Consider the following 221,979-nt stretch of genomic DNA (forward strand, 5'->3'; position numbering starts at 1 on the left):
GGACGACCGCTCGACGCCGCAGCGCGAGACGCAGACGGACATCGTGCGCCGCGCCTGGAAGGCGGCGATCGCGCATCTGCAGGCCACGCTCGGGCCGGACAGCGCGGCCTGGCGCTGGGACGCCGCGCACACGCTGACGCATGAGCATCCGCTGGGCAAGCAGAAGCCGCTGGACAGGATCTTCAACGTCGGTCCGTTCGCGGTGCCCGGCGGCCACGAGGTGCCCAACAACTTCGCGCAGCGCAATGGCAGCGGCCCCTGGCCGGTGGTCTACGGACCATCGACTCGGCGGCTGATCGATTTCGGGCGGCCGCAGGAGGCGCTCGGCGTCAATCCGGTCGGACAGAGCGGCGTCTGGCCGGACGCCCACTACGGCGACCAGGCGGCGCTGCTCGCCAAGGGCCTGTACCGCCGAGAGTGGCTGGACGAGTCCGACGTGCAAGCCCACTCGCGCGGGATGCTGATACTGAAACCATGAGCGCAGAACGACTTCTCCGCCCGGCGCGGGCTTTCGCATGGACCTTCGCGCTCGCCGCGGCCGGCGTCGCGACGATGGCCGCCGCCGTCGAGTTGCCGCGGCCCGCCGAGCTCGCGCGGCAACTGGGCGCCCAGGCGGGGAAGGGCGCGGAGGTCACGGTCACCGTGCTGGAGCCGCATCTGATGCGCGAGGGCCGCATGCCCGAGGTGCGCTATGTCGGCGTGCCGGCGGACGCCGCGCTGGCGGCGGTGCTCGGCAAGGGCTGGAACGCGCCGGGGCAGGAACTAGAGTTCCGCGCGCTCGACGGCTTCGTGTCGCGCATTCCGGTCGAGCGCTTCGCGCAGCACCGCGCATGGCTGGTCCATGCGCGCGCCGACGGCCAGCCCTTCCGGGTGGACAACCACCTGCAGGGCGAGCAGCAGGTGCCGCTGGGCCCGTTCTATCTGGTGTGGGACAACCGCGCCTCGAAGGCGCTGCAGGCCGAAGGCGGCGCGCTGTGGCCGTATCAGGTGGCGTCGGTCAGCGTGGGGCCGTCGTCGACGCGCGCGCTGCTGCCCGGCGACCTGGGCGCGCGCTATGCCGGCGCGGCCGACCTGGCCCGCGTCCACTGCCTGAGCTGCCATCGCATCCGCGGCTACGGCGGCGACAAGATGCCGCTGGATCTCGATGTCGCCGCCAAGGGTTACGACGCGGCGGCGTGGAAGCGCTGGCTGCTCGAGCCCTCGGCGGTCAGGCCCGGCACGACGATGCCGGCGCTGGCCGAGGCGATGGCGCCCGCCGAGCGCGCCGAGATCGCGCAGCGGCTCTACGACTACCTGCGCGCGCTGCCGCCGCGCTGAGGGCCCGGCTCAGAACCAGGGCTTGGGGAGCTGCTCGGTCTCGATGGCACGCAGCAGTGCGGGGCGCTGGGCCATGCGTTCCAGGAACGCGGCGAGCGCGGGCCGGCTGCGCGCCGGATCGCTGAAGTTGCGCGTCCAGCGGCACAGCATGAAGGCGAACGGATCCAGCACCGAGAAGCGCTCGCCGAGCAGGAAGGGGCCGCCCTGGCGTTCGAACTCCGCGGCCAGCAGGTCCAGCTGCGCGGCGGCGCGGACCTGGGCCTGCTGCTTGACCTCGGCGCTGCCGGCGGTGTTGCCGGGGGCGACGAAGCGGTCGGGGTAGTAGTAGCTGATGATGGTGGGCTGCAGCGTGTTGGTGAGCCACATCAGCCACTTGTAGGCCTGCGCGCGTTCGGCGCTGCCGAGCGCGGGCATCAGCCCCGCGTCGGGATGCGTGTCGGCCAGGTGCAGCAGGATCGCGGCGGTCTCGAACAGGACGAGTTCGCCCTGACGCGTGTCACGCAGCGCGGGCAGCAGGCCGTTGGGGTTGATCTTCAGGAACTCGGGGGACTTGTGCTCGCCCTTGTCGCGGTCGACGAGGCGGAGCTGGAACGGCACGCCCAGCTCGTGCAGGACGACGTGGGGCGCGAAGCTGGCGTTGCTGGGGTAGTAGAAGAGCTCGATCATGGCGGCGGTGGGCGCGGCGGACGCGCGTGGTGATCGCGTGAAAGTGGCGTTGGGAGGTCGTGCCGGCGCGGGGCGCGGGGAGCGGCTCCTGCTTGGCGGGGCGCATCATCGCCGATCCGGATGTTGCGTCCGGCGGTCACGTTTCGCGAGGGCGCCGCGTCGCTTTCCGACGCGCGGAGGCTGGGGAAGCAATGGATCTTTACCCCGGCGAAACCCCCTTTCGTAGACGTGGCCGGGCGGGGGAGCGTTGAATCGTTCATCTGGACCACCTGGACGCCGCGCGCGCGGCGCACCGATCATGAACAAGCTCCGTTGGCTGATTCCCCTGGCGCTGGCCCTCACCGCGGGCGTGGCGTCCGCGCAGCATCACGGCGGAACGCGGGTCGACATCGGCCTGCGCTTCGACAGCCGCTATCACCATGACCACTACTACCCGGCGCCGGGCTACGTCGCGCGGGGGCTGCCGGGCGGGGCGGTGTTCGTGGGCGGCCATTACTGGTACCACGGCGGCGTCTGGTACCGGCCGTGGGGGCCCAGCTTCCAGGTCATCGCGCCGCCGATCGGCGTCGTGGTGCCGATCCTGCCGAGCGCCTTCGTGACGCTGCGCATCGGCGGCTATCCGTACTACTACGCCAACGGCGCGTATTACACGGTGGCGTCGCCGGGGCCGGGCTACGTCGTCGTCGCACCGCCGCCGGGCGCGGAGGTGGCGACGCCGGCGCCGGTCGCGCCGCCGCGGCCGGATCCGATCATCTATCCGCGCAACGGCCAGTCGGCCGCGCAGACCGAGGCGGACCGCCAGGAGTGCAACCGCTGGGCGACCACCCAGCCCTCCGCGATGAACGACGCCGGCATCTTCAACCGCGCGGTGGAGGCTTGCATGGATGGGCGGGGGTACAGCATGAGGTGACAAAGCAGCTCGGGATTCGCATGCCATGGAATGACCGTCGAGATGCGAATTCCGGGCCCATGAGGGGTTTCGCGCAACGTATCGCGGCCCGATCGCGCGGTTTCCTGACGCAGGACAAACGTCGATGGAATCGCGCGGGTCCTTGCAGCAACGCGGCGCAGGGGCGTCCTAGACTGGCCTGCCCTCCCGCCCTTGCTGCCTTGCCCGATGAATTCGATCCCATCGCCCGCGGAGCGCTTTCCGTTTCCCACGTCACTTTGCCATCCTGCTGCGGCGCCCACGCCGCCCGGCGGTGAGGCGCCACCGCCGAAGCGGCGCATCCGCTTCGGTGTCCTCAAGGGGCAGATCTGGATTGGCGCCGACTTCGATGCGCCGCTGCCTGAGCCTGTGCTCGCGAGCTTCGGAAGCGTTCAATGACCTTGCTCCTCGATACGCACATCTTCCTGTGGGCGGTCGAGGGGTCTGATCGTCTGAAGGCGTCGACCCGCCTGCTCATCGAGACGGCGGACGCGGTGTTCGTCTCCGCCGCATCGATATGGGAGATCGCCATCAAGGCTCGACTCGGCAGGCTCAAGGCTGATCCGGACCGGTTGATTGGCGCCATCGACGAATGCGGCTTCCTGGAACTGCCGGTGAGCGCGGAGCACGCTGCCACCACCATGATCCTGGCGCTGCATCACCGGGATCCATTCGACCGGATGCTCATCGCTCAAGCCATCAGCGAAACGGCCCACCTGGTGACGGCCGATGGTCAGTTGCCGCAGTACAGCGAGTTGATTCTTCAGGTCTGATGGCTACGCCGAACACGCCCGAACGGTGCGATGCGCGTCACGCCGCGCATCCCGCCTCGCCCCGATCCGCGGGCTGCGCGCTGCTGCTGAGCGTCACCCCATACCGCTCCGCGGTCATGTGGGCGAGGATGGCCAGCGCGATCTCCGGCGGCGTGCGCGCGCCGATGTGCAGACCCACCGGTCCGTGCAGCCGATCCAGCTGCGCGTCCGTCAGATCGAAGTGCTCCTTCAGCCGCGCGCGGCGCCTGGCCTGGTTCAGCCGCGAGCCGATCGCGCCGACGTAGAACGCCGGCCCCTTCAGCGCTTCCATCAGCGCCAGATCGTCGAGCTTGGGATCGTGCGTCAGCGCCACGATCGCCGTGTGCCCATCGGGCCTCAGCCGCAGCACCACGTCGTCCGGCATGTCCCGCGTCAGCGGCGCCGCGATCAGCGTCCACGGGTAGTCGTCGCGCGGATCGCAGACCTGGACCTGGTAATCGAGCGCCAGCGCCATCTGCGCCAGATACTGGCTCATCTGCCCCGCGCCGATGATCAGCAGCCGCCATTGCGGCCCGTGATGCGTCACCAGCCGCGTGTCGCTCAGCACCAGCCGGTCCGCGCCGTCGCGCGAATGCGCCGCTGGCGGCTCCTCGAGCGTCACCGCGCCGGTCGCCAGCGTCAGCGTCCTCAGCACCCGCTCGCCGCGCGAGAGCCGCTCCAGCAGCGGCCCGATCGCCGAATGCGGCCCCACCGGCTCCAGCATCAGTTCCAGCGTGCCGCCGCAAGGCAGGCCGAAACGCTGTGCCGCTTCCGCGCCGACGCCGTAGCGGATCAGCTCCGGCGCCTTCAGCGTCAAGGCGCCTTCGCGGATCTTCGCGACCAGGTCGTCCTCGATGCATCCCCCCGACACCGATCCGGCGATCAATCCATCCGCGCGCACCGCGACGATCGATCCCACCGGCCGTGGCGCCGAGCCCCAGGTCCGCGTGATCGTGCCCAGCACCACGCGCTGGTCGGCGTCCAGCCATTGCTGCACCTGGCGCAGCACCTGCAGGTCCATGTTGTCCATCCGCGCACCATAGCGAAATTCGTCCACTCGCGCCCAGCGCCGGTCACGGGCCCACAATCGCCGGCATGCCCACGCTCGCCCTCAACGACGACCTCGTCCTCCCCGTGCCGCAGGCGCTGGCCTGGAAGGCGTTGCACGACCTGACCCTGCTCGCCGCCAGCCTGCCGGAAGGCGCCGGCTCCCTGCGCGCCGGCCAGGCCCCGAAATCCTTCGATCTGGCCTTCCCCGGTTTCGAGGGCCGCGTGCTGCTGCTCGATCTCGATGCCCCCAGCCGCCTGCGTCTGAGCTTCGACGGCCGCGGCCCGCGCACCGGCGGCGTCGGCGGGCAGGCGCAGCTCCGGCTCGAGTCGCTGGGCGAAGACCGGGCGCTGCTGCATGTCGCGCTGGTGCTCCAGGCCGAACGCGAGACGCCGTCGAAGGTCGCCGGGCTGATGGCGCTCCGGGAGCGGCTCGCCGGATTCGCCGCGGCCATCGAGCAACGCCATCCCTCTGGCCGTCCGAAACCCGTCAAGCCGCCGCCCAAACCCTGGCCGCAGCGGCTCCTCGACTGGTACCTCGGCTGGTTCGCGGGGATATTCAACGGCACGCTGTTTCCCCCGCCCAAACCCCGTCCGCGCAACCCTCGCGCGAAGCGCTGAGCCGTGAGCTGGGCGTCACGCCGCCATCACGTGATCGTCACGAATTCTGTTCGTTGATGTAACTCGTTGATTTGCTTATAGAATCCGGCGCAGTCAACGGCCACCCTGGGGTGGCCGCTTCGTTTTCGCCGATTCCCCGATGGCCTCTCGCCTCTTCCCGCTGGACGCGCTGCGCGCCGTCGCCGCGCAACTGATCGTGCTGCATCACCTCTCGGTCTACGGACCGATCGCGGAGGCGATGCATGGCCTGTTCCCGCTGCTCACCGGCTGGCTGTACGACTACGGCCGCATGGCGGTGCAGGTCTTCCTGGTGCTGGGCGGCTACCTCAGCGCGCGGGCGCTCTCGGCGCAGGAGCAGCAGCTCCGCCGCTCGGCGCCGGCGCTGCTGGCTCAGCGCTACTGGCGGCTGGTGCCGCCGTTCATGGCCGCCGTCGGACTGACGCTGCTGGCCTCGTGGCTGGTCGAGCCGCTGCTGCCGGAACTGGTGCCGGCGGATATCCATCTGACCCAGATCCTGGCCCACGCGCTGCTGCTGCACGACCTGGTGCCCGTCGAGTCGCTGACCGTCGGCGCCTGGTACGTGGCGATCGATTTCCAGCTGTTCGCGCTGCTCGTGCTCGTGATGTGGGGCCTGCGCTGCCTGCCGCTCGGACGCGCGGCGCGCCGGTGGCTGGCGCCGGCCGTCGTCGGCGCGCTCTGCGCCGCGTCGCTGCTCAAGTTCAACCGCATGGCGGCCCTGGATGCCTACGCGATCTATTTCTTCGGCGCCTACGGGCTGGGCGTGCTGCTGTGCTGGTGCCAGGGCTGGGCCCCGGCCGCGCGGCGCGCCGGTCTGCTGGCGCTGGGCGGATTGATGGTCGCGGCGCTGGCGCTGCAGTTCCGCGAGCGCCTCGTCGTGGCCGCGCTGACCGCCGCCGTCATCGTGCTGTGGCGTCAAGGCGCGCTGCCGGGCTGGTTCCAGCGCCACGGCCAGGCGCCGGTGCAGACGCTGGCGCGCCACGCCTACGCGCTGTTCCTCGTCCACTTCCCGGTCTGCCTGCTGGTCAATGCGCTCTACGAGCACCGCGCCGAGAGCCCCGCGCCGATGCTGGACGCGCTCGCGCCGCTGGCGCTGCTCGCCGCCTGGACGCTGAGCAACGCCGCGGCGGTGCCGTTCCACCGCTGGGTCGAGGCGCCGCTGCTGCGCTGGCGGCCGAGCGCCGCGGCCCTGCCGCCGCGCGTCGCGGTGCGCTGAGCGGGCGGCCGCTCAGGCCCAGTTCTCGCGCGCGTTCTCGCGCCGCTGCAGATCGGCCAGCGTCTTGCCCGGCTCGTCCCGGAAGCGCTCCTCCATCACCTCGAGCTGCTGCACCCGGTCGACGCGGAAGCTGCGGAAGTCCTGGCGCAACTCGCACCAGGCCGAGAACGTCCACACCGGCCCCCAGAAGAAGCAGGCCAGCGGACGCACGACGCGCGAGCTGGTCTGATCGCTCAGGTCCAGGTAATCGAGCCGCAGCTTGGTGCGGGATTCGGTGGCCTGGCGCAATTGGGTGAGGCGTTCGCGCGTGGCGCCGTCCAGGCCGCGCTGCGGCGCGTAGACGGTCAGGCTTTCCGCCGCCGCGCGCGCGGTGCTCGGGAGCACCGCGAGGATCTTCCCGAGCGCCTCCTCGGCGCGCTGGCCGAGCACCGCGTCCAGTTGCGGCTGGGCCAGGCGCACGGCGGCGACCAGCGACTGGGCTTCCTCGGCGCTGAACATCAACGGCGGCAGCTCGAAGCCGACCCGCATGCGGTAGCCCACGCCGGCCTCGCCATCGATCGGCACGCCCTGCTGCTGCAGGGCCGCGACATCGCGATAGACGGTGCGGATCGACACCTCCAGCCGCTGCGAGAGGAACTCGGCGGTCGTGAGGCGGCGTCCTCTGATGAGCTGGACGATCTGGAACAGGCGGTCGGCGCGGCGCATCGCGCGATTGTCGGCGATGGAACTGACCTATACGGGTCGTCATCCCCGCTAGGATGTGCTGCATGGATGACCCTCATGCCGCGCTTCCCCATGTCGTGATCGTCGGTTGTGGCTTCGGCGGCCTGGAGGCGACGAAAGTCCTCGACGGCGCCCCGGTCCGCATCACGCTGATCGACCGCAGCAACCATCACCTGTTCCAGCCGCTGCTGTACCAGGTCGCGACGGCGGGCCTGTCGGCGCCGTCGATCGCCTCGCCGATCCGCCACATGCGGCGCCATCAGCGCAACGTCACCGTGCTGATGGCGGAGGTCGAGGCCATCGACAAGACGGCGCGCGACGTGGTCCTGGCCGATGGCCAGCGCCTGCGCTACGACCATCTGATCCTGGCCGCCGGCGCGACGCACAGCTATTTCGGCAACGACCACTGGCAGGCCCACGCGCCGGGCCTGAAGACGCTGGCCGATGCCTTCCAGCTGCGCGCCCGCCTGCTGAGCGCCTTCGAACGCGCCGAGACGCTGCCCGACCCGGACAGCCGCGTGCCGTGGCTGAATTTCGTCGTCATCGGCGGCGGGCCCACCGGCGTCGAGATGGCCGGCACGCTGGCCGAGATCGCCCGCCACACGCTGCGCGACGAGTTCCGCCGCATCGACCCCAGCCGCGCGCAGGTGCTGCTGGTGGAGGGCTCGGACCGGGTGCTTTCGGCGTTCAAGCCCGAGCAATCGGCGCTGGCCAAGGCGCAACTGGAGCGGATCGGCGTGCAGGTGCGCACCGGCTGCCGCGTCGTCGGCATCGACGCGGAGGGCGTGGACCTGCAGACCGCCGATGGCGCGAAGGAGCGCCTCGCCTCCCGGACCAAGGTCTGGGCGGCCGGCGTGGCGGCGTCGCCGCTGGCGCGCACGCTGGACGTGCCGCTGGACCGCGCCGGGCGGGTGGTCGTCGACGAGCACATGAACCCTCCCGGCCATCCCGAGATCTACGTCGTCGGCGACATGGCCGCGGCGACCAGCCTCGAGAAGGACGGCCGCCGCAAGCCGGTGCCCGGCGTCAGCCCGGGCGCCAAGCAGGCCGGCCGCCACGCGGCGCGGCAGATCCTGGCGCGGATGCGGGGGCGCTCGGAGGCGCCGTTCCGCTACCGCGACTACGGCAACCTCGCGACGATCGGCCGCAAGGCGGCGGTCGCCGACCTGGGGCGGCTCCAGTTCAGCGGCTTCTCCGCCTGGCTGTTCTGGCTGTTCGTGCACGTCTATTTCCTGATCGGATTCCGCAACCGGGTCCGCGTCTTCGCCGACTGGGCCTGGGCGTACTTCACCTTCCAGCGCCACGCGCGGATCGTGGTCGAGCCGCGCCAGGGCGCGAACGACGAGGCCTGAGCCGGCGGCGCCCAGCGGGGCGTGCGTCAGATCGGCGTGCAGATCTCCACCAGCGTGCCGTCGGGGCAGCGCACGTAGGCCACCACCTGGCCCCAGGGCTTGGTCGTCGGCGGGGTCAGGCCTTGCGCCCCGGCCGACAGCGCCTGGGCGTAGGCGGCGGGCACGTCCGGCGTGGCCAGGCCGATCTCCATGCCCAGCGGCGCGCCCTCGTCGGCGCGGCGGTAGTCGTGGCCGAGGTTTCCCCGCGCGATGTCGTGCCGCGCGAAGGACAGCGTGGTGGCGCCGGTCTCGAGTTCGCCATAGGCGCCGGACTCGTGCAGGAAGCGGCGCTTGAGGCCGAAGGCGCGCTCGAAGAAGTCGAGCGATGCGGCCACGTCCTCGACGTAGACGATGGTGTAGGCGAATTTCATGACGGACTCCTCCAATGGCATGACGATGAAGGCCGGACGGCCTGTCCCATGCGCGCGGGGCACGGCCCCCGCTTCTGGAGGTGGCGAGCCCGCTCGCGCTGTCGCGCCGATGATGCGGACCGTCTGCTGACAGCGGATTGGCAGCTAGGATGCCGCCATGCCTGTCCCGACCCTTGAGCCGCAACGGCTTCCGAACGGCCTGCTCTGGCTGGCGCGACCCGTCGCTGGCGCGCATGCCGCGGTGCGCGTCGTCTACCGCTGCGGTGGACGCGATGACCCGACCGGGCGCAGCGGGCTCTCGCACCTGGTGCTGCGGCTCATCGCCGGCGCGAGCCGCTACCTGGAGCCGGGTCAGTTCCAGCGCCTGGTCGCCGCGGCCGGCGGCCGCTCGCGGCTGGAAGTCGACGAGGACTTCTCCGCGCTGCAGACCGTCGTACCGGCCTATCAACTCGAGCGCCTGCTCTGGGCCGAGGCCGAGCGGATGAGCAATCCGCGCATCGATCCGGACACGCTCGCCAGCGCGCGGCTGCAGCTGCGCCAGGCGGTGCAGGAGCCGCAGCTCAATCCCTATGCGCGGCTGGACCTGGCCGTGCGGCGGCAGGGCTACCTGACGCATCCGTACCAGCGCGGCGCGCTGGGCGACCCGGAGCAGCTCAAGGATGTCGATGTCGACACCGTGCGCGCCTTCCACGCGGCCCGCTTCGGCTGCGACCGCGCGCTGCTGGTCGTGACCGGCGCGTTCGACGAGGCCACGGTGGCACGCTGGGTGATGCACTACTTCGGCTCGATCCGGCCGCCGATGCCGGCGCAGGGGGCGGCGTCGGGCGCGTCGCCGCCGGTGCCGGCGTCATCGTCATCGTCATCGTCATCGTCATCGGCCCCGTCGGCTTCGTCCGCTTCGGAGGCCGGTTCGAGCCCGTCCATCACCGGACCGGCATCCACACCCGCTGCCGCGTCGTCGGCCAATCCGCCGCGCGCGTCGCTGCCGTCGGCCTCCGCCGCGGACGCACGCGAGTTCCGCGAGGCCCGCCGGCCGCAGAACCAGACGCTGAAGCTGTCGCTCGCGCAGGCGCCGCTGCCTGCGGCGGCGCTGGTCTGGCAGATGCCGCGCGCCGACGATCCCACCACGCCGATGTGGCAGATGGCGCGCGCGCTGCTGGGGCTGGGGCGTTCCGGGCGCCTCACCGACACGCTGGTCGACGAGAAGGCGCTCGCGCACCAGCTCAGCCTGCGCCTGGAGCAGCACCGCGACGCAGGCCTGATGGTGGTGCAGGCGCTCGCCGCGCATGGGCAGACCGCCGCGCCGCTGGCGCAGGCGCTGCAGCAGGAGGTGCTGCGCCTGGCTGACGAACCGGTCACGGATGAGGAACTCGACAAGGCCAAGGCGATGCTGCGGCGCGAGACGCTGTCGGTGGAATGGACCGCCGACCGGCTCGCGCGCGCGCTCGGCACGGCCTGGGCGGTGCGGGGCGATGCCGGCGCGCCGGCCCGCGACATGGCCGTGTGGGTGAAGCTGAGCGGCGCCGAGCTGCAGCAGTTCTGGCGCAAGCAGGTGGTGCAGGCGCCGGTGCTGACGCTGCTGGCCGACATCGGCGCCGCCGCGGGAGTGGCCGCATGACGCTCGATCTGAACCGCCGCGGCTGGATGACCGGGGCCGCGCTCGTGTCGGGTGCGGCAGTGTGGCCGGCGCTCGCGCAGGACGGATTCGACCGGCCGCCCGAGGCGCCACCGGCGCCCCTGCCGCCGCCGCTGGCCATCGAGCAGGCGAAGCTGCCGAACGGTCTGCGCATCGTGGTGCTGCCGCGTCCCGGCGCGCCGCGCACGGCGATCCGCTTGATCGGCGAGGGCGGCTGGCTCCGCGACCCGGCCGGCAAGGAGGGCCTCGCGGAGGTGGCGCTGTCGATGCTCGCGCAGGGCGCGAAGCGTGATGGCGAGGAAATGGAATCGGCCGACATCGCCTATGCGGCCGATCTGCTGGGTCTGCCATTGCGGCTGGAGCTGACGCCGTCGACGGCGGAGATCGCGCTGGAAGCCTTGCCCGACCAGTGCGACGACGCGGTCAACCTGATGGCCGATCTGACGCAGCGGCCACAACTGGCCTTCGAGGCGCTGGAGCACATCCGCAGCCGCGCGGCCGATGCACTGGTGCTGCGGCGCGCCGATGCGCTGCTGCTGGCGCCCTGGGCGGCGCGGCGTCAGTTCTGGGGCCGGGCGCAGCCGGTGCAGACCTCGGCGAGCCTGAAGCGGCTGCGGCGCGAGGACGTGCTGGCCTTCCATCGCCAGCACTGGAGGCCGGAGCGCGCGGTGCTGGTGTTCGCCGGCGATCTGACGCTGCAGGCGGCCAGAGGCCTGGCCGAGGACTTCATGGGCGATTGGCGCGTCCCGAAAGCGGCGCCGGCCGGTCCGACGCCGACGCTGGCGCTCGCGACCGCGACGCCCGCGGCGGCCGCCGCGCAATTCGTGTCGCTGCCGCAAGGGCAGGGCTGCCGGCTGATCGTGCAGACGCCGGTCCCGCGCGGCACGCCGCCCGCGCTGCGCGAACTGGCGCGCACGCTGATGCATCAGCGCCTCGCGGCCAAGCTGCCCTGGCCGTGGGAGAGCGAGATGGAATCGCTTGGCGGCGGCCTGTGCTGGCGCATGAGCGTCACGCTGCCGGTGGCGGCGGTGCCGGAGCAACTGGCGTTGTTGAAGGAACAGCTGCCGCTGCTGTCGGCCGAGGCGGTGACGCCGGAGGACCTGGCGATGGCGCAGGCGCTGGCGCTTGGCGACTGGCAGGCGCAACTGGGCGAAGCGCCGGACGAGGGCCTGGCCGCCGCGATCGCGGCGGGCGAGCTGGACGACTTCCTGCAATGGCCGCAGCGGACGAAGGCGGTCAGCGCGCCGGTGTTGCAGCTGTTGATGTCGGCCAGCTGGCGCGACAACCGCACGCATCTGCTGCTGCTGGGCGACGCTGGCGCGCCCGCGCCGGCCCAGCGCGCGTGGCCCGGACTGACGCTGGCTACAATGCGCGCTGTCATTGGGGAGTAGCCGCTGCGCTCCGCCCGTCGCCCGACGGGCCGATTCAGCAGACCCGCGTCAACAGACTTGAGCTCCGGCTCATGGCGCGAGGTAGCCAGGAACCCACGGGTTCCCAGCCTGGCGAGACCTTTGACCATGCCCCCGGTGTTGCGGCCGGCGGCGGCATGGTCATTGGTTCGTCTCGGCCGCTGAGTGACTCATGGAAGCCTTCCTCATCTCCACCGGCCTCGTGGCCCTCGCCGAGATCGGCGACAAGACCCAATTGCTGGCCTTCATCCTGGCGGCGCGTTTCCGCAAGCCGGGCCCGATCATCCTGGGCATCCTGATCGCGACGCTGGTCAATCACGCCTGCGCGGGCGCGGTCGGCAGCTGGATCACGACGCAGGTGTCGCCGCACACGCTGCGCTGGGTGCTGGGCGTGGGCTTCATCGCGATGGCGGTGTGGACGCTGATCCCCGACAAGATCGGGGAAGAGGAGACCGGCGGGAAGTTCCGCATGGGCGTGCTGGGCACGACGATCGTGGCGTTCTTCCTGGCGGAGATGGGTGACAAGACGCAGATCGCGACGGTGGCGCTGGCCGCGCGCTTCAACGACCTGTGGGCGGTGGTTGCGGGCACGACCTTCGGGATGATGGTGGCCAACGTGCCGGCGGTGCTGGTGGGCGACAAGCTCGCGCACAAGCTGCCGGTGCGGGTCGTTCACGGCATCGCGGCGGCGATCTTCGCGGTCCTCGGGGCGCTGACGCTGCTGGGTGCCGGCGAGTCGTTGGGGCTTTGACGCCGGCCGGAGGCGGACGGACCCTCATCCGGCGCCCGCACGAGCTGCATGCCGGCCGACTTGGCAGCCCTCGCATCAAACGTCATGGTGCAGGAGCATCCAGCGTTGTTGCATCGACGCTCGATCAGGTAGTCAGGCAAGTCGGCGCTTCCTTGCCGGAAACGTTCGACCGCATCGGCCACCTCGACACACCGCTCTACTTCGAGGTGATCGGCTGCGAGTAGATGCTGAAGCGTCCGTACGAGCCCCTCGCGTCCGATCTTGTAGCAGCGGCCGAGCACCCATGCCAGTTCGAGAACGGCTGCGACCGAGACGTACCCTCGCTCCGATGGGCTGAGCGATTCCAAAAAGCGCATCGCGACAGGCGAGTGCGCGACGTCGTCGTCAGCGAAGTACCTGACCAGGATGTTGGTGTCGATGCCGATCACCTGATATGCCCTCCACGTGAGCGAATGGCCCTGTTCATGTCCTTCAGAGATACCTTGCGCCGAGGCTTTCCGAGGATTCCGTAAAGGCTCAGCGGGTGCTCGCCGGAGTAGATGAGGAACTCTTGCGGTGAGAGTTGCAAGAACTCGACGCGGTCACCTGGCTTCAATCGAAGGACTTCGCGAACTTCATCGGGCACGGTCAGCTGTTGACCTTCGCTATAGGTGCCGGTCTTTACCAAATCATGGGGATCCATGGCGACTCTCCGAGAGAAAGGCGTCAACTCTATGGATGCCGATGTCGCGCCGCACTTCCTCAAATCAGTCATTGAGGGGTGAAGTCGCGCCCCTCTGGATGGGGCACTCCGAATGGGGAAGCGCTCAGCGCGCCGACGCCTGCCTCACCGCGCGCTCCCACTGCGCCATCAGTTCCTGGGCGCGCTCGCGCGACATGGTCGGGCGGAACACCCGTTCCGCCTGCCAGTTGCGGCCGATGTCCTCGAGGTTGCCGTACACGCCGGCCGTGAGACCCGCCAGATAGGCCGCGCCCAGCGCGGTCGTCTCGATCACCTTCGGCCGCACCACCGGGATGCCGAGCAGGTCCGCCTGGAACTGCATCAGCAGGTCGTTCACGCAGGCGCCGCCATCCACGCGCAGCTCGCTGACCGGCGCGCCGCCCGCGCCGACCGCGTCGCGGCTCATCGCCTGCAGCAGCGCCGCGCTCTGGAACGCGATGCTCTCCAGCGCCGCGCGCGCGATGTGCGCCACCGTCGATCCGCGCGTCAACCCCACGATCGCGCCGCGCGCCTCCGCGTCCCAGTACGGCGCGCCCAGCCCGGTGAACGCCGGCACGAACATCACCCCGCCCGCGTCCGGCACGCTCTCCGCGAGCCCCTGCACTTCGCCGCTCGCCTTGATCGCGTTGAGCCCGTCGCGCAGCCACTGCACCACCGCGCCGCCGATGAACACGCTGCCCTCGAGCGCATACCGCGGCGTCGCGTCGATCTGCGCCGCGCTCGTCGTGATCAGCCCATTGGCGCTGGTCTGGAAGCGCCCGCCGGTGTGCATCAGCATGAAGCAGCCGGTGCCATAGGTGTTCTTCGCCATGCCGGCCTCGAAGCAGGCCTGGCCGAACAGCGCGCTCTGCTGGTCGCCGCCGATGCCGCCGATCATCAGCCCGGCGCCGAGATGCTCCGGCGCCACGCGGCCGAAGTCGTGCGCCGAAGGCTTCACCGCCGGCAGCATCGACGCCGGGATCCGCAGCAGCGCGAGCAGCGCTTCATCCCAGCGGTTCTCGCGCACGTTGAACAGCATCGTCCGCGACGCGTTGCTGACGTCGGTGACGTGGACCTCGCCATTGGTGAGCTTCCAGATCAGCCAGCTGTCGATCGTGCCGAAGGCCAGGTCGCCGCGCTCGGCCTGCTCGCGCGCGCCGGCGACGTGATCGAGGATCCACTGCAGCTTCGTCCCCGAGAAATACGCGTCGACCACCAGCCCGGTCTTGGCCTGGATGGCCGCGCCATGCCCCTGCTCGCGCAGCGCCGCGCACTGCGGCTCCGCGCGCCGGTCCTGCCACACGATCGCGTGATGGATGGGGCGGCCGGTCTTGCGGTTCCACACCAGCGTCGTCTCGCGCTGGTTGGTGATGCCCAGCGCCTTCAGGTCGGCGGCCTTCAGCGACGCCTTGGCCAGCACCTCGCGCGCGACGGCCAGCTGCGTGTCCCAGATCTCGTCGGCGTCGTGCTCGACCCAGCCGGGCTGCGGATAGATCTGGCGGAACTCGCGCTGCGCCATCGCGACGATGCGTCCCTGCGCGTCGAAGACGATCGCGCGCGAACTCGAGGTGCCCTGGTCCAGGGCCAGCAGGTAGGTCATGTCAGTCTCGCTCTTGTCTTGTGAGGCGGCGGCGCGCTATGGCGCCACCACCAGTTCCACGCCGGCATCGGCCATCAGCGCGGGGAAGGGCGCCGGTGGCGGCTCGTCGGTGAACAGCGCATCGATCTGCGGCAGCCGCCCGACCTCCGCCATCGCGGGCCGGTTGAACTTGGTCGCGTCCGCCGCGACCCAGACCTCGCGCGAGTGCTCGACGATGGTCCGCGCCACCATCACCTCACGGTAGTCGAAGTCGCGCAGGCTGCCGTCGGACTCGATGCCCGAGATCCCGATCAGCCCGATGTCCACCTTGAACTGGCGGATGAAGTCGACCGCCGCCTCGCCGACGATGCCGCGGTCACGGTGCCGCACCGAGCCGCCCACCATCACCAGCTCGCAGTCCGGGTTGTCGCTCAGGATCATCGCGACGTTGAGGTTGTTGGTGATCACGCGCAGGCCCTGGTGACGCAGCAGCGCGTGCGCCACCGCCTCGGTGGTCGTGCCCAGGTTCAGGATCAGCGAGCAGCCCGCCGGGATGCGCGACGCGATCGCGCGCGCGATGCGCGCCTTGCCGTCGGCCTGCATCGCCTGGCGCTGACGGTAGGCGATGTTCTCGGTCGTCGACGAGGGCACGCGCACGCCGCCGTGGAAGCGCTGCACCAGGCCGGCCTCGGCCAGGCGCTGCACGTCCCGGCGCACCGTCTGCAGCGTCACGCCGAAACGCTCGGCCAGCGCCTCGACGCTCACCGAGCCGCGGGCGCGCACCTCCTGCAGCAGATCGTTCTGACGAGGGTTGGGATTCATGGCGCGCAGGCTAAAGGAACCAAAACGAACAAATGATCGGGTTTACCCTGGCATGAAACGCGCTCATTCGCGCTAAAAAGAAAAAAGAAGAACAGAATTGCGAACTTTCCGTTCGCTTCCAGGAGATCACCTTGTCCTTGCATCCCCCGCCCGACCAGGCCGCGCCCGGCGACTGCGACGTGCTCGTCGTGGGTGGCGGCATCAACGGCGCCGGCATCGCGCGCGACCTGGCCGGCCGCGGCTGGAAGGTCGTGCTGGCGGAGGCCTCGGACTTCGCGGCGCACACCTCGTCGTCGTCGACCAAGCTGATCCACGGCGGGCTGCGCTACCTGGAGTACTACGAGTTCTCGCTGGTGCGCAAGGCGCTGCAGGAGCGCGAGGTGCTGCTGCGCAGCGCGCCGCACATCATGTGGCCGCTGCGCTTCGTGATGCCGCACGACGCGGCGATGCGGCCGGCCTGGATGATCCGCATCGGGCTGTTCCTCTATGACCACCTGGCGCGCCGCGAGGTGCTGCCCGGCTCGACCGGCATCAAGCTGCGCGGCTCGCCCTACGGCGAGCCGCTGAAGCCCATCTATGCGAAGGGCTTCGTCTATTCCGACGGCTGGGTCGACGACGCGCGCCTGGTGCTGCTGAACGCGCTGGACGCGCGCGAGCATGGCGCCGTGCTGCACACCCGCACGACGGTCACCGGCGCGCAGCGCCACGCGGACCACTGGACCGCGACGCTGCGCTGCGCCGATGGCGAGCGCACGCTGAAGGCGCGGGCGCTGGTCAACGCGGCCGGCCCGTGGGCCGAAGGTTTCCTGCGCGAGGTCGCCCATCCCGCGCGCGGCGAGGCGCTGGCCACCAAGAGCCTGCGGCTCGTGAAGGGCAGCCACATCGTCGTGCGCAAGCGCTTCCAGCACGATCACGCCTACATCTTCCAGAACCCGGACAAGCGGATCATCTTCGCGATCCCCTACGAGGACGAGTTCACGCTGATCGGCACGACCGACGTGGAGCTGCCGGCCGACGCGCTGGCCGGCTTCGGCAAGGCGCGCATCGACGAGCGCGAGATCGCCTACCTGTGCGAGCAGGCCAGCCGCTACTTCCGCGAGCCGGTGGCCGCGTCCGACGTGGTCTGGACCTACGCCGGCGTGCGGCCGCTGCTGGACGACGCGTCCGGCGATCCGTCGGCCGTGACGCGCGACTACCTGCTGGAGACCCATGCCGAGGGCGGCGCGCCGCTGCTCAGCGTGTGGGGCGGCAAGATCACGACCTTCCGCAAGCTGGCCGAGGACGCGGCCGACCTGGTCGGCGCGCTGCTGGGCGACCGCCGCCGCGCCTGGACCGAGCACGCCCACCTGCCGGGCGGCGACCTGCGCGACTGGATCGGCGCGCCGCAGCGGCCCGACACCGATTTCCAGCGCCTGCTGTCGTCGATCGGCCAGCGCCATCCGTGGCTGCCGCCGTCGCTGGCGCGGCGCCTGGCGCGCGCCTACGGCGCGCGGGTCGGGCGGGTGCTGGGCGGCGCGGAGCGCCTGGACGACCTTGGCCCGGAGATTGCCCCCGGGCTGCACCAGGCCGAACTGGAATACCTGGTCCGCGAGGAATGGGCTCGCGCGGCGGACGACGTGCTGTGGCGTCGCTCGAAACTGGGACTGCATTACACCGAGGCGCAGCGGCTGGCGGTGGTCCAGTGGTTCGCCCAGCGCGAGCATCTCTGGGCCCGTCCGGCCGCGGCCGCATGACCTGACCCTCCGATCCACGAAGAACGATGCGAAGAGAGACAACGATGGAGACCAGTCCATGGAGCTGAGCCTGCGCGGCGTGAGCCACAAGGTCGGCGCGCAGCAGCACCTGTACCCGATGGACCTGCGGCTGGCGCCGAACGCGGTCACCGTGCTGCTGGGCGCGACGCAGGCCGGCAAGACGACGCTGATGCGCCTGATGGCGGGTCTGGACAAGCCCAGCGAGGGCACGGTCACGGTCGATGGCACCGACGTGACTGGCTGGCCGGTGCGCAAGCGCGACGTGGCGATGGTCTACCAGCAGTTCATCAACTACCCGTCGATGACGGTGCGGGACAACATCGCGTCGCCGCTGCGATTGCGCCCCTCGACCGCGGGTACGCGATCGGCCCCCCGAGGGGGCGTGGCCGTCCTTGGAAGCGGCCCGGCGGACGGCCAGCCGCGCGGCCAGCTCGATCGCGCCGCGATCCGCCGGCGCGTCGATGAACTCGCGCACAAGCTGCACATCGAGATGCACCTGGACAAGCTGCCGGCGCAGCTCTCCGGCGGTCAGCAGCAGCGCGTCGCGCTGGCGCGGGCGCTGGCCAAGCAGGCGCCGCTGATGCTGCTGGACGAGCCGCTGGTGAACCTCGACTACAAGCTGCGCGAGGAGTTGCGCGAGGAACTCGGCCAGCTCTTCGCCGCCGGCGAGTCGACGGTGGTCTACGCGACCACCGAGCCGGCCGAGGCGCTCCAGCTCGGCGGCTACACCGCGGTGATGGACGCCGGCGAGCTGCTGCAGTACGGCCCGACCGCCGAGGTCTTCCACCGTCCGGCGTCGCTGCGCGTCGCGCGCGCCTTCAGCGATCCGCCGATGAACCTGGTCATCGCGCAGGGCCTGGGCGACCGGCTGCAGCTGCGCCCGGGCGTCGAGCTGGCGCTGCCGGGACAGGGCGGCGTCACCGTCGGCGTGCGCGCCAACGCGCTGCGCGTGACCCGGCAGCCCGGCGACCTCGAGATCAAGGGCGAAGTCGAACTGGCCGAGATCTCCGGCTCCGATACCTTCGTCCATGCGCGCACCGAGATCGGCGAGCTGGTCGCCCAGCTGACCGGCGTGCACGACTTCGAGCTCGGCGCGCCGCTGACGCTCTACCTCAACGCGGCCCATGTGCACGTCTTCGACGCGGCCGGGCTGCTCACGCGGGCGCCCGAGCGCCAAGGAGCCCGCTGATGGCCCGCATCGACCTGGACCTCGCCCACGCCTACCGGCCCGACCCCAAGGAGGACGCCGACTACGCGCTGCTGCCGCTCAAGATGACCTTCGAGGACGGCGGCGCCTATGCGCTGCTGGGCCCGTCGGGCTGCGGCAAGACGACGATGCTGAACATCGTGTCGGGGCTGCTGAAGCCGTCGCATGGCACGGTGCGCTTCGACGGCCGCGACGTGACCGCGCTCACGCCGCAGCAGCGCAACATCGCGCAGGTGTTCCAGTTCCCCGTCATCTACGACACGATGACGGTGGCCGAGAACCTCGCCTTCCCGCTGCGCAACCGCGGCGTGCCGGCGGACCGGATCAAGGCGCGCGTCGGCCGCATCGCCGAGATGCTGGAGCTCAATGGCCAGCTGAACCAGCGCGCCTCGGGCCTGTCCGCGGACGCGAAGCAGAAGATCTCGCTCGGCCGCGGCCTGGTGCGGGAGGACGTGTCGGCGGTGCTCTTCGACGAGCCGCTGACCGTCATCGATCCCCACCTGAAGTGGCAGCTGCGGCGCAAGCTCAAGCAGATCCACCAGGAGCTCAAGCTGACGCTGGTCTACGTCACCCATGACCAGGTCGAGGCGCTGACCTTCGCCGACCGCATCGTCGTCATGACGCGCGGACGCGCGGTGCAGGTCGGCTCGGCAGGCGAGCTGTTCGAGCGCCCGAGCCATCGCTTCGTCGGCCACTTCATCGGCTCGCCCGGCATGAACTTCCTGCCTGCGGCGCTGGAGGAGGGCGGTGGGCTGAGCGTCGCCGGGCAGCCGGTCGCGGGCACGGTCGACGCGGTCACCGGCGCCGCGCTGTCGCGCGCCGAGCCCTTCGCGCTGGGCATCCGGCCCGAGTACGTCGAACTCGCCGAACTCGACGAGGCCGCCGGCGGCATGCCCGCGCGGCCGGGCACGATCGCCGGCACCGTGGCCCAGGTGCAGGACATCGGCACCTATTGGCTGGTCACCGCGCGGGCCGGCCCGCACGCGCTGAAGGCGCGCCTGAGCGCGCATGCGCGGCCGCCGGCGCCGGGCGCGGCCGTCGCGCTGCGCGTGCTCAATCCCCACACCTGCTTCTACGGCGCCGACGAGCAGCTGATCGCCGCCGCGACGGTGGCCGCCGCCCAGGAGGGCCTCGCATGAAACCGATCAACCAGAAGGCCTGGTTCCTCGTCCTGCCCGTGTTCCTGTGCGTGGCCTTCTCGGCCATCCTGCCGCTGATGACGGTGGTGAACTACTCGGTGCAGGACATCATCTCGCCGGAGCGCCGCGTCTTCGTCGGCACCGAGTGGTTCGCCGCGGTGCTGCGCGACGAGGAACTGCACGGCGCGCTGCTGCGCCAGCTGGGCTTCTCGCTGGCGGTGCTGCTGGTCGAGATCCCGCTGGGCATCTGCCTGGCGCTGTCCATGCCCGCGCAGGGCTGGCGCGCCTCGGCGGTGCTGGTGGTGGTGGCGCTGTCGCTGCTGATCCCGTGGAACGTCGTGGGCACCATCTGGCAGATCTACGGCCGCGCCGACATCGGGCTGCTCGGCGCGACGCTGCAGGCGCTGGGCGTGGACTACAACTACACCGGCGACGCCACCGACGCCTGGATCACCGTGCTGGTGATGGACGTGTGGCACTGGACGCCGCTGGTGGCGCTGCTGTGCTTCGCCGGACTGCGCTCCATCCCCGATGCCTACTACCAGGCCGCGCGCATCGACGGCGCCAGCAAGTTCGCGGTGTTCCGCTACATCCAGCTGCCCAAGATGCGGGGCGTGCTGATGATCGCGGTGCTGCTGCGCTTCATGGACAGCTTCATGATCTACACCGAGCCCTTCGTCCTCACCGGCGGCGGCCCCGGCAACGCCACGACCTTCCTCAGCCAGTACCTGACGCAGAAGGCGGTCGGCCAGTTCGACCTCGGCCCGGCGGCGGCGTTCTCGCTGATCTACTTCCTGATCATCCTGCTGCTGTGCTTCATCCTCTACAACTGGATGCAGTCGGTCGGCACCCAAGACAAGAGCGAGGTGGCCCATGGATGAGCGCCGTTTCCGCAAGCGGTCGATCTTCCTGATCGCGTACCTGCTGTTCGCGCTGCTGCCCATCTACTGGATGGTCAACATGAGTTTCCGCAGCAACGAGGAGATCCTGTCCAGCTTCAGCCTGTGGCCGCAGCACTTCACGCTGGCCAGCTACAAGACCATCTTCACTGATCCCTCCTGGTACGACGGCTACATCAACAGCCTGATCTACGTGGCGATCAACACGGTGATTTCGGTCGGCGTGGCGCTGCCGGCGGCCTATGCCTTCAGCCGCTACTCGTTCCTGGGCGACAAGCATGTGTTCTTCTGGCTGCTGACCAACCGCATGACCCCGCCGGCGGTGTTCCTGCTGCCCTTCTTCCAGCTCTACACGACGCTGGGCCTGATGGACACGCACATCGCGGTGGCGCTGGCGCACCTGCTGTTCAACGTGCCGCTGGCGGTGTGGATCCTGGAAGGCTTCATGAGCGGCATCCCGCGCGAGATCGACGAGACCGCCTACATCGATGGCTACGGCTTTCCGCGCTTCTTCCTGACGGTGTTCCTGCCGCTGATCAAGGCGGGCGTGGGCGTGGCGGCGTTCTTCTGCTTCATGTTCTCGTGGGTGGAGCTGCTGCTGGCGCGCACGCTGACCAGCGTCAACGCCAAGCCCATCGTCGCGACGATGACGCGCACGGTGAGCGCCTCCGGCATGGACTGGGCGACGCTCGCCGCCGCGGGCACGCTGACCATCGTGCCGGGCGCGATCGTGATCTGGTTTGTCCGTCACTACATCGCGAAGGGTTTCGCGATGGGCCGCGTGTAAGGAGACGGCGATGTTCGATTGGATGGTGTGGACCACGCCGGTGGCGGTCTTCTTCAGCTGCATCGTGCTGATGCTGATCGGCATGACGGTGTGGGAGATCAAGTCCCCGACGACCCTGCGCAAGGGCTGGCTGCCGATGCGCACGACGCGCGGCGACCGGCTCTTCATCGGGCTGCTGACGGCCGCCTACCTGAACCTGGCCTTCGTCGGGCTGGGCGAGAAGATGACGCAGTGGTTCAAGCTCGAGAGCGAACCCAGCGTCTGGATCAGCTTCGTGGTGTCGATGCTGGTGCTGGGGCTGATCCTGCGCAAGGGCTGACCTGGCGAGTGGTTCGTTGAAGCTTCAAGGAATTCGGCTCCCATTTCCCCCGGAGCCGCGATTCGTCCTCAAGCAGGGGGAGATGCGACAGACAGAGGAGACAAGCGTGAACAAGAGCAAGTATTCCGCGCTGGCCGTGGCGGCGCTGCTGGCGCTCGGCGCGCACGGCGCGTGGGCCGGCGAGGCGGAGGCGAAGAAGTGGGTGGACGGCGAGTTCCAGCCCTCGACCCTGGCCAAGGACAAGCAGCTGGCCGAGATGAAGTGGTTCATCGAGGCGGCCAAGAAGCTGCAGGCCAAGGGCGTGAAGGAGATCTCGGTGGTCTCGGAGACGCTGACCACGCACGAGTACGAAAGCAAGGTGCTGGCCAAGGCCTTCGAGGAGATCACCGGCATCAAGGTCAAGCACGACATCATCCAGGAGGGGGACGTCGTCGAGAAGCTGCAGACCTCGATGCAATCGGGCAAGAGCATCTACGACGGCTGGATCTCCGATTCGGACCTGATCGGCACGCACTTCCGCTACGGCAAGATCATGAACCTCACCGACTACATGGCCGGTGCGGGCAAGGAGTGGACCAATCCGGGGCTGGACCTGAAGGACTTCATCGGCACCAGCTTCACGACGGCGCCGGACGGCAAGCTGTACCAGCTGCCGGACCAGCAGTTCGCCAACCTGTACTGGTTCCGGGCCGATCTGTTCGCGCGCAAGGACCTGCAGGACAAGTTCAAGGCCAAGTACGGCTACGAGCTGGGCGTGCCGCTGAACTGGAGCGCCTACGAGGACATCGCCGAGTTCTTCTCCAATGACGTGAAGACCATCGACGGCAAGCCGATCTACGGTCACATGGACTACGGCAAGAAGGATCCGTCGCTGGGCTGGCGCTTCACCGACGCGTGGCTGTCGATGGCGGGCGCGGCCGACAAGGGCATCCCGAACGGCATGCCGGTGGACGAGTGGGGCATCCGCGTGGCCGACGACAAGTGCACGCCGGTGGGCGCGTCGATGGCGCGGGGCGGGGCGACGAACTCGCCGGCGGCGGTCTTCGCGCTGACGAAGTACGTCGACTGGATGAAGAAGTACGCGCCGAAGGAAGCGACGGGCATGACCTTCGGCGAGGCGGGTCCGGTGCCGGCGCAGGGGCAGATCGCGCAGCAGATCTTCTGGTACACGGCCTTCACGGCGGACATGGTCAAGCCGGGCCTGCCGGTGGTGAACGCGGACGGCACGCCGAAGTGGCGCATGGCGCCGGGGCCCAATGGTCCGTACTGGAAGGCCGGCATGCAGAACGGCTACCAGGACGTGGGCAGCTGGACCTTCTTCGCCAACGGCGATCCGAATCGCACGGCGGCGGCCTGGCTGTACGCGCAGTTCGTGACGGCCAAGACGGTGAGCCTGAAGAAGAGCATCCAGGGCCTGACCTTCATCCGCGACAGCGACATCCGCAGCGACTACTTCACGAAGAACGCCAACAAGTACGGCGGGCTGATCGAGTTCTACCGCTCGCCGGCGCGGGTGGCATGGACGCCGACGGGCACGAACGTGCCGGACTATCCGAAGCTGGCGCAGCTGTGGTGGAAGAACGTGGCGCAGGCGGTGACGGGCGAGAAGACGCCGCAGGCCGCGATGGACACGCTGGCGGACGAGATGGACGCGGTGATGGCGCGGCTGGAGCGCGCGGGCATGGCCAAGTGCGCGCCGAAGCTGAACAAGAAGGAGGACCCGAAGAAGTGGCTCTCCGACAAGGGCGCGCCGTGGGCCAAGCTGGCCAACGAGAAGCCCAAGGGCGAAACCATCGCGTATGACAAGCTGCTGAACGCGTGGAAGGAAGGCAAGGTGCGCTGAGACCTCGCGTCCATCGCATCGCACTCGAACTCCCTCTCCCCGCACGCGGGGCGAGGGAGTTTTTCTTGCTCCCTCGCCCGCTTGCGGGAGAGGGCAGGGGTGAGGGCCAGCGGCTTAAGCACGGCGTAAGCCCCAGGCGGCGCCGCGTGCCACCATGGTGGCATGTTCAAGTCGCTGATGGACCTCTTCGAGACGCTGACGCCGGACGACGCCTTCGGCCGGCGCGTGGGTGCGCCGTCGCTGCCGCTGTCGGCGGCGGTGCTGCTCGTGGAGGTGATGCGCGCCGACGCGGCGCACTCCGACCTTGAGCGCGGCGCCGTGAGGCGCGCGCTGACCGTGCTGTTCGCGATGGCCGAAGACGAGGCCGACGCGCTCACCGCGCAGGCCGAGCGCACGGCCCGTGTCGCCTCGGATCTCTTCGCCTTCACCTCGCCGATCGACGAGCGCTGGGACATGCCGGCCAAGCTGCGGCTGGTGGAGCTGATGTGGGGCGTGGCCTATGCCGACGGCCAGCTTGGCGACATCGAGCGCCACACGATGTGGCGCATCGCCGACCTGCTGCACATCCCGCAGGGCGCGTATGTCCATGCGCGCATGCGCGCGAAGGCGGCGGCCGGGCTCGGCGAGGACGACTGACGCCGAGCCGGGACGCGGGGACGGCCCGGTCCGGGTTCAGCGCAGGTTCTGGAACACCACCCGCTCGGCGAGCTCGCGCGGCGCGACGGCGGTGCGCTGGATCTGGTCGAGCACCTGGGCGGCCCGCTCGCAGCTGACCGTCGCGTCGCCGGCGTTGCCGCCGGTCCAGAGCTTGGAGAAGGCCCCCGCGGCGGTGGCGCCGACGCTGCGGCTCAGCACTTCCAGTTCGAGCGGCGTCGGCAGCGCTGCGCGCATGCGCTGCGGCGGTGGATCGTCCGCGGACTCGATCAGCCAGCGCGCTTCCCAGGCGAGCGCGTCGTCCGGCAGCAGCCGGCGCGGCACCGGCGAGCCGGACAGCCAGGACTGGCAGGTGTCCTTGCCGAGCGCCTGCGCCGCGGTCAGCTGGGCGCGCAGCACCTGCAGGTAGCTGCGGCGCAGCGCGGTCGAGCCATTCAGCAGCAGGTCGCGCACATGCGGCCCGAGCACTTCCTGGGCCGCGATCTGCGCGGCGGCGGTGGCGTGTTCGGAGCCCGCCAGCGCGACATGCGCGGTGCGCATGCGGCCTGCCGCTTCGTCGATCAGTCCCGGGAAGCGCTGGTCGAGCTTGAACCAGGCGTCGCTGGCGCGCAGCGCGTTGATGTAGTCGCTGAGCGGCGCGTGCTGGCCGGCGCCATCGCCGTCGGGCAGCGCGACGTCGAGCGTCTTGGGAGGCGGGAGGATCAGCGAGTGGCGCACCAGGTCGGCGGCCGCCGGGTACCACATGCTGCGCGACGACGTCTCGAGCGTCTTGCGGATGAAGTCCTCGGGAAGCTCCATGCGGCGATAGGTGCGGGCGAGTTCCTGGTTGGCGATCTCGTCGAACGCCGGATTGAAGGAACCGCTGCTGGCGCGATGGAAGCCGAGCTGGGCGCCCGGCATCATCTGGCGCCGGTTGCCGGCGAGGAAGACCAGCGTGCAGGCGCTCTCGCAGTTGCCGATGGCGCGGGTGCCGAGGGTGCGCTGGCGGATCAGCGCGACCATGCGTTCGGCCTCGGTGACGCGGCCGCCGGGCGAGGCGACCTCGAGCAGCTTCACGCCCGGCGACGTCGCGAGCAGCGTGCCGAGCCGGCCCGCGTCGCCGGCGCCGATGGGGCCGTTGAGCTGCATCGTGCGGCCGTCGGTGCTGACGCTCAGGCGCACGTTGCCGATGGGGTCGATGCCGCGGGCGAGCTTCCAGAGCTCGGGCAGCTCGCCGAAGACGCCGAAAGCCAGCGAGAACGCGATCTGCAGGAACGAGCCGAGCAGCGACAGCCGCGCCAGGCCGGACAGCAGCAGGGAGCCGCCGGCGTCGACGTAGCCGCGCACGGCCCGCCAGGTGCCGACGGCGCTCCAGATCTCGACGACGATCAGCAGCGGCCAGGTGATCAGCAGCGCGATCGCGACGCCCTGCAGGCCGTCGCTCTTGGTCGACAGCCAGGCGACCAGGCCCTGCACGCCGGCGGCGAGCGGCCAGGTGAGCAGGACGTGGTTGATCCAGAAGCTCTGCGCGAGGCTCTGTTCGCCGCGCCAGTGGCTGCCGACGTAGCCGAGCAGCAGGCCTTCGCCGTTGGCGGGGGCGTCGCGGCTGCGCAGGACTTCGGTGCGGGAGAGGCGGTCATGCCAGGTGCGGCCCTCGGCGTCGACGCGGGCCCAGAGGAAGCCGGCGAAGAGCGGGATCGCGGAGACCAGGTAGCCGAACCAGCGCAGGGCGGCCTGGGCGGGGGAGGGGCGCTGGCCGCTGCGGGCGTCGACGACCTTGATGCCGGCGACGAGCTTGCCGGGCGTGGCGCCCTGCCAGCTCCAGAACACGACGCAGACGACGAGTGGCAACAGCCACTGGATCGCGAGCGTGGCGGGACGCAGGTCGTTCCACTTGGCGACCGGATCGCCGTAGACGGCCCACATCAACAAGGTGCTCGCGGCGATCATCAGCACGCCGTCGATCACCATGGCCAGGGCGCGGGGCGCCAGGCCGACGGATTGATTCGACATCCTCTTCTCTCCCTCCAGGGCGGCGAGTGTAAAGAGCGGATGCCGGGCGCAGCTTGTCAGAACGGTGGCGGCGACGGGGGCTGTATTGAATCCGTCACAGGCGGCGGGGGCGGAGTCCCCCTTTGGGAGGAGATCGTCCGGGCGATCGGCGCTTCGGACCGCCGAGCATGGTGAGGGCGGAGGCGCACCGCACGATCAGGATCTGCCTGAATCGCCGGAGTTTCAGCAGATGATCGTCCCCCGTGACGATGAGATGCGCATCTCCGCCGGCCGCTGCAGCGAGGACCGCATCGTCGGCTGGATCCTCACGCACGGTCGGTGGCACTGCAGCGGGAGCGACCATCCTTACCATCCCGATGTACTGCTCTATCAGATCTTCTGCGGCGCGGGAAGTCGAGGTCAACTTCTTGATGAACTTCCGACGAGTCACCACATCGCGGAACTCGGCTAACAGTGCGGCGCTGCTCAGCAGGTCGACGTTGACCTCGCCATGAAGAGCAAGGTCGAGAAGGCGCGCGGTCGCGCCTTGCCATGCCAGGCCAGACACCATGACGTTGGTGTCAAGGACGATCCGAACGGCGCTTTTCTGCTCGGACTGCATCGATTTCCACCTGGAGTTCTTCCAACGACATCGCCTCGCTGGCGGGAGCGCGATTGCGCTCGAGCAGAGCGACGAGAGCTCCGGTCCGGAGCTGTTTGGAGAACAGCGCTTCGACACACTGCGGCGTGAAGAGGCCGGCTCGAGCGGCTTCCCGCGCGAGGTGGTCCGGCAATTGGATCTCAATGGAGGTCATGGAGAGGCTTCCTTTCCCTCGATGTCGCACCAATGGACATCGCGATCGGGGATCGTCTCCAAGACCAGGGCGCGGTTCAATGACTCGACTTGCGTCGTGACCGACTCGAAGCTGTGTATTTGTCGGAGGCGCGCGACAGGGCGCGCGAGGCGCTTCAGTCATCCCAGAAGAAGCGCCGGCCCGGATAGACCGCGCTCTGCGAGGTGCGCAGCACCACGCCGTCCTTGAAGTGCACGTTGAAGCGCAGGAGGTAGCCGTTCATGTCGGGCTCGATGTTCCAGTCCCAGACGTCCTCGCCGCTGAGCTTGAAGAACACGCGCGTGCGCTCCTGACCGAGCACGCGCAGCACCTGCTCGGGCGTCATGCCCGGCACGATGCGCGCGCGGCTCGCGGCGGACAGGCCATCGACGGTGCTCACCAGGCGGTCCTGCGCGTCCAGCCGCACCATGTAGCAGGTGCGGCCGAAGGGCTGGGTCGCGTATTCGAGCGTGTGGCCGCCGTCCGCCTCGGGCCAGACGCGCGACGGCATGCCGTAGTACTGCTGGACTTCCGCGCCGGTGGTGGCACCGGGTCTGAGGCGCTCATCGCGCAGTGGCGTGGCGCAGCCGCTCAGCGCCATGAGCGCCGAGGCGATGGCCGCCAGGCCCACGGTTCTCCAGGTCGTCCACTCGCGCATCGCGTCGCTCCAGCCAGTCGGATGGGCCATTGTGCGGCGATCGAGGCGGCGCACAATCCGCGTCCATGTCGAATCCGCACTGCCGTCAGGCTTTCCTTTTCAGCGCGCTGGCGGCCGCCATCGCGAGCGGCGCGCCGGCGATGGCGCAATCGGTCATGCCGGGTGCGTCCGCGGCGATCTCATCGGCGTCCGCGCCGGTGCCGGGCCAGCCCTGCGTGATGCTGTTCGGGCAGGGCCGGAATTTCGATCCCGGCCAGCCGGCGGCCAACCGTCAATGGGACGAGGCCAACAGCGCGTTCAACCTCGCGGCGCGCGAGCCGCTGGTGGCCGGGGGCCTGCCGGTGGTGAACGTGATGCTGCCGGTCGCAGCGACGGACGTGCCGGCGAACCTGCAGGGCCTGCTCGCCCAGGTGCGGCGGCTTGGCTGCACGCGGGTGCTGGAGACGGCGGTCTTCGCGGATGCGGCGCAGGGGCTGCTGATCGCGCGGCTGCGCGTCTATCCGGTGCTCGGGGTGCTGGGGCCGCAGGCGGCGGGAAGCCAGGCCAGGATCGGCGCGGTGGCCTACACGCAGCAGAAGGAATTCGCGCTCGACGCGCGCGTGATGGAGCGGGTGAACCCGTCCCGGCTGGGACGGGCGATGGCGGAGGAGGCGCTCCCGAGCCTCGCTCCCGCCAGCGGACGGCCCTGAAAGGCCGCCGCTACGGCATGCTCAGCAGAGCACGCCGTCGTTGATGACCTGAGGGTCGCTGCTCGGGTACAGGTTCTCCACGATCCCTGGGGTGGAGAACAGCAGCACGACACCCTTGGTGATGACGGTGTTCGTCGGCATCGAGAAGGTCACTTCGCAGTCATCGTTCGCCGGCGCGAAGTTGCTGGCGTTCATGCCAGCGGCCGAGCCGATCGTCTTGAAGGTGGCGCCGATCAGCGACAGGCTGCCCTTCTGCGATTGCGAGAACGTGAACTCGCCGGCGGTCGTGGGAATGTGGATCTCCGAGCCCGGAAGTTCGTGGTTGCCTTCGTAGTCGGTGTAGTAGGTGCAGTTGGCGAAATTGCCATCGGCGCTGACATCGGCGCCAACATAGACGGTAACGGACATGATTTCCCTCTCCTTGTTGAACTGGTAGACGGGTCAGGGACGGGCTTCACCCGATCGGTCGCGCAGGAGCCAGGCCGCCGCGCGTTTCACGTCTTCCCTCTCTCCGTGACCCAGGCAGGATTGAGCCTCAATCCACGCCTGGGTGATCTGCTGATGAACCCGGATCGCCGCCGCTATCTTCGTGACGGCGTCATCGATCTGCTGGCAGGCGGCGAGGTTCTGCGGCGATGGCTCCGCGCCTTTTGGGGTCGGCGTGATCGATAGCCGAGCCCTGCGCAGTTCGATGTACCCCTGGGTGAAGGTGAGGTCCGCGCCGGTGGCCGGGCTCGAGGCATCCGTGGCGGCAGCGGTCTCGTCCAGCAGGCGCGTCGCCGCGAGGGCGTCCCCTTCCTCCGTCATCGCATGGACGAGCACCGAGATCAGCCTCGCGCGCGTGTCGAGCGAGCGGGCGCGCGACTTGGGCGCTTCATCGACGTACTTGTTCAGCCGCTGCAGCAGTTCCCGCCCGGCGGCGAGCCGTTGAGCGGCCGGGAGCGTATGGGACCGGATGTCGAGATCCACCACTTCACCGATGAGCAGGTTGAAGCGCCATTGCAGGTTGGTGGGATCCTGCGTCTGCAGGCGGCTCAGGATGCCGAGCGAATCACGGGACTCAGCCATGGCATCCGCCCGGCGGCCGAGGCGGAACAGCGCGTCCGCGCGCCAGCGCCGCATGATCGCTTCACGGTATGCCCACGCGTTGTCCGACGGCGCGCCGGCACGCACGTCGGCGATGATCGCGGCCCCCTCCGAGAACATGCGTTCCGCCGCCCGGTCCAGGCCCTGCTGGAGGTAGGCATTGCCCAGCCAGCTCAGGCTGTCCGCCAGGTCCATGCGTGCCGATGGATCCTGGGCGGACGCGGCGTTCTGCCGCTTCAATTCGATCGAACGGCGGAAATGGCTGGCGGCCCCTTCGAGATCGATCTTGTTCAGGCGGGCCGTGCCGAGGCTGTTGTAGGCGTAGGAGAGCTCGATCTTCGCTTCGCGGTTGTCCGGCTGCGCTTCCACCCAGGCCTGCTCGGCATCGCGATAGGCCAGCCAGGCGGCGGTCGCCTCGTCGAGCTCGCGCGTGTAGTAATGCACGTGGCCGGTCCAGAACGCCGCGGCGCCCTTGGCCTTGAGCCACTCGCCCGTGAGTTCGGACGTGGGCGGAGGGCCCTCCAGCAGCTTTCTCGCGGCCGCCAGGGGCTCCAGGGCCTCCTTCAAGGCTCGCCTGGAGACACGGACCTCGCCGATGACCGTGAGCGCCTTGGCGCGTTGCAGGCGCTCCTGTGGCGAGGCCTTGTCGTCCTGGGCCAGGTAGGTGAGCGCCTTGCTGCCGACGCTGTCCAGAAGATCGAGCCGTCCGACGGGCCTGAGCTTGTCGGCGAACTCTCCAAGCATGTAGCTCAGCAGGTCGTCGGCCTGCTGCCGCCGCTCCTGCGCCTGATGCTCCGCCCGTTCCGCCCGCCGCGCCTGCAGCACGCTCACGCCGGTCAGTCCCACCAGCGCCAGCACCGCGGCGCTGCTCGCCGCCACGCTCCACCGGTGCCTGCGCACGAAGCGCCGCAGCACGTAGAACCGCGTGTCCGGCCGCGCCGTGATCGGCTCATGCGCCAGCCAATGCCGCAGGTCCACCGCCATCGATTCCGCATTGGCGTAGCGCTCCGACGGCTTCTTCTTCAGCGCCTTCGCGACGATCGTGTCCAGGTCCCCGCGCAGCAGCTTCGACTGCCTCGCGATCGCCGGATCGAGCTGATCGCTCGCCACGTCCGACAGCCGCTTGGGCACCAGCTCCACCACCGCGCGCAACCGGTCCAGGTGGGTCTGCGTGTCATCCGCCGTCGGATGCCGGCCGCCCAGCATCTGGTACAGCAGCACGCCCAGCGCGTACACGTCGGTCGCCGTCGTCACATCCGCCTGCTGCACCTGCTCCGGCGCCGCGTACTGCGGCGTGAACGCGCTGCCCGCGCGCTGCGTCAGCTCGGTCGCGGCGCCCGATTGCGTCGCGTCGTCCAGCAGCTTGGCGATGCCGAAGTCCAGCAGCTTCACCTGTCCGTCGTGCGTGACCAGGATGTTGCTCGGCTTGAGGTCGCGATGCAGGATCAGCCGCTGGTGCGCATGCGCCACCGCCGACAGCACGTCCAGGAACAGCTTGATCCGCGACTCGACGTCCAGTCCGTTGATCTGGCAGTACCGGTCGATCGGCAGCCCGTCGACGTACTCCAGCACCAGATAGGGCTGATGCCCGTGATGCACGCCCGCATCCAGCAGCCGCGCGATGTTCGGATGCGAGAGCCGCGCCAGGATCTGCCCTTCGCGCTCGAAGCGGCCGCTGTCGCCCTTGCCGAACAGCCCCGACTTCAGGAACTTGACCGCCACCTGGCCCTCGAAGCGGCCATCCGCGCGGCTCGCCAGCCAGACCGCGCCCATGCCGCCCTGGCCGAGCTCGCGCTCCAGCACGTAGGGTCCGAGCGACTCGCCCGCGAAGTCCAGCGGCGGCAGCGCCGACGGCGTCGGCCCCCGCAGCGCTTCAGCCGCCGGCTGCTCGAGGAATCCGTCCTCGCCCAGCGCCGCGTCGCGCGCCAGCAGCGCCTCCAGGTGCTCGGCCATGGCGACGTCGTCCGCGCGGATCTGCGCGAGGCGGCGGGTCCGCTCGTGTTCCTCCAGGTCCAGCAGCTCGTCGAGCAGCGGACTCAGCGCGATCCAGCGCTGTTTGTCGAGTGCGTCCATCGGGGGGCGTCTTGTGCGTTGGGAACGAGCTCCGGCCCCACCCCCGGGGGGTCAGGCCTTGAGGCTCAGCGAGAGCAGGATTCTCGCCTTCTGCCAGTCGCGTTGCACGGTCCGTTCGGTGACCCCGAGCGCCTCCGCGATTTCCTGCTCCAGCAGGCCGCCGAAATAACGCATCTCCACCACCTGCGCCAGCCGCGCATCCACCGTCGCCAGCTCCTCCAGCGCCTCGTGCACGCGCAGGACCTGGTCGTCGGACTGGGGCGTGCCCTCGACGACCGCCGTGTTGAGCGTCAGGTCCGGCTGGTTGCCGCCGCGGCGCTCGGCCTGCCGCGCCCGCACCAGGTCGATCACGACATGGCGCATCGTGCGCGCCGCGTAGGCCAGGAAATGGCGCCGGTCCGGGAAGTGCTGTCCCTGCGCGCCGGCCAGCCGCAGCCAGGCCTCGTGCACCAGCGCGGTGGTGTCCAGCAGCGTCAGCTCCCCGGCCTGCCGGATGCGCTGCCGCGCCAGGCGCTGAAGGTCGCCATACAGCTGCGCCACCACCTGGTCGGCGGCCGCCCGGTCGCCTTGGCCCGCGTCGTGCAGCAGTTGGGTGATGTCCTTCATGGAGCGGGACTCTAGCGGTCCTGTATGACCCAGCTACAAGAACCTGTGTGAGCCATGACATGAACAGGTGGGTGTCGATGTCATTCCAAGGGTTTTTACTTAGAAGATTTTTGCTGGCCGCCTGTCGGGAGCGCGGTGGGTAATCCGTTTTAAATAGGTGAGGACACGGCTGGTCAGTGTGGCAAGGGAGGCCGGCAAGGATCGGGCTGCTATCAGCAGGCCGTGTCCTCACCAACAAACCGCACCCCGCGCAGGGCCGGCAACGGCAGGCGGGTGTGCCTCGTCCATCCGCCTGGAGTCCCCGCGCATGAGCCTGTCGCCCGTCACCGCCGCGTCCGCCGCCGGGGAAGAAGGCCAGGCGCCGTGCGCCAAGCCGGCACGCACGACCCCGGCGCTGTGGGTGCCGCGGGTGGACTCGCTGGCTGAGTTCGGGCTGATGATTTCGCGCCAGCTCACGCAGTGCCGCCGCTATGGCGGCCATCTGTCGGTGCTGTGGCTGGAGGCGGAACCCGCGAATGGTCCGGTCGCCGCGATCGCGGCTGCCGGGCCGGCGCCTGGCGGCGCCGCGGCCGACGCCGACGCCCAGGCGCGCGAAAAAGCGCATCAGGCCCGCGACGCGCTGATGACGGCGGTGGCCCGCCGCCTGCGCAGCCGGGTGCGGGGGACCGACCTGGTGCTGCAGGTGGGCGAGTCCAGCTTCGCCGTGCTGCTGCTGGATGCCGGCCTGCCCGAGGCCCATCTGGTGCACCACCGCCTGTCGGTGGCGCTCAACGGCCCCTACGGCGTGGACGCGCACACGATGCATGTGCGCCTGCGCATGGGCAGCGCGACCTTCCCCGAAGGCGGCCTGCGCGGCTCGGACCTTGCCGAGAGCGCGCGCCAGGACCTGCATCGGCGCATGGCCTGACGGCCCGCCGCGGGCCTGGCCGGATCAGAAGTCCTGGCCGTAGATGAGGAATCCCTTGTGTTCCGCGACGCGGTCATACAGCGCGCGGCCGGCGGCATTCGTCGTGTGCGTCTGCCAGTAGAGGCGATGGCCGCCGCGTGCCTTCACCGCCCCGGTGACCGCCGCGATCAGCGCGCGGCCGACGCCGCGGCCGCGGACGTCGTCGGCGGTGAACAGGTCCTGCAGGTAGCAGGTGTCCTCGATGCGGGTCGTGCTGCGGTGGAACAGGTAATGCGTCAGGCCGACGAGCCGGCCGTCCAGTTCGGCGACGAAGGCATGCACCGGCTCGCGCTCGTCGAAGAACCGCGCCCAGGTCGACGCGGTGACGGCCTCGGGGAGGGCGGTCTCGCCGATGCGGCCGTAGAAGGCGTTGTAGCCGTCCCAGAGCGGACGCCAGGCGGCGAGGTCGGACGGGGCGATCGGGCGGACGACGATTTCAGAGGACATTCGCGCGGAGTGAGGTGAAGGGCGGTGGCCCGGGACGGAAAGGGCAGGATCATCCGCGCTTGCGCGGCCTCGATCAATCGTCACACCGGCGGACGATCAGCGATCGCCGGTCTCGATCACCCGCACCACCTCGCTCCACGGCACCAGCTTGAAGTTCTGGCGTCCCATCGGCCAGCGCTTGTGGCCGTCCTGGACGACGAGCAGCCCGTCGCCATACTCGCCGCCGAGCGAGGCCGAGGTGACATCCAGTCCATCCGTCTCCGATGCGCCATCGATGCCGCGCGCCGCGTTCAGGCCGATGCGCAAGCGCCCCTTCACCGCATGCGGCGCATCCGCGTCGAGCACCACGTAGCTGTCGTTGCCCTGCGAGGACACGACCAGCCACGCGCCCTTGGGCCCGCGATGCACCGCCATGCCCTCGACGTCGGCATGCAGCACCTCGCCGACCGGCAGGATCAGCGACGGCTCCCCCAGCTTGCCGTCCCCGTCGAGCGCGACGCGCCACAGCCCGCGCTTCTCCTCGCCGACGAAGAACTGCCCGCCGGCCTCGTCCGCGACGCAGCCCTCGGGCTGCGTGTCCAGCTTCAGCGAGGCAACGGTCCGCGCCGACCACTGCCCGCCCTCGCGCGCGACGCGCATCTGCAGCAGGCGGCCATCCTTGTCGTTGACGAACACGTCCAGACCGCCGGCCGGATTGCGCGCGCCGCAGATGCCGTAGACATCCTCGAGTCCGGTCGGCAGTTCCGCCAGCGTCGACACGCGGCCGGCGCCGTCGATGCCCAGCAGCAGCACGCTGCGCCGGTCACGCTGGGTCGCCACCGCCAGATCCCAGGCGCGGCCGTCGTAGCGGAGCCGCTGTCGCAGGTCGACGTTGTTGACCCGGCCCACCGGCAGGAACTGCGTCTCCCGTCCGCGCAGGTCGTAGACCGCAAGCCCGCGCTTCTTGTCGGTGCCCAGGATGCGGCTCTTCGACGGCTGCGACGGATGCACCCAGATCGCCGGATCGTCGGCCGCGTCGCCGCCACCGCGCACCGGATCGGTCTGCGCCGACGGCACCGCCACCGGGATCACCGGGCGAGGCCGCGGCCCGCGCGCCTCCAGCCACAGCGCGGCGTCCTGCGGCGCCAGGCCCGGCGCGACCAGCGCCCGGCCGGCCCGCTCGGGATCGGCCTCGAAGGCCCACAGGCCGACACCCGCCTCGGCCACGTACAGCGTCGCTTCGTCGTCGCGCACGATGCACCCCTTGGCATCGGGCACCGTCGCCAGCTGCCTCAAGACCTGTCCCTGAAGCGGCGTCGCGGACGCCGTCGACGGCTTGTTCTTCGATCCGGCCGGCGGATTTGCGAGCAGCCATTGCTCGGCCAGGCCGTCGCTGCCGAGCAGGAAGGCCTGCAGCATCTGCTGGCGCGGCTCCAGATAGAGGCAGACGGCCTCCACGTCGAAAGCCGGACCCGCCCACCGCGCGCGCTCGCGGAGCTGTCCTCCCGCCACCTCGATCAGCCGCAGCGCGCCGCTGTCGGCGTCCTGCAGCAGCGCGACCGCCGTGCCATCCGCGAGCTGCCGCCGGTCCCAGCGCTTGGCGCGCACGCCGAACTCATCCAGCGCCTGGCCCTTCGCGTCGAGCAGCTTCAGGCCGTGCTTGCCGAGCTCGAGGACGGGAGGCGGCTCGGCCGCCCCCGCCGCCTGCGCGCTCACGCCGCCCGCCGACAGCATCGCCGCGAGGGCCGCCGCACCAACCGCCCGCTTCAGGGCGGACCGCTTCGGAGTCATCTTCTTCATCGTCGTGATCACGCGCACTCCTCAGAACATCGCCAGCTTCACGCTGACCTTGTAGGCGCGGCCGTACTGCTCGTACTGGGTGTTGAAGGCCTTGCTGCCCTGGTACACGTAGTAGCGCTCGTTGCCCAGGTTCAGCGCCTCGAGGTTGAGCTGGATCTGCTTCGTGAGCTGGATGCGCATCGAGGCATCGATCTGGTTCTGCGTGTCGACCTTGCGATCCTTGGCCGCGTCCAGCACGTCGCCGACCTCGAGCAGATAGGGCGACTTGTGGTTCAGCGCGACGCGCGCGGCGAAGGCCGGCGACTCCCAGCCCAGGCTCAGGTTGACGCTGCGGTCGGACTGGCTCGGCAGCGCGATGCGGCGGCTGACGAACTGGCCGGCGTCGTAGCCGCCGATCGTCGCGCGCGACTTCACGAAGCTGCCGTTCGCGCCGACCACCAGGCCATTCCACGGCGCCGGCAGCGTGCTGAGCGCCTGGCTCCACGACAGCTCCAGCCCGCGCACCGTCGCGTCGCCGCCATTGGCGAAGGACTCGACATGGCTGAAGTCCTCCCAGCCCGGCGTGCCCGCCAGGTCGGTCTGGAAGGCGAAGTCGCGGATCTTCTTGTGGAACACGTACGCCGACACCGCGCCATCGCGTCCCAGCCGGCGCTCCAGGCCGAGATCGAGGTTGCGCGAGCGCAGCGGCTTGAGCCGCGGATTGCCGGCCGTGGCCTCGTCGCCGTCGACGGTCACGCCCGGGCTCAGCTGGCCGAAGGCCGGCCGCACGACCGAGTGCGTCAGCGCCGCGCGCAGCACCAGGCCCTCGCCCAGCGTCTGGCGCAGCAGCAGCGCCGGCAGCCAGTGGCGCGAACGCGTGTCCTGGTGCACCGGGCTCGGCACGCCGTCCTTCCACGCGCTGCCGTCGGCGGTGAAGCGCACGCGCTCATGCCGCACGCCGGCCACCCACTGCGTGCCGCCTTGCTCGATCGTCGCCTGCAGGTAGCCGGCGTCGGTGCGCTCCTTCATGCCGAAGTCGTTGACCACCGAATCGACCGCGTCGCGGAAGGCGTTGAGGTCGTACGCGCCGTACAGGCCGCGCAGCTTGCCGGCGTCGATGCCGGGGCCGAACGAGGTCCACGGGTAATCCACCGCGTCATCGCCGACATAGCCGGGCAGGCCCAGTTGCGCCGCGCCCAGGTTGTAGGGCGCCTTCTTCAGCACCTTGGCGCTGGGCGCGTAGGTCTCCTGCTCGTTGTCCTTGTCGCGGCGCGTGGCCTTCAGGCCGGTCTTGACGTCGATGTCCCAGCCCGCGATGTCGAAGCCGCGCTGCACGTCCGCCTTGACGTGCCGCACGCGGTCGGAGGCGCTGCTCTTTTCGATCTTGGCCTTGTTGAACGCGTACTTCGAGGCGTCGCCCAGGCCCGCGACCTGCACCGGCATCGGCTTGACGGAGTCGCCGTAGCCCAGCCCGGCGAAGTCGGCGGTGAAGGCGGACGAGGCCAGCGTGTCGGGCTTGTCCTCGCTGGCGCGGCCGGCGCCGGCCTCGGCCCAGAACTTCCAGTCGCCGCGCGTCAGCTCGGTGCCGAGCACCGCGGCGCTGGATCTGTTGATCTCGCGGCGCGCCTTCAAGCCGCGGCTGACGGTGCCGCTGCCGGTCTCGCCGGGCGCCTGCGCCTGCTTGAACGCCACCTTCATCGACTGGCGGTTCTCCTCGTCGGTGAAGCGGCTGCTGAAGCTGCGCAGGTAGAAGAGCGAACCCTCGTCCGGCTTGAAGTCGAGGTTGAGCGCCGCGCCCAGGCGCTCGCGGGTGATGGTGTAGCGGCGCAGCTCGAAGCTCTCGAGCTTGCCGCCGTCCCAGGCGCCGCCGGTCTCGACGTTGTCGCTGGCGAAGCGGCGCTGGTCGCCCGACAGCGCGAGCGCCACGCCCAGCGTGCCGCCGGCGAAGCGGTCGGCGAAGGCCACCGAGCCGCGCGGCCTGGTCCTGCCGGCGTTGGCGTCGTGGTTGGCGCCCAGTTCCAGCGTGAACAGGCGGCCCGGCTGGTCGAAGGCGCTCAGCGTGCGCACCGTCACCGTGCCGCCCAGCGAGTTGGCGTCCTGGTCCGGCGTCAGCGTCTTCTGCACCTCGAGCGCGCGGATCAGGCCGGCCGGCACCAGGTCCAGGCCGGGGGCGCGGCGGTCCGACTGCGAGGCCGGCGTCAGCGCGCCATTGATGTTGACGGCGTTGTAGTCGGGCCCCAGGCCGCGGACGCGGATGAAGCGGCCCTCGCCCTGGTCGCGCTCGACCGAGACGCCCGGCAGGCGGGCCAGCGCCTCGGCGGCATTGTTGTCGGGGAGTTGGCCGATGCCGTCGGCATGCACGATGTTGACGATGCCCTGCGCCGAGGCCTGCTTGTCGATCGCCGAGCGCAGCGCCGCGGCCTGGCCCACCGTCACGACCGTGTCGAGCTTGCGGGTGTCGGCCTTGGCGTCCCTGGCGTCCTTGCCGGCGTCCAGCTTGACGGCGTCCGGCCTTGCATCGGGCCCGGCATCGGGTTTGGCGCCGGTGGCCTGCTGCGCCAGCGCCGGCGCGGCGGCGAACAGGCTGGACAGGCACAGGGCGAGGAGGGTGGGGCGGGGCGGCGTGCGCATGGGGTCGGTCCGGAGAGTCGGGGAATGGCGGCGCACGTTAGGAACCGCGCATGGCGGGTCCGTGACAACGTGGCATTCCCGTCATGCCCGGGCGCGGTCGGCTCCGGCGCGCGCCCGCATTGAGCCGGAATGACCCCCTTCGTCCCGCCGGCGCCGGCGCGGCAGCGCCTGTCACACGCGCCGCCTAGCATCGCGCGCCATGAAAGTCGTGCTGCCTCGCCCGCCGCTGGTGCTCGCGCCGGTCGCGGGATCGCGCCATTTCGGCCATGCGCTGCTGCTGGCGATGGCCGCCATCACCTGGTGCTTCGCCTACTGGGCCATCGCCAAGCCGATGGCGATCTGGCGCTGGATCGATGTCGCCGGCGAGTCCTCGATCATCGCGATGCTCGCCCTCTGGCTCGTCCAGTTGCGTGCCAGCCGGCCCGCCGGCCGCGTCACGACCTGGCTCTGCCTGGGTCTGTCGGGAATGCTGCTGGGCGGCTGGGCCGACCTGATGGACGAGTTCTGGAAGTTCCCGCGTGACTACTCGCTGCTGCTCGGCATGGAATCGACCTTCCACGTCATCGGCATGGCGGGCCTGACCTTCGGCCTGCACCTGTGGCGGCAGGAGCAGCTCGCGCTGAACGCGCTGCGCGCCGGCCGCGAGCGCGGCTATCGCGAACACGCGCAGATCGACGGGCTGACGCAGCTCGGTGATGGCGCCTACCTGCTCGACCAGATCCGCGCTCAGCAGCATGCCGGCACGCCGGCGACGCTGGTGATGCTCGGCTGGCAGGATCTGCCGGCGCTCGCGCGCCAGCATGGCCTGGCCGAGGCCGACCGCCTGCTCCAGGCCACCGGCCCCTTGCTGCTGCTGCAGCTGCGCGGTGGCGACCTGCTGTGCCGCTACGCGGCGGACCGCTTCGTCGCGCTGCTGCCGAATGCCGATTCGGCGCTGCCCGGCGATCTGCTGGCGGCGCTGTCCTCGCACGTGCATCCCTGCGCCGATGGCCGCACCCGCGCACGCGTGAGCGCCCGCATGGCCAGCGCCGCGCTGACGGCCGGCGAGGACGCCGAGGTCCAGTTGCTGCGCCTGCTGGAGCGGCTGCGGTGACGCCATCCACAACCGCCGTGCCCGGGGACGCGCTGGCCTTGCTGCGCCGCGCGCTGCCGTCCCGCGCCGCGCCGCATTACGGCGCCGATCACGCCTTCATTCCCTGGGCCTACCAGGGCGCGCTGCTCGCCGAGTTCGCCCGCAGCCGCGCCATCGAGCCGCGCGAATGGCTCGATCGCTGCGGCGTCGTGCCGGGCCAGGCGCTGTCGCCGCGGCAACTGCTGTCGCTGCTCGCGGCGCTGCAGCCGCTGGCGCGCGACGTGGGCTTCGTCATCGGCCAGTTGAGCCTGCCGGGGCATTACGGGCTCGCGAGCCAGGCGCTGCAGCAGGCCGGCGACCTGCACCAAGCGCTGCGCGTGCTGTGCGCGTGGCCGGCCCGGCTGTCGCCGCTGCTGACGCCGCGGCTGATCGAGACCACCGGCGAGCTGCTGCTGGTCTGGACCGAGGCCTGCGGCGCGCCGGCGCCGCTGCAGCCGCTGCTGGTGGACATGCAGATGAGCGCGGTCGCGGCGATGGCGCAGTGGCTGGGCGGCGGACGGCCGCTGCCCTGGACCTTCTGCTTCAACCGCACGCGGCCGCGCGAGCTGTCGCAGCATGCGGCCTACCTCGGCGCCGACCTGCATTTCGGCTGCCAGGTCGATGCGATGCGGCTGCCGCTGCGGGAGGCGGCCGCGCCATGGTCGGCCGCGAACGCCGGCCGGCCCGCGCTGGCGGCCGGCGCGCTGGCGCAGGGCGCCGATCCCGAGGCGGGCTGGCGCGGCCAGCTGGCGGCGCTCTACGACCATCTGCTGGCCGAGATCGGCGGCGACCCGTCGCTCGAGCGCAGCGCGCAGCGCTTCGGCGTCAGTCCCGCGACGCTGAAGCGGCAGCTGGCGCAACTCGGCACGCATCACCAGGCGCAGCTCGACCAGGTGCGCGCGCACGCGGCGCTCTACCTGATGACGCTGCGCGGCCAGCGCGGCGAGGCGGTGGCGCGCTCGCTGGGCTTCAACGACAAGAGCAATTTCCGGCGCTCGTTCAAGCGCTGGACCGGCATGACGCCGGGCCTGCTCTGAAGGAGCGCGCGGCTCAGTGCGCGCAGACGTCGGCGGGCTGGCGCAGGTTGTCGGGCCCCTTCAGATTGCCGGTGGGATCGAAGTTCGGCGTGCCGATCGTGGACGGCCGTCTCATGATGTCGCAGCCGATCGAGGGGTTGAACCGGTTGTTGTCGACCTGCAGGTCCGAGGGAGTCGTGGCCGTGGCGGCGGTGCCGTCCACCTGCGCCTGAATCTCGATGCGCGTGTCGCCGAATCGGTTCCCGTCGACATTGGTGTTCTTCACGCGCGGGCCGTCGATGATCAATGAGACGTGGGTGAACTCATTGCGCGTCACCGACGTGCCGGAAGGCGCCAGGAGCTTGACCGAGGGCGTGTCCTGGCCCCAGTCGCCGTCACGGCCGAACCGGTTGCCCTGGAGCGTGAGCCCCGACGGGGCGCTGAAGAAGGCGACGTGACGGGCCTCGATGTCCGAGGGTGGCGCCGCATTCAGCATCACCTCGTTGTTCCGCACTTCCAGCGGCGCGGCGGACAGCAACGACATCAGCGCGTTCCGATAGTGGCCGGTATCGAGCAGGCTGGTGTCGGCGTCCCGGCTCTGCCGCCTCTCGGCGATCAGCCGCCGCGCGACCGCATGGGCCCGGGAGGCCGGCTCGGTCGAGGTCTCGCCCGCGGACACCGCGCCGATCAGGTTGCCGACGACGGCCATCAAGCCATCGGAGGCACCGGCCGCCGGCACCGCTCCGATGCTGATGCCGACGCCGGGCCAGCGGGCGCTGCGCCACAGCACGTTGCCCTCGAGGCGATGCCGGCCCGCCTTGACCTCGATCTGGGACTTCGTCCTCGAACGCAGGCCGGTCAAGGCATTGAACCGGACGATCGAGGGCGCGGCGCCCAGTTCGATCCGGGCATTCGGCAGGTGCAGGCCCTCGATCAGGACGCGGGCCCCCGCGCGCGACGGGCCCGTCGTGATGACGCCCGGCCCGGCGCCAAGGGGCTGGAGACGGGTGATCCCCGCGGGACTGCCCACCAGACCCGTGCCCGCCGGAATCTCCAGCGGTCCTCCCCAGCGGTAGGTGCCGGCGGGCAGGAACAGGCTGACGTGCCGGCGCCCGGACGCATCGGACGAACTCAGCTGTTCAAGCGCCAGGCGGATCGCCGGACCCAGGTCGGCGTCGTCGTTCGTGCGCTCGAAGGACCGGATGTTGAAGTCGTGCGCGCAACGCAACTCGTAGGGCGCTTCGAGCGTCGGCATGACCTCGCCGTCGCAATGGGCAGGGGCTTCGACGGGCGCGACCGCCGGTGCGTCGGCGCTGGCACGGGCGTGCCATGGCAGGCAGGCCAGGGCCACGGCGAGCCAGGCCGCCACGGGGCGCGGATGCGATCGCGGCGCGGCTTCGGGCGGGCTCGAGGCCCGGTGGGGAAGAGGGTTGGACATGACACATTTCTTGAACGAGACGGCGGAATGCCGCCGTCGTCATTGCAAAGGGGTCCGCATGAGCGGTCCATGACCGGAGTCTGCGGGCGGCGCGCTCAAGGCACCGGCCCCGGGCTGGGCGTTCACCGGTTCCTGTGGGGGGTGTTCGTCGACCGTGACGCACGGCGTGGCGGTTCGCCGGGGACGCTCTAGACTGCGCCCCATGCCCACGGCGTTCGAACATCCCGAGGATCAGGCCCAGTACCGCCGCCCCGCGCATCGCGCGGGCGTCGAGCTGTACCACGCCCACATCCTGCGCCACAGCTTCGAGCCGCACACGCACGAGGCCTACGGCCTGGGCGCGATCACCGACGGCGTCGGCCGCTTCCGCTGGCGCGGCGGCGAGCACCTCGCCCCGCGCGCCACGCTGATGCTGATGAACCCCGAGGACATCCACACCGGCGAGGCCGCCACCGCCGACGCGTGGAGCTACCGGATGGTCTACCTCGACGAGGCGCTGCTGGCGGAGCTCCACGGCGGACCGGCCTGGCGCTTCGACGCGGCGGTCGCGCATGACGCGGCGTCGGCCACGCGCGCGGCGGCGCTGATCGCCGCGCTCTGGCGCGCCCAGGAGCCGCTGGCCTTCGACAGCGCGCTGCTGGAACTCGTCCAGGGCCTGAGCCGCCATGCCCATCGCGCGCCGGTGCGCCCCGACGGCGGCGCGCCGCGCTTCGCGCCGGTGATCGAGCACATGCGGGCCCATCTCGGCGAGTCGCTGGACACCGGCCGCCTGGCCGCCGTCGCGGGCCTGAGCCCCTTCCACTTCCTGCGCAGCTTCAAGGCCCAGCACCACGCGACGCCGCAGCAGGCGTTGATGGCGCTGCGGCTGAACGAGGCCAAGCGCCAGCTCGCCGCGGGCCAGGCGCCGGCGATGGTCGCGGCCGCCGTGGGACTCGCCGACCAGGCGCACCTGACGCGCTCGTTCGCGCGCCGCTACGGCGTCACGCCCGCGCGCTACCAGCAGCAACTGGGTACAAGACGCCGGGCCTGACGCGGCGCGACACTGCGCCATGTTGTCCGGATTCCTGTTCGCGCTCGCCGCCGGCCTGATGTGGGGCCTGGTGTTCGTCACGCCGCTGCTGCTGCCCGACTACCCGCCCGCCATGCTGATGGCCGGCCGCTACCTGGCCTTCGGCCTGCTGGCGCTGCCGCTGGCGCTGATCGACCGCCGCGAGCTGGGGCGGCTCACGCGCGCCGACTGGCTCGACGCGGTGAAGCTCAGCGCCATCGGCAACTTCCTCTACTACCTGACGCTGGCTGGCGCCATCCAGCGCGCCGGCGGACCGCTGCCGACGATGATCATCGGCACGCTGCCGGTCGTGATCGCGATCTGCTCCAACCACCGCAACGCGGCGCGCGACGGCCATTACCGCTGGCGCGGCCTGGCCCCGGCGCTGCTGCTGATCGCGGCCGGCATCGGCTGCGTGAATCAGGTCGAGCAGGCCGGGCTCGCGCCGCAGGCGATGGGCCGCTACCTGCAGGGCGCGGGACTGGCGCTCATCGCGCTGGCCTGCTGGACCTGGTATCCGATCCGCAATGCCGACTGGCTGCGCGACCACGCCGGCCGCAGCCCGCGCGCCTGGGCGACCGCGCAGGGTCTGGTGACGCTGCCGATGGCCTCGCTCGCGTTCGCGGTGCTGGCGCTCGCCGACGGCGCCGGCTGGCCGCTGCTGCCCGCCGGCTTCGACTTCCCCGCCGGTCCGCGGCCGTGGCCGTTCATCGGGCTGATGGCGGCGGTGGGACTGTTCGCGTCCTGGCTCGGCACGCTGTGCTGGAACGAGGCCAGCCAGCGCCTGCCCACCGCGCTGGTCGGCCAGTTGATCGTCTTCGAGACGCTGGCCGCGCTGGCCTACGCGCAGCTGCATCGCGGCCAGTGGCCGCCGCTGCTTGGCGCCGCGGGCGTGGCGCTGCTGGTCGGCGGCATCTGCTGGGCCCTGCGCCTCAAGCCGGTGCCGCCGACGCGGGAACGGCAACTGCCCGCGTCGTCGGCATGAATTTTTTTCCTGACGACCCCATCCGCCGCGCGCTGCTCCGGCGCGCTTCTTCCTGGTCGGCGCTTTGCGCGGCGTCGGCGGCCGCGGGCGGCTGGCTGCCGGTGTTCGCCCAAGAGGCGCGGGAGGCGCGGGAGGCGCGGGAAGCGCGGGAGGGGCCCGAGAACGGCGTCCAGCAAGGGCAATGGCGCGATCAGTCCCGCCTGCGCGACATCCCCTGGCGGCTGCGCCTGCCTGAAGGCGACCGGCCCGTCCCGCTGGTGGTCTTCTCGCACGGGCTGGGCGGGAGCCTCGACGGCGGGACCGAATGGGCGCGCGCCTGGGCCGAGGCCGGCATCGCGACCCTGCATCTGCAGCATCCCGGCAGCGACCGCGCGATCTGGCGCGGCGGGCTGCCGGCGGTGAAGGCGGCGGCCAGCGTCGAGCAGTTGATCGATCGCGGCCACGACGTGCAGTTCGCCGTCGAGCAGGTGCTGAAGTTGCAGAAGGAACGCCAGGGCGCGTGGGCCCGCGTGCGGCCGGACGCGCTCGGCATGTCGGGCCATTCCTTCGGCGCGCAGACGACGCTGGCCGCGGCCGGCCGCGATTTCCAGGTGCGCAGCGCGCCCGACCTGACGGTGTCCAGTTTCAAGGCCTTCGCGGCCTTCAGCCCGTCGGCGGGGCATTTCCCCGGCAGCATCAAGAGCATCACGCGTCCGATGCTGTGCCTCACCGGCAGCCTCGACGGCAATCCGCTCGGCCAGGAGCGCGATGGCCGCTACCGCCGCGCCGTCTACGACGCGCTGCCCGCCGGCGCCAAGGCGCAGCTGTGGCTGGAGGGCGCCGATCACATGAGCTTCGGCGGCGGCGGCGAGCGGGGCGCGGGTTTCGGCCAGCGCCTGCTGGGCCGTGAACGCGAACGCGCGCCCGAGAAGCTCGCCGCGCATCACGAGGCGCTCATCAAGTCGATCACGACGGACTGGTGGCGCTGGCGGCTGCTCGACGACGAGGGGGCGATCACCCGGCTGAAATCGCCCAAGGGTCTGAATCCCGACGACGAGTGGCTGCAGGGCTGATCCCGCCGCGCGCCTAGGCGGCGAGTTCGTCGCTGCCGGGGCTCATCAGCAGCGTCCTGGCCAGCGCGCCGATCCGGCGCAGCGCCTGGGGATGCTCCGGCCCCCACTGGCCGCCCACGCCCAGCCGGACGCAATGCCGGAAGCGCGGGCTGGCGGAGAACATCAATCCCGGGGCGATCACGATCTGTTCGGCCAGGCAGGCCTCGTAGAGCTGCGCCGCATCGAGCGACTCCGGCAGCTCCACCCACAGGATGAAGCCGCCGGCCGGGTCCGACACCCGCGTGCCCTTGGGGAAGCTCTCCGCGATCAGCCGCCGCGCCTGGTCCACCCGCGCCGCGATCGTCGCCCGCATCTGGCGCAGCGCCGCGCCGCCGCCGGCCTGCGTCAGCAGGTCGGCCAGCGCCAGCTCCAGCACGCCGGACTGCGCGCCCGACTGCACCGCCTTGGTCTGGCGCAACACCCGGCCCCAGCGGCCCGCCTCGACCCAGCCCATGCGCAGGCCCGGAGCGATCGTCTTTGAGAACGAGCCGCAGATCATCACGTGACCGGTCGTGTCGAAGGACTTCACCGCGCGGCGCTTGTCCTCCTGCTCGGCCAGGTCGTTGTAGAGCACGTCCTCGATCAGCGGGACGTCGTGGCGCGCCAGCATCGCGGCCAGCCGCCGGCGCTCGGGCACCGGCAGGCTGGCGCCGAGCGGGTTCGACAGCGTCGGCACCATCAGCACCGCCTTGACCTGCTGCGTCTCGAACGCCAGCTGCAACGCGTCCAGCGACATGCCGTGCCGCGGGTGCGTGGGAATCTCCAGCGCGCGCAGGTGCAGGCTCTGCAGGATCTCGAGAAAGCCGTAGTACGTCGGCGATTCCAGCGCCACCACGTCGCCGGGCTTGCACACGACGCGCAGGCACAGGCTGATGGCCTCCAGGCAGCTGTTGGTGATGACCACCTCGTCCGGGTCCAGCACGCAGTCCAGGGCCAGCGCGTGCCGCGCGATCGCGCGGCGCGCCTCCTCCATGCCGGGACCGATCGGATAGGTGCACAGCAGCTCGCGATGCCGCATCACGGCGCGCGCCATCGCGCGGCGCACGCGGTCCTGGTCGAACAGCTCCGGCCCCGGACAGGCCGCGCCGAAGGAGACGAAGGCCGGGTCCTGCGACAGCGCCATCACCTGCTCGCCCAGATGGTCCAGCTCCACCATGCGCGAGGCGGCGTCGGGCCGCGAGACCTTGGGCTCGGGCAGCCGCGGCGGGCGTGCCGCGACGAAGTAGCCCGAGCGCGGCCGGGCCTCGATCAGCCGCGCGTCCTCGAGCCAGCGGTAGGCCTGCACCGCCGTCGACAGCGAGACGCCGTGCTGGCCCGCGAGCTCGCGCACCGAGGGCAGCCGTTCGCCGCGCTTCAAGGTGCCCGCGCGGATGGACCGGGCCATCCGGTCGGCAAGTTGCATGTACAGCGGTAACAGCGGCGTGTCCATGCGCTGATTCTGTGTGTTGTCACTCGCAGCCAACCAATACAGATCGGCGGGAAGCCGGCCAGCACAGGCGATGCGCGTGCGTCTGCTGTACGCGCCACCTTGACCGGCGCCTGTGGATGGAGCGCCGCACAGCCGCTTTCTATCGTTGGGGCCATGCAACCGCTGCGCCTCCTCCCCACGCCGTTCCGGCTGCGGCTTTCGCCCGCGCCGGCCTTCGTTCCTCCCGCGTCCGGGCCGGACGCCGTGGTGCTGCCGACCGATGGGCGCCCGATCGCCCTGCGCGTGCGTCGTCCGGTGCGGCTGCGGGTGTTCGGCGGCCGCGCCTGGATCACCCGCGACGGGCATCCGGACGATCACTGGCTCGTCCCCGGTCAGACGCTGGACCTCCCGGCGCCGCCGCGATGGGGCGGGTGGCGGATCGTCGTCAGTGGCGAGGGCGCGTCACTCGTCACCCTGAAGGCGGAATCGCTCGGCTGAGATCACCGCTCATGGGTGGTTTGCCGCTATAACTCGCCCCTCGAAGAGGTCGGGTGACCCCCTGAAGGGGTGAGCCGACCACACAGAAGACCGGGGACGAGGTCCCCTCGAGAGGGAGTAGCGATGAATCGATCCGCGATGGTGCGGGTGACGCGTCTGGCCGTGGCCAGCGCTGTCGCCGCGATGGTGCTGGCCGCCTGTGGCGGCGGTGGTGGCTCGGCGGGCGCGCCGGTGGTGGGCACCAATGGCAACAGCGGCAGCGGGGGCGGGAACACGGGCGGCGGGAACAGCGGCGGGAACAGCGGCGGTAATGCGTCGATCCAGCCCAGTTCGACCTACGCCCAGCAGTGCGCGCCGGGCAATCCCGAGGCCACGGCCAATCTGCGCGGCGGGTCGCTGACGTCGGAGAAGAACTGGATCCGCGCCTACTTCGACGAGGCCTATCTCTGGCGCGAGGACGTGCCGGCGCTGAATGCGTCGGCCGCGGCCTACAGCGGCAGCGATGTCGCCGTCGCGCTGAACAACTACTTCAGCGACCTGAAGTCGCAGCAGACGACGCCCAGCGGCAAGCGCAAGGACCAGTTCAGCTTCATGCTCAGCACGCGCGAGTGGAACGCGCTGTCGCAGGGCGGCGTCGAACTGGGCTACGGGATCGACTGGCGGATGGCGTCGCCGACGCCGCCGCGCGGCCTGCGCGTGCAGTTCGTCGAGCCCGGCAGCGCGGCCGACCGCGCCGGCGTCCGCCGCGGCGACACGCTGGTGTCCGTCGACGGCGCCGCCGCCGACGCCGGCGACGCGGCCGGCGTGGATGCGCTCAACGCGGGCCTGTTTCCGCAGACGGCGGGCTCCACCCACCGCTTCGTGCTGAGCACGGCCGGCGGCGCGACCCGCAACGTCTCGCTGACGGCCGGCGACGTCACCAAGACGCCGGTGCCGACCTCGCAGGTGCTGACCGGCGCCGATGGCGCGAAGGTCGGCTACATGGTCTTCAACGACCACATCCTGCCGGCCGAGGCGCAGTTGATCACGGCGATGCAGGGCTTCCGTGCCAGCAACGTCACCGACCTGATCGTCGACCTGCGCTACAACGGCGGCGGCTACCTGTTCATCGCCAGCGAGCTGGCCTACATGATCGCGGGCAGCGGGCCGACCTCGGGCAAGACCTTCGAGCAGCTGCGCTACAACAGCCGCCGCTCCGCCGAGACGAGCAGCGACGATGCGAAGACGCCGTTCTACGACACTTCGTCGACCAAGCAGCCGCTGCCGGCGCTGAACCTCAAGCGCGTGTTCGTGCTGGCGCAGTCGGGCACCTGCTCGGCCAGCGAGGCGCTGATCAACGGCCTGCGCGGCGTGGACGTCGAGGTCATCCTGATCGGCGGCACCACCTGCGGCAAGCCCTATGGCTTCACCGCCAAGGACAACTGCGGCTACAGCTACTTCCCGATCGAGTTCGTCGGCACCAACAACAAGGGCTTCGGCGACTACGCCGACGGCTTCGTGCCGGCCGGCGCGGGCGCGACCGGCATCAAGGGCTGCGCGGTGCCGGATGACCTGGAGCATGCGCTGGGCGATTCGGGCGAGGGCATGCTGTCCGCGGCGATGCAGTACCGCGCGAGCGGCATCTGCCCGGTGGCGCGCGGCTCGGAGAGCGGCGGCATGGCGCGCGCGACCGCCGCGCGGGCCGCCGGCGCCCAGGCCGTGGCGCTCAAGCTGGGAACGCTCGAGGCGCGCAGCAACCGCATCCTCGGCGGCCGGAACTGAGCGGCGCGCCCTACTGCGCGTAACGCTTGGTGCGCAGGTTGCGCTTGATCTCCTGCAGCATCGGCCGCAGGTTCTCGCCCAGGCGCAGCGCGACGCCGGTGGTGAGCACGTCCACCACGATCAGGTGCAGCAGCCGCGAGACCATCGGGCTGTAGCGGTCGTAGTCCTCCGGGTGGTCGACGGCCAGCAGCACCTGGCCCGGCAACTGTCCCATCTGCGCCAGCGGCGAGCCGCTGGCGGTGATGATGATGGTCGTCGCGCCCTTCTTGCGGGCGATCTCGGCGGCGTCCATCAGGTCGCGGCTGCGGCCCGAGTTGGAGATGATCACCGCGCAGTCGCCGGGGCCGAGCATGGTCGCGCTCATCAGCTGCACATGGCCGTCGGCGCAGGCGAAGGTGTTGGCGCCGAGCCGGAAGAACTTGTGCTGCGCATCCTGCGCCACGATGCCGGAATTGCCCACGCCGTAGAACTCGATGCGCTGGCGCTGGCGCGCGGTCTCGGAGAGCGCGGTGATCGCGCGCTCGAACGCGTGGCTGGCGGCGTCGTTGCGGTAGTGCAGCAGCGCCGCGACCGCGTTGTCCACCACCTTGACGATCAGGTCGCCGGGCTTGTCGTCCTCGTCGACGGCGCGGTGCACGAAGGGCACGCCCTCGTTGACGCTGCCGGCCAGCTTGAGCTTGAAGTCGGCCAGGCCGTCGTAGCCCACGCTGCGGCAGAAGCGCACGACGGTGGGCTTGCTCACGTGCGAGCGGTCGGCGAGCTCGCTCACCGGCAGGTTCGCGAACGAGCGCGGATCCGACAGCAGCAGCTTGGCGACCCGCTGCTCCGCCGGCGGCAGTGCCGGCAGCGCGGCCTTGATGCGTTCGAGCATGCTCATCGCGTCAGCATTCCTCGATCCACGAGTGGCCGTCGCGCGCCACCAGCGCGCTCGAGGCCGGCGGGCCCCAGCTGCCGGCGACGTAGGTGCGCGGTCCGGTGCTGTCCTGCTTCCAGAAATTGAGGATGGGCTCGACCCAGCGCCAGGCCTGTTCCTGCTCGTCGCTGCGCACGAACAGGTTCAGTCGGCCGGCGATCGCGTCCAGCAGCAGCCGCTCGTAGGCGCCCACGCGCGTGTGGGCGAAGGCCTTGTCGAAGTCCAGGTCCAGCGAGACCGGGCTCAGCGCCTCGTTGCTGGAGCCGCCCTTGTTGGCCATCAGCTGGAGTTCCAGGCCATCCTCGGGCTGCAGCTTGATGATCAGCCGGTTGGGGCAGCTGCTGCCCGGGAAGATCGGATGCGGCACCGGACGGAAGTTGATGACGATCTGCGCGTCGCGCGCCGCCAGCCGCTTGCCGGTGCGCAGGTAGAAGGGCACGCCGGCCCAGCGCCAGTTCTGGATCTCGGTCTTGAGCGCGACGAAGGTCTCGGTGTGGCTGCCGGCGGGGATCTTGCCCTCGTCGAGGTAGCCCGGCACCTGCTTGCCATCGACGCTGCCGGCGCGGTACTGGCCGCGCACCACGTCGCGGGCGACGCTCTCGGCCGTGAAGGGCTTGAGCGCGCGCAGCACCTTGAGCTTCTCGTCGCGGATCGCGTCGGCGTCGTTGGAGGAGGGCGCCTCCATCGCGATCATCGTCAGCAGTTGCAGCGCATGGTTCTGGATCATGTCGCGCAGCGCGCCGGTGCCGTCGTAGAACGGTCCGCGGGTGCCGACGCCCAGGCCCTCGGCCAGCGTGATCTGGATGTTGGCGATGCTTTCGCGGCGCCACAGCGGCTCGAACAGCGCGTTGCCGAAGCGCAGCGCCATCAGGTTCTGCACCGAGGGCTTGCCCAGGTAATGGTCGATGCGGAAGGCCTGCGTCTCGGCGAACACCGAGCGCACCACGCGGTTGATCTCCTGCGCGCTGGCCAGGTCGTGGCCCAGCGGCTTCTCCAGCACCACGCGCACGTTCTCGCCATTCAGGCCGGCGGCGCCGAGCTGCTGGCAGATCTGCGTGAACAGGTGGGGGCTGGTGGCCAGGTAGAGCACCACCGTGTCGGCATTGCGCTCGCCCAGCCATTCCTTCAGCCGCGCGTAATGGTCCGGCTGCGAGAGGTCCATGCGGCGGTAGTGCACCAGCTCGGAGAAGCGGGCGAACTCCTCGTCGTTGGGCCGCTTGCCGGCCTCGACCTCCTGGAAGCGCTCCTTGAGCCACTCGCGGTAGCGCTCGTCGGACTGGTCGTCGCGCGCGACGGCCAGGATGCGGCCGCCCTCGGGCAGCTTGCCGTGGCGGAACGCCTGGAAGAGCGCGGGCATCAGCTTGCGCCAGGTCAGGTCACCGGTGCCACCAAAGAAGACGAGATCGAAGGACATGAGCGCGGCGCCCGCATCCGGGCGTAAGAGTTGTTGGCGATGTCTTGATGTAACGAAGTTACCGGAATTATGATGCCCCAGTTTCTTGGGCCGGTCAACGTGCCACCCGGCATCCGGACCGCTCGGCACGAGCGGGTCTAATACGGGGTTTCCCGCCTGCGGCAAAGCCGATTCCTTCACCTCCGCCACGCACATGAACCAGCTCGACCAACTGAAGGCCTTCACCACCGTCGTCGCCGATACCGGCAACTTCAAGCAACTGGCGCAGTTCACGCCGCGCGACGCGACGACCAACCCGTCGCTGATCCTCAAGGCGGTGCAGTCGCCCGATTACGCCCATCTGCTGGAGGACACCGTCGCCGCCAGCAAGACCGATGCGCTGGACCTGATCGTGGACAAGGTGCTGGTGGCCTTCGGCCTGGAGATCCTGAAGGTCGTGCCGGGCCGCGTGTCGACCGAGGTCGATGCGCGCCTGAGCTTCGACACCGTGGCGACGCTGGCGCGCGCGCGCCGCCTGATCCAGATGTACGAGGACGCCGGCATCGGCCGCGAACGCGTGCTGATCAAGGTCGCCTCGACCTGGGAAGGCATCCAGGCCGCGCGCGAGCTGGAGCTGGAGGGCATCCGCACCAACCTGACGCTGCTGTTCTCGTTCTGCCAGGCGGTGGCCTGCGGCGAGAACGGCATCCAGCTGATCTCGCCCTTCGTCGGCCGGATCTACGACTGGTACAAGAAGTCCGCCGGCGCGAGCTGGGACGAAGCCGCCAACGCCGGTGTCAACGACCCGGGCGTGAAGTCGGTGACCGCGATCTACAACTACTTCAAGAAGCACGGCATCAAGACCGAGGTCATGGGCGCCAGCTTCCGCAACATCGGCCAGATCCAGGCGCTCGCCGGCTGCGACCTGCTGACGATCAGCCCCGACCTGCTGGCCCAGTTGCAGGCCAGCGAGGCGCCGCTGACGCACGCGCTGGACGCCGGCGCGGCCAAGGCGCTGGATTTGCCCAAGGTCTCCTTCAACGAGGCGGCGTTCCGCTTCGCCCTCAACCAGGACGCCATGGCCACCGAGAAGCTGGCCGAAGGCATCCGCCTGTTTGCCGCCGACGCCGGCAAGCTGGACCAGATGATCGAAAGCCTGCGATGACCGAGTTCCCGCGTTGCGACCGCAGCCCGACCTGGGCGGCCCTGCACACCCATTTCCAGCAATCCGGCCGCGCGTTCGACGTGCGCCAAGCCTTCGCCGCGGATCCGGAGCGCTTCGCCGCCTGGTCGCTGCAGGCGCCGGAGGTGTTCGCGGACCTGTCGAAGAACCGCATCGACGCCCGCGCGCTGGAACTGTTGCTGCAACTGGCCCGGGACGTGCAGCTGCCGGCGCAGCGCGAGGCGCTGTTCAACGGCGAGCCGATCAACGCGACCGAGGGCCGCGCCGTGCTGCACACGGCGCTGCGCGCGCCGCCCGGGCAGGGGCCGTTCTCCGGCGAGGTGCAGGAGGCGCTCGCGCGCATGCTGGCCTTCGCCGACCGCGTTCGTGACCGGGCCAGCAGCGGCATCACCGATGTCGTGCACATCGGCATCGGAGGTTCGGATCTCGGACCGGCCATGGTGGTGCAAGCGCTGCAGTCCTATGTGCCGTCGGGCTTGAAGCTGCACTTCGTCTCCAACGTCGACGGACACGACCTGGCCCCGGTGCTGCGCGGCCTCGATCCGAAGACGACGCAGTTCATCGTTGCGTCCAAGACCTTCACGACGCAAGAGACGCTGGCCAACGCGATGGCCGCGAAGGCCTGGTTCCTGCACAGCGGTGGCACCGACATCGCGCGGCACTTTGCCGCTACGACCAGCAATGCGAAGGCCGCGGCCGAGTTCGGCATCGACACCACCTTCGGCTTCTGGGACTGGGTGGGCGGGCGTTATTCGCTGTGGTCGGTGATCGGCCTGCCGATCGCGATCGCCGTGGGCTCGGACCAGTTCCGCGCGCTGCTGGCCGGCGCCCATGCGATGGACCGCCACTTCCGCGAGGCGCCCCTGGAACGCAACCTGCCGGTGCTGCTGGGCCTGCTGGACGTCTGGTACCGCAACTTCCACGGTTTCGGCAGCCGCTCGGTGGCGCCGTACCACCAGGGTCTGCGCCGGCTGCCCGCCTACCTCCAGCAGCTGGAGATGGAGAGCAACGGCAAGGGCGTCGACCGCGAGGGCCGTCCGCTGGATTTCGGCACCAGCCCCGTCGTCTGGGGCGAGGCCGGCACCAATGGCCAGCACGCCTACTTCCAGATGCTGCACCAGGGCACCGACGTGATCCCGGTCGAGTTCATCGCGGTGAAGACGCCCAACTTCGGCGATCACGTGCGGGGCGAACTGCTGGACAAGCTCAAGGATCAGCACGTCAAGCTGCTCGCGAACTGCCTGGCGCAGTCGCAGGCGCTGATGCAGGGCAAGACCGCCGAAGCCGCGCGCGCCGAGTCGGCGCCGACGGCATCGAAGGACCTCGATCCCGAGGTGCTCGCCCGCCATCGCAGCTTCCCGGGCAACCGCCCGAGCACGACGCTGCTGCTGGATGCGCTGACGCCGTCCTCGCTGGGCGCGCTGATCGCGCTGTACGAGCACCGCGTGTTCGTCAGCGGCGCCGTGTGGAACATCAACAGCTTCGACCAGTGGGGCGTGGAACTCGGCAAGGCGCTGTGCAACAGCCTGCTCCCGCGGTTGACCAGCGGCGATGCCTCGGGCCTGGACGCGTCCACCGCCGGGCTGCTCGCCAAGGTGCGCGGCTGATCCCCTTCTCCCCCAGCAGTAGAGATTCCCACAGATGAAGATCGTGTTCGACTTCGGCGCGGTGCTGTTCCACTGGCATCCGCCGAGTTTCCTGGCCCGCGTCTGGGCCCACCGCGTCCCCGACGAGATCGAGGGCGCCGAAATCGCCAAGCATTTCTTCCAGGCCTACAGCGGCGACTGGGGGGCTTTCGACCAGGGGCTGATCGACGCGCCGACGACCGCCGACCGCATCCATGCCCGCACCGGCTGGCCGCGCGAGGAGATCGTGGCGGTGATGGAGGCGGTGCCGTCGGAGCTCAAGCTGATCGAGGGCACGGCCGCGCTGATCCGCGACCTGAAGGCGCAGGGGCACACACTGCACTTCCTGTCCAACATGCCGGAGCCATACGCGGACTACCTCGAGCAGACCTTCCCGCTGAAGGACTGGTTCGTGTCGGGCGTGTTCTCGGGCCGGGTGAAGCAGTCCAAGCCGTCGAAGGCCATCTTCGACCTGGCGCTCGAACAGTTCGGCGCGAAGGCGCACGAGCTGCTGTTCCTCGACGACCATCCGGCCAACATCGCTGCCGCCAAGGAACTCGGGTGGCAGACCCACCTGTTCACGACGCCCGAGCTCGCTCGCCAGGATCTGGTGCGGCGCGAGTTGCTGCCCACGTGAGACGCTCAATGAAGAACCGGCCCCAGGGCCGGTTGCTTCATTTGGTGGCGTCGTCCTCGTCGACGGTGGTCGGCGGCGCGGCCACGCGGAAGGACTCGTCGGACCAGTGGCCCAGATCGATCTGACGGCAGCGCTCGCTGCAGAACGGGCGCCAGACGTTGGCGGGCGAGAACAGGCTGTCGCCGCCGCAGGTCGGGCAGGGGACGATGCGCGGCGCCGGGGCGGCGGGAATGAATCGCTCGGTCATGACGGTACGGCTGTCAGGAACACAGGGTGAGTTCGAAGGTGGCGTCGACCGGCGCCGGTTTCAAGCGCCCGTCCTCGTCCTGGCGCATCAGCCGGATCGACACCATCAGCCGGTGGCCGCTGATCTCCGGGACCAGCCCGAGGCTGGGATCGATGCGCATGCGCAGCAGCTGGAAGCTGCGTCCGGGCGGCAGGCTCTGCTGGTACTGGCCGGCGTGCGCGGCCACCTTGTGCGGTGAGCCGCTGTCGCGCAGCAGGCCCAGCAGCACGTTGAGCGCCTCGGCCATCGGCATCAGCGTCTGCGCCCACTGCATCAGGTCATTGCGCCGCCGCACCGGCAGCAGCTGCTGCCAGGCGTAGTACGCGGGAAGATCGAATTCGCAGGTGCCGCCAGGAATCGAGATCCGGCTGCGGATGCTCATCAGCCATTCATTGGTCGTGAGCGCGTGGCCCGCCTTGCCGGGCAGCTGGTTGAGCTTGTCGAACGCGGCGTCGATGCGGCCGACCACCTCGTCCAGCACCGCCTCCGAGACCGCCGGGTTGCCCCGGTAGCCGTTGAACTGGGTGCGATGCCGCTCCAGTTCCTTGAGCAGATCCGCTTTCAAGTCGGCGCGCGACGCGACGTCCATCACTTCGAAGATGGTGGCGAGCGCGTAGTGGTGATCCAGCGCGGTGTCTCGCGCCATCAGCTGTCCCAGCCGATCGAACAGGTGTTCGAGCCTGAGCATCGTGCGGATGCTCTCGTTGAACGGATATTCGTAGAGGACCAAGTCGACCATCCCTTTGCGGCAAGCGGCCATTGTTCCACAGCGCGCCGGCGCATCACCCCGATGGGGCAAGGGGTGGTCAGAACAGGGGACTGGCGAGCAGGTTCCTGACTTCGTCGTGGAGTTCAGGCAGCGTGAGTCCCTCGTTATGGATGACCGCGTCGGCGGCCGCGCGCCGCTGAGTGCGCGTGGCCTGCTGGTCGAGGATCGCCCGCACGGCCGCCTCGCTCAGGCCCGACCGGGCCATGACGCGCGCGATCTGCGTCTCCTCGCGGCAGTCCACGACCAGGACGCGGTCCACCAGACGGCGCCAGCGGCCGGATTCCACCAGCAGCGGCACGTCGAACACCACCCGCTGGCCGGGCGTCGCGAGCGCCGCCTGGCGCGCCGTCTCGGCGCCGATCATCGGGTGCAGGATGGCTTCAAGCGCCTGCTTGGCCCCGGCGTCCCGGAAGGCCAGCTCGCGCATCGCGGCGCGGTCCAGGGCGCCGCCGGCGGTGACGAAGGCGGCGCCGAAGCGCGCCTCGATCGCCGCCATCGCCGCGCCCCCGGGGAGGGTCAGGGCGCGCGAGATCGCATCGGTGTCCACCAGCAGCGCGCCACCGAACTCGACCAGCGCCGCCGCGACGGTGCTCTTGCCGCTGCCGATGCCGCCGGTCAGGCCGATGCGCACGGTCAAGGGTCCGCGAAAACGTTCAGACCGGCTGCAGGCCGAGCCAGGCGGCGACCCGCGAGGTCCCGATCAGCAGCACCGCCAGGCCGCCTCCGGCGAGGAAGGGGCCGAAGGGCACGTAGCGGCCTTCGCGCAGGCCGCCGGTCATCTTCAGGCCGATGCCGACGCAGGCGCCGATCAGCGAGGCGCACAGGGCCACGGGCAGCACCATCTGCCAGCCGAGCCAGGCGCCCAGGGCGGCCAGCAGCTTGAAATCGCCGTAGCCCATGCCTTCCTTGCCGGTCGCGAGCTTGAAGGCCCAATAGATGCTCCACAGCGCGAGATAGCCCACCACCGCGCCGATCAGCGCCTCCTGCAGCGAGACCGGGATCCATTGGGCATAGGCGGCGATCAGGCCGGCCCAGAGCAGGGGCTGATTGATGCTGTCGGGCAGCAGCGTCGTGTCCCAGTCGATGCCGGCCAGCGCCACCAGCGCCGCGGCGAATCCGCAGTACAGCAGCGTCGCCGGCTGCGCGCCGAATCGCCATGCGACGCCGGCGAACAGCAGGCCGGTCAGCAATTCGACGAAGGGGTAGCGCTTGGAGATCGGCGCCTTGCACGAGGCGCACTTGCCGCCCAGCCGCAGCCAGCCCAGGACCGGCAGGTTCTCATGCCAGCGCAGACCGTGACCGCAATGCGGGCAGCGGGACGCCGGGCGGACCAGCGAGAACGCCGGCAGCCGGTCGAGCGCCTGGCGCAGCGGCACGGCGGAGGCGGCCAGCTGCTGGGCCTGGGCCGCGTCGAGCCCGGCGTGCGTGCGCAGGTCTTCCTCCTGCGACAACTGGTCGGCGCAGTCGGACAGCCAGGTCCGCTGCAGCATCACCGGCAACCGGTAGATCACCACGTTCAGGAAGCTGCCCACGCACAGGCCGATGAGGCCTAGGTACGCGGGCGAGAGCAGGGCTTCCAGCAGAGGCCGGTCCAGCACTTAGACCACCGCGCCCAGCTTGAAGATCGGCAGGTACATCGAGACCACGATGCCGCCGATGATGGTGCCGAGGAAGACGATGATCAGCGGCTCCATCAGGCTGGACAGCGCCTTCACCGCGTCGTCCACCTCTTCTTCGTAGAAGTCGGCCGCCTTGCCGAGCATGTGATCCAGCGAGCCGGATTCCTCGCCGATCGACGACATCTGCAGCACCATGATCGGGAAGATGCCGGTGGTCTGCATCGACGTGGTCAGCGAGGCGCCGGTCGACACGTCGCGCTGGATCTTCTCCGTCGCCTCGACGAAGACCGCGTTGCCCGAGGCGCCACCGACGGAGTCGAGCGCCTCGACCAGCGGCACGCCCGCGGCGAACATCGTTGCCAGCGTGCGCGTCCAGCGGGCCACCGCCGACTTGTAGATCAGCTGACCAAAGATGGGGATCTTCAGCAGCAGCCGGTCCATGAACTTCTGCATCTTCTCCGAGCGCTTCCAGCTCTGGAAGAAGAAGTACAGGCCGCCGCCGATGACGCCGAAGATCAGCCACCAGTACGCGACGAAGATCTCCGACATGGCCATCACGAACAGCGTGGGGGCCGGCAGGTCCGCGCCGAAGGACTTGAACACGTCCTTGAAGGCCGGGATGACGAAGATCATGATCACGGCCGTCACGACGAAGGCCACGACCATCACCGCGATCGGATACGTCAGCGCGGACTTGATCTTGCCCTTCAGCGCGACGGTCTTTTCCTGGTAGATCGCCAGGCGGTCCAGCAGCGCTTCCAGGATGCCGCCCTGCTCGCCGGCCTCGACCAGGTTGCAGTACAGCGCGTCGAAGTAGAGAGGATGCTTGCGGAAGGCGGCCGACAGCGAGGTGCCGGTCTCGACGTCCTGGCGGATGTCGGTCAGCAGCTTGGTCAGGCGCGGATTCGGCGATCCCCGGGCCACGATGTCGAAGGCCTGCAGCAACGGCACGCCGGCGCGCATCATCGTCGCCAGCTGGCGCGTGAAGACGGCGATGTCTTTCTGCTTGATGGACTTGCCGCCCGAACTGCGGCGCTTCTTGACCTTCGTGACCAGGATGCCCTGCCGGCGCAGGGAGGCGCTGATGACGGCTTCGCCGCCGGCGCGCATCTCACCGCGGACGATCTTGCCGTTGCGGTCCTTGCCTTCCCATTCGAAGACGAATTCCTTGATGCCCTTGGTAGAGCTCCTGCCGCTCGCGGTGGTCGTTGCCATATCACCTCCTGCCGTCGCGCCGGTTGACCGGCGCTCCCAATCTTTGACTCGTTTGAACGGTCCCGGTGGCCCGAAGCCAGACGCACGAACGCGGCGCCCGCGAGCGCCGCGTCATGTGCCTGGCCTCATTCGTTGGTGGCCGCCAGCACCTCTTCCAGTGTCGTGACGCCCGCCCGGACCTTCACCAGCCCCGACTGCCGCAGGTCGCGCACGCCATCCGCGCGGGCCTGCTCGGCAATGTCCATGGCCGTTCCCTCGGACAGGATGATCCGCTGGATTGCCTCGCTGATGGGCATCACTTGGTAAAGGCCGACACGTCCCCGATAACCATTGTTGCAACTTGAGCAGCCAACGGCGCGGTAAGGCTTCCAGCTGCCATCCAGGTCGCTCTCCACGAAACCGGCGCGCAGCAGCGCGTCGCGTGGATAGTCGGCCGGCGCCTTGCAGTTCTCGCACAGCCGCCGCGCCAGGCGCTGGGCGGTGATCAGCAGCACGCTCGAGGCGATGTTGAACGGGGCCACGCCCATGTTCAGCAAGCGCGTGAGCGTGGTCGGCGCGTCGTTGGTGTGCAGCGTCGACATCACCATGTGGCCGGTCTGCGCGGCCTTGATGGCGATGTCGGCGGTGTCCAGGTCCCGGATTTCGCCGACCATGATGATGTCGGGATCCTGGCGCAGGAAGGCCTTCAGCGCCGCCGCGAAGGTCAGCCCCGCCTTGTCGTTGACGTTGACCTGGTTGATGCCGGGCAGGTTGATTTCCGCCGGGTCCTCGACGGTCGAGATGTTGGTGCCGGGCTGGTTCAGGATGTTGAGGCAGGTGTACAGCGACACCGTCTTGCCCGAGCCCGTGGGGCCGGTCACCAGGATCATCCCGTAGGGCCGGTGGATGCATTGCAGCAGCCGTTCCTTCTCGATCTTCTCGTAGCCGAGCGCCTCGATGCCGAGCTTGGCCGAGGAAGGATCCAGGATACGGATCACGATCTTCTCGCCGAACAGCGTCGGCAGCGTGGACACCCGGAAGTCGATCGCCTTGGAACCGAACTTCAGCTTCATCCGGCCGTCCTGGGGGATGCGCTTCTCGGAAATGTCCAGCCGCGAGATGACCTTGATCCGCGACGAGAGCTTGTCCTTGATCGCGATCGGCGGCTGCGTGATCTCGCGCAGCTCACCGTCGACGCGGAAGCGCACGCGGTAGTGGTACTCGAAGGGCTCGAAGTGCAGGTCGGACGCCCGCATGTTGATCGCGTCCACGAGCATCTTCTGGAGGAAGCGCACGACCGGCGCGTCCTCCACGTCGGTGATCTCCTGCGTGTCCTCGGGAGGCGGCGCCTCGTCCTCGGCGATGTCGAAGTCGAAGTCCTCGCCGGAGATCGCCTCCAGCGCTTCCGCCGCCGAGGCCGCCGAGATGCCGAGCAGTTTCACCAGCTTGTCGTGCTCGACGATGATCCATTCCGGGGTCAGCTGGGTCGCGAACTTGATGCGTTCGACGACTTCCTGTTCGGTCGGATCGGCGCCGCCGATGAACAGCCGGTTGCCCCGGCGCGCCAGGACCACGACTTGGTACTGCGCGGCGAGCTTGGCATCGATGATGTTCTGCGGGAGCTTGTGCGCATCGACCGCGTTCAGGTCCAGCAGCGGCAGCGCCAGCGCGTGCGACAGCGTGTGGGCCAGGTCGGTCGGCGACACGCCGCCGGACCCGATGACGGCGTTGACGAAGCTGGTCTTCTTCTCCCGGGCGAGCTTGACCAGGTCCTCGGCGGCCTGTGGCTTGAGCTTGCCGGCGTGCACCAGCACGCGCGCAACGCCGGACAGGGCGGACTGAGGAGGTTCGGCCAATGTGGTGTCCACGGATATCGCCATCGGGGTTGGTCTTGCCGTACGCCGGCAGGGAGCCGGGAGGAACCCCTCACTGTACCCCCACGGATGGAGGGGACGAGGCGGGGTCGGCCCGGGCTTTCGCTCAAGTTACACGCTTCGTGCGATTTCAGCCTTGGGCACTGGAAATTCAACACGAAATGTGCGAGGACGGATCTACCAGCGCAGCCGCAGGCCCACGCTGCCCTGCGGCGACGAGTTGATCCGGGACGCGCCGCCGATGGCCGCGAGACGCCCCAGCTCGCCGTACGCGCTGGCGGCCGGGGAGAGGGCGAGCGTGAAGCCCGCCGCGAGTTCCGCGGTGGTGGCGCCGCCGTCCGTGGCCACGTCGGTCGTCCATGCCGGGCCGGTGAAGCGGGTGATGTCGCGGCCGCCGCTGGTGCGGTACAGGTTGACGCGCGCATAGGGTTGCAGGCGGCCGGCGCCGGTCGCGACCTCGCCCTTGAGGCGCAGGCCCAGCCGGCCCGTCCATCGGCCTTCGAGCGCCTGCCGCACCGTGGCGCCGCTGATCTGTGCGTCGTCGAAGCGGCTCTTCTGATAGATCACCTGGGCCTGGGGTTCGATGCGCCATCCGGTGGCGACGGGGAAGGCCTTGCCGGCCTCGAGGGAGGCCGTGACCCCGGTGGCGCGGACGGTGGAGCTCGCGTCATCGTCGGGGCGCGCGCTGTAGCGATGGCTGCCAAGCTGGAGCACGCCATCGGCGTAGACGCCGTCCGGGCCGCTCCAGGTCGCGTAGCCACCCAGATGGCGCGAACGCAGACTGGCTCCGCCTGCCCGCCCGTCGGCGTCTCCGAAGTCGCCATCCACGTTCGTCCGGCTGTCCATGAGGCCGAAGAAGACGCCCGCGCGCCATGCGCCGCTCGCCAGCAGATCCGTGCCGGCCTGCATGCCGGAGACATGTCCCCGGCTCCGCGGTGAGGCGTCGCCGGTTTGGCGGATGTCGAGGTCGCCGTAGATGGCGCGCGCCCATGCGCGGCGACCGGTGTCGCTGCCCGTCTCGTCGCCCATCCGCCGGTGCAGGTTGCCCAGCATGGCCATGTCGGCCTGGCGCAGTTGGGCCGGCAGCGCGGCGAAGACTGGCACGTCGGTCCGGTAGGTCGAGCGCAGATACCAGTCTTCGCCAGCGCCTGTCGCGTCGGCCGCATGGAGCTGGTACCGGTATGCGCCGGCGTCCACATGGCCGCCGTCCAGCGCGAAGGCGTCCTTGCTGGTCTGGGCCGTCGTGGTGGCGCCATGGATCGCCTCGACGAGCCGGATGCCGTCGCCGGCGGTTGGCGCGCCCAGGCCGCCGATGTTGGTGATCTGCAGCGTGGTATGGCCGCTTGCCGTGCCGCCGTCGATCACGATGCGATCGGTCGGCGAGCCGGAACCGCCCAGCGCGCTGTGGAGCTGCATCGTGCCGCCCTGGCCGGCCCAGTCGCCGGCGACGGTCAGCGTGCGGGGCGAGAAGGCCTGTCCGGACGCCGGAGCGGCGATGTGGCCGGCGAGTTCCAGGCCGCTCAATGTGGAGTCGGCGGTCATCGTCCATTGACTGGTGCCGTCGACGGCGAGACGCGCTCCCGCGATGCTGCCGGTCAGGCGCGACGACTCGAGCAGGCGCACGTTCAGCGCGCTGGAGGCATCGGCGGAGACAGCGCCGCTCAAGGCGCTGCGGCTTGCCGTTGCGGTGAATGTGCTGCCGTTGACGGCGCTGAGCAGGTTGCGTCCTTCGATGGCGCTTGCGGTGGTGTCGTTCAGGGACAGCGCGCCACCCGAGGTGCCGTCGACGCGGATGAGATCGCCCGACGTGTTGGTGATGACGAAGCGGTCGAAGCGGGCCTGCTGCGAGGTCCCAGGCGCGAAGCCGATGGCGGCGCCCCCCGAATTGATCGCGCCGCCGCCGGTCGCCGCGATGGTGGCGTTGTCGCCGATCAGCAGTGCCCCGTAGCTGGCGGCGTCGGCCGTGTTGACGTGCAGCGCGCCCGTGGCGTTGATCGCGCCGCCCACGTCCGCCAGCAGGCCTGCCGCATACGCCTCCGGGTTGCCGGCCGGTGTGTCGGCCTGCGTGGCGCCGCTGACGTTGATCGTCACCGCCCCGGCCAGATTCACTTGCGAACCGGTGTCTCTTGCGGAGACGCCCTGGCCATTGATGCTGCCGACGTTGATCGTGGTGGTCGACGAAGCGCCCGCGTTCACGATACCGGCGGTCACCGTCCGGATGCCGGATCCGTTGAGGCCTCCGACGGTGATCGTGGCCGGGCCGTTGTAGGTGATGGTTCCCGCCGTCTTCACTTTCAGGCCTGAGGCCTGGAGGCCACTGGCGCTGAGGTTCAGCGCGCCGTTCAACGTGACGGCGCCCGCGGTGTCGGCGACCACGGCGTCGGATCTCGAATCGCCCATCGTGCTGACGGTCACGTCGCCGTTGGCGATCAAGGTGCCGCCGATGGCGCGCAAGCCCGGCGAGTAGGCACCGCCGCCGCCTATCGTGATCTGGCTCGTGCCGTTGAGCGTGATCGCGCTGGCGGCATCCTGGACCAGCACCCCATGATTGCCCGAGCCGTCGGGGAGCGTGATCGTCAGCGGTCCGCCCACGGTGATGGACGCGCCGCCGGCCGCCGCGAGGCCCAGATTGCTGCCGCTGTTGCCACTGGTTCGGCCGATGGTGGCGCCTTGTTGCAGGACGACCTGCGAGCCGGGTCCGGCGGCGTAGACACCGGACCGGTTGTTGCTCGACAGAAGCACCGTGACCGCGGAAGGCGCATTGATCGCGCCGCCGCCCATCGACGACAGGGCGCCGGTGCCGGATGCCGCGCCGGCGCCCGAGTAGCCGCCGCTGTCGGCGGTGCAAACGGAACCGTCACTGGCCTGCAGCCAGGCGCCGGGCTTTGCGTCGCATGACGCGAAGGCCTCGTGGGGGATGAACGCCGCGGCGATCAGTGCCGCGATCAGCAGGCGGGAGGGGTGGCCGGCATCGAGGACGGGCAACGGGACAGGAGGGCGGCGTCCTCGCATGATGAGCTCCTTGGCAACACGAATGGCATTCGGCTGGCTCCAGGAGCTGCGCCCCGCGAGCCGTGGCCGGGGACGTGAATGTAGGGAGCGAAGAAGTGCGCGTCCTGTCCGACTTCCAACGATGCGTTGTCCGCGCCGTATCGATGGCCGCGTGGGACGCCGGTGCGAGTTGCGTGGCTCTGGCGACAGGGGGCTCGCGGCTGGACCGACGAGCGCGACCAGGGCGACGCCAAGGAGAAAAGCGTCAGAAAGAAAAAAGCCCAAGTGGTCGATCCACTTGGGCTTTTCATTGAATCCTGGTCGGGGTGAGAGGATTCGAACCTCCGGCCTCTACGTCCCGAACGTAGCGCTCTACCAGGCTAAGCTACACCCCGCTTTCGGTCACTCGATCGAGAGTCTGTTCAAGAACTTCTCTCCACCGACTGAGCCGCAAATTCTAGCAGGCTTTCTTTCCACTTGGAAAGAGGCAGCGTCGACAAATGTTGTCTCGCCTGTGCGACCTCCGCGCGGGCGGCCTCGCGGGTGGCTTCCAGGGCGCCGGTGCGGCGCACGATGGCGACGATGTCCTGCAGCCGCTCGACCTCGCCATGCTCGATCGCATGCCGGATCAGCGCGCGATCGTCGGGAGTGCCGCGCTCCATGGCGATCAGCAGCGGCAGCGTGGGCTTGCCTTCGCGCAGATCGTCGCCCACGTTCTTGCCCAGCGCCTCGCTGGTGCCTTCGTAGTCGAGCGCGTCGTCGATCAATTGGAAGGCCGTGCCCAGTGAGCGGCCATAGCCGGCGCATGCGTCCTCCAGTTCGGCTGGAGCGTCGGCGAGTACCGCGCCGAGACGGGCGCTCGCCTCGAACAGTTTGGCGGTCTTGTAGCGGATGACGCGCAGGTAGCTGTCGACCGCGACATCCGGGTCATGCATGTTCATCAGCTGCAGGACCTCGCCCTCGGCGATCACGTTGGTCGCGTCGGCCAGCACCTCCAGCACCCGCATCCGGTTCACCGAGACCATCATCTGGAAGGCGCGCGAGTACAGGAAGTCGCCGACCAGCACGCTGGCGGCATTGCCGAACAGCGCATTGGCGGTCTGCTTGCCGCGGCGCAGCGCGGATTCGTCCACGACGTCGTCGTGCAGCAGCGTGGCGGTGTGGATGAACTCCACCACCGCGGCCAGTTCCCGGCTGGCGGGAGAGTCGGCGCCCAGTGCGTTGGCGAACATCAGCACCAGCTTCGGCCGCATCCGCTTGCCGCCGGCGTGGATGATGTAAGCGGAGATCTGATTGATCAGCGCGACGTCGGAGCGAAGCCGCTGGGCGATCACGGCATCGACTTCATTCATCTGCGCGTTCAGCGCCTCGAGGACCTCGGCAACTGGGGTAGAGGCCATGGGCTGCACTCTGGACTCACTGTGAGGGGAAGCGCGGATTATAGGAAGGCGCGGGCGCATCCCGGACCGCGCCGTCGTCGCCTTCGCACAGCGCGCGCGCCGCCCGGGACGCCGCGGCCGCCGCATCGCCAAGGGTGGCCGCGTCCATGACGTAGCGCACGCGGGAGCGTTTGAAGGCCGATGGTTACGGGCTTCGCGGGTGCTCGGGGTTTGCGTCGGATGGCATGGCTGTGCTACATTCTCGGGCTCCGCATCTTCATGCGGTGTTTTTTCTTGGGCGGTCGGCGAGTCCCTCGCGGTCCGCTCGCATGTGAAAGGGCTGATATGTACGCGGTCATAAAAACCGGCGGCAAGCAATACAAAGTTGCTGCTGGCGAAAAGATCAAGGTAGAACAGATTGCTGCGGAAGTTGGCCAAGAGATCGTGATTGACCAGGTGCTGGCCGTCGGAAACGGCGCGGACCTGAAGATCGGGACTCCCTTGGTTGCTGGCGCCAGCGTCAAGGCCACCGTGGTGGCTCATGGCAAGCACGACAAGGTGCGCATCTTCAAGCTGCGTCGTCGCAAGCACTACAAGAAGAGCCAAGGCCATCGCCAGACGTTCACCGAGCTGGAAATCAGCGCGGTCAACGGCTGATCCCCTGACTCTCTCGTAATCTGATCAAGGAGTAATCCATGGCACAGAAAAAGGGCGGCGGCTCGACACGAAACGGCCGCGACTCGAAGCCGAAGATGCTTGGCGTCAAGGTGTACGGCGGCCAGACCGTCTCGGCAGGCTCGATCATCGTCCGCCAGCGCGGCACGAAGTTCCACGCCGGCACCAACGTGGGCATGGGCAAGGACCACACGCTGTTCGCGCTGATCGACGGCACGGTGTCCTTCGCTGTCAAGGGCGAAAACAACCGCTCGACCGTCGTCGTCACGGCGATCTGAGCTTGTTGATGTCCTGATGCCGCGTCGCGGGAGGTTCCTCCTCCCGCGCTCGGCGGACCCAGAGCCCCGGCTTCGTCCGGGGCTTTGCTTTTTCGGAACTCGCCACGCCGCGAGGTCCGCGCCGACCGCGAGATCCGGCGAAACCTGACTCGCCCCGATTCAAAGCATGAGCTCGCGCGGGAGCGCGAGGGCGTGATTTACGATAGCCCCGCTCCGGGACTGAAGGCCACCCATGAAGTTCGTTGACGAAGCCACCATTGATATCGCCGCCGGCAACGGCGGCGCGGGTTGCGCCAGCTTCCGCCGCGAGAAGTTCATCCCCTTCGGCGGCCCGGATGGCGGCGATGGCGGCCGCGGCGGCAGCGTCTATGCGATGGCCGACCGCAACCTGAACACACTGATCGACTACCGCTACGCGCGCCGCCACGAGGCGCGCAATGGCGAAGCCGGCCGGGGCTCGGACCAGTTCGGCGCCGCGGCCGAGGACATCATCCTCAAGGTGCCCGTCGGCACCATCGTGCGCGACCTGGAGACCGACGAGATCATCGCCGAGCTGCTCGAGCCCGATGTGCCGGTGCTGCTGGCCAAGGGCGGTGATGGCGGATTCGGCAACCTGCACTTCAAGACCAGCACCAACCGCGCGCCCCGGCAGAAGACGCCCGGCTGGCCCGGCGAGGTGAAGAAGGTGAAGATGGAGTTGCGCGTGCTGGCCGACGTCGGCCTGCTGGGGCAGCCCAATGCGGGCAAATCGACGCTGATCGCGGCCGTCTCCAATGCCCGGCCCAAGATCGCCGACTATCCGTTCACGACGCTCTATCCGAACCTGGGCGTCGTGCGCGTCGCGCCGGAGAAGAGCTTCGTCATCGCCGACATTCCCGGCCTGATCGAAGGCGCCGCCGAAGGCGCCGGCCTGGGCCACCAGTTCCTGCGCCATCTGCAGCGCACGCGCGTGCTGCTGCACGTGGTCGATCTCGCGCCGTTCAATCCGGACGTCGATCCGGTCGCCGAGGCCAAGGCCATCGTCAAGGAGCTGAAGAAGTACGACGAGGCGCTCTACGAGAAGCCCCGCTGGCTGGTGCTGAACAAGCTCGACATGGTGCCGGCCGAGGAGCGTGCCGCCCGGGTCAAGGACTTCGTGAAGCGCTACAAGTGGAAGGGCCCGGTGTTCGAGATCTCCGCGCTGACGCGCGAGGGCTGCGAGCCGCTGATCCGCGCGATCTACGAGCACGTGGCGGCGCTGCAGGCGCCGCCGGTCGAGGATCCGGACGCGCGTTTCGACGAACCGACGATCGACCCGCCGAAGGCCTTCCAGGAAACGCGCAAGACGCGCGCGGCCAAGGTGAAGGCGGTCAAGGCCGCGAAGGCCGGGTCGTCGGAGAAGGCGGAGAAGGCGGAGAAGCCGCCCGAGCGCGATCCGCGCTTCGACCCGCTGCCCTGACTTCCGGCTTCGCCCCTTCGACTCCCTGATCCTTCCAGCGCATGAGCAACGGCAATCCCAACGGTGAACTGACTGGTGTCCTGAAGGACGCGCGACGGATCGTCGTGAAGGTCGGATCGAGCCTGGTCACCAACGAGGGCCGCGGCGTCGATGCCGAGGCCATCGGCAACTGGTGCCGGCAACTCGCGGAACTGGCGCGCGAGGGGCGCGAGGTCGTGATGGTCTCGAGCGGCGCCATCGCCGAGGGCATGAAGCGCCTCGGGTGGGCGAGCCGCCCGAAGGAGCTGCATGAGCTGCAGGCGGCAGCGGCTGTCGGCCAGATGGGCCTGGCGCAGATGTACGAGACCAAGCTGCGCGAGCAGGGGCTCACCAGCGCGCAGGTGCTGCTCACACACGCCGACCTGGCGGACCGCGAGCGGTACCTGAATGCCCGCTCGACGCTGCTGGCGCTGCTCCAGCATCGCGTGCTGCCGGTGATCAATGAGAACGACACCGTCGTCAATGACGAGATCAAGTTCGGGGACAACGACACCTTGGGTGCGCTGGTGGCGAACCTGGTCGAGGCGGATGCGCTGGTCATCCTGACCGACCAGAAGGGCCTGTACTCCGCCGATCCGCGCAAGGATCCGAACGCGCGTTTCATCGATCGCGCGACGGCCGGCAGGCCCGAGCTCGAGGAGATGGCCGGTGGTGCCGGCTCCAGCATCGGTCGCGGCGGCATGATCACGAAGATCCTGGCCGCGAAGCGCGCGGCCAGCAGCGGCGCGAACACCGTGATCGCCTGGGGGCGTGAGCCCGATGTGCTGCTGCGCCTCGCGGCGGGCGAATCGATCGGCACCGCGCTGCTGGCCTCGACGGCGAAGCTCGCGGCGCGCAAGCAGTGGATGGTCGATCACCTGCAGCTGCGCGGCAAGGTCGTCGTCGATGCGGGCGCGGCCATCAAGCTGCGCGAGGAAGGCAAGAGCCTGCTCCCCATCGGCGTGCAGGAGGTGTCGGGGGAATTCCACCGGGGCGATGTCATTGCCGTCGTGGACATGGCCGGCAAGGAGCTGGCGCGCGGCCTGACCAACTACGGCAGCGCCGAAGCGAGGCTCATCGCGCGCAAGCCGTCATTCGACATCGAGCGCGTGCTCGGCTACTCGGCTGAGCCGGAATTGATCCATCGCGACAACCTCGTGCTGCGCTGAACGGCGCGGTCCCAGAAGAAAGGCGCACATGGGGCGCCTTCGTGTTTCGGCTTCCAACTCGGAGCGTCAGTCCTTGCCGGGATCCGCGGTGCCGTCATGGACGATGCCGGGCGGGGCGCCGCCATGCGCGTCCTGGGGTTCGCGTGGCGCGGATCCGTCCGCCTCCGATGGCCGCGGGTGACCGTGGTCCTGCCGCTGATGATCCGGCGGCTCATGGCCGCCATGCCGGTCGCCGCCGCGCGGGGGCGGCCGCATGCCGGCGCGCAGGTAGCGGTTGTGATGGTTGAGCCTGGGCAGGAAGCGCGCGAGCTCCGTCAGCGCCATCTGGTAGACGCCGCGCTTGAACTCGATCACGGCCTCAAGCGGCACCCAGTACTCGTTCCAGCGCCAGGCGTCGAACTCGGGATGGTCGGTGGCGCGCAGGTTCATGTCGCTGTCGCGGCCCGTCATCTGCAGGAGGAACCAGATCTGTTTCTGGCCGCGGTAATGGCCGCGGGCATCGCGCCGGATGAAATGGTCCGGCACTTCATAGCGCAGCCAATCCCGGGTGCGCGCGATGATGCGCACATGGTCTGCAGTGAGGCCCACTTCCTCATGCAGCTCTCGAAACATCGCCTGCTCGGGCGTTTCTCCATGCTTGATGCCCCCTTGGGGGAACTGCCAAGAATGGGTGCGTATGCGCTTGCCCCAGAACACCTCGTTCTTGTGGTTGAGCAGGATGATGCCGACGTTGGGCCGGAAGCCTTCACGGTCGAGCATAATCAACCTCAAATCATTCGTTGGATCGATTATTGCACCGGGGCTACAGCCCGGCATGATCATCGCTAACCCTCGGTGGTGAACGGTCTTTCCGCGGCGGCATGGCTGACCGCGGACTTTTATTTTCTGCGCCCATGAAAGCCTCCCAGTTCTTCATCTCCACGCTCAAGGAAGCCCCCGCCGACGCGGAAATCGTCAGCCACAAGCTCATGATGCGGGCCGGCATGATCAAGCGCCTGGGCGCTGGCATCTACAACTACATGCCGATGGGACTGCGCGTGATCCGCAAGGTGGAGAACATCATCCGCGGCGAGATGAACCGCGCTGGCGCGGTGGAGCTGCTGATGCCGGTGGTGCAGCCGGCCGAGCTGTGGCAGGAGACGGGACGCTTCGACAAGATGGGCCCCGAGCTGCTGCGCGTGAAGGATCGCCACGGCCGCGACTTCATCATCCAGCCGACGTCGGAGGAGGTCATCACCGACATCGCCCGCCAGGAGCTGCGCAGCTACAAGCAGTTGCCCAAGAACTTCTATCACATCCAGACGAAGTTCCGCGACGAGCGCCGGCCCCGCTTCGGCATCATGCGCGGGCGCGAGTTCACGATGAAGGATGCGTACTCGTTCGACCGCGACAAGGACGCGGCCGGCCGCAGCTACGACAACATGTACGCGGCCTACTGCAGGATCTTCGACCGGCTGGGCCTGCAGTACCGCGCCGTCGCGGCGGACACCGGCGCGATCGGCGGGGACCGCTCGCATGAATTCCAGGTCATCGCCGAGACCGGCGAGGACGCGATCATCTACTGCCCGACCAGCGACTACGCGGCCAACATCGAGCTGGCCGAGGCGCTGTCGCTGATCGCGACGCGCGGCGCCGCGACGCAGGCGCTGACGAAGACGCCGACGCCCGGCAAGGCGACCTGCGCGGACGTGGCCGAGCTGCTGAAGCTGCCGCTGTCGCAGACGGTGAAATCGCTGGTGCTCGCGACCGACGAGCTCGACGAACACGGCACGATCGTCAAGTCTCAGGTCTGGCTGCTGCTGGTCCGCGGCGATCACGACCTGAACGAGGTGAAGGCCGGCAAGCTCGAAGGCTTGAAGGGGGGTTTCCGCTTCGCCACCGCCGCCGAGATCGACGCCCACTTCGGTTGCAAGCCCGGATACCTGGGCCCGATCGGCCTGAAGCAGCCGGTCAAGGTCATCGCCGACCGCACGGTCGCGAACATGGCCGACTTCGTCTGCGGCGCCAACGAAGCTGACTTCCACTTCACCGGCGCGAACTGGGGCCGCGATCTGCCCGAGCCGGACCTGGTCGCCGACATCCGCAATGTCGTCGAGGGCGATCCCTCGCCGGACGGCAAGGGCGTGCTCGCGATCCAGCGCGGCATCGAGGTCGGCCACGTCTTCTATCTCGGCACGAAGTACTCCGCCGCGATGGACGCGACCTACCTGGACGAGAACGGCAAGCCCCAGCTGATGGAGATGGGTTGCTACGGCATCGGCGTGACCCGCATCCTCGGCGCGGCGATCGAGCAGAACCACGATGAGCGCGGGATCGTCTGGCCCGACGCGATCGCGCCGTTCACCGTCGTGATCTGCCCGATCGGGATGGATCGCAACGAGGACGTGAAGACCGCCGCGGCGACGCTGCACGACGAACTGCTCGACCTGGGCGTCGACGTGCTGCTGGACGATCGCGGCGAGCGGCCGGGTGCGATGTTCGCCGACTGGGAACTGGTCGGCGTGCCGCACCGCGTGGTGATCTCCGACCGCGGCCTGAAGGAAGGCCAGGTCGAGTACCAGGGCCGGCGCGATGCGGCCGCCACCAAGCTGGCGTTGACCGATGTCGTCGCCCACCTGAAGCAACGCCTGGCGTGAGTCCGGCCCGTCCGCCGCAGCGCGTCGCGGCGGTGGACGCGCTTCGCGCGCTGGCGCTGCTGCCGGTCGTCGCGATCAACTGGGTCGGCTATCCGGCGCTCCCCGATGGCGGGCCGATGAGCCCGCCGTCTCCCGCCGGAAGCCCGGCTGCGGAGGCGCTCAGTTGGTTCCTGCACGCGCTGGTCGCGGGCAAGGGCATCGCGCTGCTGGCCTTCCTGTTCGGGTACAGCCAGGGACTGTCGCAGTCCCGGGGCGCGGAGGCGCTGGCCAAGCGCCGGCGGCGGCTTGCGAAGATGCTGACGCTGGGCCTGCTGCACGGGACGCTGCTCTACATGGGCGACATCCTGACCCTCTATGCGATCGCCGGTTCGGTGCTGGCGCTGTGGGCGGGGCATTCGATGGCGAAGCTCAAGCTCAGACTGCGGGTACTGATCGCGCTGGAGCTGGCCGTGATCGCGCTGACCGTCGTGCTCGCCAACCTGCCCTTGTCCGGTGAGCCCTCGATGCCGCTCTCGGCGCCGGCGCCCTGGGGCGACTGGGTCCTGCGCAACGCCGGCCACTTCCTGGTGACCACGATCGCCTTCGCGACGCTCGGCGTGCCGGTGCCGCTGCTGCTGATGACGGCGGGACTGATGGCGTCGCGGCTTCGCCTGTTCTCGCATCCGCGCTGGGAGCCCGCGCTGCGTCGCTGGTCGCGCCGCTGGCTCTGGCCGGCCGTGCTGGTGAACGTCGTGTTCGTCTCGCTGCTGTGGCCGGGACTCCGCGATGGCGACGTCGCGATCACGAGCCGCTTCGCGATCTTCTACCTCTATCCCACCTTGCTGCTGCTGAGTGCCGCGGTGCCTGCCATCGTGCTGCGCCTGCGGCACGATCCGCGCTGGCTGGACGCGCTCGCGCCGCTCGGGCGGCACACCCTGACGCTCTACCTGCTCAGCTCGGTGCTGAGTTGCGCGCTGTTCAGCGGTGCCGGACTGGCGTGGCAGCCGGGCACCGTCGCCGCCGCCGGGCTCGCCCTGGCGTACTGGGTGGGCGGTCTGCTGATCGCGCAGGCGCTCGGACCGCGACGTTTGCCGCTGGAGCGCTGGCTCTCGCGCTGACGGCGGCGCGCGGCGCCGTTATGCTGCCGCGCCGCCTTTCCTTGCTTTCCGATCGATCCCGATTCCGTTGTTCCCGTGACTGTTCCTGGCTCCAAGACGATGCTTCCGACCACGCGCCGCGCGCTCCTGCTGGCGGGCGCCGCGGCCTGTCTGCCTCGCCCGGCCTTCGCGGGCGCGCAGGTCGAGGAACCGCTGGCCGATTCGGTCCGCTCGGCGCTGTCGGCGGCGATCGCGTCGGACGCGCCGCCCAAGCCGCGTTTCGACGCGATCGAGCCTCGGCTGGCCTATCTGCGCTGGCTCGGTGAGATGAGCGAGCGCATGAAGCGCAAGAAGAGCGAGGCGCAGACGCGGATCGAGTTCCTCGAGACGATCTGGTACGAGAGCGCGCGGGCGGGCCTGGAGCCGGCGCTGGTGCTGGGCCTGGTCCAGGTCGAGAGCGGTTTCCGCAAGTACGCGATCAGCGTCGCCGGCGCGCGCGGCTACATGCAGGTGATGCCGTTCTGGTCGAAGCTGATCGGCGACGGACAGGCCTCCCGGCTTTTCCATATGCAGACCAACCTGAGATTCGGCTGCGTGATCCTGCGCCACTACCTCGACCTCGAGAAGGGCAACCTGTACCTCGCGCTGGGACGCTACAACGGCAGCCGCGGCCGGCCGGAGTACCCCAACATGGTGATGGGCGCGCGCAAGGGCTGGTTGATGCCCGGCCAGGCCTGACGGGCCCGGCGCCGCGGTGGCGCGTCAGGCGTTGGGACGCAGCCCTTGCCAGGCGCGCGGCGTCGCGCCGGGCAACTGGGCCAGCTCGAGCACCCGCTCGACGGTCTCGGCGACCATCTCCTCGATCGAGACCGGGTGCAGGTACAGGGCCGGCAGCGGCGGGAAGATGATGCCGCCCATCTCGGTCACCGCGGTCATGTTGCGCAGGTGGGCGAGGTTGAAGGGCGTCTCCCGGACCATCAGGATCAGCCGGCGGCGCTCCTTGAGCGTGACGTCGGCGGCCCGGGTCATGAGGTTGTCCGACAGCCCGTGCGCGACGGCCGCCAGCGTTCGCATCGAACAGGGCGCCACCACCATCGCCGCGGTCGGGAAGCTGCCGCTGGCCACACAGGCGCCCACGTCGCCGGGCGCGTAGGCGAAGTCCGCCTCCCGCTCGAGCGCGTCGCGCGCCAGTCCGAGTTCGTGGTGCGCGTTGAGCACGCCGGCCGGGCTGAGCACCAGGTGGGTTTCCGCGCCGAGGGCGCGGGCGCGGCGCAGCAGTTGCAGCCCGTAGGCCGCGCCGGTCGCGCCGGTGATGCCGACGATCAGGCGCGGACGCCGCGGCGCGGAAGCCGTCATCAGGCCTTGGCCAGCAGCTGCTGCAGCTCGCCGCTCTCGTACATCTCCATCATGATGTCGGAGCCGCCGACGAACTCGCCGTCGATGTAGAGCTGCGGGATGGTGGGCCAGTTGGCGTATTCCTTGATGCCCTGGCGGACGGCCTCGTCCTCGAGCACGTTGAAGGTCTTCAGGTCGGCAGCGCCGCTGGCCTTCAGGATCTGGATCGCGCGACCGGAGAAGCCGCACATCGGGAACTGGGCCGTGCCCTTCATGAAGAGCATGACGCGATTGCCCTTGACCAGGTCGTCGATGCGTTGCTGAACGTCGCTCATGGGAATCCTCTGGAAGCTTTGGGGGAAGGCGTGTACGGGAGCGCGGCAGGCGCTGTGCCAGGCCCGCTCCGGGAAGGGGCGTCGACACGGACGCCGCGCGATCCGGCGATTATCGGGCAGCGGACAAGCCCGCGCTTGGCCCGGCCCAAGGCGCTGCGCCGATGGTCAGGCGCGGCGGGCGATCAGAAGCTGTAGCTGACGCCGAACTGGACGATCGGCTTGTAGCGCAGGTCCGAGGACAGCTCGGACTGCGGCGCGCTGTTGCCCAGCCGCAGGCCCGCGGCACCGCCGCCGACCACGCCGACGTCGGCGCTGAAGCCCCAGCCGCCGCGCAGCGAGTAGCTGGTGTAGCCCACGCCCACGTACGACAGCGACAGGTTGGGCTCGCGCTCGGGGCCGGTCAGCAGGCTCAGGCTGCGGCTGCCGGCGGACAGCGAGGGGGTGAGCGTCGCGCCACGTCCGAGCGCGACGCCGGAGCTGCTCTGCAGCAGCGACATCGGCCCCAGCATCAGCCCGCCGGTGGCGCGCAGGCCGCCGCGGGTGCCGGAGCCCAGGCCCGAGCCGGTCAGGTAATAGTCGGCGAGCAGGTTCGCGCTCAGCAGGCGGCTGCCGCGGCGGGCATCGAAGGACAGGCCCTCGTCGTCCTGGCTCTGGCTCACCTGCAGGCGCGCCTGCCAGCTGGTGAAGGCGTGCGGATTCGGCTTCAACTGCAGGCCCTGCTGAGCCCACGCGGCGCCGGCCATGCAGACACTGCCGGCCAGGACCACGGCAAGGCGCAGGAGCAAGGGGGCGGCGCGCATGACAGGTCTCCCAGACTGACGGAATCCGCCCGACCGATTTCGGGCGTCGTTTCGGACCATGCTACGCCCGAGCCGGTTACGGCGCCAGATCGAGTTGCGGGGGTTTCATCGCGCTGTTGCGGATTCCCGGCGCGGTTTCTCGCAGTGTGGAAACAAGGTGTGAAGAGCGTTGCGTCCGGCGCCGCCGGCAGGTCAGCCGGGCCAGCGGCCGCCGCTGGCGCGGGGCTGTCCTCCCAGGTCGCGCCGGTTCTCGACGTCGGCGAAACCGCGTTCGCGCAGAAGCGCCATGACGGCATCGGCCTGGTCCCAGCCGTGCTCCAGCAACAGCCAGCCATCCGGACGCAGCCAGTCCGGGGCCCCCCCGATCAGGTGGCGCAGGTCGTCCAGGCCATCCCCTTCGGGCGTGAGCGCCGAGCGGGGCTCATGCTTCAAGGCGTCCAGGTGGTGGTCGTCCCCCGCCACGTAGGGCGGGTTGCTGACGATCAGGTCGAAGGGGGCCTGGCCCGCCAAGGGCTCGAACCAGCTTCCCAGATGGGCGTCGACCTGCAGGCCCAGCCGCTGCGCGTTGTCCAGCGCCACCGCGAGCGCGCCCGGACTGAAGTCGACCATGCGGACATCGGCGTCCGGCCGCTGCGACTTGATCGCCAGCGCGATCGCGCCGGTGCCGGTGCCCAGGTCCACGACGCGCTGGGCGCGCGGCCCGTCCAGGCGCTCCAGCGCCCACTGCACCAGCAGCTCGGTGTCGGGACGCGGAATCAGCGTGTCCGGCGTGACGCGCAGCGTCAGGCCGAAGAATTCCTTCTCGCCGACGAGATAGGCCAGCGGCACGCCGTCCAGGCGGCGCGCCAGCCAGTGGTGGAAGCGCTCCGCCGCGGCGGCGTCGAGCAGGTCCGTGTCATGGCCGATCAGCCAGGCGCGCGAGACCCCGAGCAGCGCCTGCAGCAGGTACTGCGCCTCGGCGCGCGGCAGGCCGGCGGCGATCGCCGCGCGCTCGGCGCCGGCCAGTGTCAATGGGGTGCCGTGCGTCGCGCTCATGCCTGGCCGCCTTCCAGCGCCGCGAGTTGCTCCGCCGCCTGCGCCTGCTGCAGGCCCCGCAGCACGTCGCGGAGGTCACCATCCATGATGGCGCCGAGCTTGTACAGCGTCAGGTTGATCCGGTGGTCGGTCAGCCGGCCCTGGGGGAAGTTGTAGGTGCGGATGCGGTCGCTGCGGTCGCCGCTGCCGATCAGGCTCTTGCGCTGGGCCGCCTCCTTGGCGGCGCGCTCGCTGCGGTCCTTCTCGCGCAGCCGCGCCGCGAGCACCGCCATCGCCTTGGCCTTGTTGCGGTGCTGGCTGCGGTCGTCCTGGCATTCGGCGACGAGGCCCGTGGGCAGGTGCGTGATCCGGATCGCGCTGTCGGTCTTGTTGACGTGCTGCCCGCCGGCGCCGCTGGCGCGGAAGGTGTCGATGCGCAGGTCGGCGGGATTGAGCTGGATCTCCTCGGCCTCGTCGGGCTCGGGCATCACGGCGACGGTGCAGGCGCTGGTGTGGATGCGGCCCTGCGATTCGGTGGCCGGCACGCGCTGCACGCGGTGACCGCCCGACTCGAACTTCAGCTGCCCGTAGACGCCGTCGCCATCGAGCCGCAGCACGATCTCCTTGAAGCCGCCGAGGTCCGATTCATTGGACGACAGCACCTCGCAGCGCCAGCCCTGGGCCTCGGCGAAGCGGGTGTACATGCGGGTCAGATCGCCAGCGAACAGCGCCGACTCATCGCCGCCGGTGCCGGCGCGGATCTCGAGGAAGGCGGGGCGGTCGTCGTCCGGGTCCTTGGGGATCAGCGCGAGCTGGAGTTCCTGGTCGAGCTGCTCGAGGTCCGCCTGCGCGGCGGCGATCTCCTCGCGCGCCATCGCCTCCATGTCGGCGTCGCCGCTGTCGAGCAGCTCGCGCGCCGCGTCGAGGTCCTGCTCGCGCTGGACGTAGCGCCGGTAGCGCTCGACCAGCGAGGAGACCTCGGCCTGCTCGCGCGTCAACGCGCGGTAGCGCTTCATGTCGGCGGCGATGCTGCCGTCGGCGAGCGTGGTGTCGAGTTCCGCCAGCCGGTAGCCGAGGCGGTCGAACTGCTGGCGCAGGGCGTCTTTCATGGGGGGATGCGGAGCGGAAGGGGTGACCCGGGCGGTCACGGATGCGGCGGAAGCGCTCGCGAAGCCGCGAGCCGCGGACGGGGGGCGCCGCTACGAGTCCGCTTCGTCGCCCAAGGTGTTCGGACGCAGCGCCGGCGTCCTCGCGCTGCCGCGCAGGAACAGCCGCGACACGGTCTGCGCCATCTGCAGGCGCTGCTCGCCGTCGCTGCCGTTGAGCTCGGCCATCGCGCCGTGCAGCATCTTCTGCGTCAGGCCCCGCGAGAGCGCCTCCAGCACGCTGTCGATGTCCTCGCCCTTGGCGATCAGCTTGCGGGCGCGCTGGATCTCGGCCTCGCGCCAGCTGTCGGCCTGCTGGTGCAGCGCCTGGATCAGCGGCACCGTGTGGCGCTGGCCCAGCCAGTGGATGAAGCTCTGCACGCCGGTCTCGATGATGGCCTCGGCCTGCTGGACCGCCGCCTGACGCTTTTCGCCGGCGGTCTGGACCAGCTGGGACAGGTCGTCCACGGTGTACAGATAGACGTCATCGAGCTGCGCGACCTCCTGCTCGATGTCGCGCGGGACCGCCAGGTCGACCATGAACATCGGCCGGTGGCGGCGCTTCTTCAGCGCGCGCTCGACGGCGCCCAGGCCGATCAGCGGCAGGCTGGAGGCGGTGCAGGAGATCACCGCGTCGAATTCGTGCAGCCGGTCCGGGAGGTCGGCCAGGCGGAAGGCCTCGGCGCCGAGATGGCTGGCGAGCTTCTCGCCACGCTCCAGCGTCCGGTTCGCGACCGAGATCGACTTCGGCCCCTTGGCCGCGAAATGCGTGCCGACCAGCTCGATCATCTCGCCCGCGCCGACCAGCAGCACGCGCAGGTCGGCGAGGTTCTCGAACAGCTGCGAGGCCAGCCGCACCGAGGCGGCCGCCATGCTGATCGAGTGGCTGCCGATCTCCGTCGAGCTGCGGACTTCCTTGGCCACCGAGAAACTGCGCTGGAACAGCTGGTGCAGCGTCGTGCCGAGCGTGCCGGCCGAATCGGCCTCGCGCACCGCCTGCTTGAGCTGGCCCAGGATCTGCGGCTCGCCCAGCACCATCGAATCCAGCCCGCTGGCGACCCGGAACGCATGGCGCGCGGCGGCGCTGTCCTCGACCACGTACGAGTGGTCCATCAGCGTCGCGCTGCCGACGCCGCCCACCTGCGCGAGCCAGTCGACGGCGGGGCGGACCATGTCGGCGTCGCCGGCGACGTAGAGCTCGGTGCGGTTGCAGGTGGAGAGGATGGCCGCTTCGGCCGAGGGCGCCGCGCGGCGGCGGCCGGCGGCGATCTGGTCCTGGAAGCGGGTCAGCGTCGGCGCCAGTTGCTCGAGCGTGAACGCGAAACGTCCGCGCAGGTCGAGCGGCGCGGACGTGTGGTTCAGACCGAGGGCGAAGACGGACATGGGCGCGATTATAAAATTCCGGCCCGGCCCGTGCAGCGCGCGGGCCTTGGCGGCGCGTTCATCGCCCGGGGAAGCATCAAGAATGGTGCGTCCGCTGCCAATTCCGTCTCCTTTTCCCCTCGTCCGGAGCGAACCGACCCGTGGACCCACTCGACGCCGTCTGGCATTTCGGCAACCTGTTCCTGCCCGCCTGGGGCGTGGCCGCGCTGATGGCGGCGGCGCTCAAGCTGATCTGGCGCGAGACCGTCGCCGGCATGCGCTGGCGCGCGCTGGCCGGCTGGGGCGGCCTGGGCGGCACGATGGGCATCGCCGCGGCGCTGATGCTGCTGGGCAGCGACGGCACCATGGCCGGCTACGCGCTGATGCTGATCGGCATCACGGCCGCCCAGTGGGGCGTCAGCTACAAACGCTGATCAGGCGTCCGCGGCGAGCGGCACCTCGCCGCGCAGCGAGTGCGCGAAGGCCTCGGTGATGCGCATCGGGATGATCTGGTGCATCAGCCGCTCGTGGCCCTTGAAGTTAACGATGCGGTTGCACTCGGTGCGGCCCATCAGTTCGGTGGCGTCCTTGCGCGCGTGGCCCGAGACCAGCACGGGCACCGTCTTGCCGACCATGCTCTCGTTGTAGCGCACGGCGGTGGCCTCGATCTCGGCCTGCAGCTCCTGCAGGCGGCGCACCTTCACTTCATGAGGCGTGTCGTCCGCCAGGTTGGCGGCCGGCGTGCCGGGGCGCGGGCTGAAGATGAAGCTGAACGAGGCGTCGAAGGCGACGTCGCGCACCAGCTGCATGGTCTTCTGGTGGTCCTCGTCGGTCTCGCCGGGGAAGCCGACGATGAAGTCCGAGGCGATCCGGATGTCCGGCCGCACCGCGCGCAGCTTGCGCACGATGCTCTTGAACTGCAGCGCGGTGTAGCCGCGCTTCATCGCCATCAGGATGCGGTCCGAGCCATGCTGCACCGGCAGGTGGACATGGTTCACCAGCTGCGGGATCTTGCCGTAGGCGTCGATCAGGCGCTGGCTGAACTCGTTGGGATGGCTGGTCGTGTAGCGGATGCGCTCGATGCCGGGGATCTCGGCCACGTACTCGAGCAGCAGCGCGAAGTCGGCGATCTCGTCCGAGTCCCCCATCGTGCCGCGGTAGGCATTGACGTTCTGGCCGAGCAGCGTCACCTCCTTGACGCCCTGGTCCGCCAGGCCGGCGACTTCCTCGAGCACGTCCTCGAAGGGGCGGCTGACCTCCTCGCCGCGGGTGTAGGGCACGACGCAGTAGGAGCAGTACTTGGAGCAGCCCTCCATGATGGAGACGAAGGCGGACGCGCCCTCGACCTTGGCCGGAGGCAGGTTGTCGAACTTCTCGATCTCGGGGAAGGAGATGTCGACCTGCGGGCGGAGTTGCGCCTGGCGCTGGGCCAGCATCTGCGGCAGCCGGTGCAGGGTCTGCGGGCCGAAGACGACGTCGACGTAGGGCGCGCGCTCGATGATGGCGGCGCCTTCCTGGCTGGCGACGCAGCCGCCGACGCCGATCATCACGCCCTTGGCCTTCAGGTGCTTGATGCGGCCCAGGTCGGAGAACACCTTCTCCTGTGCCTTCTCGCGGACCGAGCAGGTGTTGAACAGCACCAGGTCGGCCTGCTCGACGTCGGTGGTGGGCTCGTAGCCTTCGGCGGCGCGCAGCACGTCGGCCATCTTGTCCGAGTCGTACTCGTTCATCTGGCAGCCGAAGGTCTTGATGAAGACTTTCTTGCTCATGGCGGGGCGTCGGCGTTTCAGGGCTTGAGCCAGACCTGGCTGGCCTGGTCGAAGACGAGCTTGGAGGCCTGCTCGGGCGTGGACGGCCAGGTCTTGTTGGCCAGTTCGACGTCGTTCAGCAACCAGACGTCCAGCAGCAGGCCGTGGATGTCGGTGGTGTAGAGCACGGTCGCCTTCTGGTCGAAGAGCGAGCCCGGCGTCGCGACCAGGTCCACCGCGTTGCGGATGCGGGCGCCGGGCGCGAGCCGCGCCGGCTTGCCGTTGAGCCTCACGTCGGGCGCGACGCCGAAGACGATCTCGCCGCGCAGCGCGCGCTGCGGGAAATAGCGGTGTCCGGGGGCGGCCTGCGCCTGGGCGGTCGCGGGCGCCGCGAGCGGGGCGATGCCCGCGAAGGCCGTGACGATGGCGAGGAGGGCGGTGCTGGCGGCGGCCGCCATCGTCGAGCGACGGCGGGGCAGGGCGGGCGAGGCACAGCGGTACATGGTGTAGATCCAGTGGCTGCGGAAATGCGCAAGGGCGCAAGTGTAGCGGCGGCCCCGCCTGCAGGCACCGCCGGGCCCGGCGGGGCGTTACAGCCGGCCGTCGGTGGCGGCCTGCGCGATGGCGGCCGGCGCCGGTTCCGGCAGCACGTAGACGACACCGTGGCCGCGGCCGAGCACCGGGGTCACGACGCGGTCGAAGAAGTCGCCAGCGACCACCACGCAGCCCAGCGAGATCCGGTTGTCGTCCGGGGACGGCGAGGCCAGGCGCTCGGCGCGGCGCTCCTGGGCCGGGCTCGGGCGCAGGCGGTGGATGGCGAAGGCGGCGTCGTAGTCGACCCAGATGACGGTCTCGCCCTTGAGATTGGGACCGGGCTGGCTGTCGTAGCGGCCGGCGGGCGTGGTGCGCCAGGCCGGCGGGATGCCGGCGGCGACCATCTGGCCGACGCCCGGCGCGACGCTGTCGCCGCGGGCCAGGCCCAGCAGCGCGGGCGCGGCGCCGGCAAGGCGGCCATCGGCGTGGAAGACGAGGAGCCGGGCCTCCTTCTTGTCGACGACGGCGAAGGGCAGGCCGTGGGCATCGCCGCGCTCGAACGCGGTGCGTGCCATCGCGCGGGCTTCCGGCGAGGCGGATTCGCCGCGGAAATCGACGGCGGGCGCGGCTTGCGCGGCGCCCGCGGCCATCGTGATCAGCGGCAAGCCCGCCAGCATCCAGACCAGTCCGCGCCGCAGCGCGGTCCCCAACGACCCGATCGACTTCATGTACTGCCCGATGTGCGTCTGGCGGACCGTTTCTGTTTGCCTCGGCAAGGGCCGGGCTGTCCGCTGGGGCCGGATATTAAGGAGCAACGGGCTGTTTCAAATGTCGATCTGTGCGCGGAAACGCCCGGACTTTCCCGGGAATTTGTAAACCGGGCGAAGAGCGGCAGGAATCCGCGTACGTTAGCGGCCGCTGAGCCCCGTACGCGTACGGTCATTACCCCACAGCAACATCCGGGCGCGCGCGGACACACAAAATCCGCGCTCCACCTCGCCTGGTCCGGGCCGGCAAGAAGAGAGCGACGATGACACCGATCGTGGGAACCTGGCCATGCTGATGGCCGCCGTGCGCGTCGCGCTGCGACGCCCTTACACCTTCTTCGTGCTGGCGCTGCTGCTGCTGATCATCGGCCCGCTGGCGGCGATGCGCACGCCGACCGACATCTTCCCGGAGATCCGCGTCCCGGTGATCGCCGTGGCCTGGCAGTACACCGGGCTGCCGCCGGACCAGATGGCGGGGCGCATCTCGACGCTGTTCCAGCGCTCGCTGACCACCACCGTCAACGACATCGAGCACATCGAGGCCAACACCTATCCCGGCGTCTCGGTGGTGAAGATCTTCTTCCAGCCGGGCGTGAACATCTCGGTGGCCAACGCGCAGGTCACCGCGATCGCGCAGGTCGCCGTGCGCCAGATGCCGGCCGGCACGACCCCGCCGCTGATCCTGAACTACAACGCCGCCACGGTGCCCATCCTGCAGCTCGCGCTGTCGGGCAAGGGGCTGTCGGAGCAGCAGCTGTTCGACCTGGGCTTCAACACCATCCGCACGCCGCTGGTGACGGTGCCCGGCGCGGCGCTGCCGCTGCCCTATGGCGGCAAGCAGCGCCAGGTGCAGATCGACGTGAACCCCGCCGCGCTGCAGGCGCGCGGGCTGTCGGCGCAGGACGTGGCCAGCGCGCTGGCGACGCAGAACGTGCTCACGCCGATCGGCACGCAGAAGATCGGCGAGCTCGAGTACACGCTGCAGCTCAACAGCGCGCCGTCCGCCATCGAGGAACTGGGCCGGCTGCCGGTGAAGGTGGCCGGCGGCTCGACGATCTATCTGCGCGACGTCGCCGACGTGCATGACGGCAATGCGCCGCAGACCAACATCGTCCACGTCGACGGCGGCCGCTCGGTGCTGATGTCGGTGCTGAAGAACGGCGCGGCGTCGACGCTGGCGATCGTCGACGGCGTGCGCGCCAAGCTCGACGAGCTCCGGCCCTCGCTGCCGGATGAGCTCGAGGTCAAGCCGATCAACGACCAGTCGGTGTTCGTGCGCGCGGCGATCAAGGGCGTCGCCATCGAGGGCGCCATCGCCGCCGCGCTGACCAGCGCGATGATCCTGCTGTTCCTGGGCAGCTGGCGCTCCACGGTGATCATCGCGGTGTCGATCCCGCTGTCCATCCTCGGGTCGATCATCGGTCTGGCGGCGATCGGCGAGACGCTGAACCTGATGACGCTGGGCGGCCTGGCGCTGGCGGTGGGCATCCTGGTCGACGACGCGACCGTGACCATCGAGAACATCAACTGGCACCTGGAGCACGGCAAGGGCGTCGAGGAATCGATCATGGACGGCGCGCGCCAGATCGTGACGCCGGCCTTCGTGTCGCTGCTGTGCATCTGCATCGTGTTCATCCCGATGTTCTTCCTGGAAGGCGTATCGCGCTTCCTGTTCGTGCCGATGGCCGAGGCGGTGATCTTCGCGATGGTGTGCTCGTTCATCCTCTCGCGCACGCTGGTGCCGACGATGGCCAAATACCTGCTGCAGCCGCACGCGCCGCTGACCGATGGACACGGGCATCCGGCGCAGCCGCGCTCGCGCAATCCGCTGGTGCGCTTCCAGCGCGACTTCGAGGCCCGCTTCGAGCGCGCGCGCGAGGGCTACCGCGCGCTGCTGGAGACGGCGCTCGGCCGGCGCCGGCCCTTCCTGATCGGCTTCGCCGCAGTGGTGCTGGTGTCCTTCGCGCTGGTGCCCTTCATCGGCAGCAACTTCTTCCCTCAGGTCGATTCGGGCCAGATCCTGATGCACGCGCGGGTGCCGGTGGGCACGCGGGTCGAGGAGACCGCCGCGCGCTTCGCGCGGATCGAGCAGGCGATCCGCCGCGTCATTCCGTCCGAGGGCATCGAGACGATGGTCGACAACATCGGCCTGCCGCCGTCGTCGATCAACCTGACCTACAACAACACCGGCGTGCTGGGCACCTCCGACGGCGACTTCCAGATCGCGCTGAAGGACGGCCACCCGCCGACGGCCGACTATGTCCGCCGCCTGCGCGAGGTGCTGCCGCGCGAGTTCCCGGACACGACCTTCTCGTTCCCGCCGGCGGACATCGTCAGCCAGATCCTGAACTTCGGCGCGCCCGCGCCCATCGACGTGCAGGTGCGCGGGCGCGACGTCGATGCCAACTTCGCCCATGCGCAGCGCCTGCTCAAGCGCATCCAGGCGATTCCCGGCGTGGCCGACGCGCGCATCCAGCAGTCCAACAAGGCGCCGGTGTTCAACGTCGATGTCGATCGCACGCAGGCGCAGTTGCTGGGCCTGACCACGCGCGACGTGGCCAACAGCCTGGTGGTGAACCTGGCCGGCAGCAGCCAGGTCGCGCCGACCTTCTGGCTGAGTCCGCAGAACGGCGTGAGCTATTCGATCGTGATGCAGACGCCGCAGCACCAGCTCGACTCGCTGGCGGCACTGGGCAACCTGCCGATCGGCAATGGCGCGGCGGCGGGCGGCTCGACGCTCGGCGGGCTGGCCAGCTTCCAGCGCGCGACCGGTCCGGCGCTGATCAGCCAGTACGACGTGCAGACCATGGTGCAGATCCACGCGACGACGCAGGACCGCGACCTCGGCGCGGTCGCGGGCGACATCCGCCGGGTGCTCGCCGAGACCAGGGCCGAGGTGCCCAAGGGCTCGAACGTGCAGCTGCTCGGTCAGGTGCGGACGATGGACCGCGCGTTCTCGGGGCTGCTGTTCGGGCTGCTCGGCGCGGTGGTGCTGATCTACCTGCTGATCGTCGTGAACTTCCAGTCCTGGCTGGATCCGGCGGTGATCGTGTCGGCGCTCCCCGCGGCGCTGGCCGGCATCGTGTGGATGCTGTTCGCGACCGGGACCACGCTGTCGGTGCCCGCGCTGACCGGCGCGATCATGTGCATGGGCGTGGCCACGGCCAACAGCGTGCTGGTGATCAGCTTCGCGCGCGAGCGGCTGGAGGTGCTCGGCGATGCCACCGCCGCCGCGCTGGAGGCGGGCTTCGTGCGCTTCCGGCCGGTGCTGATGACGGCGCTCGCGATGGTCATCGGCATGCTGCCGATGGCGCTGGGCCTGGGCGAAGGCGGCGAGCAGAACGCGCCGCTGGGCCGGGCCGTCATCGGCGGCCTGATCTTCGCGACCTTCGCGACGCTGGTCTTCGTGCCGGTGGTGTTCAGCCTCGCGCATCGCCGCCACCGCGGGACCGCGGCCGCTCCCACTCCCCTCGAACCGAACGACTTGACCGCCGGCGCCGCGACCCTGCTGCCCGGGGCCGGAGATCCCTCCCATGCGAACTGATGCCACGGCCGCCGAGGCCTCCCGTTCCCCGCGCTTCAAGCTCGCCGCGACCGTCGCGGCGGTGGCGGCGATCGTCATCGTGGCGGCGGGGCTGTGGTCCCGCCGGTCCAACGCCGAGCAGCTGCGCAGCGTGGCCGAGGAGCGCGGCCAGCCGACCGTCGCGCTGATGGCGCCGCAGCCGCTGGCCGAGGGCGGACTCGAGCTGCCCGCGCGCGTCGAGGCCTGGTCGCGCGCACCGATCTACGCGCGCGTCAGCGGCTATCTGAAGCGTTGGAACGTCGACATCGGCGGCAAGGTCAAGGCGGGGCAGCAGCTCGCCGAGATCGAGACGCCGGATCTCGATCAGCAGCTGATGCAGGCCAAGGCCGAGCTCGCGACGGCGCGCAGCAACGCGGCGCTGGCGGCGAGCACGGCCAAGCGCTGGCAGGGGCTGCTGGCCTCGGACTCGGTGTCGAAGCAGGAAGTGGACGAGCGCACCGGCGACATGACCGCGAAGCAGTCGCAGGCGGCGGCGCTGCAGGCGAACGTCGAGCGCATCGAGGCGCTGAAACGCTTCACGCAGCTGACCGCGCCGTTCGATGGCGTCGTGACCGCGCGCAACACGGACGTGGGCGCGCTGATCAATGTCGGCGGGGCGCCGGGCAGCGAGCTGTTCGTCGTGTCGGACATGCGGCGGCTGCGCGTCTACGTCAACGTGCCGCAGCGACAGGTCGCGCAGGTGCGCACCGGCGACAAGGCCGTGCTGACGGTGCCCGAGCGGCCTGGCCAGCGCTTCGCGGCGACGGTGCAGTCGCTGGCGCAGTCGATCAACACGGCGAGCGGGGCGATGCTGGTGCAGCTCGCCGTGGACAACGACAAGGACGAGCTGCTGCCGGGCGGCTTCGCGACGGTGCGCTTCGAAGGCGCGGCGAAGAGCAGCGCCGACGCCGGGACTGCTGGAGGCGTGTCGCTGCCGCCAGGCGCGGTGATCATCAACAAGGACGGCGTGCAGGTCGCGACCGTCGACGCGGGCAACCGCGTGCGCCTTCGCAAGATCACGATCGCGCGCGACATGGGGACGCGCATCGAAGTGGGCGCGGGGCTGAGCCCGGCTGACCGGATCATCGCGAATCCGCCGGATGGCCTGGCCGAGGGTGATCTCGTGCGCGTCGCGCAGCCGGCGGCGTCGCCGACCGCATCGGCGTCCGTGGCTCCGCCGAAGGGGCGCTCATGAGTACGCGCCGCAGGCGGCGCCTGCACGCGGGGATCGCGCTCGCCCTGACGGCTTGGATGGCCGGCTGCGCGCAGGCGCCGAAGACGCAGCTGCCCGATGTGCCGATGGCTCCGGCCTTCAAGGAGGCGCGCGGACCTTGGGTCGAGGCGGGCGCCTCGGCGAAGGCGATCGCCGTCGATGGCTGGTGGCAGGGCTACGGCGATCCGGAGCTCGATGCGCTTGAGCAGCGACTGATCGAGAGCAGCCCCGATCTCGCATCCGCGCTGGCGCGCTATCAGCAGGCGAGGGCGGCGACCGACAGCCTGCGCGCCGCGCAGTCGCCGACGCTCAACACCTCGCTCAACGCGCAGCGCGACCGGCAGTCGGAGAGGCGCCCGCTGCGGGTGCTCGGGCCGACTTCGCCCGATTGGTACAACAGCGCGACGCTGGGCCTGGACCTGAGCTATGAGGTTGATCTGTGGGGCCGGGTGTCGAGGCAGGTCGCGGCGGGTGTCGCGTCGGAGCGCGCGGCGGCGGCGGACCTCGCCGCCGCGCGGCTGGCGCTGCAGGCGCAGTTGGCGGATTCGCTGCTGCAACTGCGCGGGCTCGATCGCGACAATGCGCTGCTCGCCGATGCCGAAGAGGCCTACACGCGGGCTTTCGATCTGATCTCGCGCCGGCACGAGGCCGGCATCGCGTCGGGCCTGGATCAGGCGCGGGCCGAAGGGCAATTGGAATCGGCGCGCTCGCAGCGGCGCCAGTCGCAGGCGCAGCGCGCCGTGCTGGAGCACGCGATCGCCGCGCTGGTCGGCGCGAACGCGTCGACCTTCCACATCGAACCGGCGCCGTCGCTGCGGCTGGCGATGCCGGTGGTGCCGCCGGGCTTGCCGTCGACGCTGCTCGAGCGGCGGCCCGACATCGCGGGCGCGCGGGAGCGCGTCGTGGCGGCGACCGCGACGCTGGGGGTTGCTCGGACGGCGTTCTTCCCGTCGGTGGTGCTGAGCGCGCAGGGCGGCTTCCAGAGCAGCGATCTGGGCCGCTTCATCGAGGCGCCCAACCTGTTCTGGGCGATTGGACCGACGCTGGCGATGAACCTGCTCGACGGCGGGCGGCGCAAGGCGGAAGAAGCGCGCGCGGGCGCGGCGCTCGACGAATCGGCGCAGCGCTATCGCGGCGCGGTGCTGGCGGCGTTCCAGCAGGTCGAGGACCAGCTCGTGCTGCTCGACCGCTACGGCGAAGCGCTCGAGGCGGAGAGGAAATCGGTCGATGCGGCCGAGCGCTCGCTCGCGCTGGCGACGAACCGCTATCGCGCGGGCGCGGCGGCGTATCTGGAGGTCGTGACCTCGCAGACGGCGGGGCTGCAGGCGCGGCGCAGCGCGGTCGATCTGGAGACGCGGCAGCGGCGGGCGACCGTGGCGCTCGTGAGGGCGCTCGGCGGTGGTTGGAACGCCGAGGCCGACCTGAAGGCCGGTGCACCGCGCTGAGGGCAACGCGGTCCGGCGGTGTTCCCAGTCGACATCAGGCGGCGGGCATGGGCGCCGCGTTCATGCGGCGAGCGCGGGCCACATCTCCCAACGCGGCCGTCAGCAGCGCGGGGTCGTCGTCTTCCAGGACGGCCGTCAGAAAGGCCGCGATTTCCTCCTCGTCGGTGAGGTACTCCGCAGCGTCGAACTCCGGAATCTCCGAGATCTTGATCTTCATGCTCACAAATCCTCCAACGTCAGGGCCAAGTCGATGGCCTTGCGAATGTCCGCCTGCTGCGTCGATTTGCCGCCGCCGCCAAGCATCACGATGAGTGCGGCGCCTCGCTGGACGTAGTACATGCGCCAACCAGGGCCGAAGTGCTCGCGCATCTCGTGAACACCCTGGCCGACCGCTTTGACATCGCCCAGCTGCCCGAGTTGCGCCTTGCGCAAGCGCTTGCTCAGGCGCTCACGTGTCGAAGGGTCTACGCAGGCCCCTCATCCAGTGAGAAAACTCCACGAGGCGTCGGACGGTGTACGGCGTCGATCCACTCTAATCGATTGGCGGCAGTAGGCGGTTGAGTCCGTCGCCCTGCGATCGTCCGTAACGCTAGATCGACAAATGTAAAACGCCTTTCCGAATTTTGGCGTTCTCGTTAGTCTGCGACCGTTGCCGACATGGCCGCGCCTGCGCGCTGGCGTGTCGGCACATGGCCGCTGCCCACGGCCACCGTCCCCGATGCGGATCCTGCTGGTCCGCGTCGCGCGAGGCGGGATCGGCTGTTGGGTGTTCCCGAGCAGTTTTTCGATCCACCGGTGACCGGTGGTGGCGGAGCCATGCCTGCGCCCCGGATCGCCTCAACGAGACATTGGGAGACAAGCGATGAAGCACATTCGTTCGAACGAGTCCACCGATCTGGTCGCGCCGAGGCCGCCGCAGGCCGGCCCGCTGCGCGCGCCGGGTCCGCGGCACGGCTTGGCGGCGATGGCCGTGGCGGTCGGTGCCGTGGCGCCGATGGGCGCGGCGCAGGCGGTCGACTGGCCGTCCGGCTTCTCCAAGTGCGCCGATGAGGGCGGCACTTGCAAGGTCGGCGACACCGCTCGCCAGGTGTCCTTCGGCGTGAAGGACAAGTGGGTGTTGAAGACGCTCAGCGGCAACGTGGCGTGCACTTCGGCGACCTTCGGCGGCGCCGATCCGAACCCGGGCGTGAAGGAGAAATGCGCGGTCGGGCCGGCGGGCTCGCCGGCGCCCGCGCCCTCTCCGGCGCCAGCCCCCGCGCCTTCGCCGGCTCCCGCGCCATCACCGGCTCCGGCGGGGCAGAGCGGCGGCTACGCGGGCGCGGTCAGCGGGGGCGGCGGCAAGACGCCGGTCACCGTGACGACCGCCGCCGAGATGCAGGCCGCGATCAACGTCTACAGCGGCAGCGGCGGCCTGGTGATCCGCTACGCGGGCAGCTTCGATTTCGGCACCATCCCCGATCCCTGCGCGCAGTGGAAGAAGCCCGCGGGCGCGATCGTCGAGATCAAGAACAAGAGCGACGTCACCATCGAGGGCGTCAATGGCTCGGCGGCGAACTTCGGTCTCGCGGTCAAGGCGGCGGCGAGCAACATCATCATCCGCAACATGACGATCGGGCTGCTGCCCGGATCCATCGATGCCATCGGCATCGAAGGGCAGAGCGGCAAGTTCCCGAGCAACGTCTGGATCGACCACAACACGCTGTTCAGCTCGCTGGCCGAGTGCTCGGGCGCGGGGGACCTGGAGTTCGACGGCCTGGTCGACAACAAGGCGGGCGCGCATCACCTGACCTACTCGTACAACTACATCCACGACCACCACAAGGTCGGGCTGATCGGCTCGAGCGACAGCGACGCGAGCGACCGCTACATCACCTTCCACCACAACGTGTACAGCAACGTCGGTTCGCGTTTGCCGCTGCAGCGCGCGGGCTACACGCACCTATACAACAACCTCTACTCGAAGGTCCTCACGTCGGGGGCGAACATCCGCATGGGTGGCTACTCGCTGATCGAGGGCAACTACTTCGAGCAGTCGCAGAACCCGGTGACCTCGCGCGACAGCCCGTCGATCGGCTACTGGGAGCTGAGGAACAACAACGTGAAGAGCCCGGCCGACTTCGCGACCTACGGCATCACCTGGGTGGCGAGCGAGTCCAGCCCGTCGCGCGATGCGACCGACTGGAAGTCGACGGCGAACTTCCCGGTGGGGATCCCGTATTCGTACGTGGTGAACGATCCGGCCTGCGTGAAGCAGAAGCTGCCGAGCGTGGCCGGGGCAGGGAAGAACCTGGCGACGTTGAGCTGCAATTGATCCGCCGATGAACGAGGGCCCTCGGCGCTTTGCGAGCGCCGAAACGGAAAGCCCCGCAAGACTTGCGTCTTGCGGGGCTTTGTATCTGGTGGCGCTTCAGGGATTCGAACCCCGGACCTGCGGATTATGATTCCGTCGCTCTAACCGGCTGAGCTAAAGCGCCTTGCGAAGAACGAGACTATAGCAAGGTTTTCGCCGACAATGCAAGTCCCGCCGACGCCGACAACAAAAAAAGTTCGGCGGCCCGTCCCTCGCGAGCTCCCTCCATGTTCAGCTTCCTCAAGAAAAAACTCGGCTTCGGCTCGTCCGATCCCACGCCCGCACCAGCTCCCGATGCCGCGCCCACTCCCGCGCCGGCCCCAGCGCCCGCCGTCGAGCCCGCTCCGGCTCCGGCCCCCACGCAAGCCCTGACCCCGGCGCCTCAACCGGCGCCTCAACCTGCGCTTCAACCTGCGCTTCAGCCCGCGCCTGTCATCGCGCCGCCCCCGGCCCCCGCACCCACTCCGGCTCCCACTCCCCTTCCAACTCCGGCACCAGCTCCTGTTGCGATGCCGGCTCCCACTCCCGCTCCCGCTCCGGTCGCGGAGTCCGAGCCCGAACCCGCGCCTCGCCAGAGCTGGATGGACAAGCTCCGCCAGGGACTGCGCAAGACCGGCTCGAGCATCGCGCAGGTCTTCACCGGCACGCAGATCGACGACGCCCTTTATGAAGAACTCGAGGCCGCGCTGCTGATGGCCGACACCGGCGTGAAGGCCACCGAGTTCCTGCTCGAGGACCTCAAGCGCCGCGTCAAGGAGGCCAAGGCCACCGATCCCGCCGCCGTGCGCCATCTGCTGGTGGAGGCGCTGACCGAACTGCTGCAGCCGCTGCAGCGCCAGTTGGTGATCGGCGAGCAGTCGCCGACGGTGATGATGGTCGTGGGCGTCAACGGCGCCGGCAAGACGACCAGCATCGGCAAGCTCACCCGCCATCTGGCCGACGCCGAGGCGAACGTGCTCCTCGCCGCCGCCGACACCTTCCGCGCCGCCGCGCGCGAGCAGCTCGCCGTCTGGGCCGACCGCAACCGCGTGCAGATCGTCAGCCAGGAGGGCGGCGATCCTTCCGCGGTGACCTTCGATGCGGTCGTCGCCGGCAAGGCGCGCGGCTGCGATGTCGTGATCGCCGACACCGCCGGCCGCCTGCCGACGCAGCTCCACCTGATGGAGGAGCTCAAGAAGATCAAGCGCGTGATCGGCAAGGCGCAGGAGACCGCGCCGCACGAGGTGCTGCTCGTCGTCGACGGCAACACGGGCCAGAACGCGCTCAACCAGGTCAAGGCCTTCGACGACGCGCTCGGCCTGACGGGCCTGATCGTCACCAAGCTCGACGGCACCGCCAAGGGCGGCGTGCTCGCGGCCATCGCGCGCGAGCGTCCCATCCCCGTCTACTTCATCGGCGTGGGCGAGAAGCTCGAGGACCTGCAGACCTTCGATCCGCGCGAATTCGCGCTCGCGCTGCTGGAATGACGCCAGCGGTACCCAAAGCAAAAGAGCTCCCAAGGGAGCTCTTTGCATTTACATCGGGAAGCCGCCGCCCCCACCGCCCATGAGGTTCTTCAGCCCGCCCATCTTCTTCATCATCTTCATCAGGCCGCCGCCCTTCATCTTCTTCATCATCCCCTGCATCTGGTCGAACTGATTCAGCAGGCGATTGACCTCCTGGATCTGCACGCCCGCGCCGGCGGCGATGCGGCGCTTGCGGCTGGCCTTGGACTTGCCGTCCATCAGCAGCGCCGGCTGGCGGCGTTCCTTGGCCGTCATCGCGTTCAGGATGCCTTCCATGCGCTTCATGTCGCGCTCGGCCTTGTCCATGTCGGCGGCGCCGGCCTTGGCGGTCATCTGCGTGGGCAGCTTGTCCATCAGCCCCGACAGCCCGCCCATCTTCTTCATCTGCGAGATCTGCGCCAGGAAGTCGTTCAGGTCGAAGCCGTCGCCCGACTTGAGCTTCTCCGCCAGCTTCTGCGCCGCCTCGACGTCCACGCCCTTCTGCACTTCCTCGACCAGCGCGACGATGTCGCCCATGCCGAGCACGCGGCCCGCGTGGCGGTCGGCGTCGAAGACTTCCAGCCCGTCGATCTTCTCGGACACGCCCGCGAACTTGATTGGCGCGCCGGTGACCTGCTTCACCGACAGCGCCGCGCCGCCGCGCGAATCGCCGTCCAGCTTGGTCAGCACGATGCCGGTCAGCGGCAGCGCCTCCTTGAACGCCTTGGCCGTGTTGACCGCGTCCTGGCCCTGCATCGCGTCGACGACGAACAGCGTCTCCACCGGCTTGAGCGTCGCGTGCAGGTCGCGGATCTCGGCCATCAGCGCCTCGTCGATCGCGAGCCGGCCGGCCGTGTCGACCAGCAGCACGTCGAAGAAGTGACGCCTGGCATGGTCCAGCGCCGCCAGCGCGATGTCATGCGGCTTCTGGTCCGGCGCCGACGGGAACCACTCGGCGCCCGCCTGCTTCGTCACCGTCTTGAGCTGCTCGATCGCGGCCGGGCGGTACACGTCCGCCGAGACCGTCAGCACCTTCTTCTTGCGCTTCTCGATCAGGTGCTTGGCCAGCTTGGCGGTGGTCGTCGTCTTGCCGGCGCCCTGCAGGCCCGCCATCAGGATGATCGCGGGCGGCTGCGCGGCGAGGTTGATGTCGGCGATGCCTTCACCCATCGTCGCCGCGAGTTCCTTGTGGACCACCGAGACCAGGACCTGGCCCGGATTCAGCGATCCGGCCACCTCCTGGCCCAGCGCCTTCTCCTTCACGCGGGCGACGAAGTCGCGCACCACCGGGAGCGCGACGTCGGCCTCCAGCAGCGCCATGCGGACTTCGCGCAGCATGTCCTGCACATTGGACTCGGTGATGCGGGCTTGGCCTCGCATCGTCTTGACGAGCCGGCTCAGTCGATCAGTCAGGGTGGATGCCATCGTAGAAGCGCCCGCGGGGGCGGGCGCGCGTCATTACACTTTGCAGATGATTTTATCGTTCGCCTCCGGAGAGCCCAGCGGCCCCCTCCTGGCCACCCTCAGCGCCGCAGGGGCCTTGGCCTACGCGGCCGCCGCCGCCTTCGCCCGGCGGCGGCCGCTCACCTGGCGTTCGGTGCTCGTGCTGGCCTGGGTGCTGCACCTGGCCGCGCTGGTCGTGGACGTCGGTGGCATCGGCGCCGCGCCGGTCAATGGCGGACACGCGGCGCGCTTCGGTTTCGCGCCCTCGCTGTCGATGACGGTCTGGCTGGTGACCGGCGTCTACCTGGTCGAGAGCCGCTTCCTGCCGCTGCCCTCGGCCCAGCGCCTGCTCAGCGTGCTGGGCCTGGCGGTGATGCTGATCGCCTGGATGTTCCCCGGCGAGTACCGCCCCCAGGCCGGCTCGCCGCTGGCGCCGCTGCACTGGGCGATGGGGCTCGCCTCGTACGGGCTGTGCGGCGTCGCGGTCATGCACGCGGTGATGCTCAACCGCGCCGAGCGCCAGATGCGCGCGCAGAAGGGGCAGGGCGCGCCGGCGCTCGGCACGCCGCTGCTGCGCCTGGAACGGCTGACCTTCCAGTTCGTCGGCGCCGGCGTCGTCGTGCTGTCGATCGCGCTGCTGCTGGGCGTCGCGTTCACGCCGCATTGGAAGTGGGATCACAAGACGCTGTTCGCGGTGATGGGCTGGGTCGTGCTGACCGGATTGCTGACCGGCCGCCGCGTGTTCGGCTGGCGCGGCCGGCGCGCGACGCGCTGGCTCTATTTCGGCGCCGCGCTGCTGCTGCTGTCCTATGCGGGCTCGCGCTTCGTGCTCGAGGTCATCCTCCAGCGTCCGCCCACCTGAGCCTTCCGGCGACCTCATCGTGATCAAGCTCCTCTTCTGGATCGTCCTGCTGGCGGTGGCCGCCTTCGTGCTCGGCTTCAAGCGCGGCCGGCCCGCGCCGCGCGACGACCAGCCGGACCGCCGTCCCGCCCCGCCGCAGGCGGTGCCGGAGTCCATGGTCCGCTGCGCCGAATGCGGCACGCACCTGCCCGCGAGCGAGGCGCTGCCCGGCCGCGGCGGCCACTTCTGCGGCGCCCCGCACCGCGCCGCGCACGAGGCCCGCCTGGAGGCGGCCGACGCCGCCGCCCGCGCGCGGGGCGGAGCCTGACCACGGCGGCCCGCATGGCGACGTCCGAGCCCAGCGGCGCGATCAGCGCCAGCACCATCCAACGCCTGTACCGCGCGTTCATGGGCGCGCGGGCGGCGCTGGGCCTGGCGCTGCTCGCGACGCAGTCGATCGCCGGCCTGATGGGCGCCAAGCCGACCGGCTGGGCGGCGCTGTTCTCGCTGGTCTACGGCGTGCAGGCGGTGCTCGCGTGGCTGCTGCCGCGCTGGTTCGGCGGCGGCGACACGCCGCCCAAGGACCGCGCCGGACTGACGACGCGCCAGTTCATGGTCAGCATCGGCGCGGACCTGCTGCTGTTCACGCTGCTGCAGGTGCGCGATCCGGTCGGCCCGTACGGCGCGCTGTTCTTCATGCCGGCGCTGATGGCCGGCGCGCTGCAGCCGCGGCTGCGCGCGCTCGCCTGCGCCGCGCTGCCCAGCCTGGTGCTGCTCTCGCTGTCCGGCTGGGCGGTGTTCAACGACCACGACGGCGCGCTGCGCATCAGCCAGGCGGGGCTGCTGGGCTGCGGCCTGTTCGTCGTCACGCTGCTGGCCAACGAGATCGCCGCCCGCCTCGCGCGCGAGGAGCGCGCCGCCCGCGGCAGCCTCGAGTACGCGCGCCAGCAGGCCGACCTGAACCGCCTGGTCATCGAGGAGATGGAGGAGGGCGTGCTCGTCGCCGACCGCCGCGGACTGGTGCGCACCGCCAATCCGGCCGCTCGCGCGCTGCTGTCCGAAGGCGCGTCGCTGCGTCCGGGCTCGTTCCGGCTCGATGCGGCGCCGGCGTGGAAGCCGCTGCTGCGCGCGATCGAGAAGGCCTTCGCCGGCGAGCTCTGGCCCGAGTCCGGACGCGACCTGCTGCTGGACTTCGGCCGCGGCTCGCAGCGCTCGCTGCGGGTGCGGATGCGCTTCACGCTGCGCCCGCTGGACGGCGACGACCTGTGCGTGCTCTTCCTCGAGGACAACCGCCACCTCGAGGCGCGCAACCGGCAGGAGAAGCTCGCCGCGATGGGCCGCGTGTCGGCCGGCATCGCGCACGAGATCCGCAATCCGCTGACCGCGATCGCGCAGGCCAACGCGCTGCTGTCCGAGGACGTCGCGCAGGAGCCGCGGCTGGAGCAGCTGACGCGGATGATCGCGTCCAACGTCGAGCGGCTGAAGCGGCTGGTCGACGACGTGATGGAGGTCGCGCCCGGCATCGCGCCGGTCGCGCTGACGCTGGCCGCCGCGCCGCTGGTGCGCGAGTACTGCGCCGACTGGAGCGCCACGCAGCGCCTGCCCCAGGGCGAGGCCGGCCCGCTGCGCGTCGAGGTCCAGCGCGACACGCTGCTGGTCAGCTTCGAGCCGGAGCATCTGCGCCGCGTGCTGATCAACCTGCTGGACAACGGCCTGCGCCACGCGCGCCCCGGTCCCGGCGCGCTGCGCGTGCAGCTGGCCGAGGACGGTGAGTGGGTACGGCTGTCGGTGTTCAGCCGCGCCGAGCCCATCCCGGCCGAGGTCGAAAGACACTTGTTCGAGCCCTTCTTCTCGACGCGCAGCCGCGGCTCGGGCCTGGGCCTGTACATTTGCCGCGAACTCTGCGAGCGCTACGGCGCCCGCATCGATTACCACCGCCGGTCCGCCGACGCGGGCAGCGGCCCGGATGCCGGGATGAACGAGTTCCGCGTGCTGCTGCCGCGGCCGTCCGCCACGGCGTCCATGCTGGCCTCGATCCCGTCGATGGGGCCGGACTCCCACTTCCCCGATACCGAACTCCATGAGCGCTGATCCCCGCCTGCTGGTCGTCGACGACGAGCCCGACCTGCGCACCCTCTACGAGATGACGCTGCTGCGCGAAGGCTTCACGCTGGACAGCGCCGGCACCGTCGAGGACGCGCTCGAGCGGCTGAGCGCCCGCCGCTATGACGCGGTCATCACCGACATGCGGCTGCCCGACGGCAGCGGGCTGGACATCCTGCGCTGGCTCGAGCAGCAGGGCCGCAGCGAGCGCGCGCTGGTCATCACCGCCTACGGCTCGGCGGAGAACGCCGTCGAGGCGCTCAAGGCCGGCGCCTACGACTACCTGACCAAGCCGGTGGACCTGCGCCAGTTCCGGATGGTCGTGGCCTCGGCGCTGGGCCGCGCGCCGAAGGCCGAAGGCACCGTGCCCAAGCCGTTCTCGTCCGCGCCCGCGCCGGTGGCGCCCGCCGCGGCGGCGCGGCCGGCCTTCACCGGCGAGGAGCCGGACGCGTTCGCGCCCACCCAGCCGGCCGCGCTGGATCCGCTGCCCGAGCGCGAAGCGCCCGCGCGCACCCCGGCGCTGGAGCGTCGCAAGGCGCCGCGCACGCCACCGCTGACGGGATCGGCCTCGGCGCTGGACCGGCTGGTCGGCGATTCGGCGCCGATGCGTCAGGTGCGCGATCTGATCGAGAAGGTCGCGCGCAGCATGGCGCCGGTGCTGCTCAACGGCGAGTCGGGCACCGGCAAGGAACTCGTCGCGCGCGCGATCCATGACGTCAGCGCGCGCCGCCCGCAGCCCTTCATCGCGGTCAACTGCGGCGCGATCCCGGAGCAGCTGCTCGAGGCCGAGTTCTTCGGCTACCGCAAGGGCGCCTTCACCGGCGCGACCGAGGACCGCGAGGGCTTCTTCCAGGCCGCGCAGGGCGGCACGCTGTTCCTCGACGAGATCGGCGACCTGCCGCTGGCGATGCAGTCCAAGCTGCTGCGCGCGCTGCAGGAGCGCTCGGTGCGGCCGGTCGGCGCGGTGGCGGAAATGCCGGTCAACGTGCGGCTGCTGAGCGCCACGCACAAGGACCTGGCGGCCGAGGTCGGGGGCGGGCGCTTCCGCCAGGACTTGTATTACCGGCTCAACGTGATCCAGATCCGCGTGCCGCCGCTGCGCGAGCGCATGGAGGACCTGGCGCCCATCAGCGCCCGCATCCTGCAGCGCATCGCCGCCGACGCCGGCGTGTCGCCGGTGCCCGCGCTGACGGGCGCGGCGTTGGCGACGCTGTCGCGCTACAGCTTCCCGGGCAACGTCCGCGAGCTGGAGAACCTGTTGCATCGCGCGCTGGCGCTGTCCAGCGGCGAGGGCATCGACCTGGCCGACCTGGGCCTGCCCGACAGCGTGCTGGGCCCGGACGACGCGGCCGGCGAACCCGCCTTCGCCGCGCTGGAGCCGGCGCCCGGCGTCACGCCGCCGGTCCAGGCGCAGGGCGGCGCGGCGCTGCCGACCGACCTGGCGAAATACCTCGACGAGGTCGAGAAGCAGATCCTGCTGCGCGCGCTCGAGCAGCACCGCTACAACCGCACCGCGGCCGGCGCGAGCCTGGGCCTGTCGCTGCGGCAGATGCGCTACCGGATGGCCCGGCTGGAGATTTCGGCCGGCGGCGACGAGGCTTGAACGGCTTCTTCATCGGCAGCCCGGCGTCTCGCGCTGGGCGCATGGCGACCATGACCCCACCGCCGGTGGCGGCTAGGGGAAGGTCCTAGGCGGTACTTGTCCTAGCCCCCGGGGACGCGGGGCCGGACCGTCATCGAACCGCCATCGCCGCGAGTGCAGCAACCATCGACGTTTGCAGCCCATTCCGTCCCGCAGCCCGCGTCAATCCTCGCGCTCCAAAGTGGATGCGCGAATCCATCGGGGCTGCGCGGGGTCAGGTCTTCCCGCTAGCCCAGCACATGGACCGAGTCAAGCGGTGAGGCCACTAGCGGTAGTTCCTTGAAGGTCCCGCGACCACTAGATATAGTGTTTTGCATGCTATCCTGATGACTTCGCAAACACGGCGATGAATGCTCCAACAGAAGTCTTGCCCGCGGTGCCGGCCCCCCAGCCGGAGGACCGGGACTCCCAAGTCCAGGCGCATCAGCAGCATCGCGAACATCACCTGACCCCCTGATCGTTTGGCCCCTCGCTTACCCGGGGCCGGGCGAAGCTTTTTTGTTTTTTCGAATCCAGAACAGACGAGGATCCCATGCAGACTGTCGCCGCCACACCGACTGCTGAAACGGGCCTGGCGCAGACTCCCCGCGAGTCCGCCGCCGCTTCGGCCAGCTTCCCGCAGCACCAGATCATCCGCCGCAACGGCGCGGTGGTGCACTTCGAGCCCAGCAAGGTGGCCGTGGCGATGATGAAAGCGTTCCTGGCGGTGCACGGCACCAGCGGCGCCGCGTCCGCCAGCGTGCGCGAGACGGTCGACGCGCTGACCGAGTCGGTCGTGAAGGCGCTGGTGCGCTCGCGCCCGGGCGGCGGCACCTTCCACATCGAGGACGTGCAGGATCACGTCGAACTCGCGCTGATGCGCGGCGGCCACCATGAAGTGGCGCGCGCCTACGTGCTGTACCGCGAGCGCCGCACCCAGGAGCGCGCCGCCCAGGGCGAGCAGCGCCAGGCCGCCGTGCTGGAGTCCGGCATCTCGGTGACCGAGAACGGCGTGCGCGTGCCGCTCGACCTGGACAAGCTGGCCGCGCTGATCTCGTCGAGCTGCGAGAACCTGGGCGCCGACGTCAAGCCGGATCCGATCCTGGCCGAGACCAAGCGCAACCTGTACGACGGCGTCCCGATCGACGAGGTCTACAAGGCCGCGATCCTGGCCGCGCGCACGCTGATCGAGAAGGACCCGGGCTACACCCGCGCCACCGCCCGTCTGCTGCTGCACACGATCCGCAGGGAGATCCTGGGCCGCGAGGTCACGCAGGCCGAGATGGCCACGCAGTACGCCGACTACTTCCCGACCTTCATCAAGAAGGGCGTGCAGGCCGAGCTGCTGGACGAGAAGCTGCAGCAGTACGACCTGGCCCGGCTGGGCGCCGCGCTGAAGGCCGAACGCGACCTGCAGTTCGACTACCTGGGCCTGCAGACGCTGTTCGACCGCTACTTCCTGCACGTGGACGGCACCCGCATCGAGATGCCGCAGGCCTTCTTCATGCGCGTGGCCATGGGCCTGGCGCTGAACGAGATCGACCGCGAGGCGCGCGCCATCGAGTTCTACGAAGTCCTGTCGACCTTCGACTTCATGAGCTCCACGCCGACGCTGTTCAACTCCGGCACGCGCCGCTCGCAGCTGTCGAGCTGCTACCTGACGACGGTGGCCGACGACCTGGACGGCATCTATGAGGCGCTGAAGGAAAACGCGCTGCTGTCGAAGTTCGCCGGCGGCCTGGGCAACGACTGGACCCCGGTGCGCGCGCTGGGTTCGCACATCAAGGGCACGAACGGCAAGTCGCAGGGCGTCGTCCCGTTCCTGAAGGTGGTCAACGACACCGCCGTCGCGGTGAACCAGGGCGGCAAGCGCAAGGGCGCCGTCTGCGCCTATCTGGAGACGTGGCACCTGGACATCGAGGAATTCCTCGAGCTGCGCAAGAACACCGGCGATGACCGCCGCCGCACCCACGACATGAACACGGCGAACTGGATTCCCGACCTGTTCATGAAGCGCGTCATCGAAGGCGGCGAGTGGACGCTGTTCAGCCCGTCGACCTGCCCGGACCTGCACGACCTGTTCGGCAAGGCCTTCCAGACCGCCTACGAGGCGTACGAAGCCAAGGTCGACCGCGGCGAGCTCAAGCTCTACAAGCGCATGCCGGCCCGCGACCTGTGGCGCAAGATGCTGACGATGCTGTTCGAGACCGGCCATCCCTGGATCACGTTCAAGGACGCCTGCAATGTCCGCAGCCCGCAGCAGCATGTCGGCGTCGTGCACTCGTCCAACCTGTGCACCGAGATCACGCTGAACACCAACGACAACGAGATCGCGGTCTGCAACCTCGGCTCCGTGAACCTGGCGCAGCACCTGAAGGACGGCAGGATCGACCAGGAGAAGCTGAAGAAGACGGTGGCGACGGCGATGCGCATGCTCGACAACGTCATCGACATCAACTACTACGCGGTCAAGAAGGCGCGCGATTCGAACCTGCGCCACCGTCCGGTGGGCCTGGGCATCATGGGCTTCCAGGACGCGCTGTACCAGCTGCGCGTGCCGTACGCCTCCGACGCCGCCGTCGAGTTCGCCGACCGTTCGATGGAAGCCGTCTGCTATCACGCCTACTGGGCGTCGACCGAGCTGTCCGCCGAGCGCGGCCGCTACAGCAGCTATCGCGGCTCGCTGTGGGATCGCGGCATCCTGCCGATCGACTCGCTGGACCTGCTGGCCGAAGCCCGCGGCGGCTACGTCGACGTGGACCGCTCGTCGTCGCTGGACTGGGACGCGCTGCGCGCCAAGATCGCCCGTGACGGCATGCGCAACAGCAACTGCGTGGCGATCGCGCCGACCGCGACGATCTCCAACATCATCGGCGTCGACGCGTCGATCGAGCCCTGCTTCGGCAACCTGTCGGTGAAGTCCAACCTGTCGGGCGAGTTCACCGTCGTGAACGAACACCTGGTCCGCGACCTCAAGAAGCTGGGCCTGTGGGACGACGTGATGGTCATGGACCTCAAGCACTTCGACGGTTCGCTGCGCCGCATCGACCGCGTGCCCGAGGAACTCAAGCAGCTCTACGCGACCGCCTTCGAAGTCGACACCGTGTGGCTGGTGGAAGCCGCCGCGCGCCGCCAGAAGTGGATCGACCAGGCGCAGAGCCTGAACATCTACATGGCCGGCGCGTCGGGCAAGCGTCTGGACGAGACCTACAAGCTGGCGTGGCAGCGCGGCCTGAAGACGACCTACTACCTCCGCACGATGGGCGCGACGCACGCCGAGAAGAGCACCGTGCAGAACGCCGGTCAGCTCAACGCGGTGAGCAGCTCGATGGGCGGCATGAGCGCCGCGCCGGCCGCGAGCGCGCCGGTCGCCGCCGCGCCGGTGCAGAGCGCGGCCGCGCCGTCGATCGATGACGTGACGCCGGCCACCGACGTCAAGTTCTGCGCCATCGACGACCCGGGTTGCGAGGCCTGCCAGTAATCGAAACAGGAGGTGGCGGCGCCGCGCGCCGGCACCTCCGACGCTCGCGATGCGAGTGTTCATCGATGTTTGCGGCGATCGGCGATTTTTCCGCCGGGCCTCGCGAGCGATCGATGAACGCTTGATCGGACGTCCGCTCCGGCTCCTGCCGCGCGCCGTGATCGCGCGGCATCGCACTCACCAGGAGATGCGACGCACACGGTCCAGCGCGTTGAATGCGATGCGGACCAGCAACAGCGAAGCGGCGTCAAAGTCAAGAAGTCCTTTGTGTTTGAACACAACACTCCGATAATCCGCGACCATAGGAAGACCACCATGCTGGTTTGGGAAGAAGACCGTCAACCTTCGAGCAACGCGCCGCAGTCGGGCGCATCGATCCACGCAGCGACGCACGCCGTCGCGCGTGATGCCGCCGCCTCCGCGATCGGCTCGGTGTCCTCTCCCGCGGCCTCGATCGGCGACGCCAGCGAGCGCCGCGTGAACGTCGCCGACAAGCGCATCATCAACGGCCAGACCGACGTCAACCAGCTGGTGCCGTTCAAGTACAAGTGGGCGTGGGAGAAGTACCTCGCCACCTGCGCGAATCACTGGATGCCGCAGGAAGTGAACATGTCCCGCGACATCGCGCTGTGGAAGGATCCGAACGGCCTGAGCGAGGACGAGCGCCGGATCATCAAGCGCAACCTCGGCTTCTTCGTGACCGCCGATTCGCTGGCCGCCAACAACATCGTGCTGGGCACCTACCGCCACATCACGGCTCCCGAAGCCCGCCAGTTCCTGCTGCGCCAGGCCTTCGAGGAAGCGATCCACACCCACGCCTATCAATACATCGTCGAGTCGCTGGGCCTGGACGAGAGCGAGATCTTCAACGCCTATCACGAGGTGCAGTCGATCCGCGACAAGGACGAATTCCTGATCCCGTTCATCGACGCGATCATGGATCCCACCTTCGTCACCGGCACGCCGGAGAACGACCAGACGCTGCTCAAGTCGCTGATCGTCTTCGCCTGCCTGATGGAAGGCCTGTTCTTCTACGTCGGCTTCACGCAGATCCTGGCGCTGGGCCGCCAGAACAAGATGACCGGCGCCGCCGAGCAGTACCAGTACATCCTGCGCGACGAGTCGATGCACTGCAATTTCGGCATCGACCTGATCAACCAGATCAAGCTCGAGAACCCCCATCTGTGGACCCCGGAATTCCGCGCCGAGATCAAGGCGCTGTTCCAGAAGGCCGTGGAGCTCGAGTACCGCTACGCCGAGGACACCATGCCGCGTGGCGTGCTGGGCCTGAACGCGGCGATGTTCAAAGGCTACTTGCGCTACATCGCGAATCGTCGCGCGACGCAGATCGGCCTCGAGGCGCTCTTCCCGAACGAGGAAAACCCGTTCCCGTGGATGAGCGAAATGATCGACCTGAAGAAGGAACGCAACTTCTTCGAGACCCGAGTGATCGAATACCAATCGGGTGGCGCGCTGTCCTGGGACTGAGTCCCGGGCCGGAACGACCCTCGAGCATTGTTTGTTGAAGAAGAGATCAAGCTTGGCGATGCGCCGACCGACCGACAGAGAAGCGGCGGATGCGCACCGCAACCCGATTCACCGCACCGCGGAGCGCAACTCCCGCGCGTCGTGGGCGGTGAATACCTGCACCGGCATCAACCGGTTGATGACGGGCAGGGCTATTTCCACTTGATCAAGGAGAACTGAAATGGCAACTGCGAAGAAGGCCGCTCCGGCCAAGAAGGCGGCTCCGGCCAAGAAGGCCGCCGCGAAGAAGGCTCCGGCCGCGAAGAAGGCCGCTCCGGCCAAGAAGGCTCCGGCCGCCAAGAAGGCCGCTCCGGCCAAGAAGGCTGCCGCGCCGGCGAAGAAGGCCGCTGCCGCCAAGAAGGCTGCTCCGGCGAAGAAGGCCGCTCCGGCCAAGAAGGCCGCGGCTGCGAAGAAGGCCGCTCCGGCGAAGAAGGTCGCTGCCGCCAAGAAGGCTGCTCCGGCCAAGAAGGTCGCCGCGAAGAAGGCTCCGGCCGCCAAGAAGACCGCCGCCGCCAAGAAGCCGCCGATCAAGGCGACTGCTGCCAAGGCTGCGAAGCCCGCTGCGAAGAAGGCTGCTCCGGCGAAGAAGGCCGCTGCCCCCAAGAAGGCTGCTGCCGCGAAGAAGGCTGCTCCCAAGGCCGCCGCGAAGCCCGCTGCGAAGCCGGCCGCCAAGAAGGCTGCTGCTCCGAAGAAGGCTGCCGCCAAGCCTGCCGCTGCCCCTGCCGCGAAGCCTGCCGCTGCTCCGGCGCCCGCCGCGAAGACCGCGCTGAGCCCGCAAGCCGCGTGGCCCTTCCCGACCGGCAACAAGCCCTGAGCTTGAACGGTGACCGGGCCTTCGGGTCCGGTTCATCACGCATGAAAACCCGGCGCAAGCCGGGTTTTTTCTTTGGGGTCAGGGATAGAAGAGTTCGACCGAGTAGCCGCTGATCTTCAGCGCGCCACTGTCGAAGATCAGCTGCAGCTGCTGATCCGCGCCGCCCGGCAGCGACGCGCGGCCGGCCTGCATCTCCGCCGGCGACAGCATCCGCCGCACGACGAGCGCGCCGCTCGCATCGGTCAGGCTCAGGTCCACCCACGGCTGCGCGACTTCCCAGTTGCTGCGGTTGCGCAGGCTGATGCTGAAGCGGTAGTGGTTGGCCGTGCCCGCCGGATTGAGGCTGCTGCTCTCGACGCTGAGCGCCTCGATGTGCTGCCAGGGCTTGAGTTCCTGGCCCATCGCCTGCGCCATCGACGCGAGCATCGGCTTGGCGGCCGGGTACTGCGCGGCGATCGCCTCGCGTGCGTGCCACAGCAGCTGGCCCATCAGGCCAAGGGCCAGCACGGTCGTGGCCGCGCCCAGCGCGACGCGGACGCCGGGCCGGCTCCAGCGGCGGGCCGCCTCGGCCTGGCGCATGAAGCGGGGCAACTGGTCGGGCAGCACGCTCGGCGCGCCGGGCTCGGCCGCGGCTTGCGCGGCGGCGCGCGCGGCCATCAACTCGGACTCGGCGGCCAGCACCGTCATCGTCGTCTCGGGGCTGGCCACGGCCGAGCGTTCGCGCGGCTTGCGCTTGAACGGGTTCCACGACCGGCGCGGCTTCGCAGCCTTGGCGGCGCGCTTGGCCTCGGCGATCGTCTCCTCGTCGGGCGGCATCATCGACGAGGTCGGCTCGAGCGAAGGCTCCATCGCCGGCTCGTTCGCGCGCAGTTGCGCGGCGGTCGCCGGGCTGAGCGCGAAGGTCACGTCGGGCCGGTCGTCGTCGATCATCGGCGGCGGCAGCTCGTCCTCTTCGAAGCGCATGCCCTTGGGCTCGGGCAGGTGCGCGCGCGGATCGGGCGATGGCGGCGGCTGGTCGAGGAAGGGCTCGCGGCGTGCTTCGTGGGCCTGGTCGTCGAAGGCGCTGCTGGCGGCATGGAAGCGCGACTCCAGCAGGCTGTCCGCCGGGTCGTCGTCGGCCACGCGCCGCGGCGGCGCGAAGGGATTCAGGGCCTCGTCGTCATCGGCGATCCAGCCGCTGTCGCGATGGCTGGGCGGAGCGGGCGGCTCGGGCGTGAAGATCGGCGCGGGCTGCAGCGCCATCGCCGGCGGCGCCATGGGTGGCGGCAGCGGCGCGGGTCGACTGGGCTGGAAGTCGCCGTGAAGGGGCTGATGGGGCGGAGCGGGCGCCACGGGCGCGGGCGGCTCCGGCTGGCGCGCGGCGGGAACCGGCTCGGCCGGCGCGCTCAGCGGCGGCCAGGGCGGCGGGCTGTCGCGCTCCAGGTCGAACAGCTGCTCGCGTGCGTCGAATACCTCGGCGCAACGGCCGCAGCGCACCCAGCCCTCGGAGACGCGCAGCTGGTCCTGCACCACCCGGAAGATGGTGCCGCAGGTCGTGCAGCGGGTCGCGAGATTCATGGGCGCGATGATGCCACGAAGCAGGGTCAGTCCTTGCCGCGCCCCGCCCCTGGGTGACACGCGGTCACGGGGCGGTCGATGGCGTGCAAGCGGCTGTTCATCGGGGCAAACGGACGTCGTGAGGCGTCGCGGGACGTCGTGGTGAAAGCGGGAAACGGCGCCGGCGGCCTCAGGCGGCGCGGCGCGCGGTCATCAGGATCCAGCCGTCCTCATGGTCGGAGACCTCGAGCTGGACGTACGGCGCATAGGCCGCCTTCAGCTCGTCGGCCTGGCGCTCGAGGATGCCGGCCAGCACCAGGTGGGCGCCCGGCCGCAGATGGTTGCAGAGCAGCGGCGCGAGCAGCTTCAGCGGCGTCGCCAGGATGTTGGCCAGCACGACCGGATATTCGCCTCGCGCGGCATCGGGCATCGCCGCGTTGAGCGTCACGCCGTTGTCCTTGGCGTTGTGCGTCGAGGCGATGAGCGCGGCCGGATCGATGTCGACGGCGTCGATGTCGCGCGCGCCGAACAGGCCCGCGGCGATCGCGAGGATGCCCGAGCCGCAGCCGTAGTCGAGCACGCGATCCCAGCCCGCGGCCTCGGCGCCATGCGTCGCGATCCAGCGCAGGCACATGCGTGTCGTCGGATGGGTGCCGGTGCCGAAGGCCAGGCCCGGATCCAGGCGCATGACCTGCCTGGCCTGCGCGGGCGCCTCGTGCCACGACGGCACGATCCAGAACTCGGGCGTGATCTCCACCGGCGCGAACTGCGATTGCGTCAGCCGCACCCAGTCTTGCTGCGCGACGGTCTGGATCGCCTGCACGTGGACGTCGGTGGCCCAGTCCTGCGCCAGGATCAGCGTCGCCGCCTCGGTGGCCTCGGCTTCCTGCGCGAACAGCGCCATCACCACCGAACGCTCCCAGCCGGCGCGCGGCGCGGGCATGCCGGGCTCGCCGAACAGCGCGCGCTCCGCCGGCGTGTCGGCATCGGCGTCCTCGACCGAGACGGCCAGCGCGTCGATCTCCATCAGCGCGTCGCTGACGGTCTCGACATCCTCCTCGCGGCAGATCAGCACGAGCTCGTGCAGCAGGGGATCGTTGGCGTGGTCTTCGCTCATGGCGGCTCCGGGACTTCGGGGGACTTCTGAAATGGAGAAGCCCTCAAGGCGGACCAGTGTCCGCGCTTGAGGGCTCGCGCATTGTCGCTCAGCGGCGGTCAGCGCTTATGGGCGGCCATCCACTGCTCGAGGTAGTGGATGTCCGTGCCGCCTTCGATGAACTTGGCATCGGCCATCAGCTCGCGGTGCAGCGGGATGTTGGTCTGGATGCCTTCGACGACGGTCTCCGACAGCGCGATGCGCATGCGGGCCAGGGCCTGCTCGCGGGTGTCGCCGTGGACGATGATCTTGCCGATCATCGAGTCGTAGTTCGGCGGCACGAAGTAGTTGGTGTACGCATGCGAGTCCACGCGCACGCCAGGGCCGCCCGGCGGGTGCCACATCGTGATGCGGCCCGGCGACGGGATGAACTTGACCGGGTCCTCGGCGTTGATGCGGCACTCGATCGAGTGGCCGCGCATCGTGATGTTGCGCTGGGTGAAGGGCAGCTTCTCGCCGGCGGCGATGCGGATCTGCATCTGCACGATGTCGATGCCGGTCACCAGCTCGGTCACCGGGTGCTCGACCTGCACGCGGGTGTTCATCTCGATGAAGTAGAACTCGCCGTCCTCGTACAGGAACTCGAAGGTGCCCGCGCCGCGGTAGCCCATCTTCTTGCAGGCGGCGGCGCAGCGGTCGCCCACGCGCTCGATCAGGCGGCGGGGAATGCCGGGAGCCGGCGCTTCCTCGATGATCTTCTGGTGACGGCGCTGCATGGAGCAGTCGCGCTCGCCCAGCCAGACGGCGTTCTTCTGGCCGTCGGCCAGCACCTGGATCTCCACGTGGCGCGGATGCTCCAGGAACTTCTCCATGTAGACCTGCGGATTGCCGAAGGCCGCGCCCGCCTCGGCCTTGGTCATCTGCACCGCGTTGACCAGCGCGGCCTCGGTGTGGACCACGCGCATGCCGCGCCCGCCGCCGCCGCCGGCGGCCTTGATGATGACCGGATAGCCGATCGCGCGGGCGATGCGGACGATCTCCTTGGGGTCGTCCGGCAGGGCGCCCTCGGAGCCGGGCACGCAGGGCACGCCGGCCTTGATCATGGCCTGCTTGGCCGAGACCTTGTCGCCCATGGTCCGGATGTTGTCCGGGGTCGGGCCGATGAAGGTGAAGCCGCTGCGCTCGACGCGCTCGGCGAAGTCGGCGTTCTCGGACAGGAAGCCGTATCCGGGGTGGATGGCCTCGGCGTCGGTGACCTCGGCCGTCGCGATGATGGCCGGCATCGACAGATAGCTCTGCGCGGACGGCGCGGGGCCGATGCAGACGGCCTCGTCGGCCAGCTTCACGTACTTCGCGTCGCGGTCCGCTTCCGAATACACGACGACCGACTTCACGCCCAGCTCGCGGCACGCGCGCTGGATGCGGAGCGCGATCTCGCCGCGATTCGCAATGAGGATCTTCTTGAACATCTCGGACGCCTTACTCGATGATGATCAGCGCCTGGCCGAATTCCACCGGTTGGCCGTTCTCGATCAGGATCTTCGTGATCGTGCCGGCCTTGTCGGCCTCGATCTCGTTCATGATCTTCATCGCCTCGATGATGCAGATCGGGTCGCCTTCCTTGACCTGCTGGCCGACTTCGGCGAACGGCTTGGCGTTCGGGCTCGAGGCGCGGTAGAAGGTGCCGACCATCGGCGACTTCACGACGTGGCCCGTCTCGACGGGCGGGGCGGCGGGGGCTGCCGGCGCGGCAGCCGCGGCCGGCTGGGCCACCGGGGCGGCGACCATCTGCGGCGCGGCCTGCATCATGGGCATGGCGGCCACGACGGGCTGGCCATCGGACTTGACGATGCGCACCTTGCCATCGGCTTCGGTGATTTCAAGTTCAGAGATGTTCGACTCGGAAACGAGGTCGATCAGGGTCTTGAGCTTGCGCAAATCCATAAGAACTCTCCAACGGGGATCGGTTGTGATCTTCGGTGATGTCTTCCGGTCCGTCACGCGGGTCGACGGACCGCGGCGCTCAGGGGGACGAGGCCGGCCGGCTCAACTGGTCGATTGCGAACTGCAGCGCCAGCCGGTAACCGGCCGGGCCGAGCCCGCAGATCACGCCTTCCGCGATCGCCGACACGTAGCTGTGGTGGCGGAACGGTTCGCGCTTGTGGACGTTGGACAGGTGCACTTCGATCACCGGCAGCGCCACCCCGGCCAGCGCATCGCGGATCGCGACGCTGGTATGGGTGTAGGCCGCCGGATTGATGATGATGAAGCGCGTGCCGTCGCGACCCGCGGCGTGAATGCGGTCCACCAGCGCACCTTCGTGGTTGCTCTGATAGCTCTCCAGAGCTACGCCGGCTTTCTGCGCGATCTGGCGGAGATCTGCATCGATTTCCGCCAAAGTGGTCGCGCCATATACCCCAGGCTCGCGGGTGCCGAGCAGATTGAGGTTGGGGCCGTGTAGTACCAGGACTTGCATTCAGCGACCGGGTCCCGCCAATTAGAGCGAAGACACTAGAAGCGTAAAAGGGTGGACTTTACGCCTTTTGGCTCCAGATCCCGGCAGCAGCCCAAAAATAAATGGCTTGACCCGGCGGGGGGCGGCCGCTATGGCCGAGCGCCCCTGCTTCTAGGGGTTGACCCGAGGTCAGGCGCCAGCGGCGCGGGCCATCTCGCGCAGCTCATCCAGATGCGTGGCGCCGAGTTTGCGCCAGATGGGCTCCCCTTGCGGGCCGAACGCGACGGTAAATGGCAACCCTCCCTTGGCGTTGCCGAGCGTCTTCGACAGATCGGTGCCGGTCAGGCCCGCCAGCGCCACCGGGAACTTCAGCGGGATCTTCTCCAGGAATCCGCGCACCGGCGTGGGCGCATCCACCGCCAGGCCCAGCACTTGCCAGCCCTTCGCGACGAACTCGTCGTGGAACTGGTTGATCTCGGGCAGTTCCTTCACACACGGCGCGCACCACGTCGCCCAGAAATTCAGCAGCAGCGGCTTGCCGCGCAGATGAGCGGCGGGCTGATAGGTCTTCTGATCGAGCGTGTCGAAACTGGCATTCCAGAAGGCGGCGGCCTCCGCGGACAAGGGACCCGGCGCGATGCCGCCGGCGTCAGCGGCCTGGCGCTCGTGGCGCAGGGCGACATACGCGCCGCCACCGGCGGCCAGCACGCCGGCGGCACCCAATCCCAGAACTGCGCGTCGTTGCATTCAATCGTCCTTGTTCGTCATCAGTTGGCGCAGGGCGGCCAGGTCGCCGCGCTCGGTCCGGCCGCGCGCGTCGGGCTTGAGCGCGCCGCGCAGGTCGTCATGGTCCAGGATGGTCAGCGCGATCGTGACCCGCTCGTTCAGCGCGCGGCAGGGAGCGTCCAGGATCAACTGGTCGACGGTCTGGCCCTTGGCGTTGCGCGACTGGCCGACGTCGTAATCGATGCCCTGGTTCAGCAGCGCGATCTCCGCCGATTTGCTGTCATCGCAATACAGCTGCAGGTGGATGTTGGAGAGCCGCGTCGCGGTGCCGCGCCAGACGGCGCCGCTCAGGTGCGGGCGGAACTCCGCCAGGCGCTCCATCCAGGCAGCCGCCAGTTCGCGCAGCGCCTGCAATTCCGCCGGCTGGGTGTCGGCGCAGAAGATGTCCAGGTACTCGCGGACCTGGTCCTCGAGTTCGTCGTTGCTCGGCAGCGCCGTGCGGGGCGGCAGGCCCAGCACCTTCAGCGCGCGGGACTTGGCGGGGCCGTATTCCAGGCCTTCCTCCACCACCAGCCGGGCGGCGGCGGCGGCGATCTCGGTGGTCAGTTCGGTGGTCATGGCGTTCCAGTCGCTCGGCGGGAAGTCCGGGCGGGAGCGCTCAGGGTACCTCGACCGCGCCCATCCGGGCCTCGATGGTGCCAGCACGGCCGATCACGTAGGGCGAGCCGGGGCGTTTCTCGAACCGCTTGGGCGCCGGCAGCATCACCGCCAGCCGGGCGGCCTGGTTCGGACCGAGCTTCGAGGCGTCGATCCGGTAGTAATGACGCGCCGCGGCCTGGGCGCCGAACACGCCTTCGCCCCACTCGACGTTGTTCAGGTAGATCTCGAGGATGCGCTGCTTGCTCAGCAGCGCCTCCAGCAGGAAGGTCAGCACGAACTCCTGGCCCTTGCGCACGAGGGTGCGCTCGGAGTTCAGGAACAGGTTCTTGGCCAGTTGCTGGGTGATCGTCGATCCGCCAATGACCTTGGGAACCGGCGGCGGCCGGCTGGAACTGGCCTTCGCGAGGCGGGCGGCGCGCTTGTCGGCCTGCTCCTGCGCGCGCTGGTTCTTGTCCCAGGCCTTCTCGATCGCATCCCAGTCGACACCGCCGTGCTCGCTGAAGCCGGCATCCTCGCTGGCGATGACGGCGCGCTTGAGGTGGCGGCTGATCAGGCCGTCGTCGACCCACTGCTGCGCCCAGAGGATCTGATGCTTCTCGCGCAGCAGGCGCAGCGCCTCCGAGCGCTGGAAGGTGGTCGACTGCGGCGACACCACCGCCATCAACGCGATGCGGGCGGCGAAGAACAGCTGCAGGCAGACGAGGCTGACCAGCAGCATGCCGGCGAAGCGCCAGAACTGCTTCATGGCGGCGCCTCAGTGCGACGCCAGCTGCCGCCGCACGCCGGCCAGCACGGTCGCGCTGTCCGGACGCACGCCGCGCCAGACGAAGAAGGCCTCGGCGGCCTGTTCGACCAGCATGCCGAGTCCGTCGAGCGTGAGCCCGCCGGGTCCGGCCTGGCCGGCGGCCCAGTTCAGGAACGGGAGGGAGGACGCGCCATACATCATGTCCACCGCCAGGCCGCCGCGCGCCAGCACGGGGGCGTCCGGATCCGGCAGCGGCAGGCCCGCGCCGCTGAGCGAGGCGCTCGTCCCATTGATCAGCACGTCATGCCGGCCCTCGGGCGCGGCGGCGTCGAGACCGCCCGCGCTCAGGCGCACGCCGTGCTGTCCGGCCCAGGCGCGATGGCTGTCGGCCAGCGCCAGCGCCTTGTCCGGGCTGCGGTTGACGATGCGGATCTCCGCGGGCCGGCCGCCGATCAGGGGGCCCAGCACGCCGGCCGATGCGCCGCCCGCGCCGATCAGCAGCACGCGCAGGCCGCGCAGCGGCCGCTGCGCATTGCGCTCGATGTCGGCGACCAGGCCGGCGCCATCGGTGTTGTCGCCCAGCCAGCCGCCAGCCGCCTCGTCATCGAAGCGCATCGTGTTGACCGCGCCGGCCAGCTGCGCGCGCGCCGTCTTGCGCGCGGCGAGGCGGAAGGCCTCGAACTTGAACGGCACCGTGACGTTGCAGCCGCGGCCGCCCGCCGCGACGAAGGCGCGGATCGAGGCCTCGAAGGCATCCAGCGGACAGAGCAGCCGTTCATAGACCAGCGACTGGCCGGTCTGCGCGGCGAACGCGGCATGGATCTCGGGCGACCGGCTGTGCGCGACCGGATTGCCGGCCACCGCGTAGCGGTCGACGCCGGTGTCGAAGGCGGAGGGGGCAGCGCTCATGACGGCTCGGGCTCTATCTATATAGGAGGAGGGCGGGGCGGCCGTCAGGACGGCTGCGCGCTGAGTGTCGTCTCGAGGTTCTCGTCGCGGGTGAAGCGGAAGCGCGAGGTGATGACCAGCAACTCGGCGCCCTGGCGCATCTGCGTCGTGAACTGGCCGAACGGCGCGCTCGCGCGGACGATCGCGACGGCGCGCCGGTCCAGCACCGCGTTGCCGGAGCTTTGCACGATGTCGGTCTCGACGACGCGGCCGCGGGCGTCGACGTGGATGTTCATGGTCAGCTCGCCGTAGAGCTTGCGTCCCTGGTAGGTCGGGAAGTCGCGGGTGCCGCGGGTCTCGATGCGGCGGCGGAGCTGGTCGTAGTACTGCGCGTAGACCACCTCGCGCGTGGCCGGACTGACGTAGCGCTTCTTGGGCCGCGAGTTCTCATCGTTGACGCGCTTCTCGATCTCGGCGAGCAGTTGCACGAGCTGGCGGCGGCGTTCGGCCTGCTGGCGCGCCTCGGGCGTGCCCTTGTCCCGCAGCGGATCGGGCATGGGCAGGATCGCGAGTTCGCGCCGCACCCGCGTCAGCAGCTGCTCCTGCGCGTCCTGCAGCTGCTGGATCTGGCTGTGCTGGACCTCGGTGCTGTCGCCGGTCTCGATCTTGGGCGAGGGCGGCAACGGCGAGGTGGCGCGCACGTCGCCGGCCATCTCGCCGCCGCCGGCCAGGTTGGCCTGCGCGAGCGCCTGCGCCTTGACGGGCGCCTCCTGGCCGCGCGCGTTGACGAGGATCACCTCCAGCGGCGTGTCCTGGAACAGGCGGTCGAACTGGTCGGGCGCGACGAACTTCAAGGTGCCCAGCCCGACGTGCAGGCCGACCGAGAAGATCAGCGCGGCGGACAGGGGGCTGAGCTTGGACAGGGCGGCGAGCTTGGGCATGGAGTCGGGGTTCAGGACGCGCTGGACGGCGCGGGGGCCGGGGCGGCGCTGCCGTCGGCGCCGTCGTCGTTGACGTCGATGGCCAGCGTCAGCACGCCGCTCGGCTCTTCGTCTTCCTCGGTGTCGTCGGCCCCGGCCGGGGCGGCCTCGGCATCGAGGCGCTCGACCAGGCTGGCGTGGATGTCCAGCGTCAGTTCATCCAGGCCGGTGATGCGCACCTTCACGTGGCTGTTGCGCGGCAGGCCCTCGCAGCCGAGCGCGCGGAACACCAGCGGCAGCTCGTCGGCGCGCACCAGGCCGTCCTTCAGCACGGAGGCGGTGAGCTCGGTGATGCCCTGCTGCTGCAGGTAGCGCAGCGTCCAGTAGCGCTCGATGCCGGACTGGAAGCCGTTGTAGGCGCTGTAGGCGGCGTCGAAGCCCGAGATGATCGAGAACAGCTGCGCGTCCTTGGGCTTGAACGGCGCGGCCAGCGCGGCGGTGCGGCCGTGGCGGGCGCAGGCGATGATCTGCCACTGGTTCACCAGGTCGACGTAGCGGCGCAGCGGCGAGGTGGCCCAGGTGTATTGCGCCACGCCCATGCCCGCGTGCGGCGCCGGCTTGGTGCCCATGCGGACCTTCATGCCGGGCGCGAGGCTGGCCTGGCTGCGGTAGATGCCGGGCACGCCGCAGTCGGCCAGGATGCCGCCCCAGCTCGAGTTGGCCAGGATCATGGCCTCGGCCACGATCAGGTCCAGCGCCGCGCCGCGCTGGCGCACGCTGATGGTGACCTGCTCGGCGCCCGTTGGTTCGCGCTCGCCGTGGCTGTCGAGGCGGAAGTTGTAGTCCGGCCGGTTGAAGGTCTCGGGCTTGCCGCGCACGACCTCGCGCTTGGCCTTCAGGTCCTTGGCCAGGCGGTAGGCGAAGGCCAGTTCCGGCGCGAAGGCGTAGTCCGCCGGCGCGGCGCCGGTCAGCGTCGCGTCGGTGATGACGTGGTCGAGCTTGTCGTGGCGCAGGTTGGCGGCGATGGGCACGCGCTCGAGCCGGGTCTCGCGGGCGGTGATCTCGAGCGTCGCCTCGTCCATCGTCAGGTAGATGCTGACGGCGGGGCAGTCGCGGCCCTCGATCAGCGTGTAGGCCTGGACGACCTCGTCGGGCAGCATGGTCAGCTTCCAGCCCGGCATGTAGACGGTGGAGAAGCGTTCGCGCGCGACCTTGTCGACCGGCGAGTCCGGCTGGAAGGCCAGGCCCGGCGCCGCGATGTGCACGCCGAAGACCACCGTGCCGGTGCCCAGGCCCTGGACGGACAGCGCGTCGTCGATCTCGGTGGTGGCCGAGTCGTCGATCGAGAAGGCCTGCACGGGCGCCAGCGGCAGCTCGTCCTTGATCTCGGGCGCGGACAGCGCGGGGAAACTGGTGCCCTTGGGGAAGTGCTCGAAGAGGAAGCGCTTCCAGTGGAACTGGTAGGGGCTGGCGATCGCGCCGGCGTCCTTGAGCAGGTCCAGCGGCGCCTTCTGGCTGCGCTTGGCGGCCTCGACGACGGCCTTGTACTCGGCGCCGTTCTTGTCCGGACGGAACAGGATCTTGTAGATCTGCTCGGCGATCGGCGCCGGGCATTGGCCCGCGGCCAGCTCGACGGCCCACTGCTCGATCTGGGCGGCGATCTGCTTCTTGCGCTCGATGCCCAGCAGCGCCGCCTTGACGACGTCGGCCGATGCCTTCTTGAACTGGCCCTTGCCGACGCGGCGGAAGTAATGCGGCGCCTCGAACAGACGGAACAGCGCGCCGGCCTGCTGGCTCAGCGTCGCCTTTTCGTCGAAATAGTCGCGGGCCAGGTCGGCGAAGCCGAACTCGCCTTCGGGGGCGAACTCCCAGGCCAGGTCGAGGTCGATCTCCTGGGCCAGACGCTGGCCGTCCGCGATCAGTTCGGCCGGGGACGGCTTGTCGAACTTGAGGAGGACATGGGCGGCTTTCACTTTGACGCGCTTGCCCGAATCGAGCTCGATCTGCATCGAGGATTCGGCTTCGGACAGGACGCGGCCGGCGAGAAATTTTCCGGCGTCTTCGAACAGGGCAAACATAGCTGCGGGATTGTCGCTGATCGTGGAGGGGGGTCCCGATGGGTGCGCGTGGGGGGCGTGTCAATTCGTTGTCAACGCGCGGTCACGGCGGCTTCGCATACTCGCCGCGCACCGTCCGACTTCATGCCACCGCGTTTCCACACCCTCATCGCCGCGCAGTTCTTTTCCGCCTTGGCCGACAACGCGCTCCTGATCGTCGGCATCGCGCTGCTGCGCGAGATGGGGCAGCCCGCCTGGTGGGCGCCGCTGCTCAAGCTGTGCTTCACCCTGGCCTATGTCGGGCTGGCGCCGGTGGTGGGACTGCTCGCCGACGCGTGGCCCAAGGCCGCGCTGATGACCTGCATGAATGGGCTGAAGGCGGTCGGTGTCGGCGCCATGGCCGTGGGGCTGGACCCCTTGCTGGCCTTCGGCATCGTCGGCACGGCGGCGGCCTGCTACGCGCCGGCCAAGTACGGCCTGATCACGGAGATCGTGCCGCCGGCCAGGCTCGTCGCGGCCAATGGCTGGATCGAGGTGTCGGTCGTGTGCTCGGTGCTGCTGGGCACGCTGGTCGGCGGCTTGCTGGTGAGTCCGTGGTGGACGGCGGCGATCGGCGCGCTGGGCGCCCGCCGGCCGCTGGTGGCGTCGCTGTGCGCGCTGCTCGGAATCTACGCGCTGGCGGCGTTGCTGCAGCTGCGCGTGCCGGACAGTGGCGTCCGATATCCGCGGCCGCCGCGCGGAGCGCGGGAGATCCTGGGCGACTTCCGCGCGGCCAATCGCGCGTTGTGGCGCGACCGGCTGGGCGGGCGGCTGTCGCTGTCGATGACGACGCTCTTCTGGGGCGCGGGGGCGACCTTGCAGCTCGCGGTGCTGCAGTGGGCGCAGGATGTGCTCGGCCTTCGCCTGAACCAGGGCGCCTATCTGCAGGCGACGGTGGCCATCGGGGTGGTCGTGGGGGCGGGTCTTGCCGGCCGGTGGATCGCGCTGCACCACTCGCTGCGGGTGATGCCGCTGGGCCTGATGCTGGGCGCGCTGATGCTGGGGACGCCGTGGGTGACGTCGCTGGGCCTGGCGCTGCCGGCGATGGTGCTGGTGGGGGCGGTCGGAGGAGCGATGGTGGTGCCGATGAATGCGCTGCTGCAGCACCGGGGCGTGCAGATCCTGAGCGCGGGCCGGTCGATCGCGGTGCAGGGCTTCAACGAGAACCTGAGCATCCTGCTGATGCTGGGCGCGTACGCGGTGCTGCAGGCGCTGGGCGTGCCGCTGGTGTGGCTGATGAGCGGCCTGGGGCTGTTCGTCTTCCTGTGCGTGCTGATCCTGATGATCCGGCGCCGCGCGCGTCACGAGACGCTGGCGCCCGCCGCCGCCGAGGGCGGCATCTCCGGCTGAGCCGATCTGCCCCCAGCCTCTCGCCAAGGAACTCCCTCGCCCCGCTTGCGGGGAGAGCAACCGTGTCAAGCGCTGCTGCTTACGAACTCCCTCGCCCCCCGCGAGGGGGAGAGGGCAGGGGAGAGGGGGTGCTTCGAAGGGCAGCAGCGCTGTGGCACGAGCCCCCTCTCCCCTCCCTCTCCCCGCTGGGGCGAGGGTGTAGGAACGAGCGAGCGCTGCCGGCAAGAACTCCCTCGCCCCCCGCGAGGGGGGCGAGGGGGTAAGAAGGAGCGAGTGCCGCCGGAGTTACTCCCTCGCCCCGCTTGCGGGGAGAGGGGAGGGGAGAGGGGGCGTCGAAGCGAGCCGGTGGATCCCTGTGCGGAGACGTCAGAGCGCCCGCGCTTCCATTCGCGACAGCTGCGATCCCGCCCGCAGCGCGATGGACGTGCCGTCGATCGCCGAGGCGTAGACCTGCTCGATCCCCTGGACGATGCCGTCCCAATCGAGCGATTCCGCGCTCTCGCGCGCCGCGAGGCCCATGGCGCGCAGCCGGGGCAGGTCGTCGATGAGCGCGAGCGTGCGGGCATGAAACGCCGCGGCTTCATTGAACGGCGCCAGTCCGCCGTTGACGCCGTCGCGCAGCAGCAGCGCGGCCGCGGCGTATTGATACGCCATCACCGGCAGTCCGCTGGCGAGGGCTTCGGGCGTGACGTTGCCGTAGGTTTCGGTGATCGAAGGGAAGACGAACAGGTCGCCGCTGGCGTAGCAGGCGGCAAGGTCCTCGCCATGGCGCATGCCGGCGAAGACCACGTTGGCCGATGGCGGCAGCGACTGCTCGAGTTCGGCGCGGGCGGGCCCGTCGCCGACCAGCACGAGCCGGGCGCGCGGCTGGCGCTGGCGGATCGCGGGCCAGAGGTCGACGAGCAGCTGGAGGTTCTTCTCCGCCGCGAGCCGCCCCACATGCACGAGCACCGGATCCCCCGGCGCGGCGCCCCAGCTTTCGCGCAGCGCCTCGCTGCGGTGCGACGGATGGAAGAGCTGCGTATCGACGCCGCGCGCGATCACGCTGACGTGGCGGAAGCCCTGGGCCATCAACTCGCTGGCGAGGGCGGCATTGGGCACCATCGTCGAGTGGCAGCGGTTGTGGAACTTGCGCAGGTAGGCCAGCAGCGGCCGGCGCAGCCAGCCGATGCCGTAATGCTGGGCATAGGCATGGAAGTTGGTGCGGAATTCCGACACCACCGGCAGCTTGAGCTGGCGCGCGGCCTGCAGCGCGGACCAGCCCATCGGCCCTTCGGTGGCGATGTGGACGATGTCGGGCCGCTTGCTCGCCCAGAGGTTCACCAGCGTGCGCTTGGACACGACGCCCATGCGCAGATGCGGGTAGCGCGGCACGGGCAGGCCGCGCATCAGGACCTCGTCCAGCGGCGCGCCGGGCTGGACGGGCGCGCCGGCGGGCGCCTGCCGCGGACGCAGCAGCTGCACCGCGTGATCGCGCGCCTGCAGCCCCTTCACGACGCACGCGATGCTGCGCGCCACGCCGTTCACCTCGGGCGGATAGGTCTCCGTCACCACCGCGACTCGGAAGTGCCGCTGGCGGGTGGGAAGCTCGTCGACTTCGAGTTCGATCGGCGGGGTCGTCATGGCGCGGATGATGGGTCCCCAACGCAACAGTTCTGTGACGGCGCGCACCGTCACGCGCCTGAAACACCCGATGGACACAGTCGCCACGCGTCCGTCATCGAGCCATCGCCGCACCGTCACGGCATTGCCATCGATCGGCGTCACGCTCCACCGCTCATCTCAAGGACGAGGCCCGCATGAAGGACTTTCTGGCACTTCTGAACGAACAGCGTTGGGACGACCACCGCTACTACCACCATTGCCGCATCAACCAGTCGCTGCATCTGCTGAGCGCCTGCTGCTTCGTGGTCGCCTATGGTCTGCTGCTCGTCGACCCCGCCTGGTCGGCGCTGCTGGCGTGGGGCGTGTCGATGACCAGCCGCCAGGCGGGTCACTTCTTCTTCGAGCCCAAGGGTTATGACCACGTGAACCAGGCGACCCACGAGCACAAGGAGGAGATCAAGGTCGGCTACAACCTGCGCCGCAAGATCGTCCTGATGGCGCTGTGGGCCGCGTCGCCGGTCGCGCTGTGGCTGCAGCCGGGCCTGTTCGGCCTGTTCGAGCCGGCCGCCAGCTTCGTCGATTACCTGCACCAGCTGGGCCTGGTGTGGTTCTGGCTGGGCGTGGGCGGGCTGGTGTTCCGCGTGCTCCAGCTGGCGGTGATCCGCGACCTGCGCACCGGCCTGGCCTGGGCGACGAAGATCATCACCGACCCCTTCCACGACATCCAGCTGTACCACCGCGCGCCGTTGCAACTGTTGCGCGGAGAGCGGCTCGATCCGGCGCTGTGGCCGCGCGGCGATGGGCACAATGCCGGCAACGGCGAACAGGCGGCCTGACTCATCCGCGCGAAGATGCGGGGCTCCGGCCGGCCCGCCGGGCCAAAGGAGTCTCCCGCATGACCGCAGCTCAACGGCGCCCACGGGCGCCGATGTCTTTGGTGCTGACGGCCGCCGCCGCCATCGCGGCGCTGGCCGGCTGCGCCACCCCATTGCCCAACACCGGCAATCTCCGGACCGTCGGCGGTCCGATCGTCTACACCAAGGTCGGCCATGGCGCGCCGACGGTGGTGCTGCAGTCCGGCCTGGGCGACGGACGCGATCCCTGGGCGGGCATCGTGCAGTCGCTGCGCGGCGAGTACAGCGTCTTCGCCTACGACCGGCCCGGCTACGGGGACAGCACCGCCACGCCGCCGGTGCCGCGCAATCCCTGCGGCATCGCGACCGAACTGCACGGACTGCTCCAGAGCGCGGGCATCAAGCCGCCCTACGTGCTGGTCGGGCACTCGATCGGCGGGCTCTATCAATACGCGTACTCGCGGCTCTATCCCGATGAAGTCGCGGGACTGGTGCTCGTCGATGCGACGCATCCGATGCATCTGAGACGGATGCAGGTCGAGGTGCCGGTGATGGCCAATGCGCTGGACAGCATGAGCCGGCGCGTGTTCCGGGGAATGATGCAGGCGGAGTTCCTGCAGCAGCAGGACTGCGTCGACGCGCTGCTGCAGAAGCCGCGGCCGGACGTGCCGGTGCGCGTGCTGACGCGGACGGTGTACTCGCCGATGGAGGTGGCGAGCGGCTTCGAGACCATGGTCCACGGCCTGGAGCCGAACTGGCTGCCGCTGGTGGGCGGCAAGGCGCTGCAGCCGGTGGAAGGGGCCGGGCACTACATCCAGCGCGACAAGCCGGAAGCCGTCGTGCAGGCGATCGAGGAAGTCGTCAAGGCGGCGCGGGAGCGGGCGCATCCTTCCCCGCCTCCCGCCCCGGAAACAGCCCTCGGATCACCCCCAGGAACGCCGCCAGCACGCTGACGGTGACGCCGGTCACATCCGCGTAGTTCGGTTGGCACTTTCATGTCGGCTGGCTGGGCCGGATCGGCATCGACGATGACAGCGGGTCGCGCTGATATTCATCAATGAACGCCAGGAAGCCCGCCTCAGGGGGAGGGCGTCAGCTTCGATTCAGCTTCGCTCGAATCAGCCGTGCCAGCCCAGCGTCTCCATCAGCACGCGCCGCTTGATCGCCTGGTTGCTCGGCAGTGCCGGGCTGCTCCACCAGCCGCCATCGCGCATCGCGCGGGCCGCGGCGACGATGCGGCGCTGGACCTCGGCGAAGTCCTCGTCGCTGAAGTCCAGGCTGAAGATCAACCGCCCCGTCCCCACCCAGCTCAGGGCCAGGCCTTGCTCGCGCAGGAAGTACTGCAGCATCCAGTTGTAGCGCGAGGGTTCGGTGTAGTAGAGCGTCCAGATCGACGACATGTTGGCCGCGCGCAGCGGCAGCTGCTCGGCCTCGAGTGCCGCATTCAGGCGCGCGCGGCGCGCATCCTGCTGCTCGTCCTGCGGGTCGAGCTGATGCAGCCGCTCGGGATCCTCCAGCGCGTCGAGGAACACCGACATCGATCCCATCACGTACGGATGCGTGTTGAAGGTTCCGCGCGCGAAGCAGATGTCGGCCGGGCGCTCCTCGCGGAAGCGCTTCATCCACGCCGCGCGGCCGCAGACCACGCCGACCGGCAGGCCGCCGCCCAGCGTCTTGCCGTAGGTGACGAGGTCGGCCTGCACGCCGAAGTAGCTCTGCGCCCCCCCGGCGCCGAGGCGGAAGCCCATGAACACCTCGTCGAAGATCAGCGCGATGCCGCGCTCGGTGCAGACCTCGCGCAGCTCGCGCAGCCAGGCGGCGTAGGCCGCCTTGTCGTAGGACGCGCGGCGCGAGCTGTCCACCAGCGAGCCGTCGCCCGGCGCCGGCTTGTTCGGGTGCAGCGCCTGCAGCGGATTCACCAGCACGCAGGCGATGTCGCGCCGCGTGCGCAGCACCTGCAGGCTGCGGGCGTGCATGTCGCGCAGCGTGTAGGTGCGCTCGGCCGGCAGCGGATTGCCCGGGCCCGGCTGCGCCTCGTCCCACCAGCCGTGGTACGCGCCGCAGAAGCGCACCAGGTGCGTCCTGCCCGTGTGATAGCGGGCCAGCCGCACCGCCTGCATCACCGCCTCGGTCCCCGACATGTGGAAGGACAGCTGGTCCATCCGCGCGTGCGCCAGGATGCGGCGCACGTTGTCCTCCACCAGCGGGTGATAGACGCCGAGCACCGGCCCGAGCGCCTGGACGCGCTTCGCGCCTTCCGCGATGCAGTGCTGATAGAAGGCGTAGCCGAACAGGTTCACGCCATAGCTGCCGGCCAGGTCGATGAAGCGCTCGCCATCGAGGTCGGTGAGCCGATGGCCGTCGCTGGATGCCATCACCGGGCCCAGCGGCAGCTCGCGCTGCACGATCGGGCTGAACGGCGGCGGCACGCGATAGCTGCTCGTGAACTGCAGGTCGGGCAGCGAGGGCTTCATCGCCTGCGTCGCCGCGATGCTGCGCGCGTGGCGCGTCTTCAGCGTGCGCGACAGCGCGTCGAAGCTGGCGCGGCGCTTGGCGACGATCTCGGCGGGCGCGTCATCGGCGCTGAAGAACTGCGCGTCGCCGAAGCGCTGCGTCTTCATCAGCCGCGCCAGCCGCACCGCCATGCGCGAGTGGCCCGCGAGCGACGGATGCTTCGCGCGCGACAGCTGCAGGCGGCGCCATCCGGTTGGCGCGTAGTAGAGCGCTGTCAGCCCCGCCACGGCGGCGGCCACCGGCAGCAGATCGAAGGTGAAGAACGTCGCGGACATGGGCATGGGCCTCCAGAGCCTCGTTCAGCTGTCACACAGCATTGGCAAATTACGCAGATATGTATCCGACGGAATTGACATGTCCATGAAACTGGCCCGCTGGCGCGACCGTCTGACCCAGCAGGAAGACCTCAATTTCCTCCTCACCAACCGCGTGCCGCGCCTGGCGCTGACCCGCTTCATGGGCTGGTACAGCCGCATCGACAGCCCCGCGCTGACGCGCTTGAGCGTGGCGGTGTGGCGGCTCTTCACCGACCTGGACCTGGGCGAGGCCGAGCCGCCCGCGCACGGCTACCGGTCGCTGCGGGACGTCTTCACGCGGCGGCTCAAGCCGGGCCGCCGGCCGGTCGATCCGGCGCCCGGGACCATCGTCAGCCCGTGCGACGCCATCGTCGGCGCCTTCGGCCCGGTGACGCGCGGCATGGCGCTGCAGGCCAAGGGCATGGACTACCGCATCGCCGAGCTCTTCGGCGACGCGGCGCGCGGCGCGCCCTATCTCAACGGCACCTACCTGACGCTGCGGCTGACCTCGGCGATGTACCACCGCTTCCATGCGCCGGCCGACCTGCGCATCCAGCGCGTGACCCACATCGCCGGCGACACCTGGAACGTCAATCCGATCGCGCTGAAGCGGGTCGAGCGGCTGTTCTGCCGCAATGTCCGCGCGGCGGTCGAATGCACGCTGCCGGGTGGCACGCCGATCGCGCTGGTGCCGGTGGCGGCCATCCTCGTCGCCAGCCTGCGCCTGCACGCGCTGGACCTGACGCTGCGGCCCGGCCATCCGGGACCGCACCGCTTCGAGGTCGGCCACGATCACGCGCGCGGCGAGGAGATGGGCTGGTTCGAACAGGGCTCGACCATCATCGTGTTCCTGCCGCCGGGCGTGAAGCTGTCGGAATCCTTGCAGGCCGGGTCGCGTCTTCGCATGGGCGAAGCGATCGCGCATCTACCATCCGCGGATGGCGATGAATGACACGACGCAGTCCCCCGCCGTCCGCGCGCTGGACGCGCCCTACGGCGGTGACGAGCACGGGCTGATCTGCGGCTTCTGGATCCACCCGGAGCTGCCGACCGAGGCGCTGCCAACGCTCGCGCTGGCGCAGGCGCGGCTGGCGGAGCCGGAGGGCGGCTTCCTGTGGCTGCACCTGAACCTGGCCCACGCGGGCGCGCTGCCCTGGCTGCGGCGCAGCGCGGCGCTGGCCGAGAGCTTCGACGAGGCGCAGCAGCAGGGCTCGCGCTCGTCGCGCATCGAGCGCGTGGGCGAGCACCTGTTCGCCGTGCTCAACGACGTGACCTTCGATTTCGCGTTCGACGTCGGCGACGTCTCGACGCTGTGGATGCAGGTCAGCGAGCACCTGGTGCTGAGCGTGCGGCGCGCGCCGCTGCGCTCGGTGGACCGGCTGCGCATGGCGATCAAGCGCGGCGACCAGCCGCGCTCCAGCGTCGCGCTGCTGGATCACCTGCTGCGCGACCAGGCCGACGAGCTGCAGCGCATCGTGCGCCAGGCCACCGAGCGCGTCGACGACATCGAGGACGCGCTGCTCGCCGGCCGCCATGTCGGCCATGAGACCGAGGTCGCCGCGCTGCGCCGGCTGATGGTGCGGCTGCAGCGGCTGCTCGCGCCGGAACCGAGCGCGCTGCTGCGCATGCTGTCCAACCCGCCCGGCTGGGTCGCCGAGCAGGACAAGCAGCAGCTGCAGCAGGCGAGCGAGGAGTTCGCGCTGGTGCTGCGCGACATCCAGGCGCTGCAGGAACGCATCCGCGCGGTGCAGGACGAGACCTCGGCGCGGGTGGCGCAGGAGAACAACCAGACGCTGTACGTGCTGACGATGGTGACGGTGCTGGCGCTGCCCATCAACCTGATCAGCGGCCTGTTCGGCATGAACGTCGGCGGGCTGCCGCTGCTCGAGCACAAGCACGGGTTCTGGGTCGTCGTCGGCCTGATCGTCGTGCTGACGGCGTTGCTCACCGTGCTGGTGCTGCGCGCGACCGGCCGGCGGAAGTAGCGGGCGCCGCGGCGGGCCGAATCAGAGCCCGAGGAAGGCCGTGAGCTCGTCGAGGTGGTCGTCGAAGTCGGCCAGGCCGTGATCGCTGCCCTCGAGCAGCTTGATCCGGCAGCGCGCATAGCGCGCGTGCATCTCGCGCCAGTCGAGCACCTCGTCGCCCTTGGCGATCACCGCCATGATCCGGTCCGGATGCGCGAGCTCGCCGGCGTTCAGCGCGGCCAGCTCCCCGACGAACTCGGGCCGGAAGAAGAAGTGCTCGTCCGGGTTCTGCCAGCAGGTCTGCTCGCCGATGTAGTTCGCCAGATCCCGCGCCGGATCGACGGCCGGATTCAGCAGCGCGGTGCGCGCGCCGGTCCGCTGTGCCACCCAGGTCGCGTAGAAGCCGCCGAGCGAGCTTCCCATCACCGCCATCGTGTCGCGCGGCCAGTCGCCGATCAGCGCGTCGACGAGCGCCATCGCCTCGCGCGGCGAGGGCGGCAGCTGCGGCGCCGCGAAGACCAGGTCCGGCCGGTGATCGGCGGCCCAGCGCGCCATCCGCTGCGCCTTCGCCGACCGTGGCGACGAACGGAAGCCATGCAGGTAGAGCAGGTGGGTGCGGCGCGCGGGCGTGGACGCGGCGGGCATCGGAGCGGAACTCATGGGCGGGCAGTGTAGGGCGCGCGGCTCCACCAAAGGGGCGGGTCACTTCCGGCATGGGGTGCCCCGCGGGCGATCATCGCCACCCGCGCGGTTGACGAGGGCCGCGCGCTCGTTAGTGCGCATTGACGCGAGGGCGCCCGCCCCGCACATTGCCGGCTTCGCCGGGACGCACGCAGCCACGGACTGCGGCGCCCGCTTTCTCAACCGGGCCCGGCCGGCCATCCCGGACGGACCCCCGACCACATCGATCCATGATCCACAGGGACACGATCCAGCTGACGGCCATCGCGGCCGCGGCACTGCTGCTCACCGCCTGCGCCACGACCGGCACGACCGGCGCCTCTTCCACGCCGGCCGCCGCGGCTGCCCCGGCCGCGCAGGCGGCCTCCGCGCCCGCCACCGCCGCATCGGGCGCGCCCGGCCAGCCGGGCGCCAGCTCGCCGATGACCGCGGCGCGTGCGCCCGCCGATCCGACCGCGCCCAAGCCCTACGCCGAGGTCAGCCGCGACGCCAAGCGCACCGACGGCCTGTTCCCGGTCGTGCGCAAGGACGAGAAGGTCTGGCTCGAGATCCCGCGCGCGATGCTGAACAAGCCCTTCCTGTTCACCATCAACATCTCCAGCTCCATCGGCGAGCGCGGCTTCTACGCCAGCCAGATGGGCCCGGAGATGCTGGTCGAATGGCGGCGCGTGGGCAACACGATCCAGCTGGTCGCGCTGAACACCGAGTTCCGCGGTGAAGGCGGCGGCAAGCGTGCCGTCGACGAAGCCTTCTCCCCCAGCCTGATCGCCGCCGGCCCCGTGGCCAGCGCCGACCACCCCGAGCGCAAGGCCTTCCTGGTCGACGCCGGCATGCTGCTGACCGACATCCCGGGCATGTCCACGCGCATGGAGATGGCCTACCGGCTGCCCTACAACGTCGATCGCAGCAACTCGTACTTCGAGCTGACCCGCGCCGACGAGCAGCTGACCACGCTCAACGCCAAGGTCCATTACTTCACGCCGCGCATCCCCGCGCCGCCGCTGGTCCCGCCGCCGGTGCCCGTGCCGTCGCCGCCGCAGTCGGCGCCGGATCCGCGCTCGATGTTCATGGGCTTCGTCTACAACTTCCGCGCGCTGCCGGCGGAGCCGATGGCACCGCGCCGCGCCGATGGCCGCCTGGGCCACTTCACCGAGACCTTCACCGACCTGGGCGACGACGTGAAGCCCAATCCGCGGGTGCACTACATCAACCGCTGGCGCCTGGAGAAGAAGGACCCGTCGGCCGCGCTGTCCGAGCCGGTGCAGCCGATCGTCTACTGGATGGACAAGAACATCCCGCCGAAGTACCGCGCCGCGGTCGAGGCGGGCATCCTCGAATGGAACAAGGCCTTCGAGAAGATCGGCTTCAAGGACGCGATCGTCGCGAAGCAGCAGCCCGATGACGCGGACTGGGACAACATGGACGCGTCGCATGCGTCGATCCGCTGGTTCGTGGGCGCGGACGTCGGCTTCGCGATCGGCCCGAGCCACATCGACCCGCGCACCGGCGAGATCCTGGATGCCGACATCGGCATGAGCGACGTGTTCGCCCGCGGCGGCCGCGCCTTCATCAGCGAGGACGCGCCGCGCGGCCTGAACGGCCAGATGGTGTCGTCGCTGGGCGAGGAGGCGCAGGCGCTGGCCGCGCTGAACAAGGGCTGGCGCGAGGGCCGCAACGCGACCTACTGCACCTACGCGCACGATGCGGCGGCGGAGATGGACTTCGCGCTGGACGTGCTCGAGGCGCGCGGCGACATCGCGCCCGACAGCCCCGAGGCCGAGGCCTTCATCCAGGCGCGGATCAAGGACGTGATCATGCATGAGGTGGGTCACACGCTGGGCTTGAAGCACAACTTCAAGGCCTCGACGCAGGTGACGCAGGCGCAGCTCAAGGACAAGGCCTGGACCGACGCGCATGGCCTGTCGGCGTCGGTGATGGACTACAACGCCTACAACATCCCGCTCGCGGGCGAGGCGCCGACCACGTACAACAACACGACGCTGGGCGCCTACGACTACTGGGCGATCGAGTACGCCTACAAGCAGCTGCCCAAGGAGCAGGAGGCGGCCGAGCTGCAGCGCATCGCGTCGCAGAACACGCAGCCCGGCCATGCCTACGCGGACGACACCGATGCCGGCGGCTTCGGGCCGTTCGACGGCATGGACCCGACGATCAACCGCTTCGACCTGGGCGACGATCCGCTGGCCTATTTCCGCAAGCGGCTGAAGCTGACGCAGGAGCTGTGGACGCGGGTGCAGAACCGCGCGCCGCTGGCCTCGGACGATCCGCTGCGCCAGCGCCGGCAGCTGGCCAGCGGTTTCAACCAGCTGGCGCGCGCGTCGGACCTGGTGGGCAAGTACGTCGGCGGCATGTACACGCACCGCGACGTGCCGGGCTCGGAGGTCGCGGCGATGCGGCCGGTCGATCCGGCGCGTCAGCGCGAGGCGCTGCGCTTCCTGGCCTCGGGCATCTTCAGCGCGGACAGCTTCCGCTTCAAGCCGGAGTTCCTGACCTCGATCACGACGGACTACGTCGAGTTCAACCGCGTGGGCTTCGTCAACATCCCGGCGGCGGTGGCGCGGGTGCAGCTGGGCGCGCTGGACCGCCTGCTGCAGGCGCAGACGGCGATCCGTCTGATGGAGCTGCCGAACTACGTGCCGGCGTCGCAGCGCAAGGGGCTGATCACGATCAACGAGGTCTACGGCACGCTGCAGGCCTCGATCTGGAGCGAGCTCAAGACCGGTGCCGACATCGACCCGCTGCGCCGCAACCTGCAGCGCGAGTACCTGCGCCGGCTGCAGGCCAACCTGACCAAGGGGGGCGCGGCCTCGGGCCAGTTCGCCGATGCCTACGCGATGCTGCGCCTGCACGCCGTGCAGCTGCAGAGCGAGTTGCGCGCCGCGCAGGGCAAGGGCTCGCCGGAGACCCGCGCCCACCTGGCGGAAAGCCTGGACATGCTCGGCAGCGTGCTGAAGGCGACGATGCTGAGGACCTGAGGACGCATGGCGGCGGCGGCTCCGGATGCCGCCGCCCCAAGGACAAGGGGGCCGGCGAATCGCCGGCCCCTTTGTTCGTTTCAGTGCTGATCTCCGACCGGATATCGCCGCTCCGCCGCCACGATGTCCCACACCGCGATGAACATCGCCGCGATCAGCGGGCCGATGACGAAGCCGTTGATGCCGAACACCGCCATCCCGCCCAGCGTCGACAGCAGCACGACGTAATCCGGCATCTTGGTGTCCTTGCCGACCAGCAGCGGCCGCAGCAGGTTGTCCACCAGTCCGATCACCACCGTGCCGAACAGCAGCAGCCCCACGCCCGACGCCACCTGACCGGTCGCCAGCAGGTAGATCGCCACCGGCGCCCACACCAGCGCCGCGCCCACCGCCGGCAGCAGCGACAGGAAGGCCATCAGCACCGCCCACAGCACCGGCGCGTGGATGCCCAGCACCCAGAACGCGAAGCCGCCCAGCGCGCCCTGGATCGCGGCCACCGCGATGTTGCCCTTCACCGTCGCGCGGATCACGGTCCGGAACTTCTCGCCCAGCTGGCGCTTGTACGAGTCCTGCAGCGGCAGCGCGTCGCGGATGCGCAGCGACAGCTGCTCGCCGTCGCGCAGCAGGAAGAACAGCAGGTAGAGCATCACGCAGAAGCTCACCAGGAAGTCGAAGGTGTCCTGGCCGAAGCCCAGCGCCTTGGTCGCCATGAACTGGCTGCCCTGGTTCAGCGCGGCGCCCAGCTTCTCCTGCAGGTTGGACAGGTCGTGCAGGCCGAGCCGCCCCAGCACCTCCAGCAGCCACGACGGCAGCGCCGCGTAGACCTGCGCGACATAGGTGCCGAAGTTGAACTTGCCGGACTTCACCATCTCGAAGACCACCGCCGCCTCGCGCACCAGCGCGCCCATCACGTAGGTCATCGGCAGCACGACCAGCAGCAGGATCACCAGGATCGTCAGCCCCGAAGACACGCCCGTGCGCCGGGTCTTGCGCAGCAGCCGCCGGTACAGCGGCTGGAACACGATGGCCAGCGCCACCGCCCACAGCACCGCGCTCAGCATCGGCCACAGGATCCAGCCGAACGCCACCGTCACCAGCGCCAGCAGGCACAGGAAGGACCGGTTCTGCAGCGCGGGCACCAGCTTGCCAGGACCACTCATCGTGTCGTCGCTCCTCGGAGTCAGGCGGGCCCTCGGCCCGCGGGGGCGCAGGATCGCCGGTTTACTTCAGCGCGTCCAGCAGCTTTTCGTGGATGCCGCCGAAACCGCCGTTGCTCATGCACAGCACATGGTCGCCCGGCCGCGCCGCGCGCTTGACCATGGCCACCAGCGCGTCGACGTCGGCGCCCACCAGGCCCTGCTCGCCCAGCGGGGCCAGCGCCTCGGCCGCGTCCCAGCTCAGACCGTCCTGGTTGCAGAAGCTCAGGTCGGCCTCCTCCAGCGCCCAGGGCAGCTGCGCCTTCATGGTGCCCAGCTTCATCGTGTTGGAGCGCGGCTCGAAGACCGCCAGGATGCGCTCCTGCGGCGCAATGCGCCGGCGCAGGCCGCCGATCGTCGTGTGGATGGCCGTCGGATGGTGCGCGAAGTCGTCGTAGACCTTCACGCCGCCCGCCTCGCCGCGCAGCTCCATTCGGCGGCGCACGTTCCTGAACGAGCCCAGCGCCTGCGCCGCCCGCTCCGGATCGACGCCCACATGCTCCGCCGCCGAGATCGCCGCCAGCGCGTTGAGCTGGTTGTGCTCGCCCAGCAGCTCCCACGTGACGTGGCCGACCTTCAGGCTGCCGCGCAGCACGTCGAAGGACTGCGGCTCGCCACGCGCGCGCAGCGCGCCGGGTTCCTCCTTGCGCGCGCCGAAGCGCTGCACCTCGCTCCAGCAGCCGCGCGAGAGCACCCGCTGCAGCGACTCCTCGCGGGCGTTCACGACCACCCGCCCCGTCGCGGGCACCGTGCGCACCAGGTGGTGGAACTGGGTCTCGATGGCCGCCAGGTCCGGGAAGATGTCCGCGTGATCGTGCTCGAGGTTGTTCAGGATCGCCGTGCGCGGCCGGTAATGGACGAACTTGCTGCGCTTGTCGAAGAAGGCGGTGTCGTATTCGTCGGCCTCGATGACGAAATGTTTCCCGCCGCCCAGGCGCGCCGACACGCCGAAGTTCTGCGGCACGCCGCCGATCAGGAAGCCGGGCTCGAGCCCCGCCGACTCCAGGATCCAGGTCAGCATCGAGGTCGTGGAGGTCTTGCCGTGCGTGCCGGCGACGGCCATCACGTGCCGGCCCTGCAACACATGCTCGGCCAGCCACTGCGGGCCGCTGGTGTAGGGCAGGCCGGCATCCAGGATCGCCTCCATCAGCGGGAAGCGGCCATCCGACGAGCGCGTCACCACGTTGCCGATGACGAACAGGTCCGGCTTGAGCGCCAGCTGCTCCGCGCCGAAGCCCTGGATCAGCTCGATGCCCAGCGCTTCCAGCTGCGTCGACATCGGCGGATAGACGTTGGCGTCACAGCCGGTCACCGTGTGGCCGGCCTCCCGCGCGAGCGCCGCCAGGCCCCCCATGAAGGTGCCGCAAATGCCAAGGATGTGGATATGCATGTCTGTCTCTCAGCCGCTGTACCAATGGGTAAGCAAGCGTAATGCCTGTCGCGAAACGAAAAGTTTGCGACAACCCGGCCCGTCGTTTGCCCTGGCGCGTGAGGGAATGGTGTCAAACCGGTGTTGCGCGGGGGTCAGCGCAGGGCTTGGCGCGCCGCCTCCAGCGTGGCGTCGATGTCCGCATCGGTGTGCGCGGCGGAAACGAAGCCGGCCTCGTACAACGCCGGCGCCAGGTAGACGCCAGCCTCCAGCATCGCGTGGAAGAAGCGGTTGAAGCGCTCCTTGTCCGTCGCCATCACGGTCGCGTAGTTCTGCGGCAGCTCCGGCAGCAGGAAGAAACCGAACATGCCGCCCTCGCTGTCGGCGCTGAACGGCACGCCGTTCTCGGCCGCGACCGTCTTCAGGCCTTCCACCAGCCGGCGCGTGCGCGCCGACAGGGCCTCGAAGAAGCCGGGCTTCCTGATCTCGCGCAGCGTCGCCAAGCCGCAGGCCGTGGCCACCGGGTTGCCCGACAGCGTGCCCGCCTGGTAGACGCCGCCCAGCGGGGCCAGGTGACGCATGATCTCGCGGCTCGCGCCGAAGGCGGCCAGCGGCATGCCGCCGCCGATGACCTTGCCGAACACGCTGATGTCCGGCACGAAGCCCGGGATCAGGCCGGCATAGACGCCCTGCGCACTGCGCAGGCCGACGCGGAAGCCGGTCATCACCTCGTCCAGCACCAGCAGCGCGCCGTGCTCGCGGCACAGTTCGCGCAGCCGCGTCATGAACGGCACGCTGGCACGCACGAAATTCATGTTGCCGGCGATCGGCTCCACGATCACGCAGGCCAGCTCCGCGCCATGCAGCGCGAAGGCTTCTTCCAGCTGGGCGACGTTGTTGTATTCCAGCACGATCGTGTGCTGGGCCGTCGCCTCGGGCACGCCGGCCGAGGTCGGATGGCCGAAGGTCGCCAGGCCCGAGCCGGCCTTCACCAGCAGCGCGTCGGTATGGCCGTGATAGCAGCCCTCGAACTTGATGAACTTGTCGCGCTGCGTCGCGCCGCGCGCCAGGCGGATGGCGCTCATCGTCGCCTCGGTGCCGGAGCTCACCAGCCGGATCTGCTCGCAGCTGGGCACCAGCGACAGGATTTCCTCGGCCAGCTCGATCTCGCGCTCGGTCGGCGCGCCGAAAGAGAAGCCCTCCAGTGCCGCCTTCTGCACCGCCTCGAGCACGGCGGGATGGCCGTGGCCCAGGATCATCGGCCCCCAGGAGCCGATGTAGTCGATGTAGCGCCTACCGTCGGCGTCGACGATGTGGGCGCCTTCCCCGCGCGCGATGAAGCGCGGCGTGCCGCCCACCGCGCGGAACGCGCGCACCGGCGAGTTCACGCCGCCGGGAATGACGCGCTGGGCGCGCGCGAACAGGGTCTCGTTCTGGCTCATATCGGAAATCCGGTACTGCTTGAAAAGCTAACGCAGGGAAAACCGAAGGCGCCGCGCGGGCGCCTTCGTCAGCCTCAATGGATCCGGCGCGGGCCGCGGCTGGGCGGCTCCTCGATCGGCAGGTCCTCGGCGGTGGCGGTGGCCTCGGCGCCTTCCTCGCCCTCCTCGCCGGGCGGCAGCGCCCAGAAGAAGCGGTCGGGCACCACGTTGCCCATGCCCGGGCGGAAGCCCGCCTCGAGCGACTGGTCCAGGAAGGCCAGCGCCTCGCCGACGGCATCGTGCGGCTCGGCGCCGACCGACAGCAGCGCCGCCAGCGCCGCCGAGAGCGTGTCGCCGGAGCCGACGAAGCTGGCCTCGAAGCGCTCGAACTTCTCGCCGGTGATCGCGCCCTGGGCGTTGGCCAGGACGTTGTCGATGTATTGATTCGGCAGCTGGATGCCGGTCACCAGCACGTGCGCGGCGCCGTGCTGCTGCGCCGCCACCGCCAGCTCGCGCGGCGAGGCGGGACGGTCGGCGTCCCAGTCCGGGAGCAGGCAATCGAGCAGCGTCTTCTGGTTGCCCACCAGCACCAGCGTCTGCGGCAGCACCAGCTCGCGGAACGCGTCGAGGTAGCTCTGCTGCTGCTCCTCGTCGAGCCAGGAGATGCTTGGCAGGTAGGCCACCAGCGGCACGTCGGGGTAGTCCGAGAGGACCTCGGCGACCGAGGACACGCCCTCGGCGCTGCCCAGGAAGCCGACCTTCCAGGCGGCGACCGGGACGTCCTCGAGGATGGAGCGGGCCTGCTCGACGATGCAGTCGCCGTCCAGCGTCTGGTGGTCGAAGACCTCGGCGGTGTCGCGCATGACGATGGCGGTGACGACCGGCAGCGCGTGCGCGCCCATCGCGGCGATGGTGGCGACGTCGCCGGCGCTGCCGCCGGCGCCGCTCGGGTCGGACGCGTTGAAGCTCATCACGCAGGCCGGCGGCGGGGACTCCTGCTCGTCGATGGCGGCGGCGTCCTGGGGATCTTGCTGGTGCGGGTCTGGGCGGCTCATGGATGGTTGGCGCGAAGCCGTGAACTGATGCGCATAACGTGAAGAAGCACCGCTACCGACTGTTGTTTCATCGGTACTTCCGCCCACCGGCTCGGACCGGGTGCGTGGCTACAATCTTTCGATCATTGTAGTGATGCAAAGTCAACCCATCGTGAGCGAAGCAAGGACCTGGATGTGCCTGATCTGCGGCTGGATCTATGACGAGGCCGCGGGCGATCCCGAACACGGCATCGCCGCCGGGACGCGCTGGGAGGATGTCGACATGAACTGGACCTGCCCCGAATGCGGTGCCCGCAAGGAAGACTTCGAAATGGTCCAGATCTGATCTCATCGATGGTCCGGCGCCTGCCGGCGCTCCGCGAATCCCAGGCGTTCCCGCCTGTCGCGAGCCTGAAATCTCTCTGACAACCGACACCTGAACAATACGGAGAACAGCTTGGATTCGAGCGCGAGCCCCCGAACGGCGACCAAGGTGCTGGTCATCGACGACAGCAACACGATCCGCCGCAGCGCCGAGATCTTCCTGAAGCAGGGCGGCCATGAGGTCGTGCTGGCCGAGGACGGTTTCGATGCGCTGGCCAAGCTGAGCGATTACCAGCCCGACCTGGTGTTCTGCGACATCCTGATGCCCCGCCTGGACGGCTACCAGACCTGCGCGATCATCAAGCGCAATCCGCAGTTCGCCTCGGTGCCGGTGATCATGCTGTCCTCCAAGGACGGTCTGTTCGACAAGGCCCGCGGCCGCATGGTGGGTTCCCAGGACTACCTGACCAAGCCGTTCACCAAAGACCAGCTGCTGCAGGCCGTGCAGCAGCACCGCAGGGAGGGCTGACCGCCGCGGCGGACGACCCTCCACCCCCGACCTCATACCCCCGTAATCCAACGACGCTCACGCCAGGCTCGACCGACGACCCCATCGACGCGATTCGACGAGCCGTGCAAGAGGGAAATTCCATGCCCATCCACAAGATCCTGCTGGTCGACGACTCGAAGACCGAGCTGCACGCGCTGAGCGACCTGCTGACCAAGCGCGGCTTCACCGTGCGCACCGCCGAGAACGGCGAGGAGGCCATGAAGCGCCTTGCCGAGGACAAGCCCGACCTGATCCTGATGGACGTGGTCATGCCCGGCCAGAACGGCTTCCAACTGACCCGCGCGATCACCCGCGACGAGCGCTACGCCGACGTGCCGGTGATCATGTGCACCAGCAAGAACCAGGAAACCGACAAGGTCTGGGGCATGCGCCAGGGCGCGCGCGACTACGTCGTCAAGCCGGTCAAGGCGGACGACCTGCTGGCCAAGATCAAGGCGCTGGGCTGACACCATGGCCAACAAGCAAGCGCTGCGCGAACTTCAACAACGGCTGGCGCAGCGCATGCAGGCGGCGCGCGAGGCGCCCCAGGCCGCCAGCTGGCTGGCGGTGGAATGCGCGGGCCTGGGCCTGCTGCTGCCGCTGAAGCAGTCCGGCGAGATCTTCACGCCCGTGCCGCTGCAGGCCGTGCCGTACACCCAGCCGTGGATGCTGGGCGTGGCCAACCTGCGCGGCGGGTTGCACACGGTGGTGGACCTGTCGGCCTTCCTGGGCCTGCGCGGTCCGGTGCCGCTGAACTCGGCCCACCGGCTGGTGTCGTTCAACCCGGACCTGGGCATCAACTGCGCGCTGCTGGTGGACCAGCTGCTGGGGCTGCGCGGCGACGAACAACTGCAGGCCGAGCCCGACGCGGGCGGCCATCCCGATTTCGCCCCTGCTCGCATGCGCGACGGGCAGGGCCGGCGCTGGCAAGTGCTGGACCTGGATGCCTTGACGCAGCATCCGCAATTCCTGCGCATTGTGTTGAACTGAAGAGCCAGACGACGGTCCCTTAGCCGGCGCCGATCCGACGAACGAGATGAACGAGGGTGAGATGAGCTTCCTGGACAAGATCAAGAACAAGGGCAAAACCGAGGGCCACGACGAAGTCGACGCCAGTTCCCGCACGGAGCATGCCGCTTCGGTGCCGGCGGACACGCAAGACTTCCAGCCCTCGATCATCACGGCGGCCCAGCCCACGCCGGAATTCCAGGACACGTCCGCGGGCTACCAGCCCTCGGCGAGCGCCCCGGAAGCCCAGACCCCGATGCCGGCGGTCAAGCAGCCCGAACACCGCCGCACCGGCCTGTTCACCGCGCTGGTGGCGGTCGGCCTGATCGGCACGGCGACCTTCGTGTCGACGGCGCTGATCAGCTCCAACCGCTCGGCGGCGCAGGTGCGCGGCGCCGGTCAGGCCGCGACGCAGTCGCAGCGTCTGGCCAAGGCGGTCTCGACCGCGCTGCTGGGCAACAAGAACGCGTTCCCCGAAATGAAGGAAGCGTCGGAGATCCTGACCGGCGTGACCGGCTCGCTGCATGACGGCAGCGGCGAACTGGCGAAGGCGCCGGGCTCGGTCGAGCCGCTGATCGAGAAGATCCTGCCGATGGTGGCGCGCGCCGACAAGAACACCAAGGTCATGCTGGCGCAGGAGAAGGTGCTGACGCAGGTCGGCGCCGCGCTGCGCGCGATCAACCGGCAGTCGTCCGACCTGCTGGAAAGCGCCGAGGCGGTGGCCTCGCTGTCGCTGCAGAGCTCGGCCCCGACCGGCGAAGTCGCCGCGGTCGGCCAGCTGGTGATGCTGACGCAGCGGATCGGCAAGTCCGCCAACGAATTCCTGACGCAGGAGGGCGTGAGCCCCGAGGCCGTGTTCCTGCTTGGCAAGGACCTGAACGCCTTCCGCGAGATCGCCCAGGCGCTGCTGAACGGCAACCCCGAGCTGCGCCTGAATGGCGCCAAGGACCCGCAGGTGCGTGAGCGCCTGAAGGTGCTGCTGACCCAGTACGACCAGACCCGCTCGCAGGCCACCGCGATCCTGTCGAACCTGCAGGGCCTGGTGTCCGCGCGCGAGGCGCAGACGGCGATCCTCAACGACTCCGAAGTGCTGCGCAAGGACCTGGACGACCTGGGCCAGGGCCTGGAGTCCGCCGGCGGCATGAATCCGCTGGTGCTGATCGGCATGGTGGCCTCGCTGGCGCTGCTGGTGGTGGGCGCGCTGGGCTTCCTGCGGCTGTACGTCTCCGACCAGGCGCGCCGCGCGCAGATGGCGGAAGAGCAGCGCCGCGAGGCCGAGGCGCAGGAGCAGGAGGCCAAGCGCGTCAACGACGCGAACCAGGCCGCGATTCTGCGACTGATGAACGAACTGCAGACCGTCGCGGAAGGCGACCTGACGCACCAGGCGACGGTGACGGAGGACATCACGGGCGCGATCGCCGACTCGGTGAACTACACCGTGGAAGAGCTGCGCTCGCTGGTGCACCAGGTGCAGACGACGGCGGTCCGGGTGACGGACACGACGGCGCAGGTCGACCAGACCTCGACCGAGCTGCTGGCCGCGTCGACCGAGCAGCTGCACGAGATCCGCGCCACCGGCGAGGCGGTGCTGCAGATGGCGCACCGGATCAATGACGTGTCCGCGCAGGCGCAGCAGACCGCCGACGTGGCCCGCCAGTCCCGGGAAGCCGCCGAACAGGGTCTGCAGGCGATGCAGAACAACATCGGCGGTATGAACCAGATCCGCGACCAGATCCAGGAAACCTCCAAGCGCATCAAGCGGCTGGGCGAATCCTCGCAGGAGATCGGCGAGATCACCGAGCTGATCTCGGACATTACCGAGCAGACCAACGTGCTGGCGCTGAACGCGGCCATCCAGGCGGCGTCCGCGGGCGAAGCGGGCCGCGGCTTCTCGGTGGTGGCGGAAGAAGTGCAGCGGCTGGCGGAACGCTCGGCCGATGCGACGCGCCGGATCGCGGCGCTGGTCAAGACCATTCAGACCGACACCCACGACGCCGTGGCCGCCATGGAGCGCTCGACGCTGGGCGTGGTGGAGGGCACGAAGCTGTCCGACGCGGCCGGCCGCGCGCTGGAAGACATCGACTCGGTGTCGCGTCGCCTGGACGAACTGATCGGCCAGATTTCGTCGGTCGCGCAGAACGAAGCGCGCGCCGCCAACGAGGTCGGCGCCAACATCCAGCACATCTTCGCGGTGACGGAGCAGACTTCCGACGGCACGCGTTCGACCGCCCAGATGGTGCACGAGCTGTCGCGATCGGCCGAGGCGCTGAAGCAGTCGGTGGCCCGGTTCAAGGTGTCCTGACCGGCAAGCCCGGCAGATCAGGGAACGCCCCGCACCTCGACGACATAAAAGACAGAACATAGAGCGAGCATGGACCTTACGCGCGAATCCGAGTTCCCCGCCGACCTGAGCCCCTTGGCCTGGGTCCAGGAGGAGCTGCGCCGCACGCTGGAATCGGTGCACAAGGCCCTTCGCCGGGTGCTGCGTGACACCGATGCGCGGTCGACGACCCTGGGCGGCGATGGCCAGCCCAGCCCGGCGCTGCAAGGCGCGGCCCAGCAGATGCACCAGGCGGCCGGCGTGCTGTCGGTGGTCAGCCTGCCCGCGGCGGCGCACCTGCTGCGCGCGGCCGAGGCGACGCTGTTCCGGCTGGCCGAGCATCCGGCCGGCGTGACCATCGCCGAGGTCGAGGCCGTCGAACGGGCCGACTTCGCGGTGCTGGCGTTCATCGCCAAGACGCTGGCCGGCGGCCAGCCGAGTTCGCTGGCGCTGTTCCCCGCCTACCAGACGCTGCAGGAACTCAACGGCGCGGGCCGCATCCACCCGGCCGACCTGTGGACCGAGGAATTCCGCTGGCGCGAGCTGCCGCTGGACCGCAACGTCCGCGCGCTGACGCCCGAGCAGATGCGCGCCCCCTTCGAGGCGCTGCTGCTCAAGCAGATGCGCGCGCCGGCGCCCGGCCAGGGTCAGTTGCTGAGCGACCTGTGCGCCGGCCTGGCGCTGACGCAGTCGCAGCCGAACGGACGCACGCTGTGGATGCTGGCCGCGGGCCAGTTCGAAGCCCAGTCGCGCGGCCTGCTGCCGGTGGACACGCTGGTCAAGCGGTTGGGCTCGCGCCTGCTGGCGCAGCTGCGGGCCGGCTCCGACGCGGCGCCGTCCGAACGCCTGGCCAAGGACCTGCTGTTCTTCTGCGCCGCCGCCAGGCACGCCGAGCCGGGCGCCGCGCCGCGCCTGGACGCGGTGCAGCGGGCCTATGGCCTGGTCGAGCCCGCGGCCGTCGACTACCGCGATGACACGCTGGGCCGCATCGATCCGAACTGGGTCGCCGCCGCCAAGAAGCGCGTCGCCGCCGCGAAGGAATCCTGGGCCTCCGCCGCCGAAGGCGAGACCCATCGCCTGGGCGGCCTGGATGAGCAGTTCGCGCAGGTCTCGGAATCGCTGCAGAAGCTGTTCCCGAGCGGCGAGGTGCTGGGCGACACGCTGCGCCGCGCCGTCGTGGCGACGCTGCGCTCGGGCCGCGCGCCCGAGGCGGCGCTGGCGATGGAAGTCGCCACGTCCATGCTGTACCTGGAAGCGGCCCTGGAGGACGAGGCCTTCGACCAGCCCGAGCAGGGCGAGCGCGTGAAGAGCCTGGCCCGCCGCATCGAATCGAGCGGCCATGGCGAAGCGCCGCTGCCGCTCGAGCACTGGATGGAGGAGCTCTACCGCCGCGTCGCCGACCGGCAGACGCTGGGCTCCGTCGTCCACGAACTGCGCGCCAGCCTCTCCGAGGTCGAGCGCCAGTGCGACGAATACTTCCGCGATCCGAGCAAGCGCGACCTGCTGATCCCCGTGCCGGGACAGCTGCAGGCGATGCGCGGCGTCTTCAGCGTGCTGGGCCTGTCGCAGGCCGCGCAGGCGACGCTGCGGATGCGCGACCAGGTCGATGAACTGGCCAACACCGAAGTCGACCCGACGCTGGCCGGCCCGCGCGCGCAGTTCGACCGGCTGGCCCACAACCTGGGCGCGCTCGGTTTCCTGATCGACATGCTGAGCGTGCAGCCGCAACTGGCCAAGCGCATGTTCCGCTTCGAGGAAGACACGGGGCTGCTGCAGTCGCTGGTCGGCCGCGAGAGCGAGCAGCACGTCCACGCGCAGGAACTGGCCGCCGCCGAAGCCGCGGCGCAGCCGCAGCTGCTCGACCAGCTGCAGGCGACGGCCCAGGCCGTCGCGCAGGGCGAGCGTCCGGCCGAGGAGCTGGCGCGCGACCTGGAACGGATCTCCCACGAAGCCCGCGCCGCCGACGACCTCGGCCTGGCGCAGGCGGCGCAGCAGGCGCAGCAGCAGCTGCTGGCCTCCGGCGGCGACGCCGCGGGCAGCCATGCGGCCGAGTCGCTGCAGCAGTTCATCGAGGCGGCCGCGCCGGTCGCTCCGCCGGCGCCCGCGCCGAGCGCCCCGATCCCGCAGGCCGAGGCCGCCATCGACGAGGAGATGCTGGGCATCTTCCTGGAGGAGGCCGGCGAGGTCGTGTCGACCGCCCGCGAGGCGCTGGCCGCGCTGGCCCGCAGTGGCAGCGACAAGGAACAGCTGACGACGGTGCGCCGCGCCTTCCACACGCTCAAGGGCAGCTCGCGCATGGTCGGGCTGAACGAGTTCGGCGAAGCGGGCTGGGCCTTCGAGCAGCTCTACAACCATCGCCTGTCGGAGCATCCGCAGGCCGATTCGGACCTGCTGCGCGCCAGCAACGAGGCGCTGGATGCGTTCCAGGCCTGGGCCGAGGCCATCGGCGGAGGCCGTCCGCACGGCTTCCACAGCGCGCCGTTCCGCGCCGCGGCCGATGCGCTGCGCCTGGAGAACCGCTACGCGCCGCTGGCGGTGTCGGCCGAGCCGGCCGCCGTTGCCGAGCCGGCCGCGCCGGCCATCGCCCCGGCGGTGGAGATTCCTGAACTGATCGAAGTCGCGGAAGCCGCCGATCTCCACGCGCTGGCCGACGTGCCTGACGTGGTCGAGGTCGCCGAGGTGCCGGAGGTCCATGAGATTCCGGCGCTCGACACCGCGCACGAGGTCGACCTCTCGGGCTTGTCGGCGCTCCCGGAGCTGTCGCTGGCCGACGAGATCGCCGCGCCGGCGCTGACGGCGTCCGACCTGCCCGCGCTCGACCTGCCGGGCCTGGACGTGGCCCCGCTGCCGGTGCCGGACCTGGACGTCGTCACCGCGATCGACGCCGCGGCATCGAGCGACCTGTCGCTGGACTTCCCGGGCGAGGTGCCCGAACTGACCCAGGCCGTGCCGGAGCTGGTCTCCACGGTCGACCTGGGCGCGCTGTCCGCGGCGGATCTGCCCGCGTTGACGGAGGAGCCGGCGGCACTCGACACGGCGATGCCGCTGCCGACGGTGGCCGACGTGGTCGAACCGGCGATGCTGGAACCGGCCACGGCCGAGATCCCGGCCGCCGACGCGACCGTCACGATGGACCTGCCGGAGGGCTGGCCGTCGGATGCGTCACTGCTCGAGATCGAGGCCACGACCCCGATGCCGCTCGACGAGGTGGTCCGCGAGCCGATCGCCGCCGAGCCGGCGCTGGATCTGCTGGATCTGTCCGACCTGAACACCGAACCGGTCGCCGCGATCGAGCCGCTGTCCGCGCCGGACCTGTCGCTGACGCTGGATCTGGGCAACGAACTGGTGTCCGCGCCGGCGTCGCACGAGGCCTTCCCCGACGAGGCGACGCTCGATCTGAGCAGTCTCGACGAGGCGGATGACATGGCCCCCGCGACGCCGCCGGAAGGCCTGTCGCCGCGCAGCCTGTCGGACCTGGACCTGCCGGATCTGAGCCTGGACACGCCCGCCGAGCCGGTGTCTCACGCGGCGCCCGCGCTGAGCCTGGTGGGCGGCACCGCCGTCACGCCGCCGGCCGAGGAGGCCGCTGCCGAGCTGCCCGCCGAGGACAGCGACGAAGGCGTCAAGGTCATCGGCCCGCTGCGCATCAGCATCGCGCTGTTCAACATCTTCCTGAACGAAGCCGACGAGCGCTCGCGCCGCCTGCAGGTGGAACTGAGCGAATGGGCGCTGCTGCCCCAGTCGCCGCTACCGCAGGACGCGGAAGCGCTGGCGCACGGCCTGGCCGGCAGCGCCGCGACGGTCGGCTTCGACGACCTGTCGACGCTGGCGCGCGCCCTGGAGCACGCGCTGGAGCGCGCCCAGGGGCATGAGGTCGCCGATCCGACGCTGTTCCAGCAAGCCTCGGACGAGATCCGCCGTCTGCTGCACCAGTTCGCCGCCGGTTTCCTGAAGGAGGCCGATGCCGGTGTGCTTGCTCAGCTGCAGGCCTTCGAGCCGGGCGCCGCGCTGCCCGACGGCCACGCCGATAGCGACGAGGGCCTGCTGGCCATGTCGCTGGAGGAGGTCTCCACGGCCTCGCTGCCGGCCAGTCTGCTGAACATGCCGGCCGAGCCGCCGGCCGTGACCGGCCCGGCCTCCTTCCATCAGGCGGCCGAGGCCACCGACGACGATTTCGACTTCAGCCAGCCCGACCAGATCGAGCCGGAGCTGATGCCGTTCTTCGAGGAAGAGGCCGAAGACCTGGTGAGCCAGCTGCACGCCGCGCTGCGCGAATGGGCGGCCCAACCGGCCGACACCGGCCGCGCCGCCGCCTGCATGCGGGTGCTGCACACCTTCAAGGGTGGCGCCCGCCTGGCCGGCGCGATGCGCCTGGGCGAGCAGGCCCACCGCCTGGAATCGCAGATCGAGCATCTGGTCGCCGATGGCGAGCCGAGCTACGAGCAACTGCTCGCGCTGCAGGACGCCGGTGACGGCCTGGAGCACAGCTTCACGACGCTGCAGCGCACCTGGCGCAACCCGGCGCCGGTGACGCCCGCGCCGATGGCGCCGCCGGCACCGGTTGCTCCGGTGGTTGATCTGCCCGCGCCGATCCCGCCGACCGAAGCGGTGGAAACCGTGCAGGCGCCGGCCGAAGGCTCGGACGCGATCCCCGCGCCGGCTGCCGGGCCGGAAGCCGCGCAGCTGTCCGATGCCGCGGAACTCGCCGAACCGGCGTTGCCGGCCGCCGAGGCGATCGACGAGCCCGTGGCCGAACCGGTCGCCGAGACCGTCGAGCCCGCCGCGCCGCCCGCCGACATCGAGATCGACTGGGCCCACTTCAGCGAGGTCGCCGAACTCGGCCAGCCGCTGGAAAGCGCCCCGGTGGCGCCGGCCGCGCAAGTGCGCGTGCGGGGCGTGCTGCTGGAGCGCATGGCTGCGCTGTCCGGCGAAGTGTCGATCCGCCGTGCCCGTCTGGAATCCGAAATGGGCCAGATGCGCACCTCGCTGTCCGACCTCGACGACAACCTGGAACGTCTGCGCACGCAACTGCGCGAACTGGAGCTGCAGGCCGAGGCCCGCATCACCGCGCGCCAGGAGGCCGTCCACGCCACCGGCAAGGACTTCGACCCGCTCGAGTTCGACCGCTACACCCGCTTCCAGGAACTGACCCGGATGCTGGCCGAGTCGGTCAACGACGTGGCGACGGTCCAGCGCGGACTGCAACGCAACGTGGCGGCCGGTGAAGACGAACTGGCCGCCCAGGCGCGGCTGAACCGCGAACTGCAGGACGACCTGCTGCGCACGCGGATGGTGGAGTTCGACAGCAGCTTGGCCGAGCGCCTGCACCGCGTCGTTCGCCAAGCGTCCCGCGAGAGCGGCAAGCAGGCGCAGCTCGAGATCCGCGGTGGCGGCGTCGAACTGGACCGCGCGGTGCTGGAGCGCCTGACCGGCGCCTTCGAGCACCTGCTGCGCAACAGCGTGGTGCACGGGATCGAGACACCCGAGGTCCGCCAGCAGGCGGGCAAGGCGCCGGCGGGCCGCATCGTGCTGAGCCTGCATCAGGAAGGCAACGAGATCCAGGTCCGCTTCAGCGATGACGGCGCCGGCCTGAACCTGGGCCGCATCCGTGCCCGCGGCGAGAGCCAGGGCCTGATCCAGCCGGGTCAGGAGCTGAGCGACGCGCAGCTGATGGACCTGATCTACGAGCCGGGCTTCTCGACCGCCGAGGCGCTGACCGAGATGGCCGGCCGCGGCGTCGGCATGGACGTGGTCCGTTCGGAAGTGAACACGCTGGGCGGCTACGTGCTGACGCAGTCGACCGCGGGGCAGGGCGCCAGCTTCGAGCTGCGCGTGCCGCTGACGACCGCGCTGACGCAGGTCGTCGTGCTGCGCTACGGGGACCGCAAGGTCGCCGTGCCGGCCAGCCTGATGCTGTCGGTGCAGCGCCTGTCGGCCGAGCAGGTCGAGCAGGCCTATGTCGACGGTTCGCTGATGGCGGCGGGCGAGCGCATGCCGTTCTACTGGCTCGGCGGCCTGATGCATCACAGCGACCGCGGCGTGCCACACGGCAAGACGCTGCCGGTGGCGCTGGTGCACAGCGCGCAGCAGCGCCTGGCGCTGCATGTCGACGAAGTGCTGGGCAACCAGGAAGTCGTCATCAAGAACCTGGGACCGCAGCTGATGCAGGTGCCGGGCCTGGCGGGCATCAGCCTGCTGGCCTCGGGCGACGTGGCCCTGATCTACAACCCGGTGGCGCTGGCCAACCGCTATGGCCATGCCGCGCAGCAGCGCGTGCATGACGCCGAGGCGGCCGCGCGCCGGGCGCGGATCGAGGAGGAGTCCAAGGTCGCGCTGGCGCCGCTGGTGATGGTGGTGGACGACTCGCTGACGGTGCGCCGCGTGACGCAGCGCCTGCTCGAGCGCGAAGGCTACCGCGTGCTGCTGGCCAAGGACGGCCTGGACGCGATGGAGCGGCTGGCGGGCGACGAGTTGCCGGCGGTGGTGCTGTCGGACATCGAGATGCCGCGCATGGACGGTTTCGACCTGGTGCGCAACCTGCGCGCCGACGCGCGCCTGGCGGGGCTTCCCGTGATCATGATCACGTCCCGCATCGCGCAGAAACACCGCGACTATGCACAACAGCTCGGAGTCGACGATTACCTGGGCAAGCCCTATGACGAGGAGCACCTGCTCGGCCTGATCGCCCGATACACTTCGCACCAATCCGCCGGAGCACCGGCGAGGGCGTAGCGTCCGGACTCCCGGACATCGGTCGAAGCCGGCGCCATTCCCACACGCCACGCTGAGAACACCATGTCCGGGGTCGTCGACCATCTTGCCGAACTGACGGGCTTCCGTGATCGCGACGTCATGGACGTCACGCTCGTCACCGCGCTGCGCGATCTGCTCAGCGGCCCCGCGGCCGCGGTGGCGATCTACCGCGTCGTCGGTGAACCCAGCCAGCAGCGCTGGCTGACCCGTGCCCGGCTGCATGCCGGCGATGCCGTCGCGACGGCGGACTCGCTCTGGGTCGATCCCGACACGCTGCCAGCGCTGGACGCCTTTCCCCGCCGCCTCGACTGCCTGACGCAGCGCAGCGTGCTGCAGCAGCGCGAGAACAACCTGTGGGTGACGCTGTTCCCGCTCGCCACGGAGCGCGAGATCGTCGGCGTGCTGGAGCTGCACACCGCGCGCCGGCTGAAGGCCGAGGCGCAGCGCATGGTGACCAGCGTGCTGCGGATCTATCACAACTTCCAGGGCCTGCTGGACTACAGCGAGCGCGACACGCTGACCGGCCTGCTCAATCGCAAGACCTTCGACGAGAGCTTTCTGAAGGCCGTGTCGGAGCTGCCGATGCGCGCGTCCGCGCCGGACGAGCACGGCGACGATCGTCGCCACGCAGCGGTGCATCCGCGCTACTGGCTGGGCGTCATCGACATCGACCACTTCAAGTCGATCAACGACCGCTTCGGCCACCTGATCGGCGACGAGGTGCTGCTGCTGCTGTCGCGGCTGATGCGCAGCAGCTTCCGCTTCAACGACCTGCTGTACCGCTTCGGCGGCGAGGAGTTCGTCGTGCTGATGCGCTGCGAGGACGAGCCCGACGCGGCCCATGCGTTCGAGCGCTTCCGGCACAACACGGCGCAGTACGCGTTCCCGCAGGTGGGGCGCATCACGGTCAGCATCGGCTTCACGCAGATCCGCGGCGGTGACTCGCCGGCCGCGGCCTTCGAGCGCGCCGACAAGGCGGTCTATCACGCCAAGGGCGCGGGCCGGAACCAGCTGCAGAGCTACGCCGCGCTCGTCGCGCAGGGCACGATGGTCGAGCCCAGCCACCTGAGCGACGTCGAACTCTTCTGAACCGGCGCGCGGCGCGTTCGACGCCTTTCGCCTCATCGATCCTCTTCTTGCCCGCGGGCAAGTCCTGACCCTCGCCGTACGCCCTCAGGCAACGGCCTTGCAACGGGCCGCGCGCCGGCGTGGCGTTCCCGGCACGGGACCTGTGAGCGGGGACTTGCTTTTCCCGCGCGGCCCCTCTAGCGTTAGGCCCATGTGAGCGTCCCCGCCGAGGGACGCCGCGTGACGCCCCGCTCGAAGGGCGCGAGAGAGAGCGCGACGAGCCGTCGCGATGTCGAATGCAGTGGGGTGGATGCCAGTGCCGTTGTCATCGGTTGAGCGCCGGCCTCCACGGGGTGGTGTGCAAACGGGCCAGGATGCCCGACCTTCCATGCGCTTGCTGACCTTTCCGGTGGCTGCGGGGCTGTTGCTGGCCGGCTGCGTCGCCTTCGTGGCGACCGCCTACGGCGAGTACCGCAGTCTGGGCGAACTGACGCGCCAGGAGGGCGTGCGCGCGCATGCGCTGCGCACGCAGCAGCTGATCTCCGACCTCAATGCCCTGCTCATCGACCTGGAGACCGGCACCCGCGGCTTCCTGATCACCGGCGACGCCGCCTTCCTGCAGCCCTATGAGCGGGCGCGCCAGGACCTGGATGCGAGCTACAACCAGCTCAAGGACGCGCTGGCGCGCTCGGGAGACGCCCAGGAGCAGGCCTTCACGCGGCTGGACCGCTTCATCGCCGAGCGGCGGCTGCAGGTCGAGAGCAACGTCGAGAACCGCTGGCGGCGCGGCGAATCGGCGCTGCAGGACCGCCAGGCCTATGTGGCCGGCAAGCAGCTGATGGACGAGATCCGGGGCGAGCTCGGCCGTTTGAAATCCTTGCAGCAACGCCGCATCGACGGCATCGAGACCGCCGTCGCGCTGCAGACCCGGGAAACCACGTTGCTGGCGCAAGTGCTGCTGCTGGCGGGCGGGCTGATGGTGGCGGCCGCGATGGGGGCGCTGTGGCTCGAGCGCGAGCGCCGCGACAGCGCCGAACGCGCGCTGCGCGAGAGCCATGCGCGGCTGGAAGGGGCGGTCACCGAGCGCACGCGGGAGTTGAGCGAGGCGCTCGCCCGCATCCAGAGCTTCGCCGCGGAGCTGGACCGCAGTGTCGAGACCGAGCGGCGCCGGCTGGCGCGCGAGGTCCACGACCATCTCGGGCAACTGGGCACGGCGGCCAAGATGCTGGCCTTGTCGATGGCGCGCAAGATCGCGCCCGCCAAGGAGCCGATGCATGACGAGATGCTGGCCATCGCCGACGAGGTCATCGGCGCCGCGCGCCGCATTGCCAACACGCTGCGCCCGCCGCTGCTGGATGACTTCGGCTTCGGCGCCGCGGTGCAGCACTACGTGCAGGGCCTGCAGCGGCAGAGCGAGCTGGTCGTGGACGTGGACCTGGCACCGGACGACGCGCTGACCAGCGAACAGCACAACCAGTTGTTCCGCCTGCTGCAGGAAGCCGCCACCAATGTGCTGCGGCACGCGCAGGCGCACCAGCTCTCGATCGAATCCCGCGTCGAGGCTGGGGCTTACCGCCTGCGCATCGAGGACGACGGCGTGGGGCCGGGCGACGTGCGGGCCGACGCGTCCGGGTTGCGGAACATGCGGGAGCGCGCCGTGCTCGCCGGCGGGGAGATGAGCTTCGGGCCGGCGCCCCGGCGCGGCACGCGGATCGAGGTCCGGGTCCCGCTGGGGGCCGCGGACGGGCAGGAGGACGGCGCCGGCGACGGCCCGGACCGGGAGAACGAGGAGGGCTGGAATGAGGTTTCTGATCGTTGACGACCATCCGATCATGCGGCTCGGGGTCAAGCAGTTGATCCAGGTCCAGTGGCCGCAGGCGGTGATCGACGAGGCGTCGACCATCGCCGAGGCGCTCCAGCAGGGTCAGGCCCACAAGCCCGACGCGCTGGTGCTGGACCTGTCCCTGCCCGACGCGAGCGGCACGGAGGGCGCCAGCCGCATGCTGCGGGCGCTCAAGGGCGTGCCGGTGCTGGTGCTGAGCCTGAACGCGGAGTCGGCCTACGCGGCGCGGCTGCTGCAGATGGGCGTGTCGGGCTACCTGCCCAAGGACAAGGCGTCCGAGGAGCTCACCGTCGCGCTGCAGCGGCTGCTGCAGGGCGGGCGCTACGTCACGGCGGCGATGGCGGACCACCTGCTGGGCCTGCTCAGCGGCGCCACGCCCAGCCAGCTGCCGCACGAGCAGCTGTCGGCGCAGGAGCACCGCGTGATGCTGCTGATCGCCGCGGGCAAGACGCCGGCCGAGATCGCCGACACCATGCACCTCTCCGCCAAGACGGTGGGCACCTACCGGGCGCGCATCCTGGAGAAGACCGGCTGGCGCAACAACACCGAGCTGACGAAGTACTGCGTCCAGCACGGGCTCACCGACATCCAGTGAGCGGCCGGCGGCTGTAGGCGATCGCCGGACAAACGCTGCGGACGGACCCCGACAGCAGCTTGGGCGGGGTGCCGCTGATGCGGGCGAGGGGCCTCGCGCAAGATGCCGGACAGGCGGTGACGACCGGTCGCCGCCGAGTTCCGGAGACCCCCTTCATGGATATCTTTCTCGTCGAGGATTCGTCGGCCATCCGCCGCCTCCTGGCACGGCGGCTCGAGGACATGCCCGGCGTGCGCGTCGTCGGCGAGGCGGATTCCGCGCCCCAGGCGATCGCGCTGATCGACTGGCTGCAGCCCGACACGGTGCTGCTGGACATGACGCTGCTGGTGGGGACGGGGATCGACGTGCTGCGCGCGTTGCGCCGCAAGGGCTTCACCGGCCGCATCCTGATGCTGACGCACCATGCGATGGACGCCTACCGCGACATGTGCATGCAGGCCGGCGCCGACGGGTTCTACGACAAGGGCAGCGGCCTGGAGACGCTGTTCGGCGACCTCGACGAACTGCTGCAGAGCGAGCGCGCCACCGGCCGGCAGTCACGGCCCTCGCCGCTGCTGCGCGACACGGCCACGGGATTGCTGGGCCAGGTGGCGCTGCTGGAGCGGCTCGACCAGGTGCTGCGCATGGTCAACGCGGAGGCCGGCAAGGTGGCCGTGACCGTGGTCGTGCTCAAGGGCCTGGAGGCGCTGCTGCGCAGCCAGGGCGTGCAGGCGGCGGCGCCGGTGCTGGTCGACATCGGCCGGCGGCTGTCCGGCTGCGCGGGTCCGGCGGACCTGCTGGCCCGGCATGCCAACGAGCAGTTCGCGCTGGTCGTCTCGCGCGCCGGCTCGCCGCAGGAAGCCGAGGCGATGACCACCCGCATCCGTGAGTCCCTGGCCCAGCCCTTCGACCTGGGCGGCCATCCGGTGCGGCTGGACAGCCATGTCGGGCTGGCGCTCTATCCCCGCGACGCCGTCTCCGCGCGCGGGCTGCTGATCCTGGCCGAGGCCCGCGCCCACGGCTCGCGCCTGCCGGAGCGGGGCAGCGCCGTCGTGCACTGACCCGCCGGCGCAAGGGTTCATTCGAAGGCGCGGTCCTTCACGACGGCATAGCGGTCCATCGCCGCCATGCGTGCCGTCTCGTGACGCACGATGGGCTCGGGATAGTCGCGGCCCAGCACGACGCCGCAGGCGGCCAGCTCGGCCGGCTTCGCGAGCCAGGGCGCGTGGATCAGCTTGGGCGGCAGCTTCGCGAGCTGAGGCAGGTAGCGCTTGATGAACTTCCCCTCCGGATCGAACTTCTCGCTCTGGTTCACCGGATTGAAGATGCGGAAGTAGGGCTGCGCATCGCAGCCGCTCGACGCCGCCCATTGCCAGCCACCGTTGTTGGCGGCCAGGTCGAAGTCGATCAGCTTCTGCGCGAAGTAGGCCTCGCCGCGGCGCCAGTCGACGCCCAGGTCCTTGATCAGGAAACTGGCGGTCACCATGCGCAACCGGTTGTGCATGTAGCCGCTCTCGTTGATCTGATGCAGCGCCGCGTCGACCAGCGGATAGCCGGTCCGGCCCTGGCACCAGGCCTCGAAATCCGCGTCGGCATCGGGCCCTTCGGCCCACTGGATGCGGTCGTACTCGGGGCGGAACGCACGCTCCGCGACGCGCGGGTGGTGGTGCAGGACCTGGTGATAGAAGTCGCGCCAGATCAGCTCGGACAGCCAGGTCCTGGCGCCTTCGCTGCCGCCGTCCCCCGCGTGGCCGCGCTGCCAGGCCTCGCGCGCCAGGCGCCGGATCGAGATCGTCCCGAAGCGCAGGTGCGTGCTGAGGTAGCTCGGGCCCTTGGCCGCCGGGAAGTCGCGCGTGTCGGCGTAGCGGTCGATGCGCTCGAGGAACTCGTCGAACAGGCGCCGCGCGCCCGCGCTGCCACCCATCAGCGCCGGGGGCAAGCCCGCGGGCTCGAAGCCGATGTCGGCCAGCGACGGGATCGCGCGCGGCGCGGGGTCCGCGAGGGCCGCGACATCCTTGAGACCGGCAAGATCCGCGAGATGCGCCGCATGCCGCTGGACGGGATAGCTGCTCAGGAAGAAGGGCGTGATCCCGCGCAGCCAGGCGTTCTTGTAGGGCGTGAAGACGCCGTAAGGCTTGCGTGAGCCGGTCAGCAGTTCCGAACGCTCGAAGACCACGTGGTCCTTGAAGCTCTCGACCTGCACGCCGCGGGCGAGCAGCGTCTCGCCCACGGCGGCATCGCGGCGCAGCGCGGCGGGCTCGTCGTCGTGGTTGAAGTACAGCGCGTCCACGCCCAGCGCGGCGGCCAGCGCCGGGATCTCCGCCGGCGCGGCGCCGTGGCGCACGATCAGGCCGGCGCCGGGCGCCAGCGCCGCGAGTTCGGCGTCCAGCGCGCGCAGCGCGTCCAGGATGAACTCGACGCGCCGGTCGGCGCGCGGCAGCGCGTCGAGGATGCCGGTGTCCAGCACGAAGGCGCAGTACACCCGCTCGTGCCGCCGGAGCGCGTGGTACAGCGCGGCGTGATCGTCCGCGCGCAGATCGCGCCGGAACCAGACAAGGGCGTTCATGGAGACGGAGTGTCGGTGAAATAGAATCCGCGCCTATGGCCAAGGAACGCATCGACCTCACCAATCAGTTCCTGATCGCCATGCCCGGCATGGTGGACGAGACCTTTGCCGGCTCCGTCGTGTATCTGTGCGAGCACAACGAGAAGGGCGCGCTGGGACTGGTCATCAACAAGCCGATCTCGCTGACCCTTGGCAACCTGTTCGAGAAGGTCGAACTCGAACTCAGCGACGAGGACATGGCCGCCAGGCCGGTGTTCTTCGGCGGCCCGGTCCAGACCGAGCGCGGCTTCGTGCTGCACGAGCCGCTGGACGAGCAGGGCAACCACTACAACGCGACGCTCGCCGTGCCCGGCGGGCTCGAGATGACCACCAGCCGCGACGTGCTGGAGGCGCTGTCCAGCGGCGCGGGTCCCAAGCGCGTGCTGGTCACGCTGGGCTACAGCGGCTGGGCCGCCGGGCAGCTCGAGGAGGAGATCGGCCGCAACGGCTGGATCACCGTCGACGCCACGCCCGAGATCATCTTCGAGACGCCCATCGAGGAGCGCTACGACAAGGCGCTGGCGCTGCTCGGCATCGATCCGCGCATGCTCAGCCAGGAGGCCGGGCACGCATGAACCCCGGGAGCGCCATGAACGCCATGAGCACCCCTTCCTCCTCTTCCCCCCCGTCCTTCGTTTCCCCGCTCGCCTTCGACTTCGGCACGAAGCGCCTGGGCGTGGCGACCGGCAACCGGATGCTGGGCAGCGCGCGCGGCTTGCGGACGATCACGGAACAGGGCGATGCCCGCTGGGCCGTCATCGCGGCGCTGATCCAGGAGTGGCAGCCCGATGCGCTGGTCGTCGGCGTGCCGCGCCACCCGGACGGCGCGCCGCACGAGATGACGGCGCGGGCGCAGAAATTCGCCGGCCAGCTGCGCGGCCGCCACCGGCTGCCGGTGGTCGAGGTCGACGAACGCTACACCAGCGCGGAAGCCCACTCCCAGGGCGCGCGCGACCTCGATGCCGCCAGCGCGGCATTGATCCTCGAACAATTCTTCCGGGAACACCCATGAGCACATTGCACCTCGATGCGGAGGCGCTCTACGCCGACCTCGCGCGCGGCGTCCAGCGCCTGCTGCAACCCGACTGCGCGCTGGTCGGCATCTGGTCCGGCGGCGCCTGGCTCGCCGAGCGCCTGCAGCAGGACCTGAAGCTGCCGGGCCAGCACGGCGTCATCTCCAGCGCGCTGCATCGCGACGACTTCGGCAGCAAGGGCATGAACGCGAGCGCCGATCACACCAAGCTGCCCTTCGAGGTCGAGGGCCGCCACATCCTGCTGATCGACGACGTGCTCTACACCGGCCGCACCACGCGCGCCGTCATCAACGAGCTGTTCGACTTCGGCCGGCCGGCGAGCGTGACGCTGGCGGTGCTGGTCGACCGCGGCGGCCGCGAGCTGCCGATCGAGCCGGCGTTCTCGGCCGCGCGGGTCGCGGTCGCGCCCAACCAGCGCCTGAGCCTGGCCAAGGACGAGGCCGGCCGGTTCAGCTTCGACGTCAAGGGGGACTGAACCCATGCTGAGCAAACGCAATCCCCAGCTCAACAAGCATGGCGAGCTGATCCACCTGCTGTCCACCGAGGGCCTGCCCAAGGCCATCCTGCATCAGATCCTGGACACGGCGGGGACCTTCCTGTCGGTCAACGACCGCGAGGTCAAGAAGGTGCCGCTTCTGCGCGGCAAGTCGGTGTTCAACCTGTTCTTCGAGAACAGCACCCGCACCCGCACGACCTTCGAGATCGCCGCCAAGCGCCTGTCGGCGGACGTGATCAACCTGGACATCGCGCGCTCCAGCACCGCCAAGGGCGAGACGCTGCTCGACACCGTGTCCAACCTGTCGGCCATGCATGCCGACATGTTCGTCGTGCGCCACAGCGAATCGGGCGCCCCGTACCTGATCGCGCAGCACTGCGCGCCGCATGTCCACGTGGTCAACGCCGGTGACGGCCGCCACGCGCATCCGACGCAGGGCCTGCTCGACATGTACACGATCCGCCACTACAAGAAGGACTTCAGCCAGCTGACGGTGGCGATCGTCGGCGACATCGTGCACTCGCGGGTCGCGCGCAGCGACATCCACGCGCTGACGACGCTGGGCGTGCCGGAGATCCGCGCCGTCGGTCCGAAGACGCTGGTCCCGGGCGATCTCAAGGACATGGGCGTGCGCGTGTGCCACGACATGGCCGAGGGCGTGAAGGATGCCGACGTCATCATCATGCTGCGCCTGCAGAACGAGCGCATGGGCGGGGCGATGCTGCCCAGCGCGGGCGAGTACTTCAAGAGTTTCGGCCTCACGCCGGAGAAGCTGGCGCTGGCCAAGCCCGATGCGATCGTCATGCATCCGGGCCCGATCAACCGCGGGGTGGAGATCTCGTCCACCGTCGCCGACGGCCAGCACAGCGTGATCCTGCCGCAGGTCACCTTCGGCATCGCGGTGCGCATGGCGGTGATGTCCATCCTCGCGGGGAACGAAGCATGAAGATCCTGATCCAGAACGGCCGCCTGCTCGATCCCGCGTCGGGCCTCGACCAGACCGGCGACCTCGCCATCGCCTCGGGCCGCATCGTCGGCCTGGGGCAGGTCGGTGACTTCAACGCCGAGCGCGTCATCGACGCGACGGGCCTGGTCGTGGCGCCGGGCCTGGTCGACCTGGCCGCGCGGCTGCGCGAGCCGGGCCACGAGCACGAGGGCATGCTGGAGAGCGAGCTCGCCGCCGCGGCCGCCGGCGGCGTGACCAGCCTGGTCTGTCCGCCCGACACCGATCCGGCGCTGGACGAGCCCGGCCTGGTCGAGATGCTGAAGTTCCGCGCCCGCAAGCTCAGCCGCTGCCGGCTGTTCCCGCTGGGCGCGCTGACGCGCGGCCTGGCCGGCGAGGCGCTCACCGAGATGGCCGAGCTGACCGAGGCCGGCTGCGTCGGCTTCTCGCAGGCCACCGAGCCGGTGCGCAACACGCTGACGCTGCAGCGCGCGATGCAGTACGCCGCGAGCTTCGGCTACGCGCTGTGGCTGCATCCGCGCGATCCGTGGCTGAGCGGCGGTGTCGCGGCCAGCGGCGCGGTGGCGACGCGGCTGGGCCTGTCGGGCGAACCGGTCGCGGCCGAGACCATCGCGCTGCACACCATCCTGGAGCTGGTCCGCGTGACCGGCTGCCGCGTCCACCTGTGCCGCCTGAGCAGCGCTGCCGGCGTCGAGCTGGTGCGGGCCGCCAAGGGCGATGGCCTGCCGGTCACGGCGGATGTCTCGATCAACTCGCTGCACCTGACCGATGTCGACATCGGCTACTTCAACCCGTCGATGCGGCTGCTGCCCCCGCTGCGCCAGCAGCGCGACCGCGACGCGCTGCGCGCCGCGCTGGCCGACGGCACGATCGATGCGCTGGTCAGCGATCACAACCCGGTCGCGGCCGACGAGAAGTCGCTGCCCTTCGCCGAAGCCACGCCGGGCGCGACCGGCCTGGAACTGCTGCTGAGCCTGGCGCTGCGCTGGGGGCAGGACGAGGGCCTGTCGCTGGCGCGCACGCTGGACACCATCACCGGCCGGCCGGTCAAGGTGCTGGGTGGCGCGCTGGGTTCGCTGGCGGCGAGCGCGGGACGGCTGGTCGAGGGCGGCGTCGGCGACGTCGTCGTCTTCGATGCCGGGGCCTCGGGCGCGGTGACGCCGGAGCGTCTGGTCAGCCAGGGCAAGCACACGCCGTTCTCGTTCGACATCACCGGCTTCGAGCTGCCGGGCCGGGTGCGCTACACGCTGGTGGCCGGCACGGTGGCCTTCGAATCGCTGGTCACCGACGTCGAGCGGACGGCCTGATGCGCGCGCTGGTCGGCGTGTGGCGGGCGCTGCGGATGCTGGCGCACATCGGCCACGGCGTGTTCCTGGTGCAGGTGCGCTGGCGTGGTTTCGACGCGCCGACGAAGCAGCGGTATGTCGGCTGGTGGTCGGGCAAGCTCCTGCGGGTGCTGGGCGTGCGGCTCGAGTCGCCGGGCCCGCAGGCGCCCGCGCCGCGGCTGATCACCGCGAATCACATCTCGTGGCTGGACATCGCGGCGATGCACGCGGTGATGCCGGAGGCGCGTTTCGTCTCGAAGGCGGACATCGCGACGTGGCCGCTGGTGGGCTCGCTGGCGACGGCGGTGGGCACGCTCTACATCGAGCGCGCCAGCAAGCGTGACGCACTGCGCGTCGTGCACAAGACCGCCGAGGCCTTGGCCGCCGGCCAGACGGTGGCGGTGTTTCCCGAGGGCACGACCGGAGCGGGCTATCCGTTGCTGCCGCTGCATGGCAATCTGCTGCAGGCGGCGATCAGCACGCACACGCCGCTGCAACCGGTGGTGCTGCGCTGGCATCAGCCGGGCAAGCCCTACAGCGAGGCCGCGCAGTACATCGGCCAGATGTCCTTGATGGAGAGTCTGTGGCGCATCCTGACCGCGAAGGACCTGGCGGTGGAGGTGCGTTCCCTGCCGGCGATGCCGACGGAGGGTCTGGACCGCCGCCACCTGGCAGAGGCCCTGGCCGAGAGGATTTCAAACGCACTCCCCAGGCCCTGAGTCCTCGATCGTTCGGGGACGGCAAGGCATGGGGTTTTGGCGCTTGACGACAAGGCCCCATGCCTTGGCGGCCAAGCGCGCCGGTGATTGCAGGCAGGCGGTCGCCGACGAACGCAGGTACGCCGGATGCCCAGGCCCGGCCGAATTGATGTGAGGATCCGCCGATGCTGCTGTGCTTCGACGACGAACAGGAATTGGCCACCCGTCTGGCCAGGGAATTGGGTCGCCCGCTGGGTGTCATTGCGCGCCATCGTTTCCCGGATGGCGAGATCCGGCTGGTGCTGCCCAAGCCGCTGCCGACCGACATCATCGTGCTGCGTGGTTTGCAGCATCAGCCCAATGACCGGCTGGTCGAGTTGCTGATCGCGGCGCCGGCGGCGCGGGGCTGGGGCGTCAAGCATTTGATGCTGGTGGTGCCTTACCTGGCCTACATGCGGCAGGACATGGAGTTCACGCCTGGCGAGGCGGTGAGCCAGCGGCACGTGGCGGCGCTGTTGTCGACGCAGTTCGATCGTGTGGTGACGGTGGATCCGCACCTGCACCGGATCGCGAGCCTGGATGAAGTGATGCCGCCGGGGCGGGGCGTCGCGCTGTCGGCGGCGGCCTTGCTGGGCCGTTTCATCGCGGGGCGGGTGCCGGGCGCGGTGCTCGTGGGGCCGGACGAGGAGTCGGCGCAGTGGGTGGCCGAGGCGGCGCGCGCCGGCAAGCTGGAGCACGCGATCGGCCGCAAGGTGCGCTTTGGCGACACGCAGGTGCAACTGGCCTTTCCCGACCTGGACGTGCGAGGCCGCGCGGTGGTGCTGCTGGATGACATGGCGTCGACGGGCCGGACGCTGATCGGCTCGGCGCGTGAGGCGCTCGAGCGCGGCGCGGCGAGCGTCGATGTGGCGGTGACGCATGCGCTGTTCAACGGCGATGCGCTGCCCGCGCTGCGCGAGGCGGGGGTCCGGCATGTGTGGAGCAGCAACGCGGTGCCGCATGAGAGCAATGCGGTCTGCGTGGCGGAGCTGCTGGCGACGGCGTTGCGGAGGAAGTGAGCGTCTTTGACGCCCTGAGATCCACGAACGAAAAAGCCCGGCATCGCCGGGCTTTCGTCCTTGTGGAGGGAGCAGGTGCCGGCGTTACGCCTTGCCCTGGCTCGCCACCGCGGCGGCGGCCTTGGCCGCGGCTTCCGCGTCGCCGAGGTAGTAGCTCTTGATCGGCTTCAGGTCCTTGTCCAGCTCATAGACCAGCGGAATGCCGTTGGGAATGTTCACCCCGACGATCGCGTCGTCGGCGATGCCGTCCAGGTACTTCACCAGCGCCCGGATCGAGTTGCCATGCGCCGCGATCAGCACGCGCTGGCCCGACTGGATCGCGGGCGCGATCTGCTCGTTCCAGTAGGGCAGCACCCGCGCCACCGTGTCCTTCAGGCACTCCGTCAGCGGAACGTCCGACGGCTGCAGCCCCGCGTAGCGGATGTCGCCGCGCTCGCTGCGCGGGTCCGAGGCCTCCAGCGCCGGCGGCGGCGTGTCGTAGCTGCGGCGCCAGACCAGCACCTGCTCGTCGCCGTACTGCTTGGCCATGTCGGCCTTGTTCAGCCCCTGCAGGCCGCCATAGTGGCGCTCGTTGAGGCGCCAGCTGTGGCGCACCGGCAGCCATTGGCGATCCATCTGGTCCAGGCAGTGCCACAGCGTCCAGATCGCGCGCTTGAGCACCGACGTGTGCGCCACGTCGAAGTCCAGGCCGGCTTCCTTCAGCAGACGGCCCGCCTGCTTGGCCTGTTCCACGCCGGTCGGCGTCAGATCCACATCGGTCCAGCCGGTGAAGCGGTTCTCGAGATTCCAGGTCGATTCGCCATGGCGAATCAGCACGAGCTTGTACATGGGTCTTGGATGGGTTCGTGAAGGGGCCGGGGTCCGGCAGGCCCGGCGGATTCTAGAGGCAGCCCCCCGCCGATCCCCCGCCGGGCAGGCTTCCGCAGCGCCGACGCGTGCTTTCGTTTCAGGCGAAACACCGGCGTTTCTATAATCCGCGGCTTTTGGATTCACCGTACAGGCCCCGCCTTGAAGTTCCTGCTTGAAAACTGGTATCTCGTGCTCGCCGCCCTGGTGTCGGGCGGTCTGCTGCTGTGGCCCCTGCTGCGCGGCAAGGGCGGCGGCGTGGCGACCTCCGAGGCGGTGCGCCTGGTCAACCGCGAGAAGGGCGTGCTGATCGACGTCGGCGAGCCCGACGAATTCGCCGCCGGCCATGCCACCGGCGCCCGCAACGTGCCGCTGTCGACCCTGACTGGCACGGAGCTGCCGGCCAAGCAACTGCCCGGCAACAAGGCCCTGCCGGTGGTGCTGATGTGCAAGACCGGCGCGCGCGCCCAGCGCGCCGCTGGCATCCTTCAGAAACAGGGCTACGCGAACGCGGTCGCGGTCCAGGGCGGTCTGGCCGCCTGGCGCGAAGCGAGTTTGCCTGTCGAGAAGTCCGCGGCCTGACCGCCCTGGCGACCGCACCGGCTCCTGGGGCCGGAACACAAAGACGCTCGACACGACTCTTGGAGAACAGGCGATGGCCGCCGTGAAGATGTATACGACCCTGGTCTGCCCGTACTGCGTGCGGGCGAAGTCCCTGCTGAAGCAACGCGGCGTGGACCGGATCGAGGAGGTCCGCGTGGACCTGGACCCGGCGCAGCGCGACGCGATGATCCAGCTGACCGGCCGGCGCACCGTGCCCCAGATCTTCATCGGGGACACCCATGTCGGCGGCTGCGACGACCTGATCGCGCTGGACCAGCGCGGCGGCCTGCAGCCGCTGCTGGCCGCCTGAGCGGCGCGGCATCCGGCCCGCCGCCAGCGCCTCGCGGACCCTTCACGGAGGGTCATGGGCGCTCGGTCATAATGCCCGCCACGGCTCGCCGCTGGCGGGCTTTTTCATTTGGATGACCCTCATGGCCGACGACACCAACACCCCCGTGTTCCAGATCCAGCGCATGTACCTGAAGGACCTGTCGCTGGAGCAGCCGAACGCCCCCGCGATCCTGCTGGAGCAGGCGCCGCCGCAGGTCGACATCAAGCTCTCGCTGGCCGCCGAGCCGGTGGCCGAAGGCCTGTTCGAAGTCAGCGTCACCGCCACGGTGACCACGACGGTGCAGGACAAGACCCTGTTCCTGATCGAGGCCAAGCAGGCCGGCATCTTCGAGATCCGCAACCTGCCGCAGGACCAGCTGGAAGGCATCCTGGCCATCGTGTGCCCGCAGATGATCTACCCCTACCTGCGCGCCATCGTCTCCGACGTCTGCACCCGCGCCGGCTTCCCGCCGGTGATGCTGACCGAAGTGAACTTCCAGGCGATGTTCGAGGCGCAGCAGGCCCAGATGGCCGGCGGCCAGATCAACGGCGAAGCCGCCATCCCGAACTGAGCCGCGACCCATGAGCGCGCCGGCCTCGCGGATCCGTCCGCCGGCCGGCGTGTTTCATTCCGAAGGCTGCTTCGAGTTTCCGAATCCCGATGCCTGAATTCCGATCGCAGGATCCGACGATGACTGCTCCGCGCATGAAGATCAGCGTGCTGGGCGCCGGCGCCTGGGGCACGGCGCTGGCGATCGCCGCCAGCGCGCGCCATGAGGTGACGCTGTGGGCGCGCGATGCCGGCGCGGTCGCCGCGATGCGCGCCGGGCGCCGCAATGCGCGCTACCTGCCCGAATCGCCGCTGCCGGACGCGCTGGGCCTGACCGGCGATCTCGAGGCCGCGCTCGCGCATGGCCGCGAGGGGCTGATCGTGATCGCGACGCCGATGTCGGGCTTGCGCGGCATGCTGGCCCGCTTGCCCGACGGCGCGCGCGCGCAATGGCTGTGCAAGGGCTTCGAGGCGGGGACAGGACTGCTGGGGCATGAGATCGCGCGCGAGGTCGCGCCGCGGCTGGCCACAGGCATCCTGTCGGGGCCCAGCTTCGCGCAGGAGGTGGCCGCGGGCCAGCCGACCGCGCTGGTGTCGGCCTCGGGCGATGCAGCGTTGGCGGCGCTTGGCGTGCAGGCCTTCCACAGCGAGCGGCTGCGGGTGTACTCGTCGGCCGATCCGGTCGGCGTGGAGGTCGGCGGCGCGGTCAAGAACGTCATGGCGATCGCCGTCGGCATCGCCGATGGCCTGCGGCTGGCGGCCGAGGCCCAGGGGCTCAAGGGGCCTGGACTCAACGCGCGCGCCGCGTTGATCACGCGCGGTCTGGCGGAGATGCAGCGGCTCGCGCTGGCGCTCGGCGCGCAGCCGGAGACGCTGCTGGGGCTCGCCGGGCTGGGCGACCTGGTGCTCACCGCCACCGGTGACCTGTCGCGCAACCGCCGCGTCGGTCTGCTGCTGGCCGAGGGCCTGGACCTGCCGGGCATCCTGGCCAAGCTCGGCCATGTGGCCGAAGGCGTGTACAGCGCGCCGACGGTGCTCGCGCGCGCGCAGCGGGCCGGCGTGGACATGCCGATCACCGCCGCGGTCGTCGAGGTCCTCGAAGGCCGTCTGACGACGCACGCGGCGATGGACGCGCTGATGGGGCGCCAGGCCAAGGCGGAGTGGCAATGAAGCGTCGCGCATTGCTCGCCGCCGCCGGCGCGACCGCGCTGGCCGGGATGCCGCACGGGGCTGGAGCCGCCGCGGGCTGGCCGTCGCGCCCGATCCGGCTGGTCGTGCCCTTCCCGGGCGGCAGCTCGCCGGACCTGATCGCGCGCTATCTCGCCGAGCCGCTCGCGCAGGCGCTCGGGCAACCCGTCGTCGTCGACAACAAGCCTGGCGCCGGCGGCAACATCGGCACCGGCGCGGTCGCCAAGGCCGCGCCCGATGGCCACACGCTGCTGTTCACGATCCAGGGGCCGCTGATCACCGCGCCGCTGTTGTCCAGGGCACTGCCCTACGACCCGCAGCGGGAGCTGCGCTCGGTCAGCTTCATCGCGAGCTCGCCGAACGTGCTCGTGGTGCCGCCGTCGCTGGGCGTGGACACGCTGGCGCAGTTCGTCGCCTTGGCCAAGCGGCGGGCCGGTGAATTCAACTACGGCAGCGTCGGCAACGGCAGTGCCGCGCATCTGGCGATGGAGGCCTTCATCGCCCGCGCCGGCGTGCGGATCGTCCACGTGCCATATGCCGGCTTTCCGCAGGTCGTCAACGCGATGCTCGCCGGTCAGGTGCAGGCGGGCTTCATGGTCCCCGCGATCGCGATGCCGCAGGTCAAGGCCGGCAAGCTGAAGGCGCTCGCGGTGACGAGCGCCGGGCGCTTCGCCGCGCTGGCCGAGCTGCCCACCGTCGCCGAGTCGGGCTACGCCGGTTTCGAGGCGACGTCATGGCAGGCGCTGCTCGCGCCAGCGGGCACGCCGGACGCGATCGTGCGGCGCGTCTCGGACGAGGTGGTGCGCATCGTGCGCGGCGAGGCTTTCCGGCACGAGCTGCTGCCGCTGTACTTCAGCGCCGCCGGCACGTCGCCCGAAGGGCTCGATGGCCTGATGCGCGACGAGCGCGTGCGCTGGGGCGCGCTGATCAAGCAGTTGAAGCTCGAGCGCGAATGAGCACTTGAGCACTTGAGCACTTGAGCACCTGAGCACCTGAGCACCTGAGCACCTGAGCACCTGAGCACCTGAGCGTCAGTCTTCCGCGCCGTCAACTCCCTCGCCCCCGCAGGGGGAGAGGGCAGGGGAGAGGGGGCTCTGCGCAGGACGCCACTGGCGTACTTCGACGTCCCCCTCTCCCCCACCCTCTCCCCCTGCGGGGGCGAGGGAGTTGAAGAGTGAAGAGGAGGGCAGAGACGATCACATGCCGTCCGCGTAGCCGTTCTGGCGCCATCCCTCGAAGACCGACACCGCCACCGCGTTGCTCAGGTTGAGGCTGCGCTGCCCCTCGCGCATCGGCAGCCGCACGCGCTGTTCCAGCGGAAAGCCGTCGCGCAGCGCCGGCGGCAGGCCCGAGGTCTCGCAGCCGAAGACCAGCCAGTCCCCCGGCTTCAGCGCCACCGTCGGCAGCAGCCGGCTGCCGCGCGTCGTGAACGCGAACATGCGCGCCGCGTCCGGCTGTTCCGCGGCGAGGAAGCGCGCCCAGTCCGAATGCCGCAGCACCGGCGCGTACTCGTGATAGTCCAGTCCCGCGCGCTGCAGCAACCGGTCCTCCATCGAGAACCCCAGCGGCTCGATCAGATGCAGCCGGCAGCCGGTGTTGGCCGCCAGCCGGATCACGTTGCCGGTGTTGGGCGGAATCTCCGGATGGACCAGCACGATGTTGAACATGGGAACGACGCTCTTCTCGAAAGGGAAAGGATCTCGCGGACCACGGCTACGGCGTGCGCGCGGCCACCCAGGCCTGCACGTCCGCCGCGCCGGCGCGCCGCAGCGCTTGCGCCGCCTCGTGCAGCGTGGCGCCGCTGGTCATGACGTCGTCGACGATCGCGACCCGCAGCCCGCGCACCGGCTTCACGACGGCGAACGCGCCCTGCAGGTTGCGCCGGCGCTCATCCAGCGGCAACTGGGCCTGCTGTCCTGTGTGCCGCACCCGCATCAGCGTCAGCGCGCAAAGCCGGGATTGTCGCCGCGCGCCCGCGAGGCGGCGCGCGATCTCGTGGGCCTGGTTGTAGCCGCGCTCGCGCAGCCGCTCGGCGGAGAGCGGAATCGGCAGGATCAGATCCGGCGGCTCGACCGCCGCCAGTGCCAGCGCGCGCGACAGCCGGCCGGCCAGCAGCGGCGCGAGCTCCAGCCGCGCGCCGAACTTCAGCGCCAGCAGCAGCCGGTCCCACGGGAAGCGGTAGTCCATCGCCACGACGCAACGCGACAGCGGCGGCGCATGGGCCGCGCAGCGGCCGCAGCGCGGGACAACGGCGCCTCGCGGCAGCCGCAGGGCGCAGAGCGCGCATCGCGGTCCGTCGCCCAGGGGATGAAGCGCCTCGCAATCGGGGCACAACGGCCCGCGGCACCAGCAGCGGCAGAGCACGCATTGCCCCGGCCATTCGAAGGCCCGCACCATCCCCGCGATTCCCGCGATCCCGCGCGCCATCGAGGATCGCGCCAATGACCAGCGCCGCGAGAGGTCAAGCATGGCCGCCTACAATCGCGCCCCATGACTGGGAACGAGGCCTTGCCGCCAAGCACACAGCAGATCGATGCGGGCGCGGCGCGGCGGCAGCGCCGCCGCCTGGCCGCGTCCGGCGAGGCGCCCTGGCTGCATCAGGAAGTGGCCTCGCGCATGCTGGACCGCCTGCCGGTGATCCGCCTCCAGCCGACCGCCGTGCTGCAGAGCCGCCCTTCGACGGGCGGCGGCGATGCCGGCCTGCGCGAGCACTATCCGCAGGCGACGCAGCTGTGGCTCGAGCCCGAGCCCGAGGTGCGCGCGCTGCAGCAGCCGCGCGCGCGGCGCGGCTTCATGCAATCGGTGATGGACAGGCTGCGCGGCGGCAACGCGACCGAACTCATCGCCGAGCCGCCGGACGGCGCGGCGCAGCTCGCGTGGTCCAACATGGAACTGCATGCCGAGGCCGACAAGCCCGCGCTGGTCAAGCGCTGGCACGCGGGCCTCGCCGTCGAGGGCTGCCTGATGTTCTCGTGCCTGGGCCCCGACAGCTTCATCGAGCTGCGTCCGATCTATGCCCGCGAGGGCTGGGGCCCGCCGGCGCCGGACTGGGTCGACATGCATGACCTGGGCGACCTGCTCGTGCATGCCGGCTTCGCCGATCCGGTGATGGACCAGGAGCATCTGCGCCTGACCTGGGCCTCGCCCGAGGACCTGCTGCGCGACCTGCGCGCACTCGGCGGCAACCTCGCGCCGGCCCGCGTGCGCGGCCTGCGCACGAAGGCCTGGCGCGACCAGTTGCTGGCCGCGCTCGAGTCGCTGCGCGGCCCCGACGGCCGGCTGGCGCTGAGCATCGAGCTGGTCTACGGCCATGCGTTCAAGCCTCAACCGAAGGTGAAGATCGCGGCCACCACCGAGGTGTCGCTGGACCAGATGCGCGCCATGGTGCGCGGCGCGGGCAAACACTGACCCCCATCGCGCGCGGGCTCGGCTAGAGCGCTGCTCGCGCGGGCGCTGTCAGAGGGGATGCCAGAGGGAAACAGCGTCCATTCTGAGGGTAATCCTGGGCCGTTCGGCCCGCGGGGGGCGGTCATAGTGCGGCAGGGGAGTGGACTAGAATCCGCGCCCGACTGGAGTACGTCTGCTGGCCCCGTAGGTTTCTGCCACCGCTTGGCATCGAAGCCCGCGCTACAAGCGGGATCGAGCGCCGAAGCCGCCTGGAAGAGACACCGGGTGACACGAGCTTGAGAAAGACAGGATAAAGAGACGACCATGACGATTGACAACAGTTGTGTGCAACTGGGGCGCCGCTGCAGCCAGCTCGCGTTCGGCCTGATGGCCGCGCTGGCCAGCCAGGCTGCCCTGGCGGTCGGTGACCTCCCCGGAGGTCCGGCCGTCAACCAGCTGAACCTGCAGCCGCCGGTCACCAAGATCGCGCACGAGCAGATGTGGCTGCACAACATGATGCTGATCCTCTGCCTGGCGATCTTCATCGCCGTGTTCGGGGTCATGTTCTATTCGATCTTCAAGCACCGGAAGTCCAAGGGCGCCGTCCCCGCCAACTTCCACGAGAGCGTGAAGGTCGAGATCGCCTGGACCATCGTCCCCTTCATCATCGTCATCCTGATGGCGCTGCCCGCGACCAAGGTGGTCGTGGCGATGAAGGACACCACCAACTCCGACCTCACCATCAAGGCCACCGGCTACCAGTGGAAGTGGGGCTACGACTACCTCAAGGGCGAGGGCGAGGGCATCGGCTTCGTCTCGACGCTGGACGCCTCGCACCGTGCGCTGTCCGACAGCGGCAAGCCGGGCGACGTCGACAACTACCTGCTCAAGGTCGACAACCCGCTGGTGGTGCCCGTGGGCAAGAAGGTCCGCATCATCACCACCGCCGATGACGTCATCCACGCATGGATGGTGCCGGCCTTCGGCGTCAAGCAGGACGCGATCCCCGGCTACGTGCGCGACACCTGGTTCAAGGCCGAGCAGACCGGCGACTTCTACGGCCAGTGCGCCGAGCTCTGCGGCAAGGAGCACGCCTACATGCCGATCCACGTCAAGGTGCTGAGCGCCAAGGACTACAGCGCGTGGGTCGCCGGCGAGATGAAGAAGATCGCCGCCAAGGCCGACGATCCCGCCAAGGTCTGGACGATGGACGAGCTGATGGCCCGCGGCCAGAAGCTCTTCGACGCCAACTGCGCGGTCTGCCACAAGGCCGACGGCAAGGGCGCGGGCCAGTTCCCGGCGCTGGATGGCTCGGCGATCGTGAAGAACGAGGACCACGCGCAGCAGCTGCACCTGGTGCTCAACGGCAAGGGCCAGATGCCGGCCTGGAAGACGGTGCTCAAGGACAGCGAGCTCGCGGCCGTCGTCACGTACACGAAGAACGCGTGGTCCAACAAGACCGGCCAGATCGTGCAGCCGTCGGAAGTCGTGGCCGAACGCGCCAAGTGACCCGACCCGCCACCGAGGAATTGACATGAGTGCAGTGCTCGACCACCCGACCGGTCATGCCCATGACCATGACGATCACCACGACCATCACGCCCCGACGGGCTGGCGGCGCTGGGTCTTCGCCACGAACCACAAGGACATCGGCACGATGTACCTGCTGTTCAGCTTCACGATGCTGATCATCGGCGGCATCCTGGCGCTGTGCATCCGCGCGGAGCTGTTCCAGCCCGGGCTGCAGTTCTTCAATCCGGAACTGTTCAACCAGTTCACCACCATGCACGGGCTGATCATGGTGTTCGGCGCGATCATGCCGGCCTTCGTCGGCTTCGCGAACTGGATGATCCCGCTGCAGATCGGCGCGTCGGACATGGCCTTCGCGCGGATGAACAACTTCAGCTTCTGGCTGATGATCCCCGCGGCGCTGATGCTGGTGAGCTCGTTCTTCATGCCCGGCGGCGCGCCCGCCGCCGGCTGGACGCTCTACGCGCCGCTGACGCTGCAGATGGGCCCGTCGATGGACGCCGGCATCTTCGCGATGCACATCCTGGGCGCGTCCTCGATCATGGGCTCGATCAACATCATCGTGACCATCCTCAACATGCGCGCCCCCGGCATGACGCTAATGAAGATGCCGATGTTCGCGTGGACCTGGCTGATCACCGCCTACCTGCTCATCGCGGTAATGCCGGTGCTGGCCGGCGCGATCACGATGACGCTGACGGACCGCCACTTCGGCACCAGCTTCTTCACGCCCTCGGGCGGCGGCGACCCGGTGATGTACCAGCACATCTTCTGGTTCTTCGGCCACCCCGAGGTCTACATCATGATCCTGCCGGCCTTCGGCATCGTGAGCCAGATCGTCCCGGCCTTCGCGCGCAAGCGGCTGTTCGGCTACGCCTCGATGGTGTACGCCACCGCCTCGATCGCGATCCTGTCCTTCATCGTGTGGGCGCACCACATGTTCGCCACCGGCATGCCGGTGACGGGCCAGCTGTTCTTCATGTACGCGACCATGCTGATCGCGGTGCCCACCGGCGTGAAGATCTTCAACTGGCTGGCGACGATGTGGCGCGGCTCGATGACCTTCGAGACCCCGATGCTGTGGGCCGTGGGCTTCATCTTCGTGTTCACGATGGGCGGCTTCACCGGCCTGATCTGCGCGATGGCGCCCATCGACATCCAGATCCAGGACACCTACTACGTCGTGGCCCACTTCCACTACGTGCTGGTCGCCGGCTCGCTGTACGCGCTGTTCGCCGGCGTCTACTACTGGGGCCCGAAGTGGACCGGCGTCATGTACTCGGAGACGCGCGGCAAGATCCACTTCTGGGGCTCGCTGATCACGTTCAACGTGACCTTCTTCCCGATGCACTTCCTGGGCCTGGCCGGCATGCCGCGCCGCTATGCCGACTACCCGATGCAGTTCGCCGACTTCAACATGCTGGCGTCGATCGGCGCCTTCGGCTTCGGGCTGATGCAGGTCTACTTCTTCCTGTTCGTGGCCGTGCCGATGATGCGCGGCAAGGGCGCGAAGGCGCCGCAGAAGCCGTGGGAAGCGGCCGAGGGCCTGGAGTGGGAAGTGCCGTCGCCGGCGCCGTTCCACACCTTCGAGACCCCGCCCAAGATCGACGTCACCGCGACGAAGATCATCGGCTGAGCCCCGGACGCCCCCGGACGCCGACATCGAGGACCGAGCCATGGCCCTGACGCCCGAGCAACGCCGCAGCAACCTGCGCCTGGCGCTGATCCTGGCCAGCGTGGCCGCCGTGTTCGCGATCGGCTTCGTGGTCAAGATCGCGTTCTACGGCGTGTCCTGAGCGCGCGAGCGAGCCAGCGATGAGCACGCCCAAGCTGTCCGCCTGGATCCGCCGGGAGAACCTGCGGATGACCGGCAAGCTGCTGGTGGTGGTGGCGGTGATGTCGTGCTTCGGCTATGCGCTGGTGCCGATGTACCGCGCGATCTGCACGGCGCTGGGCATCAACGTGCTGTCGCTGTCCGAGCGCCAGCACGCGGTGCGGGCCGAGGACGTGAAGAACACGCAGGTCGACTACAGCCGCCAGATCACGATCGAGTTCGACGCCAACGCGCGCGGCCCCTGGGACTTCAAGCCGGCCAAGCGCCACCTGGTGGTCCATCCGGGCGAGCTGACGACGGTGATGTACACCTTCCAGAACATCCAGACGCGGACCATGTCGGCGCAGGCGATCCCGAGCTACGCGCCCAAGCAGGCGACGCCGTATTTCAACAAGCTGGAGTGCTTCTGCTTCAACGAGTACACGCTGAAGCCGGGCGAGCAGAAGGAATGGCCGGTGGTGTTCGTCATCGACCCGAAGATCCCGAAGGACGTGCGCACGATCACGCTGTCGTACACCTTCTTCGAGGTCGCCGGGAAGGGCAAGGCGCAGGCGGTGGCGCCGGCCGTGCGCGGCGAGCCGCGCAGCTGAGCGCGACCGGTGGAAACGACGATGTCCGAAGACCTGAAGCCGGGCGAGGATCTGAAGCAGGCGATGCAGCGCAAGGGGTCCTTCCTCGGCACGCTGCGCGCGGTGGCCTGGTCCTTCTTCGGCGTGAGGAAGGGATCGGACTACGAGAAGGATGTGTCGCAGCTCAATCCGCTGCACGTGATCGCGGCGGGCGTCATCGCCGCGGCGCTGTTCGTGGTCGGATTGATCCTGCTGGTCCGCTGGGTGGTGAGCAGCGGTGCGGCAATGAACTGAGAACCGAGTTCGAGGAGAAGAACGCATGTCGGCAACGACGACTCATGGGAATACGCCTTACTACTTCGTGCCCGGCCCGTCGCGGCACCCGGCGATGGCCGCCTTCGGCCTGTTCTGGGTGATCCTGGGCGCGGCGCAATGGATCAATGGCCACGACTGGGGCAAGTGGTCGCTGCTGGTGGGCCTGCTGTGGTGGGCCTTCACGCTGAAGCAGTGGTTCGGCGACGCCATCCGCGAGAGCGAAGGCGGCATGTACAGCGACCGCATCGACCTGTCGTTCCGCTGGAGCATGGGCTGGTTCATCTTCTCGGAGGTGATGTTCTTCGCGGCCTTCTTCGGCGCGCTGTTCTGGTCGCGCGGCTACAGCATCCCGACGCTGGGCAGCCTGGACAACGCGCTGCTGTGGCCCGACTTCAACGGCCTGTGGCCCAGCGTCGCGGCCGGCGCGACCGCCTCGCCGGCGGGCACGGTCGAGGCCTTCGCGACCATGGGCCCGTGGCCGATCCCGACGATCAACACGGCGCTGCTGCTGACCTCGGGCGTGACGCTGACGATCGCGCACCACGCGCTGATCGCCGGCCACCGCGCCAGGACCATCGGCTGGATGTGGGCGACGGTGATTCTGGGCATGACCTTCCTGGGCTTCCAGGCCTACGAATACGTGCACGCGTACCACGAGCTCAACCTGAAGCTGAACTCGGGCATCTTCGGCTCGACCTTCTTCATGCTGACCGGCTTCCACGGCTTCCACGTGTTCGTGGGCATGCTGATGCTGCTGTTCATCACGCTGCGGCTGATGAAGGGGCACTTCACGCCGGACCGTCACTTCGGCTTCGAGGGCGCGGCCTGGTACTGGCACTTCGTCGACGTGGTGTGGCTGGGCCTGTACGTGGTCGTGTACTGGATGTGATGGCGCTGCACAGCGCTTGAGGAAGGAGCGCCGCTCGATGCGGCGCTTTTTCTTTCCGGCCTGTATCGGCTTATCGACCTATCGGCCTGCCGGACGATCGGGTGATCAGGCGGTCACTTGCCGATGGGCAGCCCGGTGGGATGGATCCAGCCCATCCAGGCGCTGAAGAGGATGAACAGGAACAGCGCCACCGAGAGCGCGACCCGCACCGCCAGCGCGCGGGCCATGGTGGCCTTGCCCTTCTGCTTGCGCAGCATCAGGACGCCCGCCGAGAACAGGGCGCCCAGGATGCCGATGAACGCGATGAGGACGATGAATTTCATGGCGGACGATTATTCCCACCGAAGCGCGGCCGTGACATCGGGCCGGCCCCGATGGCGCCATGGCGTCGTGGTGACGGCGACGCTGGCCGGCGTGGCGGCGGCCATTTCGCTGGGGCTCTGGCAACTCGATCGCGCCGATCAGAAAAAGGCGATGCAGCGGACGATCGACGAGCGCGGCCGGATGGCGCCGCTGTCGACGGCCGCGCTGCCGTCGGCCGACCAGCCGCCCGCGCCCGCGCTGGAGCACCGGCGCGCCGCGCTCGCCGGGCGCTGGGACACGGCGCACACGGTCTACCTCGACAACCGGGTGATGGACGGCCGCACCGGCTTCTACGCGGTGACGCCGCTGCGGCTCGAGGGTCGCCAGGACGCGATCCTGGTGCAGCGCGGCTGGGGCCCGCGCAACGCCGCGCAGCGCGAGGCGCTGCCCCCGGTCACGACGCCCACGGGCGATGTGCGGATCGAGGGCCGGCTGGAGGCCTCGGTGTCGCGCGCCTATGCGCTGGGCCGGGACGTGGAGACGGGGCCGATCCGGCAGAATGTCGACCTCGCGGCCTTCCAGGCCGAGACGGGTCTGCGCCTGCTGCCGCTGGTGCTGCTGCAGACGGAACCCGACCGCGTGGAGGATGCGCAGGCGCCGCCCGCCGACGGGCTGCTGCGCCACTGGCCGCCGCCGGCGGTCGATCTCCACAAGCATTACGGCTACGCGTTTCAATGGTTTGCGCTCGCGGCGCTGATCCTGGGTCTTTATGTCTGGTTCCAAGTCCTCGCTCCCTACCGCGCTGGCCGAGCCGCCCGTGCCCACGAGTCTCCCGATGACCAACGCCCTGCCTGACGGCCAGGACCATGGCCGCGACGCCGCGCCGGCGCCCGCCGACACGCCGCTGCCGCCGGCCGGCCCGGTGACGCTGGCGGTGCACACGCTGCCGATGCCCGACCTCGATCCGCCCAGGCGCTCGCGCTGGACGCTGTGGCTGGTGCTGCTGGTGTGCGCGGCGCCGGTGGTGGCGTCCTACTTCAGCTTCTACGTGCTGGACCTGCGCGGCCGCGCCTACGGCGACCTGATCACGCCGACGCGCGACCTGCCGCCGGCGATGGCGTTGACGACGCTGCAGGGCGCGCCGGTGGCGGCGGATTCGCTCAAGGGCCAGTGGCTGCTGACCTACGTGCCGGACCGCGCCTGCGATGCGGGCTGCGAGCGCATGCTGTTCATGCAGCGCCAGCTGCGCGAGATGCTGGGCAAGGACCGCGACCGGCTGGACAAGCTGGTGCTGGTGCCGGACGACGTCATGCTGACGCCGGCCCAGGTCGACGCGCTGACCGCGCATGGCGCGCCGGCCACGGTGCTGCGCGCGAGCCGCGCCGCGATCGAGGGCTGGCTGATGGCCGCGCCGGGCCACCGCATGGGCGAGCACCTGTTCCTGATCGACCCGATGGGGCGCTGGATGCTGCGCTCGCCGGCGGCGCCGGATCCGTCCTCGATGAAGAAGGACCTCGAGCGCCTGATGCGCGCCAACGCCGGCTGGGACAAGCCGGGCCGTTGAGGACAGGAACGCAGGCGCGCGCATGAACGGATTGGCGATCGGTTTCGACTTCGAGCCGCTGCTGGAGCTGCTGGCGATGGCCGCGCTCATCGGCGCGGTGCCGTTGCTGGCGTGGCAGTGGCGTCATCGCGGCGATCCGGCGGCGAAGCGGCTGCGCGCGCTGACGCTGCTCGCGGCCTTCCTGACCTTCGACCTGATCCTGGTCGGCGCGCTGACGCGGCTGACCGATTCCGGGCTGGGCTGCCCGGACTGGCCGGGCTGCTACGGCAGCGCGTCGCCGCTGGGCGCGCGCGACGAGATCCATGCCGCCCAGTCGGCCATGCCCACTGGGCCGGTCACGCATGGCAAGGCCTGGATGGAGATGGTCCACCGCTACATGGCGGGCGGGGTCGGCTTCCTGCTGGTGGTGCTGGCGGCGCTGAGCTGGCGGCTGTGGCGGCGCGGCCGGCGCGAGGGCGCGGCGGCGCCATCGCCCTGGTGGGCGACGCTGTCGCTGGTCTGGGTGCTGGTGCAGGGGCTGTTCGGCGCCTGGACGGTGACGATGAAGCTGTTCCCGGCGATCGTGACGACCCACCTGCTGCTGGCGCTCGGGTTGCTGATGCTGCTGGCCTGGCAGGCCGAGGCCTATGAACCCCGGCCGCTGCGCTGGCCGGCGGGCCTGCGGCGCGCATTCGCGGCGTTCACGCTGCTGGCGATCGTCCAGGTGGCGCTGGGCGGCTGGGTCAGCACGAACTACGCGGTGCTGGCCTGCCAGGACTTCCCGACCTGCCAGGGACAATGGCTGCCGCCGACCGACTTCGATCATGGCTTCACGCTGTGGCGCGAGCTGGGCCGCGGCGCGCAGGGCGGCTTCCTGCCCTTCGAGGCGCTGACGGCGATCCACCTGACGCACCGCGGCGGCGCGATGATCGTGCTGGCCGCGATGCTGGCGCTGGCCTGGGCGCTGTGGCGCCATGACGGCGATGATCGCCGCGAGTCCCGCCGCTGGGCGCGCCGCCTGCTGGCGGCGGGCGCCTGGCAGCTGGCCTCGGGCCTTTCCAACGTGGTGCTGGGCTGGCCGCTGGTGGCCGCCCTGGCCCATACCGGCGGCGCCGCGGCGCTGCTGCTGACGTGTTCCATCGTGCTGGCGCGGCTGCGCGCCGGCACCCTGACGGTGAATCTGAAATGAGTTCCGCGACGCAGGCCGCCATGCCCTCCCGCTGGTGGCAGTTCTACCAACTGACCAAGCCCAAGGTCGTGCAGCTGATCGTGTTCTGCGCGGTCATCGGCATGGCGCTGGCGATCCCCGGGCTGCCGCAGGGCAGGGAGTGGATGACGCTGGCCGCGGCGACCGCCGGCATCTGGCTGGTGGCCGGCGCGGCGGCGGCGTTCAACTGCCTGATCGAGCAGCACATCGACGCCAAGATGAAGCGCACCGCCTGGCGGCCGACCGCGCGGGGCGAGCTGAGCCGCAACCAGACGCTGACCTTCTCGGGGCTGCTGTGCGCGCTGGGCTCGGCGATCCTGTACCTGCTGGTGAATCCGCTGACGATGTGGCTGACCTTCGCGACCTTCGTCGGCTACGCGATCGTCTACACGGTGATCCTGAAGCCGATGACGCCGCAGAACATCGTGATCGGCGGCGCCTCGGGCGCGATGCCGCCGGTGCTGGGCTGGGCCGCGATGCGCGGCGAGCTGGGCGCCGAGGCCTGGCTGATGTGCCTGATCATCTTCCTGTGGACGCCGCCGCATTTCTGGGCGCTGGCGCTGTACCGCAGCGAGGACTACCGCAAGGCCGGCCTGCCGATGCTGCCGGTGACGCACGGCAACGAGTTCACGCGGCTGCAGATCTTCCTGTACACCTGGATCCTGTTCGCCGCCACGCTGCTGCCCTTCCTGACCGGCATGAGCGGCTGGATCTACCTGGCCGCGGCCATCGTGCTGGGGCTGATGTTCTGCCACCACGCGTTCAAGCTGTGGCGGGCCTACTCGGAAGCGCTGGCGCGCAAGACCTTCCTGTTCTCGATCCTGCATCTGTCGCTGCTCTTCGGCGCGCTGCTGCTCGATCACTACGTCAGTCCCTGGCTCGCCTGAGCAGGCGGACCTCCTTTCGGATCGGATGTGCCGATGATCTCGCGACGTTCTCTGTGTGCCGGCGCCCTGGGCGCCACGGCGCTGCTGTCGGGCTGCGACAAGCTGGGCTTCTCCTCGGCGCCCAAGGCCAGCTTCCAGGGCGTGGACCTGACCGGCGCGGCCTATGCGCGCGGGTTCAGCCTGCCCGACCAGAACGGCCGCACGCGCACGCTCGAGGACTTCAAGGGCAAGGTCGTCGTGGTGTTCTTCGGCTTCACCCAGTGCCCGGATGTGTGCCCGACCACGCTGGCCGAACTGGCCCAGGTGAAGAAGGCGCTCGGACCCGATGGGGACAAGGTGCAGGGCGTGTTCATCACCGTCGATCCGGAACGCGACAAGCCGGAACTGCTCAAGGCCTATCTCGAAAGCTTCGATCCCGCCTTCGTCGCGCTGCGCGGGACACCGGAACAGCTCAAGGACGTGGCCAAGGAGTTCAAGGTCTATTACGCGAAGGTGCCGGGGAAGACCCCGGACAGCTACACCATGGACCACACGGCTGCGAGCTTCCTGTTCGATCCGCAGGGGCGGATCCGGGTGTTCTCCCGCTATGGGGCGGGGGCGACCGCGCTGATGGGCGATATCAAGGCGCTGCTCGCGGGGCAGTGAACGAGCGATCGGCCGGCAAGGGCCAGGGGGCCGGCCCTCATACGTCTCGCAGGCTCCACAAATCGGGCCGGCCCCCTGGCCCTCGCCGGCCTCAGGCACGAGCCGGGACGTGCGTGCGGGCTCGGAATGAAGAAGGCCTCGCAGTGCGAGGCCTTCGTGCTGTTGGGTACGGGGTGCCGCTTAGGCGGTGGCCGTCATGGCCTTGCGCATCTTCTTCATCGCGGCCACCTCGATCTGGCGGATGCGCTCGGCGGAGACGCCGTACTCGGCGGCCAGCTCATGCAGCGTCATGCCGCCCGAGCTGTCGTCGTTCACCTTGAGCCAGCGCTCCTCGACGATGCGCCGGCTGCGCGGATCCAGCACGTCCAGCGCCTGCTGCAGGCCATCGCTGGCCAGGTGATCGCGCGAGCGCGACTCCAGCACCCGCGTCGGCTCCTGCGTGTCGTCCGCCAGATAGGCGATCGGCGCGAAGCTCTCGCCGTCATCGTCGGTCTGCGGCTCCAGCGCCACGTCGCCGCCAGACAGCCGCGTCTCCATCTCCAGCACCTCCTCGCGCTTGACGTTGAGCTGCTCAGCCACCTGGGCGATCTCGCTCTCGGTCAGCGACGCGCGCTGCTGGTTCTCGGCGCCTTCCTTCAGCGCGTGCTTCATCGAGCGCAGATTGAAGAACAGCTTGCGCTGCGCCTTGGTCGTCGCGACCTTGACCATGCGCCAGTTCTTCAGGATGTACTCGTGGATCTCGGCCTTGATCCAGTGCATCGCATAGGACACCAGGCGGACGTTCTGGTCCGGATCGAAGCGCTTGACCGCCTTCATCAGGCCGACGTTGCCTTCCTGGATCAGGTCGCCCTGCGGCAGCCCGTAGCCCAGGTACTGGCGCGAGATCGACACCACCAGCCGCAGGTGCGACAGCACCAGCCGGCCGGCGGCATCCACGTCGCCCTTTTCCTTCAGGCGCGTGGCGTAATCCTTCTCTTCCTCCGGCGTCAACAGCGGAATGCGGTTGATCGCCGTGATGTACGCATCCAGATTCCCCAGCGAAGGCACCAGGGACCAGGGATCACGGACCGTCAATGCGAGGTTGGTGGACATGTGTTCGTTTCTCCTTATCGGACCCGGTCCTCCGGGCCGATGAGCGGGAATATTAGCACTCATGCCCGACGAGTGCTAAAGCGCCCGGATTCGGGTCGGTCCCGGAAGGGGTTCCTCATCGAATGAGTGTGGACGGCCCGTCTTAGGGCCTCCTTAAGTCATTGATTTACCGAAGAAACAGGGAGCTCGAACCTGAAGCTCGACCCCTGGCCGGCCACGCTGGAGACCTGCAGCCGGCTCTTCATCAGCCCCAGCAGCCGCTGGGTGATGACCAGCCCGATGCCCGTGCCCTCGATCCCGCCGGCCTCGCGGCCCAGGCGGTTGAAGGGCTGGAAGAGCTGGGCCATCTGCGCCTCGGTCATGCCGGGGCCGGTGTCGGTGACGCTGATTTCCACCATCGATTCCCCGGCCCGCCGCGCCCGCAGCCAGACCCGGCCGCCGTCGTGGTTGTATTTGATGGCGTTGCTCAGCAGGTTGGTGAGGACCTGACGCAGGCGGGTGCCGTCCGCGCGCAGCACGCAGGCGTCGGCGGCGAGTTCGACGTCGATCGCGATGCCGCGCCGCCGGCGCTGGCTCTCGACCATGGCGAGGCTGTCCGCGGCGATCGGCTCCAGGTCGTGGGTCTCCATCTGGACGCGCATCTGGCCGGCGTCGAGCCGGGACAGGTCCAGCGTGTCGTCGATCATCTGCAGCAGGTGCCAGCCCGACTGCTGGATCTGCGCGAGCCAGCCGCGCTGGCGCGGGCTGAGGTCCGGATCGCGGTCCGCCTCCAGCAACTGCGCGAAGCCCAGCATCGCGTTGAGCGGCGTGCGCAGCTCGTGGCTCATGCGGGAGAGGAACTCGTTCTTGGCGCGGTTGGCGGCGAGTTCGGCCTCGTGGGCGCGCTCGAGCTCGGCCAGCCGGAGCTGTTCGCCGATGTCCTCGACCACGCCCAGCAGCCGATAGGGCTGCCCTTGAGGATCGCGCAGCAGGCTGACGGTGGAGCGGACCGTGATCACCTGCCCCTGGCCGCCGACGTAGCGCTTGATGCGGCTGTAGCGGTCGAGCTCGCCGCGGATCAGCGCCATCCCGAGCCGGCTGTCCTCGGCGCGGTCGTCGGGATGGGTGATCGCCATGATCGAACGCGCCTTCAGCTGTTCGACGCTCATGCCCAGCAACTGGCAGAAGTAGGGGTTGATCTCCTGCGGCCGGGCGTTGATGTCGCAGGAGACGACGCCGATGGGCGCGTGCTCGACGATGGTCCGGAAGCGCTCCTCGCTGGCGCGCAGCCGGTGGGTGGCCTCGTCGACACGGCGCGCGATCCGCGCCGTGTTGCCGGTGACCGAGAGCAGCAGCAGCCCCAGCAGCGCCGTGCCCACCAGCCCGGCCAGCGCGAAGGGCAGGGCGGCGCCCCCCTCGAGCGCCGGCAGGCCCGCCGGGCTGTACACGATCAGCCGCCAGGCGCGGCCGGCGAAGTCGAGGTCGCGCGCGCGGCTGGGAAGCGCGGCGGGCAGGCGCAGGCAGCGTTCGTCGCCGGCGAGCAGCGGATGCCGGCTGCCCGCGGTGGCGTCGAGCAGGCAGTAGTCCAGCCCGTCCGCGCGCGGCGCGAGCGCGTCGTGCAGCAGCTCCTCGGGCCTGAGCGTCGCGAAGGCCAGGCCCAGCGGCCGGCGGGCGCGGCCGGCGCCGTCGCGCGGCTCGGAGGTGCCGCCCTCATAGATCGCCCGGTAGATGACCACGCCCATCAGCGTCACGCCGACGTCCTGCGACAGCGGGAAGCTCTCGCTGGCCGACGGCTGGCCGGTGGCGACCGCCCGGTCCTGCGCGGCGCGGGCGGCCGCGATCGCGCGGATGTTGGCGCCCAGCGCCGGGCGGTTGCGGGCGAAGGGCGCGATCAGGCGGATCGGCAGCGCGTCCGCCGCGGGATCGACCGGCAGGTCGCCGGGACGGTGGCGCTCGTAGATGCGATAGGTGTCGTAGCCATCGGCGCGGGCGGCGCGCTCGAAGGCGGCCACGCCGCCCGGCGCGACGAATGGCGCCCAGCCGACCGCGTAGACCGCGCCGCCGCCGCGCGCGCGCTCGGCATGGGCGCGTTCGAAGTCGGCGCGCGTGATGCCCGGTGCGACCATGAGCAGGCTGTGGTTGGCCTCGAGCGCCGTGAGCGGCATCGCCAGCGCGTCCGCCATCGTGTTGAGCGCGTTGGCCGCCTCCAGGTCGAAGGCGTGACGCCGGCGCCCCTCCTCGTTGCGGGCGACATGCAGCGTGGCGCCGAACAGCAGCGCGCAGGCCACCACCAGCGGCAGCGCGACGCTCAACCGCCGCGGCGCCCAGTGCGCGCGCGGCCGGCCGAACAGCGTCAGCGCGACCGGCGCGCCGATGAGCACGCCGATCGCGTCGCCGACCCACCAGCCCAGCCAGTGCGGCCACAGCTGCGACGGACCGATCGCGCCGGTGAGCCACAGCCCCGCGACGCCGATGCTGGGCGCGATCAGGCAGGCGATGCCGGCCGTGGCCAGCAGGAAGCGCAGCAGCTCGGCGGGCTCGCACAGCGGGGGATCGGGCTCGGTCCAGCGCCGCGCGAGCGTGGCGCCCACCCAGGCCTGCAGCGCGCCGCCGACGCCGACGAGCACCGGCTGCAGGCCATTCAGCGGGCCGCGTTCGAGTCCGATCGCGGCGCTGACCGCCATGCCGCCGGCGACGATGCCCGGCAGCACGCCGGGTCCCCATCGCAGCACGGCGGCGACGGCCAGGCCGGCCGCCGGGAAGATCGGGGAGAAGTAGTCCGGCGGCAGGATCAGCGCCAGCGCCAGGACGCCGAGTACCGCATAGGCCAGCGCGAGGGCCGCGTTCAGCGCCAGGAACCGAAGCCGGAATCCAGGAAGGACACCGTTCGGAGCGGGAGGGGACGCATCGGTCATTCCCAAAGCCTACCCCCGGCTCGCCGGAGGCGGCATCGCAAGTTCCCCCGGGACCGGCGACTTGTCCTCGGAAACCAACGGCCTCAGGCCGGCGGCGTCCAGCCCAGCCCGAGGCTCTTCTGCAATGCGACGAAGTCCTTCAGCAGTTCGGCCTCGCCGTCCAGGGACTTCAGCCGCGCGTCGGCGTCCAGGCGCCGCGCGTCCAGCAGGTCGATCTGGCTGGTGGCGCCCGCCTCGCGGCGCTGGCGCGTGAGGGCGAGGGTCCGTCCCGCCGAGTCCGCCTGCGCCTGCAGGTGCCGGGCCGCCTGGCGCTGGCGACCGAAGCGCGCCAGCGCGGTGTTGGCGTCCTGCAGCGCGCCCAGCACCGCGGCCTGGTAGTCGGCGGCGGCCTCGTCGCGGCCGGCCTCGGCCTGCCGCACCGCGGCGGCGGTCCGGCCGAAGTCCAGGAAGTTCCAGCTCAGGTAGGGCACGGCGGCGAGCGCGAGGCTGTCGGCGCGCAGGAGTTGTCCGGGCGAGCGGGCCGCCACGCCGACATTGCCGAGCAGGCTCAGTGTCGGAAAGTACTTGGCCGTTTCCTGGCCGATCCGCGCGCTGTGGCTGGCCAGGCGGCGCTCGGCCGCGCGGATGTCGGGCCGGCGCCGCAGCAGCGCGGCGGGATCGCCGATGGCGACCTGCGCGGGCGCGGCCGGCAACGCCGGATCGGCCGCGGCGAGCGGGGCATCGAGCGCGCCCGGCGCCTGGCCGGTCAGCAGCGCGAGCCGGTCCAGCGAACCGGCGATCTGCGCCGCCACGTCCGCGAGCGCCGCCTGCGTGCCCTCGCCTTGCTGGACGCGCTGCTCGACGTCGTCGCTCGTCGCGGCGCCCTGGCCGCGCCGCTGGCGGACCAGCGCCAGCGCCTGCTCATCGGACGAGGCGGTCTCGCCCAGCAGCGCCTGGCGCCGCTGCTGGGCGCGCAGGCCGACGTAGGTCGAGGCGACCTCCGCCGTCAACGAGACCTGCGCGTCGGCCAGGTCGGCGCGCACGGCCTCGGCCTGGGCGGTGGCGGACTCGATCGCGCGGCGCGTGCCGCCGAAGAGGTCGGCCTCCCAGGTCGCGTCGAAGCCGGCGCTGTAGAGATGCAGCGAGGACGCGTGATCGGTGCCCGGCCCTTGCCAGACACCGGCGCCGAGCGCGGTGGCCGAGCCCTTGGGCCGGCTGCCGGCCTCCTGCTGATCGAAGGCGGCGCGGGCGGCGCGCAGCCGCGCCTGGGCGGCCTGCAGCGTCGGGCTCCGGGCCAGCGCCTGATCGACGAGCGCGTCGAGCGCCGGATCATTGAGCGCGCGCCACCACTGGGCGACGGCGGGCGAGGCGCTCGCGCTGCCGATGGCATCGGCGCCATCGCGCGCGAAGCGCGGCTGCTGGAACGCGTCCTTGGCGACCGCGGGCGCGCCTCGATAGTCGGGACCGACGGTGGCGCAGCCCGCGAGCAGCAGCATCGCCGCGGCCGCCGCGACGGCGGACAGCGTCGTGAGCGTCGTCAGGCCGACGTGGCGGGGGAAGGGGATTCGGAGAGTCATGGCGAAGTCGGGAGAAGTCTCAGTGCGCATCGCTGGCCGCGGGCGCGCCCGGGCGCGGCATCGCGCCGGCGGGCCCGGCCGGCCTGGGCGTCTTGAGCGTCAGCGCGAGCGGGACGCACAGCAGCAGCGCGGCCGCGAGCACGTGGAAGGTTTCGGAGAAGGTCATCACGCTGGCCTGCTGATGAATGGTCAGCACCAGTTCGCGCAGCGTCTGCAGCTGCGCGTGGGCGAAGTCGCCCCCCTGCGTGAAGCGGCTCGCCGCGCCAGCCGCGAGGCGCTCCTGCAGCAGGGTCGAGTTGGCGTTCAGCGTCTCGCCCAGGCGCTCGACGTGCAGGCCGTCGCGGCGGTCGATGAAGGTGCCGATGACGGCCAGCCCGACCGAGCCGCCGAGGTTGCGCGCCATGTTGTAGATGCCGGCGGCGTCGCCGGAGTCCTCGCGCGCCACCGTCGCCATCGACACCTGGTTGAGCGGCATCATGCACAGCACCTGTCCCAGGCCGCGCAGCAGCTGCGAGCCGACGAAGTCGTGGCCCACGCTCTGCGCGGTCAGGCCGATGTCCAGCAGGCAGCTCACGGCGAAGCTGAGCAGGCCCAGGATCACCAGCACGCGCAGGTCCATCCGCGTGATCAGGCGCGGCAGGATGGGCATCATCAGGAAGGCCGGAACGCCGGCCAGCAGCATGATCGCGCCCGATTGCTGCGCGTTGTAGCCGGCCACCAGCGCCAGGAACTGCGGCACCAGATAGGAGATGCAGTACAGGCCCGCGCCCACGGTGAACACGATGACGATGACGCTGGCGTAGTGGAGATCGCGCATCAGCCTGAGCCGCAGGATGGGCCGCGCCGCGTAGCGCTGCGAGAGCGCGATCATCAGCATCCCGGCCGCCGAGACCAGGCTCAGCGCCACGATCAGCGAGGACTCGAACCAGCGCTCGCGCTGGCCCTCCTCGAGCACCACCGTCAGCGTCGACAGGCCGATCGCCAGGCCGGCGATGCCGAGCCAGTCGGCGCGGATGAATTCCTCGAGATGCGCGCGCTGCGCCGGCAGGCCCAGCAGCAGCAGCGTCAGCAGCGCGGCGCAGACCGGCACGTTGATGAAGAAGCACCAGTGCCAGCTGGCGTTCTCGGTCAGCCAGCCGCCCAGCACCGGCCCGAGCAGCGGTCCCAGCAGCACGATCAGGCCGAACAGCGTCATGCCCACCGGCAGTTGATGGCGCGGCAGCCGCGTGCGGATGATGGTCTGCGCGGTCGGGATCATCGCGCCGCCGGTGAAGCCCTGGCCGATGCGCGCCAGGATCAGCGTTGCGAGGTTGCCCGAGAGCCCGCACAGCACCGAGAACAGCGTGAACAGCGCCGCGTTGCCGACCAGGAAGTTGCGCAGCCCGAAGACGCGGGTGAGCCACGCGGCCAGCGGGATCATGACGATCTCCGACATCAGGTAGCCGGTCGAGATCCAGGTCCCTTCGGTGCCGGTGGCGCCGATGGCGCCCTGGATCTGCGGCAGCGCCGAGTTGGTGATCGAGATGTCCAGCGTCGCCATCAGCGCGCCCAGCGCGCCCGCCGCCACCGCGATCCAGTCGCCAGCGTGGGCGTCGGGCTCCGCGTGCGCGAGCGCCTCAGCCATGGCGGGCTCCGCGCGTGTCGACCTCGGTGGTGACGGAGAGGCCGGGCAGCAGGCGCTCGCGCAGCGCCGGCGCGGCCTGCACGCGGATGCGCACCGGCACGCGCTGGACGATCTTGGTGAAGTTGCCGGTGGCGTTCTCCGACGGCAGCAGCGCGAACTGCGCGCCGGTGCCGGGCGAGAAGCTCTCGACGGTGCCGTGGATCTCGGCCTCGGGCAGCGCGTCCACATGCAGCGTCACCGGCTGGCCGGCGCGCATGCGGCCGATCTGCGTCTCCTTGAAGTTGGCGACCAGGTAGACCTCCTGCGTCGGCATCACGGTCATCATCCGCGTGCCCGGCTGCACGAACTGGCCCACGCGCACGGTGGTGTCGCCGACGCGGCCGTCGATGGCGGCGCGCACGACGGTGTCATCGACGTCCAGGTGGTTCTGGCGCAGCGCGGCCTCGGCGGCCTCGACCTGCGCCTTCGATTGCGCGACCTGCGCCTGGCTCGACTTGAAGCGGCCGTCGGCGGCCTTCACCGCGGCCTCGGCGGCGGCCAGGCTGGCCACCGCCTGGTCGCGCGCGTTGCGCAGTTCGGCCAGGCGCTCGGCGCTGGTGGCGCCGGTGGCCGCCAGCGGCGTATGGCGCGCGACCTCATCCTGCGCGTGCGCCAGCGACAGGCGCGCCGCGTCGGCCTGGGCCTTCGACTGGGCCAGCTGGGCCTGCTGCTGGAGGATGTCGGCCTCGTAGCGGCGGATGTCGGCCTTGCGGCCATCGATCGTGGCCTGCGACTGGTCGGCCGCGGCCTGGTACTGGCGCGCGTCCAGCTTCACCAGCGGATCGCCGCGCTTCACCGCCTGGTTGGCGACGACGTAGACCTGCGTCACGTAGCCGCCGACCTTGGGCGCGGCGGTGACGCCGTCGGCCTTCAGGTAGGCGTCGTCGGTGCTCTCGATGAAGCGGCCGACGCTCCACCAATGGGCGCCATAGACGCCGGCGGCGACCAGCGCGGCGATGGCCAGGGCCATCAGGACGGGCCGGCGGCGGCCCGGGGAGGCGGGCGCCGGCGAGGAGGCGGACCCGTTCGGACCGGCGGGAGTCTGGAGCGGCATGGGAGGGGCCGGCGGCACCGGCTCGAAGAATTATTCCGGTCGATATCTTTTTCCAATCGGAAGATTTCTGTCAACTGTTATATTTTTGGATCCATGACTGAACGACCCGCCAGAGCCCCCCGTCACCGCGCCGAAGCCGCCTATGCGCGCGGCGAGGAAACCCGCCGCCGCATCATCGACGTGGCGTTGCGGCTGTTCGCCGAGCGCGGCTTCGAAGGCGCGTCGACGCGCGAGATCGCCAAGGCGGCCGGCGTCAACGCGCCGGCGCTGCAGTACTACTTCGACAACAAGGAAGGCGTGTACCGCGCCTGCGCGCAGTACATCGCGGACAGCTCGGCGGCGCATTTCGGGCCGGTGGTGACGCGCACGCGGCAGGTGCTGGACGATCCGGGCGCCACGCCGGAGCAGCTCTTCGAGGCCTTCGGCGGGATGCTGGACGCGCTGACCGATTTCCAGCTGCTGCCCGACGACGCCGAGTACCGCCGCCTCTTCATCGCGCACGAGCAGATCGGCCATGCGCCGGGGGTGCTGTTCGAGATCTTCGACAAGACGCTGCGGCCGCAGATGGGCGAGCTGTCGGCGCAGGTGGTGTCGCGCTACTGCGGCATGCCGGTGTCGGATCCGCTGCTGGCGATGCGCGTGATGATGCTGTGCGGCCAGGTGATGGTGCTCTCGCTGGGCCGGCGCACGATGCTGAGCAAGCTGGGCTGGGAATGTTTCGGCCCGGAGGAGGTCGCGACCATCAAGCGCGCGGCGCGCGCGCACAGCCGCGTGCTGATGGACAGCTGGCGCGAGGAATCGCGCCGCGCCGCCGTCCCCTGAACGCGTGGGCAGGCCGCGACCGCGGCTCGCTGGACTTCCCGCGGGCTTGAGCCTCTAATCGTCCGGTCATTCAGGGGGCCGGGAAGAGGCGCGATGCCCGCCGGCCCTGTCACGCAGGGAGGCTGCGATGTCCGACGCCGGCAGGATGAATGGAGTCGCGGGGCGATGGCGCCTGGCCGCAAGGCCGCGCGCATGGGCGCTCATGCTCGCCGCGGCGCTGGTGCTCGCGCTGCTGCCCGGCTGCGAGCGCGCCGATGATGCGCCGCCGGCGCCGTCCGGACGCCCCGAATCCCTCGTGCTCGCGCTGACGCCCTATGCCGGCGCGGCGCCGGCCTTCGTGGCGCTGGCCAAGGGCTACTTCGAGCGCGAGGGGCTGGCCGTCACCGTCCAGCAGCACCCCTCGGGCAAGGCGGCGCTGGACGCGGTGCTCGAGGGCAAGGCCGATCTCGCCACCGTCGCCGAGCTGCCCGTCGCCCTGGCCGCGGTGCGGGGATATCCGGTCACCATCCTCGCGACGCTGTCGACGCAGAGCGACCATGCCATCGTCGGCCGCACCGACCTGGGCGTGGGGTCGCAGGAGTCGCTCAAGGGCAAGCGCATCGGCGTGAGCGCCGGGACCAGCGGCGATTTCATGCTCGACGTGATGCTGGTGCGCCAGCGGCTCTCGCGCGCCGACGTGCGCGTCGTCGACCGCAAGCCGCGCGAGCTGGCCGACGCGCTGGCCAGCGGCGAGGTCGACGCCATCGCGACCTGGGAGCCCTACATCGACGATGCGCGCCGGCGGCTGGGCGATCGCGCCTCGGTGTTCCCGAGCGACGGCCTCTACGACTCGAGCTTCAACCTCGCGTCGCTGCGCCGTTTCGCGCTGCAGCGCGCGGAGACGGCGCGGCGCGTGCTCGCCGCGCTGCAGCGGGCCGAGCAACTGCTCGCGCGCGACCCGGCCGCCTGCGAGCCGATCGTGGCGCGGTCGCTGGGCAAGGCGCCGGGCGAGACGCGGCAGCTGCTCGCGCGCAGCCGCTTCGCGCTGACGCTGGAGCAGCACCTGCTGGTGGTGCTCGAGGACGAAGGGCGCTGGGCGCTGAAGAACCGCGTCGCGACCGCGGCGCAGGCGCCGAACTTCCTGGACGCCGTCTACCTCGACGGCCTCGCCGCGGTGAAGCCGCGCGCGGTCACGATCATCCGGTAGCGGCACGCCATGAGGATCTCGACCCGCTTCGCGATCGTCGGCGCCGCCTGCGCGGCCGCGGCGCTGGCGATCGCGATCGCGCTGGGCGTGTCCGGCCGGCAGGTCGAGCGCGGCATCCACAAGAACCGCGCGGCGGCGGACATCGTCGAATCGGTGGCCGGCCTGCGCTACCTGTCGCTCGAGTACGCGCGTCACCCCGAGACCCGCATCGAGGTGCAGTGGGCCAGCGCCTACCGCTCGCTGGGCGGCGTGCTGGGACGCGCGGGGGACTTCGATTCGCGCGAGGAGCAGGAGAGCGTCGCGCAGATCCGGGAGGCCTACGACAAGTCGCCGGCGGTGTTCGCCGAGCTGGTGCGGGCGCAGCAGGCGCGGCGGTCCGGCGATGGCGATCGCCAGGTCCTGGACGAATGGGCCGGGCGCCTGACCGCCGCGATGGCGCGCAAGTCGCTGATCATGATGACCGAGTCGTTCCGGCTGCAGGACATCAGCCGCGAGGAGGTCGGCGCCGCGCAGCAACGGGCCTTCGCGATCGTGCTGGGGCTGCTGGCGGCGCTCGCGGCGACGCTGGCCGGGAGCATGTTCTTCGTCTTCCGCGGCATCGCGCGGCCGCTGGCCAGGTTGCGCGAGGGCATGCGGCGCGTGGGCGCCGGCGACCTCGCGCACATCGTCGGCGACACCGGCTCGGATGAGATCGCCGAGCTGGCGCGTGAGTTCGACCGCATGAGCGCGCTGCTGCAGACCACCACGGTGTCGCGCGACCGCCTCGCCGACAGCGAGGAACGCACCCGGCTGATCCTCGACGCCGCGCTCGACGCGGTCATCGGCATCGATGCCGAGGGCCTCATCACGCACTGGAACCCGCAGGCGCAGGCCATCTTCGGCTGGAGCCGCGACGAGGTCGCCGGCCGGCCGCTGGCCGATGTCGTGGTGCCGGAGCGCTTTCGCGACGCGCACCGCGACGGGCTGCGGCGCTATCTCCAGACCGGCGTGGCGACGGTGCTGGACCGTCGCGTCGAGCTGCGCGCGGTGCGGCGCGATGGCAGTGAATTCCCCATCGAGTTGGCGATCACCGCGCTGCGCGCCGGCAGCGGCGGCGTGAGCTTCAACGCCTTCCTGCGCGACATCACGGAGCGCAAGCTCGGCGAGGCCCGGCTCAAGGCGCAGCTCGCGCGGCTGGACCTGCTCAACCAGATCACGCGCGCGACCGGCGAGCGGCAGGATCCGCACAGCATCTTCCAGGCGGTGATCCGGCATCTGGAGGACCATGCGCCGGTCGACTTCAGCTGCGTGTGCCTGCGCGATCCGGACGGCGACACGCTGCGGGTCACGGGCGTGGGCGTCAAGAGCGCGCCGCTGGCGATGGAGATCGCGCTGCCGGAGCAGGCCGATCTCTCGATCGACGGCAATGGCCTGTCGCAATGCGTGAAGGGCCACCTGGTCTACGAGCCCGACGTGAGCGCGGTGCCCTTCCCCTTCCCGCAGCGGCTGGCGCGGGGCGGGCTGCGCTCGCTGGTGATGGCGCCGCTGCAGTCGGAGAACCGCGTGTTCGGCGTGCTGGTCGTGGCGCGGCGCGCGGCGCAGGCGTTCAGCAGCAGCGACTGCGAGTTCCTGCAGCAGCTCAGCGAGCACGTCAGCCTGGCCAGCCACCAGGCGCAGCTGCACGCGGCGCTGCTGCAGGCCTACGACGACCTGCGCCAGACGCAGCAGGCGATCCTGCAGCAGGAGCGGCTGCGGGCGCTCGGGCAGATGGCCAGCGGCATCGCGCACGACATCAACAACGCGATCTCGCCGGCCATGCTCTACACCGAGAGCCTGCTCGAGCGCGAGCCCGGGCTGAGCGCGCCGGCGCGCCGGGCGCTCGAGAACATCGCCCGCGCGATCGACGATGTCGCCGCGACGGTGGCGCGCATGCGCGAGTTCTACCGCCAGCGCGAGAGCGGGCTGGCGCTCGCGCGCGTGCGCCTGAACGAGCTGGTGCGGCAGGTGGTGGAGCTGACCCGCGCGCGCTGGAGCGACATGCCGCTGCAGCGCGGCGCCGTCATCCGGCTGCACACCGACCTGGCCAGCGAGGATCCGGTGGTGCTGGGCACCGACAACGAGCTGCGCGAGGCGCTGATCAACCTCGTCTTCAACGCCGTCGACGCGATGCCCGACGGCGGCGACCTGACGATCCGCACCGGGGTGGAGCCCGCGTCCGGCACGGCCTCGGGCGTGCTGGCCGGCACGGTGGCGCTGGAGGTCGCCGACACCGGCATGGGCATGGACGAGGCGACGCGGCGCCGCTGCCTCGAGCCCTTCTTCACGACCAAGGGCGAGCGCGGCACCGGCCTCGGGCTGGCGATGGTCTACGGCATCGCGCAGCGGCATGGCGCCGACCTGGACATCCGCAGCGCCGCCGGCGAGGGCACCCGGGTGGCGCTGCGCTTCAGCGCGCCGCCGGACGCGGGCGGCGCCGCGCCGCCGCCGTCCGAGTCCGAGGAGCGGCCGCCGCCGCTGCGCATCCTGCTGGTCGACGACGATCCGCTGCTGCTGCGCTCGCTGCGCGAGACGCTGGAGGCGGATGGCCACGCGGTCGAGACGGCGCATGCGGGCCAGGCCGGCATCGACGCGTTCCGCGCCGCGATGCATCGCAGCAACCGCTTCGAGGTCGTCGTGTCCGACCTGGGCATGCCGCACATCGATGGCCGCCAGGTCGCGGCGGCCGTCAAGGCGGCGTCGCCGGAGACGCCGGTGATCCTGCTCACCGGCTGGGGCCAGCGGCTGGTCGATGAGGGCGACATGCCCCGCCACGTCGATCAGGTGCTCAGCAAGCCGCCCAAGCTGCGGGAGCTGCGAAGGGCCTTGTGGCGCGCGGTCAAGGAGACCTCGTGAGGAGCGCGGCCTGCTGCCGGCGCGCGCCGACCAGATCGTGCGCGAGGTCGATGCCTTCCGTCGCGGTTGCCGCAACGCCTCGCAGCGCCTGGTGCGCCTGTGCGTGGACGGGGAGACGCCGGGCGTCGACCTGGCGCTGGGCAAGTCGCCCAAGCTGCGCGAGCTGCGGGCGGCACTGGCGCGGCTGGTGCCGCATCCGGCCCTGAAGGGAGAGTACGCATGAGTCTGAACGGTCCCGCGAGTCCCGTGAGTCCGATGAGTCCGATGAGTCCGGTGGGTCCGGTGGGTCCAGAGGGTCCCGCGGCGGCCCGCGCCGCGCCCGTGCGGCTGCTGATCGTCGATGACGAGGCGCGCCACATGGAGGCGCTGCGCGACACGCTGGGCGGCCACGGCTACGAGGTGGCCGGCCATGCGAGCGCCGCGTCGGCGCTGGCCGAGCTCAGGCGGCGGCCGTTCGACGTGCTGCTGACCGACCTTGTCATGCCGGGCATGACCGGCATCGAGCTGCTGCGCGCGGCGCTCCAGATCGATCCGCAGCTGGTGGGCATCGTCATGACGGGCGAGGGCAGCATCGCGACCGCGGTGGAGGCGATGCGCTCGGGGGCGACGGACTACGTGCTCAAGCCGTTCCGGCTGGCGTCCATCCTGCCGGTGCTGGGCCGCGCGGTGGAGATCGGCCGGCTGCGGCGCGAGAACGTGGCGCTGCAGGCCAGTCTGAGGCAGCGGGCCGACGAGCCCGAAGCCAGCAACCGCGAGCTGGACGCCTTCACCCGTTCGGTGTCGCATGACCTGCGCACGCCGCTGAACGCGCTGCTCGGCTTCTCGGTGCTGCTGCAGCAGACGGTGCAAACGCTGTCACCGCGCGAGCGCGCCTGGCTCGAGGGCATCCAGCAGGCGGCGGAGCACATGATGCATCTGATCGAGGCCTTGATGCGCCTGTCGCAGATGGGGCGGCGCGCGCTGGAGCTCGCGCCGGTCGATGTCGCGGCGCTGGTGCGCGGAGTCGTCGATGAACAGCGGCGCGCGGCGGGCGCGCCGGCGGTGCGCTTCGCCGTCGGGGAGCTGCCGCCGGTGGTGGCGGACGGGCCGATGCTGCGCCAGGTGTTCGCGAACCTGATTGGCAACGCGATGAAGTATGCGAGCCGGACCGAGCCGCCGCGCGAGGCGACGATCCGCATCGGCGGCGAGCGCGATGGCGCGGAGATGGTGTTCTTCGTCAGCGACGACGGGCCTGGCTTCGATCCCGCCGACGCGGAGCGGCTGTTCGATGTCTTCACCCGGCTCAAGGGCGCGGATGGTGTCGAAGGGCACGGGGTGGGGTTGTCGATCGTGCAGCGCATCGTGCAGCGGCACAGTGGACGCGTCTGGGCGGTCTCGGCGCCAGGGGAGGGCGCGACCTTCCGGTTCACGTTGCCGGCGCAATAGCAGTCGCAATAGCAATCGCAATAGCAGTCGCAATCGCAGTCGCAATCGCAGTCACGGTCACGGTCACGGTCACGGTCACCAGGGCAATCGCATGAAAACTCCCTCTCCCGCAAGGGGGCGAGGGTGTAAGAGCCGGACGTCGTAGTAAACCCCCTCGCCCCAGCGGGGAGAGGGAGGGGAGAGGGGGCTCGTGCCACAGCGCTGCTGCCCTTCGAAGCACCCCCTCTCCCCTGCCCTCTCCCCCCTCGCGGGGGGCGAGGGAGTTCTTGCGCAAGGCAAGTGCGGGCCGCCTCGTCCGCTTGCGGGGAGCGAGGGAGTTTGGTCAGCAGCAGCGCTTGACACGGTTGCTCTCCCGCAAGCGGGCGAGGGAGTGATACCAAGCCGGCGCGGCTGTCATTTCGCCTTGAGGCCGATCACTCCGCCTTGAAGAAGGCGGCGAAGCTGCGGCTGACCGGCAGCACTTCGGGCCGGCCCTTCAGATGCAGCGAGGCGCGTTCATCCGTCGCGACGACGCGTGCGATCGCGGCCAGGTTCACGATGACCGAGCGGTGCACCTGCTGGAACTGCGACGGGTCCAGGTGATCGACCAGCGTCTTCAGCGGCGTGCGGATCAGCGCTTCCGCCGGGCCGTGATCGCCGCGCCAGGCCACCAGCGTGTACTTCTCGTCGGATCGCAGGAAGGCGATGTCCTCGACCGGGATCAGCCGGACCGCGCCGTCGACGGTGGCCTTGATCCAGCGCAGCGGCGCGGCTGCGGGCTGCGGACGGACGGCCGGCGCCGTGGCGGAGGAGGCCGCCAGCTGTCCGCTCGATGGCGTGCTCAACTGCAAGCTCAACCGCGCAAGCAAGGCTTCGGCCAGCCGCGGCGCCTCGTCGCGCCGCAGCCGCTCTTGAAGGCGCGACACCGTGCCCGCGAGCCGCGCGGCCTGGAGCGGTTTCACGAGGTAGTCGAACGCGCCTTGCTCGAAGGCGTCCAGCGCGTACTGGTCGAAGGCGGTGACGAAGACGACATGCGCCCGGCCCGCGATCCGGCGGGCCACCTCGACGCCATTCAGTCCGGGCATGTGGATGTCGAGGAAGCACACCGCCGGCCGCGACTGCTCGAACTGCTCGAGCGCGTCCAGGCCGTTGCGCGCCTCGGCGACGACGCGCAGCCCGGGCCAGAGCGTGGCGAGCTGCCCGCGCAGCGCCTCGCGCAGCAGCGGCTCGTCGTCGGCGATCAGCGCGGTGGTGGGAAAGGTCATCAGGACTCCAGCGGGAATTCGACTTCGGCGAGCATGCCGTTCGGCGTCAGCTCGGTGAGGCGCAGCGAGGCGCGGCCGCCGAAGGCTTCGCGCAGCCGCTCGCGCAGTCCGTCCAGGCCGGTGCCCAGGCCCTGGCTCAGCGCCGACAGGCCGACGCCGGTGTCGCGCACCGAGGCGAGCAGGCGGCCGTCCTCGAGACGGCGGATGGCCACCGAGACTTCGCCGCCGTCCAGGCTCGGATCGATGCCATGGCGGATCGCGTTCTCGACCAGCGTCATCAGCATCAGCGGCGGGCACCGGACGGCGCGCGGGACCACGCCGTCGCCGAGCTCGATCGAGAAGCGCAGCCGGTCCGGCATGCGCAGCCGCATCAGCGCGAGATAGGCGCGCACGGTGTCGAGCTCGTGGCCCAGCGTGTGGGCGGGATCGTCCAGGCGGGGCACCGCGGCGCGCAGGTAGGCGACCAGGCTTTCGAGCACCGGCGCGGCCTGCGGCGAGCGGGCGTCGACCAGCGCCTGCACGTTGGCCAGCGTGTTGAAGAGGAAGTGCGGCTGCACCTGCGCGCGGACCAGGCGCAGGCGCGAGGCGGAGACCTCGCGCTCCAGGTCGAGCTGGCGCGAGAGGCCGGCGCGCAGCGCGGCGTCGCGCTCGCGCATCAGCGCGGCCATCGCGATCCAGGACGCGACGAACATGCCGACCACGCTCAGCAGCAGGAAGCCGTTCATCCGCTGAGGGTCGTCCCAGAAGGGCGTGCGGCCCTCCTCGACGGTGGAGAGGTACATCGCGAGCACGACGGCCGGGACGACGGCGGTGGCGGCGATCAGTTGAAGCGGCCAGCGCGGGATGCGCGCCGGCAGGCGCCTGGGCCAGCGCTCCAGCGCGCTGAAGGCGAGCGCGGCCGCGAGCGCGGGCAGCAGCACGTGTTCCAGCAGGGCCGGCAGCCCGGACTGCCAGGTGGGCGCGAGGAAGGCGGCCACCAGCGCGGCGCCACCCAGCGTGGCGAGCAGGCGGCGCAGGGCGGTCCGCCGCGCCGGCGGGGCGGGGAGGGGGGCGGGCAGCGGGTGGTCCATGGGCGGCCATTCTGTCGCGGCCGGCCGTCGTTCGTCCGGACCGGCCGTCGCCCGTCGGACGGCCATGGCCGGGGCGGCGGGTCGCCGACAGAGTCGGCCCCCATGAACACGACCACGCTTTCGCTCGCCGCCCCGGCCCGGCCGGATGTTTCCCACTTCCGCCTGCTGGCGCTGCGAGGGGTGTACCTCCTCATGGCCGGCGGGCTGGCCTTCATGGTCTGGCCGTCGCTGCTGACCACGGGGCACCGATGGGCGTTCATGGACGGCGTGGTGGCCTGCATGCTGGCGGCGTTCTCGCTGCTGTGCGCGGTGGGGGTGCGCTATCCGCTGGCGATGCTGCCGGTGCTGCTGTGGGAGCTGCTGTGGAAGTCGATCTGGCTGCTGCGCATGGTGCTGCCCGAGGCCATGGCCGGCACGATGGACGAGAACATGATCGCCAATGTCTACGCGTGCTCGCTGGCCGTGCTGATTCCGCTGGCGATGCCGTGGGGCTACCTGAAGTGGGCGGTGCTCAAGGGGATCGCGGACCATCGCGCCTGAGGGCCCCCGGGGCCCGCGAAGAACAACGCCCGCTCATGCGGGCGTTGTTCATTGCGAATCGGATGGTGGGATTCGAGCGCTTGTGGGGATCGCTCAACTCCCGGATCGCCAATGAGGCCAAGACGCAACGCATCCGGGCGCCGCTGAATTCGACCCTCTCCGAACGGGCCTTTAATGACCACTTGCCGTGGTGTTGAAGGTGCAGAGGTGATGGGGATGAATGAAGTTTTCGACTCACTGGATGATGGAGATGCCTACACCCCTGAAGGGACTCGGGGCGATCACTCTGGAGTTCCATTCTTTGGCTTGGTGCTTGACGGCGATGATCGAGCCGCACATGTGGTGCGAATTCCTCCGCATGAGGTCACCTCGCGGACGCTCGAAGCCGATGGGCATGTCTTCGAGGTTCAGGTGATTCATTGGGCCGGCAAAGTCGGTCCGGGCAACACACTCATCTTCCTGATGGATGGTCGAGGAAGGCTGGTTCACAAGACCATGAGTCCGCTCTGCCTGAAGGCAAACTTCCATACGACTGTCCATGTCGCCTCCGAATGGGCCAACGAGTTCTCTTCGGATATCGAGGCCTTTGTCAGCGCACGGTCGACCCAATGGTCATCCACTTGGGAGAATCTCCTTGGTCAACTGCGAGAGGTCATGGAGTCGCTCTACGAGAAGTACATCCTGCATCGCGCGGACGAAGTCCTCCTGGGGTTCGAGCGGAGCGGCTACTTTCCTCGCCATGACGAACTCGACGAAGGGGAGAAAACCTGGCGCCTTCAGCACACGCGCGAACTGGTGCGGCAGATCTACATCGCCGACCCGCAGGTGTTCGACGACGGCAACGAGAAGCAGGCCAAGATCATCATCCGCTTGCTTGATCGATTGGCCGTGTCGAATGAAAGCGACGCGCTCATGGATGTACTGGACGGCGTTCTGGAGTTGGATGCCGAATCAATGACGCGCTTGGCGAATCAACTGCGCCTGTCCTCGATGGCGAACATTGCTGCCTCGATCGAGATACTGCAGCGGCGCGCCGTGGCCGTCCAGCAGATGCGGCACCTGATGACAGTGCATTATCGAGAGGTTCTGGAGACGCCTGATCTCCAACGAATCATCGAAAACAACACATGGTTGTTCGGGCCGCAATACGAAACGATCGGTGCCGAGGACGATACCTTCACAGAGATCGCGAAGAGGGTTCGAGGGCAGGTGTTTGGTCGATCCCCGCTCGATGGCGACGATGTCGAGGAGGTGGACGATCTGGTCGGGGCGCGACGGCAAGTGGACCTGTTTCTGGCTGAGGCCGTGTGGAAACGCGGTTTGACTGCGGCCCGCCACGAGCTTAGGCCAAGCACGTCCCCAGCGAAGCGCCCACGGGCTCTCCGAGGGCTCGTCTGAGCTTGAGGAGTGCTCAGGGCATCCGAGCTGCGATGCGATGTTTAAAGGGCGCTCATGCGCCCACCAGCCTCATCGCCTGCGCTGCCTTCTTGATGCCCAAGATCTGCATCACCCGTTTGAGGTTGTAGGCCAGGACCTGCAAGCTCATCTCGGTGCTGACGTTGCCGAGCCTGCGCGTCAGGAAATGCGTGCTGCCCATCCAGTGTTTGAGCGTGCCGAAGACATGCTCTACCGTCCGACGTCGGATCATCATGGCATCCGTGTTTCGATCCAATCGCAGCTGCATGGCATCGAGCACGCCCTGGTGTTCCCATCGCGAGATGCGGCGGTGCTTGGATGGCGTGCACTGCGTCTTCATCGGACATGCGGGGCACGCGCTGCTCCAATAGCGGCGGATCTGCAGCCCGTGCTCATCGCGCGTGAAGCGATAGGTGGCCCGCTCGCCTGCTGGACATCGGTACTCGTCGTCCTTGGCGATGTAGATGAAGTCAGTCTTGTCGAAGCGACCCTCGGCCTTCGCGCTTGACGTCATCGGCCTGGGCACGAAGGGCCTCATGCCGTTGTCCGCGCAACGCTTGATCTGCGGGGCGTTGAAGTAGCCCCGGTCGGCGTAGACCTTCAGATTGGGCTTACCCATCGCCTCCTGCGCCGCGAGCGCCATGCCGCTGAGCTGTGCTCTGTCGCTGCCGATGTTGGTGACCTCGTGCGCGACGACCAGGTGGTGCTTGGTGTCGACCGCTGCCTGCACGTTGTAGCCCACGACGCCGCTGCCCGCGGCCTGGGTCGCCATCGCACGCGCGTCCGGATCCGTGAGAGATACCTGCTTGTCTGGCTGCTTCAGGAGGTGCTGCTCCATCTCGTCTAGCCGCTGCATCTGCTCACGCAGACCATCCAGCTTGTGGCTGAGTTGGGCATACCTTGGGCCGAACTCCATGAGCGGCAACGTCCTGTCCGCGGTGTCGAGCGCCGCGAGGTAGCGCTGGATGCTCTCCTCGATCTGTTGGCGCCGCTTTTCGATCTTGGTGGCGGTGAAGTTCTGGTCGCGGCTATTGACTGCCTTGAACTTGCTGCCGTCGACCGCCACGCCGTCACCGCTCAGCAGCTTCAGCTGCCGGCACAGCTCGACGAAGCGACGGCAGACGCTGCGGATGCCCTGTCCGTTGTCACGGCGGAAATCGGCGATGGTCTTGAAGTCCGGAGCCAGCCGCTCAGTCAGCCACATCAGCTCGATATTGCGCTGTGCTTCGCGCTCAAGCCTCCGGCTTGACTGGACACGGTTGAGGTAGCCGTAGATGTAGATCTTGAGCAAGACCGCCGGGTGGTAGGCCGGGCGGCCCGTCGCCGCTGGCGTGGCGCCAGCGAAGCCAAGCGCTTCGAGATCAAGCTCTTCAACGTAGGCATCGATGACGCGGACAGGATTGTCTTCAGCGATGAAGTCATCCAGGCACTCTGGCAGCAGCGTCACTTGATGCCGCCCCTGACCTTCGACGAATCGCGCCATCGTCACCTCCACCATGTCGCATCGACACGATGAATCTAGGCAGCGTCGATCAGATCACCAGGAGGGTTTTCACACAGCCTCGGCTCGAAAGCTCCCCACTGTCGATTCGATTGGCCGTCCGATCTACAAGTTCATCGTCATCGAGATCAAGCGGCCGGCCATCTCGCTGAACAGGAAACACCTGAGCCAGTTGGAAGCGTATGCGGACATCGTCAAGTCGATGCCGGAGTTCGACTCGGACGACATCCATTTCGAGTTCATCCTGGTGGGGCGCCAGATCTCTTCGAAGGATCAGCGGATCAGGAGCCGTCTCACAGGCAATCTCGTGCGAGGCGATCTCGGCCTTGTCGAAGACAACCCGCGAATGAAGCTCTATGTGATGAATTGGGCGTCGCTGCTGACCCGCTTCGAACTGACCAACAACTTCATGCTTGAGAAGCTCAAGATGAAGCGGGCGGAGTTCGAGGACAAAACGAAGAACCAACTATTGTCCGAACTCCAGGAAACGCATTGAGACCGAACCTTGAAAAGAAAAGGGCCTCGAATGAGGCCCTTCGGAATCAGTCCGGATTTCCGTTCAGGATCAGACGTTGAACAGGAAATTCAGCACATCGCCATCCTTGACGACATATTCCTTCCCTTCCGCCCGCATCTTCCCAGCGTCCTTCGCGCCCTGTTCGCCCTTGAACTGGATGAAGTCCTCGAAGGCGATCGTCTGCGCGCGGATGAAACCGCGTTCGAAGTCCGTGTGGATCACGCCCGCCGCCTGCGGCGCCGTGTCGCCGACATGGATCGTCCACGCCCGCACTTCCTTCACGCCCGCCGTGAAGTAGGTCTGCAGCCCCAGCAGCTTGAAACCCGCACGGATCAGCCGGTTCAGACCCGGCTCGTCCTGGCCCATCTCCGCCAGGAACATCGCCCGGTCCTCGTCCTCCATCTCGGACAGCTCCGCCTCGGTCTTCGCGCAGATCGCCACCACCGGGCCGTTCTGCGCCGCCGCGTATTCCTTCAGGCGGTCCAGGAAGGGGTTGTTCTCGAAACCATCCTCCGCCACGTTGCCCACGAACATCGCCGGCTTGGCCGTGATCAGGCACAGCGGCTTCAGGATCACCCGCTCTTCCTTGCTGAAATCGATCGTGCGCACCGGCTTGGCCTGATCCAGCGCCGCCTGGCACTTCTCCAGCACCTTCACCAGCGCGATCGCCTCCTTGTCACCCGCCCGCGCCACCTTGTTGTAGCGGTGCAGGCTCTTCTCCACCGTGCCCAGGTCCGCCAGGCACAGCTCGGTCTGGATGACCTCGATGTCGGCGATCGGATCGACCTTGCCGTTCACGTGGATCACGTTCGGATCCTCGAAGCAGCGCACCACGTTCACGATCGCGTCCGTCTCGCGGATGTGCGACAGGAACTGGTTCCCCAGGCCTTCCCCCTTCGACGCGCCCGCCACCAGGCCCGCGATGTCCACGAACTCCACGATCGCCGGCACGATGCGCTCCGGCTTCACGATCTCCGCCAACTGGTCCAGGCGCGGGTCGGGCAGCTCGACGATGCCGACGTTGGGCTCGATGGTGCAGAAGGGATAGTTCTCGGCGGCGATGCCGGCCTTGGTCAGCGCGTTGAAGAGGGTGGACTTGCCCACATTGGGCAGGCCCACGATGCCGCATTTGAGGCTCATGGTCGACTTTCGGAGAAGCTGGGATCTTGTGTGGGCCGGCGGCGACGCGCGCAGGCGAAGAAGGCGGCATTTTAGTCAACCCGCAATTCCTTCCAGGGAGCACCCTCGCCACCCCTGCCTACAATCCCCGCCCATGGAAACGTATGACGTCCTGGTGCGCGGCAACGGCTGCGTCGGCCGCAGCCTGGCGCTGGCGCTCGGCGCCCGCGGCCTTCGCGTGGCCCTGCTGACCCGCCCGTCCGCGCCGGCCGCCTCGGCCGACGTGCGCGCCTACGCCCTCAACGCGAGCTCCGTCGCCCTGCTGAGCCGCCTGCGCGTCTGGGAAGGCCTGGCCGAGGACGCTCGCACCCCCGTCCACGACATGCGCATCCACGGCGACCGCGCCGGCGCCGAACTGCACTTCAGCGCCTGGCAGCAAGGGGCCGGCGAGCTGGCCCACATCGTCGACGCGGCCGCGCTCGAGGATCAGCTCGATGCCGCGCTGCGCTTCGCCCCGCACGTGCAGCGCGTGACCGAGCCGGTCCCCGCCACGCTGCAGGCGCTGTGCGAAGGCCGCGACACCGGCGCCGCCCAGGAATTCGGCGTCCATTACGAACGCCACGACTACGGCCATCTCGGCGTCGCCACCCGGCTGACCGCCAGCAAGCCGCACCAAGGCCAGGCCTGGCAGTGGTTCCGCTCCCCGGACATCCTGGCGCTGCTCCCCTTCGACCGCCCCGAGCCCGGCCACAGCTATGGCCTGGTCTGGTCGCTGCCGCGCGAGGAGGCCCGCCGCCTGCTCGCCGCCGGCCCGGCGGAATTCGAATCCGCGCTGCTCGAGGCCACCGGCGGCGCGGCCGGCACGCTCAAGCTGGCCGGCGAACGCCAGGCCTGGCCGCTGCAGCTGTGCCGCGCCGACAGGCTCTGCGGCCCGGGCTGGGTGCTGCTCGGTGACGCCGCGCACCTGGTCCACCCGCTGGCCGGCCAGGGCCTGAACCTGGGGCTGGCCGATGTCGAGGCCCTCGTCGACGTGATCGCCGCGCGCGAGTCCTGGCGCAGCCTCGGCGACGAGAAGCTGCTGCGCCGCTACGCCCGCGCCCGCGTCGCGCCGACCTGGGCCATGGGCGAACTGACCGATGGCCTGCTGCGCGGTTTCGCCAGCCAGGTGCCGGTGATCGCCCGGCTCCGCAACGAGGGCCTGCGCCTGGTCGACCGCGCCGGCCCGCTCAAGAAATGGCTCACCGCCCGCGCGCTCGGCCACTGACCGGTCCCGGCCGTCCCCTCACGATTCCGAAAGTTCCCCATGAAGTCCTCGACCCTCTCCCGCAAGTCCCTGGTGCTGGCCGCCGCGATGACCGTGCTCGGCCTGCTCGGCTGCTCGGCGCAGGCCAACGAGGAGACCATCCGCAAGAACCTCGCCGCCGTGATGCCCAAGGAGATCAAGATCGACGAGGTCCGCCCCGCGCCCATTCCGGGCCTGTGGGAGCTGCGCATCGGCAGCGAGATCCGCTACACCGACGCCACCGGCCAGTACCTGATCGAGGGCGAGATCCTCGATCTGAAGAACCGCCGCCGCCTGACCCAGGAACGCATCGAGAAGATCACCGCGATCGAGTTCGCGTCGCTGCCGCTCAAGGACGCGATCGTGTGGAAGAAGGGCGACGGCAAGCGCCGCATCGCGGTCTTCGCCGATCCGAACTGCGGCTACTGCAAGCGCTTCGAGAAGTCGCTGCAGGACGTCGACAACATCACCGTCTATACCTTCGTGATCCCGATCCTGGGCGGTGACTCGCCGGCCAAGTCGCGCGCCGCCTGGTGCGCCAAGGACAACACGCTGGCCTGGCGCAACTGGATGATCGACGGCACCGCGCTGCCCAAGTCCGAGGCCAGCTGCGACGCCACCGCCATCGACCGCAACCTCGCGCTGAGCCAGAAGATCCGCGTCACCGGCACGCCGGCCATCCTCTTCGAGGACGGCACCCGCGCGCCGGGCGCCCTCAGCCCGCAGCAGCTCGAGGAACGCCTGCAGACCGTCCAGAACCCGGACAAGGCCCCGAAGAAATCCTGATCCGACCTGGATCGCCACGGCTACGCCCACCCCGATGAACGACCGCCCCGCCCACACCGCCCCGGCCCACGCCGCCTCGGCCTCCGTCAACCCGGTCGCGCTGCGGCTCGGCTACGCCGGCCTGATCCCGTTCGTGCTCGGCGCGGCGCTGGTGTGGCTGGTCCGCGAGGACGCCCATCCCTACGTCACCGACGGCCTCTCGCGCTACGCGGCGGTGGTGATCTCCTTCCTCGGCGCGATCCACTGGGGCCTGGGCTTCCGCCAGAACATCCCGTCGCCGGCGCCCTTCATCTGGGGCGTGGTGCCGGCGCTGCTGGCCTGGATCGCCTCGACGATGCCGGCCTATGCCGGCCTCGTCATCGAGGGCGCGCTGCTGATCGCCTGCTACGTGGTGGACCGCCGGACCTATCCGGCGCTGGGCGCGTCCGCCTGGCTGACCCTGCGCTTCCGGCTCAGCGCCGTGGCCGCGCTGAGCTGCTTCATCGCCGCGCAAGGCACGTGATCGAGAACCGCCCAGCCGCGCGCCGCGGCCGGGCAAAAGGCTTGTAGGCTGCCCTCATGACCGCCCGCCCCACGATCCACTACCGCATCGCCGCCGCCGACCCGCACGCGCACCGCTTCGAGGTCACGATGACCGTGCCGGCGCCCGAACCGGACCAGGTCCTGAGCCTGCCGGTCTGGATCCCCGGCAGCTACCTGGTGCGCGAGTTCTCCCGCCACCTGGGCGCCATCACGGCGCGCCAGGGCACGCGCGAGGTGACGGTCACGCAGGTCGCGAAGAACCGCTGGAGCTTCGACTGCGCCGGCCGCGGCGCGCTGGTCGTCAGCTATCCGGTCTACGCCTTCGACACCTCGGTGCGCGCGGCCTTCCTGGACGCGCAGCGCGGCTTCTTCAATCCGACCAGTCTGTGCCTGCGCGCGCAGGGCAAGGTCGAGCTGCCGCATCGCGTGGAACTGGCCGGCCTGCCGGCGGGCTGGGACATCGCGACCGCGATGACGCCGGTCGAGGATGCGAAGGGGCAGTTCGAGGCCGCCAACTACGACGAGCTCGCCGACCATCCGTTCGAGCTGGGCCCGTTCTGGCGCGGGGAGTTCGTCGCGGGCGGCGTGCCGCACGAGTTCGTCGTGGCGGGCGCGCTGCCGGTCTTCGACGGCGAGCGGCTGCTGCGCGACGCGCAGAAGCTCTGCGAGACGCAGATCCATTTCTGGCACAACGGCAAGGGCAAGCCGCCGATGGCGCGCTATGTGTTCCTGCTCAACTGCACCGACGACGGCTACGGCGGGCTGGAGCACCGCGCCAGCACGGCGCTGATCGCGTCGCGGCGCGACCTGCCGCGGCTCGGACAGACCGAGGTCAACGACGGCTACGCGAAGCTGCTCGGCCTGATCAGCCACGAGTACTTCCACACCTGGAACGTCAAGCGGCTGCGGCCCGATGTCTTCGAGCGCTACGACTACGAGCAGGAGAACTACACCGAGCTGCTGTGGTTCTTCGAGGGCTTCACCTCGTACTACGACGACCTGTTCCTGGTGCGCGCCGGCCTGATCGACGAGTCGCGCTACCTGAAGCTGATCGCGCAGACCTTCACCCAGGTGCTGGGCGCGCCGGGCCGCAAGCACCACAGCGTGGCGCGTTCCAGCTTCGAGGCCTGGACCAAGTACTACCGCCAGGACGAGAACACGCCCAATGCGGTGGTCAGCTACTACGCCAAGGGCTCGATGGTGGCGCTGGCGCTGGACCTGTCGCTGCGCGGCGCGGAGAAGGGCGACAAGCCGGCCTCGCTCGACGACCTGATGCGCGGCCTGTGGAAGGACACCGGCGGCGGCCCGGTCAGCGAGGCGCGCATCCTGGCCAAGCTCTCGGATCTTGGCGGCGAGGCGATCGCGCAGACGCTGTCCACCTGGGTGCATGGCACCGACGATCTGCCGCTGCCGCAGCTGCTGGAGAAGCTCGGCGTGCGCTGGTCCCATGACAAGCCGACGCTGGCGCAGCGGCTGGGGCTGCGCGTGGCGGAGGCCGACGGCGTGGTGACGATCAAGAACGTGCTGCTCGAGGGCGCCGGCCTGGCGGCGGGCTTGAGCGCGGGCGACGAACTGGTCGCCTGCAACGGCTGGCGCATCCGCAAGCTCGAGGACCTGCCGCTGACGCTGAACCATGTCGATCCGCAGCAGCTCGAGCTGCTGGTGGCGCGCGACCAGCGGATGCTCAGCCTGACGCTGACGCTGCCGACGCAGGACAGCGCCGCGCGGCCGGTCTGCCTTGGCCTGCTGGACAAGGCGCCGGCGCGCGCGCAGAGCCTGCGTCGCGCATGGCTGGGCGGCTGAGCGCCGGCCGCGGTGAACCGGGCAGAGCCCGGCGCCGCGGCGCCTTCGCGCTGGCCGGCCTGACGCTGGCGGTGCTGGCGGCCCATCTGTGGCTGCTGAGCGGCGCGCGCGACCTGCATGACCAGTGGATGCCCTCCACGCCGGAGCCCGAGCGGCTGAAGGCCGCGTTCGTGCGCGAACTCAAGCCCGCCGCGCCGCCCCCGCCCGCGGCGGCGGCGAAGCAGGAGGGGCCCCCAGGCGCGCCCAAGCGGGTCGTGCAGACGCTGCCCGCGACCGTGGGCGCCGGCCCCGCGCCGCTGCCGCCCGATCCCGCCGCCAGCCAGCCGCCGCCTGAGCTGCAGGCGCTCGCGATGCCGCCGGCGCTGGCGGTCTCCGATGCGGTGGGTGACTGGATGCCGGGCATCGAATGGCCGCTGTCCACGGAGCTCGAGTACAAGCTGACCGGCGATTACCGCGGCCCCGTCTATGGGGATGCGCAGGTGCAATGGCTGCGCGAGGGCTCGCATTACCAGGTTCATCTGGAAGCATGGGTCGGACCGAGGATCGCGCCGCTGATGTCGCGCCGCCTGAGCAGCGATGGCGAGATCACGCCCATCGGCCTGGTGCCCCGGCGCTTCGATGAAGTGACCGGCGGTCTGGCCGGCGGGAACCGGCAGTCGACGCTGCGTTTCGACAACGGCGGCGTGATCATGCCCGATGGGCGCCGCGAGCCCGCGCCCGACGGCACGCAGGACGCGGCCAGCCAGTTCGTGCAGTTCACCTGGCTGTTCCTGACCGGGCGGCAGGCGGTGGACGGGGACCTGCTGATCCAGCAGCCGCTGGCGCTGCCGCGCAACCTGCACCTGTGGCGCTACAGGATCGTGAAGCTGGAGGAGGTGGCGACGCCGCTCGGGCCGATCCCGGCGTGGCACGTGGACTCCGACATGACCGACACGCGCGGCGACATGCAGGCGGAGTTCTGGCTCGCGCCGTCGCTGCAATACCTGCCGGTGCGGGTGCGGCTTTGGCAGAACCGCGCGAAGGATCCGCGCACGCACATCGACCTGATGCTGAAGGCGCCGCCCAGACAGGCGCTGGCGCCGGAGGCGGGCGCCCCGCCGGCGTCATCGGCGCGCGGGCGGGCGCCTCTATAGTTGCCGCCATTCCAGCTGAGGAGACATCCCATGATCCAGGCCCTGAACGGCGTGAGCTTCGAGAACATCCTGGTCGAGGTCGCCGGCGCCGGCGAGCGCAAGACCGGCGTGATCCGCCTGAACCGCCCCAAGCAACTGAACGCGCTGAGCGACCCGCTGATGGATGAACTGGGCCGCGCGCTGCTGGCCTTCGATGCGGACGACGGCATCGGCTGCATCGTGCTGACCGGCAGCGAGCGCGCCTTCGCCGCGGGCGCGGACATTCCGACGATGGCGCCGCACACCTTCATGTCGGCGTTCAAGAGCGGACTGATCTCGAAGAACTGGGAAACCATCCTGCAGGTGCGCAAGCCGGTGATCGGCGCGGTGGCGGGCTTCGCGCTGGGGGGCGGCTGCGAGCTGGCGATGATGTGCGACTTCATCATCGCGGCCGAGACGGCCCGCTTCGGGCAGCCGGAGATCAAGCTGGGCATCATCCCCGGCGCGGGCGGCACGCAGCGGCTGCCGCGGGCGATCAGCAAGAGCAAGGCGATGGACATGCTGCTGACGGCCCGGATGATGGACGCGGCGGAGGCCGAGCGCGCCGGGCTGGTGTCGCGGGTCGTGCCGGCGGAGCAGCTGATGGCCGAGGCGCTGACGGCGGCGGAGACGATCAACGGCTTCAGCGGGCCGTCGACGATGCTGATCAAGGAACTGGTGAACCTGGCCTACCAGGGCGGACTGACGGAAGGCGTCGCGATCGAGCGCCGGCACTTCCACGCGCTGTTCGGCACCGACGACCAGCGCGAGGGCATGGAAGCCTTCCTGGCGAAACGGGCGCCGATCTTCAAGCACCGCTGAGGCGGGTTGGCCTGCGTCGGCCGCTGGCCCTCACCCCTCCCGCAAGCGGGCGAGGGTGTAAGAGCCGGACGTCGTAATAAACCCCCTCGCCCCAGCGGGGAGAGGGAGGGGAGAGGGGGCTCGTGCCACAGCGCTGCTGCCCTTCGAAGCACCCCCTCTCCCCTGCCCTCTCCCCCCTCGCGGGGGGCGAGGGAGTTCTTGCGCAAGGCAAGTGCGGGCAGGCCGGTATTACCTCCTCGCCCGCTTGCGGGAGAGGGCGGGGAGAGGGCCAGTGGCCGCCGCATGCCGCCACACCTCTTGCGTCTCGCCCGCTCTCCCGGGGGAGACGGGGGCAGTGGGCGTCGAAACTGAAACAATCCTTGATCCCGAGCGGTGTATCGCCTCCCCGTCGGCGGCGATTGTTGACGATCCGTGAACGGATCTTTCCAGAAAGCCTAGTGTTTTCCCGCAGGGGTGACGCCTAGAGTTCAGCCCATGGACGACGCGGAGTGCGGAGTCCGGTGCCACGAACCGCTGAGGAGCCCACCATGAACACGCTGACCAAGACCGCCCTGATCGCCGCCGCCTTCCTGACCGCCGGCGCCACCTTCGCCGCCGAACCGGTGGAAAAGACCCGCGCCGAAGTGATCGCCGAACTGCAAGCCGCCCGCGATTCCGGCGAAGTCGCCGCGCTGAGCGCCGAGCAGGCCGGCGTCGGTGCCCTGAACAACGGCATCAACGCCCCGACGGCCAGCCAACTGGCCGCCAAGGCCGCCGCCCAGAAGACCGCCGCCAAGAAGGGCGCGTCGAACGAAGGCAACGCCGCCAAGTAAGGCGCGCCGCTTCCCCCTCGACACTGCCGGGCGCACCGGCCGGCCAGGGGAGGCCAAAGGAAAAGGGACACCTCGCGGTGTCCCTTTCTGCTTGTGGGGGTCCTCGCCCCAGCCCTGGCGCTCAGCCCTCGCGGCGCAGCGCCGGGAACAGGATCACGTCGCGGATCGACGGGCTGTCGGTGATCAGCATCATCAGGCGGTCGATGCCGATGCCGCAGCCGCCGGTGGGCGGCATGCCGTACTCCAGCGCCCGGATGAAGTCGGCGTCGAAGAACATCGCCTCCTCGTCGCCGGCGTCCTTGTTGGCAACCTGCGCCTGGAAGCGCGCCGCCTGGTCCTCGGCGTCGTTCAGCTCGGAGAAGCCGTTGGCGTACTCGCGGCCGGTGATGAACAGCTCGAAGCGCTCCGTCAGCGTCGGATCCGCGTCCGACGCGCGCGCCAGCGGCGAGACCTCGACCGGGTAGTCGACGATGAAGGTCGGCTCCCAGAGCTTCTCCTCGACCACCGCCTCGAACATCCCGAACTGCAGCGCCGACAGGCCCCAGTGCGCCGGCGCTTCCTCGCCCAGCGCCTTGAGCCTGGCGCGCAGCACGTCCGCGTCATCGGCCTCGGCCTCGCTCACGCCCGCATGCACGATCAGCGACTGGCGCACCGACAGCCGCGTGAACGGCTGCTCCAGGTCGACCGGCTTGCCGGCGTAGCTCACCACCGCGCTGCCGGTGGCGGCGCGCGCGGCGTGGCGGATCACTTCCTCGGTGAAGCTCATGACCTCCTGGTGGGTCCAGTAGGCCGCGTAGAACTCCATCATCGTGAACTCGGGGTTGTGCCGGACGCTGATCCCCTCGTTGCGGAAGTTGCGGTTGATCTCGAACACCCGCTCGAATCCGCCCACCACCAGGCGCTTCAGGTAGAGCTCCGGCGCGATGCGCAGGTACATCTCCTGGTCCAGCGCGTTGTGGTGCGTGATGAAGGGCTTGGCGTTGGCGCCGCCCGGGATCGGATGCAGCATCGGCGTCTCGACCTCCAGGAAGCCGTTCTCCACCATGTACGAGCGGATCGACGACACCGCCCTGGAGCGCGCCACGAAGCGCTCGCGCGCCTTGCCGTCGGAGATCAGGTCGGCGTAGCGCTGGCGGTACTTCTGCTCCTGGTCGGCCATGCCGTGGAACTTGTCCGGCAGCGGGCGCAGCGACTTGGTCAGCAGGCGCAGCGTCGTGACCTTGACCGACAGCTCGCCGGTGCGGGTGCGGAAGAGCGTGCCCTCGGCGCCCAGGATGTCGCCCAGGTCGAAGTGCTTGAAGTCGTTGTAGACCTCCTCGCCCAGCGCGTCCCTGGACAGGAACAGCTGGATCGCGCCGGTGGCGTCCTGCAGCGTGGCGAAGCTGGCCTTGCCCATGATGCGCTTGAGCATCATGCGGCCGGCCACCGTCACGGCCACGGCCTGCGGCTCGAGCTCGTCGTTGGGGAGCTCGCCGTACTGCGCCTGCAGCGGCTGGGCGCGGTGCTGGGGCTTGAAGTCGTTGGGGAAGGCCGCGACGCCCTGGGCTTTCGCCTTCTCGCGGATGGCGGCGAGTTTCTCGCGGCGTTCGGCGATCAGCTTGTTGTCGTCTTGCGCGGGCGCCGCTTGGTCGGCGCCGGTGTGGGGGGCTTGGGGCTGGCTCATCGTGGACCTGGAAAAAGCTGGGCGCGATTTTAGGCTTTTAAAATCGCCCCCCATGCCTCAGTTCCCCATCCTGGACCGCCCCGTCCGTGTCGCCCTTGTCGGCTGCGGCCGCATTTCGAAGAACCACGTCGAGGCGCTGACCCGTCACGCGGGCCGCGCCGAGCTGGTCGCCGTCTGCGACACGCGCCCCGAGGCCGTCCAGGCCGCGCTGGCCCAGACCGGCTTGCCCGCGCAGCGGGGCTTCGCCTCGCTGGACGCGTTGCTGGCGGGCTCGGACGCCGACCTGGTCGTGCTGTCCACGCCCAGCGGCCTGCACGCGCAGCAGGCCATCGCCTGCGCCGGCGCCGGCCGCCACGTGCTCAGCGAGAAGCCGATGGCGACCAAGTTCGAGGAAGGCCAGGCCATGGTCCGCGCCTGCCGCGATGCCGGCGTGAAGCTGTTCGTCGTCAAGCAGAACCGCCTCAACGCGACGGTGCAGCTGGTCAAGAAGGCGCTGGACCAGGGCCGCTTCGGCCGCATCTTCATGAGCACGGTCAACGTCTTCTGGACCCGCCCGCAGAGCTACTACGACGCCGCCCGCTGGCGCGGCCGCTGGGACATGGACGGCGGCGCCTTCATGAACCAGGCCAGCCACTACGTGGACCTGCTGGACTGGCTGGTCGGCCCGGTGGACAACGTGCACGCCTACACGGCGACGCTGGACCGCGACATCGAGGCCGAGGACACCGGCGTGCTGGCGCTGCGCCTGCGTCACGGCGGCCTGGCCAGCATCAACGTGACGATGCTGACCTATCCGCAGAACCTGGAAGGCTCGATCACCATCCTGGGCGAGAAGGGCACGGTCAAGATCGGCGGCACGGCGGTCAACAGGATCGAGCACTGGGCCTTCGAGACGCCCCATCCCGACGACGAGCTGGTGAAGAACGCCAGCTACGAGACCACCAGCGTCTACGGCTTCGGCCACGCGGCCTACTACGACAACGTCATCCAGACGCTGCGCGGCGAGGCGCAGGCGCAGGTCGACGGCTACGAGGGCCTGCGCTCGCTGGAGCTGCTGATCGCCGCCTATCGCAGCGCGCGCGACGGCCAGCGCGTCGGCCTGCCGCTGGTGTTCTGACATGAGCTGGTGGAAGCACGACAGCGCCTTTGTCGACGACGGCGCGCGGCTCGGCGAGGGCACCAAGGTCTGGCACTTCAGCCACGTCTGCGCCGGCGCGCGCATCGGTGACGGCTGCTCGCTGGGGCAGGGCGTGTACGTCGGCAACGACGTGACCATCGGCCGCAACGTGAAGATCCAGAACAACGTGTCGGTCTACGACGCGGTGACGCTGGAGGATGACGTCTTCTGCGGCCCGTCGATGGTCTTCACCAATGTCTACAACCCGCGCTCGGCGGTGCCGCGCAAGAGCGAGTACCGCCGCACGCTGGTGAAGCGCGGCGCGACGCTGGGCGCCAACTGCACCATCGTCTGCGGCGCGACGATCGGCGAGTACGCCTTCGTCGGCGCCGGCGCGGTGGTCAAGGGCGACGTGATGGCGCATGCGCTGATGGTCGGCGTGCCGGCCCGCCAGATCGGCTGGATGAGCCGCCATGGCGAGAAGCTGGCGCTGCCCGTCCAGGGCCAGGGCCGCGCGGCCTGCCCGGCGAGCGGCGATCTCTACGAACTCAACGGCCGGGCGCTGCGCCTGGTGGATGCCACGGAGCCCCAGGCATGAGCCTTCCCTTCATCGACCTCAAGGCCCAGTACGCCGCGCTCAAGCCGAGCATCGACGCGCGCATCCAGCGCGTGCTGGACCATGGCCAGTACATCATGGGCCCGGAGGTCAAGGAGCTCGAGACCGCGCTGGCGGCGTATGCCGGCACGCGGCACTGCATCACCGTGGCCAGCGGCACCGAGGCGCTGCTGATCGCGCTGATGGCGCTGGACCTGCAGCCCGGCGACGAGGTCATCACCACGCCCTTCACCTTCGCCGCGACGGTGGAGACCATCGTGCTGCTGGGCGGCGTCCCGGTGTTCGTCGACATCGAGCAGGACAGCTGCAACCTGGACGCCTCGCTGATCGAGGCCGCCATCACACCGCGCACCCGGGCGATCATGCCGGTCAGCCTGTACGGCCAGGTCTGCGACATGGACGCGATCAACGCGATCGCGGCGCGGCACGGGAACCTCCCGGTAATCGAGGATGCGGCGCAGAGCTTCGGCGCCAGCTACAAGGGCCGCAGGAGCTGCGGCCTGTCGACCTGGGGCGCGACCAGCTTCTTCCCGAGCAAGCCGCTGGGCTGCTACGGCGACGGCGGCGCGCTGTTCACCGACGACGACACGCTGGCGCAGGCCGCGCGCGAGATCCGCGTCCACGGCCAGAGCCAGCGCTACACGCACACGCGGGTGGGCGTCGGCGGCCGCATGGACACGCTGCAGTGCGCGGTGGTGCTGGGCAAGCTGGAACGCTTCGACTGGGAGATCGCGCAGCGCCTGGCCATCGGTGAGCGCTACCAGCAGCGCCTGGGCGAGCTGCCGCTGCAGCGCCTGGCGGTGCGCGAGGACCGCGACTGCGTGTGGGCGCAGTTCACCGTGCAGGTGGACCGACGCGACGCGGTGGCCGAGGCGCTCAAGCAGGCCGGCATCCCGACCGCGATCCACTATCCGAAGCCGCTGCACCGCCAGCCCGCCTACGAGCAGCGCTGCCGCGCCGCGACCCCGCTGCCGCATGCCGAGGCGGCCGCGGCGCGCGTGATGAGCCTGCCGATGAGCGCCGACCTGAGCCCGGCGCAGCAGGACCAGGTGATCGCCGCGCTGCGTGCCGCGCTGGCCTGACGCGGCGATCGTCCCGCACTTCCACCACAAGGACCGTCTCTCGATGCAGCTGGGCTACACGCTGGATGCGGTGCGCGCGCGAATGCGCGCGCGGGTCGCGGCGTGGTTCGGCCTGCGCGTGGGCGTGCGCGTGCAGATCCATCCCGGCGCGCGGGTGCGCTGCGGCGCGGGCAGCGCGCTGGGCAACGGCACCATCCTGTACCGCGATGTCCAGGTGCTCGCCACCGGCGAGGGCCGCTTCACGATCGGCGCGCGCAGCCATGTCGCGCCGGGCGGCTACCTGCTGGTCGGCGGCCAGCGCCTGAGCATCGGCGACGACGTCGCCATCGGCCCCGGCCTGATGCTGTTCTGCGAGTCCAACGCGGTGACGGCGCGGGGCCTGTTCCGCGATCACTACCGGCGCGCCGACATCCGCATCGGCAACAACGTGTTCATCGGTGCGCGCGTGACGGTGCTGCCGGGCAGCGTGATTGATGACGACGTCGTTGTCGCGGCGCACGCGGTGGTGCGCGGCCACCTGGCGCGCGGCTGGGTTTACGGCGGCGTGCCGGCGGTGCCCCTCCACCGGATCGACGGCGTCAGGACGCCGCCGGACCCGTCATGAAGGGTCATGTCGCCGGCGCGCTGCGCTGGCGCGACCTGCCCGCCGCGCTCTGGCACTGGCTGCGGCGCGGCCCGGCCAGCGCGGAGGACTTCCGCGCCGCGTTCGCGCGCAGCCTGGGCCTGGATCCGGCGCGGGACGGCGAGGTCCGGCTCTTCGGCGCCGGCCGCGCGGCGCTGCATGCGTTCACCGCGGCGCTGGACCTGCCCGCCGGCGCGCAGGTGCTGCTGCCCGGCTACACCTGCGTGGTCGTGCCCAACGTGTTCATGCACCTCGGACTGACGGTGCGCTATGTCGACATCGCGCCGGGCGATTTCAATCCCACCGCGGCGGCGATCAGCGCGGCCATCGGGCCGGCGACGCGGCTGGTGGTCGTGCCGCACAACTTCGGACTGGTCCTCGAGGGCCTGGATGCGTTGATCGCGCGGCATCCGGACGTGATCTTCATCGAGGACGCCGCCCACGCGTGGGGCAGCACCGACGCGCGGGGACGTGTCGCCGGCACGCTCGGCCACGCCGCGTTCTTCTCCTTCGAATACTCGAAGCCGCTGACCACCGGCATCGGCGGCGCGCTCGTGATCCATGACGCGGCGCTGCGCGCGCGCTTCGCGGCCCGCATGCCGGCCCTGCGCGCGCCGTCGATGGCGGCGGTGCTCAAGCAATGGCTCACGCTGTGCTGGCATCGGCTGACGATGAGCGTCCCGCGCGCCGCGCTGCGCGCGCTGGTCGCCTTGCTGCGCGCGCCGTCGCGGATGCTGGGCGTGGTCGCGAAGACGCCCGACAGCGAAGTCGCCGGCGACACGCAGCCCGACTACCGCGCCGGCCTGCATCCGCTCAGCGCCGCGCTGGGCCTGAGGCAGGCGCGCCGCTTCGCCGAGGTCCATGCGCTGCGCCGCGCGCAGGCCGCCGGCTACGACGCGCTGCTCGCGGATCTGCCGGGCTGGGAACGGCCTGCGCGAACGCCGGGCGCCGTGCTGCTGCGCTACCCGCTGCTGCTGCCCGATGCGGCCGCGCGCGACGCGGCGATTGCCGCGCTCGAGGCCGGGAACATCGTCGGCGGCACCTGGTTCGACGACGTCGTCCATCCGCGTGGCAGCCGCCGCTTCGGCTACGCCGAAGGCGACTGCCCGAACGGCGAGCGCGCCGCGCGGGACGTCCTCAATCTGCCGCTCGGGCTGCACGCGCGCCTGAGCGCCGCGCAACGCGCCGCCGTGCGCGCCATCGCCGAGCGCCATGGAGGAGCGTCCGCATGACCGTGCGCCGCCGCTTCGCCCAGCTCGCCGGCGCGTCGATGCTGACGCAGGCGCTGCCGATGCTGATCGCGCCGCTGCTCACGCGCTGGTACGGCGCCGAGGCGCTCGGCCATTGGGCGCTGTTCGTGGCGCTGGCGGCCAACCTCGCGACCATCGCCAATGCCCGCTACGAGTACGCCATCGTGCTGCCGCGCCGCGACGGCGAGGCCGCGCTGGTGCTGCAGCTGGCGCTGTGGATCGCGCTCGGCGTGGGTCTGCTGACCGCCGCCGGCGCCAGCGCCTGGCACCTCGTGATGGCGCATCACGCCAGGCTGGGCGGCCGCTGGGTCGCGCTGGACCAGCTCGATCCCTGGCTGCTGATGCTCGCGCCGGTGGTCGCGCTGGCGGGCATGCAGCAGGCGCTCAGCCTCTGGAACAACCGCCAGGGCCGCATCGACGTGATCGCGCAGGCGCGCGTGCTGCAGCAGGGCGTGATGGCCGGGGCGCAGGCGCTCGCGGCGCTGGGTGGCTTTGCCGGCGTGGCCGCGCTGGTGCTGTCGCAGAGCCTGGCCGCGCTGCTCGCGCCACTGTGGCTGCTCGCGCGCGGCAGCCGCTGGCGCCGCGCGACGCGGCTGGACCAGGCTGGCAAGACCTGGCACTGGCGCCACCTGAGACGGCTGGCCTGGCGCTACCGGCAGTTCCCGCTGCTCAACAGCCCGCACGCGTTCGTCAACGCGGCGCAGGAGACGCTGGTGCTCGCGCTGATCGCCGCCTGGGCCGACGCGGCCACGGCCGGCCATTACGCGCTGATGGTGCGGCTCGTGAAGGCGCCGGCGACGCTGGTCGGCGGCGCGCTGTCCGAGGCGCTGCTGGGCGAGCTCGCGCGCGACTGGCAGCGCGGCATCGACCTGCGTCCGCGCCTGATCCGTGGCATCAAGCTGCTGGCGCTGGTGGCTCTGCCCTGCATGGCCGTGCTGATCGCGGCCGGGCCGGCGCTGTTCGGCTGGCTGCTGGGGCCCGGCTGGGCGGCGGCGGGCGAGTACGGCCGCTGGCTCGCGCCCTATGTCGCGGCGCACTTCATCGCCGCGCCGCTGACGGTCACGCCGATGGTCACCGGCCGGCAGCGCGGCGCGCTGGTGTTCAGCCTGGTCGGCAACGCGCTGTACGTGCTGCCGGTCGCGCTGGTCCTGAGCACCGGCGGCCGCCTGACGACGGCGCTGGGCGCCATCGCGGTGCTGCTGCCGATCTATTTCGCGATCTACCTCGCGTGGCTGGTGCGCGGCGCGGCGCCGCGTCCGGCCCTCGACGGAGTGCCTGCATGAGACTGGTCCTGATCGGGGACGGCGAGAGTCCCCACCTCCTGAAATGGGCGCGCGCGCTGTCGCAGCAGCGCGAGCTCGAGCTGTGGGCCGCGTCGACGCGCGGCTTCGCGCCGGAGTTCCACTTCCTGATCCCCGAGGACCGCCGCCTCGCGCTGAACACCGATCCGGCCCATGCCGGCGGCAACTTCGCGGTGCTCAAGCAGCTGCCGGCGCTGGGCGCGTGGCTGAAGCGGATCGACGCCGACTGGCTGCATGCGCACTACCTGACCTCGCACGGCACGCTGGCCTGGGCGGCGCGCCGGGGCTGGAAGCTGCGCGCCCGCATCGCCGGCTCGGCCTGGGGCAGCGACATCCTCGTCACGCCCGCCCAGGGCTGGGCCTACCGCTGGCTGACCACGCAGGTGCTCAAGGCCTGCGCGATCACGACCTCCGATTCCGAGCACATGAGCGCCCGCATGCGCGAGCTCGGCGCCGGCGAGGTGATGACCTTTCCCTTCGGCCTGGAGCAGCTGCCCAAGCAGAACGTGCGCAAGCAGCCGTGGCTGTTCTTCGCCAATCGCGGGCTGGAGCCGATCTACCGGCCGCATCGCGTCATCGAGGTCTTCGCCGCGATCGCGGCGCGGCAGCCCGAGGCGCGCCTGGTCGTCGCCAACGACGGCTCGCTGCGCGCCGCGCTGCAGGCGCAGGTGGCCTCGCTCGGCCTGTCCGGACGCGTCGAGTTCACCGGCCGCCTGGACGCCACCTCGCAGGGCCGCCGCTATGCGCCGGCGCGCTGGTTCCTGAGCCTGCCGGAGAGCGACTCGGTGTCGGTGTCCGTGCTGGAGGCGATGGCGCACGAGTGCCTGCCCATCCTGTCCGACCTGCCCGCGAACCACGAGGTGCTCGGCACCGCCGGCAGCCTCGAGCTCGTCAGCCCGGGGACGCTGCTGGGCCGGCATGGCCTGATCCTCAAGGACGGCGAGGACCTGGCCGCGCTGCCCGACCGGCTGCAGCTGCTGGCTGGCCAGGCCGAGGTCGCCGGCCAGCCGATCGATGCCGACCGGCTGGGCGCCGCCAACCGCGCCTGGGTCGCGGAGCACGCGATGTTCGGGCCCGCCGTGACGCGCTTCATCGCGCGATTGAAGTCCCTATGAAACTGCTGCTGATCAACCACTACGCGGGCTCGCCGAAGCACGGCATGGAGTTCCGCCCGTACTACCTGGCCCGCGAATGGGTCCGCGCGGGCCACCAGGCACTGATCCTGGGCGCGTCCTACTCACACGTGCGCACCACGCAGCCCGAGTCCGGCATGGCCGCGATGAGCGGCGTGAACTACCTCTTCTACGACACGCCCGAATACCAGGGCAACGGCCTGGGCCGGGTCAAGAACATCTGGTCCTTCTGCCGCCAGGTCTGGAAGGACGCCGACATCCTGGCGCGCGAGTTCGAGCCGGATGTCGTGATTGCGTCCAGCACCTATCCGATGGACGTGTGGGTCGCGCGGCGCGTCGCGAAGCTGGCCAAGGCCAAGCTGGTCTACGAGGTCCACGACCTCTGGCCGCTGTCGCCGATCGAGCTGTCGGGCATGTCGAAGTGGCATCCGTTCGCGATGCTGTGCCAGAAGGCGGAGAACGACGCCTATCGCGATGCCGACGTCGTCGTGTCGATGCTGCCCAAGGTGCATCGGCACATGGCGGCCCATGGCCTGGACCTGAAGAAGCTGCACATCGTGCCCAACGGCATCACGCTCGACGAATGGTCGGAGCAGGGCGAGCCGCTGGACGCCGCGATCCAGGCGCATGTGGACGCCGAGCGCGCGGCGGGGCGCACCGTCGTCGGCTATGCCGGCTCGATGGGCGAGCCCAACGCGCTGGACGTGCTGCTCGACGCGGCCAGGCGACTGAAGGACCGCGGTGATCCGGCGGCGTCGGCGCTGAGCTTCGTGCTGGTGGGCGGCGGCCACCTGCGCGAGCGGCTCGAGGCCCGCGTGCGCGACGAGGGGCTGACCAACGTCGCGATGTTCCCGGCGATCCCGAAGGCGCAGATCCCGTCGCTGCTGCAGGGATTCGACATCGCGTACATCGGCTGGCAACGCACGCCGATCTATCGTTTCGGCATCGCGCCCAACAAGTTGATGGACTACATGATGGCCCAGCGTCCGGTGCTGCATTCGGTGGAGGCCGGCAACGACCCGGTGGCCGAGGCCGGCGCGGGGCTGACCGTGCCGCCGCAGGATGCATCCGCCGTCGCCGAGGGCTTGCTCAGGCTCGCCGCCGTGCCCGCCGCGGAGCGCGCCGCGATGGGCCGGCGCGGACGCGAGTTCGTGCTGGCGAATCACACCTATCCGGTGCTGGCGCAACGCTTCATCGACGCGGTGTCCTGACCCGCCACCACCCGCCAAGACCCGCAACGACCGGCCACGAGGACCATGCCATGACCCAGGACCGGGAACTCCAGGCGATCGCCCAGCGCTACGCCCGCCGCGACCAGCGGCTGGCCGGCCTGGAGCGTTACAGCCTGCTGCGCCCGGAGGTCTGGCAGATGCTGCACGAGCGCCAGGCGGCGATGTGGCGGCTGCTGGCGGCGCATCGCGCGGCGCAGGCCGATCCGGCCGCGCCGGTGGCGGACTGGCGCATGACCGAGGTCGGCTGCGGCGCCGGCGGCAACCTGATGGACATGCTGCGGCTGGGCCTGCTGCCGCAGCACCTGACCGGCATCGAGCTGCTGCCCGAGCGCCTGGAGGCGGCCCGCGCCGCGCTGCCGCAACAGGTGCGGCTGCTGGCGGGCGATGCCTCGCAGGCGCGGGTCGAGCCCGGCAGCCAGGACCTGGTGCTGCAGTCGACGGTGTTCTCGTCCATCCTGGACGACGCGCTGCAGGCGCGGCTCGCTGGCGCGATGTGGCGCTGGCTGCGGCCCGGCGGCGCGGTGCTCTGGTACGACTTCATCGTCGACAATCCGCGCAATCCCGACGTCCGGGGCGTGCCGCTCAAGCGCGTGCGCGCGCTGTTCCCCGAGGGCCGGATGGCGGTGCGCCGCGTCACGCTGGCCCCGCCGATCGCGCGCGCCGCCTGCCGGCTGCATCCGGGCGCCTACCGCGTCCTCAACATGCTCCCCTTCCTGCGCAGCCATGTGCTGGCGCTCATCACCAAGACACCATGAGCCACAACGCCGACCAGACGCTCCCCTTCCTGCCGTTCGCGCTGCCCGAGCTGGGCGACGAGGAGATCGCGGAAGTGATCGACACGCTCAAGAGCGGCTGGATCACGACGGGCCCCAAGGCCAAGCGCTTCGAACAGGCCTTCGCCGAGTTCCTGGGCGAACCGCAGATCGAGTGCATCGCGGTCAACTCCGCGACCGCCGGGCTGCACCTGGCGCTCGAGGCGCTGGGCATCGGCCCTGGCGACGAGGTCATCACGACCACCCATACGTTCACCGCGACGGCCGAGGTGGTGCGCTACATGGGCGCCGACGTGAAGCTGATCGACATCGATCCGGCCACGATGAACCTGGCGATCGACCAGATCGAGGCTGCCATCACGCCGCGCACCAGGGCGATCATCCCGGTGCACTACGCCGGCCTGGCGGTGGACATGCTGTCGGTGCTGGACATCGCGCGCCGGCATGGGCTGAAGGTCGTCGAGGACGCGGCGCACGCGCTTCCGACGACGCTCGAGAAGGAGCTGATCGGCACGATGGGCAGCAACGCCACGGTGTTCAGCTTCTACGCCAACAAGACGATGACGACCGGCGAGGGCGGCATGCTCGTCACGCGCGATCCGGAGCTTGCCAAGCGCGCCCGCGTGATGCGGCTGCACGGCATCAACCGCGATGCCTTCGACCGCTTCACGGCCAAGGTGCCGAGCTGGTACTACGAGATCGTCGCGCCGGGCTTCAAGTACAACCTGACCGACATCGCCGCGGCGATGGGGCTGCACCAGCTCAAGCGGCTGCCGGCCTTCCAGAAGCGCCGCGAGCAGATCGCCGCGCGCTACTTCGAGGCGCTGGCCGACCTGCCGCTGATCCTGCCGCCGAAGGCGCCGGAGGGCGACGTGCACAGCTGGCACCTGTACGTGCTGCGCCTGTCGGACGAGGCGCCGGTGAGCCGCGACGTCTTCATCGAGCGCATGTTCGAGCAGGGCATCGGCTGCAGCGTGCACTACGTGCCGCTGCACCAGCATCCGTACTGGAAGGAGCGCTACGGCCTGACGGCGGCGATGTTCCCCGAGTCGCAGAAGGCCTACGAGCGCACGGTCACGATCCCGCTGTACACGGCGATGACCGACGGGCAGGTCGAGCGCGTGATCGGCGCGATCCGCCGCAGCCTCGGCGCCTGAGCGGGATCGGCGGGGAACGGGAAGGCCGATGGCCAAGCGACTCTTCGACATCGTCTGCGCCGCGATCGGCCTGCTGCTGCTGAGCCCGTTGCTGCTCGTGGTGGCGGCGTGGATCAAGCTGGACTCGCCGGGGCCGGTGATGTTCCGGCAGGAGCGGGTGGGGCGGTTCGGCCGCGGCTTCCGGATCCACAAGTTCCGGACCATGCGCGTGGACGCGCCGCGGCTGGGGCCGCAGATCACGGTCGGCGAGGATGCGCGCATCACCCGCAGCGGCCGCTGGCTGCGCGCGACCAAGGTCGACGAGCTGCCGCAGCTGTGGGACGTGCTGCGCGGCGCGATGAGCCTGGTGGGGCCGCGGCCGGAGGTGCCGCGCTACGTGGCGATGTATCCGGCGGAGCTGCGCGAGGTGGTGCTGTCGGTGCGGCCGGGGATCACCGATCCGGCCTCGCTGAGCTTCCGCAACGAGAGCGAGCTGCTGGCGCGGGCGGCGGATCCGGAGCGCGAGTACGTCGAGGTGGTGATGCCGATGAAGCTGCGCCTGGCGGCGGATTACGTGCGCAATGCCAGCCTGGGTGGCGACATCCGGCTGATCCTGGCGACGCTGGGCGCGATCAAGGCCTGAGCGGGCCGCAGAACAAGAGAACACGATGAACTGGTTGTCCCTGGATGCCTTCCTGACGCGGATCCGTCCGTTCCGGGAGGGCCTGGCGCTCGCGCTGGACATGGTGGCGGTGGCGCTGGCCTGGCAGGCGACCTATCTGTTCCGGCTGGGCTTCGAGCGCTGGTTCGAGGCCAGGCCTGGCTACGACCACTGGGTGATGCTCGCGATCGTGGCGCTGTACGGCGTGCTGCTGAAGCTGTTCCGCGTGCCCAAGGGGATGTGGCGCTTCAGCGGCTTCGGCGAGGTGAAGCGCCTGGCGGCGGTATGCGTGATCGCCGGCCTGGTCGCGGCGGTGGCGGTGCTGATGGCGCAGCTGACGGCGGTGCCGCGCGCGGTGCTGGCGCTGCATCCGGTGTTCACGCTGATGGCGCTGGCGACGATGCGCATGGGCTACCGGATGCTTTATGAGCACATGCGCAGCCGCATCAGCGGCAGCGCGCAGGAGCAGCGCCGCGCGCTGGTGATGGGCGCGGGGGATGCGGGCCGGCTGCTGGTGGCGGGCATCCAGCACCAGCAGGGCTGGGTGGTGGTGGGCTATCTGGACGATGCGCCCGAGAAGCGCGGCGCGCGCGTGGCCGGGGTGCCGGTGATCGGCACGCTGGGGGACGCGGCGCGGCAGGCGGAGCTGCACGGCATCACGCACGTGATCGTGGCGATGCCGGGCGCGACGACGGTGGAGCGGCGGCGCGCGCTGGACCTGGCGGGCAAGACGGGGCTGGCGGTGCTGACGGTGCCGAGCAGCCAGGAGCTGCTGGCCGGCCGCGCGGTGAACCAGGTGCGCGACATCGAGCCGGAGGACCTGCTCGGCCGCGAGCCGGTGCAGCTCGACGAGGGCGGCATCAGCGAGTGCATCGGCGGCAAGGTGGTGCTGATCACGGGCGCGGGCGGATCGATCGGATCGGAGCTGTGCCGGCAGGTGGCGCGGTATGGGCCGTCGAGGATCGTGCTGGTCGAGCTGAGCGAGTTCGCGCTGTACCGGATCGAGCAGGAGCTGAGCGAGAAGTTCCCGCACATCCCGCTGGTGCGGCTGATCGGGGACGTGAAGGATCTGGCGCACTTGCGCTTCACGTTCGGAAAGTACCGGCCGCAGATCGTGTTCCATGCGGCGGCCTACAAGCATGTGCCGCTGATGGAGGAGGAGAACGCCTGGGCGGCGCTGAGGAACAACACGCTGGGGACGTATCACGCGTGCACGGCGGCGGCCGAATCGGGGGCCGAGCGGTTCGTGCTGATCTCGACGGACAAGGCGGTGAATCCGACGAACGTGATGGGCGCGACGAAGCGGGCGGCGGAGCTGGTCATCAGCCACATGGCGGGGCAGGGGCACGCGACGAAGTTCATGGCGGTGCGGTTCGGGAACGTGCTCGGGAGCAGCGGGAGCGTGATTCCGAAGTTCAAGGAGCAGATCGCCAAGGGCGGGCCGGTGACGGTGACGCACCCGGACATCATTCGCTACTTCATGACGATCCCCGAGGCGGCGCGGCTGGTGCTGCAGGCCGGCGCGATCGGGGAGAGCGGGCAGGTGCTGGTGCTGGACATGGGGGATCCGGTGAGGATCGTGGATCTGGCCAGGACGATGATCCGGATGGCGGGCAAGAGCGAACAGGAGATCGGGATCCGGTTCACCGGCTTGAGGCCGGGGGAGAAGCTGTATGAGGAACTGATCGCGGATTCGGATCAGACGCTGGCCACGCGCATCTCAAGGGTGAGGATCGCCAAGCTCACCGACGCGGCGGCGGATGGCGCGCTGCTGGAGTGGGTGAAGGGGGCGATGGATAACCGGCATTGGGAGCGGGAAGAGGTGGTCGGCGGGCTACGGCGCTGGGTGCGGGAATACCGGCGGACCGATGGATCGGCGCCGGTTCGAATCGCGCCGGAACGTTGACGCACAGGCATGGAAAGCAAACAACGAGAAAGGCGCGCCGTCGGGGCGCTGCTCTCGGCCGTCATCGTCCTGGTCCTTGCCCATGTGCCGCTTTGGCTGCTGCGGCCTTATGCATCAATGCCTCAGCCGCTGTTCGAGTTGGACCTGCTCCTGACGGCGGCGATCTTTTCGTTGAACCGGTGGGTCGGTGGCGTCGCTGTCATGACGGCGTGGGTCCTCTGCCTGCTGAGGGCGGCGGCGGTGAACTACCACTTCCGCAATGTCGCGGAGTTCGCCGACACCCTCCGCTTCGCGGACCTGTTGTCCTATTCCGCGTTCATCACCCCCACGACCATGCTGATTGGTGGACTGGCGGTCTTGATCGTGACCGTCATCCTTCGTGGCATGGCACTGTTGCGCCCGAGTGCGGCGATCATCCTGGCGTTGACCGTGCTGCTGGGCGTCGCTGATGTCCTCAACGGCTCCGCGACCACGGTCGTGGCGCGCGATGCGCCGTTCACCGCCTTCAACGTGCTGGGCAGCGCGGGATACAACCTGGTCCGTGCCGAGCGCGATTTCCTGCGAGAGGGCGCTCAGCCGCTGGCGGTCATCGAGCCTCGGCCGTTGAGTTACCGGGTCATGCGGGCAGCCGCCGATGAAGGCCGCGATGGCAACCTGATGGTGTTGGTCGAATCGCTGGGATTGCCGCAGGCGCCTGGAATCAGCGCCTGGATCGCTGCAAGATTCCGCGCGCCGGATCTCCGTGTGCGCTGGAACATCGAAGAGAACGCGGAGGACTTTGCCGGAGGCACGGTTGCCGGAGAGTTGCGCGTGCTATGCGGATTGCGCGGCCATTACTCCCGGCTGACCGAGGCGTCGTCGCAGGACTGTCTGCCACGCCGGTTCCGAGGCCGCGGCGACAACGCCGTCGCGATGCATGGGTTCTCGCCCCGCATGTTCGACCGCTCGGAATGGTGGCCCGTTGCCGGGTTTGGCGAGACCCGCTTCGCCAGTAATTGGGACGAGCCGGAGACGGCGCTTTGTCCGGGCGCCTTCAACGGCATGTGCGATCACGGCGTCATCGCCGCGGCCCTGCGGCGCGCGGCCAAGCCAGGCCAATTCGTCTATGCGCTGACGATCAACACGCATCTGCCCCTGCCGTCCCGCCCGGTCACGAGAGAGCTCAAGGAGCTCTGCCGGCATCACGCGGTGCCGGACCCGGCGTGTGAGTTGCTGCAGGCGCAAGGGGACCTCCTTGCTGATCTGGCCGGGCAGATCGCCCGGTCTCCGGAGGGCGTCAGGCAGGTGGTGGTGGTCGGTGATCATTCGCCGCCCTTCAATGACGCGGCGGACCGCTCCGTCTTCAGCCCGGCGCAGGTGCCGGTCTGGGTCCTGTCCCGCCGTTGAGCAGTCGACAGCCTGCGCGCTTGGCCTCTCGTGATCAGTCCAGGACGGCGACGCCGGGCGTCAGGTGCCGTGCCTTCCCCGCGGCAGGGTGGCGCATCCGGTGGGCCGCGACCAGCAGCAGCAGCAGCGCCAGCAACACGCCATAGAGCGCGCCCGGGAAGAACATGCCAAACGCCGGCACGAACTGCAGGGTCAGCGCCGCAACGAAGGGGACGGTGGGGTGCCGGACGCTCGCGCTTGAGCGCCCGAACAGCATGTGCCCAGCGAAGGCCGTCAAGACGGAAATCGAGCTGAACAGTCCGCTCAACGCGACGGCCGGAACGCCGAAGTCGGCGAAGTACTCGACCGCGCCGCCGAAGGCCGGCGTATTGGTCAGTTCCGCCTGACCGGGGTAGTAGATCTCGTTGACGAGCAGGATGCCGTAGACCACGGGTTTGTCGGGCCAGAACGCGCGAGGCATGTAGGACGCGTAAGACGTCCAGGCGATCTCACCCCAGAAATACTTGGTCTGGCCGCGAAGATAGTCGCTGTAGTACATCGCGGCGTTCTTGTAGTAATCGAAGTACTCGAACACCGACTGCAGGGTCAGGACATCACCACGGGCGAGGAACAGGTTGTAGACCAGCAGCGCCAGGATCAGCGGAATGCCGATGCCAAGGAACCGTGGCAGCGGTTTCCATTCGAGGAATGCAAGAAAGACCATCGCCGTGGTGAACAACGACAGCATCACGCCCTTGGATCCGGTGAAGTAGGCCAGGGCCACGAAGAGGGGGGCCTTCAGGAGGATCGCGGCCGGCGTGGGCCGCGACAGAAAGCTCAGCAGCATCGAGGTGGCCAGGAACGTGATGCTCAGGGCGAACCAGTGGCCGGCCCCGGTCCGGTGCAGCTGATATCCCTCACGGGGATTCGACAGCCAGGCGGCGATGCCGAAATCCGAGGAGGCGAGCAGCACCCATGCGGCGAGGGACAGCAGCAGACAGGCGAATGAGGCGACCGGGAGGGCACGGGTGTCCAACGGCCGTCCATGATGGCGCCAGCGCCGCGTCAGCCGCAGCGTGCGGAACAGTTCCAGGAACAGCGCCGCGCCCACCCATTGGCACAGCAGCTGGACGTTGGTCATCAGGATCGCGAATTGATAGCCGGCGTCGAACAGGCCGCCTTCGACGAGGAACAAGGGGCCGCCGACCAGCTTCATCGCCTCGAACGGCACCACTATCAGCAGTGCGATCGCGAACGGATTGACCCAGCGGAGTCCCAGCTGCATTCGCGAAAACCAGAGTGGCCAAAGCGTGAGCAGCGCGACCGCGGTCAGGTTCAGGGCATAGAGCGCGATCATGGCGGTGGTGAGTTCGGATTGGCCGGAGGGCAGAAGCCGGATCCTGAGATCAGGCCCGTTTCCAGAACTGGCTGACCTTGGAGAGGTTCTTCATGAGGATCGTGCCGATGCCGCCGATCCCGTTGTCGCGGACGATCTCCAGGTCTTCGCGGGACTTCTGCAGGATGTTGCGCAATGAGCGATTGCTGACGCCGCCGGTGCGCATGCGCACGAGAACCTCTGGAATATACGCGGCGCGGATGCCCCGGCCGTCGCCGCCCGACAGGAGGCGCAGCAGGTTGTCGTAGTCCGCCGCGATCCGGTATCGCAGATCGAAGGCGCCGAGGCGCTCGTAGAGCGAGCGCCGGGCATAGAAGGTCGGGTGCGGCGGCATCCAGCCGCTGCGCAGCCGGCCCACGTGGAACGGTCCCGAATGCCAGGTCCGGATCACCTTGTCCAGATCGTCCTGCGCGACATAGACCAGGTCGCCGTAGACTGCCTGCACCGCCGGATCCTCGAAGGCCTTGGCGATCTTCTCCAACACGCGCGCATCCTGCAGCACGTCGTCGGCGTGCAGGAATCCGACGATCTCGCCGCTCGCCTTGGCGATGCCCTTGTTGAGCGCGTCGTAGATGCCCTTGTCCCGGCCGCTCTCGGCTGTGATCGGGTGGGCGGTCCAGGCCTTCACGATGTCCATCGTGTCATCCTTGGACCCGCCGTCCATGACCAGGTGCTCGATGTCCCGATGCGTCTGCCCGGCCAGGGACTGGAGCGTGGTGGGCAGGGTCCTGCCGCAGTTGTACGTGGCTGTGATGACGGAGATCTTCATGGTGCGGTATCAGTGCCGGAACGCAGCGGCGCATCCGGCGGAAGGGGAATCAGCGCGCGTCGGCCTTCAGGCGGGCGACGCACTGGGCAAGGTCGTCGAAGCGGGCATCCGCGTCGCCGAGCGGCGGCGCTTCGCCCTCGCCGTTGCACTTGACGATGAAACGGCGCCCGATGCCGGCGGCGATGCCCGCCTCGACGTCCGACGGCTTGTCGCCGACGAGGATGGAGCGGTCGAGGTCTATGGCGAACTCGCGCGAGGCCTGGTCGATCATGCCGGTGCGAGGCTTGCGGCAGTCGCAGTCCAGCCGGTATTGCTCGATCTTGCCGTCGGGGTGGTGGGGACAGTGGTAGACCGCGTCCAGACGCACCCCTTGCGACAGCAGCGACGCCTTCAGGCTGGCGGTGAGCGACTGATAGTCGGACTCGGTGTACATGCCGCGCGCGATGCCCGACTGGTTGGTGATCACGATCAGCCGGTAGCCCAGCGACTGAAGGTCGCCCAGCGCCTCGACGACGCCGGGCAGGAAGCGGAACTCCGCCCAGTCGGACAGATACGCGGTGTCGAAATTGATGACGCCGTCGCGGTCCAGGAAGGCCGCGGGCCGAGCCTCAGCGTCCAGCATGCGGGTCGGCCTTCATCTTGCGGACCAGGCCGGTGGTCGAGTAGCCGTCGACGAAGGGCAGTGCGAGCGACTGCCCGCCCCAGGTGCGCACCAGCGCCGTCTCCTCCAGCTGCTCCATGTCGTAGTCGCCGCCCTTGACGTAGACGTCGGGCTTGACCACCGAGAGCAGCCGCACCGGCGTCTTCTCGGCGAACAGGGTGACCAAGGTTGTCGAAGCCAGCGCCGCCAGCAGATAGGCGCGGTCGAGCTCGGCGTTGATCGGCCGGTCGTCGCCCTTCCCGAGCATGCGCACCGAACTGTCGCTGTTGACCGCGACCAGCAGCGAGCCGCCCAGTTCGCGCGCGCGGTGCAAGTAGCTCGCGTGGCCGCGGTGCAGGATGTCGAACACGCCATTGGTGAAGATCAGCGGGCGCGGCAGTCCGGCGATGCGCTGCAGCAGCGCAGCCTCGTCCAAGACGAGCTTGTCTTGAGGGGCGGTCACGGCTGGGCCTCGCCCTGCGCCTGCGCCTGCGCATGCAACCATTGAACGTAGCGCCGCACGCCGGTGGCGACGTCGGCGAACGCATGGTCGCAGCCCACCGCGCGCAGCGCAGTCAGGTCCGCCTGGGTGTGGCACTGGTACTTCCCGACCAGCGCCTGCGGGAAGTCGATGTACTGGAGGAAGCCGCGGTCGGCCAGTTCGGCCAAGGACAGCGGCGGCTCTCCGGCGAGTTCCCGGGCGGTGTTGACGCTGGCCATCGCCACGTCATTGAACGCCTGCGCGCGACCGCTGCCAAGGTTGAAGATGCCGCGCGCCTGCGGGTTCTGCAGGAACCACAGGTTCACGGCGACCACGTCGTCCACGAAGACGAAGTCGCGCTGTTGCTCGCCGGGGCCGTAGCCGCCGTACTCGCCGAACAGCTTCACCGTGCCTTGATCCCGCCACTGGCCGTGATGGTGGAAGGCCACCGATGCCATGCGGCCCTTGTGCTGTTCCCGCGGTCCGTAGACGTTGAAATAGCGGAAGCCGGCCACCTGGGCCGGCGCGTCCGCGATCATGCGGCGCACGACGTTGTCGAACAGCAGCTTGGAGTAGCCGTAGACGTTCAGCGGGCGCTCGTTGACCGGCTCCTCGCGGAAGACGCTGCTGTCGCCGTAGGTGGCCGCGGAGGACGCATACAGCAGCCGCGTGCCCTGGCGCATGCAGTCGTCCAGCAGCGTCTTGGAGCACCGGTAGTTGGTCTCCATCATGAAGCGGCCGTTGTGCTCCATCGTGTCGGAGCAGGCGCCTTCATGGAACACGGCGTCGACCTGTCCGAATTCGCCGCGACCGAAACGGGCGTAGAACTCGTCCTTGTCGAAGTAGTCGGAGATGCCGGCACCCAGCAGGTTGCGGTACTTGGGACCGTCGGTCAGGTCGTCGACGGCGATCACGTCGTCGATGCCGATCGCATTGAGTCCGTGGACCAGGTTGGATCCGACGAATCCGGCGGCGCCGGTGACGACGACTTTCATGCGGAGTCCCCCTCGAAAAGTTCCTGATAGCTGACGGATGCGGTGCCGAACTTGCCCACCACAATGGCGCCAGCCCGGTTGGCGATCGGCACGGCTTGCGCCAGTGGCATGCCGCTGCCGACCATCGCGGCCAGCGCGGCGATCACCGTGTCGCCGGCGCCGGTCACGTCGAACACTTCCTTGGCCTGCGCCGGAACGTGCAGCACCGCGTCGTCGGCCTGGAACAAGGTCATGCCTTCTTCCGAACGGGTCACGAGCAGGGCTTCCAGGCCGAGTTCGGCGCGCAGCGCCTGCGCGCGGCTGCGCAAGTCGTCCTCGCCGTCCCAGACGCCGACGACCTGCGCCAGCTCGGCGCGGTTCGGCGTGATCGCGGTGGCGCCGGCGTAGCGGCTGTAGTCCGATCCCTTCGGATCGACCAGCACGGGCCTCCCGGCGGCGCGGGCCAGTTCGATCATGCGGGCGATGTGGGTCAGACCGCCCTTGCCGTAGTCGCTGAACAGGACGGCGTCATAGTCCGGCAGCGCGCGCTCGAATTGCGCCAACATCGCCGCTAGCACCTCGCTCTCGGGCGTGCGCTCGAAGTCGGCGCGCAGCAGTTGCTGCGACCGGCCGATCACGCGCAGCTTGACGATGGTGCGCAGCTTGTCGTCGCGACCCAGCAGCGCCTCGACGCCCTGACGTTCCAGCAGGTCCTGCAGCACGCGCGACGGCTCGTCGTCGCCGACCACCGTCATCAGCGCCGCATGCGCGCCCAGACGCTTGACGTTCAGCGCCACGTTGGCGGCGCCACCCAGGCGGTCTTCCTCGCGGGTCACGCGGACCACGGGGACCGGCGCCTCCGGCGAGATGCGGTCGACGGCGCCGAACCAGTACCGGTCCACCATCGCGTCGCCGACGACCAGGACGCGGCAGCGGCCCAGCTGTTCCGAAGTCGGGTGCGGCATGTTCAGTCCTCGCTGGCCGGCACCAGGCCCAGGGCCTGTTCGACGGCGCCGCAGATGGTGTGTCCGATCAGGATGTGGGCCTCCTGGATGCGCGCGGTGACGGCGTGCGGGACGATCACCGCGTGATCGCACAGCGCGGCCAGCTTGCCGCCGTCGCGGCCCAGCAGACCGATCGTCGTCACGCCCAGGGCGCGGGCTTCCTCGACCGCGCGCAGGATGTTCTTCGAATTGCCGGAGGTGGAGATGCCGATCAGCACGTCGCCGACACGGCCGAGGCCGGCCACTTGGCGGGCGAAGACCTCGTCGAAGGAATAGTCGTTGCCGATGCAGGTCAGCGCCGAGGTGTCGGTCGACAGGGCCAGCGCGGCCAGGGGCTTGCGGTCCTCGATGAAGCGGCCGGTGAACTCGGCGGCGATGTGCTGGCTGTCGGCGGCTGAGCCGCCGTTGCCGCAGATCATCAGCTTGCCGCCGGTGCGCATGCGTTCGGTGACGAGGCGCGAGGCCTCGGCGACCGAGGGGGCCAGGGCGTCGAGGGTTTGGAACAGGGCCAGATGCTGGCGCAGGTTGTGGAGGAACAGCGTACTCATGGTTGTGCAGTGTCCAGGAAACGTTGAAGGCGCGCGGTCAGCTCGGGCGTGTGGTCGATCAGTCCCCAATGCTGGCCCCGGAAGGCGCGCAAGGGAAGCCAGTAGGTGTTGGGTACCGGGGAGGCCACGAAGGCGGGCGTCCCGCGGTACTCGGCCAGATGGGCGGGAAGGCTGTCCGCCGAGATGACGCCGGCGTACTCCGTCAGCGCCTCCGCCAGCGCATCGAAGCGACGCGGGATGGTCCGGGCCGCCAGTCCCGCCACGGGCGCCTCCAGCCGCTCGCCGTCGAGCAGCAGGAGCTCGGGCTGGAATCCCATGGACGCGCACACCGTCGCCATCTCGGCCACCCGATGCGCCGGCACGTTCTTGGCGGGCACGCGGCTGAAGGGGCACAGGGCGATGCGGCGCGGACGCGGCGTTGGCGCGACGGGCGCGACGGGCTTCTCTCCGAAGGTGTCGCGCATGAAGCGCTCGGACGCGAGGTAGACGTTCTCCGCTGCGGGGAGGACGCGCCAGGTCCTCCGACCGGCGATGAAGCGCTCGCGGCGTGCCGGACGGGGGAGGACCAGCGTGGCGCCTGGGGCGGCCCCGGCCAGCGCTGTGCGCAGCGTGACCGCGCTCTTCAGCGCGGCGACGATGCCGCGCTTCTTGAGGTCGAACAGGGCGGGAACGTTGCGATCCGGGATGGGGAGCGACTCGATCCCGCACGGCGGCGCCAGGGCCGCGGCCAGATCGTTCAGGTAGGGACCGATGAGCAGGCGGCAGCGCGCGGCGTCGTCCGGCGACAGCCGACGC

At 69.9% G+C, this 221,979-nt stretch carries 205 protein-coding genes, 2 tRNA genes, 2 pseudogenes and 1 riboswitch (2 of these 210 running past the window's edge); of the genes and pseudogenes, 120 read left to right on the forward strand and 89 right to left on the reverse strand.

Annotated elements, in window-relative coordinates; translation table 11 throughout:
- On the forward strand, positions 1-478 hold the 3' portion of the coding sequence (locus ACEN96_RS05305; protein ID WP_495587009.1) for a penicillin acylase family protein. 1,934 nt of this gene lie to the left of the window's left edge; 478 of the gene's 2,412 nt are visible here — the last part of the coding sequence; its start codon lies beyond the left edge, outside the window; its stop codon occupies positions 476-478.
- The gene (locus ACEN96_RS05310; RefSeq protein ID WP_495587010.1) at positions 475-1,317 is read left to right on the forward strand and encodes a hypothetical protein; all 843 of its coding nucleotides are present in this window, start codon (positions 475-477) and stop codon (positions 1,315-1,317) included. Before ACEN96_RS05305 ends, ACEN96_RS05310 begins: the two co-directional genes overlap by 4 nt.
- Before the next feature lie 9 nt (positions 1,318-1,326).
- Here ACEN96_RS05310 and ACEN96_RS05315 read toward each other — a convergent pair whose 3' ends face one another.
- Entirely contained in the window at positions 1,327-1,983 is a 657-nt protein-coding gene (locus tag ACEN96_RS05315) for a glutathione S-transferase family protein (protein WP_495587011.1), read from the reverse strand.
- Between the two features lie 298 nt (positions 1,984-2,281).
- Here ACEN96_RS05315 and ACEN96_RS05320 point away from each other — a divergent pair, with 298 nt between their 5' ends.
- The 3 genes from ACEN96_RS05320 to ACEN96_RS05330 all read left to right on the forward strand — a co-directional run bounded on the left by ACEN96_RS05320 (position 2,282) and on the right by ACEN96_RS05330 (position 3,684).
- Positions 2,282-2,893 (forward strand): DUF6515 family protein, encoded by a 612-nt coding sequence (locus ACEN96_RS05320; protein WP_495587012.1) that lies wholly within the window; start codon positions 2,282-2,284, stop codon positions 2,891-2,893.
- A gap of 207 nt (positions 2,894-3,100) precedes the next feature.
- Positions 3,101-3,310 (forward strand): hypothetical protein, encoded by a 210-nt coding sequence (locus ACEN96_RS05325; protein WP_495587013.1) that lies wholly within the window; start codon positions 3,101-3,103, stop codon positions 3,308-3,310.
- Positions 3,307-3,684 carry a type II toxin-antitoxin system VapC family toxin gene (locus tag ACEN96_RS05330; RefSeq protein WP_495587014.1) on the forward strand — a complete coding sequence of 126 codons (378 nt, stop codon included), beginning with the start codon at positions 3,307-3,309 and terminating at the stop codon, positions 3,682-3,684. The genes ACEN96_RS05325 and ACEN96_RS05330 overlap by 4 nt, the downstream gene beginning before the upstream one ends.
- A 37-nt stretch (positions 3,685-3,721) precedes the next feature.
- Here ACEN96_RS05330 and ACEN96_RS05335 read toward each other — a convergent pair whose 3' ends face one another.
- A complete protein-coding gene (locus tag ACEN96_RS05335; protein WP_495587015.1) occupies positions 3,722-4,732 on the reverse strand; it encodes an XdhC family protein in 1,011 nt (336 codons plus the stop codon).
- Positions 4,733-4,797: 65 nt separating this feature from the next.
- Between ACEN96_RS05335 and ACEN96_RS05340 the strand changes: the two genes are divergently transcribed.
- On the forward strand, positions 4,798-5,370 hold the full coding sequence (locus tag ACEN96_RS05340; RefSeq protein WP_495587016.1) for an SRPBCC family protein: 573 nt from the start codon (positions 4,798-4,800) through the stop codon (positions 5,368-5,370).
- Positions 5,371-5,509: 139 nt separating this feature from the next.
- Positions 5,510-6,604 carry an acyltransferase family protein gene (locus tag ACEN96_RS05345; RefSeq protein WP_495587017.1) on the forward strand — a complete coding sequence of 365 codons (1,095 nt, stop codon included), beginning with the start codon at positions 5,510-5,512 and terminating at the stop codon, positions 6,602-6,604.
- Positions 6,605-6,616: 12 nt separating this feature from the next.
- On the opposite strand, the gene ACEN96_RS05350 is transcribed toward ACEN96_RS05345, so the two are convergent.
- The gene (locus tag ACEN96_RS05350) at positions 6,617-7,309 is read right to left on the reverse strand and encodes a helix-turn-helix transcriptional regulator (RefSeq protein WP_495587018.1); all 693 of its coding nucleotides are present in this window, start codon (positions 7,307-7,309) and stop codon (positions 6,617-6,619) included.
- Between the two features lie 62 nt (positions 7,310-7,371).
- Here ACEN96_RS05350 and ACEN96_RS05355 point away from each other — a divergent pair, with 62 nt between their 5' ends.
- On the forward strand, positions 7,372-8,679 hold the full coding sequence (locus ACEN96_RS05355; protein ID WP_495587019.1) for an NAD(P)/FAD-dependent oxidoreductase: 1,308 nt from the start codon (positions 7,372-7,374) through the stop codon (positions 8,677-8,679).
- 26 nt (positions 8,680-8,705) lie between these two features.
- On the opposite strand, the gene ACEN96_RS05360 is transcribed toward ACEN96_RS05355, so the two are convergent.
- Entirely contained in the window at positions 8,706-9,089 is a 384-nt protein-coding gene (locus tag ACEN96_RS05360; RefSeq protein ID WP_495587020.1) for a VOC family protein, read from the reverse strand.
- Positions 9,090-9,246: 157 nt separating this feature from the next.
- Here ACEN96_RS05360 and ACEN96_RS05365 point away from each other — a divergent pair, with 157 nt between their 5' ends.
- The 3 genes from ACEN96_RS05365 (at position 9,247) to ACEN96_RS05375 (ending at position 12,885) form a co-directional block, all read left to right on the forward strand.
- Positions 9,247-10,707, forward strand: coding sequence for a M16 family metallopeptidase (locus ACEN96_RS05365; RefSeq protein WP_495587021.1), 1,461 nt, complete (start codon positions 9,247-9,249; stop codon positions 10,705-10,707).
- Positions 10,704-12,116, forward strand: a complete 1,413-nt coding sequence (locus ACEN96_RS05370) for a M16 family metallopeptidase (protein WP_495587022.1) — start codon at positions 10,704-10,706, stop codon at positions 12,114-12,116. Before ACEN96_RS05365 ends, ACEN96_RS05370 begins: the two co-directional genes overlap by 4 nt.
- Positions 12,096-12,229, forward strand: a riboswitch (yybP-ykoY riboswitch). It overlaps the preceding gene by 21 nt.
- 77 nt (positions 12,230-12,306) lie before the next feature.
- Complete coding sequence (locus ACEN96_RS05375) at positions 12,307-12,885, forward strand: TMEM165/GDT1 family protein (RefSeq protein ID WP_495587023.1); 579 nt, start codon at positions 12,307-12,309, stop codon at positions 12,883-12,885.
- Here ACEN96_RS05375 and ACEN96_RS05380 read toward each other — a convergent pair.
- The 4 genes from ACEN96_RS05380 to ACEN96_RS05395 form a co-directional block, all read right to left on the reverse strand.
- Positions 12,807-13,313, reverse strand: a complete 507-nt coding sequence (locus ACEN96_RS05380; protein ID WP_495587024.1) for a type II toxin-antitoxin system VapC family toxin — start codon at positions 13,311-13,313, stop codon at positions 12,807-12,809. The genes ACEN96_RS05375 and ACEN96_RS05380 overlap by 79 nt on opposite strands.
- Positions 13,310-13,567 (reverse strand): AbrB/MazE/SpoVT family DNA-binding domain-containing protein, encoded by a 258-nt coding sequence (locus ACEN96_RS05385; protein ID WP_495587025.1) that lies wholly within the window; start codon positions 13,565-13,567, stop codon positions 13,310-13,312. The genes ACEN96_RS05380 and ACEN96_RS05385 overlap by 4 nt, the downstream gene beginning before the upstream one ends.
- Positions 13,568-13,691: 124 nt before the next feature.
- Positions 13,692-15,185 (reverse strand): glycerol kinase GlpK, encoded by a 1,494-nt coding sequence (gene glpK, locus ACEN96_RS05390; protein ID WP_495587026.1) that lies wholly within the window; start codon positions 15,183-15,185, stop codon positions 13,692-13,694.
- A gap of 36 nt (positions 15,186-15,221) precedes the next feature.
- A complete protein-coding gene (locus ACEN96_RS05395; protein WP_495587027.1) occupies positions 15,222-15,986 on the reverse strand; it encodes a DeoR/GlpR family DNA-binding transcription regulator in 765 nt (254 codons plus the stop codon).
- Positions 15,987-16,117: 131 nt separating this feature from the next.
- On the opposite strand from ACEN96_RS05395, the gene glpD reads away from it, so the two are divergent.
- The 8 genes from glpD to ACEN96_RS05435 all read left to right on the forward strand — a co-directional run bounded on the left by glpD (position 16,118) and on the right by ACEN96_RS05435 (position 24,570).
- A complete protein-coding gene (gene glpD, locus ACEN96_RS05400; RefSeq protein WP_495587028.1) occupies positions 16,118-17,719 on the forward strand; it encodes a glycerol-3-phosphate dehydrogenase in 1,602 nt (533 codons plus the stop codon).
- 58 nt (positions 17,720-17,777) lie between these two features.
- Complete coding sequence (locus ACEN96_RS05405; protein ID WP_495587029.1) at positions 17,778-18,929, forward strand: ABC transporter ATP-binding protein; 1,152 nt, start codon at positions 17,778-17,780, stop codon at positions 18,927-18,929.
- Positions 18,929-20,086: an ABC transporter ATP-binding protein gene (locus ACEN96_RS05410; RefSeq protein WP_495587030.1), complete on the forward strand. Its 1,158-nt coding sequence runs from the start codon at positions 18,929-18,931 to the stop codon at positions 20,084-20,086. The genes ACEN96_RS05405 and ACEN96_RS05410 overlap by 1 nt, the downstream gene beginning before the upstream one ends.
- Positions 20,083-20,967, forward strand: coding sequence for a carbohydrate ABC transporter permease (locus ACEN96_RS05415; RefSeq protein WP_495587031.1), 885 nt, complete (start codon positions 20,083-20,085; stop codon positions 20,965-20,967). The genes ACEN96_RS05410 and ACEN96_RS05415 overlap by 4 nt, the downstream gene beginning before the upstream one ends.
- Positions 20,960-21,772, forward strand: coding sequence for a carbohydrate ABC transporter permease (locus tag ACEN96_RS05420; RefSeq protein WP_495587032.1), 813 nt, complete (start codon positions 20,960-20,962; stop codon positions 21,770-21,772). The genes ACEN96_RS05415 and ACEN96_RS05420 overlap by 8 nt, the downstream gene beginning before the upstream one ends.
- Positions 21,773-21,782: 10 nt before the next feature.
- Entirely contained in the window at positions 21,783-22,091 is a 309-nt protein-coding gene (locus ACEN96_RS05425; protein WP_495587033.1) for a DUF2160 domain-containing protein, read from the forward strand.
- Positions 22,092-22,221: 130 nt separating this feature from the next.
- Entirely contained in the window at positions 22,222-23,934 is a 1,713-nt protein-coding gene (locus ACEN96_RS05430) for an ABC transporter substrate-binding protein (RefSeq protein ID WP_495588555.1), read from the forward strand.
- Between the two features lie 162 nt (positions 23,935-24,096).
- Positions 24,097-24,570 carry a tellurite resistance TerB family protein gene (locus tag ACEN96_RS05435; RefSeq protein ID WP_495587034.1) on the forward strand — a complete coding sequence of 158 codons (474 nt, stop codon included), beginning with the start codon at positions 24,097-24,099 and terminating at the stop codon, positions 24,568-24,570.
- A 36-nt stretch (positions 24,571-24,606) separates the two neighbouring features.
- On the opposite strand, the gene ACEN96_RS05440 is transcribed toward ACEN96_RS05435, so the two are convergent.
- From ACEN96_RS05440 to ACEN96_RS05455, 4 genes are all read right to left on the reverse strand, one after another.
- Entirely contained in the window at positions 24,607-26,580 is a 1,974-nt protein-coding gene (locus ACEN96_RS05440) for an RDD family protein (protein ID WP_495587035.1), read from the reverse strand.
- 94 nt (positions 26,581-26,674) lie between these two features.
- Positions 26,675-27,181, reverse strand: coding sequence for a putative toxin-antitoxin system toxin component, PIN family (locus ACEN96_RS05445; RefSeq protein WP_495587036.1), 507 nt, complete (start codon positions 27,179-27,181; stop codon positions 26,675-26,677).
- On the reverse strand, positions 27,141-27,374 hold the full coding sequence (locus tag ACEN96_RS05450) for a hypothetical protein (protein WP_495587037.1): 234 nt from the start codon (positions 27,372-27,374) through the stop codon (positions 27,141-27,143). The genes ACEN96_RS05445 and ACEN96_RS05450 overlap by 41 nt, the downstream gene beginning before the upstream one ends.
- 154 nt (positions 27,375-27,528) lie before the next feature.
- Positions 27,529-28,080: a hypothetical protein gene (locus ACEN96_RS05455; protein ID WP_495587038.1), complete on the reverse strand. Its 552-nt coding sequence runs from the start codon at positions 28,078-28,080 to the stop codon at positions 27,529-27,531.
- Between the two features lie 35 nt (positions 28,081-28,115).
- Here ACEN96_RS05455 and ACEN96_RS05460 point away from each other — a divergent pair, with 35 nt between their 5' ends.
- Entirely contained in the window at positions 28,116-28,739 is a 624-nt protein-coding gene (locus ACEN96_RS05460; protein ID WP_495587039.1) for a hypothetical protein, read from the forward strand.
- A 21-nt stretch (positions 28,740-28,760) separates the two neighbouring features.
- On the opposite strand, the gene ACEN96_RS05465 is transcribed toward ACEN96_RS05460, so the two are convergent.
- From ACEN96_RS05465 to ACEN96_RS05475, 3 genes are read right to left on the reverse strand one after another with little or no spacing between them, the layout of a single operon-like run.
- Positions 28,761-29,147, reverse strand: a complete 387-nt coding sequence (locus tag ACEN96_RS05465) for a hypothetical protein (protein ID WP_495587040.1) — start codon at positions 29,145-29,147, stop codon at positions 28,761-28,763.
- Between the two features lie 33 nt (positions 29,148-29,180).
- On the reverse strand, positions 29,181-31,898 hold the full coding sequence (locus tag ACEN96_RS05470) for a serine/threonine-protein kinase (protein ID WP_495587041.1): 2,718 nt from the start codon (positions 31,896-31,898) through the stop codon (positions 29,181-29,183).
- Positions 31,899-31,949: 51 nt separating this feature from the next.
- Positions 31,950-32,504 carry an ECF-type sigma factor gene (locus ACEN96_RS05475; protein WP_495587042.1) on the reverse strand — a complete coding sequence of 185 codons (555 nt, stop codon included), beginning with the start codon at positions 32,502-32,504 and terminating at the stop codon, positions 31,950-31,952.
- A gap of 307 nt (positions 32,505-32,811) precedes the next feature.
- On the opposite strand from ACEN96_RS05475, the gene ACEN96_RS05480 reads away from it, so the two are divergent.
- A complete protein-coding gene (locus tag ACEN96_RS05480; RefSeq protein ID WP_495587043.1) occupies positions 32,812-33,411 on the forward strand; it encodes a diguanylate cyclase domain-containing protein in 600 nt (199 codons plus the stop codon).
- Positions 33,412-33,435: 24 nt separating this feature from the next.
- Here the strand turns inward: ACEN96_RS05480 and ACEN96_RS05485 are convergent, their stop codons facing one another.
- The 3 genes from ACEN96_RS05485 to ACEN96_RS05495 all read right to left on the reverse strand — a co-directional run bounded on the left by ACEN96_RS05485 (position 33,436) and on the right by ACEN96_RS05495 (position 38,286).
- Positions 33,436-33,897 (reverse strand): GNAT family N-acetyltransferase, encoded by a 462-nt coding sequence (locus ACEN96_RS05485; RefSeq protein ID WP_495587044.1) that lies wholly within the window; start codon positions 33,895-33,897, stop codon positions 33,436-33,438.
- A 96-nt stretch (positions 33,898-33,993) separates the two neighbouring features.
- Complete coding sequence (locus tag ACEN96_RS05490) at positions 33,994-35,676, reverse strand: phytase (RefSeq protein ID WP_495587045.1); 1,683 nt, start codon at positions 35,674-35,676, stop codon at positions 33,994-33,996.
- A gap of 21 nt (positions 35,677-35,697) precedes the next feature.
- Positions 35,698-38,286 carry a TonB-dependent receptor gene (locus ACEN96_RS05495; protein WP_495587046.1) on the reverse strand — a complete coding sequence of 863 codons (2,589 nt, stop codon included), beginning with the start codon at positions 38,284-38,286 and terminating at the stop codon, positions 35,698-35,700.
- A gap of 199 nt (positions 38,287-38,485) precedes the next feature.
- Here ACEN96_RS05495 and ACEN96_RS05500 point away from each other — a divergent pair, with 199 nt between their 5' ends.
- Positions 38,486-39,379 carry a GGDEF domain-containing protein gene (locus tag ACEN96_RS05500; protein ID WP_495587047.1) on the forward strand — a complete coding sequence of 298 codons (894 nt, stop codon included), beginning with the start codon at positions 38,486-38,488 and terminating at the stop codon, positions 39,377-39,379.
- Entirely contained in the window at positions 39,376-40,434 is a 1,059-nt protein-coding gene (locus ACEN96_RS05505) for an AraC family transcriptional regulator ligand-binding domain-containing protein (protein ID WP_495587048.1), read from the forward strand. Before ACEN96_RS05500 ends, ACEN96_RS05505 begins: the two co-directional genes overlap by 4 nt.
- Before the next feature lie 13 nt (positions 40,435-40,447).
- Here ACEN96_RS05505 and ACEN96_RS05510 read toward each other — a convergent pair whose 3' ends face one another.
- Complete coding sequence (locus ACEN96_RS05510; protein WP_495587049.1) at positions 40,448-41,851, reverse strand: pectate lyase family protein; 1,404 nt, start codon at positions 41,849-41,851, stop codon at positions 40,448-40,450.
- A gap of 202 nt (positions 41,852-42,053) precedes the next feature.
- Here ACEN96_RS05510 and ACEN96_RS05515 point away from each other — a divergent pair, with 202 nt between their 5' ends.
- The 3 genes from ACEN96_RS05515 to ACEN96_RS05525 are packed head-to-tail and all read left to right on the forward strand — an operon-like array spanning position 42,054 to position 44,936.
- Positions 42,054-42,881: an AraC family transcriptional regulator gene (locus ACEN96_RS05515; RefSeq protein WP_495587050.1), complete on the forward strand. Its 828-nt coding sequence runs from the start codon at positions 42,054-42,056 to the stop codon at positions 42,879-42,881.
- A gap of 19 nt (positions 42,882-42,900) precedes the next feature.
- Complete coding sequence (locus ACEN96_RS05520) at positions 42,901-43,884, forward strand: DMT family transporter (RefSeq protein WP_495587051.1); 984 nt, start codon at positions 42,901-42,903, stop codon at positions 43,882-43,884.
- Positions 43,881-44,936: an alpha/beta hydrolase family protein gene (locus tag ACEN96_RS05525; protein WP_495587052.1), complete on the forward strand. Its 1,056-nt coding sequence runs from the start codon at positions 43,881-43,883 to the stop codon at positions 44,934-44,936. Before ACEN96_RS05520 ends, ACEN96_RS05525 begins: the two co-directional genes overlap by 4 nt.
- 13 nt (positions 44,937-44,949) lie before the next feature.
- Here the strand turns inward: ACEN96_RS05525 and ACEN96_RS05530 are convergent, their stop codons facing one another.
- On the reverse strand, positions 44,950-46,404 hold the full coding sequence (locus ACEN96_RS05530; RefSeq protein WP_495587053.1) for an aminotransferase-like domain-containing protein: 1,455 nt from the start codon (positions 46,402-46,404) through the stop codon (positions 44,950-44,952).
- A gap of 153 nt (positions 46,405-46,557) precedes the next feature.
- On the opposite strand from ACEN96_RS05530, the gene ACEN96_RS05535 reads away from it, so the two are divergent.
- Complete coding sequence (locus ACEN96_RS05535) at positions 46,558-46,881, forward strand: DUF2917 domain-containing protein (RefSeq protein WP_495587054.1); 324 nt, start codon at positions 46,558-46,560, stop codon at positions 46,879-46,881.
- Positions 46,882-47,004: 123 nt separating this feature from the next.
- On the forward strand, positions 47,005-48,642 hold the full coding sequence (locus tag ACEN96_RS05540; protein WP_495587055.1) for a S41 family peptidase: 1,638 nt from the start codon (positions 47,005-47,007) through the stop codon (positions 48,640-48,642).
- Positions 48,643-48,652: 10 nt separating this feature from the next.
- Here ACEN96_RS05540 and ACEN96_RS05545 read toward each other — a convergent pair whose 3' ends face one another.
- Positions 48,653-49,513 (reverse strand): MurR/RpiR family transcriptional regulator, encoded by an 861-nt coding sequence (locus ACEN96_RS05545; protein WP_495588556.1) that lies wholly within the window; start codon positions 49,511-49,513, stop codon positions 48,653-48,655.
- A gap of 10 nt (positions 49,514-49,523) precedes the next feature.
- Entirely contained in the window at positions 49,524-50,969 is a 1,446-nt protein-coding gene (zwf, locus tag ACEN96_RS05550) for a glucose-6-phosphate dehydrogenase (RefSeq protein ID WP_495587056.1), read from the reverse strand.
- A 193-nt stretch (positions 50,970-51,162) separates the two neighbouring features.
- Here zwf and tal point away from each other — a divergent pair, with 193 nt between their 5' ends.
- The 3 genes from tal to ACEN96_RS05565 are packed head-to-tail and all read left to right on the forward strand — an operon-like array spanning position 51,163 to position 54,393.
- The gene (gene tal / locus ACEN96_RS05555; protein WP_495587057.1) at positions 51,163-52,113 is read left to right on the forward strand and encodes a transaldolase; all 951 of its coding nucleotides are present in this window, start codon (positions 51,163-51,165) and stop codon (positions 52,111-52,113) included.
- Positions 52,110-53,738 carry a glucose-6-phosphate isomerase gene (gene pgi / locus ACEN96_RS05560; RefSeq protein WP_495587058.1) on the forward strand — a complete coding sequence of 543 codons (1,629 nt, stop codon included), beginning with the start codon at positions 52,110-52,112 and terminating at the stop codon, positions 53,736-53,738. The genes tal and pgi overlap by 4 nt, the downstream gene beginning before the upstream one ends.
- Positions 53,739-53,772: 34 nt before the next feature.
- On the forward strand, positions 53,773-54,393 hold the full coding sequence (locus tag ACEN96_RS05565; protein ID WP_495587059.1) for an HAD family hydrolase: 621 nt from the start codon (positions 53,773-53,775) through the stop codon (positions 54,391-54,393).
- A 37-nt stretch (positions 54,394-54,430) separates the two neighbouring features.
- On the opposite strand, the gene ACEN96_RS05570 is transcribed toward ACEN96_RS05565, so the two are convergent.
- From ACEN96_RS05570 to ACEN96_RS05610, 9 genes are all read right to left on the reverse strand, one after another.
- Entirely contained in the window at positions 54,431-54,640 is a 210-nt protein-coding gene (locus ACEN96_RS05570; protein ID WP_495587060.1) for a DNA gyrase inhibitor YacG, read from the reverse strand.
- Between the two features lie 13 nt (positions 54,641-54,653).
- Positions 54,654-55,409, reverse strand: coding sequence for a cell division protein ZapD (zapD, locus tag ACEN96_RS05575; RefSeq protein WP_495587061.1), 756 nt, complete (start codon positions 55,407-55,409; stop codon positions 54,654-54,656).
- A gap of 76 nt (positions 55,410-55,485) precedes the next feature.
- Positions 55,486-56,085, reverse strand: a complete 600-nt coding sequence (gene coaE, locus ACEN96_RS05580; RefSeq protein WP_495587062.1) for a dephospho-CoA kinase — start codon at positions 56,083-56,085, stop codon at positions 55,486-55,488.
- A gap of 16 nt (positions 56,086-56,101) precedes the next feature.
- Positions 56,102-57,046: a prepilin peptidase gene (locus ACEN96_RS05585; protein ID WP_495587063.1), complete on the reverse strand. Its 945-nt coding sequence runs from the start codon at positions 57,044-57,046 to the stop codon at positions 56,102-56,104.
- Positions 57,047-58,282, reverse strand: a complete 1,236-nt coding sequence (locus tag ACEN96_RS05590) for a type II secretion system F family protein (RefSeq protein WP_495587064.1) — start codon at positions 58,280-58,282, stop codon at positions 57,047-57,049.
- 125 nt (positions 58,283-58,407) lie between these two features.
- Positions 58,408-60,141, reverse strand: a complete 1,734-nt coding sequence (gene pilB, locus ACEN96_RS05595) for a type IV-A pilus assembly ATPase PilB (protein WP_495587065.1) — start codon at positions 60,139-60,141, stop codon at positions 58,408-58,410.
- 171 nt (positions 60,142-60,312) lie between these two features.
- Positions 60,313-63,147, reverse strand: a complete 2,835-nt coding sequence (locus ACEN96_RS05600; RefSeq protein ID WP_495587066.1) for an autotransporter family protein — start codon at positions 63,145-63,147, stop codon at positions 60,313-60,315.
- 297 nt (positions 63,148-63,444) lie between these two features.
- Positions 63,445-63,521 (reverse strand) — tRNA-Pro (locus tag ACEN96_RS05605).
- Between the two features lie 27 nt (positions 63,522-63,548).
- Positions 63,549-64,526 (reverse strand): polyprenyl synthetase family protein, encoded by a 978-nt coding sequence (locus ACEN96_RS05610; protein ID WP_495587067.1) that lies wholly within the window; start codon positions 64,524-64,526, stop codon positions 63,549-63,551.
- A gap of 324 nt (positions 64,527-64,850) precedes the next feature.
- Here ACEN96_RS05610 and rplU point away from each other — a divergent pair, with 324 nt between their 5' ends.
- The 4 genes from rplU to proB all read left to right on the forward strand — a co-directional run bounded on the left by rplU (position 64,851) and on the right by proB (position 68,083).
- Positions 64,851-65,162 carry a 50S ribosomal protein L21 gene (rplU, locus tag ACEN96_RS05615; protein ID WP_067065598.1) on the forward strand — a complete coding sequence of 104 codons (312 nt, stop codon included), beginning with the start codon at positions 64,851-64,853 and terminating at the stop codon, positions 65,160-65,162.
- Positions 65,163-65,200: 38 nt separating this feature from the next.
- A complete protein-coding gene (gene rpmA, locus ACEN96_RS05620) occupies positions 65,201-65,458 on the forward strand; it encodes a 50S ribosomal protein L27 (protein ID WP_343636425.1) in 258 nt (85 codons plus the stop codon).
- Positions 65,459-65,690: 232 nt separating this feature from the next.
- Positions 65,691-66,896, forward strand: coding sequence for an Obg family GTPase CgtA (cgtA, locus tag ACEN96_RS05625; protein ID WP_495587068.1), 1,206 nt, complete (start codon positions 65,691-65,693; stop codon positions 66,894-66,896).
- Positions 66,897-66,937: 41 nt separating this feature from the next.
- A complete protein-coding gene (proB, locus tag ACEN96_RS05630) occupies positions 66,938-68,083 on the forward strand; it encodes a glutamate 5-kinase (RefSeq protein ID WP_495587069.1) in 1,146 nt (381 codons plus the stop codon).
- 66 nt (positions 68,084-68,149) lie between these two features.
- Here the strand turns inward: proB and ACEN96_RS05635 are convergent, their stop codons facing one another.
- The gene (locus ACEN96_RS05635) at positions 68,150-68,842 is read right to left on the reverse strand and encodes an RNA pyrophosphohydrolase (protein WP_495588557.1); all 693 of its coding nucleotides are present in this window, start codon (positions 68,840-68,842) and stop codon (positions 68,150-68,152) included.
- A 134-nt stretch (positions 68,843-68,976) separates the two neighbouring features.
- On the opposite strand from ACEN96_RS05635, the gene ACEN96_RS05640 reads away from it, so the two are divergent.
- The 3 genes from ACEN96_RS05640 to ACEN96_RS05650 all read left to right on the forward strand — a co-directional run bounded on the left by ACEN96_RS05640 (position 68,977) and on the right by ACEN96_RS05650 (position 72,533).
- Positions 68,977-70,719 (forward strand): proline--tRNA ligase, encoded by a 1,743-nt coding sequence (locus ACEN96_RS05640; protein ID WP_495587070.1) that lies wholly within the window; start codon positions 68,977-68,979, stop codon positions 70,717-70,719.
- Positions 70,716-71,816 (forward strand): DUF418 domain-containing protein, encoded by a 1,101-nt coding sequence (locus ACEN96_RS05645; RefSeq protein ID WP_495587071.1) that lies wholly within the window; start codon positions 70,716-70,718, stop codon positions 71,814-71,816. The genes ACEN96_RS05640 and ACEN96_RS05645 overlap by 4 nt, the downstream gene beginning before the upstream one ends.
- Positions 71,817-71,915: 99 nt before the next feature.
- On the forward strand, positions 71,916-72,533 hold the full coding sequence (locus ACEN96_RS05650) for a transglycosylase SLT domain-containing protein (RefSeq protein ID WP_495587072.1): 618 nt from the start codon (positions 71,916-71,918) through the stop codon (positions 72,531-72,533).
- A gap of 24 nt (positions 72,534-72,557) precedes the next feature.
- Here the strand turns inward: ACEN96_RS05650 and ACEN96_RS05655 are convergent, their stop codons facing one another.
- The 6 genes from ACEN96_RS05655 to hemA all read right to left on the reverse strand — a co-directional run bounded on the left by ACEN96_RS05655 (position 72,558) and on the right by hemA (position 77,807).
- Positions 72,558-73,151 (reverse strand): UbiX family flavin prenyltransferase, encoded by a 594-nt coding sequence (locus ACEN96_RS05655; RefSeq protein ID WP_495587073.1) that lies wholly within the window; start codon positions 73,149-73,151, stop codon positions 72,558-72,560.
- Positions 73,151-73,465 (reverse strand): Grx4 family monothiol glutaredoxin, encoded by a 315-nt coding sequence (grxD, locus tag ACEN96_RS05660; RefSeq protein ID WP_495587074.1) that lies wholly within the window; start codon positions 73,463-73,465, stop codon positions 73,151-73,153. The genes ACEN96_RS05655 and grxD overlap by 1 nt, the downstream gene beginning before the upstream one ends.
- 182 nt (positions 73,466-73,647) lie before the next feature.
- Positions 73,648-74,265 carry a hypothetical protein gene (locus ACEN96_RS05665; protein WP_495587075.1) on the reverse strand — a complete coding sequence of 206 codons (618 nt, stop codon included), beginning with the start codon at positions 74,263-74,265 and terminating at the stop codon, positions 73,648-73,650.
- Between the two features lie 192 nt (positions 74,266-74,457).
- Positions 74,458-75,300 carry a peptide chain release factor N(5)-glutamine methyltransferase gene (gene prmC, locus ACEN96_RS05670; protein ID WP_495587076.1) on the reverse strand — a complete coding sequence of 281 codons (843 nt, stop codon included), beginning with the start codon at positions 75,298-75,300 and terminating at the stop codon, positions 74,458-74,460.
- Complete coding sequence (gene prfA / locus ACEN96_RS05675; protein WP_495587077.1) at positions 75,297-76,388, reverse strand: peptide chain release factor 1; 1,092 nt, start codon at positions 76,386-76,388, stop codon at positions 75,297-75,299. The genes prmC and prfA overlap by 4 nt, the downstream gene beginning before the upstream one ends.
- A 90-nt stretch (positions 76,389-76,478) precedes the next feature.
- Positions 76,479-77,807, reverse strand: coding sequence for a glutamyl-tRNA reductase (gene hemA, locus ACEN96_RS05680; protein WP_495587078.1), 1,329 nt, complete (start codon positions 77,805-77,807; stop codon positions 76,479-76,481).
- A gap of 140 nt (positions 77,808-77,947) precedes the next feature.
- Here hemA and ACEN96_RS05685 point away from each other — a divergent pair, with 140 nt between their 5' ends.
- The gene (locus ACEN96_RS05685; protein ID WP_495587079.1) at positions 77,948-78,220 is read left to right on the forward strand and encodes a hypothetical protein; all 273 of its coding nucleotides are present in this window, start codon (positions 77,948-77,950) and stop codon (positions 78,218-78,220) included.
- Here ACEN96_RS05685 and miaB read toward each other — a convergent pair whose 3' ends face one another.
- The 3 genes from miaB to ACEN96_RS05700 all read right to left on the reverse strand — a co-directional run bounded on the left by miaB (position 78,221) and on the right by ACEN96_RS05700 (position 80,796).
- A complete protein-coding gene (gene miaB / locus ACEN96_RS05690) occupies positions 78,221-79,555 on the reverse strand; it encodes a tRNA (N6-isopentenyl adenosine(37)-C2)-methylthiotransferase MiaB (protein WP_495587080.1) in 1,335 nt (444 codons plus the stop codon).
- Positions 79,556-79,572: 17 nt separating this feature from the next.
- On the reverse strand, positions 79,573-80,037 hold the full coding sequence (locus ACEN96_RS05695) for a hypothetical protein (RefSeq protein WP_495587081.1): 465 nt from the start codon (positions 80,035-80,037) through the stop codon (positions 79,573-79,575).
- A gap of 87 nt (positions 80,038-80,124) precedes the next feature.
- Positions 80,125-80,796, reverse strand: coding sequence for a L,D-transpeptidase (locus ACEN96_RS05700; RefSeq protein WP_495587082.1), 672 nt, complete (start codon positions 80,794-80,796; stop codon positions 80,125-80,127).
- A gap of 328 nt (positions 80,797-81,124) precedes the next feature.
- Here ACEN96_RS05700 and ACEN96_RS05705 point away from each other — a divergent pair, with 328 nt between their 5' ends.
- The 3 genes from ACEN96_RS05705 to ACEN96_RS05715 are packed head-to-tail and all read left to right on the forward strand — an operon-like array spanning position 81,125 to position 87,055.
- The gene (locus ACEN96_RS05705) at positions 81,125-84,379 is read left to right on the forward strand and encodes an efflux RND transporter permease subunit (RefSeq protein WP_495587083.1); all 3,255 of its coding nucleotides are present in this window, start codon (positions 81,125-81,127) and stop codon (positions 84,377-84,379) included.
- Positions 84,369-85,592 carry an efflux RND transporter periplasmic adaptor subunit gene (locus ACEN96_RS05710; protein WP_495587084.1) on the forward strand — a complete coding sequence of 408 codons (1,224 nt, stop codon included), beginning with the start codon at positions 84,369-84,371 and terminating at the stop codon, positions 85,590-85,592. The genes ACEN96_RS05705 and ACEN96_RS05710 overlap by 11 nt, the downstream gene beginning before the upstream one ends.
- Positions 85,589-87,055, forward strand: a complete 1,467-nt coding sequence (locus tag ACEN96_RS05715; protein ID WP_495587085.1) for an efflux transporter outer membrane subunit — start codon at positions 85,589-85,591, stop codon at positions 87,053-87,055. Before ACEN96_RS05710 ends, ACEN96_RS05715 begins: the two co-directional genes overlap by 4 nt.
- 34 nt (positions 87,056-87,089) lie before the next feature.
- Here the strand turns inward: ACEN96_RS05715 and ACEN96_RS05720 are convergent, their stop codons facing one another.
- The gene (locus ACEN96_RS05720) at positions 87,090-87,272 is read right to left on the reverse strand and encodes an addiction module antidote protein (protein WP_495587086.1); all 183 of its coding nucleotides are present in this window, start codon (positions 87,270-87,272) and stop codon (positions 87,090-87,092) included.
- A 2-nt stretch (positions 87,273-87,274) separates the two neighbouring features.
- Positions 87,275-87,487 carry a type II toxin-antitoxin system RelE/ParE family toxin gene (locus tag ACEN96_RS05725; RefSeq protein WP_495587087.1) on the reverse strand — a complete coding sequence of 71 codons (213 nt, stop codon included), beginning with the start codon at positions 87,485-87,487 and terminating at the stop codon, positions 87,275-87,277.
- Between the two features lie 430 nt (positions 87,488-87,917).
- Here ACEN96_RS05725 and ACEN96_RS05730 point away from each other — a divergent pair, with 430 nt between their 5' ends.
- Positions 87,918-89,366: a pectate lyase family protein gene (locus ACEN96_RS05730; protein ID WP_495587088.1), complete on the forward strand. Its 1,449-nt coding sequence runs from the start codon at positions 87,918-87,920 to the stop codon at positions 89,364-89,366.
- An 86-nt stretch (positions 89,367-89,452) separates the two neighbouring features.
- Here the strand turns inward: ACEN96_RS05730 and ACEN96_RS05735 are convergent.
- Positions 89,453-89,529 (reverse strand) — tRNA-Met (locus ACEN96_RS05735).
- A 103-nt stretch (positions 89,530-89,632) separates the two neighbouring features.
- Here ACEN96_RS05735 and ftsY point away from each other — a divergent pair.
- A complete protein-coding gene (gene ftsY, locus ACEN96_RS05740) occupies positions 89,633-90,871 on the forward strand; it encodes a signal recognition particle-docking protein FtsY (protein WP_495587089.1) in 1,239 nt (412 codons plus the stop codon).
- 48 nt (positions 90,872-90,919) lie between these two features.
- On the opposite strand, the gene ffh is transcribed toward ftsY, so the two are convergent.
- Entirely contained in the window at positions 90,920-92,314 is a 1,395-nt protein-coding gene (gene ffh / locus ACEN96_RS05745) for a signal recognition particle protein (RefSeq protein WP_495587090.1), read from the reverse strand.
- A gap of 115 nt (positions 92,315-92,429) precedes the next feature.
- Here ffh and ACEN96_RS05750 point away from each other — a divergent pair, with 115 nt between their 5' ends.
- The 5 genes and pseudogenes from ACEN96_RS05750 to ACEN96_RS05770 all read left to right on the forward strand — a co-directional run.
- Positions 92,430-93,194, forward strand: coding sequence for a cytochrome C assembly family protein (locus ACEN96_RS05750; RefSeq protein WP_495587091.1), 765 nt, complete (start codon positions 92,430-92,432; stop codon positions 93,192-93,194).
- 19 nt (positions 93,195-93,213) lie between these two features.
- On the forward strand, positions 93,214-93,501 hold the full coding sequence (locus tag ACEN96_RS05755) for a PP0621 family protein (RefSeq protein ID WP_495587092.1): 288 nt from the start codon (positions 93,214-93,216) through the stop codon (positions 93,499-93,501).
- A 14-nt stretch (positions 93,502-93,515) separates the two neighbouring features.
- On the forward strand, positions 93,516-95,264 hold the full coding sequence (locus ACEN96_RS05760) for a sensor histidine kinase (RefSeq protein WP_495587093.1): 1,749 nt from the start codon (positions 93,516-93,518) through the stop codon (positions 95,262-95,264).
- Positions 95,254-96,879, forward strand: coding sequence for a sigma-54-dependent transcriptional regulator (locus ACEN96_RS05765; protein ID WP_495587094.1), 1,626 nt, complete (start codon positions 95,254-95,256; stop codon positions 96,877-96,879). Before ACEN96_RS05760 ends, ACEN96_RS05765 begins: the two co-directional genes overlap by 11 nt.
- Before the next feature lie 724 nt (positions 96,880-97,603).
- Positions 97,604-98,473 (forward strand): annotated as a pseudogene (locus tag ACEN96_RS05770) (ATP cone domain-containing protein); the annotation flags it as partial.
- Positions 98,474-99,368: 895 nt separating this feature from the next.
- On the opposite strand, the pseudogene ACEN96_RS05775 reads toward ACEN96_RS05770, so the two are convergent.
- From ACEN96_RS05775 to ACEN96_RS05785, 3 genes and pseudogenes are all read right to left on the reverse strand, one after another.
- Positions 99,369-99,466, reverse strand: a pseudogene (locus tag ACEN96_RS05775).
- A gap of 176 nt (positions 99,467-99,642) precedes the next feature.
- Positions 99,643-99,840: a hypothetical protein gene (locus tag ACEN96_RS05780; RefSeq protein WP_495587095.1), complete on the reverse strand. Its 198-nt coding sequence runs from the start codon at positions 99,838-99,840 to the stop codon at positions 99,643-99,645.
- A gap of 360 nt (positions 99,841-100,200) precedes the next feature.
- On the reverse strand, positions 100,201-100,347 hold the full coding sequence (locus ACEN96_RS05785; RefSeq protein ID WP_495587096.1) for a hypothetical protein: 147 nt from the start codon (positions 100,345-100,347) through the stop codon (positions 100,201-100,203).
- A gap of 346 nt (positions 100,348-100,693) precedes the next feature.
- Here ACEN96_RS05785 and ACEN96_RS05790 point away from each other — a divergent pair, with 346 nt between their 5' ends.
- From ACEN96_RS05790 to ACEN96_RS05800, 3 genes are read left to right on the forward strand one after another with little or no spacing between them, the layout of a single operon-like run.
- Positions 100,694-101,866, forward strand: coding sequence for a ribonucleotide-diphosphate reductase subunit beta (locus tag ACEN96_RS05790; protein ID WP_495587097.1), 1,173 nt, complete (start codon positions 100,694-100,696; stop codon positions 101,864-101,866).
- A 27-nt stretch (positions 101,867-101,893) separates the two neighbouring features.
- Entirely contained in the window at positions 101,894-102,085 is a 192-nt protein-coding gene (locus ACEN96_RS05795) for a hypothetical protein (protein WP_495587098.1), read from the forward strand.
- Between the two features lies 1 nt (position 102,086).
- Positions 102,087-102,719 (forward strand): histone, encoded by a 633-nt coding sequence (locus ACEN96_RS05800; protein WP_343636369.1) that lies wholly within the window; start codon positions 102,087-102,089, stop codon positions 102,717-102,719.
- Between the two features lie 78 nt (positions 102,720-102,797).
- Here ACEN96_RS05800 and ACEN96_RS05805 read toward each other — a convergent pair whose 3' ends face one another.
- The 11 genes from ACEN96_RS05805 to ACEN96_RS05855 form a co-directional block, all read right to left on the reverse strand.
- The gene (locus ACEN96_RS05805; protein WP_495587099.1) at positions 102,798-104,276 is read right to left on the reverse strand and encodes a zinc-ribbon and DUF3426 domain-containing protein; all 1,479 of its coding nucleotides are present in this window, start codon (positions 104,274-104,276) and stop codon (positions 102,798-102,800) included.
- 169 nt (positions 104,277-104,445) lie between these two features.
- Positions 104,446-105,372, reverse strand: coding sequence for a 50S ribosomal protein L11 methyltransferase (prmA, locus tag ACEN96_RS05810; protein ID WP_495587100.1), 927 nt, complete (start codon positions 105,370-105,372; stop codon positions 104,446-104,448).
- A gap of 98 nt (positions 105,373-105,470) precedes the next feature.
- Complete coding sequence (gene accC / locus ACEN96_RS05815) at positions 105,471-106,820, reverse strand: acetyl-CoA carboxylase biotin carboxylase subunit (protein WP_495587101.1); 1,350 nt, start codon at positions 106,818-106,820, stop codon at positions 105,471-105,473.
- A gap of 10 nt (positions 106,821-106,830) precedes the next feature.
- Positions 106,831-107,295, reverse strand: coding sequence for an acetyl-CoA carboxylase biotin carboxyl carrier protein (gene accB, locus ACEN96_RS05820; protein WP_495587102.1), 465 nt, complete (start codon positions 107,293-107,295; stop codon positions 106,831-106,833).
- Between the two features lie 79 nt (positions 107,296-107,374).
- On the reverse strand, positions 107,375-107,827 hold the full coding sequence (gene aroQ / locus ACEN96_RS05825) for a type II 3-dehydroquinate dehydratase (protein ID WP_495587103.1): 453 nt from the start codon (positions 107,825-107,827) through the stop codon (positions 107,375-107,377).
- Between the two features lie 168 nt (positions 107,828-107,995).
- Positions 107,996-108,553, reverse strand: coding sequence for a TlpA family protein disulfide reductase (locus ACEN96_RS05830; RefSeq protein WP_495587104.1), 558 nt, complete (start codon positions 108,551-108,553; stop codon positions 107,996-107,998).
- Positions 108,554-109,150 (reverse strand): hypothetical protein, encoded by a 597-nt coding sequence (locus ACEN96_RS05835; RefSeq protein ID WP_495587105.1) that lies wholly within the window; start codon positions 109,148-109,150, stop codon positions 108,554-108,556.
- A gap of 40 nt (positions 109,151-109,190) precedes the next feature.
- Entirely contained in the window at positions 109,191-109,937 is a 747-nt protein-coding gene (locus tag ACEN96_RS05840) for a transglycosylase domain-containing protein (protein WP_495587106.1), read from the reverse strand.
- Between the two features lie 9 nt (positions 109,938-109,946).
- Positions 109,947-110,846 carry a shikimate dehydrogenase gene (gene aroE / locus ACEN96_RS05845; protein ID WP_495587107.1) on the reverse strand — a complete coding sequence of 300 codons (900 nt, stop codon included), beginning with the start codon at positions 110,844-110,846 and terminating at the stop codon, positions 109,947-109,949.
- Positions 110,847-110,890: 44 nt separating this feature from the next.
- The gene (locus tag ACEN96_RS05850) at positions 110,891-111,766 is read right to left on the reverse strand and encodes a cell envelope integrity TolA family protein (RefSeq protein WP_495587108.1); all 876 of its coding nucleotides are present in this window, start codon (positions 111,764-111,766) and stop codon (positions 110,891-110,893) included.
- Between the two features lie 11 nt (positions 111,767-111,777).
- Entirely contained in the window at positions 111,778-113,823 is a 2,046-nt protein-coding gene (locus tag ACEN96_RS05855; protein ID WP_495587109.1) for a ribonuclease catalytic domain-containing protein, read from the reverse strand.
- Positions 113,824-113,946: 123 nt separating this feature from the next.
- Between ACEN96_RS05855 and lplT the strand changes: the two genes are divergently transcribed.
- On the forward strand, positions 113,947-115,191 hold the full coding sequence (gene lplT / locus ACEN96_RS05860) for a lysophospholipid transporter LplT (RefSeq protein ID WP_495587110.1): 1,245 nt from the start codon (positions 113,947-113,949) through the stop codon (positions 115,189-115,191).
- Positions 115,192-115,557: 366 nt separating this feature from the next.
- On the opposite strand, the gene ACEN96_RS05865 is transcribed toward lplT, so the two are convergent.
- Positions 115,558-116,814 carry a glycosyltransferase family 4 protein gene (locus tag ACEN96_RS05865; RefSeq protein ID WP_495587111.1) on the reverse strand — a complete coding sequence of 419 codons (1,257 nt, stop codon included), beginning with the start codon at positions 116,812-116,814 and terminating at the stop codon, positions 115,558-115,560.
- A gap of 176 nt (positions 116,815-116,990) precedes the next feature.
- Here ACEN96_RS05865 and ACEN96_RS05870 point away from each other — a divergent pair, with 176 nt between their 5' ends.
- The gene (locus ACEN96_RS05870) at positions 116,991-117,632 is read left to right on the forward strand and encodes a hypothetical protein (protein ID WP_495587112.1); all 642 of its coding nucleotides are present in this window, start codon (positions 116,991-116,993) and stop codon (positions 117,630-117,632) included.
- Between the two features lie 59 nt (positions 117,633-117,691).
- Positions 117,692-118,603 (forward strand): alpha/beta fold hydrolase, encoded by a 912-nt coding sequence (locus tag ACEN96_RS05875; protein ID WP_495587113.1) that lies wholly within the window; start codon positions 117,692-117,694, stop codon positions 118,601-118,603.
- A gap of 165 nt (positions 118,604-118,768) precedes the next feature.
- On the opposite strand, the gene ACEN96_RS05880 is transcribed toward ACEN96_RS05875, so the two are convergent.
- Positions 118,769-120,439, reverse strand: a complete 1,671-nt coding sequence (locus ACEN96_RS05880) for an aminotransferase class III-fold pyridoxal phosphate-dependent enzyme (RefSeq protein ID WP_495587114.1) — start codon at positions 120,437-120,439, stop codon at positions 118,769-118,771.
- A gap of 79 nt (positions 120,440-120,518) precedes the next feature.
- Between ACEN96_RS05880 and asd the strand changes: the two genes are divergently transcribed.
- A complete protein-coding gene (gene asd, locus ACEN96_RS05885; RefSeq protein ID WP_495587115.1) occupies positions 120,519-121,412 on the forward strand; it encodes an archaetidylserine decarboxylase in 894 nt (297 codons plus the stop codon).
- Positions 121,405-122,445 (forward strand): transporter, encoded by a 1,041-nt coding sequence (locus tag ACEN96_RS05890; protein ID WP_495587116.1) that lies wholly within the window; start codon positions 121,405-121,407, stop codon positions 122,443-122,445. Before asd ends, ACEN96_RS05890 begins: the two co-directional genes overlap by 8 nt.
- Before the next feature lie 21 nt (positions 122,446-122,466).
- Here the strand turns inward: ACEN96_RS05890 and ACEN96_RS05895 are convergent, their stop codons facing one another.
- Positions 122,467-123,084 (reverse strand): YqiA/YcfP family alpha/beta fold hydrolase, encoded by a 618-nt coding sequence (locus ACEN96_RS05895; protein ID WP_495587117.1) that lies wholly within the window; start codon positions 123,082-123,084, stop codon positions 122,467-122,469.
- A 251-nt stretch (positions 123,085-123,335) separates the two neighbouring features.
- On the opposite strand from ACEN96_RS05895, the gene ACEN96_RS05900 reads away from it, so the two are divergent.
- Positions 123,336-126,101: a zinc-dependent metalloprotease gene (locus tag ACEN96_RS05900; protein ID WP_495587118.1), complete on the forward strand. Its 2,766-nt coding sequence runs from the start codon at positions 123,336-123,338 to the stop codon at positions 126,099-126,101.
- Between the two features lie 80 nt (positions 126,102-126,181).
- Here the strand turns inward: ACEN96_RS05900 and ACEN96_RS05905 are convergent, their stop codons facing one another.
- From ACEN96_RS05905 to thiD, 4 genes are all read right to left on the reverse strand, one after another.
- Positions 126,182-127,261, reverse strand: coding sequence for an AI-2E family transporter (locus ACEN96_RS05905; protein WP_495587119.1), 1,080 nt, complete (start codon positions 127,259-127,261; stop codon positions 126,182-126,184).
- A 61-nt stretch (positions 127,262-127,322) separates the two neighbouring features.
- Positions 127,323-128,687 (reverse strand): UDP-N-acetylmuramate:L-alanyl-gamma-D-glutamyl-meso-diaminopimelate ligase, encoded by a 1,365-nt coding sequence (gene mpl, locus ACEN96_RS05910; protein ID WP_495587120.1) that lies wholly within the window; start codon positions 128,685-128,687, stop codon positions 127,323-127,325.
- 134 nt (positions 128,688-128,821) lie between these two features.
- Positions 128,822-130,108, reverse strand: coding sequence for a glutamate-1-semialdehyde 2,1-aminomutase (gene hemL / locus ACEN96_RS05915; RefSeq protein ID WP_495587121.1), 1,287 nt, complete (start codon positions 130,106-130,108; stop codon positions 128,822-128,824).
- Between the two features lie 74 nt (positions 130,109-130,182).
- Complete coding sequence (thiD, locus tag ACEN96_RS05920; protein WP_495587122.1) at positions 130,183-131,142, reverse strand: bifunctional hydroxymethylpyrimidine kinase/phosphomethylpyrimidine kinase; 960 nt, start codon at positions 131,140-131,142, stop codon at positions 130,183-130,185.
- A gap of 133 nt (positions 131,143-131,275) precedes the next feature.
- On the opposite strand from thiD, the gene ACEN96_RS05925 reads away from it, so the two are divergent.
- The 10 genes from ACEN96_RS05925 (at position 131,276) to ACEN96_RS05970 (ending at position 146,622) form a co-directional block, all read left to right on the forward strand.
- Complete coding sequence (locus ACEN96_RS05925) at positions 131,276-131,467, forward strand: rubredoxin (protein ID WP_084452486.1); 192 nt, start codon at positions 131,276-131,278, stop codon at positions 131,465-131,467.
- A 111-nt stretch (positions 131,468-131,578) separates the two neighbouring features.
- Complete coding sequence (locus ACEN96_RS05930) at positions 131,579-131,974, forward strand: response regulator (RefSeq protein WP_343636321.1); 396 nt, start codon at positions 131,579-131,581, stop codon at positions 131,972-131,974.
- A 122-nt stretch (positions 131,975-132,096) separates the two neighbouring features.
- Positions 132,097-132,462, forward strand: a complete 366-nt coding sequence (locus ACEN96_RS05935; RefSeq protein WP_343636319.1) for a response regulator — start codon at positions 132,097-132,099, stop codon at positions 132,460-132,462.
- Positions 132,463-132,466: 4 nt separating this feature from the next.
- Positions 132,467-132,985, forward strand: coding sequence for a chemotaxis protein CheW (locus ACEN96_RS05940; RefSeq protein ID WP_495587123.1), 519 nt, complete (start codon positions 132,467-132,469; stop codon positions 132,983-132,985).
- A 61-nt stretch (positions 132,986-133,046) separates the two neighbouring features.
- Entirely contained in the window at positions 133,047-135,305 is a 2,259-nt protein-coding gene (locus ACEN96_RS05945) for a methyl-accepting chemotaxis protein (RefSeq protein ID WP_495587124.1), read from the forward strand.
- 69 nt (positions 135,306-135,374) lie between these two features.
- Positions 135,375-142,055 carry a hybrid sensor histidine kinase/response regulator gene (locus ACEN96_RS05950; RefSeq protein WP_495587125.1) on the forward strand — a complete coding sequence of 2,227 codons (6,681 nt, stop codon included), beginning with the start codon at positions 135,375-135,377 and terminating at the stop codon, positions 142,053-142,055.
- A 63-nt stretch (positions 142,056-142,118) separates the two neighbouring features.
- Positions 142,119-143,165 (forward strand): GGDEF domain-containing protein, encoded by a 1,047-nt coding sequence (locus tag ACEN96_RS05955; protein ID WP_495587126.1) that lies wholly within the window; start codon positions 142,119-142,121, stop codon positions 143,163-143,165.
- Between the two features lie 367 nt (positions 143,166-143,532).
- Entirely contained in the window at positions 143,533-144,963 is a 1,431-nt protein-coding gene (locus tag ACEN96_RS05960; RefSeq protein WP_495587127.1) for a CHASE3 domain-containing protein, read from the forward strand.
- Entirely contained in the window at positions 144,944-145,582 is a 639-nt protein-coding gene (locus ACEN96_RS05965; RefSeq protein ID WP_495587128.1) for a response regulator, read from the forward strand. The genes ACEN96_RS05960 and ACEN96_RS05965 overlap by 20 nt, the downstream gene beginning before the upstream one ends.
- 155 nt (positions 145,583-145,737) lie before the next feature.
- On the forward strand, positions 145,738-146,622 hold the full coding sequence (locus ACEN96_RS05970) for a response regulator (RefSeq protein ID WP_495587129.1): 885 nt from the start codon (positions 145,738-145,740) through the stop codon (positions 146,620-146,622).
- A 17-nt stretch (positions 146,623-146,639) separates the two neighbouring features.
- Here ACEN96_RS05970 and ACEN96_RS05975 read toward each other — a convergent pair whose 3' ends face one another.
- Positions 146,640-148,127: a cryptochrome/photolyase family protein gene (locus ACEN96_RS05975; protein ID WP_495587130.1), complete on the reverse strand. Its 1,488-nt coding sequence runs from the start codon at positions 148,125-148,127 to the stop codon at positions 146,640-146,642.
- Between the two features lie 35 nt (positions 148,128-148,162).
- On the opposite strand from ACEN96_RS05975, the gene ACEN96_RS05980 reads away from it, so the two are divergent.
- From ACEN96_RS05980 to ACEN96_RS06010, 7 genes are all read left to right on the forward strand, one after another.
- On the forward strand, positions 148,163-148,741 hold the full coding sequence (locus ACEN96_RS05980; protein WP_495587131.1) for a YqgE/AlgH family protein: 579 nt from the start codon (positions 148,163-148,165) through the stop codon (positions 148,739-148,741).
- 23 nt (positions 148,742-148,764) lie between these two features.
- Positions 148,765-149,178, forward strand: a complete 414-nt coding sequence (gene ruvX / locus ACEN96_RS05985; protein WP_495587132.1) for a Holliday junction resolvase RuvX — start codon at positions 148,765-148,767, stop codon at positions 149,176-149,178.
- Positions 149,175-149,675, forward strand: a complete 501-nt coding sequence (gene pyrR / locus ACEN96_RS05990) for a bifunctional pyr operon transcriptional regulator/uracil phosphoribosyltransferase PyrR (RefSeq protein WP_343636297.1) — start codon at positions 149,175-149,177, stop codon at positions 149,673-149,675. The genes ruvX and pyrR overlap by 4 nt, the downstream gene beginning before the upstream one ends.
- Positions 149,676-149,679: 4 nt before the next feature.
- Positions 149,680-150,642 carry an aspartate carbamoyltransferase catalytic subunit gene (locus ACEN96_RS05995; RefSeq protein WP_495587133.1) on the forward strand — a complete coding sequence of 321 codons (963 nt, stop codon included), beginning with the start codon at positions 149,680-149,682 and terminating at the stop codon, positions 150,640-150,642.
- The gene (locus ACEN96_RS06000; protein WP_495587134.1) at positions 150,639-151,967 is read left to right on the forward strand and encodes a dihydroorotase; all 1,329 of its coding nucleotides are present in this window, start codon (positions 150,639-150,641) and stop codon (positions 151,965-151,967) included. The genes ACEN96_RS05995 and ACEN96_RS06000 overlap by 4 nt, the downstream gene beginning before the upstream one ends.
- On the forward strand, positions 151,967-152,704 hold the full coding sequence (locus ACEN96_RS06005; protein ID WP_495587135.1) for a lysophospholipid acyltransferase family protein: 738 nt from the start codon (positions 151,967-151,969) through the stop codon (positions 152,702-152,704). The genes ACEN96_RS06000 and ACEN96_RS06005 overlap by 1 nt, the downstream gene beginning before the upstream one ends.
- Before the next feature lie 164 nt (positions 152,705-152,868).
- Positions 152,869-153,741: a ribose-phosphate diphosphokinase gene (locus ACEN96_RS06010; protein ID WP_495587136.1), complete on the forward strand. Its 873-nt coding sequence runs from the start codon at positions 152,869-152,871 to the stop codon at positions 153,739-153,741.
- 84 nt (positions 153,742-153,825) lie between these two features.
- On the opposite strand, the gene gpmA is transcribed toward ACEN96_RS06010, so the two are convergent.
- Positions 153,826-154,569, reverse strand: a complete 744-nt coding sequence (gene gpmA, locus ACEN96_RS06015) for a 2,3-diphosphoglycerate-dependent phosphoglycerate mutase (protein ID WP_495587137.1) — start codon at positions 154,567-154,569, stop codon at positions 153,826-153,828.
- 180 nt (positions 154,570-154,749) lie between these two features.
- On the opposite strand from gpmA, the gene ACEN96_RS06020 reads away from it, so the two are divergent.
- The 5 genes from ACEN96_RS06020 (at position 154,750) to ACEN96_RS06040 (ending at position 158,214) form a co-directional block, all read left to right on the forward strand.
- Positions 154,750-155,169 carry a rhodanese-like domain-containing protein gene (locus tag ACEN96_RS06020; protein ID WP_495587138.1) on the forward strand — a complete coding sequence of 140 codons (420 nt, stop codon included), beginning with the start codon at positions 154,750-154,752 and terminating at the stop codon, positions 155,167-155,169.
- Between the two features lie 73 nt (positions 155,170-155,242).
- Positions 155,243-155,500 carry a glutaredoxin 3 gene (grxC, locus tag ACEN96_RS06025; RefSeq protein ID WP_343636282.1) on the forward strand — a complete coding sequence of 86 codons (258 nt, stop codon included), beginning with the start codon at positions 155,243-155,245 and terminating at the stop codon, positions 155,498-155,500.
- Positions 155,501-155,621: 121 nt separating this feature from the next.
- Positions 155,622-156,092 (forward strand): protein-export chaperone SecB, encoded by a 471-nt coding sequence (gene secB, locus ACEN96_RS06030; protein ID WP_495587139.1) that lies wholly within the window; start codon positions 155,622-155,624, stop codon positions 156,090-156,092.
- Between the two features lie 134 nt (positions 156,093-156,226).
- Positions 156,227-157,240 carry an NAD(P)H-dependent glycerol-3-phosphate dehydrogenase gene (locus ACEN96_RS06035; protein ID WP_495588558.1) on the forward strand — a complete coding sequence of 338 codons (1,014 nt, stop codon included), beginning with the start codon at positions 156,227-156,229 and terminating at the stop codon, positions 157,238-157,240.
- Positions 157,231-158,214, forward strand: a complete 984-nt coding sequence (locus ACEN96_RS06040; protein WP_495587140.1) for a Bug family tripartite tricarboxylate transporter substrate binding protein — start codon at positions 157,231-157,233, stop codon at positions 158,212-158,214. Before ACEN96_RS06035 ends, ACEN96_RS06040 begins: the two co-directional genes overlap by 10 nt.
- A gap of 240 nt (positions 158,215-158,454) precedes the next feature.
- Here ACEN96_RS06040 and ACEN96_RS06045 read toward each other — a convergent pair whose 3' ends face one another.
- Together ACEN96_RS06045 and ACEN96_RS06050 are read right to left on the reverse strand one after the other, a co-directional pair.
- Complete coding sequence (locus tag ACEN96_RS06045; protein WP_495587141.1) at positions 158,455-158,925, reverse strand: tRNA (cytidine(34)-2'-O)-methyltransferase; 471 nt, start codon at positions 158,923-158,925, stop codon at positions 158,455-158,457.
- Between the two features lie 46 nt (positions 158,926-158,971).
- Positions 158,972-159,445, reverse strand: coding sequence for a ComF family protein (locus ACEN96_RS06050; protein WP_495587142.1), 474 nt, complete (start codon positions 159,443-159,445; stop codon positions 158,972-158,974).
- Positions 159,446-159,748: 303 nt separating this feature from the next.
- Between ACEN96_RS06050 and ACEN96_RS06055 the strand changes: the two genes are divergently transcribed.
- The 7 genes from ACEN96_RS06055 (at position 159,749) to ACEN96_RS06085 (ending at position 165,782) form a co-directional block, all read left to right on the forward strand.
- Positions 159,749-160,666, forward strand: coding sequence for a biotin synthase (locus tag ACEN96_RS06055; protein ID WP_495587143.1), 918 nt, complete (start codon positions 159,749-159,751; stop codon positions 160,664-160,666).
- A gap of 366 nt (positions 160,667-161,032) precedes the next feature.
- Positions 161,033-162,154 carry a cytochrome c oxidase subunit II gene (gene coxB, locus ACEN96_RS06060; protein WP_495588559.1) on the forward strand — a complete coding sequence of 374 codons (1,122 nt, stop codon included), beginning with the start codon at positions 161,033-161,035 and terminating at the stop codon, positions 162,152-162,154.
- Between the two features lie 25 nt (positions 162,155-162,179).
- Positions 162,180-163,811 carry a cytochrome c oxidase subunit I gene (ctaD, locus tag ACEN96_RS06065; protein ID WP_495587144.1) on the forward strand — a complete coding sequence of 544 codons (1,632 nt, stop codon included), beginning with the start codon at positions 162,180-162,182 and terminating at the stop codon, positions 163,809-163,811.
- A gap of 40 nt (positions 163,812-163,851) precedes the next feature.
- Complete coding sequence (locus tag ACEN96_RS06070; RefSeq protein WP_343636267.1) at positions 163,852-163,971, forward strand: cytochrome oxidase small assembly protein; 120 nt, start codon at positions 163,852-163,854, stop codon at positions 163,969-163,971.
- Positions 163,972-163,990: 19 nt separating this feature from the next.
- Positions 163,991-164,599, forward strand: a complete 609-nt coding sequence (locus ACEN96_RS06075; RefSeq protein ID WP_495587145.1) for a cytochrome c oxidase assembly protein — start codon at positions 163,991-163,993, stop codon at positions 164,597-164,599.
- Between the two features lie 21 nt (positions 164,600-164,620).
- The gene (locus ACEN96_RS06080; protein WP_495587146.1) at positions 164,621-164,872 is read left to right on the forward strand and encodes a DUF2970 domain-containing protein; all 252 of its coding nucleotides are present in this window, start codon (positions 164,621-164,623) and stop codon (positions 164,870-164,872) included.
- Between the two features lie 25 nt (positions 164,873-164,897).
- On the forward strand, positions 164,898-165,782 hold the full coding sequence (locus tag ACEN96_RS06085; protein ID WP_495587147.1) for a cytochrome c oxidase subunit 3: 885 nt from the start codon (positions 164,898-164,900) through the stop codon (positions 165,780-165,782).
- Positions 165,783-165,895: 113 nt separating this feature from the next.
- Here the strand turns inward: ACEN96_RS06085 and ACEN96_RS06090 are convergent, their stop codons facing one another.
- Positions 165,896-166,105 (reverse strand): DUF2909 domain-containing protein, encoded by a 210-nt coding sequence (locus ACEN96_RS06090; protein ID WP_495587148.1) that lies wholly within the window; start codon positions 166,103-166,105, stop codon positions 165,896-165,898.
- Positions 166,106-166,136: 31 nt separating this feature from the next.
- Here ACEN96_RS06090 and ACEN96_RS06095 point away from each other — a divergent pair, with 31 nt between their 5' ends.
- From ACEN96_RS06095 to ACEN96_RS06115, 5 genes are read left to right on the forward strand one after another with little or no spacing between them, the layout of a single operon-like run.
- On the forward strand, positions 166,137-166,940 hold the full coding sequence (locus ACEN96_RS06095; RefSeq protein ID WP_495587149.1) for an SURF1 family protein: 804 nt from the start codon (positions 166,137-166,139) through the stop codon (positions 166,938-166,940).
- Complete coding sequence (locus ACEN96_RS06100) at positions 166,921-167,649, forward strand: SCO family protein (RefSeq protein ID WP_495587150.1); 729 nt, start codon at positions 166,921-166,923, stop codon at positions 167,647-167,649. The genes ACEN96_RS06095 and ACEN96_RS06100 overlap by 20 nt, the downstream gene beginning before the upstream one ends.
- A gap of 22 nt (positions 167,650-167,671) precedes the next feature.
- Complete coding sequence (locus tag ACEN96_RS06105; RefSeq protein WP_495587151.1) at positions 167,672-168,817, forward strand: COX15/CtaA family protein; 1,146 nt, start codon at positions 167,672-167,674, stop codon at positions 168,815-168,817.
- Positions 168,814-169,722, forward strand: coding sequence for a heme o synthase (gene cyoE / locus ACEN96_RS06110; protein WP_495587152.1), 909 nt, complete (start codon positions 168,814-168,816; stop codon positions 169,720-169,722). The genes ACEN96_RS06105 and cyoE overlap by 4 nt, the downstream gene beginning before the upstream one ends.
- A gap of 33 nt (positions 169,723-169,755) precedes the next feature.
- Positions 169,756-170,367 carry an SCO family protein gene (locus tag ACEN96_RS06115; protein ID WP_495587153.1) on the forward strand — a complete coding sequence of 204 codons (612 nt, stop codon included), beginning with the start codon at positions 169,756-169,758 and terminating at the stop codon, positions 170,365-170,367.
- A gap of 180 nt (positions 170,368-170,547) precedes the next feature.
- Here ACEN96_RS06115 and rpoH read toward each other — a convergent pair whose 3' ends face one another.
- From rpoH to ACEN96_RS06140, 5 genes are all read right to left on the reverse strand, one after another.
- The gene (gene rpoH / locus ACEN96_RS06120; RefSeq protein WP_343636248.1) at positions 170,548-171,459 is read right to left on the reverse strand and encodes an RNA polymerase sigma factor RpoH; all 912 of its coding nucleotides are present in this window, start codon (positions 171,457-171,459) and stop codon (positions 170,548-170,550) included.
- A 158-nt stretch (positions 171,460-171,617) separates the two neighbouring features.
- Positions 171,618-174,353: a CHASE domain-containing protein gene (locus ACEN96_RS06125; RefSeq protein ID WP_495587154.1), complete on the reverse strand. Its 2,736-nt coding sequence runs from the start codon at positions 174,351-174,353 to the stop codon at positions 171,618-171,620.
- 83 nt (positions 174,354-174,436) lie between these two features.
- Positions 174,437-175,909 (reverse strand): efflux transporter outer membrane subunit, encoded by a 1,473-nt coding sequence (locus ACEN96_RS06130; protein WP_495587155.1) that lies wholly within the window; start codon positions 175,907-175,909, stop codon positions 174,437-174,439.
- 19 nt (positions 175,910-175,928) lie between these two features.
- The gene (locus ACEN96_RS06135; protein ID WP_495587156.1) at positions 175,929-177,533 is read right to left on the reverse strand and encodes an MDR family MFS transporter; all 1,605 of its coding nucleotides are present in this window, start codon (positions 177,531-177,533) and stop codon (positions 175,929-175,931) included.
- Entirely contained in the window at positions 177,526-178,626 is a 1,101-nt protein-coding gene (locus ACEN96_RS06140; RefSeq protein ID WP_495587157.1) for an HlyD family secretion protein, read from the reverse strand. The genes ACEN96_RS06135 and ACEN96_RS06140 overlap by 8 nt, the downstream gene beginning before the upstream one ends.
- Positions 178,627-178,719: 93 nt before the next feature.
- On the opposite strand from ACEN96_RS06140, the gene ACEN96_RS06145 reads away from it, so the two are divergent.
- The 5 genes from ACEN96_RS06145 to ACEN96_RS06165 all read left to right on the forward strand — a co-directional run bounded on the left by ACEN96_RS06145 (position 178,720) and on the right by ACEN96_RS06165 (position 184,930).
- Positions 178,720-179,448 (forward strand): CerR family C-terminal domain-containing protein, encoded by a 729-nt coding sequence (locus tag ACEN96_RS06145; protein WP_495587158.1) that lies wholly within the window; start codon positions 178,720-178,722, stop codon positions 179,446-179,448.
- A 127-nt stretch (positions 179,449-179,575) separates the two neighbouring features.
- The gene (locus ACEN96_RS06150) at positions 179,576-180,634 is read left to right on the forward strand and encodes an ABC transporter substrate-binding protein (RefSeq protein ID WP_495587159.1); all 1,059 of its coding nucleotides are present in this window, start codon (positions 179,576-179,578) and stop codon (positions 180,632-180,634) included.
- 9 nt (positions 180,635-180,643) lie between these two features.
- Positions 180,644-183,505 carry a PAS domain S-box protein gene (locus tag ACEN96_RS06155; RefSeq protein ID WP_495587160.1) on the forward strand — a complete coding sequence of 954 codons (2,862 nt, stop codon included), beginning with the start codon at positions 180,644-180,646 and terminating at the stop codon, positions 183,503-183,505.
- A gap of 37 nt (positions 183,506-183,542) precedes the next feature.
- Positions 183,543-183,728 (forward strand): hypothetical protein, encoded by a 186-nt coding sequence (locus ACEN96_RS06160; protein ID WP_495587161.1) that lies wholly within the window; start codon positions 183,543-183,545, stop codon positions 183,726-183,728.
- A 41-nt stretch (positions 183,729-183,769) separates the two neighbouring features.
- Entirely contained in the window at positions 183,770-184,930 is a 1,161-nt protein-coding gene (locus tag ACEN96_RS06165; RefSeq protein WP_495587162.1) for a sensor histidine kinase, read from the forward strand.
- Positions 184,931-185,343: 413 nt separating this feature from the next.
- On the opposite strand, the gene ACEN96_RS06170 is transcribed toward ACEN96_RS06165, so the two are convergent.
- Both ACEN96_RS06170 and ACEN96_RS06175 read right to left on the reverse strand, forming a co-directional pair.
- A complete protein-coding gene (locus tag ACEN96_RS06170) occupies positions 185,344-186,174 on the reverse strand; it encodes a LytR/AlgR family response regulator transcription factor (protein WP_495587163.1) in 831 nt (276 codons plus the stop codon).
- A complete protein-coding gene (locus ACEN96_RS06175) occupies positions 186,174-187,244 on the reverse strand; it encodes a sensor histidine kinase (protein ID WP_495587164.1) in 1,071 nt (356 codons plus the stop codon). Before ACEN96_RS06175 ends, ACEN96_RS06170 begins: the two co-directional genes overlap by 1 nt.
- A gap of 102 nt (positions 187,245-187,346) precedes the next feature.
- On the opposite strand from ACEN96_RS06175, the gene ACEN96_RS06180 reads away from it, so the two are divergent.
- Both ACEN96_RS06180 and ACEN96_RS06185 read left to right on the forward strand, forming a co-directional pair.
- A complete protein-coding gene (locus tag ACEN96_RS06180; RefSeq protein ID WP_495587165.1) occupies positions 187,347-187,784 on the forward strand; it encodes a hypothetical protein in 438 nt (145 codons plus the stop codon).
- 216 nt (positions 187,785-188,000) lie between these two features.
- Positions 188,001-189,182, forward strand: a complete 1,182-nt coding sequence (locus ACEN96_RS06185) for a hypothetical protein (RefSeq protein ID WP_495587166.1) — start codon at positions 188,001-188,003, stop codon at positions 189,180-189,182.
- A 52-nt stretch (positions 189,183-189,234) separates the two neighbouring features.
- On the opposite strand, the gene ACEN96_RS06190 is transcribed toward ACEN96_RS06185, so the two are convergent.
- A complete protein-coding gene (locus ACEN96_RS06190; RefSeq protein WP_495588560.1) occupies positions 189,235-190,683 on the reverse strand; it encodes an IS1182 family transposase in 1,449 nt (482 codons plus the stop codon).
- 13 nt (positions 190,684-190,696) lie between these two features.
- On the opposite strand from ACEN96_RS06190, the gene ACEN96_RS06195 reads away from it, so the two are divergent.
- A complete protein-coding gene (locus tag ACEN96_RS06195; RefSeq protein WP_495587167.1) occupies positions 190,697-191,197 on the forward strand; it encodes a hypothetical protein in 501 nt (166 codons plus the stop codon).
- A gap of 69 nt (positions 191,198-191,266) precedes the next feature.
- Here the strand turns inward: ACEN96_RS06195 and ychF are convergent, their stop codons facing one another.
- Positions 191,267-192,358, reverse strand: a complete 1,092-nt coding sequence (gene ychF, locus ACEN96_RS06200) for a redox-regulated ATPase YchF (RefSeq protein WP_495587168.1) — start codon at positions 192,356-192,358, stop codon at positions 191,267-191,269.
- Between the two features lie 133 nt (positions 192,359-192,491).
- On the opposite strand from ychF, the gene ACEN96_RS06205 reads away from it, so the two are divergent.
- The 7 genes from ACEN96_RS06205 (at position 192,492) to ACEN96_RS06235 (ending at position 199,515) form a co-directional block, all read left to right on the forward strand.
- Positions 192,492-193,601 (forward strand): FAD-dependent monooxygenase, encoded by a 1,110-nt coding sequence (locus ACEN96_RS06205; protein WP_495587169.1) that lies wholly within the window; start codon positions 192,492-192,494, stop codon positions 193,599-193,601.
- A gap of 39 nt (positions 193,602-193,640) precedes the next feature.
- Complete coding sequence (locus tag ACEN96_RS06210; RefSeq protein WP_495587170.1) at positions 193,641-194,405, forward strand: DsbC family protein; 765 nt, start codon at positions 193,641-193,643, stop codon at positions 194,403-194,405.
- Positions 194,406-194,439: 34 nt separating this feature from the next.
- A complete protein-coding gene (locus tag ACEN96_RS06215; protein WP_495587171.1) occupies positions 194,440-194,907 on the forward strand; it encodes a DUF3429 domain-containing protein in 468 nt (155 codons plus the stop codon).
- A gap of 56 nt (positions 194,908-194,963) precedes the next feature.
- Positions 194,964-196,730, forward strand: coding sequence for a M61 family metallopeptidase (locus tag ACEN96_RS06220; protein WP_495587172.1), 1,767 nt, complete (start codon positions 194,964-194,966; stop codon positions 196,728-196,730).
- Positions 196,715-197,863: a DUF3108 domain-containing protein gene (locus tag ACEN96_RS06225; RefSeq protein ID WP_495587173.1), complete on the forward strand. Its 1,149-nt coding sequence runs from the start codon at positions 196,715-196,717 to the stop codon at positions 197,861-197,863. Before ACEN96_RS06220 ends, ACEN96_RS06225 begins: the two co-directional genes overlap by 16 nt.
- A 30-nt stretch (positions 197,864-197,893) precedes the next feature.
- The gene (locus ACEN96_RS06230; RefSeq protein WP_495587174.1) at positions 197,894-198,703 is read left to right on the forward strand and encodes an enoyl-CoA hydratase; all 810 of its coding nucleotides are present in this window, start codon (positions 197,894-197,896) and stop codon (positions 198,701-198,703) included.
- Positions 198,704-199,230: 527 nt separating this feature from the next.
- The gene (locus tag ACEN96_RS06235; protein WP_495587175.1) at positions 199,231-199,515 is read left to right on the forward strand and encodes a DUF4148 domain-containing protein; all 285 of its coding nucleotides are present in this window, start codon (positions 199,231-199,233) and stop codon (positions 199,513-199,515) included.
- A gap of 121 nt (positions 199,516-199,636) precedes the next feature.
- Here the strand turns inward: ACEN96_RS06235 and lysS are convergent, their stop codons facing one another.
- The gene (lysS, locus tag ACEN96_RS06240) at positions 199,637-201,178 is read right to left on the reverse strand and encodes a lysine--tRNA ligase (RefSeq protein ID WP_495587176.1); all 1,542 of its coding nucleotides are present in this window, start codon (positions 201,176-201,178) and stop codon (positions 199,637-199,639) included.
- A 52-nt stretch (positions 201,179-201,230) separates the two neighbouring features.
- Here lysS and ACEN96_RS06245 point away from each other — a divergent pair, with 52 nt between their 5' ends.
- From ACEN96_RS06245 to ACEN96_RS06305, 13 genes are read left to right on the forward strand one after another with little or no spacing between them, the layout of a single operon-like run.
- Positions 201,231-202,295: a Gfo/Idh/MocA family protein gene (locus tag ACEN96_RS06245; protein ID WP_495587177.1), complete on the forward strand. Its 1,065-nt coding sequence runs from the start codon at positions 201,231-201,233 to the stop codon at positions 202,293-202,295.
- A gap of 1 nt (position 202,296) precedes the next feature.
- The gene (locus tag ACEN96_RS06250) at positions 202,297-202,893 is read left to right on the forward strand and encodes an acyltransferase (protein ID WP_495587178.1); all 597 of its coding nucleotides are present in this window, start codon (positions 202,297-202,299) and stop codon (positions 202,891-202,893) included.
- On the forward strand, positions 202,890-203,993 hold the full coding sequence (locus ACEN96_RS06255; RefSeq protein ID WP_495587179.1) for a DegT/DnrJ/EryC1/StrS family aminotransferase: 1,104 nt from the start codon (positions 202,890-202,892) through the stop codon (positions 203,991-203,993). Before ACEN96_RS06250 ends, ACEN96_RS06255 begins: the two co-directional genes overlap by 4 nt.
- Entirely contained in the window at positions 203,977-204,597 is a 621-nt protein-coding gene (locus ACEN96_RS06260) for an acyltransferase (protein ID WP_495587180.1), read from the forward strand. Before ACEN96_RS06255 ends, ACEN96_RS06260 begins: the two co-directional genes overlap by 17 nt.
- Entirely contained in the window at positions 204,594-205,847 is a 1,254-nt protein-coding gene (locus ACEN96_RS06265; protein ID WP_495587181.1) for a DegT/DnrJ/EryC1/StrS family aminotransferase, read from the forward strand. The genes ACEN96_RS06260 and ACEN96_RS06265 overlap by 4 nt, the downstream gene beginning before the upstream one ends.
- Positions 205,844-207,148: a lipopolysaccharide biosynthesis protein gene (locus ACEN96_RS06270; protein ID WP_495587182.1), complete on the forward strand. Its 1,305-nt coding sequence runs from the start codon at positions 205,844-205,846 to the stop codon at positions 207,146-207,148. Before ACEN96_RS06265 ends, ACEN96_RS06270 begins: the two co-directional genes overlap by 4 nt.
- Complete coding sequence (locus ACEN96_RS06275) at positions 207,145-208,281, forward strand: glycosyltransferase (protein WP_495587183.1); 1,137 nt, start codon at positions 207,145-207,147, stop codon at positions 208,279-208,281. Before ACEN96_RS06270 ends, ACEN96_RS06275 begins: the two co-directional genes overlap by 4 nt.
- Positions 208,278-209,510 (forward strand): glycosyltransferase family 4 protein, encoded by a 1,233-nt coding sequence (locus tag ACEN96_RS06280; RefSeq protein WP_495587184.1) that lies wholly within the window; start codon positions 208,278-208,280, stop codon positions 209,508-209,510. Before ACEN96_RS06275 ends, ACEN96_RS06280 begins: the two co-directional genes overlap by 4 nt.
- 50 nt (positions 209,511-209,560) lie before the next feature.
- Positions 209,561-210,286 carry a class I SAM-dependent methyltransferase gene (locus tag ACEN96_RS06285; RefSeq protein ID WP_495587185.1) on the forward strand — a complete coding sequence of 242 codons (726 nt, stop codon included), beginning with the start codon at positions 209,561-209,563 and terminating at the stop codon, positions 210,284-210,286.
- Entirely contained in the window at positions 210,283-211,461 is a 1,179-nt protein-coding gene (locus ACEN96_RS06290) for a DegT/DnrJ/EryC1/StrS family aminotransferase (protein WP_495587186.1), read from the forward strand. Before ACEN96_RS06285 ends, ACEN96_RS06290 begins: the two co-directional genes overlap by 4 nt.
- A gap of 28 nt (positions 211,462-211,489) precedes the next feature.
- The gene (locus tag ACEN96_RS06295; protein ID WP_495587187.1) at positions 211,490-212,083 is read left to right on the forward strand and encodes a sugar transferase; all 594 of its coding nucleotides are present in this window, start codon (positions 211,490-211,492) and stop codon (positions 212,081-212,083) included.
- Positions 212,084-212,108: 25 nt separating this feature from the next.
- A complete protein-coding gene (locus tag ACEN96_RS06300; RefSeq protein WP_495587188.1) occupies positions 212,109-214,007 on the forward strand; it encodes a polysaccharide biosynthesis protein in 1,899 nt (632 codons plus the stop codon).
- Between the two features lie 9 nt (positions 214,008-214,016).
- A complete protein-coding gene (locus ACEN96_RS06305; RefSeq protein ID WP_495587189.1) occupies positions 214,017-215,393 on the forward strand; it encodes an LTA synthase family protein in 1,377 nt (458 codons plus the stop codon).
- Positions 215,394-215,427: 34 nt separating this feature from the next.
- Here ACEN96_RS06305 and ACEN96_RS06310 read toward each other — a convergent pair whose 3' ends face one another.
- The 8 genes in view from ACEN96_RS06310 to ACEN96_RS06345 are tightly spaced (at most 49 nt apart) and all read right to left on the reverse strand, a layout consistent with a single transcriptional unit that may run on beyond the window.
- Positions 215,428-216,729, reverse strand: coding sequence for a hypothetical protein (locus ACEN96_RS06310; protein ID WP_495587190.1), 1,302 nt, complete (start codon positions 216,727-216,729; stop codon positions 215,428-215,430).
- 49 nt (positions 216,730-216,778) lie between these two features.
- Positions 216,779-217,537: a glycosyltransferase family 2 protein gene (locus ACEN96_RS06315; protein ID WP_495587191.1), complete on the reverse strand. Its 759-nt coding sequence runs from the start codon at positions 217,535-217,537 to the stop codon at positions 216,779-216,781.
- Between the two features lie 49 nt (positions 217,538-217,586).
- Positions 217,587-218,159 (reverse strand): D-glycero-beta-D-manno-heptose 1,7-bisphosphate 7-phosphatase, encoded by a 573-nt coding sequence (gene gmhB / locus ACEN96_RS06320; RefSeq protein ID WP_495587192.1) that lies wholly within the window; start codon positions 218,157-218,159, stop codon positions 217,587-217,589.
- Entirely contained in the window at positions 218,146-218,640 is a 495-nt protein-coding gene (locus ACEN96_RS06325) for an adenylyltransferase/cytidyltransferase family protein (RefSeq protein ID WP_495587193.1), read from the reverse strand. The genes gmhB and ACEN96_RS06325 overlap by 14 nt, the downstream gene beginning before the upstream one ends.
- Positions 218,637-219,653 carry an ADP-glyceromanno-heptose 6-epimerase gene (gene rfaD, locus ACEN96_RS06330; RefSeq protein WP_495587194.1) on the reverse strand — a complete coding sequence of 339 codons (1,017 nt, stop codon included), beginning with the start codon at positions 219,651-219,653 and terminating at the stop codon, positions 218,637-218,639. Before rfaD ends, ACEN96_RS06325 begins: the two co-directional genes overlap by 4 nt.
- Positions 219,650-220,597, reverse strand: coding sequence for a D-glycero-beta-D-manno-heptose-7-phosphate kinase (rfaE1, locus tag ACEN96_RS06335; protein WP_495587195.1), 948 nt, complete (start codon positions 220,595-220,597; stop codon positions 219,650-219,652). The genes rfaD and rfaE1 overlap by 4 nt, the downstream gene beginning before the upstream one ends.
- A 2-nt stretch (positions 220,598-220,599) precedes the next feature.
- Positions 220,600-221,184, reverse strand: a complete 585-nt coding sequence (gene gmhA, locus ACEN96_RS06340) for a D-sedoheptulose 7-phosphate isomerase (protein WP_495587196.1) — start codon at positions 221,182-221,184, stop codon at positions 220,600-220,602.
- Positions 221,181-221,979: the 3' portion of a glycosyltransferase family protein gene (locus ACEN96_RS06345; protein ID WP_495587197.1), read on the reverse strand. The gene runs 95 nt beyond the window's last position; only the last 799 of its 894 coding nucleotides appear in the window; the start codon falls outside the window, past its right edge — the gene reads right to left on this strand; the stop codon is at positions 221,181-221,183. Before ACEN96_RS06345 ends, gmhA begins: the two co-directional genes overlap by 4 nt.

It is taken from the genome of Roseateles sp. Mitsp63 (genome assembly GCF_059491535.1).

Bases quoted from the DNA above. Each gene is read 5' to 3' on its own strand.
- ACEN96_RS05310 (WP_495587010.1), top strand. From the start codon at position 475: ATGAGCGCAGAACGACTTCTCCGCCCGGCGCGGGCTTTCGCATGGACC.
- ACEN96_RS05315 (WP_495587011.1), bottom strand. From the start codon at position 1,983: ATGATCGAGCTCTTCTACTACCCCAGCAACGCCAGCTTCGCGCCCCAC.
- ACEN96_RS05320 (WP_495587012.1), top strand. From the start codon at position 2,282: ATGAACAAGCTCCGTTGGCTGATTCCCCTGGCGCTGGCCCTCACCGCG.
- ACEN96_RS05325 (WP_495587013.1), top strand. From the start codon at position 3,101: ATGAATTCGATCCCATCGCCCGCGGAGCGCTTTCCGTTTCCCACGTCA.
- ACEN96_RS05330 (WP_495587014.1), top strand. From the start codon at position 3,307: ATGACCTTGCTCCTCGATACGCACATCTTCCTGTGGGCGGTCGAGGGG.
- ACEN96_RS05335 (WP_495587015.1), bottom strand. From the start codon at position 4,732: ATGGACAACATGGACCTGCAGGTGCTGCGCCAGGTGCAGCAATGGCTG.
- ACEN96_RS05340 (WP_495587016.1), top strand. From the start codon at position 4,798: ATGCCCACGCTCGCCCTCAACGACGACCTCGTCCTCCCCGTGCCGCAG.
- ACEN96_RS05345 (WP_495587017.1), top strand. From the start codon at position 5,510: ATGGCCTCTCGCCTCTTCCCGCTGGACGCGCTGCGCGCCGTCGCCGCG.
- ACEN96_RS05350 (WP_495587018.1), bottom strand. From the start codon at position 7,309: ATGCGCCGCGCCGACCGCCTGTTCCAGATCGTCCAGCTCATCAGAGGA.
- ACEN96_RS05355 (WP_495587019.1), top strand. From the start codon at position 7,372: ATGGATGACCCTCATGCCGCGCTTCCCCATGTCGTGATCGTCGGTTGT.
- ACEN96_RS05360 (WP_495587020.1), bottom strand. From the start codon at position 9,089: ATGAAATTCGCCTACACCATCGTCTACGTCGAGGACGTGGCCGCATCG.
- ACEN96_RS05365 (WP_495587021.1), top strand. From the start codon at position 9,247: ATGCCTGTCCCGACCCTTGAGCCGCAACGGCTTCCGAACGGCCTGCTC.
- ACEN96_RS05370 (WP_495587022.1), top strand. From the start codon at position 10,704: ATGACGCTCGATCTGAACCGCCGCGGCTGGATGACCGGGGCCGCGCTC.
- ACEN96_RS05375 (WP_495587023.1), top strand. From the start codon at position 12,307: ATGGAAGCCTTCCTCATCTCCACCGGCCTCGTGGCCCTCGCCGAGATC.
- ACEN96_RS05385 (WP_495587025.1), bottom strand. From the start codon at position 13,567: ATGGATCCCCATGATTTGGTAAAGACCGGCACCTATAGCGAAGGTCAA.
- glpK (WP_495587026.1), bottom strand. From the start codon at position 15,185: ATGACCTACCTGCTGGCCCTGGACCAGGGCACCTCGAGTTCGCGCGCG.
- ACEN96_RS05395 (WP_495587027.1), bottom strand. From the start codon at position 15,986: ATGAATCCCAACCCTCGTCAGAACGATCTGCTGCAGGAGGTGCGCGCC.
- ACEN96_RS05405 (WP_495587029.1), top strand. From the start codon at position 17,778: ATGGAGCTGAGCCTGCGCGGCGTGAGCCACAAGGTCGGCGCGCAGCAG.
- ACEN96_RS05410 (WP_495587030.1), top strand. From the start codon at position 18,929: ATGGCCCGCATCGACCTGGACCTCGCCCACGCCTACCGGCCCGACCCC.
- ACEN96_RS05415 (WP_495587031.1), top strand. From the start codon at position 20,083: ATGAAACCGATCAACCAGAAGGCCTGGTTCCTCGTCCTGCCCGTGTTC.
- ACEN96_RS05420 (WP_495587032.1), top strand. From the start codon at position 20,960: ATGGATGAGCGCCGTTTCCGCAAGCGGTCGATCTTCCTGATCGCGTAC.
- ACEN96_RS05425 (WP_495587033.1), top strand. From the start codon at position 21,783: ATGTTCGATTGGATGGTGTGGACCACGCCGGTGGCGGTCTTCTTCAGC.
- ACEN96_RS05435 (WP_495587034.1), top strand. From the start codon at position 24,097: ATGTTCAAGTCGCTGATGGACCTCTTCGAGACGCTGACGCCGGACGAC.
- ACEN96_RS05440 (WP_495587035.1), bottom strand. From the start codon at position 26,580: ATGTCGAATCAATCCGTCGGCCTGGCGCCCCGCGCCCTGGCCATGGTG.
- ACEN96_RS05445 (WP_495587036.1), bottom strand. From the start codon at position 27,181: ATGCAGTCCGAGCAGAAAAGCGCCGTTCGGATCGTCCTTGACACCAAC.
- ACEN96_RS05450 (WP_495587037.1), bottom strand. From the start codon at position 27,374: ATGACCTCCATTGAGATCCAATTGCCGGACCACCTCGCGCGGGAAGCC.
- ACEN96_RS05455 (WP_495587038.1), bottom strand. From the start codon at position 28,080: ATGGCCCATCCGACTGGCTGGAGCGACGCGATGCGCGAGTGGACGACC.
- ACEN96_RS05460 (WP_495587039.1), top strand. From the start codon at position 28,116: ATGTCGAATCCGCACTGCCGTCAGGCTTTCCTTTTCAGCGCGCTGGCG.
- ACEN96_RS05465 (WP_495587040.1), bottom strand. From the start codon at position 29,147: ATGTCCGTTACCGTCTATGTTGGCGCCGATGTCAGCGCCGATGGCAAT.
- ACEN96_RS05470 (WP_495587041.1), bottom strand. From the start codon at position 31,898: ATGGACGCACTCGACAAACAGCGCTGGATCGCGCTGAGTCCGCTGCTC.
- ACEN96_RS05475 (WP_495587042.1), bottom strand. From the start codon at position 32,504: ATGAAGGACATCACCCAACTGCTGCACGACGCGGGCCAAGGCGACCGG.
- ACEN96_RS05480 (WP_495587043.1), top strand. From the start codon at position 32,812: ATGAGCCTGTCGCCCGTCACCGCCGCGTCCGCCGCCGGGGAAGAAGGC.
- ACEN96_RS05485 (WP_495587044.1), bottom strand. From the start codon at position 33,897: ATGTCCTCTGAAATCGTCGTCCGCCCGATCGCCCCGTCCGACCTCGCC.
- ACEN96_RS05490 (WP_495587045.1), bottom strand. From the start codon at position 35,676: ATGAAGAAGATGACTCCGAAGCGGTCCGCCCTGAAGCGGGCGGTTGGT.
- ACEN96_RS05495 (WP_495587046.1), bottom strand. From the start codon at position 38,286: ATGCGCACGCCGCCCCGCCCCACCCTCCTCGCCCTGTGCCTGTCCAGC.
- ACEN96_RS05500 (WP_495587047.1), top strand. From the start codon at position 38,486: ATGAAAGTCGTGCTGCCTCGCCCGCCGCTGGTGCTCGCGCCGGTCGCG.
- ACEN96_RS05510 (WP_495587049.1), bottom strand. From the start codon at position 41,851: ATGTCCAACCCTCTTCCCCACCGGGCCTCGAGCCCGCCCGAAGCCGCG.
- ACEN96_RS05515 (WP_495587050.1), top strand. From the start codon at position 42,054: ATGCCCACGGCGTTCGAACATCCCGAGGATCAGGCCCAGTACCGCCGC.
- ACEN96_RS05520 (WP_495587051.1), top strand. From the start codon at position 42,901: ATGTTGTCCGGATTCCTGTTCGCGCTCGCCGCCGGCCTGATGTGGGGC.
- ACEN96_RS05525 (WP_495587052.1), top strand. From the start codon at position 43,881: ATGAATTTTTTTCCTGACGACCCCATCCGCCGCGCGCTGCTCCGGCGC.
- ACEN96_RS05530 (WP_495587053.1), bottom strand. From the start codon at position 46,404: ATGGACACGCCGCTGTTACCGCTGTACATGCAACTTGCCGACCGGATG.
- ACEN96_RS05535 (WP_495587054.1), top strand. From the start codon at position 46,558: ATGCAACCGCTGCGCCTCCTCCCCACGCCGTTCCGGCTGCGGCTTTCG.
- ACEN96_RS05540 (WP_495587055.1), top strand. From the start codon at position 47,005: ATGAATCGATCCGCGATGGTGCGGGTGACGCGTCTGGCCGTGGCCAGC.
- ACEN96_RS05545 (WP_495588556.1), bottom strand. From the start codon at position 49,513: ATGCTCGAACGCATCAAGGCCGCGCTGCCGGCACTGCCGCCGGCGGAG.
- zwf (WP_495587056.1), bottom strand. From the start codon at position 50,969: ATGTCCTTCGATCTCGTCTTCTTTGGTGGCACCGGTGACCTGACCTGG.
- tal (WP_495587057.1), top strand. From the start codon at position 51,163: ATGAACCAGCTCGACCAACTGAAGGCCTTCACCACCGTCGTCGCCGAT.
- pgi (WP_495587058.1), top strand. From the start codon at position 52,110: ATGACCGAGTTCCCGCGTTGCGACCGCAGCCCGACCTGGGCGGCCCTG.
- ACEN96_RS05565 (WP_495587059.1), top strand. From the start codon at position 53,773: ATGAAGATCGTGTTCGACTTCGGCGCGGTGCTGTTCCACTGGCATCCG.
- ACEN96_RS05570 (WP_495587060.1), bottom strand. From the start codon at position 54,640: ATGACCGAGCGATTCATTCCCGCCGCCCCGGCGCCGCGCATCGTCCCC.
- ACEN96_RS05590 (WP_495587064.1), bottom strand. From the start codon at position 58,282: ATGGCAACGACCACCGCGAGCGGCAGGAGCTCTACCAAGGGCATCAAG.
- pilB (WP_495587065.1), bottom strand. From the start codon at position 60,141: ATGGCGATATCCGTGGACACCACATTGGCCGAACCTCCTCAGTCCGCC.
- ACEN96_RS05600 (WP_495587066.1), bottom strand. From the start codon at position 63,147: ATGCGAGGACGCCGCCCTCCTGTCCCGTTGCCCGTCCTCGATGCCGGC.
- ACEN96_RS05610 (WP_495587067.1), bottom strand. From the start codon at position 64,526: ATGGCCTCTACCCCAGTTGCCGAGGTCCTCGAGGCGCTGAACGCGCAG.
- rplU (WP_067065598.1), top strand. From the start codon at position 64,851: ATGTACGCGGTCATAAAAACCGGCGGCAAGCAATACAAAGTTGCTGCT.
- rpmA (WP_343636425.1), top strand. From the start codon at position 65,201: ATGGCACAGAAAAAGGGCGGCGGCTCGACACGAAACGGCCGCGACTCG.
- cgtA (WP_495587068.1), top strand. From the start codon at position 65,691: ATGAAGTTCGTTGACGAAGCCACCATTGATATCGCCGCCGGCAACGGC.
- proB (WP_495587069.1), top strand. From the start codon at position 66,938: ATGAGCAACGGCAATCCCAACGGTGAACTGACTGGTGTCCTGAAGGAC.
- ACEN96_RS05635 (WP_495588557.1), bottom strand. From the start codon at position 68,842: ATGCTCGACCGTGAAGGCTTCCGGCCCAACGTCGGCATCATCCTGCTC.
- ACEN96_RS05640 (WP_495587070.1), top strand. From the start codon at position 68,977: ATGAAAGCCTCCCAGTTCTTCATCTCCACGCTCAAGGAAGCCCCCGCC.
- ACEN96_RS05650 (WP_495587072.1), top strand. From the start codon at position 71,916: ATGCTTCCGACCACGCGCCGCGCGCTCCTGCTGGCGGGCGCCGCGGCC.
- ACEN96_RS05655 (WP_495587073.1), bottom strand. From the start codon at position 73,151: ATGACGGCTTCCGCGCCGCGGCGTCCGCGCCTGATCGTCGGCATCACC.
- grxD (WP_495587074.1), bottom strand. From the start codon at position 73,465: ATGAGCGACGTTCAGCAACGCATCGACGACCTGGTCAAGGGCAATCGC.
- ACEN96_RS05665 (WP_495587075.1), bottom strand. From the start codon at position 74,265: ATGCGCGCCGCCCCCTTGCTCCTGCGCCTTGCCGTGGTCCTGGCCGGC.
- prmC (WP_495587076.1), bottom strand. From the start codon at position 75,300: ATGAGCGCGACGCACGGCACCCCATTGACACTGGCCGGCGCCGAGCGC.
- prfA (WP_495587077.1), bottom strand. From the start codon at position 76,388: ATGAAAGACGCCCTGCGCCAGCAGTTCGACCGCCTCGGCTACCGGCTG.
- hemA (WP_495587078.1), bottom strand. From the start codon at position 77,807: ATGTCCGTCTTCGCCCTCGGTCTGAACCACACGTCCGCGCCGCTCGAC.
- miaB (WP_495587080.1), bottom strand. From the start codon at position 79,555: ATGAGCAAGAAAGTCTTCATCAAGACCTTCGGCTGCCAGATGAACGAG.
- ACEN96_RS05695 (WP_495587081.1), bottom strand. From the start codon at position 80,037: ATGTACCGCTGTGCCTCGCCCGCCCTGCCCCGCCGTCGCTCGACGATG.
- ACEN96_RS05700 (WP_495587082.1), bottom strand. From the start codon at position 80,796: ATGAAGTCGATCGGGTCGTTGGGGACCGCGCTGCGGCGCGGACTGGTC.
- ACEN96_RS05705 (WP_495587083.1), top strand. From the start codon at position 81,125: ATGCTGATGGCCGCCGTGCGCGTCGCGCTGCGACGCCCTTACACCTTC.
- ACEN96_RS05710 (WP_495587084.1), top strand. From the start codon at position 84,369: ATGCGAACTGATGCCACGGCCGCCGAGGCCTCCCGTTCCCCGCGCTTC.
- ACEN96_RS05715 (WP_495587085.1), top strand. From the start codon at position 85,589: ATGAGTACGCGCCGCAGGCGGCGCCTGCACGCGGGGATCGCGCTCGCC.
- ACEN96_RS05720 (WP_495587086.1), bottom strand. From the start codon at position 87,272: ATGAAGATCAAGATCTCGGAGATTCCGGAGTTCGACGCTGCGGAGTAC.
- ACEN96_RS05730 (WP_495587088.1), top strand. From the start codon at position 87,918: ATGAAGCACATTCGTTCGAACGAGTCCACCGATCTGGTCGCGCCGAGG.
- ftsY (WP_495587089.1), top strand. From the start codon at position 89,633: ATGTTCAGCTTCCTCAAGAAAAAACTCGGCTTCGGCTCGTCCGATCCC.
- ffh (WP_495587090.1), bottom strand. From the start codon at position 92,314: ATGGCATCCACCCTGACTGATCGACTGAGCCGGCTCGTCAAGACGATG.
- ACEN96_RS05760 (WP_495587093.1), top strand. From the start codon at position 93,516: ATGGCGACGTCCGAGCCCAGCGGCGCGATCAGCGCCAGCACCATCCAA.
- ACEN96_RS05765 (WP_495587094.1), top strand. From the start codon at position 95,254: ATGAGCGCTGATCCCCGCCTGCTGGTCGTCGACGACGAGCCCGACCTG.
- ACEN96_RS05785 (WP_495587096.1), bottom strand. From the start codon at position 100,347: ATGGCGCAGAACTTGACGTCGGTGGCCGGCGTCACGTCATCGATCGAC.
- ACEN96_RS05790 (WP_495587097.1), top strand. From the start codon at position 100,694: ATGCTGGTTTGGGAAGAAGACCGTCAACCTTCGAGCAACGCGCCGCAG.
- ACEN96_RS05800 (WP_343636369.1), top strand. From the start codon at position 102,087: ATGGCAACTGCGAAGAAGGCCGCTCCGGCCAAGAAGGCGGCTCCGGCC.
- ACEN96_RS05805 (WP_495587099.1), bottom strand. From the start codon at position 104,276: ATGAATCTCGCGACCCGCTGCACGACCTGCGGCACCATCTTCCGGGTG.
- prmA (WP_495587100.1), bottom strand. From the start codon at position 105,372: ATGAGCGAAGACCACGCCAACGATCCCCTGCTGCACGAGCTCGTGCTG.
- accC (WP_495587101.1), bottom strand. From the start codon at position 106,820: ATGTTCAAGAAGATCCTCATTGCGAATCGCGGCGAGATCGCGCTCCGC.
- accB (WP_495587102.1), bottom strand. From the start codon at position 107,295: ATGGATTTGCGCAAGCTCAAGACCCTGATCGACCTCGTTTCCGAGTCG.
- aroQ (WP_495587103.1), bottom strand. From the start codon at position 107,827: ATGCAAGTCCTGGTACTACACGGCCCCAACCTCAATCTGCTCGGCACC.
- ACEN96_RS05830 (WP_495587104.1), bottom strand. From the start codon at position 108,553: ATGCAACGACGCGCAGTTCTGGGATTGGGTGCCGCCGGCGTGCTGGCC.
- ACEN96_RS05835 (WP_495587105.1), bottom strand. From the start codon at position 109,150: ATGACCACCGAACTGACCACCGAGATCGCCGCCGCCGCCGCCCGGCTG.
- ACEN96_RS05840 (WP_495587106.1), bottom strand. From the start codon at position 109,937: ATGAAGCAGTTCTGGCGCTTCGCCGGCATGCTGCTGGTCAGCCTCGTC.
- aroE (WP_495587107.1), bottom strand. From the start codon at position 110,846: ATGAGCGCTGCCCCCTCCGCCTTCGACACCGGCGTCGACCGCTACGCG.
- ACEN96_RS05850 (WP_495587108.1), bottom strand. From the start codon at position 111,766: ATGCCCAAGCTCGCCGCCCTGTCCAAGCTCAGCCCCCTGTCCGCCGCG.
- ACEN96_RS05855 (WP_495587109.1), bottom strand. From the start codon at position 113,823: ATGTTTGCCCTGTTCGAAGACGCCGGAAAATTTCTCGCCGGCCGCGTC.
- lplT (WP_495587110.1), top strand. From the start codon at position 113,947: ATGCCACCGCGTTTCCACACCCTCATCGCCGCGCAGTTCTTTTCCGCC.
- ACEN96_RS05865 (WP_495587111.1), bottom strand. From the start codon at position 116,814: ATGACGACCCCGCCGATCGAACTCGAAGTCGACGAGCTTCCCACCCGC.
- ACEN96_RS05870 (WP_495587112.1), top strand. From the start codon at position 116,991: ATGAAGGACTTTCTGGCACTTCTGAACGAACAGCGTTGGGACGACCAC.
- ACEN96_RS05875 (WP_495587113.1), top strand. From the start codon at position 117,692: ATGACCGCAGCTCAACGGCGCCCACGGGCGCCGATGTCTTTGGTGCTG.
- ACEN96_RS05880 (WP_495587114.1), bottom strand. From the start codon at position 120,439: ATGTCCGCGACGTTCTTCACCTTCGATCTGCTGCCGGTGGCCGCCGCC.
- asd (WP_495587115.1), top strand. From the start codon at position 120,519: ATGTCCATGAAACTGGCCCGCTGGCGCGACCGTCTGACCCAGCAGGAA.
- ACEN96_RS05890 (WP_495587116.1), top strand. From the start codon at position 121,405: ATGAATGACACGACGCAGTCCCCCGCCGTCCGCGCGCTGGACGCGCCC.
- ACEN96_RS05895 (WP_495587117.1), bottom strand. From the start codon at position 123,084: ATGAGTTCCGCTCCGATGCCCGCCGCGTCCACGCCCGCGCGCCGCACC.
- ACEN96_RS05900 (WP_495587118.1), top strand. From the start codon at position 123,336: ATGATCCACAGGGACACGATCCAGCTGACGGCCATCGCGGCCGCGGCA.
- ACEN96_RS05905 (WP_495587119.1), bottom strand. From the start codon at position 127,261: ATGAGTGGTCCTGGCAAGCTGGTGCCCGCGCTGCAGAACCGGTCCTTC.
- mpl (WP_495587120.1), bottom strand. From the start codon at position 128,687: ATGCATATCCACATCCTTGGCATTTGCGGCACCTTCATGGGGGGCCTG.
- hemL (WP_495587121.1), bottom strand. From the start codon at position 130,108: ATGAGCCAGAACGAGACCCTGTTCGCGCGCGCCCAGCGCGTCATTCCC.
- thiD (WP_495587122.1), bottom strand. From the start codon at position 131,142: ATGAGCCGCCCAGACCCGCACCAGCAAGATCCCCAGGACGCCGCCGCC.
- ACEN96_RS05925 (WP_084452486.1), top strand. From the start codon at position 131,276: ATGCAAAGTCAACCCATCGTGAGCGAAGCAAGGACCTGGATGTGCCTG.
- ACEN96_RS05935 (WP_343636319.1), top strand. From the start codon at position 132,097: ATGCCCATCCACAAGATCCTGCTGGTCGACGACTCGAAGACCGAGCTG.
- ACEN96_RS05940 (WP_495587123.1), top strand. From the start codon at position 132,467: ATGGCCAACAAGCAAGCGCTGCGCGAACTTCAACAACGGCTGGCGCAG.
- ACEN96_RS05945 (WP_495587124.1), top strand. From the start codon at position 133,047: ATGAGCTTCCTGGACAAGATCAAGAACAAGGGCAAAACCGAGGGCCAC.
- ACEN96_RS05950 (WP_495587125.1), top strand. From the start codon at position 135,375: ATGGACCTTACGCGCGAATCCGAGTTCCCCGCCGACCTGAGCCCCTTG.
- ACEN96_RS05955 (WP_495587126.1), top strand. From the start codon at position 142,119: ATGTCCGGGGTCGTCGACCATCTTGCCGAACTGACGGGCTTCCGTGAT.
- ACEN96_RS05960 (WP_495587127.1), top strand. From the start codon at position 143,533: ATGCGCTTGCTGACCTTTCCGGTGGCTGCGGGGCTGTTGCTGGCCGGC.
- ACEN96_RS05965 (WP_495587128.1), top strand. From the start codon at position 144,944: ATGAGGTTTCTGATCGTTGACGACCATCCGATCATGCGGCTCGGGGTC.
- ACEN96_RS05970 (WP_495587129.1), top strand. From the start codon at position 145,738: ATGGATATCTTTCTCGTCGAGGATTCGTCGGCCATCCGCCGCCTCCTG.
- ACEN96_RS05975 (WP_495587130.1), bottom strand. From the start codon at position 148,127: ATGAACGCCCTTGTCTGGTTCCGGCGCGATCTGCGCGCGGACGATCAC.
- ACEN96_RS05980 (WP_495587131.1), top strand. From the start codon at position 148,163: ATGGCCAAGGAACGCATCGACCTCACCAATCAGTTCCTGATCGCCATG.
- ruvX (WP_495587132.1), top strand. From the start codon at position 148,765: ATGAGCACCCCTTCCTCCTCTTCCCCCCCGTCCTTCGTTTCCCCGCTC.
- pyrR (WP_343636297.1), top strand. From the start codon at position 149,175: ATGAGCACATTGCACCTCGATGCGGAGGCGCTCTACGCCGACCTCGCG.
- ACEN96_RS05995 (WP_495587133.1), top strand. From the start codon at position 149,680: ATGCTGAGCAAACGCAATCCCCAGCTCAACAAGCATGGCGAGCTGATC.
- ACEN96_RS06000 (WP_495587134.1), top strand. From the start codon at position 150,639: ATGAAGATCCTGATCCAGAACGGCCGCCTGCTCGATCCCGCGTCGGGC.
- ACEN96_RS06005 (WP_495587135.1), top strand. From the start codon at position 151,967: ATGCGCGCGCTGGTCGGCGTGTGGCGGGCGCTGCGGATGCTGGCGCAC.
- ACEN96_RS06010 (WP_495587136.1), top strand. From the start codon at position 152,869: ATGCTGCTGTGCTTCGACGACGAACAGGAATTGGCCACCCGTCTGGCC.
- gpmA (WP_495587137.1), bottom strand. From the start codon at position 154,569: ATGTACAAGCTCGTGCTGATTCGCCATGGCGAATCGACCTGGAATCTC.
- grxC (WP_343636282.1), top strand. From the start codon at position 155,243: ATGGCCGCCGTGAAGATGTATACGACCCTGGTCTGCCCGTACTGCGTG.
- secB (WP_495587139.1), top strand. From the start codon at position 155,622: ATGGCCGACGACACCAACACCCCCGTGTTCCAGATCCAGCGCATGTAC.
- ACEN96_RS06035 (WP_495588558.1), top strand. From the start codon at position 156,227: ATGAAGATCAGCGTGCTGGGCGCCGGCGCCTGGGGCACGGCGCTGGCG.
- ACEN96_RS06045 (WP_495587141.1), bottom strand. From the start codon at position 158,925: ATGTTCAACATCGTGCTGGTCCATCCGGAGATTCCGCCCAACACCGGC.
- ACEN96_RS06050 (WP_495587142.1), bottom strand. From the start codon at position 159,445: ATGGACTACCGCTTCCCGTGGGACCGGCTGCTGCTGGCGCTGAAGTTC.
- ACEN96_RS06055 (WP_495587143.1), top strand. From the start codon at position 159,749: ATGACTGGGAACGAGGCCTTGCCGCCAAGCACACAGCAGATCGATGCG.
- coxB (WP_495588559.1), top strand. From the start codon at position 161,033: ATGGCCGCGCTGGCCAGCCAGGCTGCCCTGGCGGTCGGTGACCTCCCC.
- ctaD (WP_495587144.1), top strand. From the start codon at position 162,180: ATGAGTGCAGTGCTCGACCACCCGACCGGTCATGCCCATGACCATGAC.
- ACEN96_RS06070 (WP_343636267.1), top strand. From the start codon at position 163,852: ATGGCCCTGACGCCCGAGCAACGCCGCAGCAACCTGCGCCTGGCGCTG.
- ACEN96_RS06075 (WP_495587145.1), top strand. From the start codon at position 163,991: ATGAGCACGCCCAAGCTGTCCGCCTGGATCCGCCGGGAGAACCTGCGG.
- ACEN96_RS06080 (WP_495587146.1), top strand. From the start codon at position 164,621: ATGTCCGAAGACCTGAAGCCGGGCGAGGATCTGAAGCAGGCGATGCAG.
- ACEN96_RS06085 (WP_495587147.1), top strand. From the start codon at position 164,898: ATGTCGGCAACGACGACTCATGGGAATACGCCTTACTACTTCGTGCCC.
- ACEN96_RS06090 (WP_495587148.1), bottom strand. From the start codon at position 166,105: ATGAAATTCATCGTCCTCATCGCGTTCATCGGCATCCTGGGCGCCCTG.
- ACEN96_RS06100 (WP_495587150.1), top strand. From the start codon at position 166,921: ATGACCAACGCCCTGCCTGACGGCCAGGACCATGGCCGCGACGCCGCG.
- ACEN96_RS06105 (WP_495587151.1), top strand. From the start codon at position 167,672: ATGAACGGATTGGCGATCGGTTTCGACTTCGAGCCGCTGCTGGAGCTG.
- cyoE (WP_495587152.1), top strand. From the start codon at position 168,814: ATGAGTTCCGCGACGCAGGCCGCCATGCCCTCCCGCTGGTGGCAGTTC.
- ACEN96_RS06115 (WP_495587153.1), top strand. From the start codon at position 169,756: ATGATCTCGCGACGTTCTCTGTGTGCCGGCGCCCTGGGCGCCACGGCG.
- rpoH (WP_343636248.1), bottom strand. From the start codon at position 171,459: ATGTCCACCAACCTCGCATTGACGGTCCGTGATCCCTGGTCCCTGGTG.
- ACEN96_RS06125 (WP_495587154.1), bottom strand. From the start codon at position 174,353: ATGACCGATGCGTCCCCTCCCGCTCCGAACGGTGTCCTTCCTGGATTC.
- ACEN96_RS06130 (WP_495587155.1), bottom strand. From the start codon at position 175,909: ATGACTCTCCGAATCCCCTTCCCCCGCCACGTCGGCCTGACGACGCTC.
- ACEN96_RS06135 (WP_495587156.1), bottom strand. From the start codon at position 177,533: ATGGCTGAGGCGCTCGCGCACGCGGAGCCCGACGCCCACGCTGGCGAC.
- ACEN96_RS06140 (WP_495587157.1), bottom strand. From the start codon at position 178,626: ATGCCGCTCCAGACTCCCGCCGGTCCGAACGGGTCCGCCTCCTCGCCG.
- ACEN96_RS06145 (WP_495587158.1), top strand. From the start codon at position 178,720: ATGACTGAACGACCCGCCAGAGCCCCCCGTCACCGCGCCGAAGCCGCC.
- ACEN96_RS06150 (WP_495587159.1), top strand. From the start codon at position 179,576: ATGTCCGACGCCGGCAGGATGAATGGAGTCGCGGGGCGATGGCGCCTG.
- ACEN96_RS06155 (WP_495587160.1), top strand. From the start codon at position 180,644: ATGAGGATCTCGACCCGCTTCGCGATCGTCGGCGCCGCCTGCGCGGCC.
- ACEN96_RS06165 (WP_495587162.1), top strand. From the start codon at position 183,770: ATGAGTCCGGTGGGTCCGGTGGGTCCAGAGGGTCCCGCGGCGGCCCGC.
- ACEN96_RS06170 (WP_495587163.1), bottom strand. From the start codon at position 186,174: ATGACCTTTCCCACCACCGCGCTGATCGCCGACGACGAGCCGCTGCTG.
- ACEN96_RS06175 (WP_495587164.1), bottom strand. From the start codon at position 187,244: ATGGACCACCCGCTGCCCGCCCCCCTCCCCGCCCCGCCGGCGCGGCGG.
- ACEN96_RS06180 (WP_495587165.1), top strand. From the start codon at position 187,347: ATGAACACGACCACGCTTTCGCTCGCCGCCCCGGCCCGGCCGGATGTT.
- ACEN96_RS06185 (WP_495587166.1), top strand. From the start codon at position 188,001: ATGAATGAAGTTTTCGACTCACTGGATGATGGAGATGCCTACACCCCT.
- ACEN96_RS06190 (WP_495588560.1), bottom strand. From the start codon at position 190,683: ATGGCGCGATTCGTCGAAGGTCAGGGGCGGCATCAAGTGACGCTGCTG.
- ACEN96_RS06195 (WP_495587167.1), top strand. From the start codon at position 190,697: ATGTCGCATCGACACGATGAATCTAGGCAGCGTCGATCAGATCACCAG.
- ychF (WP_495587168.1), bottom strand. From the start codon at position 192,358: ATGAGCCTCAAATGCGGCATCGTGGGCCTGCCCAATGTGGGCAAGTCC.
- ACEN96_RS06205 (WP_495587169.1), top strand. From the start codon at position 192,492: ATGGAAACGTATGACGTCCTGGTGCGCGGCAACGGCTGCGTCGGCCGC.
- ACEN96_RS06210 (WP_495587170.1), top strand. From the start codon at position 193,641: ATGAAGTCCTCGACCCTCTCCCGCAAGTCCCTGGTGCTGGCCGCCGCG.
- ACEN96_RS06215 (WP_495587171.1), top strand. From the start codon at position 194,440: ATGAACGACCGCCCCGCCCACACCGCCCCGGCCCACGCCGCCTCGGCC.
- ACEN96_RS06220 (WP_495587172.1), top strand. From the start codon at position 194,964: ATGACCGCCCGCCCCACGATCCACTACCGCATCGCCGCCGCCGACCCG.
- ACEN96_RS06225 (WP_495587173.1), top strand. From the start codon at position 196,715: ATGGCTGGGCGGCTGAGCGCCGGCCGCGGTGAACCGGGCAGAGCCCGG.
- ACEN96_RS06230 (WP_495587174.1), top strand. From the start codon at position 197,894: ATGATCCAGGCCCTGAACGGCGTGAGCTTCGAGAACATCCTGGTCGAG.
- ACEN96_RS06235 (WP_495587175.1), top strand. From the start codon at position 199,231: ATGAACACGCTGACCAAGACCGCCCTGATCGCCGCCGCCTTCCTGACC.
- lysS (WP_495587176.1), bottom strand. From the start codon at position 201,178: ATGAGCCAGCCCCAAGCCCCCCACACCGGCGCCGACCAAGCGGCGCCC.
- ACEN96_RS06245 (WP_495587177.1), top strand. From the start codon at position 201,231: ATGCCTCAGTTCCCCATCCTGGACCGCCCCGTCCGTGTCGCCCTTGTC.
- ACEN96_RS06250 (WP_495587178.1), top strand. From the start codon at position 202,297: ATGAGCTGGTGGAAGCACGACAGCGCCTTTGTCGACGACGGCGCGCGG.
- ACEN96_RS06255 (WP_495587179.1), top strand. From the start codon at position 202,890: ATGAGCCTTCCCTTCATCGACCTCAAGGCCCAGTACGCCGCGCTCAAG.
- ACEN96_RS06265 (WP_495587181.1), top strand. From the start codon at position 204,594: ATGAAGGGTCATGTCGCCGGCGCGCTGCGCTGGCGCGACCTGCCCGCC.
- ACEN96_RS06270 (WP_495587182.1), top strand. From the start codon at position 205,844: ATGACCGTGCGCCGCCGCTTCGCCCAGCTCGCCGGCGCGTCGATGCTG.
- ACEN96_RS06275 (WP_495587183.1), top strand. From the start codon at position 207,145: ATGAGACTGGTCCTGATCGGGGACGGCGAGAGTCCCCACCTCCTGAAA.
- ACEN96_RS06280 (WP_495587184.1), top strand. From the start codon at position 208,278: ATGAAACTGCTGCTGATCAACCACTACGCGGGCTCGCCGAAGCACGGC.
- ACEN96_RS06285 (WP_495587185.1), top strand. From the start codon at position 209,561: ATGACCCAGGACCGGGAACTCCAGGCGATCGCCCAGCGCTACGCCCGC.
- ACEN96_RS06290 (WP_495587186.1), top strand. From the start codon at position 210,283: ATGAGCCACAACGCCGACCAGACGCTCCCCTTCCTGCCGTTCGCGCTG.
- ACEN96_RS06295 (WP_495587187.1), top strand. From the start codon at position 211,490: ATGGCCAAGCGACTCTTCGACATCGTCTGCGCCGCGATCGGCCTGCTG.
- ACEN96_RS06300 (WP_495587188.1), top strand. From the start codon at position 212,109: ATGAACTGGTTGTCCCTGGATGCCTTCCTGACGCGGATCCGTCCGTTC.
- ACEN96_RS06305 (WP_495587189.1), top strand. From the start codon at position 214,017: ATGGAAAGCAAACAACGAGAAAGGCGCGCCGTCGGGGCGCTGCTCTCG.
- ACEN96_RS06310 (WP_495587190.1), bottom strand. From the start codon at position 216,729: ATGATCGCGCTCTATGCCCTGAACCTGACCGCGGTCGCGCTGCTCACG.
- ACEN96_RS06315 (WP_495587191.1), bottom strand. From the start codon at position 217,537: ATGAAGATCTCCGTCATCACAGCCACGTACAACTGCGGCAGGACCCTG.
- gmhB (WP_495587192.1), bottom strand. From the start codon at position 218,159: ATGCTGGACGCTGAGGCTCGGCCCGCGGCCTTCCTGGACCGCGACGGC.
- rfaD (WP_495587194.1), bottom strand. From the start codon at position 219,653: ATGAAAGTCGTCGTCACCGGCGCCGCCGGATTCGTCGGATCCAACCTG.
- rfaE1 (WP_495587195.1), bottom strand. From the start codon at position 220,597: ATGCCGCACCCGACTTCGGAACAGCTGGGCCGCTGCCGCGTCCTGGTC.
- gmhA (WP_495587196.1), bottom strand. From the start codon at position 221,184: ATGAGTACGCTGTTCCTCCACAACCTGCGCCAGCATCTGGCCCTGTTC.